We start from the raw sequence: 208,860 nt of genomic DNA, 5'->3' as shown, positions 1-208,860 counted from the left end.
TGCGGTATCTTTCCTCCAGGCAGAAAATCGAGTTTGGAACCGGGAAAATTAATCAGATTCATCCGGCCCCGGAGTCAGAAAATCCTGAAATTCCGGTCCGTGTTTCCCGCTGACAGGAAAACAGTACGAGTGGAAAATATCATACATGTTCGATAACAGTTTTATATACGTTCCGGATGTAAACATCAGAAAGCTGTATCATAAAGACAGAAAAGGCTGAATTGTTACCATTTTGGGTTACGCTTCGCTGTTCCCGGTAATCTGAGCGGAAAACACCTCCGCCAGACGCAAATCTTCCGGCGTCGTTATCTTAATATTTTCATAGGAGCCCTCCACCAGCCTGACATTCTGATGGCAGATCATTTCCAGTACCATAGCGTCATCGGTTACGGAAACAGGCTGTCCTTCTTTTTCATATTCTATCAGTTGCCGGTAGGCCTGATAAATCAGAGAAAACCGAAACACCTGCGGCGTCTGTATCTGCCAGACACGGTTTCGGGGAGGCGTTTCTCTGGCAAACAGAGTGTCATCAGCAATTTTTATGGTATCTTTCACCGGCATTCCGGCCACACAGGCCTGAAATTTTTCCACTGCTTCTGCGCAGCGCAGAATCGTAGCCTGGTCCACAAAAGGCCTGGCACCGTCGTGTATCATCACATAATCCGGCGGATTTTTCTCCCTGTTCAGTTCCTCCAGGCCGCAGAATACCGAATGATACCTCTCTTTTCCGCCTGGCACCACCGCTTTTATTTTTGTAAATCCGTATTTTTCCACAATTTCTTTCCGGCACCAGGGAATATCTTCCTCTCCCGCCACCAGAATAATTTCCCTTATCATGCTTTTTTCAAAAGCAGATAAAGAATAAAACAGCACGGGTCTTTCGCGCAGCATAAGATATTGTTTGGGGACATGGCTTTTCATACGCATTCCCCGTCCGGCGGAAAGCACAATGGCTGCATAGGTTCTGTCTCTGTTTTTTTCTTTTGGTTTTACTTCCATCAGCGTTCCCCTAATTTCAGACCAGGCACAGCATTCAAATCCCAGCCGGAAGTCCTTCCTTCCAGGTACTCATAATAAGCTGCCGCACCAATCATGGCTGCATTATCGGTACAGTATACCGGGGACGGATAATAAAATTTAATCCCTCTGGCCCGACACGCCTCTTCCATTCCCCTGCGGAGCGTGCCGTTGGATGCCACGCCCCCCGCAATAGCCAGGGTGTCAATTCCTGTTTCCTCCAGTGCATGTATGGCATGTTCAATCAGCACATCTGTCACTGCTTTCTGAAAAGAAGCCGCAATATCTGCTTCTGCAATGGGAATTTCTTTCATCTGGCAGCTATTAATATAATTCAGTACCGCTGATTTCACACCGCTGAAGCTGAAATCATACGGATGTTCCGCCACTTTTGCCCTTGGGAATGAAATGGCATCGCAGTTCCCTTCGGCTGCCTTTTTTTCGATTTTGGGTCCGCCCGGATATCCCAGGCCAATGGCGCGGGCCACTTTATCAAAAGCCTCCCCCGCTGCGTCATCTCTGGTCCGGCCCAGTACTTCATAAGTTCCGTAATCTGCCACTTTCACCAGATGGGTATGGCCGCCGGATACCACCAGACACAGAAAAGGCGGCTCCAAATCTTTATTTTCAATATAATTGGCGCAGATATGCCCTTCAATATGATGTACGCCAATCAGAGGCTTTCCTGCCCCGTAAGCAATTGCTTTGGCCTCTGCCACGCCCACCAGCAATGCTCCCACCAGCCCCGGTCCGTAAGTAACTGCTATTGCATCCATGTCTTCCAGAGCCAGTTCCGCTTCCGACAATGCCTCTTCTATAACCTGATTAATTCTCTCAATATGTTTCCGTGATGCAAGCTCCGGCACCACTCCCCCATACAGGGTGTGTAAATCAATCTGAGAAGAAATAATGTTGGAAAGCACTGCTCTCCCGTTCTTTACCACTGCCGCTGCTGTTTCATCACAGGAGCTTTCAACAGCAAGGATTACCACATCTTTTTGTTCATTTACCGTCATTTTTTTACTCCTGATAAAATCCCAGTATTTTCCATCTGCCATCGTCGTCTTTCCGCAGAATGTAAGTCTGGCCGGCACGTCCTGATTTTTCTTTTCCACTGTAATTTTTCAGGAAATAGGCCACGTCCACGTAAGCGCATTCCCGCCCGTTTTTCGTCTTATATTCTACTTCTTTACTGTTCTCCACACTGACGTCGGAAATGGCTTTTTCGTCTGCCGCATAGCTGGCAATCTCCGCTTTCACAGACTCCAGATATACATCCGGGGGATTGATTTCCTGCAGTTCTTCATCCATCAGTTTTCTGGCCTGCTCCGCCAGTTGTGCCAGTTGTTCCTGGCTGTACTCCTGGTCAAAGTAACATTTCAGGATTCTGTTATAAAATTTCACCACTTCTCTGGCTGTTTTGGGATAGGATTTTTCCAAATCTTTGGAAATCAGCATTTCCACTTCTGTCATCTTTTCCTCACCCGTATCGCGATGAGACAGATAATAATAATAGCCCAGACAAAGGGCAGCGCAGACTACTACAATCACTGCTGTTTTTATACCATTTTTCATAAAATCCCTCCTTACCCGATTCCGTCTTTACCGAAAATCCAGCTCCACCGTTTTCCCGTCCTTCCCCAGTTTTGCGTCCGGATAAATACTGCGCACTTCCTCCATATAATCTTCCGCCCGTACCAGAGAGGGGCTGAAATGAGTGAGCCACATATCGCCGGCTTCTGCATCTCTTGCAATTTCTGCCGCCTCATAAAAAGTCATATGTTTATACTGTCTGGCTTTTATGGCTTTTTCTTTTTCTCCATACATTCCTTCTATGATTAATAAATCGGCATTTCTGGCATGTTCGGTAATAGCTGCCACAGGCCTGGTGTCTGTGCAATAAGTCACTTTAATACCTCTCCGGGGTGGCCCCAGCACCATATCCGGCGTATAAATCTGCCCTTCCAGTTCCAGCGTCTCGCCTTTCTGCAGCCTGCCCCAGCAGTTTTTGGGAATTCCGAGGTTTTGGGCTTTCGCTACCTGAAATTCTCCGGCCCTTGGGATTTCAAGGGTATATCCATAGCAGATTACGTTATGGTTTACACGAAAGGCAGTAATCTGATATCCTCGTTCCTGTAATTGTTCCACCGGCTGTGTCAGCTCTCTGTAACGAATCTCAAAGGGCAGTTCAGGCGCAATGGTGCGCAGGGCAGTCACCACCCGCTCCAGCCCCTTCGGCCCAATCATGGTAAGGGGTTCCGTGCGTTCCGCATTTCCCATGGTAAGCAACAGGCCCGGCAGGCCGCTGATATGGTCCGCGTGATAGTGGGTGAAACATATGGTGTCAATGGGTTTGGCACTCCAGCCTTTTTCTTTCATGGCTATCTGAGTGCCTTCCCCGCAGTCAATCAGAAGGCTGCTTCCGTTATACCGCGTCATCAGCGCGGTCAGCCAGCGGTAAGGCAGGGGCATCATCCCTGCCGTACCCAGTAAACATACATCTAACATTCCGTTTCCTTTCAGACTAATTCTGTCACTTCTATGGTTTTTACGGGAATCTGAAAGCTCTTAATCCATGCGTCGTAGCACGCTTCACAGACGTCAAATTCCTGTTTTTCTCCGTCTTTTCCGGAAAAATACCCCCATTCTTTCTCCACGTGAAGAAATTCCCCATGGGGTATTCCAGTGGGTTCCTGTATTACTTTTTTACAGCAGTTGCATATAATGATCTGTTTTTCTGTCTTCATCTGTTGTCCTCCCTGTTTCCGCAGTCTGAATCCCGGAATTTTACAAAGGGGCCGGGCCCTTCGTCCATTTTATTATAACGAATGGCGTCTGCTTTTTGAAAGAGGGAATTCTATCCATGCATCCTCGCAAACAGAATCATTGTTCAAATACCATAATCATTCCATCCTCTCTGGGAAGTTCATACAAATCCTTTCGGATTCCGCAATTCTGAAATCCCAGCTTCTCATACAGATGAATGGCAGAAGTATTGCTTACCCGCACTTCCAGAATCATGCGGCGAATCTTTTTTTCCTGAGACCGCTCTGTCAGTGCGGCCAGCATTCTGTGCCCGATTCCCTGGTTCTGCCATTGAGGTGCAACAGCCACATTCATAATTTCGCCTTCTCCGGAAAAACAGTACATGCCGCAGTAACCTGCCACTGTGCTTCCATGTAATGCCACCAGAAACAACGTATCCTGCTGCAGAGAATCCAGAAACGCCTGCTCCGACCAGGGTTTGGAAAACAACTGCTTTTCCAGGCCTGCAACAGCCGGGATATCCTGTACTTCCATACTGCGTATCACAATTTCTGTCATCATGCATCCTGTCCGGCCCGCTCTTTTGCCAACCGCTCCCGTTCTGCCTGGGCCAGCCGCAGATAATCCGGCCTGTGTTCTGCTGCTATCTGAATCTTTCCTTCTCTGTAATAAATCAGACCCAGGGCGGCTACCGACGCCGCCCGCTGCTTATTCATATGTGCCGGTGCAAATGAAAACTTCACCTGGCAGTGTTCCTCAATATAAGTACGAAACACCGGCACTCCGTCTCCCAGAAATACCACGGAGCGGTTCCTCTCGTTGACTTTTGCAATGATTTCCTCAATTCCCACTGCGCACTGAGGTTCCAGAACCTGCATACCTCCCTCTGTAAATTCATACAGTCCCGTATAGGTCTGATTTCTTCTGGCGTCCATCAGAGGGCATACCATGTCCCGGCTGCCATACATGTTATAAGCCAGTCCATCCAGAGTGGGTATGTGTATCACAGGCTTTTTCAGGGCAAGGCCCAGACCTTTTGCTGTGGCGGAACCAATGCGCAGACCAGTAAAGGAACCTGGCCCTCCTGCCACTGCCAGGGCGTCCAGCGTATTTACATCCAGTTCTGTCATCCTGACGATTTCGTCCAGCATGGGAAGCAGTGTCTGGGAATGAGTTTTCTTATAATTAACCGTATATTCTGCCAGCAGGTTATCATCTTCCACAACGGCCACTCCTGCCACCAGCCCGGAACTGTCCAGTCCTAATATTTTCATTTTGTTACCTCACTTATTGTATCAGGAAATGTCATAAATTTTTTCCTTATGACGTTTTCTGCGCCGATTTTTGCCGCGTGCAAACGCAGAATCTATCTTACAAAAATCGTGCGCATCCCCCGGAGGGTTTACAGTAAAGGGCAAATTTATTTGTCGTTTACTGTAATTCTGCGGTAATCAAAGCCTTTTTCCAGATCCTTTTCAATTCGGATTTCCTTATAGTGTTCCGGAAGGATTTCCTGAATCAGTTCCGCCCATTCTATAATGGTCAGTCCCTGTCCGTAAAAGTAATCCTCATATCCGATTTCTTCCATCTCCTCCACATCTCCAATCCGGTATACGTCAAAATGATAGAAAGGCATTCTGCCTTCTTCATATACCTGAACGATAGTAAAGGTAGGGCTGCAGACCGCATCTTCCACACCCAGCCCCCTGGCAATTCCCTGGGTCAGCACCGTTTTCCCGACGCCCAGGTCTCCCGTCAGGGTATACACCTCTCCGGGCCTGGCCTGTTCTCCCAGCTTCTGTCCCAGCCGGAAAGTTTCTTCCGGTGAAAATGTTTCTGTTTCCTGCATAAATTCCTCAATTCTCATATCTCATACTATTTCTGAATCATTGCCTGCGTCACTGTTTTCCGGGTCTTTTACACCCGAAAGGGATTCAGCTTCAGCCGATAGCCTTCCATATGATTGATGGCAAGAGCCACCACGGTTTCATATTTCTCTCCCAGCGTTTCTCTGGGAATCACATAGGCATTTATTCTGTTGCTGTAAATCAGAAGATTATTTTTTGTGGAAACCATTTTATAAATCTGCTTCCAGGTCAGGTCTCCGGTTTCCTCTCCCTGAGATACATGGACTCCTTTTTCATCAATCCGAAAGTGCAGGGCCTGTTGCAGCACTTCTGAACTCCTGACCTGTTTTTTCGAGCGCAGATACAGATTGGCCGGCACATAAATCAGAAATACAATTCCCAGCACCACATAAAACACTGTATAAAATGTGCTCACTTTTCCAAAGGTTATTACAGCGGTAATCAGCACCCATACTCCCACCAGCGTTGCCATAATCCCCTGCATTCCGTGGTAGGCGTGGTACAGGTTAAACCGGTACATATCTTTCTCCGTGATATTTGTATCAAATTCTACTGACATTTTATCTGCTCCTTTTCTTCTGGCTTTTAACTTTCGTCATATTATACTCTTTTTGGAGAGGTATCACAAGGGATTTTTCATAATCCCATTTTACAGAGGAAAGGGGAAACCGTCAATATGTTTCAGGATGAACGCCCATATAAAGCAGAGCGCCCCTGTCCTGATTCATGTGATATGCTAAAATACAGTTACTATTTGGAAGGGACGTGAAAAAATGCCATCATTCGCACAGAACCGCAGAAAACAGGAGAAAATGGACGGAATCATTTATGATATGCCGCCTTCTCCCAATTACAGACATGGCGTAATCAACGGCAATGTTTTTGCCATTTTAAAACAGGGATTAAAGAACAGTCTCTGTCAGGTCTTTATGGAAAATCTGGATTTCAAATACCATCCGGAAGAAAATGACGACTATGTAATTCCTGATATTATGGTGATTTGCGACAGAAAACATTTAAAAGGCGGCAGCTACAGCGGCGTTCCGAAATTTATTGCAGAAACATTAAGCCCCTCCACTGCTCTGAAAGATAAAACTGCCAAAAAAGAGGCTTATGAGAAAGCCGGTGTGGAAGAATACTGGATTATCTCCCGGCAGGGAGCCCTGGAAATCTATTATCTGGAAGACGGAGCGTACAAGCTGAAGTACAGTTACATTTTGCAGAAAGACGAAGATGATATGGATTACAATCCGGAAATTTCTGTGATCCTTAAGGGCTTTCCCCATATCACAATGACTCTCGCTGAAATTTTTGAGGGAACGGATTAGCAGAACTTTTGATTTGATTCAGTTGTCAAAAGGGCCTGTGCTGCCAGAGGCGGCAGGCCCTTTTGGTACAAAATGAATCCCGATTTTTTATTTCATGTTCTGAATAAGATTTACCATTTCGATGGCAGCACATGCCGCATCATAACCTTTATTTCCGGCTTTGGTTCCGGAGCGTTCAATAGCCTGTTCTATATTGTCCGTAGTGACAACGCCGAAAATAGTGGGGATTCCGGTCTTCAATCCTACCGTAGCCACACCTTTGCTGACTTCCGCACACACATGGTCGTAATGGCTTGTGGCGCCTTTAATTACGGTTCCAAGGCAAACTACTGCGTCGTAATTTCCCGACTCTGCCATTTTCTGAGCGGTCAGGGGAATCTCAAAGGAACCCGGCACCCATGCCAGGGTAATATCGTCATCTTTTACCCCGTGGCGAAGCAAAGCGTCCTGTGCGCCGCTTACCAGCTTTGACACGATAAATTCATTAAATCTGGATGCCACAATTCCCACTCTGGTTCCGTTTGCTACTACATTTCCTTCCAATACTCTCATTACTTTTCCTCTTTTCTTTTTGATATGATACTGATTCGGATTTTAATAATCCGTCATGTGCTGCATTTTGCTCTGTTTTGTTTTCAGATAAAAAACGTCTGTTTTTTTCGCCGGCATCTGGATGGGCACCCGTTCTTCGATGGAAATGCCATAACCGGAAAGCCCGGTGATTTTCTTCGGATTATTGGTGAGCAGCCGGAGTTTCTCCGCTCCAAGGTCATGGAGAATCTGGGCGCCAATCCCGTAGTCCCGCAAATCCGGGGCAAAGCCCAGTTCCACGTTGGCTTCCACCGTGTCGAGGCCCTTTTCCTGCAGCTCGTATGCTTTTAATTTATTAATCAGGCCGATTCCCCGGCCTTCCTGCCGCATGTACAGAAGAATCCCCCGGCCTTCTTCCGAAATGGCTTTCATGGCTGCGTCCAGCTGTTCGCCGCAGTCGCAGCGGTCGGAGCCAAACACATCTCCGGTCAGGCACTCGGAATGTACCCGGCACAGCACGGGCTCCCCATTGGCAACATCTCCCATGGTCAGGGCCACATGATGTTCTCCGTTCAGTTTGTTGACATAACCGTATATTTCAAATTCTCCGTATCTGGTGGGCAGCTTTGCATGAGCTTCCTGATGTACCAGACTGTCCAGCTCCATACGGTAGCGCACCAGGTCTGCTATGGTAATCACCGTCATCTGAAATTTTTCCGCCAGTTCCAGAAGCTCTGTGGTGCGCATCATGGTTCCGTCTTCCCGCATGATTTCACAGCACAGCCCGCTGGGTTTCAGGCCGGCCAGAATTGCCAGATCTACCGTAGCTTCCGTATGGCCGGTACGCTTCAGAACGCCTCCTTCTCTGGATTCCAGCGGAAACATATGGCCCGGTTTCCGGAAGTCTTCCGGCTTTGCATCATCTTTCATGGCTGCCATAGCTGTTTCCGAGCGTTCAAAAGCTGAAATTCCTGTCTCTGTATGTATCCCGTCAATAGATATGGTAAATGCGGTCTGATGGTTATCGGTATTCTGTTCCACCATCTGCTTTAATCCAAGTTTCTGGCAGAGTTCTTTACTCATGGGCATACAGATTAAGCCTTTTCCGTGAGTTGCCATAAAATTAATATTTTCCGGTGTGGCAAATTCCGTAGCGCAGATAAAGTCTCCTTCGTTTTCCCGGTCCGGGTCGTCAATTACCATCACGATTTTCCCCTGTCTGATGTCCTCAATGGCCTGTTCGACCGTGTCAGTTTGCTTGCTCATTTTCTTTTTCCTCCCTGTGTGTTGTTTCATAATCAGAAAAATCCATGTTCCATCAGAAAGTTTTCTGTAATTCTGCTTTCCTGTTTTGTTTCTTTTGGAACGGATAAAAGTTTTTCCACGTATTTTCCAATTATATCGCACTCAATATTGATGGTACTGCCTGTTTTCTTTTCCGTCAGCGCTGTTTCCTGGCGGGTATGGGGAATCACCGATACCTGAAAATCCCCGTCCGTTACCTTCGCCACGGTCAGGCTGATTCCGTCCAGCGCCACGGAACCTTTCTCTACAATATACCGTAACAGTTCCGGCTCTGCTGCTATGGTATACCAGACTGCGTTTTCCTCCTGCCGGATTCCGGTTACCCTTCCGGTCCCGTCAATATGTCCGGCTACCATATGTCCGCCGAATCTCCCGTCCGCCGCCATGGCCCGCTCCAGATTTACTGTTCCGGGGACATTTATCTCCGACAGGCTGCTGCGGCGCATGGTTTCCGCCATCACATCTGCGGTAAAACCGTCCGCTGCAAGGGAAGTCACGGTCAGACAGATTCCGTTGACTGCAATACTGTCCCCCACCTTCGTTCCTTCCAGTACTTTCCGGCACCGGACTTTGATACGGGCAGAAAGAGTTCCTTTTTTTATTTCACAGATTTCTCCTGTTTCTTCTACAATTCCGGTAAACATGCTGTTCCTCCAATCCTGCCTGTGATACACAAATCTTTTCCATACTTCATCACCTCTGTCTGCTCAAGCTCCACCGCATCTTCCATTCTGGGAATACCTCTGCCTTCCACCGGAGATCTGGCTTCAGCTCCCGCCACCAGCTTCGGGGCAATAAAACCATAGACCCGCTGCACCAGCCCCGCCTGCAGGGCAGAGGCGTTCAGAGTTCCTCCCCCTTCCAGAAGAATACTGTCAATGCCGCGCTCCCCCAGTTTCTGCAGCAGCCAGGAAAGGTCTAACTGATTCTTCTGTTCTTTTTCCGGACTTATCGGAACTTCCAGCAGACGTACCCCCTGCTGCTCCAGTTTTTTTACCGTTTCTTCTGTCCGCCTTCCTTCTCCTGCGGCCGCTTTGGGATTCCAGGCAACAATTGTTTCTATTTCAGACGCTGTTCTCACAATCCGGCTGTCCAAAGGAATCCGCAGCCTGGAATCACAGATAATCCGCACCGGATTCCGGCCGCCTTCCATGCGGCAGTTCAGCATGGGATCATCCGCCAGCACCGTGCCGATTCCGGCCATAATTCCCCGGTAACGGTTGCGCAGACACTGCACATATGCCCTGGCTTCCTCTCCGGTCACCCATTTGGAATCCCCGGTTTCACAGGCAATTTTCCCGTCCAGCGTCATGGCATATTTCATGGCTACGAAGGGCATGTTCTGCTCCATATAGTGAAAGAACACTTCGTTCAGCGCCCGGCATTCCTGCTCCAGAATTCCGGTTTCCACCGCGATACCATGTTCCCGTAGTATCCGGACGCCCTTTCCCGCTACTTTGGGATTGGAATCCGGACAGCCCACATATACCTTCCGAATCTTTTTTTCTATGATAATCTCCGTACAGGGAGGCGTTTTTCCATAATGGCAACATGGCTCCAGATTTACATAAAGCTCTGCCCCTTCCGGATTTTCCTGACAGTTATTTAAAGCGTTCCGCTCCGCATGAAATCCCCCATACTGCTCATGATAGCCTGCGGCAATTATTTTTCCGTTTTTCACCACCACACAGCCCACCATGGGATTGGGGGATACTTTCCCCTCTCCCTGTCTGGCCAGATCCAGCACCTGGCTCATATAGTCTTCCGGCGTTTTCATCCTGTTCTGCTGCATTTCTTATTCTCCTGATTTTATTTTCTGTATGCTCCTTTTAAAAAGGGAGACAGAGGCTTGTAAATTAACATGGTAATTGCCACGCTGAATATTCCCTTGACAAAGGTAAAGGGTGCGTTAAATACAATCAGGCACTGAAAAATATCTTTTACTCCCGGAAAAATCACCTGATATGCCGCCAGAATGGCTTCTTTGGGCATAAAATTATAGTACACCGGATATACGATGAAATAATTGGAAAAAATACTGATTACCGCCATCAGCACCGCACCTGCAACAGCTCCGGCAACAGCGCTTTTTCTGCCTTTCCATTTCCGGTAAACCAGTCCTGCAGGAACCACAAAGCTGGCGCCCAGAATAAAATTGGAAAGTTCCCCTACGCCTCCGGTGGTGGTCATAAACAGATGAAGCAGGTTCTTAATCAGGCAAATGAGCATTCCGCTCACGGGCCCCATGGCAAAAGCCCCCACCAGAGCCGGAAGCTCCGATAAATCCATTTTTATGAAAGAAGGCATAACCGGTACGGAAAATTCCAGAAACATCAGTATAAAAGCAATGGCCGACAGCATGGCTGTCATGGTCAGTTTCCAGATATCCCTCTGCTTTGTCTGCTTTCCTAAAGTTGCGGTATTCATGGTATTCATCATTAATTTCTCCTTTCTGCGACAGGTCCGCAGGGGCTCCCTGAATCCCTCATTCTTGAAGGAGCTGGGCGCTTTGCCGCGCGCGAGCGGACTGCCTGGCAATAAATTTCCTCTCCGCGAGCTGCGCATCCCGCCCGGAGGGCTTTCTCTTATAGGAAATCTATATACTTTAGCACTTCACAGTAACACGGTATTTCCTGTAAGAGAAAAAAGCCCTGAATCCAAAGATTCAGGGCACATAAAAACCACATGCATAATAAAACACAATCTTCTTCTCCCATCCAGACTGTACTGTCGGTTTTGGATTCTCACCAAATCATGCCCTGCGGCTCACGGACTTGCCCTCTGAGGGGTATCACCGTCGGTCGGGAATTCTTTCCGGAATTATCTGTAAACCTTCTGAAAGTCACCCTGCCCTGAAGAACTTTATTTAATTTACGGTCTTATTCTACTCCTGGCTGAACATTCTGTCAACTGACATATTTTAGTATGTGTCAGATTTTGTGACAGGGAAGCCTGAGGTTTCCCTGTCATCAGATTTTCATGGTGAGCTGGATTCTCTTTTTCTGCAAATCCACGCTCATAACTTTCACTTCCACGATATCTCCCACGCTGACTATTTCCAGCGGGTGTCTGATATAACGCTCCGTCATCTGGGAAATATGTACCAGTCCATCCTGATGAACGCCGATATCCACAAAGGCTCCGAAGTCAATCACATTCCGCACAGTTCCTTTGAGAATCATACCTGGAGCCAGGTCTTTCATCTCCAGCACATCATTGCGCAGAATGGGTTTGGGCATATCGTCTCTGGGGTCCCGCGCCGGCTTTTCCAGTTCTTTTACAATATCCTGCAATGTCATCTCACCCAGCTCCAGTTCTGCCGCCAGCTTTTTGTAATCTGTAATTTTTTTGGAAATTCCGGCCAGTTTCCCCTCCTGGATTTCTTCCGGCTTATAGCCCAGCCTGTCCAGCAGTTTTAATGTGGCGTCATAGCTTTCCGGATGGACGCTGGTGCCGTCCAGAGGGTTTTTCCCATTGCTGATACGCATAAAACCTGCGCACTGTTCGTATGCTTTCGGCCCCAGTTTGGCCACCTTTAAAAGCTGTGCACGGGTCAGGAATCTGCCGTTTTCTTCCCGGTAGGCCACAATATTTCTGGCAATTACTTTTGAAATGCCGGAAATGTACTCCAGCAGGGAGGCTGAGGCGGTATTCAAATCCACGCCTACCTTATTGACGCAGTCCTCCACCACGCCCCCCAGGGCGTCGCTTAATTTTTTCTGATTCATATCATGCTGGTACTGTCCTACTCCAATGGATTTCGGGTCAATTTTCACAAGCTCTGCCAGCGGGTCCTGGAGACGCCTTGCAATGGAGGCCGCACTTCGCTGCCCCACGTCAAAATTGGGGAATTCTTCTGTAGCCAGCTTGCTGGCGGAATATACGGAAGCTCCGGCTTCATTTACAATCACATACTGTACGGGAACCGGAAGTTCTTTTAACAAATCCACAATAATCATTTCCGATTCTCTGGAAGCAGTTCCATTGCCCACAGAAATCAGGGAAATTCCATATTTCTGAATGAGTTTTTTCAGAACTGCTTTGGATTCTTCCACTTTGTTCTGGGGGGCTGTGGGATAAATAACCGTTGTGTCCAGCACCTTTCCTGTGGAATCCACCACCGCCAGCTTACACCCGGTACGGAAGGCCGGGTCCCAGCCCAGCACTATTTTTCCCGCAATGGGCGGCTGCATCAGAAGCTGTTCCAGATTCTTTCCAAATACCCGGATAGCTCCGTCCTCCGCCCGTTCCGTCAGCTCATTGCGGATTTCCCGCTCAATGGCCGGAGCAATCAGCCGTTTGTAACTGTCTTCCGCCGCTGCTTTCAATGCAGGCGTGGTATTTGGGTTGTCTCTGGTAATTATCTTTTTCTCCAGATACTGTAAAATCCGTTCTGTGGGAGCCTCAATTTTTACAGTGAGTATTTTTTCCGATTCTCCCCGGTTCAGAGCCAGAATGCGATGGCCCGCCAGCTTTGCCAGACCCTCCTCAAATTCATAATACATCTCATAGACCGACTCTTTCTCCGGGTCTTTGGCTGTTGAGATAATTTTTCCGGTCTTCATGGTAATATCCCGGATGTATTTCCGGTAATCTGCCTCGTCGGAAATATTTTCCGCCAGAATATCCATGGCTCCGGCAATGGCATCAGCAGGAGTTTCCACCCCTTTTTCACTGCTCACAAAAGGCTCTGCTTCCGTTTCCGGACTTTCTTTTGTCATCTGCAGCAGAATGATATTGGCCAGCGGCTCCAGTCCCTTTTCCTTTGCAATAGTCGCCCTGGTTCTCCGTTTCGGCCGGTACGGACGGTATAAATCTTCCACTGCCACCAGGGTTTCCGCAGAGAGAATCTGCTGCTTTAACTCTTCCGTCAGTTTTCCCTGTTCCTCAATGCCGGACAGTACCTGTTCTTTTTTATCCTCCAGATTGCGAAGATATGTCAGGCGTTCAAACAGATTGCGGAGCACTTCGTCATTTAAGGCTCCGGTAGCTTCCTTCCGGTATCTGGAAATAAAAGGAATGGTATTTCCTTCGTCAATCAGTTTTACCGCAGCTTCTGCCTGCTGCCTGCGGATGTTCAGCTCCTCCGCTAATTTTGCAATAATATCCATGGGTAACTCTCCTTAATGTTTCATTCTTTATGTTTTATTCTTTTTGCTCTCCATTATATCGAATTTGCAGCAGCCTTTCAAGAAAATATATTTGTGTTTTTCACCTGTCCATGCTACAATAACAGAAGCATCCGAAAAATATGCAAGGAGGTCTGTTATGGATTACGAATCAAATAAATCTTACCTGGAGATGCGCTCCGCAGGCATGTCCGTAGCCTCTCTGGTCATGGGTATTCTGGGGCTGGTTATGAGCTGCTGCGTGTATCCCGCCATTATTTTCGGTTCCCTTGCCATTATATTTGCCCTGCTTTCCAGAGGGGGAGAAATGCATACCAACAGTTACGCCAAAGCCGGGCTGGTCCTGGGCATTATCGGCATAATCTGTGGTTTTCTCATTTTAATGTATTCTTTCTTTACTTTAATGGTACAGTTCGGCGGTCTGGAAGGTTATTTCAATTATATCGAAGATATGATGCAGGAACTGGGATATCCCGATTCATCCAGTCCCTATGATTTTTATGATATGCTGTAAAAGGAGGCAGGCAAATGTTTCAGCCCACAGAATTAATTCAGGAATATCAGAAACAGAATCCGGGAGAGGCCCGGCTGTCCGCCATCCGGCAGGCTATATGGCAGGCGGATCTGGCAAAAGACTATCCCTATATGCTGTATTTCCGCTGTGAATACGCCAATGCCAGCAGGGAAGCGGATACATATTTACTTCAGCTTTACCTGATTTTTCCGGAAATACTGAAAATTTTCGAAGAACAGCCGAACATTCGGATGCCGGACTGCAGTTTTATGGACGCAACGGATACGGTGCAGGACCTTTTTTCAGAAATGGTGGCCTGCGCTGACTTCTTCTATCAGATTCCGGTGGCCGATATGGAAAGATATCTGGAAAAATACAAAGAATTCTGTCTGAAATACGGTTATGCTCTGTTCTCTTATTACATGGCTTCCGCCAGGCTGTACCGGCAGATTGACGACAAAGAGCGCACCATGCAGAACCTGAAAGATTTTAAGACTCTCTGCCGGACTGAAAATCACAAAAATGCCAGCTGCCTGGATTTTATTGCAGAGCTGGCCTGCTGGTACGATGATTTGGACACGCTGCTTCGGGTGACCCGGATGCTGGAGAGAAAATTTCCGGAATCCAGCCAGCTTATCTATGAGTACGGCCGGCTTCTGTACTGTTATGCAGTACGCAGACAGGATCTGGAAGCAGCCGCGCCTTATTATGAGGGTTTGCAGCGTCTCTGCAAAAAATACCACATGAATAACCCCTACTTCGCAGATACCATGGTTTATCTGGCTATGACGGACCAGAATAAGGCCTGGAGCTTTTTTCAAAAGGAAGCGCCTGTTCAGATGCAGTCCACGGTACCGCTGGATAAAATGGAATTTTCCACCGGCGCGGAGATTATGATGCGCAGTCTGATGAAAAGCGGCAGGAAAACAGTGCGTATTTCCCTTCCGGGCAGTCAGCCCTGGCAGCGGGAAGACGACTGTTATGAGACGGAAATGCTGGCAGAATATTTCGGAAAAGAGGCCAGGGAAATTTCCGCCAGATTCGACGACCGCAACGGGAACAGTCATTCCATGGAAGAATATGACATGTTCCTCAGCGCGGCAAAAAACTGCATTTGAAAAAGTACAGGTGCTGTCGCAATATTGTATATAAGCTGCATTTTGCGACAGCACCTGATTCTATTCGAAAAATTCGGCACCTGATTCTGATTTTTCCATCCGGTCCAGTTCTCCCGTTACATCCAGATAAAAATTGATCATGGTCTGATTCATATAAGGTGTAATCCAGAGCATTCCCAGCCCGCAGGAACACATGCCCAGCAGGCTCCATCCGATAAAGGTCAGATACAGATAAAACATCCGGCCTTTATTTCCATCCATCAGACGGCTGCTCTCCCGGAGAGCCTCCAATGCTCCCATCCGGGTGTTGTCCACCAGCAGAAAGAACGTCAGATTAAAGCGCAGGACTATCGGTATCAGAATCACGGTCCCCGCCAGATACAGAACAAATCCAATGATATTTGCCAGTACACTCCCCTGCAGAATTCCTACGGACCAGCAGATACTTCCCGGCAGAACGCAGAGCAAATCAATTCCGAATATCATCAGGGTGGCCAGAATATAGCGGTCCGGCCTTCTGGTAAATTCTCCAAACAGCATACCAAGCTCCGAATCCTGATTCCGCGCAAATCCCAGAAGCATTCTGGTAATTCCGCACTGCATAATCATGACAATAACATGCACAAACAGCACTGCCAGCATATATGCGATAAACTGCACCGTTCCCCCTCCGCTGAACAGAAACAGCACATAAAAGGGTATCAGAACCGCCGTTGCAATCAGGCTCATCAACAGTGTCGCCCCAATGGCCAGCCCCCAGTGGCCTGTCAGTTTCTCCCTTGCCAGTCTTTTTAATTCCGCTGATGTTCGTTCCATATCTTCCTACGCTCCATTTCTGTTTTCTTATCACTGTGATTTCATTATTTACCCGTTTCTGCCGGGTACGTCGTTAATTTCTGCTATTTTCTGCCCTTTTTCCACTGAGCATATAAAGTAACTGTTTTTCCGTTTTTACTGGTCAGATTCTTCACAGAGCCTTTGTTTTTATAAGAAGTTCCCTTTCCGTTCTTTCTGGTATTCCATCCCTGAAAAACGTATCCCTTTCTTACATATTTATTCTTTCTCAGAGTGTATTTCACTCCCATACCGCAAAGCATTGGCTCCATACTTCCGGATGTGGCCCCATTGCCTTTAAATTTAATCCGGTACGACTTTTTACAAATATCTACCTGACGCCCGTACCACCTGAACTTCCCGTCTTCTTTCAGGCCGATTTTTCCGGCGGAAAGGGGCGTAATTACAACGGTCTTTTTCAGTTTTTTCGGATTGTATATGATAAAGGCCCGCTCTCCCACCTTTTTCAGCGCAGACGGCAGTGCAACGGTTTGCAGGGACGTACAGTCACTGAATGCATGGCTTCCCAGAGCAGATACTTTTGTTTTGGACAAATCCACTTCCCGCAGGGCTTTACAATCGCCGAAAGCTGAGGTTTCTATCCGTTTCAGGGTTTTGGGCATATACACGGTTTGCAGGGACGTACATCCGTAAAAGGCGTTTTTCCCAATCTTTGACAGCTTTGTCTTCGACAGGGATACCTTTTGCAACGCGGTACATTCTCCAAACGCAAACTCCTCTATCTTTTTGAGATGTTCCGGCATGGTGATATTTTTTAACGAAGGGCAACTGTAAAATGCGCATTCTCCCAGGGTTTCCACCGTAGAGGGTAACTTTACTGTTTTTAACCTGGGAAGCCATCCAAAAGTTCTGTCATCCACCTTTGTCAGTACGGATTCGGACAAATCCACCTCCGACAATTTTTTACATCCGGAAAACACATTTTTATGCAGCTTTGTCAGCGTAGCCGGCGTTTTCACAGACCGCAGGCCGCTGCAGCCATTCAGGGTCCCCTCTTTCAGTTCCGTTATCCGGGTAGCGGATAAATCCAGCTTTTTCAGGGAACTGCAGCCTGCAAATACGCTGTCCTCTATTTCTTTCAGCGTTCCCGGAAACTTTACTGTCTGCAGCTTTTCACACTCATAAAAAGTATGCATTTCCAGTTTTTCCAGGGAAAGGGCAGACAAATCCAGCTCCTCCAACACAGAATTTTCCCATAATTTATAATGGGAAACTTTCGTCACTTCAAAGCCGGCAAAGCTGCTCACACATTTTACCTTTGGCACCCTGGCTCCTGAAAAAGAATAATACCAGTTACAGTTTTTCCACAGCACCTCATCCTGTTCTGTCTCCAGGGTATAATAAGCTGAATTCTCCACTCCGTCCAGCAGTCCGTCTACTCCATATACTTCGTGGTTAGATAATTCTGCGATTTCCTCCGGTGTTAAATCAAAGCGGCTGAAACCGTAGCCGCCATATTCCCAGATTCCGTCTACCGTATAGCGGTTCCAGCTGCACCAGGTAGTATCCAGAAAAATCCACTTTTTCTGATTGCTGTCGTAAGCGGCATTATAGGCGTGATCTTCCCCTCCTATATACATACATGGAATCCCCGCCGCATTCATAAGCGTCCGGGTCAGAAGGGCGTAACCGCTGCAAACCGTCCGTCTCTGTATATATACATCATAAGGCCTGATGTAGAGTATGTCACTGACTTTTTCATACCAGGGATAGTCATAGTAAGTCCTGTCCGATACAAAAGCAGTGATTGCTCTGATTTTCTCATAATCGCTGACACAGCCTGCGACAGCCCCTGCAGCCGCCTGCTGCAGCTCCAGGTACTGAGCTTCTGTCATATCCTTTCTCTCCGGGTCTTCCAGAAAATACGCCGGGTCTGCATAGGTATTGATGATATCCCAGGCCTTTTTCTCAGCAGTAATCATGGCCTCGTCCGCCACCGCCCGGTAACTTACAACTGCAACGCCATAAGAGGAAAAATGTTCCGCCTGAAAAACAATCCTGTTTTCTTCTGTCACAACATGGTCTGATATAAGTTCTGTGCCCTGTGTTTCTGACTCAGAATTCCTCCCTCTTATGTTTGGGGAAGTCCGTTCCGGGGCTTCTGATTCGCCGGAGAGATGAAACAGGCCCACAGCCTTCATTTCATCTTCCAGCGCAGGCTGTAAATCTATATTTTCGATGGCCATCTGAACGGTCTGGTTTTCTCCCGGTTCAAAAATTTGCGGATTTCCCTCTGAATCCGTATATGTAATAGTCACATCAAAGAAATATTGCTGTTCCAGGGAAGGCTGCAGCTTTGCATACATGTCAAAAACGGAACGCTCCTTTTTCTGACGCTCCCGCTCCTCCAGTTTCCGGAACATAACATCTTCCATCTGTCTGACGTCTTCTTCCGGCACAGGCGTAATCTGAATCTGGGCGTCTTTTGGAACAACACCTGCCTCTGCAGACAGGGTGACTCTGACTCCCTGCTGAGGAAATTCCTGCGTACAGGAAAAAGCAGGGTTTTCCAGGAGACTTTTTTCAGTATATTTTTCTTTCTGCTGCAATTTATCCTGTTCCTGAAGGGGCATTTCCGCCTCTGTTTTATCTGCCTGCTTACGGTTCACATCCTGCTGCAGTTCTTCCTGAATTTTCTGTTCCCCTTCATCGGCCAGTACCTGAAGGGGCATTCCTGCCAGAAGCAGGCAGAGACACAGGAACCATACCGTAATTCTTTTTTTCATATTTCCCCACCCCCTGATATTTCCTTATTTATACAATTTCGCACCTGCACGGAAGCAGTCGTACATGCTCTGCATTACAACTTACTTCCGCACCAGTGCGAAACACGTCTTTCATGGTAATATTTAATCTCTGTAATCCTGATCAAAATCCAGTATTTCCCCTGTTACTGCATGAATTTCAATGTCATATTCAAATTCATCTTTGATCAGTTCCACGTCATAAAGGGGTACTCCGTCGTCTTTGTCAAATTCCACCTTGATTACCGTTGCGCCGGGTACCTTCGACAGGGCGATCTGTTTTGCCTTTTCAGCCCCAATATAGTTATTGTTACTCTGTTTGGGCTTGATTTCCTCTTTCCATTCATACCCAATCAGTTCACGGGTTCTTGCATGATATTCCAGTTCATACTTCTTATTCCCTTTTTTCATCTTAACCTTATACTGGTCAATCCCATCGTCATATTTCAGACGGATACTGGTGATGGATGCGCCGGGAACTTTCTTCTGTGCAAGGCTCCTGCATTTGCTCTCGCTCATTTTTTTCTTCCTGCTGGAACGGTCGAGCTTATGCTGTTCCCATCCATACTCAATCAGCTTTCCGTCGGAAGCCCGGTAAGTAAGATTATATTCCTTGGTGCCTTTTACCATTTCAATTTCATAAATCAGCACTCCCTTTTCATAATCTTTGTCTGATTCTACTATGGTTGCATTTTTCACTTTTTTCCTGGCCAGCTTCTCCGCCTCTTTCATACTGTTGATTTTCTTCGCATATACACTATGCGGAGTTGCCAGAACCCCCACGGAAACAAAACAGAACATCAGAAGAAGCATAGCTGCCATTTTACGTTTCTTCGCCATAATGAAAACCTCCTTTGTCATCTTCACACTGGTTTATGCTGCATAATCAATATTTTTCCCTTTTGCGTCCTCTCCTCCCAGTATTTTCCGGCTCTTTTCATAGGGATCTGCCGGATATTTGATACTGGTGGAGGTTGTTCCCCCGGACACATAGGTCTTCCCGCATTCCGGACAGACCGATGTATGAATACTCACAGAAGCCCTGACCACTTTCCCGTCATTCTGGGCCGCCTTTGTATATGCATTGGAAACATGCTCTCCCTCGTGAGCCCGCACTGCACTGCCTGCCGCCTCAGGAGAAATATGAGCTGCCGCCTTAAAGGAAACATTTTCATTGGAGCCGTCCTGATACCTGCGCTTTGCACAGGTCTGGCATTTCTCTCCGTTTTTTTTCACGGAATCGTCTTCGCTTTCCCGATCCCAGTATACACCGTCCGCTTCATAATTTCTTCCGGTTCTGCCCGCTCCGGACATTCCGGTGTTCCCCATATTTTCACTGCTTTTCTGAATTCCGTTCCTTCCATCCCGGTTACTGTCATAATTTCCATAATTATTATAACCGTAACCGCCGATTCCTCCGATTGCTCCTGCCATATAAACACCTCTCTTTCACTCCGTTTTTGTAAACCGCTGCGCGGTACATAACTTTTTCGTACTCAGGAGCCCTCCTGGCTGCCTTCAGGTCTCTTCCCAACTGCCTTCAGGTCTCCTCCCAACTGCCTTCAGGTCTCCTCCCAACTGCCTTCAGGTCTCCTCCCAACTTCGTTGGGTCCCTCCTCAAGGCAAACGTTGGGTCCCTCCTCAAGGCAAACGTTGGGTCCCTCCTCAAGGCAAACGTTGGGTCCCTCCTCAAGGCAAACGTTGGGTCCCTCCTCAAGGCATATTATACCATACTCTTTACTTTTTGACAAACGGGAAAAAAGAGATTATACTAAGGTTTCATAACAAAGGCGCTGTCTGAACTGTCGCAGGCTTTATAAGAAACATACAATACATGATTTATAAGGATAATATTTATGAGACAACGGGAAAAAGAAGAAACTGCCCTGTTTTATACGGGCTGGGCATTACTTGCCATATCGTGTTTGCTGTGGATGTTTTACCGGCTGTTCCCCGGCCTTTTTACCAGCCTGCTGGTACCATGTCTGGTGAAAAGCACGCTGGGAATCTACTGTCCCGGCTGCGGCGGAACCAGAGCTGTCATCAGCCTTCTGCGAGGTGAATTTCTCACCTCTTTTATCTGTCATCCTCTGGTTCTTTACACTGCTGTTGTGGGCGGCTGGTTTTTAATCAGTCAGACCATTGCACGGGTTTCGGGACGCCGGCTGAATATCGGTATGAAATATCGGGACGGATACGTGTGGGCTGCCCTCGTCATTGTAATTGCAAACTTTATCGTCAAAAATCTGCTGTTACTGCTGTTTCACGTGGACTTATTAAAAGATTTTCATCTGTAACAGCAGATTACTCCTCAATAAACTGGTCATGCACCGCCCGCATGGCCTTATCCACATCTTCTTCATTAATCAGCACCGTTATGCGGATTTCTGATGTGGCAATCATGCGGATATTAATGCCGGCATTGTAGAGGGCCTCAAACATCCGGGAGGCCACGCCGGGATTGGACTGCATACCGGCTCCCACAATGGATACCTTTGCTACGGTGTCATTTACTCTGATTTCCCTGGCGGTTATCCGGTTCTTATGTTCTTCCAGTATGGCAACGGTTTCGGCAGCGTCGTCCCTGGCCACCGTAAAAGAAATATCTTTCGTGCCTTCCCGTCCGATGGACTGCAGAATAATATCTACATTGATATTATGTCTGGCCAGCAAATCAAATATTTTAAAGGCAATTCCCGGCACGTCCTTTACTCCGAAAACTGCGATTCTGGCTGTATTTTTATCTACCGCAACTCCGCTGACAAGCATACTTTCCATGTCTGTCTCCTCCTTTACAATGGTTCCCTCGGCATTATTCAGACTGGAACGAACCACCAGCTGTACACCATATTTTTTTGCCATTTCCACGGAACGGTTGTGGAGCACTTTGGCCCCCAGCGTTGCCAGCTCCAGCATTTCATCATAGGTAATTTCCGGAATTTTTCTGGCACTGGGCACAATCCGCGGGTCAGCAGTATATACCCCTTCCACATCCGTATAGATTTCACAGGCGTCCGCGTGAAGCACCGCCGCCAGGGCCACTGCGGTAGTATCGGAACCACCCCGGCCCAGCGTGGTAACATCCTCGTATTTATTCACTCCCTGGAAGCCTGTGACAATCACAATTTTCCGGTTTTCCAGTTCGTGGCGGATACGCCGGGTATCTATTTTCTTAAAACGGGCATTTCCATATCTGGAAGATGTATGCATTCCCACCTGAAAGGCGTTCAGAGAAACAGAGGGCGCGCCAAGGGCTCCCATGGCCATGGCCATCAGGGCAGCGGACGTCTGCTCTCCTGTTGTCAGAAGCATATCAAGTTCCCGCCGGGATGGATTGGGATTGATATCCCTGGCCATCTCCAGCAGGCGGTCCGTAGTCTTTCCCATGGCAGACAGTACCACCACCACGTCATTTCCCTTCTGATAATCTTCCATGCAGCGCCGGGCCACATGATAAATCCGTTCTTTATCTGCTACGGAGCTTCCTCCGAATTTTTTTACTATTAACATAGGGTTCTCCTGAAACTTTTTTCATCATTTTCCGGAAATCAGATAATCTGTCATTTCGCATCCTCTGGAAACATGATGGCCGCTTTCTGCCGCCTCTTTTTCGTTATATTTCCAGGTATTTTTCTGAGGCGCGGTACTGTCATACAACAGATAGGGCACGTCGTCGCCGGTATGGGTACGGATGCGGATGGGGGTGGGATGGTCCGGAAGAATCAGCAGCCGGAATTCTTTCCCTGCCTGCTCCAGCCCTTCTTTTATGGGAGCAATCACCTGTTCATCCAGATACTGAATGGCCTGTATCTTTTTTTCCACACTGCCCTGATGGCCCATTTCATCCGGTGCTTCCACGTGCACATATACAAAATCATAATTGTCTTTTGTCAGCACATCCACAGCAGCCTGGGCTTTTCCCCGGTAATTGGTGTGAAGGCCGCCGTTAGCCCCTTCCACCTGAATTATCTTCATGGAGGCTCCCGCTGCAATTCCCTTCAGCAAATCCACTGCTGACACCATAGCGCCCTTAAGCCCTGTTTTCTCTTCGAAAGACGAGAGGGAAGGCCTTGTGCCGGCGCCCCAGAACCAGCAGGAATTCGCCGGATTCAGCCCCTGTTTCTTCCGCTCCAGGTTGATGGGATGGTTCACCAGAATATCATAGCTTTTCTTCATCATGTTCCGCAGCATTTCATCCTGAGGCAGGTACTGTCCAATGGTCTGGCCCAGTACATCATGGGGCTGAGTCAGTTCCATCACCTGGCCCTGCTGCCAGATGAGCAGATGGCGGTAACTGGTTCCCGCATAAAACTGATATGTCTCTGTTTCCAGTTCTTTTCTGACCGCTTCCAGCAAAATAGCTGCGTCCTCCGTGGAAATCTCCCCGGAGCTGTGGTCCAGAATCTTTTTGTCTTCAAAATGTTCTTCTTCCTCGGTCAGGGTCACCAGATTGCAGCGCAGGGACACGTCCGTGGGCTTCATGTCCACGCCGATACTCAAAGCCTCCAGAGGAGAACGTCCCGAATAATAGATTTTCGGGTCGTATCCCAGCACAGACAGGTTGGCCGTATCGCTGCCGGGAGCCATTCCGTCCGGTATGGTATGGACAGTTCCGATTTCTCCTGCTGCCGCAAGGCAGTCCATACAGGGTGTTTTGGCATATTGAAGGGGCGTCATGCCCTGAAGTTCTTCGATTGGGAGGTCTGCCATTCCATCCCCCAGCACAATCACATATTTCATAATGAATCCTTTCTGTCTCTGCTTTACACTACGCGGATTCTCTGCAAAATGTGCTTCAATCCCGCAGCTTTCTGCTCATATTCTTCTTCTGTCATCTGTTCTGTCAGAAATCCTGTCTCACCGGATATGCCTTCTGCCTTCACAAATTCCACATCACCGAACAGATTTCGAATCTCTGCTTCACTGTCGCTGCTTCTCACAAAAAAGCAGCTTTTGGCTTTCCTGCTGTCCACCAGCTCCATTTTCCGGGAACTCCAGGAAATCAGGATATTCTTGTGGAGATGCTTTGCAATATCCACAATATCGGCAACCACCGCGCTGGCGGTAGGAAGTTTTCCTGCGCCGCTTCCATAGAACATGGCGTCTCCCAGCACGTTACCATGGACAAAAATTGCATTGAACACATCATTTACATTGTAGAGGGGGTGTTCCTGGGACAACAGAAAAGGCGCAACCATGGCGCAGTATCCTTCTTCTGTTTTCCTGCTGGTGGCCAGAAGTTTGATTACCCGGCCCATGGCTTTTGCATAACGGATATCTGCTGCTGTAATTTTTGTAATTCCTTCCGTATATATTTCCTCAAAATCCACCTGCTGCCCGCATACCAGAGAAGTCAGAATTGCAATTTTCCGGCAGGCGTCATAGCCTTCGATATCGGCAGTGGGGTCTGCTTCCGCATAGCCTCTGGACTGGGCGTCTTTTAACACATCGTCAAATTCCAGTCCTTCAAAGGTCATCTTGCTCAGCATGTAATTGGTGGTTCCGTTTAAAATTCCGGTGATTTCCTCAATTTCATCTGCAGTCAGAGAAGAATTCAGAGGACGTATAATGGGTATTCCGCCGCCCACGCTTGCCTCAAACAGAAAATTGATACTCTGTTCTCTGGCAATGGAAATCAGTTCCGCTCCGTGTTTTGCCACCAGCGCCTTATTGGAAGTGGTAACGCTTTTTCCTGCCAGAAGAGCCTGCTTTACAAAGGTGTAAGCCGGTTCCACGCCGCCCATGGCTTCCACTACTACCTGGATTTCCGGGTCTTTTGCAATGATATCATAGTCATGTACTACTTTTCTCTCCATGGGATCTCCCGGAAAATCCCGCAAATCCAGAATATATTTTACCTCAATTTCATCTCCTGCACGTTTTGCAATGCTTTCCCGGTTGGTGTTAAGCACCTCCACCACCCCGGAGCCTATGGTTCCGTATCCTAAAATTGCAATCTTTATCATAGTTTCCTCCATTCTGCATATTCATAATCCGCAACAGTTCTGAGACTCTCACTGTCCCATCCTTCACTCTCTTGCCAGTATTTTTACATAGTGAACCCCGTTTTGCTGCTCAATATTTTCTATCATCTGGGACACATTTTTCGTATCCGGGAGCACGTCCACACTTAAAGTCAGAGACGCCACTCCATTTACCGGAATACTCTGATGAATGGTCAGGATATTGGCATGGAAATCTGCCACAATCCCAAGAACCAGGGAGAGCAGTCCCGGCTCATCATCCATCTGAATGACCATTGTGATGGTTTTCCCTTTTGCGTTGTCATGAAAGGGAAAAATATCATCTTTGTATTTGTAAAAAGAACTGCGGCTGATTCCCACAAGTTCTGTGGCCTCCTGCACGGATTCCGCCCGGTCCGATTCCAGCAGACGCTTTGCCTCCACCACTTTCAGAAGCACTTCCGGAACCGCCTTTTTCTTTAACACAAAATATTTCGTCTTTTCCTCCATGGTGCCCTCCGGCCTTCTCCACATGCAGCAGTTCAGAAAATCTCTCTGCCGCACCGTTGTCTGTATTTCTGTGAAATACATTTGTTTTTACAGGAAAGATATTAGCACATTTGTTTTGGGAATGCAACCGGTTTTTAAAATTTCCTGCTGCCGGAATTTCATTTGGATATATCCCGTTTCCTGACAAACTGGTTCACCAGCCTATCCTCCCGGATACGGAGTTTTAAACTGCCGTTCTTTTCCACGGGATACCGGTAACCCCCAAATCGCAGCCGGTATTTTATTATAATATTACATGCGGTAATGCCTCCGGCTATCAGCGCCGCCACTGCTGCAATCTTCAGCTCTGTGTCTGTAATGCTCCGTTGATCCCCCTGTCCATCTGCCGCTCTCCCGGTATCTTCCTGAGGTCCTGATTCATATGCCTCTACCTCTTCTTCCGTCAGAATTCCCGCCTGGTCCGTGACTGCCGGCTCCGTTGCCTGCACTTTTACAGGCAGCATCAGACAGAGTACCAGACACATCCATGACAGTATCTGTATTTTTCCGTGCCTCCTCTTAAAATATCCTGTTCTTCCCGTCTTCTGACCGGGACATAAGCTGTATTGATTCATAAGAAATACCCTCCTGCCAGTCCAAGCAGAAATACAATCAGGGCAATCATGCCGCTGAACAGAAACACTTTTTTATAGTCAACAGGGAGTTCTCCGCATACTTTTCCATTCTGTCCGTTCATGGAATAATAGTAAACCTTTCCGTCTCTGCCTTCATAGGTGACTGTCCAGACGGGAAGGAACACATATTCCCAGTTCTGCCGCCGACAGTCCAGATTTATTTTTTTTACAGACAGAGAATCGTATCCGTGAACCGTATCACGAAGCATTTTCCCTCCATATTCTTCGGCCTCCTTCCTCACGCTTATTTCCAGATCTCTCTGCTCTATATCACGCTTTTCTGCCAGAAATCCCGACAGATACCCCATATGAAAGTCCTGCGCTTTTCTCACGTCGTAGGGCAGAACCCCCAGAGAAAGTTTATTGTTTGCTTTTGTCAGTGCATTTCTTGTGATATCCTCCAGATGGATGTCCCCTCTCCGTTCCACCCAATACAGTTTTGTCTCGGTGTACTCTGTATCATCTTCGCGCCACTCCCGAACCTTTTTTCCTTCCGCCTGCAATGTTCCTTCCAAATCCAGATCCACCAGCCAGTAGGGAAAATAGACACCGGTTATTTTGTCCATCTGGCATTTTTTAAAAAATGCTCTCGGAACAAATTTTTTACTGTGCACATATTCCAGAAATTTTTCCGTAGCCTGTTCCTTATCAATGGCAAAAGGGATAATTTTATGGGGCATAAATTCCCCGGATACCCTTCCGGACAACACCACCGGATTATGACAATAGTAACAGAATGACGCCGCGGTGGTTTCATCCGTCACAACCTGAGCCCCGCAGCTGGGACAGCTGTAAACGCTGCCTTCCTGGCTCCCGGTCCCACCGGATGAATCATTTTTCTGCTTTTCTTTCCCTGTTTCAGGCTGCATCTGATTTAATTCTTCCTGCGAAAACGCAGAAGTACAGTATTCACACCTGTACTTCTGCGTTCCCGGATGGAATACCAGTTCGCCGTCGCAGTTCGGACATTTATAACTGATTACTGACATTTGTATTCTCCCTGTATCTTCTGTTTCTCTACCGTACCGGTTTTCCGCACTCAGAACAGAACTTTCCGCTGTTTACCGCTCCGCACTGGCAGCTCCATGTGCCAGGCTGTTCTGCCTTGGGCGCTCCGCACTCGGAGCAGAATTTTCCCTGGTTCACATGGCCGCATTTGCAGGTCCATTCTTCCGGCTTTTTCGGCTGAGGCTTTCCGCACTCGGAGCAGAACTTTCCGCTGTTTACCGCTCCGCACTCACAGCTCCAGCCAGCTTTATTTTGGGCAGGCTGTGACTGAAACTGCTGTCCGTTCCGGCTCTTTTGCATGTTCTGAGCATTCTGCATCTGCATTTGCTGCATATTGGCTGCGGAAGCCGCCCCCATGGCGTTTCCTCCGGCCTGCATACCAACGCCCATTCCCATAAATCCGGCCATGGCTCCGTTGGCATTCGAACCTGCCGCTTCCAGTCCACGGGCCATATGCCCCTGCAGATATCCTTCCCGTACCGTGGGATCGCCCAGCATGGCTCCTTCGTTTCGCATATTAATCAGTTCTGTGGATTTTTCATCATAGGAAACACTGGCAATTCCCACTGCCTGAACTTCCATTCCGCGCATCCGGTTCCAGTCTTCATCCAGGGTATCTGCCATATATTTTCCCAGTTCCCGTCCTTTGGAGGCTACATGGGAAATACGGATTCCGTCGGCTGACATCTGATTGATGGCAGACTGCATGGCTTCCAGAAATTCTGAAAGGTACTGCTCGTTGATATCTTCAATTTCCACCTGCTCCTCATTTTTGGGAATTGCTTCCCCGTAAAATCGTATGGGGTCTGTGATTTTAATGGAATAAGTCCCATGGGCCCGCAGAAACAGCTCCGCATTGTAAAAATTATCAAAATAATTAATAGGATTTCTGGTGCCGAATTTTATCCCTTTGATTTCCTGCAGATTAATATAAAATACCTTCTGTACGGTGGGCGTCTGTCCGCCGAATTTTACCCGTTGAAAAGATTCCTTCACCGTATCCTTTAACTGACCGTTAAACAGGGAAGGCAGCGACGAATCGTCTACCTTATAGTAACCTGGTTCCGCTGTATAATCTACGATTTTCCCTCCGTCCACCAGCATCATAAACTGATTGTCATATACATGGATTACAGATCCGTTACTTACCGTATCATCGGTTCCTTTTACATTTTCGCCCTTCCTGGTCCTGACGCCTCTGGTAAATACCGTTCTGTCTCCCATGTCTCCCGGTTCATATACTTCCAGCCACTGGTCTGCCAGTCCTCCGGACACTGACTGCACTGCCGCTCTGATAATTCCCATTTTTCTTCCTCCTGTACTCTGTCACAGACTGGCAGGAAAGGTTTCTTCTCCTGCCTGCTGTACCCGGGGCACATACTGCGTAAACAGCCAGTTTCCTTATGCGCCCCTGTGCATAAACAGCCGCAGGCCCGCAAGGCGGCGGGCCTGATACAACCGTTACTGTGTTTTTCCCAGACTTTTCCACTTCAGGTAAGCATTGATAAACACATCAATCTTCCCGTCCATCACACTGTCCACATTTCCTGTTTCCGCATTGGTACGGTGATCTTTTACCATGGTATAGGGCTGCATGACGTAAGAACGAATCTGGTTTCCCCAGCCAATTTCCGTTACTTCTCCCCGGATATCCGCTGCTTTTTTCTCGTTTTCTTCCTGTTTTAACAGATAGAGTTTCGCTTTCAGCATCTGCATGGCCTTATCTTTATTCATATGCTGAGAACGCTCGTTCTGACACTGTACCACAATGCCTGTGGGCAGATGAGTAATCCGAATGGCAGAGGAGGTCTTGTTGATATGCTGTCCGCCGGCCCCGCTGGAGCGGTAGGTGTCAATCCGAAGTTCGTCGTCTTTTACTTCAATGTCCAGATCCTTTTCAATATCCGGCATTACATCACAGGAAGCAAAAGAGGTCTGCCTCTTGCCTGCTGCATTAAACGGCGAAATCCGCACCAGACGGTGCACGCCTTTTTCGGATTTCAGGTACCCATAGGCATTTTCTCCCCGCACCTCAAAGGTAATGGATTTGATCCCCGCTTCCTCTCCGTCCAGGGAATCCAGCACTTCCACCTCATATCCCCGGTCTTCCGCCCACCGTTTATACATCCGGTACAGCATGGAATTCCAGTCACAGGATTCCGTTCCTCCCGCTCCCGCATGGAGAGAGACAATGGCGTTTTCCCCGTCGTATTCCCCGGAAAGCAATGTCTTAATCCTGATAGTTTCAAATGTACTTTCAAACTCCTGCAGGGACTCCTCAATTTCCGGTATCAGAGAAGCATCATTCTCTTCATAGCCCATTTCCAGCAGGGTCTCAATATCTTCGTACTGGCCGGAAAGCTGTGCATAGGTCTCCACATCATCTTTCAGACTTTTCAGCTCTTTCATTTTTATCTGGGAAAGCTCCGTATTATCCCAAAAATCCGGGGCTTCCATTTCCCGTTCCAGTTCCTGGATTTTCTTTTCTTTATTTGCCAGGTTAAAGTGAATCCCTCACTTCCACTAATGGTCCTTTGTAGGTGTTCAAAGTTGTTTTGAACTGGTCTAATTCTACCATTGTGTCACCTTCTTTCTTTCATAATATAACTGACTGTATAACTGCCTCAGGGCTTATTATAAAGTTTTACGGCCTTATCGTCAATGGAATCGGGCGAATATGAAAAACAAATATCTTATCAGAGCAGAGAACCGTAAAATCAGATTTACTGCCGTCTCAGGGTTTTCACCAGCTCTTTCTTCTCCCCGGACACTTTCAGAGACTCTGTAATCTTCTGAATGGCCTTGTTATGGGTAAAATCATTCAGAGTATTTTTCTTAAGAACCGGCAGTGTTGCTTCCGGAAACTCCCGGTAGCAGATGGATATTACCCAGGCCTGTGCCATGTTGACATAATAAGCCTCCTGCTGCACCTGCTGCACCGCTTCCAGCACTCTTTCAAGATACGTTTCATTTACATAATAGTCCAGAAGCTGTACCAGCCCAAAACGAATCTGAAATTCCTCCCTGCTGTTTAAGTACTGCTGCAGAAATTCCCAGAATTCCTCCGGCTGGCTTTTGGCCAGTTTGATGGTGGAACATGCGCTGTCACAGACCGACCAGTTATTTATTTTGGGAATAAATGTTTCCAGAAACTCCCTCTTTTCCTGCAAATCTCCTCTGGCATATCCCACAACCATGCCCTGCAGCATTACTTCCTCATAACTGTCATCCGAAGCATGGCAGAAATATGTCTTCCAGTCTCCCTTTGCAATCTGCCGGGCCATTCTGCGCAGCAGGGGCAAACGCACCCCCAGAATATGCTCCACTCCCGGCAGCAGTTTCGAAGTAAACTGCTGAAATTCCGGCTCCGCAAGCTGTTCCATCTGTTTTCTGATTTGGATATTGCATTCCTCCGGCTTTCCGGAAAACAGGACTGTCATTTGTATGTTCTCCTTTTGTTTCTCACAGATTTGTTGTATACTTATCATACTATTATATCTGAAAAAAGAAAGGCTGCAACCATGAAATATTTCGATTATTATATCTCCCCGCAGGGCACCATGCTGATTCAGGAAGAAGACGGACATCTGACTCATCTGAGCCTTGCTGACCCGGAAAAACTTCCGGCGGACTTTCCCGCCGAACAGAAGGACACGCCTCTGATACGCTCTGCCAAAATGCAACTGGGCGAATATTTTCAGGGCAGGCGGAAAACTTTTAACCTTCCTCTGAATCCTGACGGAACTCTGTTTCAGCAAAAAGTCTGGCAGGCTTTATGTACCATTCCCTATGGGGAAACGCGCAGTTATAAAGAAATTGCAGTACAGGTTGAAAACCCAAAAGGCTGTCGGGCGGTGGGTATGGCAAATAACCGCAACCCCATCATGATTATCATTCCCTGTCACCGGGTCATTGGGAGCAACGGTTCCCTTGTGGGTTATGCAGGCGGACTGGATATCAAAGAATGGCTGCTGGAACATGAATACAAAAATTCACATCTGTTTGTTGAAAGAACAGACTGATTTTACATTTTCAAAACCAGGAGATTAAGATATGATTTTCAGAATATTAAGACTGGTATTGTGTATAGCAGGGGTTTATGTTGCTCTGGCCGCAGGCTGTGAATACCGAAGTTTCCGGGGCGGCCACAGATATATCCGGGCTTTTCGGGCAAAAACCCTGTATCAGCATTTTTTTACCCTGCTGCAATGTGAAAAGGATATTCATGGAGCAGATATGGGAAAACTGACTTATCTGGGATACACAGGCGTTTTACTGGCCACAGCAGCCGGCCTTCTGCTTCTGCTGCTGGTCCCGTATCTGTTTCTCACAGGAAACTGGCTTTTTATGGAACTGGCTTTCTATCTGTGGGCCATGTTCAGCATGGGATGGGGATTTTTATCTGTTTTACTTCAGGTTCTGGATGGACTGCTGAACCGGTTTTTCTGAATTTCCGGTGCTTTTCCGGATATCTTCTGAAAAAACACCGGAGTGTTACACTAGGCTTCCACACCTTCAAAAATCTCCCCCAGCGTCATTTTGATATGGGGAAATGTTTTTAATGTTATCTCCGTATCTGCATTATAATATGGCATTTCCCTGTCGCTCTGCAGCATATGACTTTGTTCCAGAATATATGTTCCATTTTCCAGACAGTATATTTCCAGGAATCCCTGCGGTGAAACAATCCAGTATTCTTCCACACCTGCTTTTTCATAAATTTCTTTTTTTTCTGTTTTATCTCTTTTTGCTGTGGAAGGACTCAGTGTTTCTGCAATAAATCTGGGAACTCCGCTGTAACTCCCGCCTTTTAAATGACTGCGGTCGCAGATTACCATAATATCCGGACATACATAATCATCATTTTCATCCGGATGATATTTGAAATCCAAATTCTCCATAAATACAAGACACAGGCTGTTCTGTAAACCATTTCCTATTTTTCTGTTAATATTGTTATTTACAATTCCATGCCGAAAATCCGGAGAAGGTGACATATCATAAATTACACCGTTTATTTTCTCATCTTTTTTTCGTTCCTCTCCTGCCAGTCCCATATCCCCGTATCCTTTCTCTAATTCCCAAAATATGCGTCCACCCCGTCCGCAATGCCTGCGGCAAGCTGGCTCTGATATCCCTCATCCGCCATATTCAAATCCTCTGTGGGATTGGTCATAAATCCCATCTCCACAATGGTGACGGGAACGGTACACCAGTTAATGCCGCTCATGGTATCCGTCTCCCAGATATATTTCTTATTGGCTCCGGTGGCATTCACCGCTCCGTCCAGCACACATTCGGACAGGCTCCGGCACTGGCTGTAAAGACTGCCCATATAGGGATTGCCGGAGGTGGGACAGATAGTCAGAATTCCGTGTTCGCTGCTGTCGTCTGAACCGTTGGCATGTACCCGGATAAATGCGTCCGCTCCTGCATTGTTGGCCACCGCCGCCCGTTCGCTGTTGCTGATATTCACATCATGGCTGGTACGGACCATAAGAACCTGATATCCTCTGGCTTCCAGTTCCGCCTGCAGCTTCAGTGATACCGCAAGGGTCAGCTCGTATTCATTCAGGCCGCTGGCACAGCCGGAAGTACCGCTGGCTACTTTTGCCTTGGTTTCGGAAGCTCCGGGGCCAATGGGCTCCTGCTCGCTGTTCCCTTTGCCCTGATGCCCTGCGTCAATCACCACCAGATATCCGTTATCTGTCATTTCTGATTTCAGTTTCAGATATTCGGAAGCAATGTAGTATTCCTTTCCTTCCAGCTCCACCGCACTCCAGGTTCCGTCGTCCGCTGTCCGTACAAATTCACTTCTGCGGGCCGACGTCTGATACACTTCGCTGTCCGTAGAAGGCGCTGTCCGCACATTGACGGAGGAAGTTGTCACCACTTCTTCCCTGGCATATACCGTAGTTTCTTTATTTAATGCAGGACTGTCAGGCTCTGCATCCAGGTTTTCTTCCGTATTCGGATTTTTTCCCTCATCCGGATTTTCTTTCGGAGCAGATTCTGCTGTTTCCTCTGTATCGGACTGTTCCGGATTATCCGCTGTCTCCGTTCCGGAAGATTCCTGTTTCTCTGTCTGCTGCTCCAAAGCCTGTGAATTCTGTCCGGCAGATTTCCCGACGTTTCCGCATCCGCCGCACAGTATGGCTGCTACCATCAAAAATGCCATCCACACCGTACGTTTCCTGTATTTTTTCATCTGAATCCTCTTTTCTTCCTGGCTAACGATTGCAGCTTACAATTCCTTCTTTTGCGTCCAGAGTGACGTATGCCCCTGTTTTTAAAATATCGGTGGCATATTCTGCTCGAATCAGCACCGGAATATCAAGGCTCAGACCTGCAATCACCGCGTGGGAACCAGCCCCGCCTTCTTCCACAATCAGGCCGGAGGCCTCCCGAATCTGTTCCATCATCTCATTGCTGGTTTCCTTTGCCACAATAATATCTCCTGCTTTAAAATTCCGCCGCAGCTCGGACACATTTTTGCAGACGCAAAGGCTGGCGGATACGGATTTATCACTGATTCCTTCTCCGGTAAGGAGAATATGGCCTGCCACATGGACTTTCAGAATATTGGTTGTTCCAGATACGCCCAGGGGCACTCCGCCGGTAATCACCGTAATATCTCCCATGGAAATCAGGCCGGCCCGTTCTACCACATCCACCGCATGCTCAAACAGTTCGTCCGCATCTTCCTTGGGCTCCATAATCAGGGGCGTCACACCCCAGGAAAGGTTTAACTGACGGCATACCTTGGGGTACATGCTTCCTCCGATAATGGTACAGTCAGGCCTGTATTTGGAAATCATACGGGCTGTCCTTCCCGACTGGGTAACGGTAATTATCGCTGCAGCATTCAGATCATTTGCCGTCGTACAGGTGGCATGGGAAATGGCATTGGTAATATCTGGATTATCCGGATTCTGTCTTGCTTTAAACCGGGCAGTGTAATTGATATCCTGCTCGGTGCGGATGGCAATTTTTACCATGGTTTTTAAAGCCTCCACAGGGTAAAGCCCTGCTGCGGTTTCTCCGGAAAGCATAATCGCGCTGGTTCCGTCATAAATGGCATTGGCCACGTCAGTAGCCTCTGCACGGGTGGGTCTTGGATTCTTCATCATGGAATCCAGCATCTGGGTGGCGGTAATTACCTGTTTCCCGGCCTCGATTACCTTCTTAATCATCATTTTCTGAATGACCGGCACATCCTCCAGAGGAATTTCCACGCCCATATCTCCTCTGGCCACCATAATTCCGTCAGATACCCGGATAATCTCATCAATATTTTCCACGCCCTGCATATTTTCAATTTTGGAAATTATATTGATGTTATTGCAGTTCTTTTCCTCAAAAATTTTCCTTATCTGCAGCACGTCGTCGGCTGTCCGCACAAAAGATGCCGCCACAAAGTCAAAGTCATTTTCAATGCCGAATACGATATCCTCATAATCCTTTTCACTGATATAAGGCATGGTCAGTTCCACATTGGGCACATTGACTCCCTTCTTATTGGAAATCATGCCCCCGTTTATCACATGACAGACGATCTCTGTGTCGGTTACCTCATCCACAATAAGTTCAATCAGTCCGTCGTCAATGAGAATCCTGCATCCTGGCTCCACATCTTTTACCAGATCTTTGTAGGTTATGGAAACCCGGCTGGCATCCCCCAGGATTTCTTCCGTTGTGAGAGTGAATTTCTGCCCTGCTTCCAGCATGGCTTTTCCGTCTTTCAGCTCCCGGAGACGGATTTCCGGCCCTTTGGTATCCAGCAGAGAGGCCACCGGCAAATCCAGTTCCTCACGCAGACGTTTCACTTTTTTCAGCCGTTCTCCCTGTTCCTCGTGGGTGCCATGGGAAAAATTAAATCGGGCAACATTCATTCCCTCTATCATAAGCTGCTTTAATACGTCCTCTTTATCCGTTGCCGGTCCTAAGGTACAGATAATCTTGGTTTTTCTTAAATTTTTCATTTTACTCTTCACTCTCCTTATTTGTGTATCAGTGTTCCGGGGGCTTTTTTCACCCCATCCCGTGAAACTTCCAGTCTGGTAATCAGCGCGCTGCGCACTGCGGAATTGCCGATAAATTCAATGGCGGCTTCAATTTTTGGCAGCATGGTACCCGCTTCAAACTGCCCCTCTTCCATATAACTTCTGGCCTGTTCTGTGGTCATTTCATCTATGGGCGTCTCCTGATCCGTGCCGAAATTCAGACAGACCTGCTCCACACCTGTTAAAATTACAAGACGTTCCGCGTCAACCAGATCCGCCAGTTTTCCCGCTGCGGAATCTTTTTCAATCACAGCGCTGGCTCCTTTCAGCCTGTGTCCCTGAGCAAGTACAGGGATTCCGCCGCCTCCGCAGGCAATTACGATCTGGTCTGCGTCCAGAAGGGCACGGATGGCGTCAATCTCCACAATATCCACAGGCCGGGGTGCTGCCACAATTCTGCGGTATCCCCGGTCTGTTTTCACCACGTGATTACCCTTTTTCTCCTCTGCCTCTGCTTCCTCCTCCGTCATAAAACGTCCGATTTCCTTGGAAGGACGGTAAAACGCTTCGTCATAGGGGTCCACACATACCTGGGTCAGAATCGTGGAAACCGGTTTGTAAATTCCCCGGTTCAGAAGTTCGGTCCGGATGGCATTCTGCAGGTCATATCCAATATACCCCTGGCTCATGGCAGAACAGACTGACATGGGTGTAGCGGTATACTCCGGATAGATTCTGCAGAATTCTGCCATTGCAGTGTGAATCATTCCCACCTGAGGTCCGTTGCTATGGGAAATGACCACCTGGTAATCGTCCTTTATAAAATCCACCACTGCTCCGGCCGTTTTCTTCGTGGCGCTTTTCTGCTCCGGCAATGTGGTTCCAAGGGCGTCATGGCCAAGCGCAATTACGATTTTTTTCTTTCTCATAAAAACCTCCCGTCTTTCCTGTATGATGAAACGCCAATCCGGACAGATTCCGGATTGGCATTTTCGTTTTCTGCGGTACATTCTGCAAAAAGAATTCTTTTTTATTCTACCACATTTTCTGTAATTTTAAAAGAAAAAAATCGGCCCTTTCTTTCCGTCAGTAACAGACTCGTTACTGTTCACACGGCACCGTGCACTACGCTGCACGGTGTCCGGCCAAAGAAGTAGTGGCTGCCGGGCATCCGGCCCCTCACCGAAGGTGACTTTAAATGGCCGGATGCCGTTACCGGAACACCCGTAGGGTGTGAACAGTAACACAGACTCCATCTACTGCTCCTGGATATTCTTTTTCCCAAGTTTTGCCGTTATTTTCTGTTCCTGCCATTCTCCGTTCTCATTGGTCTGAATGGTAATCTCCACTTCACTGCCTGCTGCATAATACTGTATGATATCCGATAAGCCTTCCATGGATTTGATTTTTCTTCCGTCAAATTCTGTGATTACATCGCCCTTTTTAATTCCCGCCTGCTCTGCAGCGCTGTTTTCCTGTACAAATGTAATATACAACCCTTCCGGCATACCGAAATTTTTTGCCAGGTCTTCTGTTACATCCTGCCCGGATACACCCAGATATGCGGAGTTGGATTCATCCACTACTTCTCTTGTAATCAAATCATTGATAATCGGTTCCGCTGCGGAAACCGGAATGGAAAATCCCATACCTTCCACCTGAGTATCTGCATATTTTACGGAATTGATTCCGATTACTTCACCGTTCATATTCAGCAGGGCGCCGCCGCTGTTTCCGGGGTTAATTGCCGCACTGGTCTGAATCAGGTCATTGGTAATGGAGGTTCCGGTGTTTTCATCCTGTACGGTCACTTCCCGGTCCACTGCGCTGATTACGCCTGTGGTAACAGACTGACCGTAACCCAGTGCATTTCCAATGGCCACTACTGCCTGGCCCACACGCACGTTTTCCGAATTGCCCAAAGTTGCCACTTTTATCTTTTCCATGGTTTCCGCAGGAACAGATTTAATGGGAACGGACAGTACCGCCAGATCTGTGCTGGGGTCCGTACCCTTAATTTCAGCAGTCACGGTCTGGTCATCATGGAAATTTACCGTAAGCTGGGTGGCATTCGCAACCACATGGTTATTTGTAGCAACATAGAGTTCTTCTTCCGTCTGGCCAATAATAATGCCGCTTCCCGCACTTTCCGTATCCTGTACAAAGGAACGTCCGAAGAAATCTCTGCCAAGCTCTGTCTGACCCATATTGGTAATGGACACGATGGAAGGCATTACATTTTCCACAATATCCGATACATCATTGATGGTGGTAGCTGTACTCACGCCTGTGGCAGGTACATTTTTGCTGTTGGAAGTGGTTCCGTCTTTTTTATTGCTGCCTCCTGCGGTAGTCTCCAGCGCTGCGCTGCCGGAATTTCCTCTGGTAAGTTCAAAAGCAAGCCCTGTTCCATAAAATACCGTACCTGAAACCAGTCCGAACACCAGGGCAAGAGCCGCGCATTTTGCCACTGTCATACCAAAACCATGCTGCTTTTTCTCTTTGGATTTTTTCGGCTTCTTTTTCTTTCCTGCCGCCGGATTCCACTGGCTTCCATTCTGTCCTCCGCTCTGACTCTCTCCTGCAGTGTAAGTCTGTCCTCCGTTCTGACTCTCTCCCGTGGTATAGAACTGCCGGTCATTTCGGGGCTGAGGCTCTCCTGCAGTATAGACTCTCTCACCGCTGTCCGTTGTAACCGCCCCCGAAACCGGCTGGCTGTTTTCTTCTCTTCTCTCATAATAGTTAGGATTCCGGTCCTGATTTTCCTCATTGAGGTAACTGTATGAATATAAAGAATCAGAATGCTGACTGTTGTTATTGTTATTATTATTTTCCATAACAGATTCTCCTTTCGCGGCTGTTTCCTTTGCTTTGTTTTATCTATTAAGCAGTTTACGGAATATTTGTGATAAAAATGTGACAAATATTTTAAAAATACGTGATATTGTTCCGATACTTTTTCATTTATGATAGAGAGCGGCGGCTTAACATTTTTATGAACCGGATTTTGAACCGTGAAAAAGCAGAAACGGAGGTATCTATGAACACACAAAAGATATTCGGATACATAAGGGTATCCACCAGAGAACAGAACGAAGACAGACAGCGCATTGCCCTCCTTGAAATGGGCGTGCCAAAACATCAGATTTACATGGACAAGATGTCCGGTAAAAATTTTGAAAGGCCTCAATACCGGAAACTGCTGAGAAAACTGGACAGCAACTCCATTCTCTTTATCAAATCCATCGACCGTCTTGGGCGAAACTACGCGGATCTCAACGAACAGTGGCGGATTATTACCAAAGAAAAGAAAGCTGATATTGTAGTCATTGATATGCCCCTTCTGGACACAAGGCGGGAGAAAAACCTTCTGGGCACCTTTATCAACGACCTGGTGCTGGCTCTGCTCAGCTATGTGGCTGAAAATGAGCGTATCAACATTCGCCAGAGACAGGCGGAGGGCATTGCCGCCGCAAAGGCCAGAGGAGTAAAATTCGGCCGGCCGCCTCTGCCGCTGCCGGACAATTTTCAGGAAGTGTATGAGAACTGGTCCATGAAAAAAATAACATTAAAGCAGGCCGCCAAAGCCTGCAATTTACCGGAAAGCACGTTTTTCTATAAAGCGAAAGCCATTGAAAAGACCAGCTCCATCTGAGTATGGTCCCTGCAGGCGGAGGCGCGGAACATTTTGCGGCGCCTCTGCCTGCAGGGGAACGGGGGAGCCTCTGCCCTCCATCCTTTCTACCCTCTCTGAAACAGTTCCTTTCTCTTCCCTGCAATCCTCTGCCTTACCCCATCCTCCAGAAACACCTTCCTGGAGATAAAATTCCAAAAAGACACCAACAGCGCCGTACAGATTTTGGCCAGCATATAATACAGCTCCAGATGTTCCACAAGCATTTTCATAATTATAGAATTCAGCAGAAGTCCGCAACCGCTTAGCAGGAGAAAAATACTGAACCGCCCTTTCTTTCTGTGCTCCACGTTACAATCAAATACATATTTTGTACTGTATATATAATTAAAGACTGTTGCTGCCGAAAAAGACAGCATGGAAGACAGCAGATAATGCATGTGAAATGTTTCCGTAAATGTAAACAGCAGCGCATAATCCACCAGGAAAGACACCACTCCAACCAGGCTGAACCTGCAAAATTGTCTCATAATCTTTTTCATAATATCCTCATTTCAAATAATCGTTCTCAACAAAAACCGGCGGCATACTGCCACCGGCTTCTCATTTTATCCTATTTTCAATAATTTTGCAAGGGTAAATAATACCATCAGGTCTCCTCACGGCAGCGCCGGGTCCCTCCTCATGGCAAGTATAATCACTCTACAGTGACGGATTTCGCCAGATTCCTGGGCTTATCCACATCGCAGCCCTTGCCTACTGCAACGTAATAGCTGAAAAGCTGCAGGGGAATAATTGCCAGAGAATTGGTAAAATACCGGTTGGTCTGGGGAATGTAAATGACATAATCGGCTGCTTTCTCAATGTCACGGTTACCCGCATTGGTTACTGCAAGGACAAAAGCCCCCCGGCTGCTCAGTTCCACAATATTGCTGATGGTCTTTTTGTACAGGTCTTCCTGGGTCACCACAGCGGCCACCAGCGTCCCTTCCTCAATCAGAGAAATGGTGCCATGCTTTAATTCGCCCGCCGCATAGGCTTCCGAGTGAATATAGGAAATTTCCTTTAACTTCAGAGAACCTTCCAGCGAAATGGCATAATCTATGCCACGCCCCACAAAAAATACATCTTTTGCCGCAATATAACGATTGGCAAAATGCTGTACTTTTTCTTTGTTGCTCAGAAGCATTTCTATCTGTTCCGGCAGTTTCTGTAAATCTCTCAAAAATCCTGCCACTTCATGTTCCGTAATCTCTCCGCGCACCTGTGCAAATTTAATGGCCAGCAGATATTCTGCAATCAGCTGGGCGCTGTAAGCCTTTGTAGTTGCCACCGCAATCTCCGGCCCTGCCCAGGTATACATCACCCGATCGGCTTCCCGTGCAATGGAACTTCCCACCACATTGACAATTCCCAGTGTCTTGACGCCGCGTGTTTTTGCTTCCCGCAGTGCGGCCAGAGAATCTGCTGTTTCTCCGGACTGACTGATAATAATCACAAGATCTTCCGAATCCAGAATGGGATTGCGATAACGGAACTCGGAAGCCAGATCCACTTCCACGGGAATTCTGGCCAGGCCTTCAAAAATATATTTGGCGGTAACGCCGGTATGGTACGCGGAACCGCAGGCAACGATATGGATTCTGCGGATAGAGCGGATTTCCTCGTCGCTCATACCCAGTTCCTCAATCACAATCGCACCGTCTTTTATTCTGGGGTTCAGGGTATCTCTTACGGTCTGGGGCTGCTCGTACATTTCCTTTAACATAAAATGCTCATAGCCGCCTTTTTCCGCCGCATTGATATCCCAGTCTATGGTAGTGGATTCTTTCTGAATTTCCTCACCGTCCACATTGTAAAAGTCAATACTCTCTCCTGTTAAAACCGCGATTTCTTCATTCTGTATAAAATAAACATTTCTGGTGTATTTCAGTACGGCAGGAACGTCGGACGCAATCAGATTTCCGTCCTTTCCATGGCCCACAATAAGAGGGCTGTCTTTCCGTACTGCATATATTTTATCCGGATGCTCCTTAAAAATAATTCCCAGCGCATAGGAACCTTCCACCCGATGCATAACCTTGGTGATGGCTTCCACCGGATCTCCTTTATAATAACGATCAAGAAGATGGGCCACAACCTCCGTATCCGTCTCGGACAGAAACTGATAACCCTTCTGCTCCAGCCGCTTTCGCAGCTTCAGATAATTCTCTATGATTCCATTGTGCACCACCGCAATGGTCTCTGTCTGATTATAATGAGGGTGCGCATTGTCCTGGGAAGGAGCCCCGTGGGTAGCCCAGCGTGTATGCCCGATTCCCGACGTTCCCGGCATGGTAGCGCCGTCATGGGTCAGCTCACTGAGCACTTTCAGACGCCCCACCGCTTTCCTGACCTGAATGTTTTCTCCGTCGTACACTGCAATTCCCGCCGAATCATATCCTCTGTATTCCAGTTTTGACAAACCGTCCAGTAAAACAGGCGCCGCCTGAGATTCTCCGATATACCCTACAATTCCACACATATGATGTCCTCCTGTTATTCGCCCTTGTCCGCCCTCACGCCTGTGCGGTACACAATTTCATCACTGATACTCTGCACGCTCTCTGTCACCTGATAATCGTCTGTTCCATACAGGAAATCATGGAGCTGTTTCACATTGGCAGACAAATCCGCAGGTATGACACAGTCCTGACTGCCTTTCTGATAGGAAATGCTTACCACTGCGCTGCCTTTATCAAAGGGAAATCCCGCTGTCTCTCCCATTTTATAACTAAAAGCATCTGCTGCAAGAGCCAGAATTTCTGTTTTGGACAGACTGGTCTTTACCTCAGGAAATACGGTATCAATCAGTTCGTTGATTGTAGCCATGTCTGATGCCAGAGCTTTATCCACCATTTTCTCCAGAACTTCTCTCTGACGCTCCGTTCTTTTGAAATCATCTCCTGTCGTATACCGGATTCTACCATAGGAAACTGCCTGTACCCCATTCAGATTATAGGTGCCGGCTCCTGGCAGAGGGCTGTAACTTTTTCCGGTTACTTTAGAGGTCTCTATACAGTAATTGTTCAGATGGCCTGCTTCCTCATCTGTTATTTCCACTTCCACGCCGCCCAGAATATCCACTGCTTCCGCCACTGCTGAAAAATCAAAAGAAACATACTCCTGGATATCCAGATCCAGATTGGTATTCAGCATACGGACCGCCTGTTTGGGCCCGCCTTTTGCATAAGCTGCATTTGCCTTACTGTAAGCCTCCGTATTATCCAGATCCGCCATTTTCAGAAAAGTGTCACGATACACGGAAACCAGCCTTACCTCCTTGGTATCCTTATCAATTCTGGCCACCATAATAACGTCTGAATTTCCCCGCTCATAAGAACCCTCGTCCCGGTTATCCAGACCAAACAGCGCAATGGTTGTGTATTCTCCCAGTACATCCTGTGTCTCTTCGGGCAGTTCCACCCTTACGTCCTTCCCTTTAAAGGAAACGTCCGTATCCAGCTTATCCATCTTCCCGTTTACCCAGATCCAGCCCACTGCCACCAGCAGAATCATCAGCTCAATTGCCACTATCAGCAGCTTTCGCCTCTTCCTTTTCTTACTCTTCTTCGTGGGCTGTTTTGCCCCCTGTGCTTTACTTTGTTTTGCCATACCTTCACCCTATCTGTTCTGATTCCCGGAAAATCCGAAACCGCCGCCTGCGGCGGGATTTGCAGCTTCCCGGTCTTTTATCCGTACTGCTCATTCACGCCTGATAAATACTTATGTTCCTTATAACACACATTTTTATCACGATTAATACATATGGTCTATATTATAATATTTCAGACCATTTATCAACCGTCATTTTTCTTGAATTTTCCAGAAATGACATGTATTTTCTGGTAATATTGTATAATTCTTACAAAAAAATAACTGAAAAACCAGAGACGGTTTCGTAACATTTTACCAAAACCATAATGTTTCATACTGGAATTATTATCTCCATGACGCCGGTATAATAGCAGCGGCTCCTGCAAAAAGAAGGATTTTCCAGCCGTATAGTCCCCCAGAATGCCAATCCACTGGTCATGCATTTCAATTTTCTCCGGAATGGGCAGAATAATCCCTTTCAGTTCCCGCCGAAACGCCATACAACAGCCAATGTAGCTGTTTTTCAGCATATTTTTCCAGACTCCGGGGACGGAACGCCGGTATCGGAAAAAAGATTCCGTCACAATCTGTTCCGGATTCTCTCCCCCAAATACCCTGGCGTCATGAATCACCACCATGGCATGTTGCTGTTCAAAAGCCTCCAGTACCTTTTCCACTTTATGCTCCATCCAGATATCGTCCTGATCCGCCAGAAAAATATACCTGCCTCTGGTATGGCGGATGGCATACTCCACATTCTTTTTAATCCCCTGGCCAGGCCCTTTTAACAGGCGGATTCTGGCGTCTGCCTTCCGGTATTCTTTTATAATGGCAATGGTATCGTCAACGGAGCCATCGTCAGAAATTACCAGTTCATCCTGTTCCTGAAGCTGGCTCATCACAGAAGATATCTGTTCCCGAATGTAACGTTCCCCATTATAAGTCACCATGGCCACGGAAACGCGGATTTCCTGTGTCACCATAATTTCCACCCCCATTTCTGAAAATACCGTACCATGGAAATCAGGTGCATTTTCAGTAAGGCCGGATTTTTATGGGAGCCCCGCTCCCATTTATGAATCACCGTGGTATCGGGACAATACCAGAGGCTGCTCCTCCCATTGACCCGCCTGCATAAATCTGCATCCTCCATATACATAAAATAGCGCCTGTCAAATCCCCCAAGCCGACGAAACAGTTCCGTACGGATAAACAGGAAACTGCCCTGAGCAAAGGGCACCCGAAAAGGTTTCCCGTAATCCATCTCCTGCATGGTATGATATGAACGGCGCTTTTTAAAACAGCATCCGGGAAAGTACCGGATGAGCAAATCCCCAACCGTCAGTTTCCGCCGGTAAACAGGCTGCAGTTTCCCATCCTCATCCGTCATACGGGGAACGGCCATACCGACAGAGTTCTGCTCCATAAATTTCAGCAAAACAGAAAAACTGTCTTCTGTCAGAATGATATCGGGATTTACAATGGCATGAAACCTGGAATCCAGCCGGGGCAGCACGTAATTGTGCCCTCCTCCGAATCCCAGATTTTTACCGGGACGCAGATATGTGACTTCCGGATACTTCCGCTCCAGCCGGGACAGACGGTTTTTTTTACTGCTGTTGTCCACCAGAAACAGTTCTTTTGAAACAGCGACAGCGGTACATTCCATAATGGAACGTACCGCATTCCTTACATCTTTTTCATTATTATATGCTACAATAGTGATTGAAATATCTTTCATGATGATCCTTTGCCTGTGAGCACCACTCCAATGGTCCGAAACAGAATCCGCACATCCATTCCCAGGGACCAGTTGGAAATATACTGGGTATCCAGTGCCACAATCTCCTCAAAATTCTTAATATCGCTTCTTCCGCTGACCTGCCACATACCGGTAAGCCCCGGCCGGATGCCCAGCCTTGCCTTGTGATGAAGCTCATACTGTTCAAATTCTTCCTCCGTAGGAGGCCTTGTCCCAACCAGGCTCATATCCCCTTTCAGCACGTTCCAGAACTGGGGCAGCTCGTCAATGGAAAATTTCCGCATAAATCTTCCTACCCCAAAAATCCTGGGATCATGCTCCATTTTGAACATCAGCCCTTCCATCTCATTCTGAGCCATCAGGTCCTGCTTCATTTTATCCGCTCCCACCACCATGGTGCGGAATTTGTAGAATTTAAAACGCCTGCCGTTTCTTCCGATTCGGGTCTGAGCGTAAAATATCGGCCCCGGAGACTGTATTTTAATGATGGGTGCGAAAATCAGAAAGGCGATTCCGGTCAGAAGCAGCCCCACCAGACTTCCCAGAATATCCATACACCGCTTAATCAGCACCTGCCTTGTGGTGGCAATCTTCATACTGGTGGTCAGAACCATGTATTTTCCGCATTTTTCCACCATTTTGTTGGGCATCAGTCTGGACTCCCGCACCAGATTGAAATGTACCGTCAGGCCCAGTTCCAGCAGTTCGTTGGCCAGCGCCTCGCTGCTCTCCCTGGTATTTCCGTTGATAAATATTTCATCCACCACATTGATGCGCACATATTCCAGAAAGCTGTCTGCACAGGCCACCACCGGCACCCCGCAGATTTCATCTCCGATTCTGTTTTTGTCCACAATCACTACGCCGGTTACTTCAAATTCCTTATATCGGTCATGCTGGAAATCTCCCACGCATTCTTCCGCATAACGCTCCTCCGTCACCACAATCAGCTGGGAAAACTTTTTCCCCCGTATCATGCGCTGGCGGATATATATTTTCCACAGGCATCTGGAGAAATATTCTATTACGATAGCAAATCCCCAGAACACAAAAATAATCTGTCTGGAATAAATTTCCGACTGTTTGGTAGCCCAGACATATATGGTAATGGTGGCAAATATAATACTGCAGTGTACAATCACTGCTTTCAGTTCCTGAATTTTATTACGTCTCAGGATTCCGGTATATGCTTCAAAGAAAAATACAATGCAGATATCTACCAGAAGCAGAACCACCGCCAGACGGTTATAGTAATCCATCAGGAACGGAAGCCTTTTGATATTTCCCAGTCGAATCAGACAGGAACTGTAAAAAGCTGTCTCCAGACACAGTAAATCCAGTATCAGGAAATCCAGATGTTTTACCCAGCTTTTTTTCTGTTTTTTATACATAGTCCTTTCATCCTTAACGTAATTTTCGTCTCTTCCTCAGACAGCCGTTCAGCTATCCCTGCTGTGAATTATCATACACGATTTGCCTATAAATAAGCAACAAAATTTCTCTTAAAGTTTCCTTAATTTTGTGCATTTTTCTGCACATACAGGGATACCCGGAGGGTGATTCCTTAATTTTGGGTTTTATTCCTTATGTAGAGCCAGCTCTCCGAATAATCTTTCCTCTGCTGCTCGTCCATTTCACTGTACTGGGAAAAGGTCAGTCTGGAGGGAATCATTCTGGTTCCCCCGCATTTATGGCAGTAAATCTCTTTCCTTCTGGATACTGTTGTAATGCTTCCGCATTCCGGGCAGATAAACACTTTCATCATACGTCACTTCTCACATTCAACTCTGTATTTCGGCTTCGCTTTCTCTCTATTGTAGCATTGAATTGGAAAAAGGGCAAGTTCAAAGAACCTGCCCTTGAATTAATCCTGTTGTTCTGCTGTAACAGTTATGGCTGAACTGTTACGTTCTGTTTCATGGCTTCAGCGCATAATTGCATTTTTTCAGAGAAAAATTCGGGTTATAACAGGGGTCTCCCTTTTTCAGCAGCTCTATCCAGCGGGTGCGGAAAAATTCGATTTCTTCCCCGAACCGCCGCACCTTTTCCTGGGTATCTTCCGCTCCGCGGGTTTTGGATTCATAATGGTATGCTTCCACAAAGGGGTCATACACCACAAGATATCCTGCCTGTCCCACCCGCAGGCAGAAATCCACGTCGTTAAAGGCCACTGCCAGCTTTTCTTCCAGCCCATGAACTTTTTCAAAGACTTCCCTGGACACCATCAGGCAGGCCGCTGTCACCGCGCTGTAATTGAGCTGCAGAGCCGCCTTATGATAATAACCTTCCTGCCCCCTTCTGAGTCCCGGAAACATATTTGCAGCGATTCCGTCAATGCCCACAACAATTCCGGCATGTTGCACCGTGTTATCCGGATAATACAGACGGGCGCCCACAATGCCCACCTCCGGCCGCTGGCAGTTCCCCAGCAGTTCCTCTATCCAGTCTTCCGTAATAATCTCTATATCATTATTCAGCAGAATAAAATAGCTGCCTTTTGCATGGGCCGCGCCGAAATTATTGATAGCCGAGTAATTAAATCCTTCCTCCCATACCACTACACGGGCCTGCTGTCTGTCCTGGAGTTCCTGATAATAAGCAAATGTCTCCGAATCCGTACTGCTATTTTCAATCACGATAATTTCATAATTCTGATAGGTGGATTTCCGAATGGACTCCACACAGCGGCGAAGCATGGCAGACTGGTCTTTGCTGGGAATTAAAATGGAAACCAGAGGTTCTCCTTCCACCTCGTATTTTACACGGTAAAAGCCAAAATGAGGAAGTTGTGATACCCGGCCCTTTTTCCCTGTCCGTGTCAGATGTTCCTGTATCGCTCTCTGCCCCGCCTCATAGGCATAGGTTTTACTGAGGGGATTATCTGCTGTGGAATTACTGTGAACTCTCCAGTGGTACAGCACTTTTGCCACATGCCCGGTCTTCCTGGCAAGTTCCGTACAGCGCAGGATGAAATCATAATCCTGTGCTCCGTCAAATGCTTCCCGGAACCCTCCCGCCTGCTTTATCACGGAATTCTTTACACACAGGAAATGGGTGATGTAATTGTTGGAACACAGCAAATCGGGGCTGAATTCCGGTTTGAAGTGGGGATTCTGATGTCTCAGGCCCTGTCTGGTTTCCTCCACCTGGTCTTCATCCGAATAAATCACTTCCACTTCCGAATCCTGATTAATCAGAGAAACGATCTCATAAAATGCTTCCGGAGCCAGCAAATCGTCATGGTCCAGAAATCCAGTCCAGGAACCTGTGGCTGCTTCCAGTCCCTGGTTGGTATTTCCGGCAATTCCCAGGTTTTCTTCCAGACGATGGTAGTGAATCCGGTTTTCCTGATATTCACTGCAGTACCGGCGGACTGCTGTTTCCACCTCATCTGAAGGCGTTGCATCCATCAGGCACAGCTCCCAGTTCTCATAGGACTGCTCCCGCACGGAATCCAGCATTTCCACCAGATATTTTTCCGGAGTCTGATAACAGGGAACCACCACACTGAGCAAAGGGCGGCAGGCAAATTTTCTGCTCTGCCGCCTCTGGCGTTCCAGTTCTTCCTGACCGGCCCTGTGTCTCTCAAACCAGGGCTGATATGGCACCTCATCCGGCTCCATTTTGTCACGCAGACGGTTCCAGAAAGCCTTCGGCCCATAATGCCTGAAATACCGTATGCCTTTTTTTATTTTGTAAGGTGTGATTTTCATAAGAATCCTCCGTCATGACAGCCCGTCGTAAGACGGGCTTCATGACTGCCTGTTTCGGTATCCGGTTATTTTGCCCGGACATATTTCTGCGCAGAACAGGCGGAATATTTTACTTTCTTTCCATTGTTTGCATAAGATCTCACTTTGTAGTAATAGTTTTTTCCGGCTTTGGCGGTTTTATCCGTCCAGGAAACTGTCGTATTTTTGGTAATTTTCTTTATTTCCTGGTATTTCCCCTTTTTGGAAGTGGCACGGTAAATTTTATAGCCTGTGGCCTTACTGTCTTTCTTCCATTTTAATTTTACCTTTCCCTGAGAAACGGTAACAGAAGTTACCGTCTGCTTGCTCAGGGCAGTTTTTACCGTGCTGACTTTGGAATAGCTGGAATATTTCGTCCCACCGGACGAGCCTTTCGCATAGGAACGTATCTTATAATAATAGGTCTTTCCTGTGGTAATATTTTTGTCAGACCAGGATACGGTTTTATTCTTCGTAATGGTGGCAACTTTCGTATATTTGCCTTTCTGAGAAGTAGCGCGGTAGATATAATAGCCGTCTGCTTTGGAATCCCGTTTCCAGGTCAGTTTAATTTTGCTTCCTTTGGACACGGTGGCTTTTTTCAGCTGAGGTTTTGCCATTTTCAAATCTGCCTTTTTCGTACCGGTATATTTGGAATAATAGCGCTTTCCGTTTACCATCACGTAACCGCGGATTCGGTAAGTATATTTGTTTTTCGGTACTACTTTGGTATCTTTGTAGCTGATGGTGGAGTTCCCCTGTATGGTTGCAATACAGGAATAACTGCCCGTACCTTTTTTCCGGTAAATCCGATAACCGTCCACAGCTGTCTTTTTCCAGGACAGTTCCACCGTCCTGTAATTTTTGATTTTAAATTTCGTCCAGGAAGTTGCCGGAACTCTGCAGTCAATGGTCTGCGCGTCGGAATACGGGGAATATTTGTTGCCTCCGCTCAGCTTCATGTAAGCACGCATTCTGTAATTATATATTTTTCCCGGTACCGCTGTGGTGTCTTCCCAGGTAAGGATGTCGCCCCTGCTGACCGTTGCCAGGCTGGACCAGGAACCGTCTGTTCCCACGGAACGGTAAATCCGGTATCCCTGGGCCGCCGCCACTTCATCCCAGGACAGCCTTATGGAGGCAGCTCCTGTTTTTTCTGCCCGCAGCACAGGTTTGCTCAGATTTTCTCCCGGTTTGGGACATGGGGAAGCAGGCATATTCTGATACACCGGAACCTTAAACACAAAATTATTGTTCAATGCTCCCATAGCAGCGTAACTTTTCTGAACGCTCTTTCCTTCACTTTCCGCCGCCAGAAGATTCTGCATGTACTGATGCCAGTACAGACCGTCATAAGAGGCGTCCACGTCAAATTTCTGCAGATAAAAGGTATCCTGCCCCCGCCTGATATATTTGGAGGATACCTTGTCCGCTCCTCCTCTCAGGGCCTTGTAACGGGTATTCCAGCCTGCGTTTTTCGCCTCATTCAGACCGCTGATAATAACTTCCTGGCCGATTCCCGTTGCACTCATGTTAAAATAATTGTAATATCCCTCGTATCCGGGATAGGTGCCGGATATCAGAGAAGATGTTCCGTTCACTCCCTGTTCCTGGCGTACACGGCTAGCCAGAAAATAAGGGCTGACCTTTAACTCTTTTCCAATTTCAATAAAAGCCTGGGCATAGGTCATTCCGTCGCCGGAACCGTCCTCCAGCTTCTTATGAGACATAAAAGTACCGCTCAGTATTCTTTCCACGCCGGATTCCGTATGGTAGGATGCATTATAGGTAAGCTGTTCAAACTGGAACACCGCTTCTTCATTCAGAAAATTCCGGGGGTCCAGATAATATTTTACAATGGCCTCGGAGGCCTGTACCCAGTTGGTTCCGTTTTTAATCACCCATTTTCCCGTCTCCATATTATAGTCTTTGGGCTCTGTGGATTTCCAGGTGTCCGGCTGGTAAGTCTCCACCAGATTCCGGGCGTCCGCCATTTCATTTTTCAGCACCACAGACCACTCCAGTCCGGTATTCATGGGTACAAAACTCCAGTTGGGATGTACCTGTACCAGCTTCTGAATCAGCGTCCGGTAACTCTGGGGAAATGCGGACAAATCCGTACCTCTTGCGCTTCCTCTGGTAAACGTATGTACTTCCATGCCTCTGTTCAGATACTGTGTCTTCCATGCGTCCAGCCTTTCATCCTGGGTGAGCACATATTCGCTCTCAATATAACCGCCGGACACCACGTCGTTCACTGCAAATTCAATCTGAAACCAGAGTCCTGTTTCTGTCAGGGCAGCGCCTGTCAGCCTTACCTGGTAACCGCTGGTAAGCACCTGCACCACTGCCCCTTCCCTGGAAGGCTCCTGCCGAACCGGAAATTCCGCATCATTGGCCAGAACGCCGTACATATCATATTCTTTTAACAGCTCTGCAAAGGCTTCCTCCGGGGAAATCTCATTCCCGCCGTCCTCCGCTGCCTTCAGGAGTTCTTCCGGAAATCCCGGCAGTTCTTCCATTTCCCGCTGTTCTGTTGTATCTTCAGACTCAGATCCTTCCATTTCCTCTTTCTGTATCATATCCTGGGAATCCTGTACATTTTCTACCGGATTCTGCTCCGGTTCTTCTTCCTGTATCTCGTCCCGGCCTTCTTCCTCTGATTCAGGCTGAGATTCCCGGAGGGTTTCCGGCTCCTCTGACACCGGCTGACTTTCCGTTTCTTCCGCCTGTGCCTGCTGTTCCTCCGGAACTGCTTCCTGCTCTGTCTGCTGTGCCGCCTGAACCAGGCTGCTTCCTCCGCAGACATCTGTGGAAAGTACAACTGCAGCTAACAAAATGGCTGTCAGCTTCATACTTTTTCTCGGTTTCATGGCTGTTTTCTTCCTTTCTTTTTCTTTTTCACTCTCCTCCTGTGATTGTAGCACGTTTTTTCTCAACTTTCCATCCTTATTTCGTAACTCCCGCCGCCGGTTTGCAGTAACCGCTGTAACCGGTTTTTCTGTTCACCCGGTTCAGCACCTGTATTTTATAGTAATATTTCTGTCCTCTTTTCAGGTTTCTGTCCGTATAGGAGGTTGTATTTTTTGACTTAATGGTTGCAACTGTCTTATATCCTCTGTTTTGAGAGGTGCTTCTCTGGATACGGTAAGCATATGCTTTGGGGTTCCGTTTCCAGGTAATCCGCAACGCCCCTTTGCCTTTGGCCGTTACGCTGTAAATTTTTGTTTTTTTCACTGCCCAGCCGGAATATATATTGGAAAAACTGCTGAAACCGTTCTGTTCTCCGCCTCTGACCCGGACTTTGTACAGATAAGTCTGATGGGCCTCTACTTCCCGGTCCATATAGGTGGTCTGTCCGGCTTTGAGGGTGGCAATTTTCTCGTAACCTTCCTCCTCCGACTGGCTGCGGAAAATTTCATACTTTTTTGCGTCCTTTACGCTGGTCCAGGTAAGGTTAATCTGTTCGTTCGTTTTGGAAATCACCTTTGTAAGGGTGGGCTGGGCAAGGGTTTTTCCGGACATGGGTTCTGACAGCTCTGATTCCGTCCCGTCTGCATACACAGCGCACAGTTTGTAATAATATATTTTACCGGCTGTCAGGCCGCCGTTGTCATAACTGGTTCCTGGCACCCTGGCAATCTCCGCATAACTGCCGTTTTCAGAAGTGCTTCGGTATACACGGTAAGAATCAGCCTCCGGAATGTCTTCCCATCTCACCCGGAGTTTTGAGCTGTTTCTGGACTGTACATAGGAAATTTCCGGAATTTCTCCTCCTCGTTCCTTATCGTCGTCCTCATCATCCTCCCCGGCTCCTTTCAGTGTAAGGCCGTAATAGGAAGCGATTCCCTGGGCGTCTGCCACACCCAGTTTCTTCAATTTTGCGTCTGTATTCAGAAATTTATTTACATCTCCTGTGTTGCTTATAAATGCGTGTTCAATCAGAACTGCCGGAAATCCGGCCAGCTTGCTTCTCCTGATAATCGCCAGATAATCCGCCAGGGAACCGTCCGGATACTGAGTATTATCCTGAGAATTGCGGATTAAAATTCCTCCTGCCCAGGTTGCAAGGCCCAGAGCCGCCAGCTTCCGGTAAATTTCTGTAGCAAGGCCCTTTCCTTCCGCTCCTATGGCCGGTCTGTAATTGCTGTTGGGGTAATATACGCCGATTCCGTTGGCGCTGCTGCTGGCGCTGGCATTCAGGTGAAAACTCACATAGACATCTGCCTTTTTACCGGCCGCAAATTCCACTCTTCTGGCATTGCAGGTGGATGCATTTACACTCTTTCCGCCATTGGCACAGCTCTGGGTTTCTCTCGTCATGTAAACGGTAACCCCGCTGTATTTCTGCAATTCTGTTCTGCAGTACTGGGCAATTTTCAGCACCAGGTTTTCTTCTTTAAGTCCGTTATAACCTGCCCCGGAATGGGTGCTGTCATGACCGGGATCCAGTACAATCACCATTTTTTTTGCGCCCCGCGTCATATTATGGAGAGAAAATCCTGTTCCGGTTCCTGATGCAGCCTTATCCAGCGCATGTTCCACCGTATATCCGGAACTGGCCCTGCCGTTTTCATCCATGGTTACTATATTTGCTTCCACTTCATCCAGCAGTTCCTGATTCAGCAGCACTTCATCCGGTTCTGCTTCTACTGCCTGATTCACTCCGTACACGACCTGCATACCGGTATCTCTTATAAGTACACGGCAGGCATTTTTTTCCGTTTTCCAGGTAATTCCGGTCAGCTCATAAATCCCTTTCTGTTCTTCCCTGTTGTATTCCATGGAAAACCGCACCATATTATCAGCAATTCCCGCAGCATCTGCGGTAAATTCCTGTCCTGTGGCAGTATTTTTGTACTGAAGCTGCGCCTGCTTTATGACATCTCCTTCCACTCCAAGACCTGCTACCACATTCTGCACACCCGGTACCTGAATCTGCTCGGATTCCTGCATAATAAAATTCAGAACGCCCGTTTCCCATCCTTCCGGCTGATTCTGTTCCGTTGCTTTCTCCGGCTTCTGTTCTGTCCCGTTTTCCGGCAGTCTCTCCTCTGTTCTGCTCTCCGGCAGACGCTCTTCCATTTTGTTTGCCGGCAGCTTCTCCTCTGTCCTGCTTTCTATCTGCCCGGAATCAGACCACATCTTATCATTGGCCTCCGCCTGCATACTGCCGGAAGAAGCAATCATACATACCGATAAGAAAGCTGCCAGAATTCTTTTCGACAATTTCATTCCTTCTGCACTCCATTTCTTTCTCGTTTTGTCATTTTGTGTCGCTTTTTATCCTATCACAAATTTTTTTCCAGTACAACTACCTGCCAGAAACTTACAGAAACTTTACAATTTTCTGTTATCGCTCATTCTTTTCATGCCGGAATCACAGTAACAAAAAAGATTGCTGTAAAACAGCCGCTATATACAGGAAATGGTATTCAGACCTCATAAATTTCATCCATATATGTATATAAACTGTATTTTACTGCAATCTCTTTTATCTGTCGCTATATTATCTGAGTTGCTCTCTATTCATCCTTAATTTTAATGCAGTTCTTTCCTCTGTTCTTTCCGATATAGAGTCTCCGGTCAGCCCGCCGAATCAGCTCATCCACATCCTGGCCGGGAACCTCACCGCATTCCGAGATTCCAAAAGTCATGATTACCGGAATCTGCCTTCCGTCCACTGACAAATCTGCCTGTTTCAGTTCCGCTGTACCTTATCAATAACTTTTAATGCATAGGCCACGCTGCCAAACACAATCATCAGGAACTCCTCACCGCCCCAGCGGCTGACAAAATCTTCCCGGTCCACTGCCTCATCCATACTGGAAGACACCAGCCTCAACACCTCATCTCCCGCTTCATGGCCGCAGGTATCATTGATTTTCTTAAAATCATCAATATCTCCCATCACCACACAGTAATCGCTGCGTTTTATACCTTTCCAGCAGTCCAGCATACTTCTCCGGTTTCTGAGACTGGTAAGTTCATCGTAACTGGCCAGTCGTTTCAGTTCTCTGTTCTGCTGGTCCAGCTCTTTCCGGTTGGCTGTCAGCTCCAGAATAAACGGAAGCCAGCGCATGGATGCATGTTACAAAATAAATCACACTGATACCCGAAAAATAATTTCCGCCTTTTTCCGTCACATGCAGCATCAGAAATTCCATTGCTGCTGCAAGGCCGCTGATAAAAATAAACGGCAGACATTTTCCGTACCGCTACTTTTTCTTATACGTAATATACCAGGCGTCCATTTTGCCTCCTGTCATACCGGAGTACATTTTCTTTCCGACTTTGTTATATGCAGTCACGTAAAAATAATATTTTTTTCCGCTTTTAAAGGCTGATTTTCCAAACTTCTTCACAGTTATGGAGGTTTTATTTGTGGTAGCACATTTTTTATATCCTGACTTTTGCTTATCGGACACATACACCTGGTACCGGTCCGCACCTTTAATGGTGTTCCATTTTACACTGATTCCTGATTTTACGGATTTCAGTTTGATAATGTCCGGCTGGGGACAGAAATACGTCCAGTCGGACCATTTTCCTTCCAGTTTCGTCCCATCGCTGTTAGTGCAGTACCCCCGGACTCTCATTTTATAAAAATTATATTTTTTGAATCCGCTATAGCTGATAAAAGCCGCTTCTGAATTCTGTGTGTGTGTTTTTAATTTCTTATCCTTTTTCTGATAAGCAGACCAGATTTCCCATTTGTACCCATCTGCTGATTTCATGGAACTGACATCGGAACGAATCTGCCCCAGGCTCTGCCAGTAGGCCACACAGGAAGGCTTTTTCCCTTTTCCCGGAATCACCGGAACACTGTAAAGATTAGCACCCGATTTGCCCACAGCGCTGAATCCGGCTGAACCTTTCCTTACCGGATAAACTTCCACATAATATTCCTCATCAGGGGCAAGCTGGCCTAACACCGCCTGATTCTGCTCTCCATAAGTTTCCAGATACTCACTGGCCGCACCGGCTTTGTAGCGTATCTGATAACCGGTGGCCCCTGGCACCGGATTCCAGCTCAGGCTGATACTGGTCTCAGTAGAACCGGTGTGCTTCAGATTCTCAGGTTTGGCGCCGGGCGCTGTTACTACTTCAATTGTCTCAGACGCAGGCCCATATTCCCGCTGAAGCCCGTTTCTGGTAAAAGGAACCACCTGCAGATAATAGGAACTTCCTGCATTGGGAAGATTGTAAAGGTAATCTTCCCCTCCCGTACAGGTAGACCATTCCTCAAAAATACCGGCGGGACTGTCGCTCAGACGGATTTCATACCTTACACTATTATCCACCAGCGCCTGAAACGCAATATTCACCGAATTGGTTCCCGCATTTGTCTGCTTTACCCCGGTTACAGGTCCCGGAGCTGCCTCCACCCTGATTCCCATGCCCAGAAATACCGCAAACATCAGCACTATGGCATATTTGCCGGCCCGGTTCCACATTTTCCTCATATTCTTCCCTTTCCTTCCCGGTATGCTTCTTCCCGGCCGCCGTCATGAGAATTTTTCTTACATACAGCTGCCCGGAACATCTCCCAATACACTTCCGCTGTTACTGCTTTCATCATACCAGTATCTGACATCCGGTGTCAATGTTTCCGGGCACTTTTCACATTTATATCCAAATATCCCCTTTAATATCCTGTATTTGCCTTTATGGTGGCACTGATGCTTTTTACCGTTTCAGAAGGAGTATAATTATCACTGTTGTACAGGAACTGGTGAAGCTGAGCCACGTTATTTTCCAGGTTCACCGGTACCACAGCATCCCCGGCACTTCCCACATTGCCCGGCGTCTCCTTGTCAAAGGGAAATCCCGTATTCTCTCCCATATGATATTTGGGCAGATTTGTTGCAAGTCCCAGCATTTCCGTAAAACTTAAGCTGGTGGAAATCTGAGGCAGCATTTCATCCAGCAGATTATTTAACGTCATCAGATCACATTGTTTTGCTTTTTCAAACATTTTGGTAATCACCGTACGCTGTCGCTCGGTACGCTGGTAATCCAGGCCCACATACCGGATTCTCGCATAGGAAGTGGCCTGCACTCCGTCCACGTGAACCCCCTGTCCCGGTGATACGGGGCCGCTGTTGTGGCCGGTTACTTCATTGGTCTCCACCACATATCCATTCAGCCATTCGGCTTCTTCCGGAGAAATATCCAGTTCTATGCCGCCCAGCAGGTCGATAGCATCCACCAGAGCGCTGAAATCCACGCTGACATAATCGGTAATATCCAGATCCAGATTCTTATTCAGCATTTCCATGGCCTGTTTCGGCCCTCCGTTGGCATATGCCGCATTTGCCTTGCGGTAGGTATTGTCGCTGATATCCAGATAGGTATCCCGGTATACGGACGCCATTTTGATTTCTCCGGATTTCCGGTTAATGCTTACCACTATAATCGTATCACTGTTTCCTCTTTCAAAATTACCGGTAGAACGGTTGTCCAGTCCAAACAGTGCAATACTCTCATAACCGTCCAGGTTCTTCTGAGTATCCTTTGACAGATCGTTCACCTTAACATCTTTATCTTTAATGGAAATTCTTCCCAGCTTTCCGTATTTACTCCAGACGTAGGCGAAAACCAGTCCCACCAGAGCCAGTATCACAGCCAGAATTACCAGAATAATCTTCCGCTGCTGGCGTTTTTTCCGTCTGGTCTTCTTTTTTTTCTTCCCGGTGCTGCTGTAATTGCGCGTGTCTTTTGCCATCTCTGTGTCCTCCTTATCCGTTTTTGATACCCCGTTGCCTGCAGCGGGGTTTTTGACTTCTCAGGAAGCGCTTTCATCAGCGTTTCCTTTATATTTTGCAGGTTCTGTGCTGTTTTCATACTAACTCCGTGAGTATATCACAAAACAGGGGACTTTTCTATATATAATTTCCATTTCTTCTATTGCTTTCCTGCAAAATGTCATGTAAACTATCCATGATAATAATAATGATAATGATGCTGGTAATAATAAAAAAGAATCCTGTAACTTAACATTTCAAAGTAAAACTTTTTCCTGTCAGGGCCTCAGGCGGCAACAGGGTTTCTGGCATTTTAATTACATCAGATAAAAACTTTTACTGACAGATACGAGGTGGAAACATGGAATCTCATTTTCGTAAAATACATGCTTTTGGCAGACTGCACTTTTTTCTGACCGCACTTTTTCTTTTTCTGGTTTTTGCGTCTCACTGCATTCCGGACGAAAAAATTATGGGGCACAGAGAACTGTCTCTGCAGCTGCTGTCTGAATTTCCTGAGAACGGCTGTCTGCCGGGAGACACCCCTTCCCTGAAACCGGAAACGGAATTTCTGACTTCTCTGAATCAGAATCCGGAATATTCCACACTGTGGAACACGCTCATGGGACAGGACCAGGGATTTCGCTGGAACGGAATGCAGGCACCGGGCCGGTTTTTGCTGTGCTTTTTTCATATCGGCCAGATTCGTTATCTCTGCATGATTGCTTTTCTCATGCTTCTGTTCGGCGCTGCCTGGAAAATCAGCAGAACGTATTCCGCTCCATACGGATTTTTTTTCCTCTTTTTCTTTTTATGGGCAGACATTCTTCCCGTTTCCTGGACACTGCCTCAGACCGGATGTTTCCTTACCGCATTCTGTTCCATTCTGTTCCTGTGCGGAAAAAAAGAATTATTCCGGGAAGAAAACCTGCACCGGCTTCTTTTTTCCTTTTACGGAATCGGAGCAGTCACTGCTTTCCTGGATACGGGAACTGTTCCGGTTATTGCCCTGAGCCTTCCTCTTACCGTTGCCTTTCTTTCTTTCCGTGACTATGGGCCAAAACAGAAAGCCAGCGCTGTGTGGAAATCTCTGACGGGCTGTACCCTTTTCTGGTTCCTGGGTTATCTGCTTCTGACCATAACCAAATGGGTACTGACTGTATTACTCACCGGAAGCAACCTGTTTCCTGCATATATGGCCCGGATCGGAGAATACTGTTTCGGTTCGTCTTTCTCAGCCGGCTCACTTAAAACCATGCTTTTTGAAAATCTGAACGGATTTCTTTCTCATGTGGGTTTTGGAAAGAAAACTCTTCTGATTCTGATACTGGCAGTTTTTGCAATATACATGATTCTGTTTTTTACGGGGCATAAAACCCGGCAGACCTGTGTGAGAAACCTGCCTCTTATTTTTATCGGCATGCTGCCTTTCCTGAGCTATGTGCTGGCGCCTGCCCACGGGCTTATGGAAACAGCCGTTACCTTTCGTGCTCTGACCGGCGCCTTCTTTCCCTGGACACTGTTTTTCTTTGCCATACTGGATTTAAACGGTATCCGCCAGTCCCTGCATAACGTCCTGAACTTAACCGGGAGGAATTAAGATGATAACTATTTATTTACTGTGTACCGGAATGATTCTGCTGTATCTGATTTTCAGTTATATGTTAGGAGACCTGTTCCTGAGCTTTACAAAATCTCAGGAGACTTCCTTATCTTACCGGATAATCCTGGGGTTTTTCCTCTTCTTTCTTCTGTTTCAGGCAGCCGCCCTTCCGCTGAAATTCACATTACAGCCCCTGTCACTGTTAGCAAAGCTCTGGTGTTTCCTGCTGGCTGTTACTGCCCTCCTGTATTTTCTGCGAAATCGGAAAATTTTAAAAGAAAAATGGAACCAGCGGAAAGAATTGCTGTCAGAATATAAATGGATATTCCTGTTTCTGATTTTCCTTGTGATGATTCAGATTTGTCTGACCAATTACAATGGAGAGACTTACGCCCTGTGGGATCAGTCCTATTATATCGGAGACGTGAGTTCCTCGGTATACACTGATACCATCAGCCAGTACAGCCCCTATACCGGCCACCTGCTGGACAGGCTGGATGCGGAGTATCTATTGGAAACCTACCAGAATCACAGCGCAGTTATCTGCACTCTGACCGGCCTTGCACCCCTGATTGAAACCAGAACCGTGGAAACCACTCTGATGGTGATTATGGCCAATCTGATTTACTATCAGCTGGGGCGTCAGCTTTTTCCCCTCTCCAGAAAAAAAAGCGCGCTCCTGGTATTTTGTCTGTTCTGGCTGAATCTGTTCAGTTTTAACTTATATACCAGTGCAGAATTTTTATTCTTCCGTGCATTTGAGGGAAAAACCATTCTGGCCTGTATTATCATGCCGGCTGTGTTTCTGCTGTTCCTGAAAATTGCCAGGGAATACCGGAATCACCACCACTGGATGGAGCTGTTCCTGATTATCTGGGCCAGCTTCGGCCTGAACATGTCAGCAATTTACATGCTGCCTTTTGAACTGAGCATTTGCCTGATTCCTCTGGGATTCTGTAAGAAAGATACTTCTGTACTCTGGGAATCCGGGAAAGGCAAAAGCCGCTTCCGCCTGATGCAGGCCTCGGCAAAACCTTTGCTGTATATCTGGATACGATATGCTGTCTGCCTGTTTCCCTGTATATTGTATGGAGCGGCTTACCTGCTGACGAAACATCATCTGTTTATTTATACCGGTTAGGAGGATTGTTATGCAGAATTTGTATAAACCAGGCATGGACTTTCTGAACAAAGCCTTTGACGATGCATTTTCCAATATTGTAATTTTTTTCCTGGCTTATGTGCTGGCCCTGGCCGCATTCTGGCTCCTGAAAAAAAGAGACTTAAAAACCATCTTCGTCTATCCGGTGCTGTTTGCCTTACTTACCGTATTCAATCCTTATCTGATGATTCCTGTTGGGGACAAGATTGGCCTGTCTTCCCGAATCCGCCGGATTTTCTGGCTTCTGCCTGTCAATCTGGTGCTGGCTTTTGCCATCGTCTGCCTGGTTTACCGATTTACCAGACGGTGGAAACAGGCTGCTGCTCTGGCTCTTTTCCTTATCCTGGCAGCTGCAGCGGGAGAATGTCAGCTGCCCCATATGGTTCCTGCGGAAAATATCTACAAAATCAGTGATGAGTCCATTGCCATTGCAGATATGATTGAGGAAGACGCCCAAACTTCTGAACCGAAACGCTGCCTTTTTGCAGATATACAGCTTCTGGAACTGCGCCAGTATAACCCTTCCATTTATAATACCATTCGGCGGAAGGATATCCTGAACTGGTCCATGAATCCTGCAGATCCGTCTTCTGTGGAGCAGGTCCTGAATGAGCGGAGCAGCCATCATATTCTTACCATGCTGCTTTACTACGGAGTACCGGTGGAATCGGATATTCTGAAACGTTATGTCAGAAGATTTCATATCCGGTATGTCATTCCCAATAAGGAGAAAGGACTTGACGGATATTTTGAAGAGATGGGATATGAGGAGATAGGAGAGACGGAGCATTTTACAGTGTGGCGGGTGGGGTGAGCCTGCCCAGACTGTGAAACTGCCACACCACACCATGATAGCAAATCCATGGTGTGGTGTGGCAGTTTCAATTTTTATTTCACTTTTTTAATCAATATACTAATACTACAACTCCCAGAATCTGATTTTTCTGCTCTCTGGCCAGATTCAGCTCATTGGAAATCTCATCGTAAATAGACTTTCCTGTCTGTTCCACAAAAATCATATTGCCGATTTCCGTACCCTGTTTTAAAGATTCAGCATCATAGAATATATTGCCGCCCTCTTTTACCTGAATATTCTGACTGGTTAATTCCTGCTTCAGCATATCTAATGTGGCAGTATCTGCATTCTCATATTCACTGCCTGTCATATAGATATTTTCTATCCCCTGCTGCTTGCAGGAAAGAGAAATATTGGCAGCTATTACCTTAACCTGCTGCTCTACAGATAACTTCTTCTTTCTTCTGTTTTTTATAGCCAGAAGTTTATCATCAATCACTGACAGAAAACGTTTTTTCTTTGATTTTACTGTTACTTCCCCCAACAGCCTGGTATTATAGAGAGCACGGATTTCTTCCGGATTCTGCAGCCGGGCGGTAAAAAGCATTTTACAGGCTGCCCATGCGCATACCAGAAAAATTCCAAGGAAAGCTCCAAGGAGGAAATACTTTTTGCTGGGGACGGGTTTGGGAATTTCAGGCTTTATTACTTCTTCTCCTGGTCCATTTTGCAATAATTTCAATTGTTCTTCTGACATATCTGTTTTTAAAGCATTTAATTGTGTATTAATATATGCAATATTGTTAGAATAAGTATTTCTTATTTCTGCTAAGCCAGCATCTACAACTACATTTTTTGATTCTCTCAATAGCTTTAATCTATGTGAACCAACTTCCTGGAACTCTGATTCTTTTTTTATCAACTCTTCCTTAATAAATTCAGAAATCTCATCTAATTTTCTTTCTTCCATCCACACAAATGCAACTACCATAGTACTTCCGCTTTGTGATACACCACATAATTCACTAAAATCAGCCTGACTAATAGAAATCTTTGTTGCTTCTATCAGTTTATTACTCATTTCTCCGCTTTTAATATAATTATAATATAAAGACATTAGATTTCCTGTATAATCAGTCTGATTATCTCGTGTATAATTATACGTATAATCTGATTCTACAACATACTGCAATTCAATAACGGGCTTTTTATACGGATCAATTTGCATCAGTACTGATTCATTTAAGTAATCTTCATAGTTTTCAATTCTTTTCTTCATTGTATAAGCATCGTCAAGCTGTTCCTTCTCTTCACTTGTCAATTCTGTTACCCCTGTTTCAGAACTTTGAGCCAACTTATACGCCTCACTATCTCTGGCATATCTCATCCCACAAAATAATATGGCAAAGATAATTCCATAGCAGATTACCTGGCGCCAACTAAACAAAATTTTCCAAAACAACTCAACTAAATTTATTTCGTGTCCTATTCCCTCTTGAGTTCCCATTAAAACTTCCTCCACATTGCCATTAAAATAATTTTTCTAAATTTTTACCAGTTGACAACCACTTTTCTCACATTTTCTCCAACCTTGCGCATCACCTGCTTATTCTCCATTCGTTAACTCTAATCTTTATTCAGAGTTATAAAAATGGTACTACATTCCTCCATCGACTCTGATTATCTGTCCTGTTACATAAGAGCTTAAATCACTTGCTAATATCATAATCATATTTGCAATTTCTTCCGGTTCTCCAAATCGTTTTAATGAGCAATGATTCATAATATTTTCAAACTCATTCCGGGTCATGGTGCTTATTAATTTTGTATTCACCACTCCTGGTGCTACCGCATTAACCCTTATTCCATAATCAGACAATTCTTTCGATAAAGATTTCGTCATTGCATGGATAGCCGCCTTTGTTGCACTATACATTACCTGTCCACGATTCCCTTCAATTCCAAGATAAGAACCTGTATTCACTATGCATCCCTTTCCAACCTTCATCATTAATCTACTAACAAACTGAGTAAATTGAATGTGTGAATAAAAATTTGTTTCAAATAATTCCTTAGATTTTTCTATAGACAACATGGGCAGTAATGCATCATACGTGGTTCCCGCATTATTCACCAAAATATCAATATTAACTTTTTCTTTTTTTATGTCCATTACAGCACTTCTCATTCCTTCTAAGGAATTCATATCAAAACAAAGAATTTTAATCCATATATTATTTTTTGAAGCTAATTCTAAAAAAAACTTTTCTAACTCCAAATCTTTTCTTCTCATACATGCCCATATATTGGCTCCATTTTGAGCAAATATCTCAACAGTTGCTTTGCCAATACCACTGCTTGTACCTGTAACAATCGCATTTTTTCCTTCTAATATTCTATCATGCGGCATATTTCTTTTCCTCCTTAACAGAGGAGAAAGAACATTGTTTTTCAGAAATTATAAAATTCCCCCCCCCCTTTCTGCAAACGTTTGTTCTAATTTCTTCCACGCGTCTCAAAACCCTTTTACTTATTTGGAAGGATTTCAATCCGCTTTCTTCTAACTGATATTGATAATCTCCTGCATGTGGAAAGAAATCCTTTATACCAATTATTTCAAGGGCGGCTTTTCCATGGTACCTCGCCATATATTCTGCAATTGTACCTCCTAAGCCACCTAATTCACTATGTTCTTCTATAGTAACAATAAGTTTATAATTTTGTATAGCTTTATTCAATATCTCAGTATCAACCGGCTTTATTGTATGCATATTTATTACAGAACAGGAAACACCTTTTTCTTCTAATAATTTCGCAGCTTCCAAAGATTCATACACCATGGAACCCGTAGCAATCATACATACTTCTGTACCTGAAACCAATTCAATAGCTTTCCCTATTTCAAAATTATAATCTTCTTTATAAACAATTGGCGTATTCACCGGTCCCGTTAAACGGATGTATGTTGGCTCATCATTTTCCGCAACTGCTAACATACATTTTATTACTTCTGTACAATCAGCCGGAGAAATAATGGTAATATTGGGAAGACTTCTCATAACAGCAACATCTTCTATACTCATATGAGTAGCCCCTAAAACACCCGCACCAAATCCTGCTGTCAAACCAATAAGTTTCACAGGTAACTCCATATAAGACATATTAACTCTGACCTGATCTGCGCATCTCGAAGATGCAAAACTTGCATAAGTATTTACAAACGGCATGAATCCTTCTTTCGATAATCCACCTGCCGCGCCTAACATGTTCTGTTCTGCAATACCAAAATTATATACATGATTCGGATATTTCTCCTTAAAACGTTCTAATCCTGAAAAAAAATTCAAATCCGCTGTCAGCATTACTACGTTTAAATTTCTTTCTACAAGTTCCAAAGCCGCTACCCCTAATGCACCGCTTGGCCCCAACCTTGACCAAATACGCATATTTTTAGACGTAATCTCTATCATCCTACACCTTCCAATTCTGACATTGCCTGCTGATACTGTGCTTTTGAAAGCCTTGAATTATGAAACCGCCAGTTTCCCTCCATATATGAAACTCCTTTTCCTTTCACAGTATTTGCAAGAATAGCCAATGGTTTATTACTTTTTATCCTATATGCATCAAGCAACTCATCAATTTTATGTCCATCAACTTCACATACATTCCACCCAAAAGATTCCCATTTTTCTTTCATAGGAGCCATACACATCACTTTATCTGTTTCTCCATCATATTGAATATGGTTCATATCAATAACCGCAATCAATTGATTCAATTGAAAATGTGCTGCACTTGCTGCTGCCTCCCAAATAGAACCTTCATCACACTCCCCATCTCCCATTAAAACAAATACCCGGGATTCAGAATTATTTTTTCTTTTCAATGCCAAGCCTACCCCAACGCCCAGAGACAGCCCCTGCCCCAAACTTCCGCTTGCATACTCTATACCTGCCAATCCATTTAATGAAGGATGTCCCGACAGTTTAGAACCATTCTGCTTGAACGTTAATAATTCATTTTTATCAATTATTTTCGCCTGCACTAATACTGGATACAGCGCAAGAGCAGCGTGCCCTTTACTTAATATTACTCTGTCACGCTCCTCCCATTCTAAATGCTCTGTATTAAACTTAACCTCTCCTATATACAAGGCCGACAAAATCTCCACCATAGACAGGCTCCCCCCTAAATGCGCCCCTGTATTACCCGTAGCAAATGCCATTTTTATAATATCTCTGCGTACTTCATCTGCCGCTTTCTGGCATTTTAAAATTTCTTCCACTTTGGCCATATCACATTCCTCCATCGACCCGTACTATCTGCCCTGTCATATAACTGGAACAATCGCTACTTAAAAATGCTATCACTTCGGCAATTTCTTCTGGTTTTCCAACTCTTTTCATAATCACGTTCCTTATTACTTCATCTTTTAATTTTTCACTGATTTGTTCACCCATATCTGTGTCAACAATTCCTGGAGCCACAGCATTTACACGAATATTATAACTTCCTAACTCTCGTGCAAGCTGGCGTACTCCTCCAATAACGGCTGCTTTACTCCCTGCGTATTCATATTGTGCTGGTCTTCCATCAATTCCAGCAACTGAAGCAATATTAACAATGCTCCCTCCTCCCTGACGAATCATTAATCTGGAAACATACTGTGTTAGCAATGTCATTCCAAAAAAATTCACTTCAAATACATGATGCATCTTTTCCATAGATGCCATTGTGAATATTGAACTTTCTTCTGCTATTCCAGCGCTATTGACAAGAACATGTACTGGTAATCTCTCTCGCTTTATATCCTGAACAGAGTCTTTTATTTCATCTCCATTGGTCAATTCAAAATAAGTTGGCCATATTGAAATACCATGTGCTTTTGCTATTTGCGCCATATCCTGCTCAAAATTATTATCTTTTTTCCTTGCACAGGCCCATATATTAGCTCCATATTTCGCAAATATTTCTACTGCTGCACGTCCAATTCCTCTTCGTGCCCCTGTAATAATAGCATTTTTTCCTTGTAACATAATTTTCCCTCTTCATTCCAGGCAACTCAGTATCTCTCTGACCTTCTCAACTGCATCAAAAAAACCCCTATACTCCTCTGGAGCCCACCGTTCCCGTATCCTCTGCTGTACCCCCGATGGCCCAACGACAGAAGGGACAGATAAGGAAACTCCTCTTACACCATGCTCTCCTAAAAGCTGCGAACTTACCGATACTATCGTTGGACGCTGATTTAAAACAGCATCTGCAAGATGACATACACATGTGGCAATCCCATAGTGAGTCTTTCCTTTTGTTCGGATAATCTCTGACCCCATAATACGAGTCTTTTCTGCAATTTTTTCACGGATATCAGAGTTCCAGGGCAAAGATACTTCCTCACAATACTCATTAATAGGAATTCCTCCAACCGTCACACGGCTCCAGAGCGGAACCTGACTATCCCCATGTTCGCCTACGAGATAGCCATTTACAACTCCTGTATTTAAACCTATATAATCTGCAACTGTTCTTACAAATCGAGATGTATCCAACAAACATCCGGAACCAAACACCATTCCATTTGGCAACCCCATCCACTCATCAGCTTTATGTGTAAGTATATCAACCGGATTAGAAATCACCAATATTACACCACGGGTATAATACTTCTGTACAGACTTTATCACTGCTTCTAAAATCTTTACATTCTCATTTGCCATATCCAGGCGTGATTCCCCGTTTTTGCGGTTTCGACCGGCAGTAATAACAATCAGGTCACAATCTGCACAATCTGAATAATCCCCTGCATACAGATCTGCCGTTCCCATACTTGGCAAACCATGGCGAATATCCCAGGCTTCACCCGCTGTTTTTTCTTTTGCAACATCAATAAGAACAATTTCTCTCGCAATATCACGCAAAGCCAAAGCATACGCAATGGAAGAACCAACAAAGCCGGCTCCTATAATTGCCACTTTTCTATTTCCTACTACATATCCAGTCCGCATAAACTTTCTCCAGTCTCATTATAATCTTAAATTCTTCATCTGCTCTGATTAAATATTTAATTTAATCGTCCTTGTCAGTCTTTCTGATAAATCATATCCGTCCCAGATAAAATCAAAATCCATTGTTTTTCCAATTGGCACAATACGGTCCACACCCTTAATGCCAGATTGCAGCAATGGAATAATTATCTCCTTTTCCCCCATAAATCCAATGGTCTGGCAATGGGTATCATTACATAATGTTCTTAATTCCAGTATATTTTCACAATCATATTCAAAAAAGTACCCGGAATTATCCTTCCATTCCATAAGCCCTTCCATTATTTCCGGAATCTTTACTCTTAAAAGCAGATTATCTTTATGAGCTTCAATTTTCACTCCGGACTCTGTCGCCGCCATCAGATAACTGCTTGTCAGTTTATTAATTCCCATAATCGGCTGAAATTTATACTTTTCTTTTACAATTTCATAAAGACTCTGCCAAAACTCTTTCTTTGCTTCTTCTTTCCGGTTCCCAACCCAGACAACAATTCTGGGACTGGTGCATGCATTCTGATCCGTAAGATAGGTATCATTATAAAAATCTTCTGCTACCTTTTTCCTGTTATCCGTTTTTAAATAAATATCACTGTCTATGATTGCCAGAGAATATCTGTCAGCAAACGTAATTTCTCCTGCTCTTGGCGCCAAAGGAGACTCCCGTAATTCTGCAATTGTACGATCCCCGCCCCAGATAACTCTTACATCTGCCATAGCTGAAAGAAAATCATTAATTTCCCGATTTCTTCCATATCGAATCAGACAAACATAATATTTTAAATTATCAAATTTTTGTAAGGCTTCATTAATAGCCTTATTAATAATCCAAACCTGTGGAAAATCTTTTGAAGGTACTCTTACTATATTGGCATTTCCTGTTAAAAGGCCTGCAACCAGAGAATAAGCATAATTAACTGGTACATTGGAGGGTGCTATATGAAAGACAATTCCGCGTCCCACATGCAAATCTCCATCATTCTTTTCAAATCTTTTTCTTAAGTTTAAAACTGATGATTTGCGCATCCAAAATCCCAATGTAATAACATCCGGATATGCTTTCGCCTCTCTCATCCCCATAAGTACCCTGGATACTTCATTCAAAAAATTTATAATTTCTTCATCAAATGGCTTTTTGGTCGGAACAGTTCCCATATGATTTAAAATTTCCATACTGCCTGCTAAGTAAGTAACAGTATTTAAAACATTACTTTTTTCCTGACTAATTGAATTTTGCTGCATATGTGTCACTGCACCCCCTGATTTCCGCATCTTTCAAGCGCCCGATAATTTTAAAATATTTTCCTTTTCGCCCACAGGGACAGTCATCTTCTCCCAGTAAAACTCCTTCATCCTCTGTGATAAGTGAATGACCAGGATAAGACTCCGGAATTGTGGATACAACCTGAATGATTCCTTTTTCTCCAATCCCATTCTCTGAGAAGTCTTCCGGTTTCCTTATAATAATATCTGAAAAAATACTGGCATGAAGATGACCGCATTCACACTGCATATAAATACAGCCTGTCTGTTCCACCATACCATAGTAATCATGAATACTGTCCAGCCCGCATACATCCTTTAATCTTGCATGAAATTCTTCCGGACTTACTGCTTCGCTTACAAGTTTTTTCCAGCCTCCCCCATGGATCAGGATACCATTGGAAAGATCAAATTCTGTTCCTTCCTCTTTCAGTCTGACTAATTCTTTATAAAAATGCTGCCATACCATAAATGTAAATCCGAATAAAAGCACTTTTTTTCCCTTATACTTTTCCAGAAATTCTGCCAGTCCTTCCACATCAAGTTTCATATCGTCATTTAATGCATAAATTTTCTTTGCACCAAAAATTGAAAAACCCAAAATACCGGCTCCTCTTGCAGAAAACATTGATCTGTTTTTTACCACAGAAGGACAATCCACAATAATCATCGGCATACGTCCGGAACCAGTAAAGTCAGATACTATTTTCACCATGGTTTTCTGTTGGTTGGAGGATGTTGCTTTATCCAGATATATTTTGGAGACCGCCTGCCCGGATGTTCCCGAAGAAGTCATGGTTTTAACTATTTCTTCCTGAGGAACACTTTTTAACGACAGTTCCTTAAAAAGTCGAACAGGAAGAAAAGGTAAATTTCTGTAACTTTTCACATTTTCCCTGCTATATGAAATGCTATCCAGAATACGTGCATACTCCGGACAGTTTTGCCGATGATGCTCTGTCAGTTCCACAAGACGCTCTGTTAGCATTTTCTCCTTTTCTGCCTTATTTAAAGAATAAGGCACTATATTCAGAATTTCATCAAACTTCATTCTTCTATCCTCTCTGGTCACTCCCGTCATATATTATACTTCATCTTCTATCAACACTTTGCTGATGATTTCAGCCATCTCTTTATAATGCTGTAAAATGAAAAAATGATTTTCACCCATCTCATAAAAATCAACATTCCCTGATGTCAGTTCTGCCCAACCAAACGGATTAATACAAGTTTCATCTTTACTGCTATAAAAAACAGATAAATTGCATGACAGATTTTCATCAGACTCATCATATTTATACTGGCTCCAGACATTATAATCTGCCCGCAAAGGTCTTAAATAAATATTCGAAAACCGTTTATCCGTCAACAGCCTTTCTTCCATGCCTCCAAGCTGCATGACTTTACTGATAAACTCATCTTCTGAAAGCGCATAATAACTTTGGGTTGGACTTTTGTATTTCGGACAACCTCTTGCACACAGAAACGCATGTAGCGGATTTCCGTCCAGCAATTTTTTTGTCAATAAATCAAATGTAATAGCGCTTCCCATACTGTATCCTAAAACAGCATACCCTGCTCCTGCAACTCTTTGCTCATTGATATTAGAAAGCACATCTTCTAAAAACTCCTGATAATCTACAATAAATTTTTCTTTTCGCCGGGTACCATGACCAGCATATTCCACTGTAATTGCGTCTATTCTGCTATCCAACTCATCTGTCAGATTTTTAAAAGAGTATGCATCTCCACCTGCAAAGGGAAGTAAAAACAACTGAATCTTTTTATTCATAATATTTTGTCAGTTCCTTATATAAGGTTTTTCCCGAATCATTCCTTGGAATTTCATCAAGTACCACCGTTTTAAATGCCGCCGGATTCAATTTTGTTTTAAGCACAACAAATTCTTTTATTGCCTCCGCAAGGGAAGCATCTGTTACAAAAAGGTACATATGATCATCTACACCGGCACTTGTACAGTCGACATTATCAAATTTTCCTTTTATCATTCTGTCGATTTCGTCAAGATTCACCCTGTTTCCATAGATTTTCAAAAATCTTTTTTTCCGGCCTACAATATAATAATATCCATCGCTGTCAAACTGTGCCATATCACCCGTATAGAGTATACCATTCCGTTCGTCAGACTTCATCAGGTCTTTTCCACACTCAGCATATCCAAGAGTAACATTTGCACCTTCATAAACCAACTCACCTGTCACAAGAGGCTCTGAAATATCCTCACCATTTACATCAATCAAATGAAATTCTCCCCCTGGAATGGCAATTCCCATAGACCCACACTTCTCAATGGCTTTTTCTGCAGGCAAGTATCCCATACGGGCTGTCGCTTCGCACTGTCCGTACATTACCACAAAACTCATTCCATTTTCAACCGCATATTCTGCAAACTTTTTATGCAGATCCGGAAGTAATTTCCCTCCGGCCTGTGTCATCGTTCTGAGAGAGGGCAGCTTCATACGCCAAAAACGTAACCTGTCTAACATTTCGTAAGTATAAGGCACACCTCCAAATGATGTGGCTTCCTGCTCTTTAAAAAAACTCCAGAACTCTTTTTGCATAAGTCCCTTATCTGTCACAAGCAACGTAGCCCCCACCAGAAAATGGCTGTTAATAATAGAAAGTCCATACGTATAATTCATAGGGAGAGTCGTAATTGGTCTTTCTGTTTCATCCAGTTTCAGATATTTCACAATGGACTCTGCATTCACCTTCACATTTGTATAACTCTGACGTACAAATTTAGGGCTTCCTGTAGACCCTGACGTGGTAAGCAAGAGACATAGTTCATCCAAAAGCGGATATTCTTTTTTGTAATCTGTTTTCAATAACACATATTTATGTGCTTCATATACGATCTTTGTATTTTCAAAACTATTTTTCTGTTCCTCAGGAATCCATAAATAAGCCGGGCAATAAGTGGATAACAGATTTTCAAGAAGCTCCTTTTCCAAATGGCTGTTCAATAAAACTGGCACTATTTTACGATTGATAAAAGCTGAATATCCCAAAACAGAACCTATGGTATTTTCACAAAGTGAAAATACCAGGCATCTTTTCCCAATTACATCTGCAATCTGATTTCCTTCCTGCTCCATTTGTTCATAAGTAACAGTTTCTCCGTATTCATCAATAACAGCATTTCTGCTTCCAAACTTTCCAAAATCCCACATTGCACTGCTCCTTAAAATTGAATATCATAATTCTTTGCCAGTATTTCTTTTCCTTTTTCGTAAGAACTCAAATCAATGATATCATCTGTGTCCATCATAATATCAAAAGCATCTTCAAGAGACGCAACAAGCCCCATGTGCCCTACAGAATCCCAATTTGCAATCTGCTGATATTCCAGCCCCTCCAATTTATCTTCTGTCAATTCCAAAGACTCACAAAACGCCTGATTATATTTTTCCAAATTTGTCATAATAATCTCCTTCAATTCAAGACTTTTACTGTTTCTTTTCTCTGTAAAGCATTGCTGATAATCTTTCTGAAGCTTTTTCAAAAGATTCTTTTGTATTAATCGTTTTTCTCGACATACGCCCATCTTCATCTGGTTCTGGTTCAAATAAAACGCCACCAAACTGCTTGTTAAATCTGATTGCTCTTTCATTATCAGCGTAAATATAGCTGACAACCTCACTCAATCGAAGCTCTTCAAATGCAAATTTAAAAGATAATAACTGAGCTTCAATACTTTCAAATGCATTTCCCTGAACAACCAGACGCCCCCCTTCACATGTATTACCCTTTATATTATATAAACTTATAGTGCCTATCCTTTCCCCCTTTTTGTTCCATATAACAAAAAAATAATCTCCTTTTTTCTGCTGTTGAGAAGTAATCCATACTTTCTGCTGTTCCAACGTATTTTTTAACGCAGGAATAAATTTTATAACCTCTGGTTTTTGCCTGAGTTTCAACGTAAATTCTGCATCTGCTTCCGTTACAGAACGCAACTCAACATAACGTCCCTCTAATGTACCATTATAAAGCATTTTCGCTCCTTTTAATTTACATATAATTCTTAAGTATCACTTTAAATCTACTTCATAACAACCTTTATTACCTCATCACAAATTTTCTGGACATCTTCATAGGTCATATAAAGATTCATTGGAAGGGAAATTGTATGCTCGCTCACATAATCAGAATAAGGACATGTCCCCTGTGCATAATCATACATTTTATAATTAATATTGCTTGCATAATGAACACCTGGATAAATTCCCGCTGCATTCAATGCCAGCATCAGTTCATCACGTTTATCCACGCAAATCTGAAACAAATGATATGAACTTTCACATCCCTCCTCTATTCGTACTAACTTAATTTTTTCTTTGCATTTCTCTAATCTTTCACGATACCAGTATGCAAGCTGACGTCTGTATGCATTATCACGATCCAGATATTTTAACTGAACCAACCCTATAGCTGCCATAACAGAATTTCCATGTCCTTTTTCTCCAACATATTCCACATCATATTTCCACTTATAATTTCCCATATTTTGTGTTCTTGCATAAGTGTCCTTATTAATCCCAAGCCACGCTTTCTTTCGAACAATTTCATCAAACTTCCCATCTTTAAAACAAATCATGCCACTGTCAGCTGTAGGTAAATTTTTAACTGCCTGGAAAGAATACACAACAACTTCTGCTTCGCCCCCCGGAATCTTGCCGTTATAACGAGTGCCTGCCATATGAGCCGCATCTAAAATCAACTTTAAATTATTTTCCTCGCAAATTTTAACAATCTCATAATAATGCCCCATATTTCCGCCAAGACCTACATACATAACTGCACGTGTCTTATCTGTAATACGAGATTTTACTGACTCCGGAGTCAAACACATCGTTTCATCAATATCAGCAAATACCGGTTTCATACGTGATTTCATTATAGCATGATTGGAAGAAACAAATGTAATAGGAGTGGTAATAATCTCATCTCCATCTTCCCAACCATACTGTTCTTTCAAAATATCTACCGCCATATACAGACCAATTGTAGAAGAATTTAAATAATATGCAAAAGGAAGACCTGTATATACTTTCCATGCATTTTCAAATTCGACTGTTTTAAATCCCAGACCAGTCCATCCAACCTCCAAACATTCTCTAATCTGTTCCAGACACTCTTCAATCTCATACTTTGCTTTAAATAATTGAATTTCCATTTTACATTCCTCCTGTTTACTAAAATCAATATATAATCTGGCTATCAGCTACATTCATTAAATGTTTATCATATGGCGACTTTCCATATCTTTGTGCTGATTCCATTAATTTTCTTTTATTATCCATCCTTTCATTCAGCTTTCTCCTCCGTTTTGTAAATTTACTTTCTTATAGCATTAAGTGCCCGCTTAATTTCGACATACCCATCCATCTTCCAGACAATTGAAAAAAAGATATACACTGACATTCCTGCTATTATCTTCACGCTTAAAGACAAAATCAGCGATGTTGAAATAAAATCAGCCAAAACCATATTTACAACTCCAATTACCACCATCATTATAACAGAAGCCAGAAGCGGCCTGATAATATCCCTCAATGCTTCCCTGCATTTATAACTGATTATTTTTCTCACTTCGTAATAAGTCAATATTGCTGTCAGAACAGCAATCACTGCACTGACTAATGATAACTGACTGATATTACATTCAAGGGCAAAACTAAAAATCAGTAAGCCTCCAAGCATCAGAAGTAAACGAATAATTTCTGTTTTAACTCTTAAAAAACTGTGTCCAAGTGCATAAAAAACCTGAACATTAATCAGCATAAATGGTGTCGCCAGGTAATAAATACAGGCATACTGCATAATTCTCAAAGCAGGCAGCCACTTGTCAGTAAGTAATAAAACAATAAGTTCCTCAGATACAACTGCCATGCCAAACATCATAGGACAGACAATATAACTTGTCATACTGACAACTTTGCGCAAAATTCTTTTAAAAGTATCAGGATTATCCCGATAAGAGGATAAAGTTGGTAGTAATACACTTGACATTGAACTGAACGTATACAAAGAAACCTGCATGGGCAGCTGTGAACCTTTGTCTGAATAACCCAAATCTTTAATGGAGTATCTTTTCCCTATCACCAGATTATAAAAACTATTGCCAATATAATTCAGCAATCCGGCACCCATCACGCCTATACTAAAACCAACAATCTCTTTAAAACGCTCTTTCTTAAACTTCCATTTAAATCTCCAATGCAATTTTACAAACAGTAAAATCGTAACAATAATCTGCTGAGATAACTGTTGCAAAACCAGTGACCATACACCAAACCCCTGATATGCCGCAACAATCCCCATAATACCAGAAAGCAAACTTCCAATCAGATTACAATAAAATAAAAGTTTAAACTTCATATTTCTATGCACAACGGCATTCCTTGTTGAAGAAAAAGCCTGTATGAAAAGCACCAGCCCTATAACTCTCAAAACCTGTGTAAGTATGGGTTCAGCATAATAATCAGCAATGTGAGGCGCAGATATAAATATGAGCAGATATAATCCTGTGGCCATTGTCAAACTTGCAATAAAGGTACAACTATAATCATATTCATCCACTTCATCTTTTTGTATTAATGCTGTGCTGAACCCTCCTTCAATCAAGACATCGGAAAAGTTTGTAAAAATTGTTGTGATTGCTATAATTCCATAATCTGCCGGAAGCAAAAGTCTTGCTAAAACCAGGGATACAATAAAAGAAACCCCTTTTGCAGAAATCTGTTCCGTAATCTTCCATATTGCCCCGGAAGCAAACTGCTTTTTAGTAACTTTTTCCATAGTTAAAAAACTCTCCTGTCTGACACTGCTTTAAAAAAGAAATCTTTCAAATATCAGATTATTTTTAAACATTAACCATACAGAGTCTGTCGTTCCCCTGTATGGCATATTTGTATAATATAGAAGCAATATCTGTCCAAAAAATAATATAATCCCCACTACTGGAACTACCAGTTTCCTTCCTGATGGCTTTTTCGAATAAACCCTGACTATCTCAATCGTATTAGCACAAACACATATGTTAATCAATGAAAATTCCCATAAAAACCGCATCCATACAGACGTTATAAAAAAAAAGGGTATTAATAAACACATCCATACATTACAGTTAAATACCGTCTGATGCAACCTGACTTTATTCTCACAGGTTTCTGGCTGTCCGGAAACTTTCAAAACATGATTACTTATATTCTTACTTTTCCTTATACACCATACAATGCCCATTAAAACAAAAATCTGGGACAATACACCCTTCCAGTTCAGAAGGTTATTCGCTGATTCATATGTCAGCCATGAGAGTATTTTCTCACTGTTTGTAAAAAAACTTATAATATAATAAAAAAATCCAAAATAATAGGCAATAACTACACCAGACATTACTATCAGGATACTTAAAATCCTCTTTATGTTTACCTCTTTTCCTGCCAGCAAAAAAACAAGGAAGAACAGAGAAGATGTATGGAATAACATCGCTGCTAATACACATAGTAAATATTTACCCTTATTTTCCTTTTGGCTGCAAGGTACTAAATAATCTATTCCATATACTATAATCAAGCCCGCAATTCCTGCCCGGAGAACAGATGCAAAATATGAAAATGGAAATATCAGAAACATTGCCAGGACAAAAGCTGTGTAATTTGTATATTTTTTCACAATACCTGCTAACATAGCAATAAAAATGGATGAAAGTACAATCTTAAAACCAGTAAAACTCAACCCCAATTTACTGCAAAACAGCATCAGCAAACTAAACGCCGGCTCAAAATGAAACAGCAGTAGGCCATTTTTCATGGAATCATATACATACTGATAACTGATATAATCACCTGAATATGTGCTGAATCCATAAAAAATCCACATATAAAGCAAAATCAGTATGGATGCACCTCTCGATTTCGGCATTACAATTCCCAAAATACAAAGAATTACCATTATTAAAAATGCCATTATTTTCCCCTTTTCAACATCTCTCTTATAACATTTTCAAATTTATATTCTTTCAGTTTCTCTTCAGGAACAGGCACATATGAAGACTCCATAAATTCAGGCAGATTTTCTATCCTGTCCTCTCCTAAAATAAAATATCTGCTTGGATGATAAAGCTCAAAATCCTTTATTGCTTTGTTCGTTGTAATACATTTAACTTCACAAAACACAGTTTCCAACTCTCTTTGTGTAACACTGGACTGTCCTTCACAAACTACATTCAATGCAGCCCTGCTCCTTTTCAGCAATTCAATATATTTAGAATATGACATAAGAGATTTATAATGGGGATTCTTATATTTCAGGAACATTCTGTCTGCACAGATATGAAAATATGTTCTGTATCCCATAGACTTAAAACCTTTTTCAATTTTCAATATTTCTTTCAATCTTCCTTTATCTCTTCCTAAATATACAATATCATAAAAAGAAGTTTTTTTATCTTCCGGTTGAAATCTGTATCTGTCAAAATATGCTGCATGTTGCAAATTCATATTGTATTCTTGGCAATCCTCCTGATCATAAGACCATTTTTCCAGAAAATCTCCTGTCTCATCAGGCTTTACCGTTTTATCCGCTCTGTTTTCATAAATAAAAATCATTCTGCTTTCAGGATGTACTTCCTTTATCCATTCAAGCAAATCAGGTGTAACCAGAGGATCCATTATTATATAAACTTTTGCATCTGTTCTCGCAATCTTTTTATTATACCAGCATACCCTTTTAGGAATTCGCAGCCTGAACCAGGCCTCCCGCATACAACGTAACAGTAAATTCCTGTCTTTATATGGTATCATAATTTTAAAACCACAATTTTTTATCCCATCAAATACATAATCATCTTTCATTTTGGCTCTGATAAAACAAATATCTGATCTTTTCATAAATACTCCATTCTATATCTGACTACATTTTCATAAATATAGCATTTACACATCATATTTACTTTATGCAGGTTAGTATTGCTGTTCATTATTTTTAAATATCTTACATATTACGCTACATTCTACTACATTTTTCCAATAATTGCAAATAAATTCACCTTTCACAACAGAAAATACCTTTCACTAAACATTCATCTTTTTTGTCAGCCATTCTGTCAATGGCCTTTCTACCAAATAATAAACTATATATCCCCAAATAATAATAATCAATAATGTTCCTGACATTGTTCCATATTCTGACTGAAAATCAATCATGCCATATGCATCCAGCGTAATCATAAGCATAAATATAACCAAATGCCATATATACATTTCAAAAGAGACAGCCCCAAGTGTCCCACATATGCGATGAGAAAATATTTTTCTGACAACTTCTGAGCACACACAAACACAAATTAATGCGGGAAAAAACAAGAATGTAAGCAGAAATCCCTGACCATCTGTTAAAAAGAACTCTGCATTAACCACATATAATACAACAAAAAGAAAAATCACTCCTGAGGATACACAACAGATTTCCCTTTTACATTTTACGAGTGCAGCCTTATACAGATCAACCAGCTCAACACCCATAAAAAAAGCTATATATCCCCGTGCTGCTGAACTGTTTAAAAATGGGAGAGTAATATTATATGTAATAATTCCCATTCCCAGAAAAATCATCGCAATAAACATAAATCTGGGAGTTACAGCCAAACGCTTTGCCAACCATAAAATCAGCCAGTACCATACATAACAAATAAGGAGCACACACAGGTACCAGATTGGATTATTAGGCATAACTCCACTATCTGATATACCCCCCCCCGCAAAAATTAGCAGGCAGCTTTTCATTATATTCCATGGCGTTGGTATAATGTCAAGCCACCAGCTCTGTGTAATATGAAAATAAATTGCTGATAATATAGAAAACACAATAACACTTAAAGCCGCCACAGGCATCAGTCGGATTATTTTTTTACTAATAAACTTACCAAAAGCCGTATTCTGATTTACATCGTTTTTTATTGCCATAAAAATTCCGGAAAGAATAAAAAAGAACTCGACCAAATGGCCATAATAAATAACCGAACCCTTATAGAATAATATTTTCATATTACCAGAACCAAAACACTGATGAAAATGATGAAAGACTATAAGTATAGCCGCTAAAAATTTTAATACATCCAAGGAATATAACCGTCTTTTTTCCACCATCCCAAAACTCCTTTATCTTTCAAAAAATTTATATACGATTATGATGATATATTTTTAGAATCCAATTTTCTGTAATCCGGTTTTCTGTATAAAACTTCCAGTAATTTTTCTCTCATTTCAGCTGATTCATCATGTGCTTCTATATCGGCTGCAAGATATTCTCTGTTGTAATCTACGTTATAAAGAATATCTGTTCTTTTGACAGTATCAAAAATTACGTAAGAACACCCTTTCCCGTCTCTCTGCTGTCCAATTGATCCTGGATTAATAAGAATTGTACCTCCAGGTAAAACTTTTTTCATCTTATGATGGGTATGTCCCATAAAAACATAATCCAACCCTTCATATTTTCTGTAGTCATTAATTTCCGTATCAGGATAAATGCGTCCATTTAAAGGATCATCCAGGGAACCATGAACAAAAGCCAAATGCATGCTGTCCGTTTCCAAATCAAATCTGCTGTTTAAAGAATATAAGAACTCCACATTTTCTTTGGATATACGTTCCGAAACATTTTTATAAGTCAGGCCATATCTCATAACAAGTTTATCTTCACTGATTTTCCCTTCCAGAACGTCCAAAAACATTTGATCATGATTTCCAAGAAGACAAATACAGTCATGTTCTCTCAGCGTTCTGATGATTTTTTCCTGGTCATAGTAATAGCCGAAAATATCTCCGCCAAAAATTATCATGTCATAAGAAACCTGCTTTATTTCTTCAAAAAATTTCATTATTGAATACCCATTTCCATGGACATCAGAGAAAAATACCAGTTTCATTGGTTTCTTAAATACCTCGCAATATCCAATATGGAATCTTCTATACTATGCCGCTGATATTCGCCAACTATACTTCTCAGTCGTCTGTCATCAATACTCCAGTCCTGTCCATCTGCCGGATCCTCTCTGTCAGCGAATTTTATATCTGATTTGCTCTCTGTCAGTTTCACGCAAAGCCTTGCAAGTTCAATATTGGAAATTGTTTTTCTGGCGCCGATATTAAAAGTCCCGCTGCAACCATTATGCTCAAGAAGTTCTCCTGCCACATATCCCAAATCTCTGACATCAATATAATTCTGCCGCCTTGTACCTTTGCCCGCTATAATAATTTCTTCTCCATCCAATGCCTTATTTACAAAAATCGGTACGATAGATTTTACAGGCATATCCGGTCCAATCGGAGAAGGAACCCGCAGGTTAATCACCTCTGTTCCATAACGTCCGGCCTGATTCAAAATCAGCTCTCCTGCTGCTTTTGTAGCATGATACACAGACTGGGGATTCATTTCTCCTGAATCATCAATAATTCCGTCCATTGGTATTCCGATAACAGGTAAACTGGAAATAAAAATAATCTTTTTACACCTGCATGTGACAGCAAGCTGAAAAATCCTGTATGTTCCCATACAATTTGCATAAATAAGCGATTCCGACTGATCATTCATGTCTTTGCTGGCTGCACAATGAACAATAATATCTATTTTTTGTTCTGATAATATTTCCGGAACAGGTTCGTGCCCAAGATCCCATGGAATATATTCATCGAGACTTTCATCATAAGTTGCTGTCCTTTTCGTACCACTTCCAATCATATAATATTTTCTTTTCAGGACGTTGACGATCCAATGTCCCACAAACCCATTCGCACCTGTCACTAATATATTCATACTTTTCCTTTCCCATATAACTTATCATAATGTTTTTTTATATTCTGCAAAATCAATAATTTTACCTGCACCACGCATATCCTGCGTCGGACTTCCTGTCATATAAAATTCCTCATCATACCGAAATGCCTCACCATGCACAATATGAAAGCAATTATCAATTTTCTGGTCATACACGTATTCCAATACTTCTGCCTTTACATCTTCAAATCCAAATCTGCTCCGCATGGCTGTGGTACCTGAAAAACGAACATTCATTTCAAAACACACCGGCGTCCCATCTTCTCTTAAACGCATCTGGATATTAAATGGTCCAACTGGCTTATACGCCCTACATATTTTTCTGGCTTCATCCTCTATACGAGTATCTGAAATAACTCTGGCCCAAACTGTAGTGCCATTTTTAAGTTTCCTGTGCATTGGAATTACAGAACGAAGATTTCCTGTTTTGTCTACATAACATCCAACTGTATACTCCCGTTCTGAATTACCAATATATTCTTCCAGTACATAACCTTTCAGATTCGGTTTTGCCATTATTTCACTCTGATTTTCCAGAATCAGAATTCCCTGTGCACTCTTTCCATGCCTGGGCTTTGCCAGAACAGGATAACCAACACTCTCAGCAAAAGACACTGCGTCGTCTGCACTTTCCCAACAGGAATATGCCGGATAATTACATTTATTTTCCTGTAAAAATCTGCAGGTAAGCAGTTTATCCTGACCAATGAGTAACTGTTCATATGACGATGAGATAAATCTGGCCCTGGTATTTTTCCTGAGATCCTCTGCATTTCCGGCCAGTTCAAGGACATTTTCTTCTACCCCTGTAAGTATTAAACTGATATCATGCGTATTACAAAATGCGATAACCCATGGTATAAACTCAGAACTCCTGGCAAAAGGACAAATATAACTTTCATCACACATATACAAGCCTGTGGACATTTCCGAGATACATGCCCCATAAATTTTCAATGGCAGTTGAGAAAAACGCAATGCCTTAATAATACCCTGGCTTACATTCCCTCCAACTCCCAAAACTAATACATTCTTTTTTTCCATCCTATTTTCAGAGTTTGAAATCCAAACTGCTTCTCCCTTCCAGTCTATAGCTTTTTGGCGGTACATAAACACTGTTCTCTTCTGTATCTTTCCGAATATACGCTGCTGCACCGACAAGTGTATTCTTTCCAATTTTAACTCCGTTTTTTACGGTACAATTCGCTCCAAAGACGCAATTATCAGAAACAGAAACATGCCCTGCAACTGCAACAGATATGGTAAAAAAATTAAAGTTTCCCACTGTTGTATCATGAGCCACATGGGAGCATGGCCAGAAAATATTTCCATTTCCTATTTTAACATTATGTCCGATAGTAACATTTTCCATGATGAAATTCCCCCCCCCCCCACACTTTCTGCCAGTACCACTGCTGAGGGATGCACATAACTGTACGGAGTATATCCTCTTTCCAGAGAATCTTTATATTTTTCTTCCCGTACCTGATTCATTTTCGTATAACCTATACAAAGACAAACAGCATGCTCCGCAGGTTTATAATACTCTTCCAGCTTTTCGTATGCCACAATGGGATATTCCTTATTCATAACACTGATCTTCTTTTTTTCCGGCAGATATGCTTCATCCACACAAAATCCTGCCACTTCATCTTTTCCATCTTTCATAATAAACTCACACATCATAGTGGCAAATTCTTCCAGACCAAAAATTATAACTTTATTCATTCTGATAATTCCTCCATAATCCCGGTTGCTGAATATTCCGCTTTATTTTCTTCCTGAAAATTAATCCTGTCTTTGACAACATATTGAGGTGAATTATTAAGACTGATATAAATACGCCCTACATATTCTCCAATCATCCCCAAGATCAGCATAATAATTCCACTGGAAAAAATAATAACCGCCATCATGGAACTGTAACCCAACAGCACCTCCGGATTCAGCAACTTATGGATAATAATTACCATACCATATACAAAACCAATAAAAGCAAATAAAAAACCAATAAAAGATGCCAGTCTAAGGGGCTTAATTGAAAAAGCTGTCAGACCATTTACAAATAATGAAACAGACTTTATAACCGTAAACCCTGAAGTATTGTCATCTGCCCTGTTTCGATTTTCCATAGGGATGGCCACTATCCGTTTCGAAACTCCCACCAGAAGCCCTTCCAGATACGGATAGGGATTTTTATAATTCTTAACTTCTTCACATACAAACCTTTTTATAGCACTGAAATTTTCAAAACGCAGCCCCCTGGGTTTATCCAGCATCTGTTCTGAAAACCAGAGGTTCACATTGCTGCCAAAACGTTTCATGAAAGATTCTTTCTTCACTTCATACTTTGCAGTGGTAATATCTGCCTCATCTGTCAAAAGCGGTGCAAGAAGATCCCACAATCTGTATACCGGACATTGAAAATCATCATCCAGATTAATAACATATTCACCACTGACAAAAGCATAACCTGCAAGAACTGCGGCATGTTTTCCGGCATTTTTAGCAAGATTTATCACCTTAATTTTTTTATTTTCCGCTGCAAGTTTTACCAGCACTTCATACACATTATCCGGGGAACAGTCATTTACTGCAATTATTTCATAGTCAAATTCACTCCTTTGTCCCACAACAGCAATAATCTCATCAATAACCTTTTCTATCGTTTTTTCACTTCTATAACATGGTATCACAAAACTTAACAATTTCATCTTCTACTCCTATGGTATATTAAATACCAGTATTCCAATTATAATCACCGCCAGCCCCAACACCTTTTTCCTGCTGATATGTTCTTTCAAAAATATTCCGCCCAAAATTGAAACCCATATGTAACCGGTTGCTTCCAATACAGGCCCCATAGCAAGTGGAACTCCTTTATACGCCAATACCACCACAAGAGATGAACAAAAAAACAGTCCGTAGGCTATTATAACCGGAAAATTCAGATATTCCTTTATCTTGTTGTCATACTCTTTATTTGCACTTTTTTTCAATAAAATCTGTGACACAGATGACATAAAAACTGCAATCAAAAAAACAAGAACATATAATAAATCAATTTGCATCTTCTGTTACCACCATATAAATTCCTGCAATTATTATAGCTGCTCCGATAATCTTCCATACTGTAATAGTTTCCTTGAAAATAAGCAGCCCCCACATCAGCCCCCATATAACAGTAACTGCCTTATTGGCATAAGCTGTGACCAAAGGCAGCTTCCTTAATATTTGTTGCCAGAGAATCGCATATACTGCAAGAACAACCAAAACCAATCCGTAAAAAAATAAAAATTCAGCCGACAAAAATTCACTTTGCGCCGCATATTTTGAGCAGACAGCCCCCAGCGAATAGATAAAAAGCAATATATGCAGTTCAATGTACACTTTTAGTTTATTCTGTTTTATCATCTATTTATAAAAATCCTTTACTTTCTCACATATCTTCTGATGATCTTCTCTGGTCAGCCCATAATACATGGGTAACCTTACAAGTCTCTCACTTTCTCTTGTAGTATATCTGTCTTCCCCTGCAAAACGGCCATATTTTTTTCCTGCCGGAGAAGTATGAAGGGGAATATAATGAAAGACACACCCAATTCCATTCTCTTTCATATATGAGATAAAGTCAGAACGTTCTTTGAGATCCTTTGCTTTTATATAAAACATATGTCCGCTGTGTACGCACTCTTCCGGAACAAAAGGAAGTTCTATCTTCCCTCTGTCTGCAAGAGGTTTTAATTCCTTATAATACTTATTCCAGTTTGCAACACGATCGTTAGTTATTTCTTCCGCTTTTTCCAGCTGAGCATACAAATACGCCGCATTAAGTTCACTGGGCAGATAAGAAGAACCCTGTTCCACCCAGGTATATTTATCTATCTGTCCGCGGAAAAATTTACTACGGTTTGTCCCTTTTTCACGGATAATTTCTGCCAGCTCAATATCCTTTTCATCTTTAATAAGTAAGCACCCCCCCTCCCCCATGGAAAGGTTTTTCGTTTCATGAAAACTGTAACACCCAAAATCGCCAATCGTTCCCAGCGCTTTCTCCCTGTATGTGCTCATAATTCCCTGAGCAGCATCTTCTATTACAGCCAGATTATATTTCCTGGCAATACCCATAATTGCATCCATTTCACATGACACGCCTGCATAGTGAACCGGTACAATGGCCTTTGTTTTTTCTGTAACAGCATTTTCAATCAGTGTTTCGTCAATATTCATTGTATCCGGCCTGATATCCACAAAAACTACTTTTGCGCCACGTAACACGAAGGCATCTGCCGTAGACACGAATGTGTAGGACGGCATAATCACTTCATCTCCTGGTTTTATATCACAAAGTAAAGCTGCCATTTCCGTAGCATGGGTACAGGACGTGGTAAGAAGTGCTTTCCGCACCCCGGTTTTCTCTTCAAACCAATGATTACATTTCCTGGTATAGTCACCATCTCCACAAATTCTGTGCTTTTCCACAACATCCTTTATATAATTTAATTCTGAACCTATATAAGGCGGTACATTAAATGGAATCATTTTTATCTCCTCATTCAGTATATATACATCTGATTTATACTAAAAAACATAATTTGAATACATGGTAAGTGAAACTGCATGTAGTGCAAACACAACACATGTCATAAAGGGAAGGTAATTACTTTCTCTGATCGCCAGTCTCTTTTCTTCACTGTAAAGGCTTCCTGCAAAACAAAATGCACATGCATATCCAATATAAAAAAGATATTCAACTACAACCTCTCTCCACTCAATTTTAGAAGCCAGCAAAGGAGCCACCGGCCCCAACAAAACTGCCCCCCAAAAAAAGAAATCCATTTTCTGATAAAGCAATTGACGCAATCGTTTATTCAATAACGTAAATAATGCTGTTGCAATAAAAATATAATTTATTGTACTGAAAATATAATATTTGGTATGCGCACTCCATCCTACATTCGGCAGATTCATATTAGTTTTAATATCCACCATTGCAAAAGCTCTTTTTCCAATAGCAACCAACGTGTCCAATGGACTTTTGGAATATGCATCAAAAGATTGTGCCATTGTTATTTCCTTTTCATCTCTGTAACCTGCTGCCTGCCTGATAGAATGTACCTGGTCATCGTAAACCTGATAAGGATATCCTGTCAGCCACCCCCGCAAAGTCACATCTGCTGCCTGTTCCAATACTGTAGTAGTCTTCGTAAAGTAAGCTCCATCCTGATCATATGCAAAAAGTCCTCTATGCCCCCGTATCTCATTCATATATATTTGTGGAATACATATACATAAAAATGAAACCGAAAAGGCAATCACCATCTTAACAGCTCCTCTCGCAGATATTGCAGCAAAAGGAAAAAGTCCGTTTTGTTGAATCTTTCCTTTAAAGTTTAACCCAACTAAAATCACCATCACAATCAAAAGCACTATGACACCAATCAGATAACTGGTTCGAATCGTCAGACACAAGGAAAAACACACACCGCTTCCAATTGCATATTTTATTCTTCCTGTTTTAAAAATCAAAATTCCGAATAATGCGCCGGCCAAATATAGCACTAATCCATAAAGGTCGCCTCCAATGCTTACCAGCAAGCCTTTATAGAAAATCAGAAATCCCAGGCATGCAGATAAAATCTGCCATAAATAAACCTTTCTGTTATGAATAATCTCATATATTCTGGGAAGAATGTAGCCAAATAAAAATGCATTAGCCAAAGATGGCAGCAAAAAATAAACTAAATAGGAATCTACATGTGCTCTGATTCCTACAAACTGAGCAATAAAAGCCGGCAAAACAGTACCATAACCTCTAATAGGTGAAATTGTTTTGATTATTTCAATAATTGTATCTTTCGTCAGGTCTGGCTGAGCAAACTGGCCTCCAACATCCCAGTAACCTGGCTGATCACCAAAAGCGTTAAAATTAACAATACCTTTTTTATACCAAACCACATCAAAAATATAAGTACATATAAAAATAGTTAATACCACCGTCCAGTACTCATATTGCGGCTCCTTCACATCTGTACTTATACTCTGAATAAATCCTATCATAAGCAACAAAAAAAATGCTACTATACATGTAAGAATCATATATACAAATACTGTTATCAAAACTGTAAATAAACTGTCTTCAAATGGCGTTATCTGTATATAAGCCCCTTCCTCCGAATACAAATCATAATGCTTTATTTCTCCATCTGCTTCAACATCAATTGCTCCGGAATACGCCTGACACCAAATACTGATTCCTCCACTGGGCGATTTTGTGACAGGTATCGTAAGAGAACTGGTTTCTACTCCACCCAGTATTATACTATTTTCATACCCCCATTCTTCTGCGTTTCTAAACCACCAATCTCCAGTCCTTTCCATTGCCAAAAACTGTTCTTCTGATATTTCCTTATTGTCAATCATATAAATCCATACTTCACTTCCATTGGAAACACTGCCTGGCTCACTGACTGTAATCACAATCTCCTCTTTTGGCAGCAATTTGGAAACAAAAATATTGACATAAGAAAAAAGGCACGTACTCAAAAGCAAAGAAAACAATATCAGCCAGACAATATTTTTCCATGAAAGCATTTTCAGGATAGTTCTGATACTATTTCTATCAGCTACTTTTTCTCTCTCCTGTCTTTTTAATGCTGGTTCCATAAATACCTCCCTTTTCTATAATGTTACTCTATGACATAAACTATTTATCACATAACATGCATATCTCTTACACTAACTTTTAAATTTCCTTTTAACCTTTTCTATAGTTGTCTTTATTCCAAAATGGGACAGCGAACTGAACGTCAGATAAACACTTTCGCAAATTCGAAACATAAGATGTCTCACCTTCCATGCGGACAAATACTCTTCGATTCCTTTCATTTCGCAATTCGGGGCCTTAAAATGTATCAGTTCCGGGCAGTCTTTTATCATTTTTCCAAAAAGATACTCCTCATTATGTTTCGATTTCAAATATTCCTGTGCATTCTCAATACACTTTACTCGAATATCCTGATTATCAATTGCTCTGCGAATTGCTTTATACCAGCTCTTTGGTGTATTTTCAGCGAAAAAGCCATTTACTCCATCCTCAACCACCAGCTCAAAGGGCATACATTTTGAATAAATACCGCAAATTCCATATCTTGTATATTCAATAAACTTGTTAAAATATTTTCTCTCACTAAAATGATTCGGCACCAGTACTGCTATTCCAATATCAAACTTATGATTTCTCATGTAATCTACATAGTCATCCATTCCCATAGAAGGTATATAATGAATCAGCTGCCTGTTTCGGATTTCCTTCATGGCCGGATGTAAACCCACAAAATAAAATTCCAGATAATTCCCATACTTTTCCTCCAGTTTCAGAAAAGCAGGTTTTACAAAACGTTCAAAATTATCTACATGCCACTCAGAGGCCGCTACCACAATTTTTACCACTTCATTTACTTCTTTTGGTTTTTCTATTGTCTCCGGAGCAACAGCAGTATTAATGATCACAATCTGATTTCCTTTTAAAAACTGTTTATACTCATCTGCAATCAGCTGATTTGAAGTCATCAGCCCATCACATAAACCAAGACAGCGCAATAACCATTTTTTTCTCTCCGGATACCAAAAAGAACCTTTCGGCATATCTTTCAGGTCGTCGTCCAGTAAAAACAAAATTTTTTTCCCATATTCCAACGCCTTTTTCAGACATGCATAAGTAACAGGACTATGACCGCGTACACAAATAATCACATCCGCTGATTCCATTTTACCTTTTGTAAATTTCACAGAATTAACTTTTGTTATTGTTACTTTATAGTTTTTAACAAGATACTGAAAACTTCTATACGTTTCCTCTAATGTTGGCATTTCCCCTTCATGAAGCAAAACAATATTAACCATAATTCATAGAACCTTTCCAATACTTTTTACAAAATCAATCGCTGTACATTTTATATATCTGCCTCATTTTTGAAGCGATAACAGCTTTATTAAATTTCATAATTCTGTTCCTGTTATATACAGACATTCTTTTATATAATTCCCTGTCAGCAAGATTTTTTTTCACAGCATCCTCATAAACTGCTGCATCATCTTTTTTTGTCAGAAAACCTCCCTGTCCTTCTATTATCAAATCACTGTTTCCTCTGATATCACTGCATATGCAGGGTAATCCAGACGCCATAGCTTCCATTAGTGAAACATTTAATCCCTCTCTGAAAGAAGGCAGAAGGTAAACATCCACTTTTTGAAGGAGCTCCGGTATGTCATTTCTGTATCCGAGCAAATGTACCTGTTCTTCAACACCCATATTTTTTGCAAGAATTCTCAAATCATCCGCCAATTCTCCTATTCCGGCAATACAGTAATGAATTTTACTATCTTTCAGTTCAGCCAATGCTTTTATGACCACACTGTGATTTTTATTTTCATTTAACTCTCCGACTGACAATAATAATACTGTATCCAGACTAATATCCAGTTCTTTTCTTAATTCCTGCTGCATTATCAGGCGTTTTACCCCCCCCCCACTCGTATAAGGCAGTCATTTTATCAGAAATACTTTTCAAATCAAACGATTTAAGATGATCATAATTCCGCATCACGGATTCTTTCATTGTTATACGAGGTTGTCCTCCTCTGATAATCTCCTCCAAATGCTGCACAAGATCTTCCAGATTATTTTCATCAAACAAACACATCTTATCTTTCACCAGGTCTGTATTACCTCGTATATTTGAGCATAACACCGGCGTCTGACAGGCAATTGCTTCCATAAGTGCAACCGGCAATCCTTCCTGGTGCGATGGGAACACAAACAGGTCGGCTGCCTGACAAAGTTCGGATATATCCGTCCTGTAACCAAGCAGCTTTACCTGCGACTTAAGACCAGATTCCTTTATAAGACTGGTCAGATAAGCATCTGATTCTCCTTTTCCACAAATAAAATATTTTATACTGGGATTATTCACTTTCCTTATTGCCCTGATCACAACTTCATGGTTCTTACGCTGGCTAAGTTCTCCAACAGACAAAAGCATAATATCTGTGTCGGTAATTCCAAGTTCTGCTCGCTTTTCAGCAGCATTAATCAAAAACGAATGAAACTTATCGGTATCTACTCCAACTCCAGGGACATAAACCACTTTTTTCGCATAAAAATCTTTTTTTGCCCTCCGATAATCTTCTTTGTTAATTGTAATCAGAACATCCGTCCATTGAGAAAGAATCTTTTCTACCGGATAAAAAAATGCCCAGTTTTTCCATGGAGCACCATGATAAAAATGGAATCCATGAGCGGTGTAAATAATCTTTACATGTAGTTTGTGGGCCACCACTCTGGCAATAGCAGAAGCAACCGGAGTATGGCAATGTACCAGAGCAAATCTTTCTTTTCTGACCAGACTATACATTTGTTTATAAGCAGCAATATTTTTTTTAATATTAAATGGACTTCTGGAAAAATCTATCTGATCATATCGGATACCTTTTTTGCACAGCTCACCTTTAAATTTACTGGTTCTTTCTTCGTCCCAGACACTTCTGTCTTTAAAATCACATGCAACATATACCTTATACCCCAATTTCTGAAGAACAGAAATATTATCCATATTAAATTGCCCTATCATAGATGGTACGGAAGCCACCATCAGCATTTTCTTCATAACGCTTTTTCTCCTCGGAATTCTTCCATGGTAGCAGACGTTTCACTGTTAATTCCTTCATGGTTCAATACTGTCTTTACCGTTTTCAATATAATTTTCAAATCGCCCATAAAAGTTATATTTTCTACATACCTGACATCCCATTCAAATTTTTCTTCCCAGCTTATGGCATTTCGTCCGTTTATCTGTGCAAGCCCGGTAAAGCCCGGACGAACTTTATGGCGCTTTTTCTGTCTCTTATTATAGAGCGGAAGATATTTTACCAGCAAAGGCCGCGGCCCAACTATACTCATATCACCTTTTAATATATTAAACAGCTCCGGCAATTCATCCAGGCTTGTACTCCTCAACTTTTTTCCAAAGGAAGTCAGTCGTTTTTCATCCGGTAATAAATTTCCTTTTGAATCTCTGGAATCTGTCATTGTCCGGAATTTGTACATTTCAAATATTTTTTCATTTTTTCCCGGTCGCTTTTGTTTAAAAATAACCGGTCTGCCTAATTGTTTCCTTACTAAAATACTTACAATCAAAAAAACCGGACTCAAAACTACGATTGCAAGAAAAGACAATACAAAATCTATCCAACGTTTCCAAATTTTTCTATACATCTCTCTTTTCCACACTGTTCTATTTTGTTATTTTCTTTGCAGGTATCCCCACATATGTACCGCTTTCTGTAATATCCTTTACCACCACTGCTCCTGCCCCTACTGTCACATCATCGCAAATACATACATTATTACTGATAACTGCCCCTGCTCCAATCCATGTATTATTCCCAACTTTCACATTGCCCGCCAGATGGCTTCCCACTGATATATGAGAAAAATCACCAATTTCACATTCATGATCTATGGACGCTGACGTATTCACAATAACACCGTCACCGATTGCAACACCCGTTTGAATAACAGCTCCGGCCATTATCACAGTCCCTTTTCCGATTCTGACTGTTTCATCTGATAATATTCCCTCCGGATGAATCAGTGTTACAAGGTTTACCCCTGCTCTTTCATACTTCTCCTGAATCTGCCTTCTGATGAATGCATTTCCTACAGCAATAATTACATCAAATTCTCCCCTGTGATTTATTGCAAAATCAACACTTCCGACTACTGTTTCTTCTGTTTTCAATAATATTTCATCATCATCCAGAAAATAAATTTCATCATAAAGTCCTGTTTTTCCGGCGAGTTCAAAAATGACCTTTCCATGCCCGCTTGCTCCTGTTATAAGAAGTTTATTATACCCTTTTCCGTAAAATTTTACTGGTTTCGCCGGCAATCCCGTAGCCATGCATTCTGACGGTAAATCGTGATTTACCAACGAAGCCGCCCCTACAAACGTATATTCTCCAATAGTTTTTCCCTGAATAACTTTGCTTCCTGTCCCCAGCTCCACACCTTTTTGTATCCGGACACATTCGGCAATGTTCACTCCGGAATGCACTGTAACAAAAGATTCCAGAACTGCATCATACCCTGTGGTACATGCAAGATTTAAAATCACAAAATCTTTTATCACAATATTTACAGTAAGGATATTTCCTGCAAAGATAATATTTCCTTCCCCCATAGATAAAAATTCCGATGTCCGAACATCAGGGTCAATCAGATTGGGAAACTGAAAATTACCAGTTTGCTTTATTTCCGAAACTATTTTTTCCCTTATCCGCGCTGAAACAACTGCACATGCCACTGACAAAGAATCATCATATTCCCGCAGCTTCTCCATACTCCCCAATACTTTATATCCATTAATTTCTGTTCCCGGCTCCAGGTTATCATCCAGATATCCCTCTATCTGCCAGAGGGGTTCTTTTTGATTGATACGTTCTATCAGCCATTGCACCTCTCTGCCAAATCCGCCGGCCCCAAATATCAGAATCTTTTTCATTCTATTCCCACAGCTTCCTCACCGCATTACATACTCGCTCCAAATCATCATCCGTCATTTTGCTGTCACTGGGCATACAAACTCCATATTCAAAAATCTGCCCGCTGATACTGTTATCCGCTCCTGTCTCTCCATCCACTATGTGCAGTCCTTCCACTGTAGAAACAAAATCACAATCTGTAAACACCGGCTGCAAATGCATGGGCTTCCAGATTGGCCGGCTCTCCACATCGTCTTCTTCCAAAGCAAGCATAATATCCAATGGCCTTACTTTGCAATCCGCATCTAACTGAACAGATGTAAGCCAGCAGTTACTTCTGGTATCTTCCATCATTGGCATAAAATGAATTCCTGACAAATCTCCCAGATGTTTTCGATAATATTCATAAATATAGCGTTTCTTTTCCACACGCTGATCCAGTACTTTTAACTGTCCTCTGCCGATTCCGGCTACGATATTGCTCATACGATAATTATACCCAATTTCTGTATGTTGATACCAGCGCGCAGGCTCCCTGGCCTGGGTAGCCCAGTAGAGAACTTTCCCTGCTTTCTCCTCCGCATCCTGCGTATTTACCAGCAGCATACCCCCGCCGGAACTTGTTATAATTTTATTCCCGTTAAAACTGATAATTCCATAATCTCCGAAAGTTCCCGTATATTTCCCATGATATGTGGTTCCCAGACTTTCGGCCGCATCTTCAATTAATGGAACCTGATATCTCTGGCATATCTCCACAATCTCTTCAATATGGGCACAGATACCATATAAATGTACCACAAGAACTGCTTTCGGCCGCTGTCCCTGCTTCTCATATTTTTCAAATGCAAGTTCCAGAGCCTTCGGATCCATATTCCAGGTTTCCTTATCACTGTCTATAAACACCGGGGTCGCTTTCTCATAAACAATGGGATTTGCAGTGGCAGAAAAAGTCAGGGACTGACAAAATACAATATCACCCTGACTTACTCCAATTGCTTTTAACGCCATATGTATGGCAGCTGTCCCTGCGGAAAGAGCTACTGCTTTCCCGGCTCCCAGTTTTGCTGTCATTTCTTTTTCAAACTCTGTTACATTCCTGCCAAGAGGTGCGATCCAGTTGGTATCAAATGCTTCCTTTATAAACTCCTGTTCATACCCTTCTTCGCTCATGTGGGGCGAGGAAAGAAAAATATGCTGTTTCATATTCTCCTCCTGTCATGCAAGATACTCTATAGACTTATACATTGTCTTTTATTGTACTACAATTTTCCAATAATTGCAAACAGTAAAATTAAAATCAAACACCTTCTTTTCAGTACACCACAATTTCTTAATTAATATCATTTTGAAGCGGAGCAGGAATTGTTTTTAATAAATAATTTTTTGTGTTTTCTTTATATTCCGTATTATCCCAGTTTTCAGGCAAAGAGTTAATTGTTTTCTCCGCAAAATTCCATGTATCTCCTATTATTTTTGCCGGTACGCCAACAGCAATGGAATTATCAGGTATCGAATGAGTAACTAATGCTCCGGCTCCTATTATACAATTTTTACCTATATACACATTTGGCATAATAGTTGCCCTTGCTCCAATAAATGTGTTATCATCAATCTCTATTTTTCCATATTTATGTACGTTAGTATTCCTGTATTTTTTACTACTGACAATGGTATGAACAGACCCATCATGCGTAATAAACGCTACAGATGAAGATAAGCGAACATTATTATGCAAGGTAATTAGATATGGCTCAGAGCCAAAATCTGTTCCAGAAGAAACTATACATCCTTTTCCACAATTCATTCCCTGACTAATTGCATAATTAAGACGTCCTTTCGTTGCAATCAGAAAATACTTTTTTATTATATCAAATATTATTTTAATTCGCATTACTAAAATATTCCTCCTTTTTAAGAGATTTTTAAGAAAATCAGCATTTCATACAAATTATACTCAATATATTTAGTATAGTCAATGTTTTGGGCATGATATGATTAAAAAAATGAATGGAGATATTAAGCATGATTTCATATCAGCCTTTTTATGCAACTTTATACAATAAGGGTATTACAGAATATTCGCTGATTTTTAAACATGGGATTCCAGCAAATACACTCCACAGAATGAAACATGGAGAAGCAATCACCACAAAAACTTTAGATACTCTTTGTGAAATTTTAGAATGTTCTGTTTCTGATATTTTAGTATATATACCTCCGGAAAAAATTTAAGAGCAGGGCAAATTCCAAAAAGGAAATACCCTGCTCTTTTTTATTCACTCAACTGAGCTTCAAAGAATTTCAAAATATCTCCGCTTTCCATACTTAGAAATTCTTCTGTCCATTTATTAATTTTTATTATAAATTTCTCACTGTCCAAATATTCCCATTCGTGAAGTGTCTCAGCCACCCCGTACATACGGGAAAGTATAATTGCTGTTTCCAGATATTTTTTATTCATGTCCTAATCTATTCCTTTCTATGTATCTGTCTGTATTATCTGTGTTCCATAAAGAACAGGCATCGGAGAAAGAGAACATAAGCGTTGAAAAATCGTACACAAATGGGGAGAAAGAACATATAAATTATACAATATAACCGGCAAAAGACAGTTGATTTTTAACAATTTCTTAGAATAAAAATTAAAAGCGACTGTTGCAAAATATAGCACATATACAATATATGGCAAGACTCATATTGTCCAGATACCACATCCTGTATAAAGCTGCTATTTTGCAACAGTCACTTTATGCAATCTTATAAATGATTTTCGCTATTCCAAACCATAAATAAACTGTTCACTTTCTGCGTATCCAATCTGATTTGGATTAAGCATTACAATAACATTATCCGGTTTATACTGTTTTATAAAATCTACAGATGTTTCATCCCACCCATAACGCAGTACCCAGCGCAAATCAACTGCAACTACATGCCGGTATGCTGTAGTCAGAAAGGATTCTACCGGGGTCCCAAATGAATCAATAAACAGCATTATTGTCCCCTCATTTTCAGCAGTCCTGCTTTCGTGAATTACCAAAGGATAATCTCCCCCGATATATGTTGCATACATTCCTCTTTCACGCCAGGGGAGCTGTAATTTTTCAAGATCAAAGACCGTATCATAAAATGTTCCATTTCGCACTATTTCTTTATGGGGGATTTCACAGCTTTGTTCCGTATCAAATTTCGGATATATTAATGTGAAATCATCCAGGCCGGAAAATAAAAAACCTGTCCGTTGTCCATAATATCCCAATGAATAATTTTTATACAAATCCTGGTTATACTGAGCGATATCCAGGACTTTATCATCAATTACTTCTCCAAAATTAGTTTCCATATAATTACATAATTTTGTAAATGCATAAAAACCCCCATAAGAATTCCAATGATGTTCTGTTTTGAGAAACAAAGAATAAAAATCTACTTCTTCCTCCTGTATGGCTGCTCTGATATCCAGATAATTCACAGATTCCTCGTCCAGATAATTTAAAAATATGTCTGCAATCTCGTTGCTATAATCATGTATTCCTTCCGGAAGTTTTGAATCATATGCAAAATTTTTCCAGGGAAGCTGGACATACAAAAAATTTGCCCCCTGATCATGTGAAATCCATTTTGAAAATTCAGCCAGACTTTCTGCATTCATACGGATTTCATTCTCCGGTCTTTCCGGTAAAATTTCCGTTGTCATTCCATTATCCAGTTTAAGCACATGATTCATTTCTCTCTGACATAAAACCTGATGTCCGGCTCCATTTATATCCACAAAAAAATTTTTAAATGGAAAAGCAACGTTAAAATTTTCTTCAAAAGCTGCTGTAACATCTTCCACATTCTGCCCGCCACGTAACGAAAATACCGCAGTAACCGGTACTTTTAAATTAAAGAGGAAAATAAAAAAAATACCTGCCAGAAACAAAACAGCAATCACTGACTGAGATATTTTTTCACCATTTATCAGTTTCATTTTCTCACCTCAAAAATTGAAATAAATAAAAGGATTGTGGGAACCTGTTACCAAATATGATACTGCAAGCAAAAAAAGTATAATATATACAATGGGTTCCGTTATTTCCAGTATCCATTTTTTGTTTCTTCTACGCACATATTCTTCAAGATAACGCACAACCGGTACACTAAATATTATAGCTATTAGCGTTATACATGCGTATTCTCTTATATAAAACAGGGTTTCTGCATTAATAAACAGGTTATTTTGCAAGCCGAACATAAATTTTACATAAAGAACTGCACTATGCAAACCTTCCGCACGAAATAATACCCAGCCAAAACCAACACAAAGCATTGTAATTATCTGCCATGTATATCTTTTCCATCTGATCCCTGAAAATTTTTCAGGATGAATCGTATATTTTTCCAATAAAAGAAGCACAAAATACATTAATCCCCAAAAGATAAAATTCCATCTCGCTCCATGCCAGATTCCTGTCAAAAACCATACGATAAAAAGATTTCTTATATGCTTCCATCTGGTTTCCACTCTTGAACCGCCTAACGGTATGTATACATAATCTCTGAACCAGGATCCCAAAGATATATGCCACCTTCTCCAAAACTCCGTTATGCTCTTTGAAATATACGGATAATCAAAATTTTCATTAAAGTGAAAGCCAAACATTCTTCCCAGACCAATAGCCATATCTGAATAACCGGAAAAATCATAATATATCTGCAATGTATACGCCAGCATTCCAAACCATGCCATACAGACAGACAAATTCCCGGAAGTCATGGAAAAAGCAGTGTCCGCTACAAGGGCAAGATTATTTGATACAATAATCTTCTTAATTATTCCTCTCAGAAACCGTTTAGTCCCAATACAAAAATCATCCCATGTGGTATTACGTTCCAGTATTTCTGAGGATATGCTCTCATAACGTACAATTGGTCCGGCAATTAATTGCGGGAAAAAAGTTATATATAAACCCACATTCAAAATATTCCTTTGAGCTTTACCTCTGCCTCGACTGACATCTGCCACATAAGAAATTGCCTGAAACGTAAAAAATGATATTCCAATTGGCAGGACTATATCAGTAACAACAATTTCAGGAAAAATATATTTTAAATTGCCTGTAATGAAATTCAGATATTTAAAAATAAAAAGTAACAATAAATTTAAAATTACGTCAATACCTAAAATAATTTTACAGGTTTTACCCCCCCCCACTCGTTTTATGTCAACCAATAATGCTGCCACATAATTTATAAAAACAGATATTATCAACACTAAAACAAATTTGGGTTCTCCCCAGGCATAAAATGCCAGGCTTGCCAGAAATAAAAAAGTATTCCTGTATCGCTGATGCAATAAATAGTATATTATCAACACTATCGGAAAATATACAAACAAAAAAGTTGAACTTGAAAATACCATATTTTCCTGTCACTCCTGTTTAAACTTCTGCGGATGATACGTAGGCACAATCTCCTGCACCCATTTCCTGATATCTTCCGGCTCCTGTACCACGTATTCTTTCAGATTCTCCAACTGCAGCAGAAAATGTTCTTCATCCATTTTAATAGGTTTCCCAATGTGGATGAGTTTATTCTCTGTCTCCTGCAGCCCTTCTTCATGCATCAGCATTTCTTCATATAATTTTTCTCCAGGACGCAGTCCTGTATACACAATCTGTATATCCTCATCGGGCTTATGGCCTGACAGCAGGATCAGATTTCTTGCCAGATCCGCAATTTTTACAGGTTCCCCCATATCCAGCACAAAAATTTCGCCGCCTTTGGCATAGGCTCCGGCCTGAAGCACCAGAGACACCGCCTCCGGAATGGTCATAAAATACCGGATAATTTCAGGATGGGTTACGGTAACAGGACCTCCCTGTTCAATCTGTTTCTTAAACAACGGAATAACACTTCCATTACTCCCCAGCACATTTCCAAAACGTACCGCCACAAACTCTGTTCTGGAACGGGTATTATAGGTCTGGATAATCATTTCACAGATTCGTTTGGTGGCGCCCATAATATTCGTGGGATTTACCGCCTTGTCCGTGGAAATCATTACAAACCGTTTTACCTTCCACTTATCCGCAGCCTGTACTACTTTCCAGGTACCAAGGACATTATTCTTCACAGCCTCATTGGGGCTGTCCTCCATCAGGGGCACATGCTTGTGAGCCGCCGCATGGTATACAATATCCGGCCGATAGGTCTCAAAAATCATATCCATTCGTTTTGTATTGCGCACAGAAGCGATTAGTACCACCAGATTAAGCTCCGGATATTTATTTTTCAGTTCATTCTGAATATCATAGGTGGTATTTTCATAAATATCTACCAACACCAGCATTTTGGGATGGTGTTCCGCCACCTGACGGCAGATTTCACTTCCGATAGATCCGCCTCCGCCGGTTACCAGAATCGTCTTTCCGGAAACATAATTTAATATGGTAGACAAATCTACTTTCACAGGCTCCCGTCCCAGTAAATCGTTCACATCTACTTCTTTCAGCTTGCTGATACCGACTTCCCCGTTTACAAGCTGATAAACCCCTGGCAGACGTTTCAGCTCACAGCCTGTCTCTTTACACACATCCAGAATCTCTTTGATTTCCTTTGCAGGTGCAGAAGGCATGGCTATAATAATTTCATCAATTCTGTACCGTTTTACCAGTTCCGGAATATTCTGTCTGTTTCCCAGAACCTTAACACCATGAAGATAACTGCCCTCTTTGGACTTGTCATCATCTACAATACACACCACCTGCTTGCTGACGTAATTGCTGTTGCGTATTTCCTTCACCAGCATATTTCCTGCGGCCCCGGCCCCTACCAGCAACACACGGGAAGTATTTTCCCCACTGGCCTGACGCTTAATCAGAGTCCGGATTCCCCGATAGGAAAACCGACTGAGAAATACCAGTATCCACAGAGATACTCCATATAGAATATAATAACTTCTGGGCATCCTTACATCAAAAAATACCATCACCATCATCTGGGCCATGGCAGACAATGCACTGGCAAAGGTAATATTAATGAGCTCCGGCGCCCCCGCATACGTCCAGAGGCTGCTGTAAAGACGAAACCCGTAAAAAATAATCAGCGTTATCACAATGATTACCGGAATATACTGTAAACTCCTGGAAATATATTCCCTGGGAATTTCAATATACCGCCCTTCAAACCGAATAAACAGAGCCAGAAGACTGGCCGCCACAACTGCAATAATATCGTATACAATCAAAATAATCCTTTTGAATAAAAGCTGATTTGTCTCCGCTAACGTTTTCACCTGTATTTCCTCTTTTCAAGTATTTTCTTCTCACAATTGTATCTTAATTTTCCTGAAATTGCAACTGGCTTTCCTGACATCCTGCCATCAGATAAAATAAAAGCCACAGGGGATGTCCCCATACCACATCCACATTTCCCCAGACACAGAAACTAATGTATACAAGGCTGGTCAGTAAAATCAGCACATTTGCCTGACATGATTCTTTTTTACGGAGGAAATTTTTTCCGCCCCTGCACAACTGAGCCACCTGATATCCCATATAAGCTACCAGAATAAAAAGTCCTGTTCCATATGATATGGCAATATATCCACTGTAAGCAGGACTTCGTCTTCGAAACACCCGTGGTTGTTCTGAATGACCAAAGAGATTCCATCTGCGGATATAACTTTTCCAGATGATGTGATACTCAATATCCTGCTTTCGTTTTACCCCTTCTGCCTCTTCCGGATACAGTGTGAAATAATCTTTATAATCCTCATCAGAAAGTCCTGTCAGCAATCGTTCATTTTCATAAGCTATATTCAGATTTAAAAACTCTGGAAACTGCTTTGTTGCAATATGAACGACAGACACTGCCAGAATTGCCATAAATACCCCAATCCCCATAGATTTCAGCAATTTTCCTGCACGCTCCCATATCTGCACAAAACTTCCCCATTGCCGAAGCAGCACTAATGCACCTGTAATTGCTGATGCTGCAAAACCCAATATACAATTACTTCTGAGTACAAAATAAAGTGAAACTGCAGCACCTGTAATATATTTAATATACAATCCAGTTATACATTTTTTCTTCCGCCTCCCGCTATTGGATAAACCTGTATCCTCTTTTATCAGGTTGTCCAACTCCGCCAGAAACATGCACCACATAAAAGCTCCGTACATGGAAAATTCTTCGGAACTCCGAAACAGCCCGTTGTAATCAATGGCCGGCCTTTTCATACGGAACAACATGCAGTATACGGTTCCCGCCAGAAATACCAGTTCCAGAGCATCCAGGAAATCCCCCAGTATATCACGTGGGTGCTCCATATTGTGCCAGGTAAAAATCAGAAAGGCTCCTGCGAAAAACATCACCTGTCCGGTTAATTCCCATTTCTTTATGACAAAAAAATCAGAAATTATTATGCCTCCCCACAAAAGCAGCCAGCAAGCCATCCAGGGAGTTTTCCAGGATACTTTTTGCAAAGGCTTCTCCCAGCTAACCAGTGCCAGTAATACCAACAGCACCATACAGCCAAATATATGATACCGGTATATTTCCTGACTGCTCGTCCAGTTCAGAACATTTCCGATAATCATCCAGGAAAACAGCAGCCCAAACAGGAGTTTCCGCATGGCTTTTCTCTGACCTGCTCTTAATCTTCCACCTGTTCTTTCTCCAAAATAATCTCCCAACAGCTGAAACATATATTGCAGCAGCGCAATCAGCCTGTATACGTCTGGTATTTTTATATTTAAAGACAGCTTTTTTTTCAGATAAAGCAAAATTCCGGAAACTGCAAGAAATCCCAGTAAGCAGACTGCAAACAATTCTGCAAAGTGTTTTCTGGTATACCAGGAAGGCCCTGTCCGAATCTGCATGGAAGAAATAGACAAAAACTCTCCCTTTTCATTTAAAATTCGGATAGCCATTTTATACATGGGAACATCCGTCGCAAGCTCCAGAGCATTTCTTCCCTCGGTCAGACAAATCGCCTGTTCCGCCACCTTTTCCTTTCCCGCGTTGTAATATTCTAACATGCCTTCCATGGATGGCACGCTCATATTTTCCACATCAATATAAAGAAAACCCCAGGCATCTTCTTTTCCGTTTAATTTATAGCGATTGACAGCATTATCCTCTGAAAGCCGGTATCCCCCTTCCTCCGGCTGGTAAATCCAGGTGGAAGAATCTTTGGTCAACTCTGAATGGGAAAAATCATATACTTTTCCTGCAGACATAAATTCTTCCAGATTAATGGCTCCGCCCAGCCGCATAAAGACAATCATGACGCTCAATAATATTCCGGTCAGAAAAAAAAGAAACAGATAAAACTTTTTTTCTCTCTTCATCGCTGTCACCTTCTTACGTTTTCTGCCTGTTGTACAAATAAGCTGCCGATTACAAGATAAAAGGTCAGCCAGCTTACAAAAGCATAGGGAGAGGTTACATCCTCCGTTAAACCAATAATATGATAATTCAGTATCGCTCCCAGTATAAACAAACTCATTTTTCGGTTCTGAAAGAAATTTTTCAGACTGTATTTCAAACTGTAATACACCATGGTAAGATAAGGCAACGCAACAAATACTCCATAATCATACATCATCTGCAGAAGATTATTATGAGCATGCATTCTGCTTACACCAGTTTCAGCCCATCTGCTGTGCCCCACCAGGTTCAACTGCCGCAGATAAATTTTCCAAACTTCATCTCTGCCGCTCAAAAAAAAGCTAATGCCATTGCCGGAAAGTTTCTGGGAAATCCGTTCCAGCAAAGGCAACTTTCCATCTGCCGCATAAACATGCATGGACAACAGAGAATTATCTGACATCAAATACAGATCCCCTGGAAAAGGAACTGCTGTATTTAACAAGCCTGCTGCTTTCGTAAGACACCACTTTCCCAAAGTTACTATCAGGACAACGTTTAATATCAAAAATCCAAGATTTATTATGATATTTTTCCTGTTGCTTTTTTCTTTCCTGCTTTTTAACATCCACCATAAAAACACCAGCCACTCTAATATATATACTGCTATTCCTGTCACGCTCTGAGTCAGCATCAAAAAGAAACACACGCTGACAAGCCCCGTTCTATTTTTCATCAGCTGCCTGTACTTCGGATTTTTTTCTCCTGTTTCTGCTTTAACATAATCCAGAAACACCAGATTCACAGTCACAAGAAATCCCGCAAAGGTATTTGGATTATTAAATATTCCCATATAACGATTTCCAATGGTATATGGCCGGCAAAAGATGCAAAAGATACAGGCCAGCCAGTAAAACATCTCCAGAGCTTTTTTTAAATCTCTTAACCATTTTTCGGGATGTTCCATCTGATTCCAGGAAAGCAGCAACGGCCCCACCGCTGCCAGCATAAAAATTCCCACATGGCTGAAAGATTTTTTTACAAGAAAATCAGATATAATGCAGAGTATCCACTGGATAAACCAGGCATATACCAATGGATTTTTCCAGCATACAGAAAATTCCCTCTTTTCCCAGGATAACGCTGCAATCAGAAACAGACAGATCCCCAATAACAATACCATTTTGTTCTGAGTAACCGGCCGCCATCTCCATCGTAAAGTTACCATAAGATACAAAATCAGATAACAGACAAAAAAAAGAACCGTACGGATTCGAACAATGGCTTTACAGGAAACTTTCTGACGCAAACATGCTCCCTGGTTCAGTATGGAACTATAAATTTTCTGCACCTCTTCTATCCACAGGCCTTTTGGCTGTTCAGTCTTCTTCCTTTTCCAGAACCGTCTGTATAATTGAATGATTATCAGGTACAGGACAGAAACAACCGCAAACACCATCCAGAATTCTTTCCAGCCAAAGGTCTGCTGTCTTTCACGAAACTGCATCTTCGGAATGGAAAAGGTCAGCCCTTTCTGATTGGAAATCACAATATTGATGGCATAAATCTCTTCCCTGGGAAGTTCCAGAATATTCAAACCATTTTTCATGGTCTGATTCACAACACCCGTTGCTTCGTAGGCAGAATTCAAAAAATAAATATCCCAGTCAGACTCCCCCTCCAGTTCATCCAGTTCCAGATACAGATAATTCCAGTTCTTCTGCTGAACCGCAATGGCAAATATCTGATTTGCTGCATCATCCAGAATATTGATACATCCGGTACTGTTATCATACACCCAGTTGTTTCCTGCATAAGTGCGCTCTGTTTTCCCCACATCATAGATCTCTCCCACGTCATAAAAGCAGTTCAGATTAATGCTTTTCGTCAGACACATCAGGGTGATTATCACACAGACCATAAGCCCAAACAGGCAGGTCATACTGTCTTTTACACTCCATTTTACCGTTTTAATCATGTCTCACTCCAAAAAACAGTTTCAAACTGGTACAGATCTTTCATGTAGGTTCCCTGTTCGCCAAACACATCCATCTCATCTTTATGTTTCCCGGATACTATGATTTTATCACTCAGCAGGAACAGGATTTTATGGCGGAATGAGCCGTATGCCAGGATTTTTCCATATTTTCCGGCTTCTTTTGCGGCAGGGCAGGATTTCTCTGATACGAAGTAGATTCGTGTTCCTGCTTTTCGCTGTTCCGACAGATATTGAAATACCGGGGCGGGAGGTTCCTGGCACTGGCTGAGATTATCGGCTGCCAGCCAGATTTCTTTCTTCTTTAATTCTTTCAGAACCATATACCACTTCCGGAACGGGAGCAAATCCTTCCTGCCTGCCTGAATCAGAGTGGACTGGTAGGCCTTTTCGTACTCCAGACGTTCCCGGCGTCCCATATGTTTACAGATTAATTTCTTTTTATCTTTCCGGAGCAGACAGAAATTCTGATAGTAATAAGAGGTTTCCTCCTCATTCAGAGGGATGCTGCTGTCCAGGGCAAATCGAACTTTTTTCCGGTAAATGTCACGGTACCAGATACTGAAGGTCAAATCCCATTCTTTTTTGCCCACAGGGATTTCCAGCCGGAATCCTCTGCCCTTATGGCAGACTCCGTCCAGTCCCATTTTATCAAATTCCTTTAAATCAAAGCAGGGAAGGGGGCTTCTCTTACCTTTAATTTCCGTATATATTTCGTAATCCTCCTCCGGAAGCCAGGTATTTACCCTGCCTTCCAGGCAGACGGTCTGGTCTTTCACTTCCATGGAGGTAAGGATGATAATATTGGAAGTCTGGGACAGGTTCAGCAGTTCTATATTGTGGAACAGCAGTTTTCCCATATCGTAAATAATTTCTTTGCGGATATCTCTGCCATATTTCAGGGAAAGAGCATAAATCATGGCGTCTTTGTACATGATTCGCTGATTCATAATAACCCGTTCCTCAATATACTGCAGAATTTCCTGAATATGCTTTTTATAAGATTCGGCCCTTTCATCGGTTACATAAGAGCGGATATCTTTGCGGATGCGCCAGCCCAGATCATACATCACAGCGTACTGAATGAATTCCGGCACGGTTTTGTACTGCTCCAGCGATTTTTCTATCAGGGCTTTGTGATAATATTCGGGAGAATCCAGGTAATAGCTGTCTGATTTCAGCTCGTTTTGCAGGGCCGAGGTTTCGTTTCGGCGTTTCCGGTAAAAATGCACTGCTTCCCGCACCAGGCCAAGGGTACATTTTTCCAGCAGCACTTCATTGATAAATGCAGAATCTTCTCCATACTTTAATTTTGTGCAGAATCTGTGGTGCTCCAACACTTCGGCTTTTACAAAGGACGAGGTCACGTCAAGCTGCACATAATCGTACTGGGTCTGCAGATATACCACTTTTGTGGTTTCAAATTTATAGTCAAGATGATGGTAGTCATTCCGTCCTTCAAAAAAACGTTTTCTTGCTCCCACCACATCTGTTTTATTCTGATTTTTTTCAAAAAAAGGATACACCAGTGCAAAAGCATCCGGCGCCCATTTATCATCGGAATCCAGGAAGTTCACGTATTTTCCCTGAATATAGGGAAATGCTTCGTTTCTGGCGGAACTGACGCCGCCGTTCTCTTTTTTCAGATAAATAATATTATCAGGATATTTTTTCTGATATTTCAGACAGATTTCCTCGCTGTTATCGGGGCTTCCGTCATTGACCAGTATCATCTGTATATTTTCTTCAAATCCGATGGTCTGGTTTAAAACTGATTCAATGGTTTCTTCCAGATATTCTTCCACTTTATACACAGGCGTGACCACAGTAAATTTATACTGGTATGCTTTTTGTGCTTCCATTGCAATAATTCCTTTCTCTCTATGTATACAGCCGCTTTCTTCTGAAGTAAGATGAAATTTTTGCACGTAATGCAACAGGGAATCCTTTCCCCTGACGGAGCAGTCTGTCCATTCCGCCAAAGGGAACGAAGATTCCCCATTGTTATACTTTCTTACGGCAGTACCTGCCCGAAATTATTTTACCACTGTTTCTGCATATACGGTATTTCCGCCTGCAGCTGCTGCCTGAACTTTTAATTTTGTTCCTTTTTTCAGCTTTGCAGTTTTGATGGTATAGCTTCCGTTTCCGCCTGCCTTTGCACTGTAGGTTTTCTTGCCGATTTTAACAGAAACTTTTGCATTGGAAGGAGCAGAACCCTTAATACTGGTTCCATTCTTCTTTGCTGTGCTGATGGTTACCGGCTTCACATCGCCCACATTGGATGTGGAACCCTGAATGCCAATCTCTTTTGGTGCAGCCGGATTGCTCAGGGTATTTTTCTTAATATTCTTACAGGTAGAACCGGGATACAGAACAATTCCGTATTTTTTGTGTCCCGTAATGGTGTTTTTCTCTATTTTAGTAACAGAGGCTTCCTTGCAGTAAATGCCGTATTCACCATTATTCTTAATCTTATTGCCGGACAATTCGGACACTTTTGCCTTTGCTTTTATCTGAATTCCGGAACTCTTATTGCTGCTGATGGTACAGGACTGAACCTTTGCTTTTCCGCCCTTGATATTCATTCCGTAAATTTTATTTTTACTGATATTGACTTTTTTTACGGTAACATCAGCATTCTTATCTGTCACAACCCCACACTCTTTATTGGACTGGAGCTTACCTCCGGTAATGGTGGCTTTGGACTTGTCATACACATAAATGGCATTCTGTCCGGATTTGCTGATGTTATTATTCTTAACAGTAGCTTTAGATCTTACTCCAACACAGATTCCGCACTGTTTGTTGCCGCTGATTTCATTGTTCTCTATGTTCTTTCCGTTACTCTTGTCGTTTACCATGATACCATGATTCTTATTGTCTTTAATGGTATTTCCTTTTACTGTGAGGGTAACGGATTTTCTTCCGCCTATGCCGTGTCTTCCGTTGTCCTGAATCACGCATTTTTCAATGGTAGCGGAAGTGCCTTTGCCGAAGGGAGACACACCGCATACGGAATTGTCTTCCATAGTGGCTTCTTTTAACACCAGCGATGCTCCGGAGAATACGCCCACGCCATGACCGGATTCACCCTCGGAAGAGGATTTGGGATTCCGTCCGTTCTTGCTGTAACTGCCGTATTTAATGGTAACTTTGGAGTCTTTTCCGGTAATGGAAACGCCGCTCCAGTCATTGTTCTCCACGGTATTGGCAGTCTGCTTTGTACATTCCATATCCACTACGGTATCGGAAATGGTAACTCCGTGTCCGCCGTTATAAGTAACTTTGGAATTTTTGAACACGCAGTTGCCGCATTTGGAAAAAGCAATTCCTGTACCCTTATTTTTCGTTGCGGTAAGGCCTTCAATCACTGCTTTGCTCTTGTCGCCGGTAATAGATACACCGTTCTGAGTGTTACCCTCTGCTGTGGCGCCGGTAATTTTTATCTCAGAATCTCCGGTAACAGCAATTCCATGTTCCTTATTGCTTTTAGCAACCACATTGGAAATCGTTCCGATTTTAGCTTTTTCATAAGCTGCCAGTCCGTGCTCCTTGTTAGAAGAGAAAGTAGTAGAAGACAGTTCGTTTACGGTTACTCCCCTGGCTGTCATTCCGGTAGCTCCGTTGGAAGAAATGGTGCAACCCTTAATGGCAGAAATCACCGTAGCGCCAGTGGCATAAATGCCGCTGCTGCTGTTATTACTGATGGTACAGCCTTCTACAAGGGAGATTGTGCTGTCTCCAATCCGGACGCCGTTCCCCTTACCATTCTTTACCGTACAGTTTTTCAGGGTAATATTTTTGCCGGTATAGAATATGAATCCGCTCTCTGCCTTGTTCCCGCAGTCCCAGGTTCCTCCTTCCACCGTAACGTTTGAAGTGTTTCTTCCAGATACCGTCCGCAGCATGGTGTCTATGTTTGCGGAAGCGTTGATGGTGGCTCCCGTTGCTACAATATTTACATTGGATACCAGGCTGACAGCCTCGTTCCATTTATAAGTACCTGCAGGAATGACGATTGTGGTCACTTCTGTGGTTCCGCTCTTTTCCACTTCTTTCAGAGCAGCCTCCAGAACTGCCGCTGCATCTGCGTTCTGTACCGGATTCAATGTAACCGTATTGGCGCCTTTCACATCAGCCATGATCTCCATATCAGCTTCAGAAAATCTGGAAATCTTCTCCATTTCCAGAGGCTCCTCTGTCTTCTCCATGGCTTCCGCTGCTGCTTCCGGTTCTGCCTGCTCCGGCACTACCATATCTTTCAGGTCTGCTGTTTCCTCAACAGTTGTTTCCGGTTCTGCTGTTTCTCCCGGAACTTCTGATACTGCAGGCTCCTCCTGGCCGGAAATTTCTTCCTGCTCCGGAGTTTCCTCCTGAATAAATGTCACATCTTCCGTTGTCTGTTCGGGATTGACGGAAGATGCTTCTGCCACCGGTACTCCCATTGGTCCTGAAATTCCCACACTGACAGACAGTAAGGCAACCAGTACACGCTTTTTCATAACCTGTTTCTCCTTTCATTATACAATCTTTTCCGATAATTGCAAAACTGTTAAATTATAAGAATTCCATGTACAACTACTACAACTTTATATCAATATTTTCTTCATACAAAAGCACGAAATGCCAGACGCACCGGACATTCCGGTAAGCCTCCGACTACAGATAATCATGCTCAGCAATAGCTTCCATGATTATCTGAGTCTTACCTCCATGGTGCTGAATGCATTTCTCACCTTTTGTATGAGAAAACATTTATCCTGAAATTTTTGAATTGTACACGGAATTCAAAAAACTATCAGATTTTGCAATTATCTATACAATCTTTTTCTTTACCAGTTTCCGGTAAATCCGCGCCAGATTCTCTCCGTCGCTGAATTCATTGATGCTCTGATAACGGGCCTCGTGTTCCGAAGTCCGCGCCTTATCCAGAATAATCCTGCCATCCTGAATAATATTCTGCAATGTCTCCTCCAGAGCCTTCAGGTCAAACACTCTGGCACCAATGTATTCGTCATCTGAGGGAATCAGCCTGCCGCTTTCCATTTCATATAATTCCAGATCAGGCTGGTAAAATACCACCCCGGCACCCTGGTAAAATACATTATAACATACGGAAGAATAATCTGTCACTAAAAGTTTTGTCACACCCAGAACTTCGGAAATGGGTTTCTTCCACACAGAATCTTTCATATCCGTATGGGCCAGCAAATCCATTACCTTTGGATGGGGCACAATAATAATCTTTGAAGGCTCCAGATATCTGCTGAGCATCTGATAAATCCGGATAACGTTTTTATAGTATTCCGACTGTTCAAAATCCTGCAGATGTTCCTCATAGGTCTTCCAGGTCAGCATAATTACCGCTTTATCTTCGGAATCCTGATGAATGTGCTTATAATCTATCTTGCTGAAAATCGGAAGTCCCGTATTCCAGATTCGTTCTTCCGGCAGTTTCAGCATATCGCACACTGCATCTTTTTCTTTCTCGCTTCCCACAATAATATACTGAGGCTCTCCTTCCTTCCCTGCCACAAAAGTGGAGGTTGGACCCTGACATTTCAGGTAGGTAACCCCGTGCTGCAGAAAGATAAAGGGATGTTCGCAGGTACTTTTCCGAAAATATTTGTTGTTTGACCGCAGGAGATTCAGATGGGCCGGGGCTTCTGTGGAAATATAGTAATTTACCCGGTACAGCAGCCAGTAATATTTCAGAGAATATTTCCGAACCACGTTCTTTTCTCCCTGAATTCGCTGATAATCTTCGGAGTGCTCGTCAATGATATAGTAATTTCGGGATGACTGGCTGTCTCTGGCCATAAGGAACAAATCGAATGCTCCTTCCTCCGCCTTTTCCGAAAATTTCTCATAGAACAGGTTCACATTCCGGCCATGCTTTCCCCGCCATTTCCCCAGATGGTACAGAAGCCAGGATATCCCCCGGCTCTCCATAATTTTAAACCGGAGGCCGCGTTCCACTTCCTCCTTGGGCCGCTTTACAATGGAAAAATTGCCCCGGTCCGTCCTTCTGACGTGAATGGCAAAATCTTTGAGATATCTGCTCTTATAGGGCGCATAATAATGCCGGATATTTGCACCGATGCTGCGGAATTTTTTCCCCAGCCGGTAATCCAGCTCCAGCCCGTTTACATTCAGCATAATATTCAGCATATTGTTAATCTGCGTATCTTCCGACAGCAGGGATTCCAGAGGAATCTTAAAATGCTGGAAATTGTGCTGCAAAAGCAGCTTCCATTTGGGAATCAGAGCCGAATCAATCTTCATGGTGGATTCCTGATAATTATTCTCATCAATATAAAACCGCTGGCCCTGCACGGGAGTCTCAGACCCGGTCTGGAAATACCCGATCATCCACAGAGACAGATACCGCCTGCTCAGGCCCAGATGAAGCACTTTGTAGGAGAACTTAATTAATTCTTTGTAAACGCTGCTCATCAGAAGATAGCCGTAATAAATGAATTTATCATTGGACCAGACCGCCAGCACCGGCACATCTTTCGCCCCTTCTGCCAGTATGGGCAGACTGGCAGGGTTTTTCACCGTAACCTGTACCGGTTCCATATAAAAGACCTTATTCTTCTGAGATTTGTTTCTGACAGGCATATTGGTTCTGTACTTTCTGCCGAACTCAATGCCTGTCACATTGGCTGTCTCCGTGTCTTCCGGTGTCATTCTGGTTCTGGCACACCGGATGGTTAATACATCATCCTGAAATTCCACACAAATTTTACTCAAAATTTCTTCTCCTATAATTCAAAACCGGACTTTTCCGGCAGCAGCTTCTGAAATGCCTCCTGCACTTCCCGTTTCTTCGTCTCGAAATCTTCGGTATAAATGGTATCATTAATGCAAATCAGCTTATATCTGCCCTCCCGCACGGAATCCAGAGCCAGATCATAATTCCGCTCTTTGATATGGAAGCAGCGGCCGATTTTCATGGAACGGGGAATAAAGTTTCCGCTGGCAAGCTGCCAGAACTTAATCAGCCACTGGTTGACGTTTGACTTGGTGCGGAATTTATCCATACAGGTGGCCCGCAGGGTCTCCTCCTCCAGATTCCATACTTCTTTGTAGGTGCTTTTCAGGAAATTGCTGGGAAGATGGCTGTAGTAAAATCCCGGAAACCAGGGCCAGATCATCAGCATGGTGGTGCGTACCAGGCTTTTCCACCCATTGATGGGATGGTACCATTTCAGGAAATTCTTTTTGAAACATTCTTTTTTGTCAAAATGAATGTTAATCAGCTCCAGATCATTCCCGTTGAAAAATCCGGCGCTTTTCTTCCCGAAATAAATGCAGTTTAATGCAAATACATCACAGGGCACCCCGTTTTTGAAAAAGTCCTCCGGCTTCACGTAATCGGTAATAAACATGTCGTCATTGAAGTAAACAAACTGCTCCGCCAGACCTTTGATTCTGTGAAGATTCATTTCTATGGTATTGGCGTTGAATGTGGGCAGAAATTCCTCCGGAATATAGTCTTTATGATTTACAATATGGAGTTTCGGATGGTTCACATTCAGCCAGGGAGGCAGATGGCCCCAGGTGACAAAATGGATTTTGTTGACCCAGGGTGCAAACTTTTCCACACCCCGGAACCAGTACTGGAGATTATCCCAGCTCCGGTAACGGATGATGGTACTGTCGCCCTTATCATTGCTTTCGTCGTATTTATTCTTTTCTTTCTGCCATTCCGGGTCGTTGCCGTCCACCCAGATAAGCACAAAATCAATCTTCCTGCGCTTCGCCGGTCTCTTTGTTGTCTTCGCTGTCTTCGTCCTCTTCGTCGTCTTCATCAGAACCTCCTTCCTGCTCCGGATACACATAGGTGTATTTGTTGGCCCAGCCGTCTTCATAAAAGGCCACAAAATTCTCATAGGCCATATCCCACTCCTGATAGCCTTCCTGCCCCCGTTTATCGGGAAAATGGTACGTATCATTCAGATATTTTGAAAAATATTCCGTAAACTTTACGGCGCCTCTGGAGTTCAGATGGTGCCGGTTGTACAGATCTTCGGAAAAATTGATGCCGATTTCCTCATACATCTCTTCCGTATTATAATTGATGACGTTTGCTCCCTGTTCCTCCAGGTATGCAAGGGCCGCGTTTATTTCCGGCTGTTCTTTCTTGCTGAGCTGGGTGGGAGAGGCGATAAACAGAAGTTCCAGATCTGTTTCCTTCCCGTATTCCAGAATTTCATCCAGAACTCCCGTCTGAAGTTCATTTAACTCCGCCTGCTTATCCGTCACAAAAGTGGGTATTATTTCTTCCACCGTAAAGGGCGTATTCTCAAAATCATAGACGCCCTTCATGGTGCTTTCAATGGTATCGGTGCCCACAAAATCAATTTTCCGAAGGCCCGACTCCCATCTGGAATGATATTTCACAAAAGGCACATGCATGGCCACTGCATCCAGAGGCTCCGGCACTTCTTCTTTATTTTTTTTCAGTTTCTTCAGCACTTCTTCGTCACTGTAATATGCATTATGAAACTGGATGCCTTTGTTTACAGCCTCCCACTGGTTGGCGGAAAACCTCATACAGTCCGTCACCCTCCGGATTCTGACTTCATCCGGCCGCAGAGATTTCATTTTGATTCCCCGCACATCCACCACAGCCAGTTTGATGTCCTGGGTTTTACGTACTTCCGTTAATACATTTGTGGTCAGGTACAGAGGCTGCACATCGGTATTCATGGCATACACGGTCATCCCGTAATTTTTCCAGGCCAGAGGCGCAATCCACTCCCGGTCCACACAGCTTGTCCCTACCATCACGCAGTCCCAGGTGTTTTCCGGCTCTCCGTAAAATTCATTATAACGTTTTTTAATACCCAGTGTATCCCCTTCCGCCGCAATCTGAAAGATACCCAGAAGGGGATAGATAAGAATGCCCAGAATCAGAAGAAATAATACAATTTTGAATCCCTGTTTCTTTGTCATACTGTCTTCTCCTTAAAACTGCTGATAGATAAATTCGCTGGCGGAATAGCCGCCTCCGTAATAGCCGAACACCAGCAGGGTAAGCACTGCTCCCAGATAAATCACCCAGCGGAAACAGATGTGCTGCTCCGCAATTTTTTCTCTGATATGAACACCCCGCTCCTGCATGATTCCAACCACCAGCAGTACAAGAATCGAAATAAAAATCACATTATAGTCCTTGTAGGACAGGCCGAAATTCAGAAAGCCTCCGTTGAAAAATACCCAGGGATTGGGGAAGGCCAGGGCACGTATAAACATGTCAATGGCTTTCATGCAGGTTTTTCCTCTGGAAAAGAAACGTCCGAAGCTGCACAGCACAAAGGTCCGGAACATCTGGAAAAATTTCCAGCCGGCAGACTCCGTATCCATGCCGCACTTCTGAGCCATCTTCTGATATACCGGCTCCAGCAGTATACTGGATACAATAATCACTCCGTTCCAGATTCCGTAGGCCACATATTTCCAGCTGGAACCATGCCAGACGCCCACCAGCAAAAACACGATAAACATGGACAGAAAGGTAGGCAGTTTCTTACCGATATAATTGCCGAAAATCTTCCTGGTTCGTTTGCCCAGATTTGCAAAGTTTTTGGACAGGGACAGGGGATAGAACACATAATCCCGCATCCAGGAGCCCAGTGTAATATGCCACCTGCGCCAGAATTCCTCCACTGATTTTGCAAAATAGGGCCTCTCAAAATTCAGCGCCAGTTCAATGCCCAGCACCTGGGAAACTCCGCGGGCGATATCCATACCACCGGAGAAATCCGCATATACCTGCAGCCCGTATCCGGCTGCAGCAAAAAACAGAATAAAGCCTTCATGGGGCGCCGGGTCGTCAAAGATAAAATTCACCGCAACCGCCAGACGGTCCGCCAGAATCAGCTTCTTCATATACCCCCAGAGAACAAGCTGGAAGCCCTGGGTCACTCTGGTGTAATCAAACTTATGGGGCTCATATAACTGAGAAGCCAGCTGGTCATACCTGGCGATAGGGCCCTGTATAATCTGAGGGAAAAAGGACATAAACAGGGCAAATTTCAGAAAGTTCCTGTCTGCCTGGTACTTTCCCCGGTACAAATCCACAATATAGGCAATGGACTGCAGGGTATAAAAGGAAATCCCCAGCGGCAGCAGCAGATTCAGCAGCGGAACTTTCTCTGTCACCCCAAACTGTCCAATCACAAGATTGATGTTTTTGGCAATAAAGTTAAAGTATTTCAGAAAAATCAGAATACCCAGATTGACCACTACAGCGGCTGTCACAATCCGCTTCTTGCGGGCGGTAATCTGGCTCTTATACTGTTTTTTCTCGTCCCTGGTCAAATCCGCCTTATGCTCTTTCAGATACCGGGAGGATTCCTCATTGATATCCCCCAGCTTCCTGCCGCTTACAAAAGTTACCCCTGTGGTAAAAATGAGGAAAATCATCAGTTTTATCCCGGAAAATGCATAGAAAACATAGCTGCCTGCCAGCAGCACCATCCATTTGTATTTATCCGGCACCAGGAAGTAAAGGCAAATCAGTATAAGAATAAATATCATAAATGTAACTGAAATAAAATCCATCTTTCATTTCCCTTCAAATCAGTGATTTTATTACTGTTCACTTCATAAACAGAAGAATTGTCTCAGCCTTCTTCCTGCAGCTTCTCAATTAACTCCATCATTGCCTGAATCGTATTGAAATTCACCGGTTCCAGATCCATCACGTTAATCTCCACGTCAAATTCAGAGTTCAGCTCCGATACCAGGGAAACAATGTCAAAGGAATCCAGAATCCCATCGTCAATTAATTTTGTCTCTTTTTCAAACTCCACGTCCGGTCTCAAATCATTTAAAATCTCCAGTAATTTCTCTTTCATTTGTTATTTTCCTCCATTTTTTTCATCTTTTTCAGTGTAATCAGTTTTCCGTCTTTCCGGATGCAAAGCTCCCGCTTTGTCTCATCGTATCTGGTTTCCTCCGGTCCTTCCTCCTCGGAAATTTTCCAGGCTTTCCATACATGGACGCCTTCCGGCAGTCTGACTCTGGGTTTTCCAAATACATTTATTACTCCATAATCCATGGCACGCAGAAACCGGCTGATCTGTTCCGGGTTCCAGGACAAATCCAGCCATCCGTCATTGGGAATGTCTTTTGCAAGGTGCGGCTTTCCGGTTCCTGTCCCCTGGGAATCATCAGCCTTATGCTCTTTGAAATCTCCCTGCAGCAATTCCTCCAGCCCTTCCAGGGCCGCTTCATTCAGCTTCGACAAAAGTTTTAATGAAGTCATCCGGCTGTCAATTTCCACTTCTTTCTGAAGATAAACAGCTCCTGTGTCAATTCCGGCGTCCACTTTGTGCCAGGTGATTCCGGCTTTTTCATCTCCCTCATAAATGGCCCAGGCCTCGGCATTTCTGCCCCGGTGGGCGGGGAGCAGCGCATGGTGAAGGTTTACCACCAGAAGGCAGGGATTCTCAAGGACTTCTTCCGGAAACAGCCAGGGATTCATTACGGATAATACCAGGGTTTTTTCTGTCTCCTGTTTCAGCATGTCCATCAGCTCTGATTTTTCAGAAACCTGATGACAGGGAAACTCTGTTTCTCCTTTTCCAAAACCGTTCTGATTACAGAAATATAACTCAATTTTCTCTGCCCGGCCGCTTTTTTTCAGCAAATCTGCCGCCTGATACAAAAGTCCGGTCCCGCCTGCGATGATTCCCTTCTGATAAATTTCCATCTTTTCCATTCCTTCCCTTACCGTTTTCCTGCCGCTTCTTTTCCTGCTTTTCTTACAGTTTTTCCTTCAACAGGGTACGGTCAATCTTGGCATTTTTATTCAGCGGAAGTTTTTCAAAATATTCCAGCCGGTTGGGAAACATATATTTGGGCAGGGACTGTCCCAGGCTTTTCAGAAGTTCTCTGTCACATTTTTCCGCCGCCTGATAAAACAGGACAATCTTTTCCTGCTTCTCATCGTAAATACAGCAGGCAGCCTCCACAAAGGGCAGCGCATTGATGGCCACCTCAATTTCTCCCAGTTCAATCCGATGGCCCATATGTTTAATCTGGTAATCTTTTCTGGAAATAAACATCAGATTTCCGTCTTCTGCATACCGCCCCAGGTCTCCGGTACAGTAAATCAGCTCCGGATAATCTGAATTCAGAGGATTCTGGATAAAGGCGTCGGCTGTTTTCTCTTTATTGTTATAATATCCCAGTGCCAGGGATGTGCCCCGCACACAGATTTCTCCCGGCTCTCCCAGTGGAACCTCTGCCTTCCTCTCATCATCCAGCAGAAGAATTTCCGTATTCTCAAATGCAATGCCGATGGGCAGCACTTCCTCATCCCGGAAACTTCTGTCTACCTTGTAATAAGTACAGTTGCAGGTGATTTCCGTAGGCCCGTACAGGTTCACATACATTACTTCTTTCAGATAGTTTCTCCAGTAATTCAATACTTTATTAGGCATAATTTCCCCGGAAAACATTACTGTTCTCAGGTATTGGGGCAGCATCTGGGAAAATACGTTCAGATTTTCAATAATCCGCAGTGCGGAAGTCGCCCATATTACGGTGTTGATTTTATGACGGTTCAGTGCGTCAATAAGTTTTCCCGGCATGGAAAACATCACTTTGGGCAGCACATACATGGTACCTCCGTTTTTGATGGTGGAGTAAATGTCTTTTACTGACACATCAAAGTCGAAGGGGGCCTGATTTCCCATAATAATGGTGTCGTCAAAGCCAAATTCTTTCTGAAAATTATCAATCAGATCTATGACGGAACGGTGCCCTACCAGCACTCCTTTCGGCACTCCGGTGGATCCTGAGGTGAAAATCGCATACAGGGGATCCGTATCAATTTCCCTGCGGGATATGTCATTCAGCACTTCCTCCTGCACCGGGGTTTCTTTCAGTTCTTCCAGAGCCAGAACCGGCCCCTTAAATTCCACCCTGTCCATGATCTTCCGGGTGCTTTCCGTGGTAATCACTGCAACAGGTTTTAAGGTATCAAAAATCAGCTCAATTCTTTTTGCGGGCATCTGACAGTCCACCGGAACGTAAAAATTCCCACTGTAGATTACGCCGAAAAATCCAATCAGGCTCCTGATGTTTCTTTCTATAAACACTACCACCGGTTTCCGCCGGGCTGTCTGTGATGCTTTTGCCAGCCCTGTGGCCACTGCTCTCGCTTCCTTCCGAAAATCCCGATAGGTGATTTCCTCTGTCTCGTCTGCAAATACAATTTTATCCGGAAATTTCTCTGCGGAGTTTTCCAGATATTCCAGTACACTTTTCTGCATGTTTCCGCCGCCTTTCCCATTCAAAGTTTATGACATGAATTCTTCATAAGCCTCCAGCACTTCGCCGGGACTTCCCTGCATCTTTATCTTTCCTTCATGAAGCCATAAAATACTGTTGCACAGCTTATTCAGGGTATCATTGTTATGGGACACGATAATTACCGTCCGGTCCTCATTGGTGATAAGCTGCTGCATTTTCTTATAACTTTTTTTCTTGAATTTGGAATCTCCCACACTGAGCACTTCGTCGATGAGAATCACTTCCGTCTCCAGAATAGCTGTAATGGAAAATGCCAGTTTGGAATACATACCGCTGGAGTATGTCTTAACCGGCCGGTTGATAAAGTCTCCCAACTCCGAAAATTCAATGATTTCTTCTATTTTATTGTCTATCTCTTCTTCCGAAAATCCCAGCAGCATACCGGAGAGATATATATTTTCCCGGCCGGTAAGTTTCTTCTGAAAACCTACGCCGATGGACAGAAGGGACACGGAATGTCCATGGAGGTCAATACTTCCCTCATCCGGTGAAAACACCCCCGCAATGGCCCGCAGCAGGGTGGATTTCCCGCTTCCGTTCTTTCCCACGATTCCCATAATTTCTCCTTTGGGAACCTGAAAGGAAATGCCCCGCACTGCCTCGAAAATCTCAATTTTACTTTTTTTGAGACTCAAAAGGCTCTTTCGGATTGACATTTTATTCAGACAACGATAACGGATTTTTAAATCCTGTACGTCAATTACAATATTATTCTCATTACTGTTCCTGCTGTTTTCCATATTAAATCACCTTCACATAACTGTTCTCGTATTTATATATGATTCTTATTCCGATGGCTGATACCAGACAGCTTGCCAGAAACCAGAACAGCAGCAGCTTCCGGTGAGGCGTCTCGCAGTACAGCATGGACGCCCGCAGGTCGTCCAGAAACAGAGCCATGGGATTCAGTTTCAGCAAAAGAGAACCGTAAGGCTCTTTCACCCGGTTGCTGATGGAATAAAAAATTCCGGACATATAAAATACCAGCTTTAACAACACATTGATTACATTGGACAAATCTTCCACAAACACTCCGAAATGCAGCATAATGGTGCTGGCGCCGAAGGTAAACATAATCAGGGTGATAAATATGGGTATAATATAGAGAATATTCAGGCTGAGGGGCACCCGGTAAACAAACATCATAATCACAACCAGGACAAAGGAAACAGCCATTTTAAAGCCATTGGCATACATTTTTACAAAAATCAGAATATGCTTGGGCAGATATACCTTGGACACAATGGAGCTGTTGGAACTCACCAGCTTCACACTCTGTTTGACCGTTTTTTCAAAAAACTTCCAGCTGGACAGGCCGATAAATACAAATACCGGAAAATAAGGCTCTGATGTCCGGAATACAATCACAGATATAAAGGTATACACCATCATAAAGAGCAGGGGGTCTAAAATCCACCACAGCCAGCTCAGATGGGAATTGGCAATTTCTGATTTCAGTTCCGACTTTGCGGAATATACGCTGTATTTGTAATGCTTCTTAAAATCCTCAATAAATCTTTTCATCTCTCACCTCTGCACCCCGGCTTTACAGTTTCCTGATGGCCTGGTAATTCCTCTCACAGTTTCCGGCGTCAAAAGTCTCGTAAAACTCCTCCGCACGCCTTCGGTATGATTCCTCCATTCTGAAATTTTCCTCCAGAATTTTCTCCATTTCCTGAAACAGAAGTTCCGGCGTCCTGCAGACTTTGCCGAACCCATCTTTTTCATAACTGAAATATCCTTCCGGGTAATGTCCCTTCCGGTACATCTCATAATCAAACTGGAAATAGAGCAGGGGTTTCTTCATATAAGCAAAATCCATGGCAATACTGGAGTAATCCGTAATCAGGAGGGCGGATTCCTTCAGCAGTTTCTGCACATCGTATTTCGGCCACCCGGCCACTTTGATTCTGGCATGTTCCGGATAAAAATACGCCGCATACTTCTGCATTTCCCTGTGGGGATAAAAAACTAATTCTACATTAAATTTTTCAAGCATTTCCCGGAGTACAGGGCTGTTCAGAAAACCGTTCCAGTTCTTATAATATTCCGTGCCGGTGAAATCATCCACATTTTCATACTGATAAGATTTTGAGGTGGTAATTCCAATCCAGTTTCTCCAGGTTGGCATCACCAGAATCTGCCGTTTTCCCCTGCTGGTATCTTTCAGATTGTCAAACCGGCAGAAGCCCAGCTTCTGCACCCATCCTTCTGGATACCCAAACCGGCTTTTCACATACTGATATTCCCGCTCCACGGCACAGACAAACAGACGCATTCTGGTATGTTTATAATACAGAAACTCCATATCATCCTTGGTGATTCCGTGCTGCAGAAAAATTCTGGTATTCTTATAAAACCCGTAAACCTCCAGAAAGTAGCAGACTGCCGCATTGGGTTTTCCGCTCTTCTGGGAACTGATATTTTTTTCTGCCGATAAGTAATATATCCAGTGGGTAAAACTGCCAAACTGTATGACTTTTCCCAGTCTGGCCACCCTTCGATAATCCGGAGAACGCCTGTTGATAGCATAGACCACCGGCTGCTCCGGATGGTGTTTCACGATATGGCGAAACAGCCAGTACCCGTTATCTCTGGCCTCATTTTCACTGTCGCAGATCAGCCACATGTGTCTGTGGAATCTCCGAAATACCAGTGAAACCGGCAATGCCAGCAGAAATAAAAGGATATGCCGCAGGTCTTTCCATTTCACTCTCTGCATTTTCTGCCATAAAGTCTGTTCCATTTTTCTCCTTTCACATTATACATGCCCGTTTTCAAATATGCAATACTTTTATGAAATGAAGAACGGTAACTATTCAGCCTTCGGCTTCATAGTTACTGAATCCGGCCTGTTCCAGTTTGCCTTCGGCAAAGAGGCCGGATTCATCTCAACCATTACACATTCTCACGGACTTTGCAGCAAGCGCAAAGTCCTGGGCTGAACTGTTACGAAGAACGGAACCCTCCTCCTGCCAGCTCCATGCCTGTTTATCCCTGTTTTGAAATTACACGCCTGTTATTATAATGGATAAATATGATGGAAATTTGATGGGAATTCCGGGTTACATTCTTCTCTTTAATGCATTTAAAATATAGTGGCAAAAATAGTAACTGCTTTTTAACAGGGACAGATGTTCGCATTCCCGGTACATTTTCCAGGTTCCCCAGGCTGCGTCCAGCTTGTTGGAAGACCTGCTGCCCGGATATCTCCGGTAAACAGACAGAGGTTCGTCAATTCCATATGCCACATATCCATGCCGCAGAATTTTCCACCAGGTGGCCGTATCCTCTCCTCTGGCATTCAGAGGCATGGTCAGCACATCCGTGGGAATCTGATTCCGGTCAAACATAACGGTTATGGTGGAAATTGTGGTGCGCTTCAACGCCCCTTTATAGTCAATCTTTTTGGGAACATGAACCACCTTTCCATTCCGCACTCCATCCGGGCCTGCAAATTCATAACCGGTAAAACAGAATGCACAGCCGGTCTTTTTCATAAACCGAAGCTGCTTTTCCAGTTTGTCCCGGTCACACAGATCATCTGCGTCCATATAGGCCAGATACCGGCCGCAGGCTTTTGCAATTCCCTGATTCCTGGTAAAGGCAGGCCCCATGTTCTGTTTATTCCGGTACAGATGCATCCGGCTGTCCCTGGCCTGATGGGATTCAATAATCTGAACGCTTCTGTCTTCTGAACAGTCATCCACAAAAATAATTTCCCAGTCCGGACAGGTCTGCGCCAGCATACACTGAATGGTTTCTTCTATATATTTTTCTGAATTATAAACAGGAATTACGATACTGATTCGTTCATCCTTCCATTCTTTTTCCGTACGCTCCATGTTCGCCATGTGTTATCTCCATGTGTTCTTTCTGTTTCAGTTCTGCCTCCGAATGGCTGTTTTCTGCTTTTTGTCAATCCCTTCCGTATTTTCCTTCTGGAAAATAATCTTAAAGGTCATCAGCATCAGTTTGATGTCCAGCCAGAAGGAATAATTCTCGATATATGTTAAATCCAGTTTTAACTTATCATAAGGGGTAGTGTTGTATTTTCCGTAAATCTGGGCATACCCCGTAAGTCCCGCTTTGACTTTCAGGCGGAAACTGAACTCCGGTATCACCGTCTCATACTCTTTCGCAATAATTTCCCGCTCAGGTCTGGGACCTACAAAAGACATTTCTCCTTTCAGAATATTGAAAATCTGAGGCAGTTCATCAAAATGAGTTCTGCGGATGATTCTGCCCACCGGCGTAATCCGGTCGTCGTCCTTCCGGGCTAACTGGGCTCCTTCCCGCTCGGAATCCATCCGCATACTGCGGAATTTGATAATCCGGAACACTTCTCCGTCTCTGGTGAGTCGTTCCTGAGTGTAAAATACAGGCCCTCTGTCGTATAATTTGATACTCAGTCCAATCAGAAGCAGCACCGGCGAGGAAATCACAATGGCAATCAAAGACAGCACAATGTCCATGGCCCGCTTTACAAACCGCTGTTCAATGGGCAGCCCCCGGTTTCTGGACAACATCAGCGGCGAGTCAAAAAGATGAATCTGCTCCGTACCCGTCAGTATAATATCTGAAATTTTCGGCGTAATATAAGTCCGTTTGTTCTGGTCAAAGCAGAATTTCAAAATGGGATTGCGCATACTGGTGGGCAGGTCGCAGAGCACCACCGCTTCGTATTCCAGAATCCGCAGATAAAGCTCCTCATATCCCAGGTACACGCTGGCTGTGGCGCACACATTGTATTTGTCTTTCCGGGCATTGATTTTATCTATCAGTTCCTGGGGCGAATGTTCCCCGTAAATCACAATCATTTTTCTGGGCGGGTACAGCCTGGTGTAGATAAAACGCACCAGATATACCCCCGGCAGAATCACCAGGAGCTCCGCTCCGGTCAGCACAATCATAGGGTGGGCCGGCATATAATCGTTGGCTACCAGGCATACCTGCAGATATCCAATCACATTGGCGCAGAAAATGGAAAGTATCTGGGACAGACAGATATCGGTAATCCGCAGATAGCCAATCCGGTATCCTCCAAAGGTTCTGGTAAAAAAATACAGTATCAGCATGTAAATCCCGATGACAGCCCAGTTTCCTCTGTGCCAAGGCCGGTTGGCCTTCTCCAGCATGGGATAATAAATCTCATACCACAGATAACCGAACATGACTGCCTCCAGAGCCAGCATTATGCAGTTTGCCGCCAGATTCAATAAATGCTTGTACTGTTCTCGTCTTCTCATACCTTTATCCTTTTGCAGTTTACTCTGTTACAGTTACTCGCCTTATGGTTCCTGCCCTCGAAGCAGACCCCGTACTTTCTTTTTCATCCGTCCCCTGGCATTCAGCCTGTCCATCAGCATAACTGCCGTTTCCTCCTCCAGAATACTGATACGCCAGGAAATTTCCATTCTTCTGTTCTCCTCAGGGATTTCTTCTATTATAATCTTTGGGTCAGAATTGTCAAATAAATAACAGTTTTTTTCCATTTCAAACCCGGTAGTGCTGTATTTCACAGGCGACGTCTGCCCGTCCGAACCAATCCAGAACAGTTTCACATCCTTTAACATACAGGAACTCAGGGCCGGGTCCAGCCAGAGGCCGGAAACCCCTGCCGGAATGGTAATCCCGGCTGTAATCTCCTGCCGAACTCCCTGGTCCAGGAAAAAGGACTGCTCCTCGGAAAATCCCTGTCCGTAATCCAGATACACCTGGATTCTTCTCCTGTCTGTCTCAGCCAGAAGTTCTCCCAGCGGTAAGGCCTGTTTGCCCATGGTGCGGTACAGTTCTCCGGCGGGAACGTAGCCTTTTCTGATATATGCCTGGAAATTCTGCTCCATCCTTTCATACTGTTCTTCTCTGTCCCCGGAAATTCCATATTTCCTGCATAAAGTTAAGTCTTCTTTTAATTTTTTTCTTCCTTCCGTTCCTTCCGTATAGTAGTGAAATGCGCGCCAGAGAACGTAGCCCGCCGGAATCGGAAAGAAAAAGGTCCATTCATAATCCAGCACATGCCAGCTCCCGTCTTCTGTCAGAAGCAGATTGGAAAAAATCAAATCCACATCTGCTGCAGGAAAAGCCGGTTCCGGCTCCTGAAAGGATACCTGTCCGAATACCTGCTGAAACTCCGGTGTTATCTGAAATTCCTGGGTGGACGCGCCGGCCAGTATTCTGTCAAAGGCTGCTTCCATCCATTCCCGGACCTGCTGTTCTTCTCCCTGTTCCAGCAGCCTGTCCAGTTTTTCCTCCAGAGTAGTCCCTTTCAGATATTCAAAAAATACCCGCCCGTCTTCCAGTCTGCATCGGTTGGGCCGCAGCATATCTTTTCCTCCCCAGAGCTTCCCAAGTTCTTCTCCGGCTTTCGCTGCAGATTGGATATGCTGCCGCCCCTGAGGATATTCTGCTGTTTTGTAAAGAAAATATCCGCCCCGGACGTCTCTGCCGATACAGGTGCGGATGGCAAATTCCGGAGCCCGGCCCGTGGAATATTTCGTGTAAAGCACCTGCTCTTTTTCTGATTCCCCATCATTGGAAGGCTTCGCTATTTCCACAAAAAAGGAATTAGCATACAGGGAAAACAGACCGTCTTCAGAAAGCTGGTCAAATACCCGGCCTTCATCCATCAGTACCAGACGGTTCCGGTCAAAATTACAGATATTCCGATTCAGTTCTCCGGTTCCGGGCAGATATTCATCGGAATAAATGACCGTTGGAAATTTATAATCCGGATAGGGATAGTAAAACCGGTAGTCCTCATATCCGCATTCTTCCAGAATCCGAATCAGCTCCGGACGGGAAAAGGTGCGGACTCCTTCCGTATGATGATACCCTTCCAGTCCCTCAAAAAAAGTCCCCGTATGGTCCTCCCGGCAGCCTGCCCAGTATTTCAGCCCCAGTTTATTTTCAATGGCAATCAGCAGTTTTCCGCCGGGTCTTAAATGGTTCATCACCGTAGTCAGAAACTTATGATAGGGCTTTTCCCCCTCCATATAGCCTCTGCCATATTCAAATACGCCAATCAGTGTCGCATAGTCAAAATCCTGCTCCAGCCCTTTTTCGATATCCTGAAAATTGCCCACACAGATTTTAATATTTTCCCGGTCCTGATGACGCACTCCGTTGATGGTGCTGCGTTTCATGGACAAATCCACACAGGTGACAGAAGCTGCGGAAGCTGCCGCCGCGCCGGTCACCGCGCCGCAGCCGGAACCGATTTCCAGCAGTTTGCTTCCCGGTTCAAAGGGATACCAGCTCAGAATATTGCCCCGCTCATGGGCCAGATGATACATCACCGCCCAGTCCTGCTCTCTGGCAATCACCTGATTGTATTCCTGCTCCGGATACGTCCTGACCAGTTCCAGAATCCGGTCTTCCACAGCTCCGTCGCTGTATAAATCCTCTCCCGGATAACAGGCGGTATCCAGCACAACCTTTCCGATTTTTTCCATAGTATCCTCCATTCCCGGTGCCTTATCTGCTAAAACAGGTATTTATCACTGATTTTCCAAAAATTATATCTGCTTTAAAGAAAAATCAGCTTTGGACAGTGTCAGATTGGGATTGTAATAAGGGTCTCCCCTGTCCATAAATTCCTGCCACTTTGTCACAAAATATTTCATTTCTTTATAGTAACGTTCCTGCTTTTCCGGAGAATCTTCCAGTCCGCGGGATTTTGATTCATAATGAAAGAGCTCTGCGTACGGGTTATATACTATCAGCTTTCCAAATTTTCTGACTTTCATGCAGTAATCAATATCATTAAAAGCCACCGCCAGTTCTTCCGTCAGGCCTCCCACCTGCTGATACAGGGATTTTTTCGTCATCATACAGGCTGCGGTCACCGCACTGTAGTTCTGGGCGCAGATAATACGGGAAAAATATCCATTGGCTTTCCCGTCAAATCCGATAAAGGTATGGCCTGCAATTCCTCCAAAGCCAATCACCACCCCCGCATGTTGTATGGTTCCGTCTTCATAGTAGAGCCTGGCTCCGGTAATCCCCACATCTTCCCGCATACAGGGGCCCAAAAGCTCCCACAGGCAGTCCGGGTTCCGGATTTCCGTATCGTTGTTTAACAGCAGCAGATACTCGCCTCTGGCAGATTCTGCGCCGAAATTGTTGATGGCTGAAAAATTAAATGCTCCCTCCCAGTAAACCACCCGGACTTTTTTGTTTTCCTGCTCCAGCTTTTTGTAATAATCAAAGGTTTCCGGCAGTTCGCTGTTATTTTCTATTATAATATACTCATAGTTCCGATAGGTGGAGGTTTCTTCAATGGATTGAATACACTTATTCAAATCCTCCGTATGGTCTTTATTGGGTATCAGAATGGAAATCAGAGGCTGTTCCTTCCACTGATAGCGTGTCCGGTACAGTCCGGGATATTCCCCCATTTCCACTCTGGCAGGAATCTTAAGCCGGTCAAAATGAGCCTGTACCGCCCGCATACCGGCCTCAAAGGCATACCGCTTGCTCTCCGGGTTCTCCGCTGTGGAATTCTCATGGGCACGCCAGTGATACAATACCCTGGGGATATGGTAAATGGCCTGGGTATGCTCCGTACACCGCAGCACAAAGTCATAATCCTGCGCTCCGTCAAAGGCAGAGTCCAGCATACCGGCCCTTTCAATCAGAGATTTTTTTGCCGCCACAAGATGGCAGAAGTAGTTCATGCTGCAGAGCAAATCCGGATTGTAGTCTGATTTGAAATGAGGCTGGAAAAAATGCTTCCCATTCATGGAAATCTTGTCCTCATCGGAATAAATCAGCTCCGTCTCCGGCTGTTCCTGCAGTGCTTTCGCACATTCATACAGGGCGTCCGGGGTCAGCAGGTCGTCATGGTCTGCAAATACCACAAAATCTCCTTCGGCAGCTTTCAGCCCCTGATTGGTGTTTTCCGATATCTGCAACGGTCCGCTGTTACGGACAACCTTCACCCGTGCATCCTGGTTTTCCAGTTTTTTCAGATATTTTTCCAGGGGAGAATCTTCTCCGCTTCCGTCGGACAGGCACAGCTCCCAGTTCCCATAGGTCTGGCTGCGGACGGAATCCACCAGCTGTTCCAGGTATTTTTCCGGCGTTTTATACAGGGGCACCACAATGGAAAACAGGGGCGCCAAAGAAAAAGTCTCTCTTTTCTGCTTCTCCAAATCTTCTTTTCCGGGCGTTACTGCCTGCCGGTATTTTTCATAATCTCCCTGGGGGGCGGCCTTCTTCGCCAGCACCTGCATGGTTCTGGTGCAGAACTGTTTCCAGCCATGACGCTGCAGGAATCTGGCCCCTTTGCCCAGATAGTTATTTCCCAGCATATTCTCAAAAAAGAACGTGGACACAATGGGCACTTTCACCTGACTTCTCCGGCTTCCATTGGACAGCTCCAGGTGAACGCCGGATATTCCGTGATGGGGCAGCACAATCTCAAATCCGCTGTCCAACAGATTGGAAACTTCCCGGTACACCTGAGTTACATCCCTGCGCTCATGCCAGGAAACCTGGCTCTCCAGGAGCCTTCCGTCCGACCCTTTTACCTGAACCGCAACTGGAGAAGCCGAAGCCGCCCAGCCTTTGATATAACAATGCTCCTGCTCCAGAGTCACCTGTTCCAGGAAAAAATCAATTTCATTCTGAAGTTTTTGCAGATGAGATACTTTTTCCCGGTAGACCGGGCGTCTTCCTTCTCCCTGGGAATCTGCTTCACCGTCAACCACCCATAATACCAGTTCTTTTTTGCCCTCCAGGACTTCCGGCAGTGTCACGTAGAGAAAATATTCTTCCTCAATCCCCAAATCGTAAATCATATAGCGCTGCCGCACTTCCATTCCGTCGTAGCTGTTCTGAACCCAGGGAAGCTCCTTTGCGTCCAGCGTGATTTCCAGTCTGTCCTCCGGCTTCATATTATATTTCCAGCCCTGAATCACCAGCGTCTGCTTTTCTTCTATATGAAACCGGACTCTTACCACATTAAACTTTTCCATTCCGCTCTGTTCCTTTATCTGATTTACTCCCGAATCTTCCGGGATTCTATTCTGTCTCCACCTCAGATTCCATATCGAAATATCCTACGGTATTTTTATCTGAAATAACAGCAATGCTGCACACATCATACAGTCTGTGGTGCACCCTGAATTCTTCCTGCTCATATCCGGTGCACCCAAAAGACAGCAGGTACTCGCCTCCCTGCAGCCTCATATTCTGGGTAAAGCTGACAGTCTGGACATCCCCGGCTTTCTTCGGCTCAATGGGCACCTGCTCCAGCATGGTATTGGTGCCTGTCAGCTCAATCCCCATCCGGTTTTTCAGTGTAATGGCAAAAATGGGCTCCGCCACCTCTTCCTGAAACCGCACTTTCATTTTAATGGTGAATCTGCCGCCCTTTTCAATTACATTGGAAATTTTTCCGGTTTTATCCACCACTGCAAAGTCGACAATTTCCGCTTTCTTATCCCCGTATTCCAGTGTCTCCGGATTCACCGACAAACTGTCCCGCCATTTCTTCCCGGTATGGTCCGGCTGCCACAGGGAAGAATTCTCTCTGCGCTGTTCCTCTTCCTGGGCCACCAGCGCCATTTTAAACCGGTCCACTGCTTCCCTGGGAGTGCCTTCCATCACTTTGTCCCCTTTGTTCAGCAGCACTGCCCGGTCACAGTATTTAGTAATGCTGCTCAAATCGTGGCTCACAAACAGAATCGTCTTGCCCATTTCTTTGAATTCCTCAAATTTCCGGTAGCATTTGGACTGAAAAAACACGTCTCCCACGGACAATGCCTCGTCCACAATCAGGATTTCCGGGTCAATATTAATCGCCACTGCAAAGGCCAGACGCACAAACATTCCGCTGGAATATGTTTTCACCGGCTGATGGACAAAATCGCCGATATCTGCAAATTCCAGTATGGACGCCATTTTTTTATCTATTTCCTCTCCGGAAAATCCCATCATGGTTCCCTGTAAATATATATTTTCAATTCCGGTATATTCGTTGTTAAATCCGGCTCCCAGTTCCAGCAGAGCAGAAATTCTCCCATTTACCTCCACGGTTCCCTGTGTCTGGCGAATCACCCCCGTAATAATTTTCAGCAGAGTGGATTTTCCGGAACCGTTGGTACCGATAATACCCACAGTCTCGCCCTTTTTTATTTCCAGCGTGATATCGTGAAGGGCCGCATGTTCCCGGTATACCTGCCTGCGGGAAAGCCCCAGGGCGTCTTTCAGCCGGGCAGACGGCGTATCGTAAAGTTTATATATTTTGCTGACTCCGGTTATTTTAATTGCTGTCTCCTGCATGTTTTACTCCTTTATGCCTGCTTCAACATTCACGTGAGGAACATCCGATTCTGTCTGCGGCTGCGTCCGAACTTCTTACAGCACATCTGCAAAATGTATTTTCAGCCGTTTGAATATTTTTACGCCCAGCAGGCATACAATTCCGGTGAAAGCCCAGAAATACACGGTCATGCCCGGATGTTCCCAGAACCAGACTTTGTCGATAAATGTTTCCCGGTATCCCATCACAATATAATAAAGGGGATTGCATTTCAGTATAATCAGCAGAAAAGAAGGTATTTTCTCCCGCATATCGTCCAGATTCCACATAATAGGAGTCATCCAGATCCCCACCTGCAGGGCAATATTCACAATCTGGCGTATATCCGGAAAAAACACTGACACTGCACTGGTAAAATAGCTTAATCCCAGCGCCAGCAGCAATACCCCGGCACTGTAGTACAGTGCCTGCAGCACATAAAAATCCGGCGGATAGCCATAGCACAGAAAAAGCCCCATCATAAACAATACAAAAAACACATGTACAAAAATGGAAGCAAATACTTTCACCACCGGCAGAATATCTATATTGAACACCACTTTTTTCACCAGATAATTATACTCCACCAGTACGGATGTTCCGGCACTGATACAGTCTGAAAAGAAAAACCAGGGCACAATGCCTGCCACCAGCCACAGTACATAAGGCAGGGGAAGTTCGCTCCGTATGGAAACCCTCATGCCTATGGCCTTGTCAAAGACAAACCAGTAAATCAGTACGGTGACCACCGGCTGTACAAAGGCCCAGATAGTTCCCAGATAAGAACCTGCAAATTTGGTTTTGAAATCATTTTTGGCCAGACTTCTGATGAGCCGGCGGTTTTGGACTATCTCCGTAAGGATATTTCCTGATGTATCGTTCATAAATTAATCCTGATCCTTTTTTTAGTTGGTGAGAAAAATGCATATCTCTCAGCTTTCAGGGTATTATACCATTATTCTCCAAAATAAGCAAATATTGTAATCTCTTAATAATTCTTAATAATTCTCTTACCCTGACGCCATTGTTTTTTCAGGCTAAATATGTTACCTTTATTATTAACGCAAATGTTCTGTTTCACTCAAATATTTTACGGGAGGTCTTTACTATGAAAAAAATATTGAAAAAATCTGTTTCTCTGCTCCTTGCGCTGACCGTACTGGCGGGCGGCCTGCTTTTCCTTCCCTGCGAGGGGGATACCGCAGAGGCCGCTTCCACTTATTATATTCCCGGTTCCTACAAAAACATGGTGTTTTACTGTGCCCCCGATGATCTTCCGGCCACCTATGTAACCTTAAAGGTTTACCGGCAGGGAAGCAGCAAAAAACCGAAAGCCTCCAGTATCAAATCCCTGACCAGCAGTGATTCTTCTGTTGCAAGGCCCTGGATTGACAAGGCCGGTGACATTCGGATTTACTTTTTTAAGAAAACCGGCACTGCCGATATTTCTTTTCAGATTGGCAAACAGACCCTTTCCTCCAGAATCACCGTAAAAGAATATGCCAATCCTCTGGCTTCTTTTAAGGTGGGCAAAAAAGATTTCACACCGCGTTTTAATTATGCCACGGAATATAATTATTTTCATACCTCCGAAATGAAAAAGGAAACCGTTTCCATCAAAGCTGCAAAAGGGTGGAAAATTTCTTCCATGAAAATGCAGTATGGCTCCGGCACTTATGAAATCAGTTCCTGCAAAAAATCTTCTTTTTCCAAAAAAGTGGCCTTTAAAGGAAATCTGGATTATATTACCGTGACCATGTATCATGCAAAGACAAAATCTTATGTGACACTGACCTGGAATTGTATCAAAGAATAATTACCGGCAGCTCCGTAGACTTTTCTTCTGTCCTGTGTTATACTTTTTCCTGAACAGGGAAATATGATGAAAATCAAAAAGATACATATCGTGATATAACCAGAGAACCTGAAATGCGAAACACTCCACAGAATGAACGGAGGCGATACAATGACAGACAATGAATTATTACTTGCCATATCAAAAATCCTTGACCCCGTCAGGGAAGATATGCAGGAACTCAAAGATGATATTCAGGAGCTCAAAACTGATGTACAGGGGCTCAAAACTGATGTACAGGGGCTCAAAACTGATGTACAGGGGCTCAAAACTGATGTACGGGAACTCAAAGGCGACGTAGAACTGCTGAAAGGCGATGTACAGGAACTCAAAGGTGACGTAGCGCTGCTGAAAGGCGACGTACAGGAACTCAAAGGCGATGTACAGGAACTCAAAGGCGATGTACAGGAACTCAAAGAAAGGGTCAGAAAGATTGAATTAACACAGGAAAATCTGATTCTGCCGCGGTTAAATACCATAGAATCCTGCTATACCTCGACTTACAACCGTTACAAAGACAGTGTGGAAACTTATGAAGCAATGAAACAGGATATATCTGTTATAAAAAAAGTAGTGGCTGAACACAGCGACAAACTTCAGAAAATTTCATAGCCTGAAAATTCTGTTTCGGCCATGGACTGTCAGGTATCAATGTATCTGACAGTCCGGCGAAACAGTGTTTTTACAGACAATTCAAATCTTATTTTCTCACCCATATCATTCCCCACAGGACACCCCTTTTATGGAAGAAATGCGTATCAGTTTATCTCTGTGATTTTTTGATGTTTCAATGCGAACCAGCGCCCATTTTTCATCCATATCCAGTAAAATGATTTTATTCTGTTTGCTGATATTTATCAAATCCATATCTTCCTCATTTTCATAAAAATCCAGTTGTATTCTTTTTCCTGTATAAGGAGCGAGTATTTTTGTCATATCATCTTTCACACTGCTTCGCTCTGCGTGCAGTACACTGTTTTCACTGCGTTCCAGCCGACGAAGTCTGGCGGCAACTGCACTTACCTGAAAAAATGCAAGCAATCCGAAAATTGCCCCCATCTTATATAAAATCTCCATATCTAACAGCCTCCTTCATCCACAATTTCAAATGAAAGCACCGAGGAAAGGGCTATCAGCTTTTTCTGTTCTCTGTTTTTATGCTGTATGGCAACTCTGACCCAGTTTCCTTCAAAACCATCTATTCTGCAGATTCGCTCCCATACATCCATATCCTCCTCATCGTCATAAAAAGATATGCGGACATGTTTCCCTTCGATACCGGAAAGTAATTTTGTGACAGAGCTTGCATGTTCCGGCGTTCTTTCATCTTCCGCTGATAATTTTTCTTCAGAGGCCGGCAACTGTTCCTTTAAAAGATAATCGCAGGATACCTGCAAAATATCTGCAAGGCCTGCCACTTTTTCAACATCAGGAAGCGCGGTTCCCGTTTCCCATCTGGATACCGTCTGCCTTGTGACAGACATCTTATCTGCCAGTTCTCCCTGTGTCATTCCCATCTCCCGCCTTGCATGGGCAATTTTTGTACCAATTTCCACAATTGAGCCCCCTCTCTGCTTCCTTTACCAGCAATATATACTTATTGAACTGCTAATGTTCCATAAGGTATACCTTCCAATCCCTTTGCCATTACCATCATATCCTAATACATCATTTTGTACAAGCAATTTCCCTGTACCCACGCAACATCATATGTTACATTTCGTCATACTCCCTGTAGAAAGATCAAAAAGAGGCGGGCAAAAGCAATTGCTTCTTGCCCGCCCTTCCCGGCTGATTTCTGATTCACTTCCTATTTCTGAATGACAACTGTCTTTTTCTTACTCCAGGAGCCATATACTTTCTTTCCTTTGGAATCTTTCTTGTATGCCCTGGCCTGCACATAATATGTCTTTCCTTTTTTCAGCTTCTTTATAGTCTTGCCGGTGGATGTACTGGTTACCCGTCTGGAAGATTTCATACTGGAATTGGTGGCATAGCGGATTTCGTACCCTTTGGCGCCGCTGACCTTCTTCAGAGTTACCTTCATTTTCTTACCGGAAACATTTGTGACTTTGTTAATGGTAACCTGCTTTACAGAAACCTTTTTCCACTTTGCATAAAGGGTCATGTCTTTGGTTACTTTTTTGCTGAAATCCCACTTCGTCTTATAATTTTTGCTGGTATACCAGCCTTCAAAACTGTATTTCCCGCGTTTGGGATTAGACGGTTTCTTCGCCTTCGTACCTGCTGAAACCTTCTGTGAAGATACCTTGCTTCCGCCTCTGACATCAAATTTCACCGTGTAAGTTTTTTCCTCTGTTCTGACTGTGGAAATTCCGCTGTCCCAGAGTGTATCGCAAACTGCCACAGCATTGATCACCGTATTGGGATCTGCTGCAAAGGCTCCTCTGTAGTAAAAGCAACGGGTGGCAGAAGAAGATGGGTTGGTGGAATCTATGGTATAATATATCTCTGCCCCCGGCGTAGCGGAAGTCAGAGTTACCGCCACTTTATCCCCCGTATACTGCTGGGTAATAACCGGTGCAGCCGTCTGAGCTGCGGGCGTTGCATAAGTTCCGATACTGTCCGGGGCAGCTCCGGAATCCTGGCTGCAAACCGGCACCATGCCCGTATAGAATGCTTCCATTCTGTGGGAACCCTGCTGATCAAGAGCCCCGGTAATCATGGCTGAACTGCGGTTAAAATATCCATACATCAAATCCCGGCCAGACTCCCCGTCCATATCATCCCAGGTACAGTCAATCTGATACCAGGAATCATTGATAGCCACCAGATTCCAGGCATGGTTATGACTTGTCACACTTATGGCGTCAATACCCGCTCCGTTCATCAAAAGGGTAAAGGCTTTGGTGTATCCGGCACATACGGTATAATCTGTAGCAAATACACTGTAGGCACTCTGATGATACGGATTCTGAGTCTGGGACGCTCCCGGATTATTCAGATTGATGCCGTGATCATACATTACCTTCCGGATAATCAGGTCATGGGCAATCTGAATCTTTTCCAGTTCTGTAGCTCCCGCTGCAATCTGAGCTTCCATAGCGTCAATCTGAGCCTTTACTTTGGCCGTTTCCGCCGCCCTTGCTGCTCCATTGGCAAAAGCGTCATAAAAAAGAGGGTACATGGCGCTGGAAGTTCTCAGGAAGCCCTGATCCCAGAAATAATACTGGGGATTGGAATAGGTAAACAGAAGAAACAGATCCGCTGCTCTGTCCACACTTATTCCCAGAGAAGTGAAGCTAATTCCTTTCTCTGATATATAGTATATTTCACCATCTAAAGGCTTGTTTACTCCATTCTGAACACCGGTCAGGTATTCCAGAGAAACCAGATCCAGCGCATCCCAAAATGTCCTCTCCTTTTCATTCAGGCGATTATAGATATAATTGGAAGAATAAATATCCCAGGGAGAACTGTACTGCTGAGAGCCCAGAACTTTGGAACGGTACAGCAGTTCTCCGTCTTCATTCTCTGTTAAATCCAGGGTATCCAGGGAATCCGCAGCCCCTTCCGGCAGCTCAATGACTTCCGGCCGCACCATTCCGCCCACAGGAGGCGTCCAGCCTTCCGGCAGTTCGGATTCTGTTTCCGACTCCGTTTCTTCCGGAATCATCCGTTCCGGCAGTTCCACCGGTTCAGAAGTATCTGAAAACATCTCATCCGTTACGTCAATACTGTCTTTCTGAAAAGAAATATCTTCCTCTGTATCTGCAGCATCCTCTTTTTCCGGAACCGTTTCTTCTGTTTCCGGTGAAGCAGATGATTCTCCGCCGGGCGCTGTTGCAAATGCTTCTGCGGGAGCCATGGTAAAGGTCATAACTCCTGCCAGGAATAACGCTAAAATCCTCTTTTTCATTGCATCCTCCTACCTTTCCTTTTTGTTGCTTATATACTCCTCAATACCGCCCCAGACTTTGTCCTTATCTGACAGAATCAGCTCCTCCTCGGTCATGCCCTCCGGCATGGGCCACTGAACACCGATGCCGCTGTCTTTCCACAACAGGCCTCCCTCGTCATTGGGATGGTAAAAATCAGTTACCTTATAGCAAAACTCCGCATAATCGGACAGCACCACAAATCCGTGGGCAAATCCTTTCGGAATAAAAAACTGCTTTTTATTTTCTTCAGACAGAGTAACACCAAACCATTTTCCAAAGGTTTCGGAGCCCTCACGCAAATCCACAGCCACGTCAAACACCTGTCCTCTTACCACCCGGACCAGTTTATCCTGAGGATAGTTAATCTGAAAATGCAGCCCCCGCAAAACACCTTTTCTGGAGGCGGACTGATTATCCTGCACAAAGGTGCAGTCAATGCCTGCCTCTGCAAAATCATTATAATTATAGGTTTCCATAAAATAGCCTCTGGCATCGCCGAACACTGCCGGCTCAATTACTTTCAGCCCTGCAATTCCGTTGCAGTTATCCGTCACTTTAATCTTTCCCATTGATTTCTCCTTATGTGTTGCCTTTTACATTACAGCCCTGCCGCAATTTCCATCAGATACTGTCCGTATTCTGTTTTCAGCAAAGGTTCCGCCAGCTTTTTCAGCTGCTCCACATCAATAAAGCCCCGCTTGTAAGCGATTTCTTCAATACAGGAAATATACATTCCCTGCCGTTTCTGGAATGCTGACACAAAATCAGCCGCTGCCAGCAGCATATTGTGGTTCCCGGTGTCCAGCCAGGCAAATCCCCGGCCCAGGGTTTCCACTTTCAGGTTCCCACGGCTCAGATACTCGTTATTGACACTGGTAATCTCAATTTCTCCCCGGCCGGAAGGTTTCACATTCCTGGCAATCTCCACCACGTCATTGTCATAGAAATACAGTCCCGGTACCGCATAGTTGGATTTGGGATGTTCCGGTTTTTCCTCAATGGAAATGGCAGTTCCTGCTTCATCAAATTCCACCACACCGTACTCTCTGGGGTCTCGCACATAGTAACCGAAAATCGTGGCTCCCGGCTGGCTCTCCGTCCGGCTGGCTGCATTCAGCAGCACCTTTGAAAAACTCTGCCCGTAAAAAATATTGTCTCCAAGCACCAGTGCCACAGCGTCTTTACCGATAAAATCAGCGCCGATAATAAAAGCGTCTGCCAGCCCCCTGGGCTCCGTCTGTACTGCATACGCAAATTTCATGCCGAGCTGGCTTCCGTCTCCCAGCAAATCCTCAAACACCGGCAAATCCCTGGGTGTGGAAATAATCAGCACCTCCCGAATCCCTGCCAGCATCAGCGTCGACAGGGGATAATAAATCATGGGTTTGTCATACACCGGCATAATCTGCTTGGAAATAGCCTTTGTCAGCGGGTACAGCCTGGTTCCGGCGCCTCCCGCCAGAATAATTCCTTTCATGGTTCTCCTCCTTCTGATTCCATTTTGTCGCGCGTGAGCGGATTGCCTGGCAATAGATTTCCTCTCCGCGAACTGCGCATCCCGCCCGGAGGGCGTTGTCTTACAGGAAGATACTTTCACCCTTTAGTGTGACAGGGGATTTCCTGTAAGACTACAAACAGCCCTGTGTCCTGTTTCGGGACACAGAGCCTGTCTGATTTACTTTGCGTACATTTCCTCGTAATATTTCTGATAATCGCCGCTGGTTACATTTTTCATCCAGTCCTCATGCTCAAAGAACCAGGCAATGGTCTTTCGGATTCCTTCTTTGAACATGGTCTCCGGCTCCCAGCCGATTTCAGCTTTGATTTTATCCGGGGCGATGGCATACCTTCTGTCATGTCCTTTCCGGTCTTCCACATAGGTAATCAGATCTTTGCTCACCAGTTTCCGCCTTGGGTCGTCCTCCGGCAACATTTCCTGCAGGGTTTCGATAATAATATTGATAATTTCAATGTTCTGCTTCTCATTATGTCCGCCGATATTGTAGGTTTCACCCAGCTTTCCATGCTCCTGCACCATATCAATCCCTTTGGCATGGTCATCCACATAGAGCCAGTCCCGCACATTTTTCCCGTCTCCGTATACCGGAAGTTTCTTCCCCTGCAGCGCATTGTTGATAATCAGGGGAATCAGCTTTTCCGGGAATTGATAAGGCCCGTAATTATTGGAACAGTTGGTAATGTTGGCCGGAAAATGATAAGTGTCAATATAGGCCTTTACCAGAAAATCGGAGCTGGCCTTACTGGCGGAATAAGGGCTGTGAGGATCATAGGGAGTTGTCTCATAGAAATAAGCCCCGTCTTCCTCCAGGGAACCGTACACCTCATCTGTGGAAACATGCAAAAATTTTTTTCCTTCCTTAAAACTTCCGTCTTCCTGCTCCCAGGCTGCTTTGGCACAGTTCAGAAGCACTGCTGTGCCCAGCACATTGGTCTGCACAAACACTTCCGGATTGCGGATACTGCGGTCCACATGGCTCTCTGCCGCAAAGTGCACCACCCGGTCAATGTCATTTTCCTCAAATATTCTGCTAATCTTCTCCTTATCGCAGATATCAGCTTTTACAAAGGTGTAGTTATCTCTGGATTCCACATCTTTCAGATTTTCCAGATTTCCCGCATAAGTCAGTTTATCCACATTGATAATCCTGATTTCGTTATCATATTTCCGGAACATATAATGAATATAATTTGAGCCGATAAAACCGGCTCCTCCGGTTACAAGATAAGTTCTCATTTTCTGTCTTCTCCTTTATTTTATATATTTGTTTTATACATTTCGATACATTTTCCGGAGCCTGTTGAATTTATATCCCGGCACAATCTTTTTCCAGGAAGTGGCCCCTATAATGGACAGATATTTTTTGGTGTATTTATTCGTCTGAGAAGTGTCCATATATTTAAATACTTTAAAGGCTTCTTTTCCGTAAATTCCCATTTTCAGTCCCTGGGCAACCTCCACGGGATGGTCGGAATAACTCCGGATAATAAAAGCGTCAATCATGGGATTGCAGGCCGCAATATAGTAACTGTAAGCCAGGGCCGCCGCCTGATTGGTTTCTCCCCAGGTGGAAGAATATCCCTGCTCTGACAGGATAATGCGCACGGAAGAACCATAATTCTTCTTAATGTATTTCGTCAGCACATCAATATTTTTCATGGTGATGTAAGGGGTATTCACATCTCCCGTAATACCCAGTCCGTCCCAGAACTTGGTGTAGGTCAGAGGCGTGGAATAGGCATGGTATGCCAGGTGCCATTTCAGCCCTTTCTGTATCTTATTGAGCTGCTTGTTGAATGCCTCAATTACATGTCGGGCACTGTAGCCTCCCTTTACGGAAGTATTCCACAGATTATCCGTGCAGATGAAAATATGAGCGTTGGAAGACTGGCTCCGGATGGCATAGTACAAAGCCCGGAATCCATAGGCATAGGCCTTGAAGTAGGCAGTCTCCGACATGCCGCCCTTATAATTCCATCCTGCCGGATTGTTGACCTCATTTCCCAGTACCCAGTTGGACACGCTGCAGTTTTTCTTTCCGAATACCATGCCCAGATAACAGAAAATCGCTTCCATTTTCTCTCTGGATTTATTAGTGGTCACATTCCAGGTATAGAAAGGGGCTACTCCCCGGACTCTGGCTTTGGAGGCAATCAGATCCGTATGGCCTTCGGTCCAGTCCAGCATTACCTGCATGGTCACTGTCACATTGTTCCGGTTACAGTCCATGACAATCTCCCGGTAACTGTCCATGGGATTAAAATAATAGGTCTTCCCATTATACACATAGGGCACGGTTCCGTTGTTGCACACCATGGAAACTGTAACATTCAAAAAGGTCTGTTTCGCTCCGCAGTTATAGACTTCCTGCAGATTATCGGAAAACTGAATGCCTTTTTTCGTCCGTCCCGGATTGTATTTGGACTTGTTTTTGGCTGCCTTCTCCACATTTTTCACATAGGAAGTATTGCTGATCAGCTTGTATTTCCCGCTCTTTTTCACAGCAATGCCGAAGGTGGATGTGGCATAGCCCTGGTTCTCCGCTGTTTTCAGGTTAAATGTAATATTTTTCTTCTTGTAAACTTTGGAAGCTACTTTATATATTTTCTGATTCATGGGATTTATATACATCAGATAGTAGTAATCATCCGAGCTTGCCACCCTTTTTTTGATGGTGGCCTGCACACTCACCTTCCCGGAGCCTGTGGCCTTGCAGGTGGTAAGTTTGGCTGAATCTGATTTGGCTTTCTCCGTACATTTCACCCACTTGGCATAGACCACCAGATTCCCGGTCTGACCCGGTTTTATTTCACCAATCCGGCTCTTAAAATTGGACTTTTTATACCATCCGTCAAAATCATACCCTTTTCGGGTGGGCCTTGGCAGCACAAAGGGCGCGTCTGCCGTATAGGTTTTCCTGCTGGAGGAAGACAGCTTTCCTCCGTTTGTGTAATATGTAATGGTATAGGTAATGGGCGTCCAGCAGGCATACAGGGTAACGGTTTCATCTTTTTCCGTGGTAAGGTCATACACCTGCGCCCCGTCGGAAAAAGCCCTTCCGGTTCCGTTCTTTTCCGTATTCCATCCTGCAAAGAGAAAGCCCTTCCGCTTAAAATTATTCCGGTTCAGCGAACTGAATGTTCCGTATACATGGCTGCTGTCGGCCATACTGCCGCTGGTGGCCCCGTTTCCGTTATAAGTGACCCGGTAGGGGTTCCCCTCCCACATGGCATAGAGTACTACCACTCCGCCGTTTTCCTCTGTCAGAGATTTTACCTTCTGCTTGTTCTGATAGGAAATTCCGGTTCCGTCCGGCCTTGTATTCCAGCCTTTAAAGGTATAACCGGTCCGTTTGTATTTGTTGTTCAACAGCGCCTTATTCTGAGTATAGGTAAACTCCTGTTCATCCATTTCACCGGTTCCGCCGTTGGCGTCAAAACGGACCGTATAATTTCCCACTTTCCAGATGGCCTTCAGGGTAATCACCGCTCCGTCCTGGTCTGTCAGGTTCTTTACGGGATTCTCATCCTGATATGTAATATTCATCTCTTCCCATTTCCAGCCTTCAAAAGCATAGCCGGGACGGGTAAACTGGCAGGCCGCCAGATTCTGGTCTTCGTCATACCGGATGATCTGGTCTGCCATCTCTCCGGTTCCGCCGTTGGCGTCAAAGTGAATGGTATAGGCGATGGCTGTCCAGCACGCGTTCAGCGTCAGATCTGAGGTGATTTCCGGCAGGCTCTCCGGCCGGGTAAAATCATATACGATTCCGGCTTCATCCTTCCAGTTCTCCAGCTTATAACCTGTTCTTACCGGTACCGGAACCCTTGCGGCAACAGAGGTCGCCTCCTCTCCTTCTGTCACGATAATCTGACTGGAGGTTTCCGTGCTTCCTTCTGTCATTCCTCCGTTAAACTGAAAGGTAATGGTATATTCCGCCGGGTTCTCCGCTCCGGTCCTGGCAGAAGGCTCTTCGGGGATTTCTTCTCCGGAAGGCGTATCCTCCTGTCCGGAATCCTCCGCTCCCTCTGTCACATCCGTTCCCGGCTGCTGTACGGGTAATGGTTCCATGGCATACAATATTCCCACTTCTGTCTGAAACAGAAGTATCACTGCTAAAAACAGTGTCATAATACGTTTCATCATCGTTGTCCTTTCTTCTGTCGCTCATATCTTTTTCCACTGTGTATACTATTATATCATTTTCACTGCAGAAACCACAAGTAAAAATTAAGGCCTGTCTGCCCTTTCTTTATACCGGATAAATGTGATATAAATATGATAATATATCATTTCCTGTTCTCTGTTTCCGCAATAAACACCTTATCATTTTCAAATACCCAATGGAAAGAATCGAAATAATCCTGATGAAGCAGGTACACCGGATGGGTTTTGCATATGACGAAATACTTCGTTTCTTTATGGTTCAGCTTATCCATAATGTCATTCATTCCATAATCCCAGGTATAATAATCCGAAGAATCCTCCCCGGTCAGAGCCTCATACCAGTAACAGTATTCGTAATTGTCAATCAGGGAAATCAGCGGAACATTTTCTGTTTTTCCCATATTTTCCATCACATAATTGCAGGCTTCCAGATAATCCTTATCAAACACAATCTTCCGGTTCCGGTACTCGGTCACATTATGGTAATAAATATCAAACAGCTCGGAGGTGCGGTCGCCATAGCCAATACCCCGGTTCTGCACCCGCTCCTCCAGGTTGGTCACGCTGATTCCCAGCAGGATAACCGCCACAAACATTCCGGACAGCAGCAAATCTCTGGCCTCCTCATAAATCTCCGCCACCGCCTGGGCAGTAATAACGAATCCCAGCATCCAGACCGGATAGTAGAATTTAAAATAGTAGTAGGCCGAGGCTTTTTCCAGCACCGCAAGGACGCCGATGGAAAGCAACATCACCAGAAAACAGAGGAAGAACACCATAATCTCATCCAGATGCTTCCGCTTCGCTGCTTTTATCAGTTTGTAAATAACAAAGGGCATTATCCATATAAAATTGATAAAAAGTTCTCCATAAATACCTCCCTGCAGGTTCAGCGCATCCCCGATAGAGAGATTCTGCTTTTTCAAAAACAGAAAATAGCAGTAGTACACGGACAGGATACAGGGAATCAGGAAAACCTGCAGGGATATTTTCACCGTATCCCAGGAAAACAGCGTATGCTGTCTGCGGAATTCCAGACAGAGACAGGCAAATACCGCCACATAACTGACCGGGCCGAACAGCATATAGCACATGGTAATGGAAGTACAGCCTGTCATCAGAAGAAACAGCCCCGTTTCTTTCCGGACATTACCCGCCATAAATTCCTTTACCAGCGTAATCACATACTCAATCAGCAGTACGCCCATACCCCAGTAAAAAAAGCATAACAGATAACTGTGCATGGGGTAGCCGAACACATAGGCAAATCCTATGGTAATTCCCAGAATTTTCAGAACCGTCTTATTCAGGTATTCCCGAATCATGGCCATGAAAAACACTGCTTCCAGAATGAACATTACCCCGTCCACAATCATAAAAATTTTATAAGTGCTCACCTTTTCGATAAAAGGAAGAAACACTTCCGTCACCAGGGCATTGTGCATAGGGGCAAAATACATGGTGTCCAGTTTTCCGGTTCTCACAATGGTCAGGGAATTGCGCATATGCACCGCCCCGTCGCTGTTGTTAAACACAAAATCCATATGTACGGTAATACGGTTCAGCAGAAGCAGGAAAATCACCCCTGCAAAAATACAGGTATAGAGAATATCATATTTCTTCCATACATAAATCTGGGTTTCCCCGTCTTTTTTTATCTTAAAAAACAGCACTGCCGCCGAAGCAAGATAAATTACGCCCATACTGACAATATTGACCGGTATGTGCAGCATGTTGATAATTCCACCGCAAAAAGCACCCCAGCACAGCAGGGAAATAAAGTTCATCATCACCCAGATTACCCCGTTTAAAGGGTTCTCTGATTTCTTTATCCGGAATATTCCCATATACAGCAAGATGACACTTACCACAAAAAAAACTGAGCTTATGATCGAACCTTCCATGTTGTATTCCTCTTATCCTTTCTTCTTTTGCACGTCTCCATTACTTTTGCCTTTTCTTTTCCGGCTGCCGGGCAAACCGTCTGCCCAGAGGCTGTTCCACCAGCCGGTTCAGCAGAAAGCCGCACAGAACTGCCAGCGGAACTGTCAGCGCCGCATTCAGATACGGGTTCATCTGTCCTCCGAAAGCCTGACAGATGATCTGCTGAATGGGCCAGCCGCAAAGATACATGCCGTAAGACACCTCTCCCCTTCTGGCAAAACCGCTGCATTTATGTCTGGTTCCGAAGCCCAGCCAGGCCATCAGATAGGGAAAGCAGAAAAAAATCACAGGCTCCAGCAGATGGACTGCCGCTGCGGCTACAAGGAGAACGCCGCAGACTCCCGCCAGCCAGGGCCGGATGATTATTTTTTCACGATATATGTAATATACCATTCCTGCAAAAAAGAGGCCCACCGGACGCAGGGCGGCACTCAGCACCTGAGAACCTGCCAGCACCTTTACGGCTCCCAGATATCCGGCCCCAAACATAAGAATCATCCATCTGGCATTTTTTTCATTGACAAAATGCAGTTTCAGAGCCAGAAAGCACATGATATAGCACAAAAACTCCACCGGAAGGGTCCATAGGGGCCCGTTGACTGTGGGGTTATAAATATTTTCCTGAAATACCCCCGGCAGATTATGTACCAGCACCATAACAGAGTTCAGAAGATATCGGAATGTGCCCGGATTTGTAAAATAATCTCCCGGACTCAGTTCAGTCAGTATGGGGCCCGCCACAAAGGCCAGTACAAAAGTCACCACAGCCAGACATGGAATAATCCGCAGGATTCTGGCTTTGAAATAAGGGCCGGCTTTCTGCAGTCGTTCCGCGCTTTTGCAAATCAGGAAGCCCCCGTAAAAGAAGAAAATACACACAGCCAGATTCCCGAAGTGAATCTGGTCTTCTGTAAGCCTGCCCAGGATATCCACATGGCCTTCTCCCAGGCTGATGGGAAAGGCATGGCAGAGGATTACCAGAACCGCCGCACAGAACCGGATGACGTCCAGGTTATTCTCTCTGCCTCCGGTTATTTCACTTAACTTCATAACTCCTCCTGTTTATGCCATTCAATAATACTTCGCTGCCTTTGCATAAAAGTGCATGATAATCTTTACCACCCATTTTGGCCAGAACCGGCCTAAAATCTCAGATTCTTCTTCATATCTGGCATTGGTATGGGCAAAGAGCTTCGCTGTGGCATTTTCCTTATTCATTCTGTGATACAGCAGTACCTGGCTCACATACACGAATTCCCCCTTCTGTCTGGAAAGGCGCTGCCACAAATCCCAGTCCATGGAGGCTTTGTACTGCTCCCGGAACAGCTGGCCGGGCATTTCTTCCATCACGCAGACCACCGTAGGATGAGTGATAGGGTCTCCCAGGCACTGAATCAGCCATTTCCCGAATCCGGTGCGCCCCAGCCCCGGTATTTTCAGAGGAAGGAGCATAAGCCGCTTGATTTTTACCATGGTGGAAGGCTTTTTGTCCGCCACATCCTCATGCATTTCCAGATAATCTGAAAAGGAAATAATGGGCCTCCGGCTGCGGTTTAACGCATTCAGATTTTTCTCCACAAAGGTTTTTGCAATTAAGTCATCCTGATGGGCCAGCATACACAGAGGCGTATCTGCCTGCCTCATGGCAAAATTATAGTCCTTTACATGGCCTCCGTCAGGATTTACCCTTACTTCCAGGTTATATTTTTCCGCCAGCCCCCGGATATGGTCATTGGGGGTGGAGGTGGAAATCAGCACCCTGGGCTTTACTGTCTGCCTTTTAATCGCCCGGATACAATTTTCCAGATATTCACATGTTCCGTAGGCACAAATCACAACAGTGATATCCTGGCCTGTATAATGATGATACTGTCTCATGTTCTGTCCTTTCTTTCCTCTGCCTCACAGACAAATTGCCGGGAACTTACGGATTCTTCATAATCTTCTGAATCTTTCCGGCGTCTCCCCACACTGCCGGAGAGTCGTAGGGCCGGTCGGGAAAAGTGCCGTATTCCAGCCGGATATCATATCCATGGCTGCTGATAAATTCCTCCACCTTTTCGCCCAGTGAAACCGGCGTCCCGGTGCACACATTGATAATTCCTGTTACTTCCTCCTGCACACTGGCTTTTACAATCTGCTCCGCCAGCCGGTCAATGTGGATAAAGTCAAATTTATTTTTTCCGCTGGTAAAGGGAAAGGTTTTTTTCCCGTCCTCCACCGCCTGCACAATTTTGGCAAAAATGGAGCTTCCTCTTGCGTCGTCTCCGTAAATATAATAGGCCCGCAGCCAGTGCACCACCGTATCTTTGTGTTCCGTATACTGTAACAGGAACTGGCGCAGTGCATTTTTGGCAATGCCGTACATGGACTGGGGACTGCAGGGAGTATGTTCATCAATGGCTCCTTCCCAGTATCCCACCTCATGCATACTTCCCATAACGGAAACTGCTTTCACGCCTCCGTCAATCATATGCTGCAGGAATTCCGCATGGGCAGACAAATCTTTCATATGAGCGTCGGAATTGTGGACAAACCCATCCCTCCAGGCCAGGTGAATCAGTAAATCCGGTTTTCCCATCTGCTCATAAATATCTTTCTCTCCGGAAAAAATATCTGCTTCCTGCCGCCTGGCCCGCTCATCCACTCCTTTGTAATTCAAATCATTTACCAGAACCTGGTAACCGGCCTCCAGAAAGGCCCGTACCACATGACGCCCCATGTATCCGGCCGCCCCGGTAACCAATACTGTCTTTATTTCCATATTCTTTTCCTTTCCTGCTGCCTCTGGTTTCACTGTCTTTCTGTCAGAGCAACTTCCAGCTTCCTTTCCCCGTTCCCCTGCGGGCTGCCCCTTTCTGTTTCACTGCTTTTCCGCCAGGTGGTTTTCCTTTTCTTCCAGCTCCCGAATCCGCTTTTCCAGCAAAGCCTGGTGCTGTACCAGCTGTTTAATCCGGTCTGTCTGTCTGGACACAATGGAGGTCATGGACATTAAAATCACAATGATAAATCCGATACAGACCAGAAATACCCCGTTCACCGGAATGGAAATTCCAAAAGCGCCCATCAGCGTATACAGGGCATTTGGCCATATGATGAAAACCGCCAGGCAGATTCCCGCCAGCAGCCAGACCAGACTGTATTTCAAATCAATCAGCCTGCGCTTTAAAAAGTATATGACCAGTATAAAATAAATCAACACCCCTGCGCCCAGCGCACACCTTAATATTCCCGACATACTGCTTCCTCCCTTTCCTTTCTGGCGGCGCCAGAACTCCGATACCGGACTTTACTGGGAAATCCGGCACAGAAAGATTGCCAGCGTAACCTTTATCATATAGTAAACAGATTTTCCCATGCGGATGGAGGACACGCCTCCCTGCCGCTCCCGCATCAGCACCGGAAGCTCCACCACTTTTTTCCTTTTGCATAAAATATCCACCACACTCTCCGGCTCCGGATAATCCCGCGGATAAGATTTGGCAAACAATGCTATCACATCTTTCCCAATCATTCGAAGGCCCGACGTGGGGTCCGTAATTTTCGCCCCTGTCAGCAATCGAATCAGACAGGTGAAATAGCGGATGCCAATGCGACGGGTAACAGAAGACTGAAAGCCTTTCCGCTCAATAAATCTGGAGCCGATGACCATATCCGCCTGTTCTCTCTGAAGGGTATCTGCCATCTGCTGCAGAAAAGCCGGGTCATGCTGCCCGTCTCCGTCCACCTGTACCGCCACGTCATAGTCATTTTCATAAGCATAGAGATAGCCTGTCTGTACCGCTCCGCCGATTCCCTGATTGATGGGAAGATCTATATAATGAAATCCGTTTTCCACACAGATTTTCCTGGTATCGTCACCGGAGCAGTCATTGATAATCACATAATCGAAATCCGGCGCTGCTTTCTCTATTTCTTTTACCGTATTATAAATGCTTTCCCCTTCATTATAAGCCGGTATGATGACTAACTTTTTCATCTGTTTTTCCCTTCTTTACCTGTCTTTATCCATTTTTTTCCTTTTTCGTACAGATTTCGCATACCGCAATCAGCCAGACAATATACGCTGCGTATGCGCCAATCTGCAGAATGCTGACTCCGTTTTTTTCATAGGTACGTACCACCGGTTCCGCTGCCAGCACACAGACCAGAAAGTCCCCAATCATGCCGATTAAGAGCCATCGAATTCTTCTGAGGGCCACCACCAGTGAAGACAGAATCCAGATTAATGCCGTTAATATGGTACACCATACAATGGGCAGAAACAAACCATAATGCTCCAGAATATCCGGCCCGAACAGGAGTCTAAGACCTGGCCTGCCCAGAATCACTGCTCCCAGCGTCACCACCAGACACATACCTGCCAGCACCGCCAGAGATTTGTGGAACATGCTCCGGAACCGCTTCAAATCTCCCTGCTGATAAGCCAGGGAAAAGGCCGGCAGAAAGGGGTTAAATGCCACAGAGGCAAACACCTGAACCACCAGGGTAGGGGACGCCATGGAAGAATAAATCCCAAGCTGGTCTCTGCCGTACTGTTCCTTTAGAATTGTTTTCGGAATCAGATTTTCCAGGCTCAGCAAAAAGGAAAATGCCACAATGGGCACGCAGGCTGTCAGCAGATTCCGTATCCTGCTGTCTTTCAGGCGAATGGAAAACTCCTCCAGCTTTCCCGTATGAATCCAGTCATAGACAAAAGCTGTCAGCAGATTCAGCCCCGCCATAATCATAAGAGTGACCATGAGATTTCCGGTGAAAGCCAGTTCTGCACAGAAAGAGCCCACCGTCAGAATCCCCCGGATTATATAGGATTTTCCAATCAGATCATACCGCATGTATTTCTGGTTAATCCCGTGAAGCACGTCCACGATGGCTTCCGCCACCCGAATCATCATAAACGCTCCGATGCACAGCACTTCGTAAGGCGTGTTGCCGGAACAGAGGGAAGCTGCCAGGCAGCTGACAAACGCCGCCCCGCAGGTGAGAATCCTGCTGCTCACATACTGGCCGGCAGAATATTCCTCCGCCACGTCCGACACCTGAAAATTGCGCATACTGAATAAAGCAATGGCCGAAAAGCTGCTGCTGGTAGTCATGGCCAGGGAGAGGTCTCCCGCCGCGCCATAGCTGTCCAGCCACACCACCAGAATGGTAATCAGCCACTGACAGACGCAGTAAAATACACTGCCGCAGGTATTCCAGGCGATATTTTTCTTCATATTGTCCATACTGTCACTTTCCTTATGTCCGGTGTAAAATTCCCGGAGCGTGTTTTCAGGGGTTCCGGCAGATTACTTCTGCAATCTCCGCCCAGCTTTCCAGACAGATTACATCCGGCTCGGATCTTTCCCCTGAACCATACAAAATCCCGGTCACCGGTTCCCTGCTGCAGATACACAGATCCCGCTCCCTGTCCCCTACGGCATAAGACCGGCTCCAGTCAATGTCAAATTCTTTCGCCGCCTGATAAAACAGACCGGTTTCCGGCTTCCGGCAAAGGCAGCCCTCCTCCGCTCCATGGGGGCAGAAATATACTTTATCCACCCATACATCCTGTTCCTTCAGCCTGTCCAGAAAAAATGCTTCAAATTCCCGGTACTGTTCCAGGGAAAAATATCCTCTGGCAATCCCCGACTGATTGGTAATGACAATCAGGAGAAATCCCGCCTGCCGGATTTGTTTCAGAGCTTCTGCCGCTCCAGGCAGAAATTCCAGTTTTTCTTTCTGGTATACATATCCGAAATCCCGGTTGATGGTTCCGTCCCGGTCTAAAAATACTGCTTTATTCATGTCTGATTTTCCCTATCAGATTTGTGGTGGACAGTCCCCCCTCCAAATCTATAAATTTCACGGCGCCCCCATAGCTTTCCACCACAGCGCGCTCCGGAATATCTTTTTCTTCCCAGTCTTTTCCTTTTACGGTAACGTCCGGGTGAAGGGCCTGAATCAGGGGAACCGGCGTATCATCCTCCATCAGAATCACATAATCCACACATTCCAGCGCACAGAGCATACGAATTCTGTTCTGCTGCTCCACAATGGGGCGCTCCGGCCCTTTGAGCCGCTTTACGGAAGCGTCGCTGTTCACTGCCACAATCAGCACGTCTCCAAATTTCCGTGCCTGCAGAAAAGAAGCCAGGTGTCCTGCATGAAGCATGTCAAAACAGCCGTTGGTGAACACAATTTTCTTCCCTTTTTCTTTCAGACTGGCCAGCACATATCTGGCTGTGGTCACATCCACCAGCTTAAATTCTCCGCTGTTTACCACCTGTTCCATCAGTTCATTCAGAGACAGTGTGGCGGCGCCGAATTTGGAGCATACAATAGAAGCGGCAGTATTTGCCAGAATACAGCATTCCTCCGGGGAAAATCCTGCCGCCATCATCAGGGCCACCGCTGACACCACGGTATCTCCGGCTCCCGTTACATCCACCACATCCTTGCTGGCTGCCGGAAAGTCCTGTTTTCCCTGTTCCTGGTCAAACAGGGAAATCCCCTGTTCCGAACGGGTCAGAAGCAGATATTTCAGCTCGATGTCTTCTCTCAGCCTCTGTCCTGCCTCCAGAATCTCCTGTTCCGTGTGCAGGGCTCTTCCTGTCACATCCCCCAGTTCTTTTACATTGGGGGTACACACGTCCGCTCCTTTATATTTGCTGTAATCAGTTCCTTTGGGGTCAATAATCACAGGGATTCCCCTGCGGCGGGCGCCTTCTGTCAGAAATTGAGCCCCTTCTTTCGTCACCGCACCCTTTCCGTAATCGGAAATAATCACTGCCTGAATATCCTGAAAGAGGCGTTCCTCCTGCTGCCGGATTTCCTTCACATAATCATCCGGAATATCCTGAATTTTTTCTTCATCATACCGCAGAAACTGCTGGTTCTTCGACACAAGACGGGTTTTGGAAATGGTCTGCACCTGAGGATATTTTCTCATATACCCGGTTTCAATGCCTTTCTCCGAAAGCTCCGAGAGAATCCAGTCTCCGTCCGCATCATCTCCCACACAGCCCAGTACCCGCACACTGGCTCCCAGTGTCATGATATTGTTGACCACATTTCCGGCGCCTCCCAGTTTGGTCTGCCTGGCGGTCACCTCCAGCACGGGGACCGGCGCTTCCGGCGATATGCGGGAAACCTTTCCGTGAATGTATTTGTCCACCATAAAATCGCCGAACAGCAATACCCTGATATCTGCTATTTTATTCAACTTCTCAATCGTCATCTGTATCCAGTCCCTCTCTCTCAATCAAAGCCTTTATCTCTCTCCAGGCTTCCTTCTTACCTATTTTATCAATACAGGGAAACAGCTCAAATCCATGGTAGCGGCAGTAATTGTTACAGTCCTGGCACTTCATGTTCCGGCGCACCAGCAACGGATTTCTGCAGCCTTCCTTCTCATAGTCATATTTTGCATACCGATGATAGGTATACCCGCCGCAGATCATGGCCACCGGCACCTGCTTTGCCACTGCAATATGGTATGCGCTGGTATCGTTGCTGACTACCAGGGAAGCCCTGCCAATCAGTTCCACAAACTGCATAATATCCGTTTTGCCGATATAATCCATTATCTCCACATCCGAAGGAAGCAGGCTGCGGAATTCTTCAATCCCCGCCCTGTCATGCTCCGTTCCGCACAGTACCAGCGGTATACGGGTCTTACGGTATATTTTCTCCGCAATATATGCATACCGCTCCGGCGGCCATTTTTTTACGGCCATGCTGGCCACCGGAAAAATGATGAAAAATTTCTCCGGCGTCTCAAAAGGCAGCTCCACAGCAGGCAGCTCCGCCGGTCTGGCCACACAGGAGACAGCTCCCAGTTCCCGGAAAAAAGCGCCGTAATACCGAATCAGATGCATATGCTTCTGATTCAGCTCCACTACTCTGTGATATATTTTTCTGCGCAGCCAGTCCGGAGCCTGATGGTTCACGGACACGTCCAGCACGCCGATTTTTTCTTTTCCTCTGGCTGCCCGCGTCACAAACACATTGGTGGTACACTCCTCACAGCCCACCGGGTCTGCCACAATATCATAGGTTTCTTCCCGAAGTTTCCGGAATAATTCTTTTCTCTTTTTCAGATTTACCACCGCCCCGGAAAAGTCAAGAGGCAGCACTTTATCGTAAATTCCGGTGCTTTCATATAATGAAGAAAAGGCCGACTGGCATGTTATGGTAATTTCATACTGCTCTTTCGGCCATATTTCGCGCAGAGACCGGGAAACCCCGCAAAACATAATCCCATCTCCCAGCGCCATATTATATACAATCAGAACCTTTTTGCGGGACTTTTTTCTGCTCCCGTCACCCTTTTTCCTTCTGCAGAACAACAGCAGAACACCGTCTATCCAGTAAAACAGTACCCGGATATGCTGCAGAAAAGACTTTTTCCATAAAAGCTGATTAAACTTCAAAAACAGATTGGATATACTGTAATGATTTTCTCTCATAACTTACCTGCCATTTCCTCAGACTGGTTTTCCGCCATACCTTCTTCCACCAGTTCGCACATCATATGTACCGTCATGGTGTGAAATTCCTGGATTCTGGGCGTTTCTTCCAGAGGCACCACCATATTACAGTCGCAGAGTTCTTTCAGTTCTCCTCCGTCCCGCCCTGTCAGGCAGACGGTGACAAGTCCCAGCTCCCGCGCTTTTTTTACCGCCCTTATAATATTTTCCGAATTCCCGCTGGTGGAAATCCCCAGGAACACGTCTCCCGGCCTGCCCAGGGCCTCCACCTGCCGGGCAAAAATTTCTCCGTATCCATAATCATTTCCAACAGAGGTGAGAATGGAAGTGTCGGTACTCAGAGCCACTGCTCCAAGGCCTTTCCGCTCTTTCAGAAACCGGCCTACCAGCTCTCCTGCCAGATGCTGGGCATCCGCAGCGGAACCTCCGTTTCCTGCAATCAGTATTTTATTCCCCTGCCGCAACGCCTCAAGCTGGAGCCGGACAGCATGGGATACCTGCTCCGGATATCCGCTCTCCCGGACCTTTTCAATATTTTCCTTCTGCTGAAGCAGAATCTCATCTAATCTATGATACACAGATTTTCCTCCTGTCACATATCGCATAGTAACAGCTCAACATGTGATTTCACTGTTACTGTCACATACGTTATTTCCCTTAAAACCGCTCCATTATACCATCTTTTATCATATAATGCAAATTTCTGACTGCTAAGCTCAGTATTCCATCTGATAAATGTAAACCCCATTTTCCTCATACAGGGATTTCACCGGCAAATCCTCCAGCTCATCCAGGGAATGGGAAGCAAAAAGATACGTAATTCCCAGTTTTTTCAAATCTTCGCAGGACAGCCTCAGGTTAATTAAATCGGCCTGTACCAGCTCCATTTCTGTGTCTTCCTCTGTCAGAAATACCTGAATATGGGCATATCGGTTATAGATTTCTTCCTTTTCCCCCTTCGGGTCCAGTTTTTTCCATAAATCCATATTGGGAATATAATTCACGGAATTAACTGCGGGAGCCCCGCAGGCAATCAGGAAGTTTCCTGCTGCAATATTTTCCACCGCAAGCCATTTACTGGTGCTGTCCTGTTCCGTAATTTGGGCCACCGCTTCTGCCGCCGGCTTGCTTCTGATGGCATCCAGGCCGCACATCAACGGATTTACTCTGAGGCCTGTCACAATAAGCAGAAGGCTCAGCCCCGCCATGGCCCAGGGACGGAGATTTTTTCCAAATCCGGAAATGACAGGCAGCAAAGCGCTGAATACCAGAATTCCCAGAACTGCAAAATAAATCCATCTGGGATAATCCGGGTAGCATTGCCTGCTGTACCACACCGTCACAATTCCTGTCAGCAGTACCGTGCAGATTCCCGCCGGAAGGCTCAGTCCCTCCCACTCCTCACACCGCGATACTGCCGCAAGCAGCAGAAGTATCTGGGCAAATCCCAGAACAAGTGCCGTCCGCTCCGGTGTGGAATAAGTAAGCAGAGAAATCCTGGCCAGAAATTCCGGCAGTTCCACCATACAGTACAGAGACAGAAAGGTACTTCCTGCCAGCAGCAGCCCTGTCAGCAAATCCTTTTTCCGGCTGCGTACAAAAACCACCAGGGCCAGCACCCAGGGAATGGGAAAGAAGCTGACGAATCTTCCTGCCTCGCTGGGATTGGCATACTGCTCCAGCGATGTGAGAAAGGTGGGAAGATAACCCAGAAGCTGCTGAATGGTTCTTCCTCCGTAGCTGACCCGCTGACCCGGATATTTTGTATTCATAATGTCCGTCAGATATTCCATATCATTCAGAAGGTATACCCCGGCAATACTGATTAAAAACGCCAGGCACCCTGCTGTCAGCAGCCAGTCCTTCCATCTGTAACTGCGTATCTCCTGCCAGTGTTCCGCTATCATCCAGATTAAGACCATCAGATAGAGATAGCCTGCCGGCACCTGCCAGGCGGGATACAAATCCACCACCAGGAAACAGGATGCAGACACTGCAAGGCCCAGCCCCCATAACATGCGTTTTCTTCTGTCCTTCGCCTCCAGAAAGTACCACACAAACACCAGCGCGGCTTCTCCTGCCAGAATCCAGTTCATGGTGGACCACCACATATTACAGCTGGAAAACCAGATGAGAGAGGCGCCCAGCAGTGACAGCAGCTTTTTCTTCCTGGTCAGAATCAGACAGAATTCAAAGGAAAATAAAAAGCCGAAGACCATCTTAAAGCACCAGCGAAAAGACAGACCAATCTCAGAGCCAAAGAGATAAAAGCCCCAGTCCATGGGCTGGGCCAGTGCGGAATAGCTGCGGTACAGGCCGGAAGCAGACAGATTTGTGGTCTTTTCCGCCCGGACTATCTGGTTGTATTTCCCATAATCACTGTATTCCGCCGACAGAAACCGTGGCACCCCCAGCATCCACTCATCGCTTCGGATGGCTCTGGACTGGCCGGCAACAGGGGCCACGTACTGAGAGCCGTCTCCCGGCTGAATATATCGGTCAAACTGTCCGATGGAAGAAAAATGGTATCTGTTCAGCACCAGAAATGCGAACAATCCCAGAGAAATCCACACTCTTTTTTCAAATATCCACCGGTACATCTGCGGGATATCCAGAAAACAGTGGGCTCCCAGAAATCCAAACAAAAGTATCAGCAAAACAGCCCGGCGCAGAAACAGGCCCCACTGATATTCCATCTTCCCCTCATATGCAATACGGAATACCAGGTCTCCCGGCTGCTGTTCCCCATTAATATACAGTTCTCCCTCCGGATACTGGTCCTCCAGGGAATTCCAGATGGTTACTCCGTTCCGGAATCTGCCCGCATCTGATGTAATCACAACACGGTATCTGGTGGGCCCGGAGACTTCTATCTCCTGATCAAACAGGAAATGATACAGGGCGTTATCCTCCATGGAACCCGCATAATATGTCTTCTCTGCCAGAACCTGTCCGCCTGCTTCTTCCAGAAGTTTCACATGTACCCGGCCATACACTCTTTTATTGTAGGTGGCCATCAGCAGAGAGACTCCGGAAAAATTTCGGTCGGCAGTAAAGGTCTGGGCAATTTCCGTTCCTTTTCGGATTTCTCCCACGTTTGCCTGATTCTCTATACTCAGCCCGCCAGTCTTTGCTTCTCCCTTCCAGCTTCTCTGAGACTGCTGTATGATACAGCCTGCCATGACAACCATCAGCAGAAGAAATGCTGCCCCGCGTATCTTTCTTTTCATTCCGGAATCTCCTTACTTTGTCTACTGTAACTCGTCCATATATTCCTGCAATGCTGTTTCCCAGTCTGCCATCCGGTAATCCGTGGTCAGACGCAGCATATAATTGTCCAGAACAGAATATGCAGGCCTTTTTACTTTTGCGTTATATTCTTCTGTGGAAATGGGGATGACCTTTGTGGATTTCCCTGCCAGTTCAAATATCTTCGCTGCAAAATCCGCCCAGCTGCACTGTCCTTCACAGGTGGCATGAAAGGTTCCGTAATTTTCCCCCGGTTCCAGAAAATGAATCAGCCTTGCCAGCTCTTTCGCGCTGGTGGGGTTGCCGAACTGGTCATTGACCACCTTCACTTCCTGGTTTGTCTCGGACAGCCGAAGCATGGTTTTCAGGAAATTCTTCCCGTCTCCATAGAGCCAGGCAGTCCGCAAAATAAAGTGCTTCGGTGCAAATTCTTTTACAAACCGTTCTCCTTCCAGCTTTGTCTTGCCGTAAACACTGTCAGACCCTGGAGTATCAAACTCCCTGTAGGGCCTTGTCCCATTTCCGTCAAACACATAATCTGTGGAAATCTGAATGAGCTTTGCATCCACCTGGGCAGCGGCAATGCTCAGATTCCGCGCTCCGATGGCATTAATGCGGTAAGCCAGATCTTCCTGGCTCTCGCAGAGTTCCACTGCAGTGTGAGCCGCACAGTTAATGATAACATCCGGTTTTTCGTCCCGCACCATCTTTAAAACTGCATCCACATCTGTAATATCCAGCGCCTTCCGTCCTTCTCCCTCCGCCACATCCGTGTTAATCAGATATGCTCCATCATAAATCTGATTCAGTGCTCGTCCAAGCTGTCCATTGCAGCCTGTAATAAGAATTTTCTTCATAATCGCCTCCATATTAAATCTGATTTACAGAAATCGGAGACCAGTTTCATATTTTACAATCTGAAACCGGTCTCTGTTTTATTCTCCAAGTCCATTTTCCACTGCTGTTACTACCGCCTGCAGCGCTTCCTCTTCGTCCTCCCCTTCACAGACAAATTCTATGGAATCACCGGATTTAATACATGCTCCCAATACGCTCAGCACACTTTTGGCATTTGCAGTGCCTCCTTTAAAATTAAAGGTAATCAACGCCTGGTATTTCACCGCTTCTTTACACAAAATTCCTGCCGGTCTTAAATGCAGGCCCGTAGGATTTTTAATCGTTACTTTCTGACTAACCATCTTCGTTCCTCCAATACATTTTCTGCCAGGTTTCTCCCGGTCTTTTTCCGGATAAAACCATCAGGACTCCTCTTTTCAAAATGCTTCTCTCCGGATAGAACCCATCAGGACTCCTCTTTTCAAAATACTTCTCTCCGGATAGAACCATCAGGACTCCTCCCGGTTATCTTATCCTTTCGAATAAGATAACCGGGCCCCTCCTCATTGTAAATTACAACATATTTTTCATAATCAGATCGGCCAGATTTTTTGCATCCTGATTAATCTCTGCCTGGTCTTTCCCCTCAATCATAACCCGAATCAGCGGTTCCGTACCGGATGGACGAATCAGAACTCTGCCTTCTCCTGCAAATTTCTGTTCCAGTTCATGGATTGCCTGGGCAATTTCCGGATATTCCATAAAATGTTCTTTCTTGTGATTTGGTACTTTTGCATTCACAAGGGCCTGCGGCAATACTTCCATAATCTGAGCCAGCTGAGAAAGAGGCTCTTTTGTCTCCACCATAACTTCCAGCAGGTGCAGAGCGCTCAGCAGACCGTCTCCGGTGGTATTTTCATCCAGGAAAATAATATGCCCGGACTGTTCTCCTCCTATATTATACCCATTTTCTCTCATATTTTCCAGAACATAGCGGTCCCCCACTTTTGTCTGTTCAATGTGGATTCCCCGTTGTTTCCCCATCAGCGTAAATCCAAGATTGCTCATAACGGTTCCCACGATGGTATTTTTCTTCAGATTGCCATGTTCTTTCATGTAGTTTCCGATAATGGCCATCACCTGGTCACCGTCTACCACATCACCCTTCTCATCCACCGCCAGCATACGGTCTGCATCCCCGTCAAACGCAATTCCCACATTGGCCTTTTCGTAAACCACCCTTGCCCGCAGCTCATCCATATGAGTGGAGCCGCAGTTGGCATTGATATTGGTTCCGTCGGGACTGGTATGGATTGCCACCAGATTAGCTCCAAGACCCTTTAACGTCTCCACCGCCGTATAATGGGAAGCCCCTTCCGCACAGTCCACCACAATTTTCAGACCGCTTAAATCCACCGGAACTGTTTTTTTCATGAAGAATACATATTCTTCCCTGGCATCAAAACGATAACTGATATTTCCGATACCGGAACCGAGAGGCATGGCAACATCTTTCATACCATTCTTAATCAGAGCTTCTATCTCGTCTTCCAGTTCATCGGACAGCTTATACCCTTCTCCGTTAAAGAACTTAATCCCGTTAAATTCCATGGGATTATGGGAAGCGGAAATAACTACTCCGGCTTCCACCTTATGTTTTCTGGTCAGATAAGCAATAGCCGGTGTGGGTACCACACCCATGTATACGGCATTTGCCCCTACGGAACATATTCCTGCCATCAGGGCATTGGCCAGCATTCCTCCTGAAATTCTTGTGTCACATCCCACAATAATCGTGGGCTGATATGATTTTTCTTTCGTGAGTACATAGGCCCCTGCCTGCCCCAGCTTCATAGCCAGCTCTATGGTAAGCTCCGTGCCCGCCACGCCTCTCACGCCGTCTGTTCCAAACATTCTTGCCATATTTTCCTCCATTCCGTATGCAATTTTGCATACTATGGTAAACGAACCTGTCAGTCTTCTTCTGCATCTCTGTCTCTGTTATTCTGGCTCGTTCCGCTGTTATTTCCGTTCTGATTGCTGTTATTATTGCTGTTATTACTATTATTGTTGTTATTACTATTATTATTGCTGTTATTATTTCCGGACTGATCTGCTTCATCCTGATTTACTTCCGGAGGGGCATTTTTATCCTCAATGGTAATCTGTACATTGATGGTATCCGGCAACTCAAATTTATCATCCGGCAAAGTCACGTCAAGAGGCAGGGTATGGGTACCCGGCTCCAGTTCCGCAACATCCAGCTCCGCCTTAATGCTTCCGTTCTGCAGGGTATCCATATACTCTTTCAGTGCCCTGACGGTTATTGCGACTGTGCTTCCGCTGAAGGACAGCTTATAATCCTGACTCAGCCCGTTGATTTTAATGCTGTCCACCGGCAAATGGAATACTTTGGATTCTTTCTGCTCAATCAGCACTTTTACAACCACCTGATTGGCAATGTCATCCACCAGAGAAATTCCTCCGTCTCCCAGATAAGGAGTAATATCAACGGTAGTCTCAATATCTTCCTTTTCCCCTTCTATATTGATTACATCTTCCGGAATATCAATGGAATTAATTCCGTTCAGCAATGCGGCCTCCCCTTTAATCAGAACCGTCTCCGGTGTTAATTCCACACCCCGGTACTCGTAACCTTCTGCCGGGGCTCCGCTTACCTGACAGCGGACAGGCACACTTTTGGTGCCCAGAATGCTGGCTCTTATGGTCACTACATTCTGATTCATTTCCAGCAGTTCAGAAGAAATCACTTCTCCGTTCTCATCATACAGGACGGGCTTCACGCTGTCCGTTACATCGCTGGATATTCCATCCACATTGATGGAAGCAGATACGCGATTAATCCTTGATACCACAGATTCCGGTCCGGATACCTGCAGAAGATTCGGAATCACCTCCACATCACCGATAGCGCAGCCTTCTGCCGGAGTTCCTGTGGTTTCCGGAGATATTACAAATTTCTGTTCAGACAAATCCTCCAGGGTAATCTGCATGTTTACTGTTTTTCGGATAATGTCAATATGCTTTTCATTCTTTTTCGCAGTGATTTCAATGGGCACCAGTTTCGTCTCTCCGTCCTGGCTCAAATCTACCTGACTCAGATCCGCAGTCACACTGAAATCATCACTGTCCATGTCTTCCACATAACTCCGGGGGCCGGAAATATAGAACACTGCAATATCCGTATCTCCCACAATATCCGGCACTTTTCCCATGGTACGAATCACTTCTTTATTCAGAATTTCCACCGGAACAGAAAATGTTTTGGTAAAGTCCGGATCTGCCATTTTTACTACCACCATCCACAATACAACAGACAGGAGGACGGACAGAATTTTCAGCCCCGGATTATTCACCAGATGCTTCATCATTTTCCTGAACATGCTTCATCCTCCTTTTCCATATCCGGAATCTTGCCACATCCATGGAGCCTTTTCGGATAAAATTCAATTTTCCTTTTAAGTATTCCGCATCCACATTCCGATACAGTTCTCCTCCCACAGCAATGGACACATTTCCGGTTTCCTCAGACACCACAATAGTCAGGGCATCGCAGACCTCACTGATTCCTACCGCCGCACGATGCCGGGTTCCGAGCTCTTTGCTCAGCTCCATATTATCAGAAAGGGGCAGATAGCAGGTGGCCGATACTACACGTTCGCCCCGCACAAGAATAGCTCCGTCATGCAGCGGTGTATTGTGTTCAAAAATGTTAATCAGAAGCTGGCTGGACACCAGAGAATCCAGCGGAATTCCGGTTCTCTCATATTCCTTAAGCACCACGTCCTGCTCAATAACAATCAGCGCACCTGTCTTCACTTTGGCCATTTCATAAGTTGCCTTTACAATCTCATTGACCACACGTTCGCTGAACCGCTCCTGGTTCTTCTGTGAATCAAAAGAGAATACCGATGTTATAAAGTTCTTCTGTCCAAGCTGTTCCAGCGCCCGCCGCAGCTCCGGCTGGAATACAATGATAATCGCGATTACCGCCACGTTAATGGTTTTCCCTGCAATCCACAGAATATTATTCATCTGGAACATTGCGGCAAGCATAACAAATACCAGCACCACAATGATTCCTTTCAGCAGATTCCATGCTCTGGTCTGTTTCACCCAGACCAGAATATTATAAATCAGGAATGAAATAATAATAATTTCCGCAATATCTGTTTTGGTTATACTGTGCCGGTCTACCCAGAACAGGTACTTCGATGCAAAAGAATTCATCATTGCGAATAAATCCCGTATCATTTTTTCATCCCCTTTCTTTTTGTCATTTCAGATTTCCGTAAACTGCCGGCCTGCTCTTCCTGCAGCCGGCCGAATTCCGTTCATTTTTCTATTCCAGCAAATCCTGGTCAATATCCAGTTCTCTGGCCAAATCCCTGCGATTGACGGTGGTACGCTTTTTCGGCGTAATCCGCTTCACTCTCTTTTCCTTTTTTGTCACAAATACTTTGGGAACGGCCTTCACAAAATAATAGTACTCGTCATCTTCAAATTGTACCCGTTCTATCCTGGAATAATCCAGATTATAGAAAAAGAATTCCAGAATCAGAGAAATTCCCAGAGATATCAGAACCCCTGTCACAACCCACAGGATTCTGTCCGTCATATCCAGCAGGATATACCCTACCAGCAGAATAATCAGTTCCAGCATACTGCCTGCAACCAGAGCAATCCTCCATGCATAATTGATGGACTGTCGGCGAATCACATAGACCACCAGCGAGGTAATCAGAAAGGCAGCCAGCACCAGATACATTTCCCTGTTCCCGGTTAGAATCCGCAGAGCAGCTGTAAATTTGGCAAATCCTTCCGTCTCTTCTGTAGATGTGAAGTTCACCAGGTTCTCCTGTACTCCTCTTACATAAAAGTAAGTGACAACTCCACACAATACTGATAAATATGCAGAAGGCCCTTTCAACATTCCTGTTGCCACCGGCATAACATGAGGTATCCGGAAAAAGCAGAGCACAGAAGTCAGCACGGCACTGTACCCATTCTGAGGCGCAAACTTCCCATACAGAAAAAAAAGCAGCAAAAACAGGCACAGGCCAATGGCACAGGCTTCCAGCGACAGTGCAGACAGATGGAGCAGTATCATTCCGCAGGCCAGCACAATCATTGCATTAATGGGCAGAAACGCACATCCAAGAGACAGCATCAGTACCACCGCCGGATGGTCCAGCCGCTCCATATAGCCAAGCTGGCTGTTAATCATGAAAAATACCGTCAGACCCAGAACAAATTTTATGCCTGCTGTCACATACAACTCATATTTCCCGTAAAAAAAACGCAGTTTTTCCCTTATTTCCAACAAACCTGTCATTTCCAAATCCTCCAAAAGTTATAATCGTTCTTCCTTCTCCCGGAGTTTTTCCACCTTCTTCAGGGTAGCATAATACTCCTTTACACTGGCGGTTGCTCTCTTATAACGTCTGGTGTATACAATACAGGCAATGACCTGGTAAATACTGATAAATACTACATACCGGATGATAAGCCACATGCCCAGTTCCGGCAAATCCCTGCCTTTGAGAAATTCTGTCAGGTCTTCCATCCTGTATACCAGCCAGCATACCAGCAGAATCCCAAAAGATATGGTGGAAGTGAGAAACGTTTTGAGCATCTCGTATCCCACATAATCTCTCCGATAATATTGTTTCACAGGCAGATTTTCTTTTCCTTCTCCTGCCTCATAGGCAGCCATTTTCGTCATAAGGCGAATTCTTTCTTCATTTAACATAGGTGCACCGTCCATTTTCCGAAATTAACCAGCTTTATTATAGCACACATTTTCTGTAAGGAAAAGTACAGGTGCACATTTTTTCACGCGTTAGCGTGATACGGTATTTCCTGTAAAAAAGAATGCGCTTACGCATTCTTCGCGCGCGAGCGGATTGCCTGGCAATAAATTTCATCTCCGCGAACTGCGCATCCCGCCCGGAGGGCTTTTCTCTTATAGGAAATCTATATACTTTAGCACTTCACAGTGACACGGTATTTCCTATAAGAGAACAAAGCGGACAGGCCCACGGGGTTTCCCTGACCCCTCTCCTGTAAGAGTACAAAACCGGCAGAACATGTCCGGCGAACCGTACCTCTTCCGGCACCCGCTCGCAGACACATATTCTGCCGGCAGTTTCAGTTGTCCAAAAACCTCATCCTGTCTTTGGTAGAGCCATTCTTCTTGGGTGCCACAGTGGCAGTGGGACGTTTAATCGCTCCGTTAAGTTCATTCTGAAGATGTGACCTGCAATTATCACAGAACCTTCCGCTCAGAACTCTTGCCCCGCACGCCTCACATTCCAGCGTAATCTGCGACTCCTCGGTAAATGCAAGACGCTCCTCTCTCACCCACTGTTTGATCTGCTTCACGCTGACTTCATTTGTCTCTGCAATTTCATTTAACGGTGCCTTTGGATGTTCCCTCAGATATTCCTTTACCTGCTGAAACTTTTCTTCCAGCTCTGCCATGCAGCCCGGACACAAAGGCGGTCCCTGCAGATAATTAAAGAGTCTTCCACATCCCCTGCAATTTCTTACTTCCATATCCTCTTTCCTCCTAATATCCTCTGCCGATACTGACGCTCAGGCAATATACCCGTTCTGCCCCGGCCCGCTTTAATTCTTTCGCGGCCTCGTTCATCGTACTTCCGGTCGTATAAATATCATCTAGCAATAAGATATGGCTTAATTGTACCTTATTTTTTCCGGTTTTAAAAGCCCTTTTCAGATTATTTTTCCGTTCTTCGTCATTTAATTCTTTCTGGGCCTTTGTATCCCTGGTACGGACCAGCAATCTGCCGTATACCGGCAGATTCATTTTCCTGCCAACCTTCCCGGCCACCAGCTCTGCCTGATTAAATCCCCGCTGTCTCATACGCTTTCGTGAAAGAGGTATGGGAACTACTGCCTGAATTCCCATCTCCTTTATCCAGCCGCCATATACTCTTACCAGTTCAGAGCTGTAGTATTCCGCATACTCCCGGCGGTTCCGGTATTTAAACCGATACAGGGATTCTCTGACTGCTCCTCTGTATATCCACAATGCTTTTCCCTGATCAAAAGCAAATTCTTTCCGGCTGCAGTCATAACAGTATTCCTTCCGTTCATCTTCCAGTGGTTTTCCGCACTGGAAGCATACCGGTTCTTTCACATATTCCGGCAGATTTCTGCAGCTTTTGCAGATTAATTCCTCCGGCGCGGCAAAAGACGAAAAAAGTATTTCATCACAGACGGGACATCTTGGCGGAAACAACAGATGCAAAAATTTTTCTTTCTTCAATTTCAATATGGTTACTTTATGAAAAATGTCTCCCGGCGATTTTATGGTATCACACTTTCGCCATGGATTCTACCGGTTTTTTCTTAAAAATTTCTAAAAGTACCGGAGAAATTCTTAGGATTTTCCTGGAACAAAGTGGACAGGTTCACTTCAACTCCCTGAATCCCTCAACCTTGAGGAACCTGGCTACTTTTCTGCGCCGAGCACAATTGCGAAGCAATATTTTCCTCCTGTGCGAGTGTGCATACATAATTATTTTGTCTTACAGAAATACACTTTCATGCATTAGCGTGACAGTGTATTTCTGTAAGACAAAATAAAAAGAACTGCTGCATTTTGCAACAGTCCTTTCTGTTTCAGGACAGCATCATCCGGTCGTTGGAAAATTCCCCGCCGCTGGCTTCCTCAAACTTTGCCAGTAAATCCGATACTTTAAGTCCTCGTTTTTCTTCCCCTGACACATCGTAAATAATTCTTCCTTCGTGCATCATAATCAGACGGTTCCCCAGCCGGATAGCATCTTTCATATTATGGGTAATCATCAATGTGGTCAGATGGTCCCTGTCCACAATTTCCTCCGTCAAATCCAGCACCTTTTTTGCCGTCTTTGGGTCCAGTGCCGCTGTGTGCTCATCCAGCAGCAGCACTTTGGGTTTTTCCAGAGAAGCCATCAAAAGGGTCAAAGCCTGCCGCTGGCCGCCCGACAGCAGCCCCACTTTGGAAGTCATTCTGCTCTCCAGTCCAAGGTCCAGAGCTTTCAGCTTCTCCTGATAAACTTCTCTTTCCTTTCCGGTAATTCCCCATCCCAGAAACCGTTTCTTACCTCTTCTGGCTGCAATGGCCAGGTTTTCTTCTATATTCATATCTGCCGCTGTACCGGTCATGGGGTCCTGAAACACCCTTCCCAGGTATTGGGCCCGTTTATGTTCCGGAAGTTTTGTCACATTCGCCTCATCAATGAGAATCTGCCCCTGGTCTGCCGGATAAACCCCGGCAATCATATTCAGCATAGTGGATTTTCCTGCGCCGTTTCCTCCGATTACCGTAACAAAATCTCCTTCATTCAATACCAGATCTATCCCGTTTAACGCCCGCTTTTCATTGATGGTTCCGGGATTAAAGGTTTTATACACTTTTTCAATTTTAAGCATCTGCCCTGCCTCCTTTTCTGCCTGCGGAGGCAAAATATTTACTCTTCAGATGGGGAATTGCAAGGAACAGAGCCACAATCAGAGCGGAAAACAGCTTCAAATCGTTGGTGGACAGCCCAAGCTGCAGCACAATTGCAATTACAATAAAATAAATAATCGCGCCGATTACGGCAGCCAGCATACGCAGTGCAAAATTATGAAATATTTTGCCAAATACCACTTCACCGATAATTACAGCAGCCAGTCCAATCACAATGGCTCCTCTGCCCATATTGACGTCCGCGCTGCCCTGATACTGGGCGTACAGGGCGCCGGAAACTCCTGCCAGCCCGTTGGAAATCACCAGTCCCAGCACCTTCTGATTACTGGTGTTTATGCCCTGTGCCCGCGCCATATTCTGATTACAGCCGGTGGCCCGGACTGCAGCTCCCAGTTCCGTACCGAAAAACCAGTACAGTACCAATGTGATAATCAGGCAGCAGATTCCTGCTGTAATACATGCTTCCTGAATGTAGCGGAGGCTTACAATCAGCTCATACTGGTCTACGCTGACTGCCTGATTGGATTTTCCCAGTATCCGCATATTAACAGAATACAGCCCAAGCTGAGTCAGAATACCTGACAGAATGGGCGGGATGCCAAACACCGTATGAAACAGCCCGGTCACAAGGCCTGCCAGCATTCCGGCCCCAAAGGCCATCACCATGGCCAGATAAGGATTCATTCCGCCCACAATGCACATAACCGCCACTGCCCCGCCGGTGGCAAGGCTTCCATCTACCGTCAAATCCGCATAATCCAGCACTTTATAAGTAATATACACACCAATTGCCAAAATTCCCCAGATTAACCCCTGTGCCACAGAGCCGGGAAGTGCATTGATCAGTGATCCCATTTCCTATTCCTCTTTTCCAATTTCTTCCATATCAGAAGGCATTTCCATGTTCAGGGCCTCTGCCACTTCCGCATTGTATTTTTTGGTCACTTCATCTGCGTACTGAATGGGCATTTCCCCAGGATTTTTCCCTTCGGTGAGAATTTCATACGCCATGATTCCTGCGTTATAACCAATGTTATAGTAAGAAATACTTAACGTTGCCAGTCCGCCGCCGGCACACATATTTTCCTCGCCGCAGATAATGGGAATTCCTGCCGGGCCCGTTACATTTTTTACGCCTTCCATATTATTTGCTATAGTGTTATCCGTGGGGATATAGAGCACGTCGCAGCTTTCCACAGCACTGGTTACTACCTGCTGGATATCATTGGAATCTGCCACAGTAAATCTCTCATAGGAAATACCTTTTTCTTCCAGTGCTTTCTCTGCCTGCTCCGCCTGGAACACAGAATTGGCCTCTGAAGAGCAGAATACAATTCCTGCCTTTTTTGCATCCGGAACCAATGCTGCCAGAAGGTCAATCTGCTGATCTATAGGCGCCAGATCAGAAGTTCCTGTTACGTTTCTTCCCGGTGCCTCATTGCTCTCCACCACGCCGGCTTCCACAAAGTCCGTAACAGAAGTTCCCACAATGGGGATATCTGCAGTGGCAGCCGCACATGCCTGCAGAGAAGTGGTGGCATTTGCCATAATCAAATCTACTTTGTCATTTACAAATTTTGTGGCAATAGTTGCGCAGTTTGCCTGCTCTCCCTGGGCATTCTGATAATCAAATTTCACATTGCCCTCTCCGAGTTTTTCTGTCAGAGCCGCTTTAAATCCTTCTGTCGCCGCATCCAGCGCCTGATGTTCCAGCTGCTGGCAGATACCGATTCTGTATACTTTATCTCCCTGGCTTTCAGAACTCTGCGTATCGTCTTCCTTCTGTTCCTCTGTTCCTGCGTCTTCTTTTTCCGTCGTATCTTCTGTCTCTTTACTGTCCTCGGAGCTCTGGCTTTCTTCAGATTTTTTTGCAGAATCTCCACCTACCGTACCGCAGCCTGCCAGTATGGAAGCTGCCATGGTCATGGACAATACAAGTGTCAGTATTTTTTTCTTCATGAATCTTTCCTCCCTGTACTTTAGCGCTTAAACGCGTTGATACTCTATAATATAACATTGAATGACAAAAAAGGCAAGAGCCTTTCTGCTCTTACCTTCACGTAACATTATCGTATTAATCTGTCTTTCAGCCCTGTATACCGCTTCTGCTCGCTGACGTTTGCAATCATTTCCTGAAATGTCGCATCATTCCCCACCAGTGTCACACATTTCCGGGCTCTGGTCACCGCCGTATACAGCAGGTTCCGGTTCATCAGCATTCTGGGGCCTGTCAGCAGGGGAATTACCACTGCCGGATATTCGCTTCCCTGGGATTTGTGAATGGTGATGGCATAGGCGAGTTCCAGTTCATCCAGTTGTTTAAAGGAATAATCCACCATTCTGCCTTCATCAAATTCCACCGTAACCAGTTCCTGGTATGTATTGATACTGCGAATCCGTCCCATATCACCGTTGAAAATTCCGGCTCCCTTATCAATAGCCAGTCCGTATTTACTGCGTATCTCCCATTCAAGCTGATAATTATTCTTAATCTGCATGACTTTATCTCCCTCCCGGAAGATAATATCGCCATGTTCTTTCTCCCGTTTCCCCTGTTCCGGCGGGTTCAGATACTTCTGCAGAATCCCGTTCAGCCGCTCCACGCCCAGCAGTCCTTTCCGCATGGGTGTCAGCACCTGAATATCAAAAGGCTCCGCATCCACAAATTTGGGCAGCTTCTGCTGTATCAGCTGAATCACCACACTGATGATTACGTTGGCGTCATACCGCTTCAGAAAAAAGAAATCCATACTCTGATTGTCCGGAATGACCTCTTCGCCCCGATTGATTTTATGGGCATTGACAATAATATCACTCTGAGCTGCCTGACGGAAAATTTTATTCAGCCGCACCACATGAAACCGACCGGAATCAATCATGTCTTTCAGTACGCTCCCCGGCCCCACACTGGGAAGCTGGTTTACATCTCCGGACAGAATCAGTCTGGTGCCTTCAGCCACTGCTTTGAGCAATGCATACATCAGGGAAATATCCACCATTGACATTTCATCAATGATAATCACATCTGCCTCCAGAGGATTCTGCTCATTGCGCTCAAAACCTTCTTTTCCTTCTGCTCCGCCGTTTAACTCCAGCAGACGGTGAATGGTACGGGCTTCAAATCCTGTGGTTTCACTCATCCGTTTGGCCGCCCGTCCCGTAGGCGCCGCCAGAAAAATATCCATGCCTTCCAGCTCAAAATAACGGATAATCGTATTGATGGTAGTGGTTTTTCCTGTTCCGGGCCCTCCTGTCAGAATCATCAGTCCATTGGTAACTGCTTCCTTTACGGCCTCTGCCTGAAGTTCATCCAGCACCATTCCCGTATCCTGCTCAATACTCCGGATCCGTTGGCGGATTTCCGCTTCCGGCACTTCAAAAGAAAAATCAAGCTGTTCCAGCATGGCCGCCGTATTGGCTTCCATATAATAATAACTGGCTCCGTAAATATACCGGCTATCCTCCTGTTCCCGGATAACCAGTTTCTTCTCTATGGCCAGATCCATGTAATGTTTCTCAATATATTCCGGAGCAACTCCCAGAATCTCACTGGCCTTCCCGGTCAGCAGATATTCCGGCAGGCAGGTATGGCCCTCCAGAGCGGCCTGTACCAGTGCATAGAGAATGCCGCTGCGGATGCGAAAATCAGAATCGGTGTGGATTCCGACTCTGGATGCAATTTCATCCGCAATCCGAAAACCCACACCTTGAATATCATCTGCCAGACGGTATGGATTTTCCTTTAAAATCCCATACAGTTCCTGGCCATATGCCTGAAAAATTTTTGCCCCAAGTGTCTGGGAAATACCGTATTGCTGCAGGAAAATCATGGCCTGCCGCAATTCCCGCTTCCCCTCGGCCTGTTCTGCAATTTCCATTGCCTTGCGCTGGCTGATTCCCTTCACTTCTGCCAGTCGTTCCGGCTCCTCCTCAATAATCCGTATGGTATCTTCCCGGAACTTTTTCACAATCCTGGCTGCCAGAGCCGCGCCGATTCCCTTAATGGCTCCGGAAGCAAGATAACGCTCCACCGATATCATATCTTCGGGAGGTTTTACCTGAAAAGAGGAGGTCTTAAACTGTCTGCCGTAGGAAGGATGGATGGTGTATTCTCCCGTCAGTTCCAGGCACTCCCCTTCGCTGACCCCGTGAAAAATTCCCACGCAGGTAATCTCTTCTTCCTCACAGACCAGATTTAATACGGTATATCCATTCTCCGTATTCTGAAAAACAATATGTTCCACATATCCTGACAAAGTTTCCACAATTTTATTCCAGACCGTAATTGCGCTTCATCTGGTCGTACAGTATCTGTGCAATTCCCAGTCCTTCTCCCTCCGTAGCCTGTTCTGCAAAACTCTGAGTCATCTGTTCTTTGTAATAATCCTTTAACTGCCTGGTAGAAGCGGAAACATCTTCTTCAGATTCCGGCACCATCCGTTGCATTGCCTTGAACATCTGCTCCACAAAATATGCCTCAAAATCTTTGCATACATCCATCAGTTCTTCTTCGGTGGCTGTGGACAAATCAGACTTCAGCGTTTCCTCCAGCTTGCCGGCAGAATCGGTGGCTGTATCCATATTATAATTATTGTAACAGGAATTAATTGCATTTAAATCAAGACTCATATGTACCCTTCTTTCCTGAATTGCCCGCTGCTGGCGAAGCACAGATATCACTTATTGAAATACTGTCATCAGCAGCATTAACGCTTCAACTGGTTTGCCTGGCTCAGCATATCGTCTGAAGCCTGAATTGCCTTGGAATTCATTTCATAGGCTCTCTGGGCCACAATCAGATTTACCATCTCGTCTGCCACCTGTACATTGGAGCCTTCCACATATTTCTGACGTATCTCGCTTCTTATCAGATTCGCGGTATTTGCCTCATTCAAAGGCTGTCCGGAAGCGTCCGACACGGCCAGAAGACTGTTGGACAGCTTCTCCAGACCCGCCGGGTTACTGAACTGGAACAGTCCGATGTTTCCTGCATTTACAAAATTCCCGTTGCCGTCCATATATCCGAACGCACCCTCGGTAGTTACCTGTATTTTACTGTTGCTCACATCCCCAGGCATGGTAATGGGATTCCCGTCGCTGCTCAGCACCGGATAACCGTCCGCTGTTACCAGCGTAAGATTTCCGTCATTGCCCACACTCAGCTTAAAATCCCCGTTCCTGGTATAATAGGTATTTCCGTCTGCTCCGCGCACTGCAAAAAATCCGTCTCCGGCGATTGCCATAGCTGTAAAGCTCTCACTGGCCAGCATGGAACCCTGCGTAAAATTGGAAGTAATGGACGCTACCCGCGTTCCAAGCCCCACCTGGGCAGGAATCGGTTTATTCTCTCCGTTTGCAGTGGTTGTTCTGGTCTGCAGTGTCTGATATAACAGAGATTTGAATTCCGTTTTCTCGGTCTTGTATCCGGTGGTATTCACATTTGACAGATTGTGAGCAATGGTATCCACTGCCGTCTGCTGGGAAATCATGCCGGACGCTGCCGACCACAATGATCTCATCATAACTTATGCCGCTCCTTCCTATGCTTTGCCGATATTATTTACAGCTTTTTCAAGTGTGCCATCTATAGACTGAATAATTTTCTGATTGGTCTCATAGGCTCTTGAAATGGTAATCATCTCCACCATCTCAGATATCACGTTCACATTGGACATCTCCAGGGTTCCCTGAATCACTCTCGCATCCGTGGCCTGAACCTGGCCGCCCTCCACCAGATCATACATATTCTCGCCATATTTGGACAGGAAATTATAGTCTGCAAAATCCACCACGCCTACCTGTCCCACCATGGCATTATTCTGGTAAAGATTTCCATTCTCATCTACTTTCAGTTCTACGTTGGGGTCTACCCGTATGTATCCGGCCTGCCCCGGATTTCCCGCCTGGGCCGCCGCCTGATTCAGCACATAATCCCCATCCTTCGTCATCAGGTATCCTTCCCTGTTGACGGTAAAAGCACCATCCCTAGTATATTTCACAGAAGTCTCTCCTGCCTTGTTGGTGAAGGAAATGGCAAAAAATCCGTCACCGTCAATAGCCAGGTCATAGACGTTATCTGTCACACGGAAAGAGCCCTGCCCGTAGTCCGTATAACACTCCCCAATCTTAACTCCCAGGCTCACATCTCCCAGTCTTCTGGACAGCCCCATAGCCGAAGTGTCCTTAATCTTAATTGCAAGCATATCATCGAAGGCCTGGGAAGTTGATCCTTCTTTTTTGAATCCGTTCGTTGCAGAATTCGCCAGATTGTTGGTAAGTACGTCCAGTCTGTTCTGCTGGTTTATCATCCCTGTATACGCAGTATATAATCCCTTTACCATAGCTCCTGCTCCTTTGTATGATAACTACATGTTGCCTGCCGCATTTTATTCTCCGAAATTATTCCGAAGCACAGAGCTGCAGCTGTCACTCATCTGTCTTACCGGATAAAAATTCCACGTATTTGCCGGTTCCGATGGCCACACAGGTCATGGGCTCCTCTGCTGTCATGGTATTGATTCCGGTTCGGTCCTCTATCAGTTCTTCCAGCCCGCGGAGCAATGCGCCGCCGCCCGTTAAAATAATTCCCCGGTCTGCCACGTCTGCCGCCAGTTCCGGAGGTGTTTTCTCCAGTACGCTGTGTACGGCTTCCACAATCTGTAAGGTAGCTTCCCGGAGAGCTTCCTCCGTCTCCTCCGAAGATACGGATACGGTTTTCGGAAGGCCTGTGACAAGATTACGTCCCCTGACGTCCATGGTATCATTCTGTGCCAGCGGAAAACAGGTTCCAATCTTTATCTTAATGTCCTCGGCAGTTCTCTCTCCTATCAGTAAGTTATGCTTCTTCCTCATATAACGTACGATGGCTTCGTCAAAATCATCCCCTGCAATCTTAATCGAGGTACTTACCACCGTTCCTCCCAGGGAAATCACTGCAATGTCCGCAGTACCTCCGCCGATATCCACAATCATATTACCGCACGGCTTGGAGATATCCACACCGGCGCCAATAGCGGCGGCTATGGGTTCTTCTATAATGGAAACTTCTCTTGCCCCTGCCTGATACGTGGCGTCTTCCACAGCCTTTTTCTCCACTTCGGTAACACCGCTTGGTACGCATACGCTGATTCTGGGTTTGCGGAAACTTTTCTTGCCCATGGCTTTCTGAATAAAGTACTTTAACATTTTTTCGGTCACTGTGTAGTCAGAAATAACCCCCTGGCGCAAAGGTCTTACCGCAACAATGTTTCCCGGAGTTCTTCCCAGCATCAGACGGGCCTCTTCTCCAATGGCTTTTATTTTGTTGGTATCTCTGTCAAATGCCACCACTGAGGGCTCTTTCAGCACAACGCCTTTTCCTTTTATATATACAAGGATACTTGCTGTTCCCAGGTCAATTCCAATATCAGTTGACATCATATAGTTCCCCTTTCGTTTCTCTTATCTATCTGCTTCGGAAATGCCGCAGGCACTTCCGCTTCCTGCGGTAACGGTACTTCTTCCCGCCCAAATACAATAAAACATAATAACTCTATTTTTCCATATATACATACATTATATACAATCACGGGGAATTTTCAAAGTGTTTTTTTCTAAAATATAAAAAAACGTCTATTATTAACCTTTTCCATGGCATTCCTTATTAAAGTTTATGGATTTTTTATAATTTTTCTAAAGTTTTCCCGTTTTTTTCACATATCTTTCACATTCTCCGGTTATACTTGTACATGTACTAGCTAACAAGCTAATATAATTTTTCATAACTCATGCTTCCTGGATTCCTGTTACATCCGGAATCCAGGAGGTACTCCCCGAAAGTTAAGGCTGTCCATTGGGACAGCCCTTTTTATCTTACAAAAAATACCATATCACGCTAATACGTGAAAGTACGCGTGCAATCCTCTCAGGACTGAGGGAGACAGGGGAACCCGGCAGGCCTGGCCGCTTTATTCTTCTTCCGCTTCCATCTCCACCAGAATCGTGGTGGAGTCTCCCTGTTCCGCCTGCTTCATGGCAGCTTCAATCAGTTTCGTGAAATTCTCGCCGGAATGAGTGGCCCCGCTCAGTATATCCACCTTTGTATCCCTCTGCCCTTCAATCAGCTGCCGCACATATTCCCTGGTATATTTATTGGGATAAGTCCTCTCCTTACTGCTCATATTCCGCATATATTCATTGTCCCATGCTTTGATAAAGCCGCTCTCATCTTTTGCGTTAAATTCCGCTGAGACAATGGTATCATCCTTCACCTGAATGCAGACATATTCTTTCCATCCATGAGAAAAACCGGACATTTCAGCAGTATAATAACCATCCTCCATTTTATTGCCGCAGCCTGTCAGCAGAACCGCTGTTGTCATCACAAATGCCGCCAGAAATTTCTTTTTCATTCCGGATCACCTTCCTTTAACTTTACTGCTGCCACCACTTCACCCAGTTCTTCCGCCTGGGTCAGAGACATGGCCGCTGTCTCGTCCGTTTCCCTGGCAAGCTGCTGATTGGTATTGGCAATCTCCAACACTTTGTCTACTTCCTGCGTTACCATGGAAACTGCTTTTTTCTGTTCTTCCACCACACGGGCCATATTATGGGAAATTCCGGTAAATTCTTCCGTAGCCGCATTGATTTCCTGGAAAGAATCTGCTGTTAATTCCGCGGCTTCCATTCCCCTTTTGATAGACATATTCGCCTGCTCAATCATATCTCCCGTCTGTTTCAGGGCATCGGCTGTCTGGTCAGCCAGAACACCAATCTGCTGAGCTACCACCGCGAATCCTTTTCCCGATTCTCCGGCGCGGGCCGCCTCGATGGAAGCATTCAATGCCAGCAGACTTGTCTGAGAAGATATTTCTTCTATTAACTGGCTGATTTTGATAATTTCCTGCATATTTGCATAAATATCTTTCATCGCCTCCTGCATGGCTCCCATGTGCTCCTGTCCCTGACTGACTTTATATTCGGCGCCTCCTGCACATTTCTTTACCTGTTCCGCATTTTCCGTAATATGTCCAATCTGCTCCGTAATTTTCTGAATACTGCTACTGAGTCGTTCCAGCGCCACTGCCTGCTCCGTAGAACCATCATAAAGCCGTCTGGCATAACCGGACACCTCGGAGGAATTTTCATTTACTGCCAGGGAGGAATGATTAATTCTGCGCATGGTTTCATTCAGGGAAACCGTAATGGCGGTCAGAGCCTCCCGGATTGCCACAAAATCCCCGGTAAATGTATCCGGTACTTCTCTGGAATAGTCTCCTTCCGACAGAAATCCAAGAGAGGATTTGATATCATTGATATACCCGTCCATACTGGATATGGTTTTCGCCAGTGCATTTGTCAGCACTTCAGCCTCATCATTGGTTTCCGCCAGCACCACCTCGTCTTTCAGATTTCCCTCCGACAGAGCTGTCAGCCTTCCTGTAGCCAGTGAAAGGGAATCGGAAATGCTGTCCGCCATTCTCACAATCACATACCGGGACGCCACCAGAAGAATCACTGCCAGCAAAATGCATACAAACACAGAAGTAAACAATATTCCCTGAAATTCCCTCCGGGGCGCATCCACAATCAGCGTCCAGTTAGTTCCAGGTACAGGCGCATAAGCCACATAATGGCGGATTCCATGCAGTCTCATGGACTCTGAACCTGTCTGGGAATTTATCATATTGTCAAATACCGCTTTATTTTTCCCGGAATCATACAGTCCGTACACATTTTCATGTTTCTGCATATATTCCAAATCCTTATCCGCAATAATTGTTCCCTCTTCGTTAATCATGTAGGAAGAGCCTGTCACTCCGATATTGATATTGGACAGTACGTCGTGCAGCAAATCGTATTTATAACTTCCTACCAGATAAGAATCCACTTCTCCTTCTCTTGTCATGGGCAGGGCAACCCGAAGCTGACATATGTCATTCTCATACCGCGGTTCATCTATGACAATATTATTTGTTTTTGTAAGATATGTATAAAATTTTTCTTCTGCGATGCTTTCCGGAGCGGCCTTATCCCCGTACATTTTCTGCCCGGACAAATCATAGCCGCCCAGCCAGACAAATTCAATCCGGCTTTCCCGCTCATTCAGAACCTCCTGTTTTTCTTCTTTCGAGGCTTCCTCATCCGTCAGAACCTCCTCCAGCGCCAGATTGGTCATCCGGTCCGTCAGCAAATGCAGATTGGCGCTCACGTTCTGTGAAGACGTTTTAGCCATCATCTGCAGATTTTCCAGTAAAACAGAATCTGTGGAAACAAAACTGCTGATAATCATTACAACGGTAAGCAGAACTCCAAGGGTAATGGATACAGACATTACATAAAACACGATAATCTGTTTGATTGTTTTCTTCTCCATAATCTTTTGTTATCCTTTCTCACTATTACCTCTTAATTATATCAACTTTTTTCGCAAAAACACCCCGTTTTCCCGCTTTTTGTCATTTCCGGGGAATTGTAAAAATGATATGCTATGCACATTCTCCGCGAGCTGCGCATAATGGTTTTATCTTATAGGAAATCTATATATTTTAGCACTTCACAGTGACACGGTATTTCCTATAAGATAAAAAAAGAATCCTGCATTGCAGGATTCCTGGATTATTTCAGATATTTTTTAATATACTGGCCGGTATAGGATTCTTTCACTTCCGCCACTTCTTCCGGAGTTCCCTTTGCAATGACCATACCGCCGCCATCTCCTCCTTCCGGCCCCATATCAATGATATAATCCGCTGTCTTTATCACATCCAGATTATGCTCTATTACCACCACCGTATTGCCGCCTTCCGCCAGACGCTGCAAAATTTCCGTCAGCTTATGCACATCTGCAAAATGGAGGCCTGTGGTGGGTTCATCCAGAATATAGATGGTTTTCCCTGTACTGCGCCGGCTCAGCTCCGTGGCCAGCTTAATCCGCTGGGCTTCCCCGCCGGACAGGGTGGTAGAAGGCTGGCCCAGTTTGATATAGGAAAGCCCTACATCGTATAATGTTTCAATTTTCCTCTTAATAGAAGGGACATTTTCAAAGAAAGTCAGTGCTTCCTCCACGGTCATATCCAGTACATCGTAAATGCTTTTTCCTTTATATTTTACCTCCAGAGTCTCTCTGTTGTAACGTTTGCCGCCGCACACCTCACAGGGCACATAAACATCCGGCAGGAAATGCATTTCTATCTTCAGAATACCGTCGCCGGAACATGCCTCACAGCGGCCGCCTTTTACATTAAAGCTGAACCTCCCTTTGGCATATCCTTTGGCTTTGGCATCCGGCGTCGCTGCAAACAAATCCCGTATCTGGTCAAATACTCCTGTGTAAGTTGCCGGATTGGACCGCGGCGTCCTTCCAATGGGAGACTGGTCAATATCGATTACCTTGTCCAGCTGCTCCATCCCTTCAATGGATTTATGTTTGCCCGGAATCACTCTGGCCCGGTTTAAATCCCTTGCCAGACGCTTGTAGAGAATTTCATTGGTAAGGGAAGACTTGCCGGAACCAGATACTCCGGTCACACAGGTCATAACGCCCAGGGGAATTTCCACATTGATGTTCTGCAGATTATTTTCCTGAGCCCCTTTGATTTTCAGAAAACCAGCAGGCTTTCTTCTGGTTTCCGGAACGGGTATCTTAATTCTGCCGCTCAGATAAGCCCCTGTCACGGATTCCTTATTTTTCATGATTTCCTGAGCAGTTCCCTGAGCCACCAGACGTCCCCCGTGCTCTCCGGCTCCAGGTCCGATATCCACAATATGATCTGCCGCAAACATGGTGTCCTCATCATGCTCCACCACAATCAGGGTATTTCCCAGATTTTTCAGATTCCGAAGGGTATTCAGCAGCTTGTCATTATCCCGCTGATGCAGGCCGATACTGGGCTCGTCCAGTATATAGGCCACCCCCACCAGCCCGGAACCTATCTGAGTGGCCAGCCGGATACGCTGAGCTTCTCCACCGGACAGCGTTCCCGTTGCCCTGGATAAGGTCAGATAATCCAGTCCCACATCCACCAGAAATCCAACTCTCGCCCGGATTTCTTTTAACACCTGAGCTCCAATCAGTTTCTGATGTTCCGTCAGCTCCATATCTTTCAGAAATGCCTGCAGCTTTCGGATGGACATGGATGTGACTTCGTAAATATTCTTTCCGGAGACAGTCACCGCAAGGGCTTCCCGCTTCAACCGCTGACCGCCGCAGGTCTTACAGGGAGTCACTCGCATAAACTGTTCATATTCCTGCTTCATGGTATCGGAGCCGGTCTCCCGGTACCGGCGCTGCACATTCCGTACCAGCCCTTCAAAGGCCACATCATAGACCCCTTCTCCCCGCTGGCCCTTGTAATGAACCTTCAGTTCTTTTCCCGCGGTGCCATTTATCAGAATATTCTGAATTTTTTTTGGCAGTTCTTCATAGGGCGTATCCAAATCGAACTGATATGTTTCTGCCAGTGCAGTGAGAATGGCATTGGTAAAGCTGCCCTTATCGGTACTGGACTGCCATCCCATGACCTGAATGGCTCCTGCCGCAATGCTTAAGGACTTGTCCGGAATCATCAGGTCCACATCAAATTCCATCTTATACCCCAGTCCAAAACAGTCCGGACAGGCGCCGAAGGGATTGTTAAAGGAAAAACTTCTGGGCTCAATCTCTTCAATGCTGACGCCGCAGTCCGGGCAGGAAAAACTCTGGGAAAAATTCACCGGCTCGCCTCCAATCACATCCACCGTCATCAGCCCTTCCGCCAGTTCCAGTACACCTTCCACAGAATCTGTCAGACGCTTTTCAATGCCCGGCTTCACCACCAGACGATCCACCACAATTTCAATGTTGTGTTTGATATTTTTATCCATGGGGATTTCTTCTGTCAGATCATAAATATTGCCGTCAACCTGCACTCTCACATAACCGCTGCGTCTGGACTGTTCAAATAATTTCTGATGGGTTCCCTTGCGTCCCCGGACCACCGGAGCCAGAAGCTGGATTTTGGTTCCTTCCTCCATAGACAGAATCTGGTCTACCATCTGATCCACCGACTGCTTTTTAATCTCTTTTCCGCAGACCGGACAATGGGGGATTCCAATTCTCGCATACAGCAAACGGAAATAATCGTAAATTTCCGTCACTGTTCCAACGGTGGACCTGGGATTGCGGTTGGTAGACTTCTGGTCAATGGAAATGGCCGGAGACAGCCCTTCAATCTTCTCCACATCCGGCTTCTCCATCTGGCCCAGAAACTGCCTTGCATAAGAAGAAAGAGATTCCATGTATCTGCGCTGACCTTCCGCATAAATGGTATCAAAGGCCAGAGAGGATTTCCCGGAACCGCTCAGTCCCGTTAAAACGATAAATTCATTTCTCGGAATATCCACATCCAGGTTTTTCAGGTTATGCTCATTGGCTCCCCTGATTTTAATATACTGCTTTTCTGCTTTTGCCATTTTGATAAACTCCTTTTTCCGTAGATTCCCGCGTATCATGAGCCGGGAGTGTCAGGCTACATATCCCGCAGATTCTTTTTCAGTTCTATCATCTTGTCACGCAGTTCGGCCGCCGCTTCGAAATTCAGCTCGGCCGCTGCCGTCTGCATTTTCTTCTGGATTTCTCCAATCAGTTTCTCCAGTTCTTTTTTGCTCATGGATTCCGGGTCTTTCCGGAACCGATATTCCTCTTTTGCCACCTTTTTGGATATACTGATTAAATCACGTACAGACTTGCGTATGGTTGCCGGGGTAATTCCGTGCTCCTTATTATACGCCTGCTGAATGCCCCTTCTTCGGTTCGTCTCATCTATGGCAACACGCATGGAATCGGTAATGCTGTCTGCATACATAATAACATGCCCCTCGGAATTCCTGGCTGCACGTCCAATGGTCTGAATCAGAGACGTTTCTGACCTTAAGAAGCCTTCTTTATCCGCATCTAAAATCGCCACCAGCGTAATCTCAGGAATATCCAGTCCCTCCCGCAGCAGATTGATGCCTACCAGCACATCAAATACATCCAGGCGCAAATCCCGGATAATCTCTGCCCGTTCCAGGGTGTCGATATCAGAGTGAAGATATTTCACCCGAATTCCCACTTCCCGCATATAGTCAGTCAAATCTTCCGCCATCTTCTTGGTAAGGGTGGTAATCAGGACTTTGTTCTTTTTCCCAATCTCTTTGTTGACTTCGCCAATCAAATCGTCAATCTGTCCTTCCACCGGCCGCACGTCAATCTCAGGGTCCAGCAGCCCGGTAGGACGGATAATCTGCTCTGCCCGCAGCAGTTCATGTTCCTTTTCATAAACGTTGGGTGTGGCGGACACAAACAGCATCTGGTCTATCTTGCTCTCAAATTCTTCAAAGTTCAAAGGACGGTTATCCTTCGCCGAGGGCAGCCGGAATCCATAGTCCACCAACGTGGTCTTCCGGGACTGGTCTCCGGCATACATCCCCCGTACCTGCGGAATGGTGATATGGGACTCGTCCACAATAATCAGGAATTCCTCCGGAAAATAGTCCATCAGCGTATTGGGGGGAACCCCTTCCGGAGCCCCTGCCAGATGCCTGGAATAATTCTCAATGCCGCTGCAGAATCCTGTTTCCCGCAGCATTTCAATATCAAAATTGGTGCGTTCTGCAATGCGCTGGGCCTCCAGCAGCTTGTCCTCCCCTTTGAAATATTTTACCCGTTCTTCCAGTTCCTGCTCTATGGCCACAGCAGCTTTATTAATCTGCTCCTGAGGCACCACATAATGGGAGGCCGGAAAGATGCTGATATGCTCCAGGCTGTTCTTAATCTCCCCTGTCAGCACATCTATTTCCGTAATCCGGTCAATTTCATCCCCAAAGAACTCCACTCGAACAGCAGTTTCTCCGCGGTTGGCCGGAAAGATTTCCACCACATCTCCCCGTACCCGGAAGGTTCCCCGGTGAAAATCCATATCATTTCGGGTATACTGGGTATCAATCAGCCTCCGAATTACCTCATCTCTGTCCTTGCTCATGCCCGGACGCAGGGATACCATCATTTTCTCAAAATTCTCCGGCTCGCCCAGTCCATAGATACAGGATACGCTGGAAATAATAATCACATCTTTACGCTCAATCAGCGAAGCTGTGGCTGAGAGCCTGAGCTTGTCGATTTCCTCATTGACGGAGGAATCCTTGGCAATATAGGTGTCAGAAGAAGGCACGTAGGCTTCCGGCTGGTAATAATCGTAGTAGGACACAAAATACTCCACTGCATTCTCAGGGAACATCTCCTTGAATTCTCCGTATAGCTGCGCCGCAAGCGTCTTGTTGTGGGCGATGACCAGCGTCGGTTTCTGCAATTCCTGAATGACATTCGCCATCGTAAATGTCTTGCCGGAACCCGTAACCCCCAGTAAAGTCTGGAATTGGTTGCCCTCCTTGAAGCCTTTGACCAGCTCGGCGATGGCCTGCGGCTGGTCGCCTGTGGGCTTGTAGGGGGCTTGTAATTTGAAAGCACACCCGCCTTTTGGGTTGCTTTCATGAGCAAGTAGCTGACCGCTGTCAGCGGATTGCGAATTACCTCTTTTATCTGGCATATGAAAACCTCCAATTTGTGACCGGACACTCGAAAACAAGTTTTCTCGTTATCGCGACATTCGTCAAATGCTCCTGCAAGCAGGGCATTTTCCTCATTATTACCGCGCAAAAAGTTTGCTTATTCGCCCGAAATTCGTGTAATTTGATTTTCGATTCGTGCAAAATGGGCTTGCAAAGCTGGCGAATAAGCGTTAAAATAGCAATTACACGAATGCAGGTCACATTACGTAGTATCCTTTAGAAAAACCGTATTTTTGAAACGAAACAACACTGAATAACACCAGCCAGTACAGATAGTATTATCCCGTCATTTGGTTTTTCATTATAACACATAAGTCAAAAAAAGTACAGACCAAAATCGAACTTTTGTTCTGTACTTTTTTCATGCAATTTGATTATGCCAGTATCTTAGTTTCATGCAAGAAACTCACTGATTTGTTCTATATAATTATCTCCTGAAAAATCTGTACCGTTTTCACATTCTTCCTTCGGGATTACTTCATTAATAAACGGCTGGAGATCGTCTAAGCAGTCCTCGATGATTTCGGCATCCTCTATACTTTGAATGGAATTTATGACAGCCTCATATAACGGTAGTAAAGGTGTAGTTTTTGGTAATGTATATAAAACTTACTAAACCTTTAAAATTCATTCTCATGAGCTATTCCTCCTGGCTCAATATGATTAAAAATCAAATATTTATCAAGTTCTTAACCAGAATCTTTACCAATCCCCTTTAAGATATTTTTCTATTTCCCGAGCAAACTCCGAAATATACTCTTTATCCTGTTTTACTCGAAATATCTCATATTCCTTCTCTGCTTTTTTCATAGCGGTTTCATGTGATATTTTCCCTTTTCCATCCAACACTTCCCGCCGATTATTTATCAAAAACTGATTTGTCTGCTCCACCCAATCCTGCATACTCATTAAAATCTCATCTTCTGCCATCAGTTCAGCATAATCAATGAACATGGACCAGCCTGTTTAAACGGGACAATTCCTTTTCATTTAAGTAATTTTGGGCAATACCTATATCCCGCTTTAGCACTTTTCCATCTGGTGCGTCCTTCCATGTTGTCAACCCCATAGCTGGCTTTTCTGAATCCGCACGCTCATATATTAATTCAGCCGCTGTCTTTCCAGTAACTGCAAAATGAAGTTTATTCTGAACAAAGGCATAGAAATTCTTTGTAATTTCACTGTTTTTATCATAATCATAGCTACATTGTTCAAATATATCCGTGATTTTCTGACAGGCTCTACGCTCACTTGCCCTGATTTCCCGGATGCGTTCTAATAATTCATCAAAATAATCTTTTCCAAAGGGTTTTCCATTTTTTAACATATCATCATTTAACAGAAACCCCTTATTAATATACTCTTTTAATGTTTTCGTTGCCCACTGTCGAAACCTGGTGGCCTTTTTTGAATTTACACGATATCCTACAGCAATAATCGCATCTAAATTAAAGCATTTTACTTTTCGGCTAACATTTCTTCCGCCTTCATTTTGAACTACCGAGAAAAACTCGGCAGTTGCCTCTGCATCCAACTCTTCTTCTTTATAAATATTTTTCAAATGCAATGAAATATTATCTGCTGTGCAATCAAATAATTCTGCCATTGCTCTTTGCGTCATCCAAAATGTTTCTTCTTTAAAAATGACATTCACATAAACATTTGTATCCTCTAACTGATATAATATAATCTCATGCTCCTGCATAGATACCCACCTCTTCAAATTATAACATATTCTTCCATAAAAAAAAATAAGTGCAGAAGGTAAAGCACTATTGATATGCCTTATCTCTTACACTTATATGGTACTAAAATCCCTCCAAACTCTAAAACAGGTCTGGAGAGTGTCTGTTAAGTCTTTTCGGGCATAGCAATACCGCCCACCATAACACCGTTTTTTTATGGTGGGCGTTTGCCTTTAAGCCTTATGAAATAAAAGAGCCAACAAACTGCGAAATGATATTCACTCGTTCATCGGCTCTGCGTCTTAAGCGTCTGGCTCTGTGATGACTGTTATTTGTAAATTTTTTGCTTCAATCAATGTTTCCTGCTTGCATTTCGGACAGTAGAGTGGGTAGTTTTTTAAAACGGTATCTTCCCTAATTCTGTCACGGGTCTTATTTCCGCAAAGAGGGCAATGCACCCAGTCTGTAATAGCATCCTGCTTACTCATAATCGACACCTGCCCGCAATTCCTTCTCTAAAAACTGTCTTATATATGGGTTGTTTTCCTCACTCAATGTAGGTTGAAACGCCATGTAACGGCATTTCTGATACTGCTCACCATCCAATACAAAAGTATATCCCATTACACATTTCGGATTACAGTCATCGGGATTGATAAGCCGTTTACAGACAGACGCTTTCTTGATTTCTTTTTTTATCTTTTCGGGAAATGTGTCAAGAAAGCTCTGGTACTTCTGTATATGTTCGGAATAAATACGGAGCTTCATTCCCGTTTTTCGGGATACGAATGTTGCCAAAGTCCTTTTATTGCTGTTTAGCACATAAGACACGACGTAGCCGCTTTTTTGGGATTTAATATCGCACTTACAGCCGTTTTCTATCAGATACTCGTTAATTTGATTTACAAAACTACGAAAACGCCCGTCAACTGTTTCCGTAAACATATTAAATTTCTCGTCCATAAGCCCCTCCGTTATCCCTTTTTTGATACGGGTATCCATACCTCATACTGTGCGTTCTGTGGGTCTGGATTTAAGTAAACCTCAATATCGGGGGCGTTGGCATACTCATATCCAGAGGTCGGAAGCCACTCGGTTATAATACGCTGCTCCAATTCCTGTATGGACTGGTTTGTACCTGTTCCAGAAAAGATTGCCCAAGCAGACGCAGGCACGGTATATTCTTCAAACTCATCGCTTGCTTTTGTACTGGAAACGGCAATAAAATATTTCCATTGTTCTTCATCATTGCAGGCGCTCACACCCAAAAGTCCCATTGGCGGCGTATCCATTATTCCTGCCAATTTCTGTATTGTTCCATTTTCGGCGGCGTCCTGCCACATCTTAGGCACAGTCATAAAGTTATTTTCAATTTCCTTGTCAAGCGGTGCAGATACGCCAATAATGCGGAAGGCTTCTTTTGTTTCAATTCTATAATTCATTTCTGTTGCTCCTTTTATAGCAACTCTAAACACAATGGGGGAAAAAGATTTCACAGATACTCCCGCAGTCTTAACGAATGAAGGGGCTATCCCATGAAAAGACTGGAACGCCCTGTTAAATGCAGTCGGAGAACGGTAGCCGTACTTCTGTGCAATATCAATAATCTTTGCATTCCCACCTTGCAAGTCCACCGCCGCTAACGACATTTTTCTTCTTCGGATATACTCTGCCAGAGTGACACCCGCCATATAAGTAAACATTCTCTGATAATGATAGGTAGAGCAGCAGGCAATCCGCCCAAGTTGTTCATAATCAATTTCGCACGTCAAATGTTCTTCAATATAATTCATGCTTTGGTTTAATCTTTCAACCCATTCCATGAGATACCTCCTTCATACATATTGTGCTTATGAATATAAATTCGCCTTTGTTATTATAATGCTTATTCTTATATTTTTCCTCTCTATACTTGCACAAAAAAAGAGAGGTAATTATTTTAGTAATTGATATTCGCTTTTCTTGCTTGGCTACATAAATCACGGGTAGATAAAGTATAGCTTTTTCCGTCTTTGATAAAATGTGTCCCACACTGCCGAAACTCAAAATGTACTTTGCGGGCGACACATTGCTCCCGTATGGAAAGCACCCACGTATAGTCAAGTGGTCTGGCATTTCTGTCTGATTCACCGCCAACTACAACTAATTCAACATTATCAAGATAGTCTGTAAGGTTTATTTCCTCAATCAACGGCTGGCAGATAATATTTTTATGTTTAACAGGCAATTTATTGAAAATGGAAAGCCTGTAATCAGCCCTGTCTTGATTTTCTACCGTACAACCAACCGTAACATTATCATATCCATCGTTCCAGTCCATTGGAATACAATCCATGAAACGTTCAATACGCTTTGTTAGAAAAAGAAAGTGCAGGTCTGAACGCTCCCGTATCATCTGCCAACATTCAGAACGCCATTCATCGGCATCCCCAATCAGAAAATCCGTAGAAAAGCAGAGATATACGGTCTGCCCAGATTTAATTTTGTATGCTCCCGATTTATTTTTAGCGATAGGGGCGTAAAAATTATCCGTCTTTGCAATATTGTTTGTATCAATCCTGCGCTTGAAATCGCCCTTATGAATATAACAATACCTACACCCTTCACTATGTTTGTGGCAGCCACGCCACGGATTCCACATTGCCATGTTTATAACCTCTCATTCCCGCTGACAGGACAGCGTCATCAGATTTGAATAGCCATAAAAATCTACCGCACTTTGTGTTTCGATTTTTCTTACCGCATAGCGTATTGCCGCTCTTTTTCGACTACTCTTTGTTCTCTATTTTGGATTTTCACTTGTTTATGCTGAAACTTTAACACTCACTTAGGATTTCTTCTTTCTTCTATCAATAGGCTTCTCGGCAATTATCGGTATAAGCCAGACACGGTTGATGTTCATTGCTCCTTCAATACGATTTTCTTTGCATAGCCGCTGCACCCACCTAAGCGATACGTTCCATTTTTCTGCGGCTTCTTGTGCTGTCATATATTCAAACATTTTTGACCTCCTATTGCGTACTGTATATAGTATAGCCGCTTGAACGAACTATATCAAGTGCAGAAATATGAGCTTTTTAAAAACTCCCCGAAAAGAAAAACGACAGAGATTTTACCCTCTGCCGCCATATCGCCTATGCGAAAATGATTTCCTCGTTCACAATCCCCCTCGCACAAGCCCTTATGTTATTGAGTCGTCCAATCCATTCTAAGGCGTTTTCTTCCTTTAGGCGTTCCGTTATGCCCTGCGCCTGTTTCATGCCCTCTATGAGCCTTTCAAAGCGTTCCTGCGCCTGCCTGTCGATGTCGGCAAGGTAAGCGTTCAACCTGCCGCTTGTAAGAAGATTGGTGTATGTAACCTTGCGGCACTGCTTCAGATAATCCAGATGCCGTTGCCCCCATATGCCTATCGGCTGTTCTTCCTCGGCGGATAAGGCTATACATGGAATTAAATAGTCACCTTGTCTTTCATATTTGCCATCCATTTCCTCAAATAATGATTTTGCCATTTTCTATTTCCTCCAAATAAGATATTCACTCCACATTATTGTGTCTGTTGTCTTAAACACAATTAATAGTTTTCTCCTTATCTGGTTTCACTTATGTCTGAAGCCCCATATACTCCTTCCAACTATCTGCTCTATGGTAAATCACCTCTGCTGCAGTTTCCTCATGAATCGCCCGGTGAAATTGGCAAAATAATCCTTTGTTAAAACCGTCCAAAGTTTTGAGTCATTCATTATCCATTGCAAATCCCTTACTGGTAAAAAGGATGGAGTAACACATTTCAATACTAAGCAAGGGTTATTATAACAAAAAATTTTATAAAACATATCTGAATAATACGGAAATTCACTGAAAAAGAACCGGATACCCGGAGAAGAAAAGATTCAGTCAAAAATCAGAAAGCCGCAGCTCCATTCCTGTGCAGCCTTAGAAATATAATGTGTTTACTCATCCAGAGACATATTTTCCGGACGAATGTGAAGATAGGCACATATCCGAAGGAATTCATCCGCCCCCAGAACTTCACCCGTTCCCACATAAAATTTCTCTGCAGGAATTCCCAGCACATTTGCAACAATCTCCTCTGAAATGCGTTTTTCCCTCATCTGCTCTGCCAACCACTTCTTCGCCTGTTCCCCCATACTGCCCCTCCCTTTTTTTATCTATTATATTCTCTTTTAAAAAGAATTTCAATCATTCATTTACTTGGTTTCAGAGAATTATTTCTAATTTATTGACGGGGATTTTCGGGTAGTCTATGATTAGAAAAGAGGTGAGAGCATGAAAAATCCGAATATTTCCAAAGTTTTAAAGGCATATCGCAAACTAAACAATTTTTCCGTTAATGATTTGGTAATAAGGCTGGAAGACCATAATCTGCCTGTTGCCCCGAAAACGATTTATGGATGGGAAAGCGGCCAGACGCAGCCGGATGCGGATACGCTGCTGATCCTCTGTAAAATATATAATATTGATAACATTCTTGGTACTTTTGGCTATAATGATTCCATGGATAATATGTTTCTTTCCGAAGAAGAACGCACATTAATTCTGCGGTATCGTGACTGTCCGGAAATGCAACACGCAGTAAAAAAGTTATTGGAAATGCCTTAAAACAAAAATCAGCCTTTACAGAGAAAAGGCTGATTTTTGTTTCCGTACAGATATGCTCCGTCAAAACATCCGGTCTCTCAGGAATGAGAGCCGGAACGTGTTTTGGAGGCTTTCTGACGCTTCTGTTCAAGATTCTGATAAAATTTTGCCTGCTCAACAATCAACTCCTGCCGCTCCTGTGGCAGAGAACGGTACAGGTGTATCAATGCTCCTTCCGCAGGACTTAAGGAAGAAGGCGACGGCTTCTTTTCACTGCTGAGACCCAGAAGATAATCCGTGGATACATTAAAATACTGCGCAAAACGAACCAGCGTTGCAAAATCCGGTTCCCGATTATTGTTGACATATCCATTTACAGTGGACGATGCGATATGAAGATCCAGAGACAACTGCTTTTGTGTCAGATTTCTTTCCTCAATCAGATTTTCCAGGCGAATATAGAAATCCATAAGGGCACCCCCATTCAGATAAATTGAAGTATCTTTATCTTAATAGAACACCACTTTACAACTTTTCCATAAAAAAAATGTCATACAGGACTTTCTGATGTATAATAAGTTTGCAAACAAAAAAATACGAAAGAAAGTGATCCTGTACGACAGACTTATTATACAACGAAAAAACTATAATTGGTAGACTTTATCATTATTTTTACATTTATTTTGAGGCTTGTTCCATTCCTACAGCCGAGACATTGGTCCTGCTCCTGCTGTCCATACTGACACTGGAGTCAGCGGATTCCATCCGTTTCCTTTACAGACATTTCCTGTCAAAGCTAACAGATAAATCCCTGAATGCCTTTTACTATGCCTGCTCCTATGCCAAAGTGGATTATTCCAGGTTTATGAATGCAACAGCATCTATGGCATTGAAACTAATCCCGAAATCCTTAGAGACGCAGCCCGTTTTTTTATGCATGGATGATACCATTGTTCCCAAATATGGAAAGAAATTTGAGGATGTCTCAAAACTCTTTGACCATTCCGCGCACAACGGCAGCGGCTACCTGAATGGGCACTGCTTTGTAAGTGTCATGCTCTGTGTGCCAATGTGGGATAAAGGCAAGATTGTTTACCAGGCGTTTCCGCTTTCCTACCGTATGTGGCAGAAAGAAGAGTCAAAATTAAAGCTGGCTGCTTCCATGGTACGCCAGGCCATGCCTGAATTACAGGAAAAGGCGAATGTCATTATCCTATGCGACAGCTGGTATACAAAAGGGGATCTGGTTTCTGTCGTGGATGAATACCCAAACCTTGGCCTAATCGGAAATGCAAGGTATGACTCTGTCCTTTATGACCTTGCCCCGCAGCCGACCGGAAAAAGGGGCAGGCCTGCAAAACATGGGAAACGTCTTTCGGCGGAAAAAGATTTTACACTTTCGGATGAAAAAATAGGCGGTTATTATATTGGGATGCGCCGTGTCCTTACAAATATTTTCGGCACAAGGGAAGTTTTTGCCTATGTGACAGCCACAGAGAAGGAAGGCGGTTCCAGGCGCCTGTTCTTCAGTACGGTTTTCCCCACACAGCTGCAGATTTTTTGTGCATGGCAGGAAAAGACCCCCCTGAACCAGACGGGGAGTGCATGGATGGATTACATCCCCTTGTTCCTGTACTCATTCAGATGGAAGATAGAAGTCAGCTATTACGAACAGAAAACCTTCTGGTCACTATGCAGCTATATGGTGCGCAGCCGGAAAGGGATTGAAATGCTGGTTAATCTGATCAACATAGCTTATTGTGCGATGAAACTGCTGCCATATCAGGATGAAGCATTTTCAAAGTACCGTAGGGAAAGCGCACAGGATTTCAGGTTTGTGCTCAGCGAGCGGATCAGGCAGGAGGTATTTTTTGCCACTTTCGTGAAAAAGAGCGAAAGTATAATAAAATCATCTGCCCTTATGAGAGCCTTAAAATACCTTGTTCAGCAAAAGGAGCGCTATTTATAATAGTTGTAAAGTGGTGTTAATAGAATATGCCCCGGTGAAAAAAGAAATACGCAGATTGTAATTTCATCCATGCAGTTTGAGTACTTTTTATTTCTTCTGAGGGAAACTCAGATCATGATTACAGTATATATGCGCCTGCTTAATCAGGTAAATCTGCTCCTGCGGTCCAAGGGACCGGTATGTATCCAGTAAATCCTCCTCATTATCATCATAAAATTTTTCAGGATTATATGGCCGGCGAATATCCGTAACGCCCAAAAGGTAATCGGTGGACACCTGAAAATAATTGGCCAGCTTAATCAGCGTCGCAAAATCCGGTTCTCTGTTTCTTCTCAGGTATCCGTTCAGGGTAGACGGTGCGATATGAAGTTCCGTAGATAATTTTTTCTGAGTAAGATTGTGCTCCTCTAACAAATTTTCCAGTCTGCTGGATAATTTCATATTATACTCATTCCTCTTTTGTAAAATAACTCTCCCGTAAAAACCATGGTACGATAGAAATATTTTACGAAAAAATATATGGAAAATAACGGAATTATTCAAATCGCGAATCTTATTCATAAACGTGAATCGCCTGCTACATCCAGCCTCCGTCCAGAGCAATCACCTGCCCTGTCAGATAAGAAGGCGCTGTGACCAGCGACATGGCAAGGCTGGCTGCCTCCTGCGGAAGTCCAAAACGCCCGGCAGGAATCTCCTCTGCAAGCTGCTGCCGCTCTTCCTCTGAAAAGCAGTGATTCATCCTGGTATCTATCACGCCGCAGGCAATGGCATTCACCGTGATACCGCTGGGAGCCAGTTCTTTGGCCAGCGCTCTGGTAAATCCATTCACGCCTCCTTTGGAAGCAGAATAAGCCACCTCACAGGAAGCCCCCACGCTGCCCCACACAGACGAAATATTCAGAATCCTGCCGGATTTTTCATGTACCATGGCAGGAATAGCATACCTGCAGCATAAAAACATGGATGTGAGGTTGGTTTGGAGCACCCGGTTCCATTCCTCCAGGCTCATATCAGACAACAGACCCACATGGGAAATGCCCGCATTATTAATTAAAATATCCGTCCTGCCGAACATTTGCTGAATCTCCTCAAAAGCCTGTTCCACAAACTTCTCATCACTCACGTCCCCCACCAGCGGCAGACAGGGCACCTGAAAGGTATCCGAAAGGTGCCTGGCAAATACATGCAGTTCTTCCCCGGAAGATTTACAGTTAAGAGCAAGAGAGTATCCTCCGCGGGCAAATTCCTCTGCAATGGCCCGGCCTATGCCACGGGAAGCGCCGGTAATAAAAACAGTTTTTGATTTCATAAAAATTCCTTTCCTCCGTAACCGGTTTTTTATCGTTCCGAAATGATATCTGTTCCGGATTCAGTATAGCATCTTCCGGAATCCCCGGCCATATACACAGAATAATTTTTCATACTATCCAGTGGAAAATGTCAGGAATTCCCATAGATTTGTTGTATTCAGAATTCAGGTATGGTATAATTATAACACTTAAAAATAAACGGAAAAGGGGTTGGACACCATGCGTATAACAATCAGCGGAAAAAATATCGATATCACAGACGGGCTGCGAAAAGCGATAGAAGAAAAATTAGCGAAACTGGAGCGTTATTTCACACCGGAGACAGACATCATCGTAACTCTGAGTGTGGAAAAAGAGCGGCAGAAAATCGAGGTTACCATTCCGGTAAAAGGAAATATCATCCGCTCCGAACAGGTAAGCAATGATATGTATGTATCCATAGATCTGGTGGAAGAAGTCATTGAAAGACAGTTGAAGAAATACAAGAACAAGATTATTGACCAGCAGCAGGCAGCAGGCAACTTCCAGCAGGAATTTATCGAAAAGGAAGTAGAGGACGACGAGGAAGTAAAGATTATCCGTACCAAACGGTTTGGCATGAAGCCCATGTATCCGGAAGACGCCTGCGTTCAGATGGAACTTCTGGGACATAATTTCTTCGTATTCCAGAATGCGGAAACAGAAGAAGTAAATGTAGTGTATAAACGCAAAGGGAGCACCTACGGCCTGATTGAACCGGAATTTTAGGTTTCCCGGCACTTCATAATTTTATACGGACGGCAGGCCTGTCCCTGGACAGGCTGTCATCATGTATCTTTCCAAAAACAGTTAAAAATGGCGTTCGGACAGCTATTTTTTAACTGTTTTTTCTTCTCATGATGCGCAGAGTCTTCTGCACTCCATTTCGGAAAAAAGTGCCCGGTTCCGGAAAAAAGTGCCGAAATGGGTGGAAGTTCTTGTCACGAAGAATAAAATAGTATAAGATAGCCACAGAATATTGAATTCAGGGAGGTTTCCAAATGAATATTGTAGTATTGGCAGGAGGTTTGAGCACCGAGCGGGACGTATCCTTTGTAACAGGGAAAAATGTAGCGGACGCCTTAAGGCGGAACGACCACAGAGTTATTTTACTGGACGTCTTTATGGGATACGGAGACGAACCCGAAAATTTGACAGACATTTTTGACCGCTCCGAAGAAATCAGCGCCACCGTTACGGGCATATCTGCAGAAACGCCGGATCTCGAAGCGGTGAAAAAGAGCAGGAAAGACCAGAGCAGCAGCTTTTTCGGCCCCAATGTCATTGAGCTGTGCCGAATGGCAGATATTGTGTTTATGGCTCTCCACGGAGAAAACGGAGAAGACGGCAGAATTCAGGCGGCTTTTGATTTATATGGCATCAAATACACCGGCACCGGATATTTAAGCAGCGCACTGGCCATGGATAAAGAACTGTCCAAGCGCCTGTTCCTCACCAACCATATTCCCACACCTGCAGGAATTTCCATGAACAGGGACAACTGTCTCCGGGATTTCAGACAGACCGGGCTGAAACTGCCCTGTGTGGTAAAACCCTGCTGTGGCGGCTCCAGTATCGGCGTGTCCATTGTCCGCACAGAAGAAGATTACCGGAAAGCGCTGGAAGCAGCATTCCGCTGGGAAGAAAAAATTATTATTGAGGACTATATAAAAGGACGGGAATTTTCCGTCGGAATTATAGATTTTAAAGCATTGCCGGTCATTGAAATTGCTCCGCTGGAAGGTTTTTACGATTATAAAAACAAGTACGCAGCCGGAAGCACAGTGGAGACCTGCCCTGCAGAACTGCCTCCGCATATTACAGCCTCCATGCAGGACTATGCAGAACAGGTGGCCAGAGTTCTGAATCTGGAAACTTACGCCCGTATGGACTTTCTGCTGGATGAACAGGAACATATTTACTGTCTTGAGGCAAATACCCTTCCCGGCATGACATCAGTAAGCCTGCTTCCCCAGGAAGCCCAGGCAGCGGGTATGGATTTTGACGCACTCTGCGAGAAGATTATTCAGATTTCCATGGAAAAATATCAATAAACGGAGGAAGTTATGAAACATTTGACGTTAGCGCGTATTGCAGAATCATGTAACGGCATTTATATGGGCCCGGAATCAGAAAAAGATACGGTAATCCGGGGTGTGGTTACAGACAGCCGGCAGGTGGAAGCAGGATTTCTTTTTATCCCCATCAAAGGCGCACGGGTGGACGGCCACGATTTCATTCCGGATGTGCTGGAACAGGGCGCTGCCGCTGTTCTCTCGGAAAAAAGGCTCGAAAATTGTAAGAAACCCTACATATTAATGGGGTCAGGGGAACAGGCGCTGAAAGACATTGCAAAATTTCACCGCAGCAATCTTAACATTCCCATTATCGGTGTCACCGGAAGCGTAGGAAAAACCAGCACCAAAGAAATGATTGCCTCTGTGCTCTCAGAAAAATACAGCGTACTGAAAACAGCCGGAAATTATAACAATGAAATCGGCCTGCCCCTCACACTGCTGCGCATTCAGGAAGAACATCAGGCAGCCGTTGTGGAAATGGGAATTTCCGATTTCGGCGAAATGCACCGGCTGGCAGAAATAGCCCGCCCAAATCTCTGCGTTATCACAAACATCGGTATCTGCCATCTGGAAAACCTCAAAACCAGAGACGGTATTCTGAAAGCCAAAAGTGAAATATTTGATTTTCTGAAACCGGAAGGAACTATTATACTGAACGGAGAAGACGACAAACTGTCCACCCTGAAAGAAATCAGAGGCGTTCGTCCTGTCTTTTATGGATTTGGGGAAAATCAGACCGTACAGCAGGATATTTACGCAGACAATATCAGAAACCTGGGATTAAAAGGAGTGGAAACGGTCATTCACACACCCTGCGGCACCATGGATGTACACATTCCCATTCCGGGACAGCACAATATATTCAATGCCATGGCAGCCACGGCCGCCGGACTGGCCCTTCATATGAGCCTGGAAGAAATCAGGGCAGGAATCGAAGCTGTGGAAACCATTGGGGGCCGCTCAAACCTGATTGAGACAGGCGGCCTTATCATCATAGACGACTGTTATAATGCCAATCCCGTGTCCATGAGAGCTTCTCTGGATGTGCTGAGCAACGGACTTGCCAGAACCGTAGCCGTATTGGGTGATATGGGTGAACTGGGTGAAAATGAGAAACAGCTTCATTATGAAGTGGGGGCTTACGCCGCAGAAAAACAGATTGACACCATCTTCTGCGCCGGCCCTCTTTCCAGTGAAACTGCCAGAGGCGCCTGCGATACCAACGACTGGTGCGAAGTCTTCCACTTTGATTCCAGAGATGAAATGCAGTCTCATCTTCTGGAATACCTGCAGGAAGGAGATACCGTTCTTGTAAAAGCCTCCCACTTTATGGATTATCCCAAAGTTGTGGAAGCCCTTCGGGCACATTTCAAATAATCATTTTATGCTGCAGGAACCCCATAAGAACTTCCTACAGCATATCCTGATGCTTTTTCAGCATTTCTTCAATTTTGGAACGGGTATAGGCTCCGGAGAACTTCCGCTGCTCCTTATCCAGTTCTTTGAGCAGAATGGGCTCTCCGTATTCCACAATTACATGACATTTCCGGATAAAAGGCATATGGCTTTCAAAGATGTTATGGGTATTGGAAATGGCAACGGGAATCACAGGACATCCTGTTTTTTCAGCCATTTTCAGACTTCCCTCTTTAAAAGGCATCATGCCTTCTTCCGGATTGGGATTTCTCGTGCCCTCCGGGAAAATACAGATGGAAATCCCATGCTTAATATGGTCAATCCCTGTCAGAACCATTTTCAGCCCTTCCCGCATATCCTCCCGGTCCAGAAACAGACAGTATAACCGTTTCATCCAGGTGGAAAGCAACGGATAGCGCTCCATTTTATCTTTGGCAATATAGCCGGTCAGGCCGGGACATCTGGAATAAGTAATCACAATATCAAAGTAACTGAGATGATTCGGGATATAAAGCACAGGCTGATCTTTCGGCACATGTTCTTCCCCGATTACCGTAATATCCGTCCCCGCCAGGAACAGCACCACCCGAAAGGCCCACTGAACAATCCGCAGACTGCTGATATCCGCAGCATAAGGATTGAATTTCTTCAGAATCTGTTCCACAATCAGAACCGGAATGGAAAGAATCAGGAAAGTAATCAAAAAAAACGCCACCAAAATTATTCGTATCATAGTATTCTACCTTTTCCTTATCAATGATTCACTTTCTATATTATACAGAGTGAAAACGGGAAATACAATCATAAATAACAGAATTTTTTCATAAAATTCAGGAAGAATGTATAAAAATGAAGGAACGTCTTATGAAAAAAATCTATCGGAGCCTGTTCATCCGGGGACTACTTCTCCTGCTGCTGACCAGCCTGCCTGTTCTGCCCGGCTGCGGACTGGAAGAAACAGACACGGAAAAGCTGAAGGACCTGTCCTACGAAATACTGGAAGAAAAAGACATTCCGGAGGAATTTCTGTCAGTCATTGAAGAAAAAAAAGAAAGCATATTCAAGCTGACCTACACGGATAAAGAATATCTGTACATTGCCGCAGGATACGGAGTACAGGAAACCGGCGGTTACAGCATCTCTGTCAATGACTGCTATCTGACCAGAAATGCCATTTACTTTGACACCACTTTAATCGGTCCTTCCAAAGGAGAAAAAATCAATCAGGTAAAATCTTATCCCTATATTGTAATTCAGACAAAATATCTGGAAAAAAGCGTGGTATTCGAGTGATACCACGCTTTTTATTAATTTCCTGTAAGAGAAAGCCCTCCGGGCGGGATGCGCAGCTCGCGGAGATGAAATTTATTGCTGCGCAATCCGCCCGCGCGCAAAGAATGCGCCTGCGCATTCTTTTTTATAAAAAAAACAGTAGGAATTTAGAAAGAAATATGGTAAGATAACAACCGGAGCCTGTTTTATGGCTTCAACACTGCAAAATCTTAAATTGGACAAACACAGGAAAAAGGCGCATGAATTTCCAGGAAACGCCCATACTAAAAACAGTGATTTTCAGAAAGGTCATGCACCGTTCCGGCATTTCGGCATAAAATAAGATAAGCTGATAACCACAGCCCGGTACTGAACATACGGTGCTGACACGTGACCCCCGGAAAAGGAAAGATTTACAAATCGACAAAGTGTGTTATAATAGTACATAAAGATTTTTTTGTCAAAAACATGACAAAGGCAAAAAGATGTTACTATGATAACTTCCTGTACGAAAAATATAGCATAGAGGTGCAATATGGAACAGTATGTGATTAAAGGAGGTAATCCGTTAGTCGGCGAAGTGGAAATCAGCGGAGCCAAAAATGCGGCCCTTGCAATTCTGGCAGCAGCCATCATGACGGATGAGACCGTAACGATAGATAATTTACCCGATGTAAGGGATATTAATGCTCTGCTTCAGGCAATGGGAGACATTGGAGCAAAAATAGACAGAACAGACGCACACACCGTTAAAATAAATGGTTCTTTTGTAAAAGATATTCCGGTAGACTATGATTCTATGAAAAAAATCAGAGCCTCCTACTATTTGCTGGGCTCAATGCTGGGCAAATACAAGCGTGCGGAGGTGACCCTGCCTGGCGGCTGCAATATCGGAAGCCGGCCCATGGATTTGCATATTAAGGGATTCCGCGCCCTGGGAGCCCATGTGGAAATCCGCAACGGCGCAGTTGCGGCAGAAGCAGATCGTTTAATCGGAAGCCACATTTATTTAGACAAGGTATCTGTGGGCGCCACCATTAATATTATGATGGCGGCGGTTATGGCAGAAGGAAAAACTACCATTGAAAATGCAGCCAAAGAGCCTCATGTGGTGGATGTGGCCAATTTCCTGAACAGCATGGGGGCAAATATCCGCGGTGCGGGCACCGATGTTATCCGTATTGTGGGAGTGGAGAAACTCCATAAGACAGAATACTCCGTCATTCCGGACCAGATTGAAGCAGGTACCTTTATGTTCGCGGCGGCAGCCACCAAAGGAGACGTTACGGTCAAGAATGTGATTCCCAAACACCTGGAAGCCACCACAGCCAAATTGCTGGAGGCAGGCTGTGAAGTGGAAGAATTTGACGATGCTGTCCGCGTGGTAGCCTCAAAGCCTCTGCGGCATACACAGGTTACTACTCTGCCCTATCCGGGATTTCCTACGGATATGCAGCCCCAGATGTCCGTGGTACTGGGAATTGCCCAGGGAACCAGCACTGTAACAGAAGGTATCTTTGAAAATCGCTTCAAATACGTGGATGAGCTGACCCGTATGGGCGCAGATATTAAAGTAGAAAGCAATATTGCCATTATCAACGGGGTGAAAGGCTATACCGGAGCCAGAGTCAGCGCACCGGATTTAAGGGCCGGAGCTGCTCTTGTCATTGCAGGCCTTTCCGCTGAAGGCATTACCATCGTTGACGATATCCACTATATCCAGCGGGGTTATGAATCTTTTGAGACCAAGCTGGAAGGCCTCGGAGCCCAGATTGAGAAGGTCAGCACCGAGAAAGAGATTCAGAAGTTCCAGTTTAAGGTAAGCTGAGGAACTTTTTCGTAAAGAACCGGAATATGACGGAACCATCTCTCAGGAACGTCCGGAAAAATCTTTAAACAGAATTTTAAAAATAAAGCTGAGCAGCCTTTGATTTACAGGCCGTTCAGCTTTTATATTATATCATATTTCCCCACAGGATATGGAAAACGATGAATTTATACAAATTTTATAAATTTTTATAAATTTTCCATATGATTTTCTACAAAAACTGGTATAATATAAGCTGTCGGAGGTTACAGCATTATTATGAAATTAAGGACCAGATTAATCATTTCATTCTGTATTATTATATTTGTGCCGGTGCTTCTGGCAGTGGCAACCATATGGGGATTCGGCCAGTACCAGATGAAAGCGGTACGCCAGATTTACAATATAGACGGCAATGCCTATGACTATTTTGTAAATTCCTTTAAAGTGCTCAGCCACTTTACCAAATCAACGTATGAAGACCTCCAGAAGGTGGCAAAAAACCAGCCGGAACAGCTGGAAGACCCCGCCTGGCTGGAAAAGGTCAACCGACAGCTCTCAGATAAATACTCCTATCTCCTGGTCCGTAAAGGGAAAGAACTGATTTTCAACGGAAATACCGGTTCTGAAATCATACTGGAAGAAGATCTGCCGGAATATGACAGCGATACCATACAAAGCGCAGCTTCCGGATTCTATATGGAAGGGGAAGAACAGGCCCTCATCAAACAGATTGATTTTAACTTTCAGGACGGAGGCAACGGAAGCGTCTTTATCGTCACATCCATGGAGCGGATTCTGCCGGAAATCAAAGGCGTTCTGCTGGATTTGATGATTTCAGTGCTTCTGATTCTGATTTTCACCGCAGGAATGCTGACAGTCTGGATTTATCAGGGAATTATCAATCCCATTCGCAGGCTGGAAATAGCTGCTCAGAATATCAAAGCCGGCAACCTGGATTTCACCGTCGATGCCGAAGGAAAGGACGAAATCGGAGAACTCTGCCGAAACTTTGAGGAAATGCGGCTTCGTCTGAAGGAGTCAGCAGAAGAAAAAGTAGCCGGAGAAAAAGAAAACAAAGTCTTAATCAGTAATATTTCCCACGATTTGAAAACCCCCATCACAGCCATCAAAGGATATGTGGAGGGCATTATGGACGGAGTAGCGGACACGCCGGAAAAGCATGACAAATACATCCGTACTATTTACAATAAAGCAAATGAAATGGACATGCTGATTAACGAGCTGACACTGTATTCCAGAATTGATACCAACCGAATCCCTTATAATTTTAACCGAATCAATGTGGCAGATTACTTTGAAGACTGTGTGGAAGAAGTAGGTCTGGATTTAGAGGCCAAAAATATCAAGCTCACCTATATCAACTATGCAGACAAAGACGTGCTGATTATTGCAGACCCGGAACAGCTCCGGCGTGTCATTAACAATATTATCGGCAATTCCGTCAAATACCTGGACAAATCTCAGGGCTTTATCAATATGCGCATCCGGGATGTGGGGGATTTTATTCAGGTTGAGATTGAAGATAACGGTAAAGGAATCGCCGCCAGAGATCTGCCCTACATTTTCGACCGCTTTTACCGCACGGACGCTTCCAGGAATTCAGCCACCGGAGGCAGCGGTATCGGCCTGTCCATCGTAAAGAAAATTATTGAGGACCACGGCGGAAAAATCTGGGCGAACAGCAAAGAAGATACGGGAACCATTATGTATTTTGTAATCCGGAAATACCAGGAGGTAATAAATTGAGCAAAGTATTGATTATTGAGGATGAAGTGGCAATCGCCGATCTGGAAAAAGATTATCTGGAGCTGAGCGGCTTCCATGTGGAAATTGAAAATAACGGCAATCAGGGCCTCGCACGGGCGTTAAGCGAAGAATTTGACATGTTCATTCTGGACTTAATGCTGCCGGGGGTAGACGGATTTGAAATCTGCAAAAAAATCCGGGAAAATAAAAATACCCCTATTTTAATGGTATCCGCCAAAAAAGACGACATTGATAAAATCCGCGGCCTGGGACTGGGCGCAGACGACTACATTACCAAGCCCTTTTCCCCCAGCGAACTGGTGGCCAGGGTAAAAGCTCACCTCTCCCGCTACGAACGCCTGATCAACAGCAGCATTCAGGAAAATGACGTCATCGAAATCCGCGGCCTGAAAATTGACAAAACAGCGCGCCGGGTATGGGTTAATGATGAAGAAAAACAGTTTACCACCAAGGAATTTGACCTGCTCACATTCCTTGCTCAGAACCCCAACCACGTATTCTCCAAAGAAGAACTGTTCAGCCAGATCTGGGATCTGGAATCGGTGGGAGATATTGCAACCGTCACCGTACACATTAAGAAAATACGGGAGAAAATCGAATTCAGCACCACCAAGCCCCAGTACATCGAAACCATATGGGGCGTAGGCTATCGGTTTAAGGTATAAATTATGACAGACATCATATACGAAGACCAGGACATTATTGTCTGCCATAAAATGCCGGGAATCCCCGTACAGACTGCCAGAACCAGCCAGTCCGATATGGTGAGTATGCTGCGGAATTATTTTGCAGACAAAAAGGAATCCTCAGACGTGTTCATTATCCGGCGTCTGGATCAGCCTGTGGAAGGGATTATGGTATTTGCCAGAAACCGGCAGGCCGCAGCCATACTGAGCCGGCAGGTACAGGAAAAAACAGTAAAAAAGGAATACCTGGCACTGGCAGAAGGCATCTTTTCAGAGTCTTCCGGTATTTTGGAGGACTGGCTTTTACGAGATGGAAAAACCAACACATCCCAGGTAGTTTCCAAAAACACCAAAGGCGCTAAATCAGCCAGACTTTTTTATGAAGTACAGCGTGTATTTCATGAAACGCCTTATTCCAAAGGACCGGTCAGTCTGCTGAATATCCGTCTGGACACCGGACGCCATCATCAGATTCGCGTGCAGATGGCTCACGCAGGCCATCCCCTTCTGGGCGACAAAAAATACAACAAAAACTGTCCGCCAGGTTATCTTCCGGTGGGACTTTGCTCCATCCGGACGTCATTTCAGCATCCCTCCACGGGAGCACCTGTGGAATTCTGCGTTCAGCCCATGGGAAAACTGTTTGCAGAACTCATGTAACATCTGCCTGGCATGGAACATTCAACCAGGCCTGTGTTTCCCGCATAAAAGACGGAAAATACCGCATACTGATTTCATGAAAACAGAAGCAAAAGAAAGTATGCGGAGCATAGGAAAAGTTCTGGGAATTACTCTGGCTGTTTACGCCGGCCTCCGCTGGCTGTTTCCGCTGGTAATTCCTTTTTTTGCTGCTTTTTTGCTGGCAAAACTCCTGAACCCGCTCACCGAAAAACTGGAGAATAAATTAAAACTGAAAAGAGGTATATGGGCTTCCCTGCTGGTAGGAATCCTGTTATTGCTCCTTGGGCTGGCAGTATTCTTTTTCCTGAAAACCCTCCTGGAGCAGCTCAGGAATATAATGGAACAGTTTCCGAGCTACAAACAACAGGCCGGCGTGTTCTGGGAGGAATGCTGCTGCCAGATTGAAAACATTACCGGTATCAAAGCCGAACTGATTCAAAGCAGGGTGGAAAAGCAGCTTCCGTCACTCATAAACCATGCAAAAACAAACATGCTTCCCACGGTAATGAACGGAACCATTTTGTATGCCAAAAACCTGTTTGTGTTCCTGGGCGTCTTTTTTGTAATCATCATCAGTACTATTCTGATACTGAAAGACTACAGGAATATGCGCCAGGCACTGGAGCGTCATCCTGTAGGAAACATGGCTCTGAACGTCTGCCGCAGGACTTACGAAGCCGGAGGAGCCTATGTCAGATCTCAGCTCATCATCATGGTAATCATCACGGTCATATGTGTGGCGGGACTGTACTTTTCCGGAAATGAATATGCACTGCTGGCGGGATGCGGTATCGGTATCTGCGACGCCATGCCCTTTCTGGGAACCGGAACCATTTTTGTACCCTGGGCTGTCATTGAACTGGTGCAGGGAAAATACATGCTGGCAGCCATTTATACCATTATTTACACCATATGTACCCTCATGCGCGAAATTCTGGAGCCAAAACTTCTGGGTAATAAACTGGGTATGCATCCCCTGGCAGTAATCGTAACCATGTATGTGGGCCTGGAGATTTACGGACTGTGGGGATTTGCTCTCGGCCCCCTTTCCTACATTTTAATAAAGGAAATCTATCTGGTGACTTGACAATCCGTATAATTTGTCTTAGAATAACCATTACCAACAAACACAGAAAACTGGCGAAGAAAAGGATCAGTACGGACAGGAAGATGTACAGAGAAGAAATCATCGGTGAAAGATTTCCCATACCAGTGTCCGGAACCCGCCCTGGAGCCGCGTATGAAAATACGACGTAGTGCCGCGTTAAGGCCATTGAGCGAACAGCAGTTTTGCTGTTAATAAGGGTGGTACCGCCGGATTTCCGGTCCCTGAGGGGATTGGATATCCGGCTTTTTTTATCTTAACTGTTTGCAATCTGAAAAGAAAAGGAGAAAACATCATGGCAAAGGACAAAAAATTAGTGGAAGCCATCACATCCATGGATGTGGATTTTGCACAATGGTATACGGATGTGGTCAAAAAAGCAGAACTGATTGAGTATTCCAGCGTAAAGGGCTGCATGGTAATCAAACCTGCCGGTTATGCCATCTGGGAAAACATCCAGAAAGAACTGGACCGGAGATTTAAAGAAACAGGGGTGGAAAACGTATATATGCCCATGTTTATTCCGGAAAGCCTGCTGCAGAAAGAAAAGGACCACGTGGAAGGATTTGCACCCGAAGTAGCCTGGGTAACCCACGGAGGCCTGAATCCGTTACAGGAAAGAATGTGTGTCAGACCCACCTCAGAGACACTGTTCTGCGACTTCTATGCAAATGACATCCAGTCTTACCGCGATTTGCCCAAATGCTACAATCAGTGGTGCTCTGTTGTCCGCTGGGAAAAAGAGACCAGACCTTTCCTGCGCTCCAGAGAATTCCTCTGGCAGGAAGGCCATACAGCCCATGCCACAGCAGAAGAAGCCGAAGAACGAACCCTTCAGATGCTGCACCTTTACGCTGATTTCTGTGAAGAAGTACTGGCAATGCCGGTAATCCGCGGGCGGAAAACAGACAAAGAAAAATTTGCCGGCGCAGAAGCAACCTACACCATTGAAGCGTTAATGCACGATGGAAAGGCTCTTCAGTCCGGCACCAGCCACAACTTCGGAGACGGATTCGCCAGAGCATTCAACATTCAGTACACGGACAGAGACAACAAACTGCAATATGTACACCAGACTTCCTGGGGCATGACTACCCGCCTGATTGGCGCAATTATCATGGTACACGGAGATGATTCCGGCCTGGTGCTCCCACCGGAAATCGCACCGGTTCAGGTTATGGTGATTCCCATTCAGCAGCATAAGGAAGGGGTTCTTGACAAGGCTGCCGAATTAAAAGACACATTGAAGCAGGCAGGCATTCGTGTGAAAATGGACGACAGCGACAAGAGTCCCGGCTGGAAATTCTCTGAACAGGAAATGCGCGGAATCCCCATTCGCGTGGAACTGGGCCCCAAAGATATCGAAGCCGGAAAATGCGTACTGGTACGCAGGGACACCAGAGAAAAAATCGAATGTGCACTGGAAGATACGGCCGCAACTGCAAAAGAACTTCTGAAAACCATTCAGAAAGATATGTTTGAACGGGCTAAGAATCATCAGCAGTCCCATATTTCAGATGTAACATCCTATGACGCCTTCAAAGACGCTGTGGAACAGAAACCCGGATTTATACGTGCCATGTGGTGCGGCAATGCGGAATGTGAAAATAAAATAAAAGAAGACACAACAGCAACTTCCCGCTGTATGCCCCTGGAAGAACAGAAGGCCGTTTCCGACGTATGCGTCTGCTGCGGAAAACCGGCTCATAAACTGGTTTACTGGGGAAAAGCATATTAGAATAAAACATTTTCGCCCGGTCTCAGTCTGCCCGGCAGGCTGGGTTCTGGCGAAGAAAAAATATCCAACAACTAAAAGGCTGCACCGATATCAACTTCATCTGGTGCAGCCTTCTATGCTATGTTGTCCATGGGACTCTACCTCATTCTTTCTGAAATCCTGATTCCTTTCCTGGAAATTTTGCTACCTCTGAGTCAAATGGTATGTATCCATATATGAACGAATCCAACTGGAATATCATACACTCTTTTTCTTTGATTGCTAACTCAGGGCTTCTCTTGAAATTCCTCCTGATTTCTCCTTTTTCTTAAACCTTTCTGTCCGGACTTCTGAATCTGTAAATCCTCTGTTAAATCCTGTACAGAACATCTCATATCCGCTTCCGTCTCATCCTGTTTCCCCATTCCGAAAATATAAGTTCGGATGTTACCACTTATGCTCATATCCGTTTCACGTCTGAACCGTCCGGAATCATCCAGATTAAATACCAGCAATTCGGATAATAACCTTATTATAATTTCCCATTCCGAAAACTCCATTTCTGATTTCAGCTTCTGAAAATAATTCTGTTTCAGAAATTCAACTTCCGACCATACATTTCAAAATTCCTTATTGGAAAGATTTCATTTCTGTCTGTCCTGTATCTCCTCTGCCTGTAAACTGAGAAGATTTCATTTTCCTCTTCTGGTGGTCCGTACCTCTCTTTCTTAAATTATGAGATATTACATTCTGTTTTCGGTGGTCTGTACCTCCTTCTTTGAATTTTGTTTGTTGTCTCTGTTGTTTTGTTTGTGAGTTCATTATATCTAATAAATCCTGAAATGTCAACAATTATTTTAAAAATTTTATATTAAACCTGCTTATAACTGGTATAATATAAATAAGCTGTAGAATATTCTGAAAATTCAAGGGGCAGTAAGAAAGCCCGCTATTCCAAATATGAAAATAGCGGGCCGAACATTTACTTCTGTGCTGCTTCATAAGCAGCCCGACATGCTTTGGCAAGCTGATCTCCGCAGGAAGTTGGCCGCCCATTGCAGGAAATGCCGCCGATTTTTTCTTCCACCTGCTCAATGGTCAGACCTTCTACCAGTTTGGGAATTGCCTGCAGATTACCATTGCAGCCGCCGGTAAACTTCACAAATTTTACCACATTCCCGTCCAGTTCCACCTCAATCTGCGTAGAACAGGTTCCTCTGGTCTTATACATGTAACTCATGTTATCCATCTCCTTTTCCAAAATATTCCTCATCCTGTTTCCGGTATGAGAGCGCACCTCCTTCCGAAATATCCCCGCAGGTACATCGCATCCGGTAATTACCATGCCCTGCCGCACGCCGGAAAATATTATTGAAAAGTATAACACAAAACCCCTGGAAGGAAAAGGAATTTCATAAAAAATTCATAATTCGTTCATGGGATAAAGTATTGTGAATAAAATCATTAAGTGGTACAATATAAGAAATTGTCTTTATAAACGGAATAAAACCGGCGGCGCTGCCGGAGTGAAAACAGGAGCAAATATTATGGGTATTATGAATAAAGTTTTCGGGACCCACAGTGAGCGGGAATTAAAAAGAATCAATCCCATTGTGGAAAAAATTGAATCTTACCGCCCTTCCATGGTGGAAATGCCCGATGAACAGTTAAAAGGCAAAACAAAGGAATTTAAGAAACGGCTGGAAGACGGGGAGACACTGGACCAGCTTATGCCGGAAGCATACGCGGTAGTAAGGGAAGCTGCAAGACGTACCCTTGGAATGGAGCATTACCGGGTACAGTTAATCGGCGGTATCATTCTCCATCAGGGACGCATTGCAGAAATGAAAACCGGTGAAGGAAAAACCCTGGTATCCACCCTGCCGGCCTACCTGAACGCCCTGGAAGGAAAAGGAGTCCATATTGTTACCGTCAATGACTATCTGGCTCACCGTGACGCGGAATGGATGGGAAAGGTACATGAATTTCTGGGACTGACCGTAGGCGTGGTACTGAATTCCATGGATAACGACGAACGCCGGAAAGCCTATGGCTGTGACATTACCTATGTAACCAACAATGAACTGGGCTTTGATTATCTGCGCGACAATATGGTCATTTACAAAGAGCAGCTTGTACAGCGGGATCTCTGTTATGCCATCATCGACGAGGTGGACTCGGTACTGATTGACGAAGCCCGCACGCCCCTGATTATTTCCGGCCAGAGCGGGAAATCCACCAGTCTTTACGAAGCCTGCGACATCCTGGCAAGGCAGCTTACCCGCGGCGAGGATATGCCGGAATTTTCCAAAATGGACGCCATTATGGGTGTGGAACAGGAAGAAACCGGAGACTTCATTGTAAATGAAAAAGATAAAGTAGTTAATCTTACCGCAGAAGGTGTGAAAAAGGTAGAGCAGTTCTTCCGCATTGAAAATCTGGCTGACGCGGAAAATCTGGAAATCCAGCACAACATCATTCTGGCTCTCCGCGCCCACAATCTTATGTTCCGGGACCAGGATTATGTGGTACAGGATGAAAAAGTCCTGATTGTGGATGAATTTACCGGACGAATTATGCCGGGCCGTCGTTATTCCGACGGGCTCCATCAGGCCATTGAGGCAAAAGAACACGTAAAGGTAAAGCGTGAAAGCAAGACACTGGCCAACATCACTTTCCAGAATTTCTTTAATAAATATACAAAAAAAGCCGGCATGACCGGTACTGCCCTGACGGAGGAAAAAGAATTCCGGGATATTTACGGCATGGACGTAATTGAAATTCCCACCAACATGCCGGTGATCCGTGAAGATTTGCAGGATGCAGTATACAAGACCAAAAAGGAAAAATTCCATGCAGTTGTGGAAGAAATCGAAAGGGCCCATGCAAAAGGCCAGCCGGTACTGGTAGGTACCATTACCATTGAGACTTCCGAATTAATCAGCGGAATGCTGAAACGCCGGGGTATCCAGCACAAAGTTCTGAATGCAAAATTTCATGAACTGGAGGCTGAAATCGTGGCTGAGGCAGGCCAGCACGGAGCAGTAACCATTGCCACCAACATGGCAGGACGCGGTACTGACATCAAGCTGGATGAAGACGCCAAAGCCGCCGGCGGCCTGAAAATCATCGGTACGGAACGCCATGAATCCAGACGTATTGATAATCAGCTCCGGGGACGTTCCGGACGTCAGGGAGATCCGGGTGAATCCCAGTTCTTTATTTCTCTGGAGGACGATCTGATGCGCCTGTTCGGCTCCGAGAAGCTAATGGGCATGTTCAATGCACTGGGCGTGCCTGAAAATGAACAGATTCAGCACAAAATGCTGACAAATGCCATCGAAAAAGCTCAGATGAAAATTGAGAGCAATAACTTTGGAATCCGTAAAAACCTGCTGGAATACGACCAGGTTATGAATGAACAGAGAGAAATCATCTATGCGGAACGCCGCCGGGTACTGGACGGAGAAAGTATGCGGGATGTTATCTACAAAATGATTACGGACCGGGTGGAAAATACGGTGGATACCTGTATTTCAGCAGATCAGGGAAGCGAGGAATGGGATCTGAAAGAGCTGAACCAGCTTCTGATTCCCATTATCCCCTTAAAGCCCGTGACTCCGGATGATGTGAAAGATATCCAGGCCAATGAGCTGAAACACAGCCTGAAAGAGCAGGCTGTAAAAGCATATGAAATGAAAGAAGCTGAATTTCCGGAACCGGAGGCTGTCCGTGAGCTGGAGCGGGTGGTGCTTCTGAAAGTCATTGACCGGAAATGGATGGACCACATCGACGATATGGACCAGCTCCGCCAGGGCATAGGCCTGCAGGCCTACGGCCAGCGCGACCCGCTGGTGGAATATAAAATGAGCGGTTATGATATGTTTGACGGAATGATTGCAAATATTCAGGAAGATACCGTACGCCTGCTGTTCCATGTGAGAATTGAGCAGAAAGTAGAACGGGAACAGGTGGCAAAGGTAACGGGAACCAACCGTGACGAATCCATGCAGAAAGGTCCCAAAAAGCGTGAATCTGCCAAAGTATATCCGAACGATCCCTGTCCGTGCGGAAGCGGGAAAAAATATAAACAGTGTTGCGGAAGAAAATAGAATCCGGTATTATTTTCCCGTATCCGGAGCAACGTATACATCCTGACTCTGTACAGCAGAAAAGCATTTTCACTTTTTATGTTGCGAAATATTGCCCAAATAACGAAAAGGCTGTCAAATCCATGATTTTTACCCATGGACAGGCAGCCTTTTCTTGACTTTGACAGGCCGTTCAAGGTAAAATGGATTTGTAGATACAGTTATATTTAAAGGTGATTTATGAGATGAAGAAAAAAGAAAAAAAAGAAGCATCCGGCCAGGCAATGGCCCTGATTGTATCCATTGTCATAATTTTCTGTATCCTGGGCATGTTTGTATTTTCTGTTGCCGGAAGAACCGCTCAGGAAATGTCTGCTGCAGCCATTGACAACCTGAGCGAAAATCTGGATTTAATTCAGGGTACCATTGAAGCAATCCTGAAAAAAGAAGCAGAATTCCAGAAACTGATTGCCAGAGAAATTGAAATGATGGAAAATCCTGAAGAATTTATCCAATCCTATAACCGTAACGAAACCATGGTAAAACTGTCTCTGGTACCTGCCGGAGAATCCGAAGGATTTTCTAATACAGGAGAACCGTTTTATCCGGAAGAACTGGATTTTTCCTCCGGAAAAACAGTGGAAGGCCTGCCTGTTTCCGCTTCTTATATAAACCATATGGGAGCATGGGCCTATACTTTGAAATGCCCGATTATGCAGGAAAACCAGGAAACTGCAATGCTCTATATTGAATATATCTATGAATCTCTGGACACAGCGCTGCCCAACAGGTTTTATAACAGTATGGCTTCTCTCTATATTATGGACGCTAAAAGCGAACGGCTTGTCCTGAAACCCAAAGGAATGGGGGAACGGGAAGCCGGCCATATAAATCTGGAAGATTTCTACCGTGCCAACCAGATTATGGAAGAAGATGTACGCAATGAAATTAGCAGGAGTATAAAAGACGGAAAGAATGTCATGTTCTACCATGATGTGCAGGAAAAAAAATCTCTGATTTACATGTGGGCAGTCAATGAAGGCACTATTTACCTGATTGGATACGTACCGGTGGAAGCCATACAACGGGAAGGCAGCGCAGTAAATCAGAATATTTTCACGGTAGTGGCTGTTATGCTTATCGCTTTTATGTTCTGCTGCGCCTTGTATTTTTTCACGGAAAGGCAGCAGATAAAGGCCCGGAAAGAACGGGAAAAGGAGCGGGAACTGCACAACCGTCAACTGGCAGAAGCCCTGCAGGCAGCACAGGTGGCCAGCAAATCCAAAACCATGTTTCTCTCCAATATGTCCCACGATATCCGGACGCCCATGAACGCTATCCTTGGATTTACCACACTCCTTGCAAAAGATGCGGATAATTCCGAAAAAGTCCGGGAATACACCAGAAAAATCACTGCATCCGGACAGCATCTGCTCAGCCTGATCAACGATGTACTGGATGTTTCCAAAATTGAAAGCGGAAAAGTGGTACTCAATATTGGCGAATTTACCCTGAGCAATATAGTGTCTTCTGTGGACGCCATTATCCGTCCGGCGGCAAAATCCAGAAAACAGACCTTCGAGGTAACAGTAACCGGAATAAAAAATGAATGTCTTGCAGGGGATGAAACAAGAATTAACCAGATTCTGATTAATCTGCTCTCAAACGCAGTAAAATATACTCAGGAAGGCGGATGCATCTGGTTTCGGATTATCGGACTGGAGCAGCGCTCCAGCCAGTATGAACACCTCCGGATTGAAGTGGAGGACAATGGCTACGGCATGACGCCGGAATATCTGGAAACTGTTTTTGACGCTTTTACCAGAGCAGAAAACAGTACTACCAATAAAGTGCAGGGAACCGGCCTGGGCATGGCCATCACCAAAAATATTGTGGAGCTGATGGGCGGAACCATTCACGTGACCAGTGAGCTAAACCATGGAAGCCTGTTTACGGTAGATCTGGAACTGCGTATTCCGGAAGAACGTACAAATAAAACCTTCTGGAAAAATCATAATATTTCCAGAATTCTGGTGGTGGACGATGAGGAAGATATCTGCAAAAATGTCCGGATATTAATGGAAGATGCAGGTGTTCTGGTGGATACCGCTCTGAACGGCGAAGACGGAACCCGTATGGTCTGTCAGGCAAGCCGGGAAAACGAACCGTACCATGTGATTTTACTGGACTGGAAAATGCCCGGTATGGACGGAATAGAAACAGCCAGGAAGATTCGTGCCTCGGTGGAAAATCACATCCCCATTCTGTTTCTTACCGCATACGACTGGGATGAACTGAAGGATGAAGCTGTCCAGGCAGGAATCGACGGATTTCTCGCAAAGCCGTTTTTTGTCTCAGCACTGAAAGAAAAAATTCTGGAAGTGGGCACAGAACCGGAACATCATGGGGAGGCCGCCGGAACCGGGGAACAGTACGGTCTGGAAGGCTGCCGCTTCCTTGTGGCGGAAGATAACGAAATCAACGCGGAAATCCTGACACAGCTTCTGGAAATGGAAGGCGCTGCCTGCGAAATTGCCGAAGACGGCCAGGACGCGCTGGAATGCTTTAAAAATACGCCGCCAGGAACCTTTGACGCAGTTCTTATGGACGTTCAGATGCCCCGAATGAACGGATATGAAGCTACCAGAGCCATCCGGGAACTGAACCGTGAGGATGCCGCCGCAATACCCATTATTGCAATGACTGCAAACGCTTTTGCCGAGGATGTAAAAGAAGCCCTGGATGCAGGTATGAATGCCCATATTGCAAAACCGGTAGATATGGGTCTGCTGCGGAAGACCGTAAATCAGTATATGAAAAGAAAGGAACCGGAAAATGAGGAAAATAACTTATAGAGCAGGAGTTATCCTTTTGCTGGCCGGGCTTATGGCTGTCACATCAGCATCCTGCGGGCAGAACAATTTTTTCGACAAAAATCTGGCTCAGGAAAATGAAAACCGTATTCATTCGGTTCTGCTGTTTGCTCCCATGGAGAAATCTGACCCGGAAAATGATAATATAGCAAGAACAGCATTTGACATAACCGTGGGCATGGCGGAAGAAAAGCTGGGCGTAACGGTGGAATACCGGACTTACACAGCAGAAAATTATCAGGAAAAAACTTATGATGAAGTGTCCCTGGACCGGGCGCGGAACCATATGGACGACTTCTATCTGTTAAATCCGGACACTGTCCAGGCACTGGGCGAGGAAGGAAAACTGGCGGATTTATCAGACCTTGACTGTGCGAAAAACCTTCGGGAAGTTGTAAAAACTGCAAATACCGTCAATGGAAAGCTGGTGGCTATTCCTCAGGAAGTTGTGGTAAACGGCCTGTTTGTAAATAAAGACATGTTTGATAAATATAATCTGGAACTGCCCAACACACCGGAAGAATTTCTGGAATGCTGCAGAGTATTTAAAGAGAACGGCATTGAAACTCCCGTAGGAGCCAACCGCTGGTGGCTGGAAAACTTTGTTCTGGCACAGGCCTACGCTGATTTATATAATGGAGATACCACTGACCAGGAAATTGCCGCATTAAACAAAGGCGAGACAAAATACAGTGATTACATGCGCCCTGGCTTTGTATTTCTGCAGGAGCTGATTGACCGGGGATATATAGACGCCAAAACAGCTTATACTTATGAAGCAATTGAGGGAGAAGGCCCTGATTTTCTGGCTCAGAAAACGCCCATTGTCATGGCCTACTGGGGCGCTGCAAATGCGGACACAGCTTATGGAAAACCGGATTTTAATATGCAGGTCATCGGATTTCCCAGTAAGCTGGGACAGATGCCCGTGGTACCCATGACAGGTTTTGCTGTCTGTGCAGAAGCAGAACATCTGGAAGATACCATGAACGTTCTGGACGTGATTCTTTCCGATGAAGCTCTCCAGATGTACGCTGAAACCAATAACGTTATTTCTCCTTCCAAAAATGTGCGGGTAGACTGCATTGACGCTTTAAAGCCTCTGAACGACCGTTTCAATGAAAATATTTATGTACTGGGCTCCAATGCCAGTATGAAAGTGGAGCAATGGGGAAATACCTGCAATATCGTGCGGAATCTGTTAAACGGAGCAACTGTGGAGGAATGTATGGCGGAATTCGACAAACTGCAGGAGGAATCTCTGAAAGAATAAGCATGTTTTTATGATAATAGCATAGAAACAGATTTAACAGAACATTTCTGAAACAGAGCCTGTATGGGGAGATATATCTGTATTGGGGGACAAATTGGCTGACGACAGATATATTTTTACATCCGGCACTATGAATTTTGAACTGGAAAAATCCAAAATAACCGATATGTGCATTAAAACTGACAAAGAAATTCAACAGCAATATGTTTCCAGTGTTGGCGGTGCCGTCGGCGGCGCTGTTTTGTTTGGGCCTTTGGGCGCGATAACAGGCGGAAGGGCAAAGAAAAAAACTGTAAAAGAGGTATACATCAATATTTAATTATTACATACCAGTCAGATGAAATAAAATACCTGGGTTTTGACATTAATTTTGCAATGGTTTCTGCAAATATCTATGTGGAAGATTTCAAAAACAGTTTCAACCAGGCTTCCACTTATCAGTTATAGGCTCAGCACTTATATACTATAATGCCAGCTGGCACAGCGAAAGCAATATTCATGTGTACGCAAACCAAAACCTCCGGAAGTTAATCCGGGGGTTTTTATTCTGTCAGCTGATAATACAATGCTGTTCATCTCATAAAACAGGCTCAATGAATTTCTTAATCAGTTCTGTTCTATCCCCTGCTTTGGGTACAAAGAGAGCCGTCATGGAAATCACCAGCTTTTTCTTTGTGTTTATATAAATGATATTGCCGCCATCCCCCATGGCTGCATAACCATCCTCATGTACCCACCACAGATATCCGTAGGGCAGATTTTCTTTTTTCCATCGGCTGTGTTCTGTCGTACTGTCCTCTACCCATTTTGAGGAAATAATCTGTTTTCCCTTCCACATGCCACCGTTCAGATATAGCTGCCCGATCTTTTCCATATCCATGGCTGTAAGCGTAAGTCCCCAGCCTGCCGCATGAATCCCCGCAGGGTCTGTTACCCATCCGCTCATATCCACAGACCGGTTAAATGCCAATTGCTCCTCTTTGCTTTCGAATGACAAACTTTTTTCCACTCTAATCCCAAGCGGCTCAAATAAATTCTCTGTAGCAAAATTCAATACGGACTGCCCTGTTGCCTTCACTAAAATTCCTGATAAAATATCCGGCCCAATCAACGGGGCATATCGGAATACTCCTGTCTTCCCACGACCGCCTAATAAATCAAGTGAAAATTTTACCCGGTCACTGCTTGTAAAGTATTTTATATAAGGTGCAAAAAACCGATATTTATAAGGCGCCGTCATGGTCATCATATCTCTCAGCGTAATATTCCGTATTTTCCCCTCTCCCCTTTTCACCCTGTATTCCGGGAAATAATCCAGCACTTTCTCTTCCATATTTTTGATAT

The 208,860-nt window shown here is 44.6% G+C and carries 189 protein-coding genes, 1 pseudogene, 1 riboswitch and 1 other annotated feature (1 of these 192 running past the window's edge); of the genes and pseudogenes, 29 read left to right on the top strand and 161 right to left on the bottom strand.

What is annotated here, in order from left to right; all coding sequences use genetic code 11:
* Positions 1–237: 237 nt before the first annotated feature.
* The 9 genes from ispD to VSQ32_20030 form a co-directional block, all read right to left on the bottom strand.
* Positions 238–999: a 2-C-methyl-D-erythritol 4-phosphate cytidylyltransferase gene (ispD, locus tag VSQ32_20070; GenBank protein ID MEH2945079.1), complete on the bottom strand. Its 762-nt coding sequence runs from the start codon at positions 997–999 to the stop codon at positions 238–240.
* A complete protein-coding gene (tsaD, locus tag VSQ32_20065) occupies positions 999–2,033 on the bottom strand; it encodes a tRNA (adenosine(37)-N6)-threonylcarbamoyltransferase complex transferase subunit TsaD (GenBank protein ID MEH2945078.1) in 1,035 nt (344 codons plus the stop codon). The genes ispD and tsaD overlap by 1 nt, the downstream gene beginning before the upstream one ends.
* A 4-nt stretch (positions 2,034–2,037) precedes the next feature.
* On the bottom strand, positions 2,038–2,592 hold the full coding sequence (locus tag VSQ32_20060) for a DUF6715 family protein (protein MEH2945077.1): 555 nt from the start codon (positions 2,590–2,592) through the stop codon (positions 2,038–2,040).
* Positions 2,593–2,619: 27 nt separating this feature from the next.
* Complete coding sequence (locus VSQ32_20055; GenBank protein MEH2945076.1) at positions 2,620–3,525, bottom strand: ribonuclease Z; 906 nt, start codon at positions 3,523–3,525, stop codon at positions 2,620–2,622.
* Between the two features lie 11 nt (positions 3,526–3,536).
* The gene (locus tag VSQ32_20050) at positions 3,537–3,764 is read right to left on the bottom strand and encodes a hypothetical protein (GenBank protein ID MEH2945075.1); all 228 of its coding nucleotides are present in this window, start codon (positions 3,762–3,764) and stop codon (positions 3,537–3,539) included.
* A gap of 136 nt (positions 3,765–3,900) precedes the next feature.
* Positions 3,901–4,344, bottom strand: coding sequence for a ribosomal protein S18-alanine N-acetyltransferase (rimI, locus tag VSQ32_20045; protein ID MEH2945074.1), 444 nt, complete (start codon positions 4,342–4,344; stop codon positions 3,901–3,903).
* Positions 4,341–5,057 carry a tRNA (adenosine(37)-N6)-threonylcarbamoyltransferase complex dimerization subunit type 1 TsaB gene (gene tsaB / locus VSQ32_20040; protein ID MEH2945073.1) on the bottom strand — a complete coding sequence of 239 codons (717 nt, stop codon included), beginning with the start codon at positions 5,055–5,057 and terminating at the stop codon, positions 4,341–4,343. The genes rimI and tsaB overlap by 4 nt, the downstream gene beginning before the upstream one ends.
* Before the next feature lie 146 nt (positions 5,058–5,203).
* Positions 5,204–5,632: a tRNA (adenosine(37)-N6)-threonylcarbamoyltransferase complex ATPase subunit type 1 TsaE gene (gene tsaE, locus VSQ32_20035; protein MEH2945072.1), complete on the bottom strand. Its 429-nt coding sequence runs from the start codon at positions 5,630–5,632 to the stop codon at positions 5,204–5,206.
* 68 nt (positions 5,633–5,700) lie between these two features.
* Positions 5,701–6,210: a YcxB family protein gene (locus VSQ32_20030; protein MEH2945071.1), complete on the bottom strand. Its 510-nt coding sequence runs from the start codon at positions 6,208–6,210 to the stop codon at positions 5,701–5,703.
* Positions 6,211–6,424: 214 nt separating this feature from the next.
* On the opposite strand from VSQ32_20030, the gene VSQ32_20025 reads away from it, so the two are divergent.
* Positions 6,425–6,979, top strand: coding sequence for a Uma2 family endonuclease (locus VSQ32_20025; GenBank protein MEH2945070.1), 555 nt, complete (start codon positions 6,425–6,427; stop codon positions 6,977–6,979).
* An 87-nt stretch (positions 6,980–7,066) separates the two neighbouring features.
* On the opposite strand, the gene ribE (VSQ32_20020) is transcribed toward VSQ32_20025, so the two are convergent.
* The 6 genes from ribE (VSQ32_20020) to VSQ32_19995 form a co-directional block, all read right to left on the bottom strand.
* Positions 7,067–7,531, bottom strand: coding sequence for a 6,7-dimethyl-8-ribityllumazine synthase (ribE, locus tag VSQ32_20020; GenBank protein ID MEH2945069.1), 465 nt, complete (start codon positions 7,529–7,531; stop codon positions 7,067–7,069).
* Between the two features lie 42 nt (positions 7,532–7,573).
* Complete coding sequence (locus tag VSQ32_20015; protein ID MEH2945068.1) at positions 7,574–8,776, bottom strand: bifunctional 3,4-dihydroxy-2-butanone-4-phosphate synthase/GTP cyclohydrolase II; 1,203 nt, start codon at positions 8,774–8,776, stop codon at positions 7,574–7,576.
* Positions 8,777–8,808: 32 nt separating this feature from the next.
* A complete protein-coding gene (ribE, locus tag VSQ32_20010) occupies positions 8,809–9,459 on the bottom strand; it encodes a riboflavin synthase (protein ID MEH2945067.1) in 651 nt (216 codons plus the stop codon).
* Complete coding sequence (ribD, locus tag VSQ32_20005; protein MEH2945066.1) at positions 9,441–10,607, bottom strand: bifunctional diaminohydroxyphosphoribosylaminopyrimidine deaminase/5-amino-6-(5-phosphoribosylamino)uracil reductase RibD; 1,167 nt, start codon at positions 10,605–10,607, stop codon at positions 9,441–9,443. The genes ribE (VSQ32_20010) and ribD overlap by 19 nt, the downstream gene beginning before the upstream one ends.
* A 17-nt stretch (positions 10,608–10,624) precedes the next feature.
* Positions 10,625–11,251 (bottom strand): ECF transporter S component, encoded by a 627-nt coding sequence (locus tag VSQ32_20000; protein MEH2945065.1) that lies wholly within the window; start codon positions 11,249–11,251, stop codon positions 10,625–10,627.
* A gap of 265 nt (positions 11,252–11,516) precedes the next feature.
* Positions 11,517–11,679: riboswitch (FMN riboswitch) on the bottom strand.
* Positions 11,680–11,784: 105 nt separating this feature from the next.
* Complete coding sequence (locus VSQ32_19995) at positions 11,785–13,926, bottom strand: Tex family protein (GenBank protein MEH2945064.1); 2,142 nt, start codon at positions 13,924–13,926, stop codon at positions 11,785–11,787.
* Positions 13,927–14,083: 157 nt separating this feature from the next.
* Here VSQ32_19995 and VSQ32_19990 point away from each other — a divergent pair, with 157 nt between their 5' ends.
* Positions 14,084–14,458, top strand: coding sequence for a DUF4190 domain-containing protein (locus tag VSQ32_19990; protein MEH2945063.1), 375 nt, complete (start codon positions 14,084–14,086; stop codon positions 14,456–14,458).
* Positions 14,459–14,472: 14 nt separating this feature from the next.
* Complete coding sequence (locus tag VSQ32_19985; protein MEH2945062.1) at positions 14,473–15,576, top strand: hypothetical protein; 1,104 nt, start codon at positions 14,473–14,475, stop codon at positions 15,574–15,576.
* Between the two features lie 60 nt (positions 15,577–15,636).
* Here VSQ32_19985 and VSQ32_19980 read toward each other — a convergent pair whose 3' ends face one another.
* From VSQ32_19980 to VSQ32_19965, 4 genes are all read right to left on the bottom strand, one after another.
* Positions 15,637–16,392: a DUF975 family protein gene (locus VSQ32_19980; protein MEH2945061.1), complete on the bottom strand. Its 756-nt coding sequence runs from the start codon at positions 16,390–16,392 to the stop codon at positions 15,637–15,639.
* An 83-nt stretch (positions 16,393–16,475) separates the two neighbouring features.
* Entirely contained in the window at positions 16,476–19,157 is a 2,682-nt protein-coding gene (locus tag VSQ32_19975) for a leucine-rich repeat protein (GenBank protein MEH2945060.1), read from the bottom strand.
* A gap of 123 nt (positions 19,158–19,280) precedes the next feature.
* Complete coding sequence (locus VSQ32_19970; GenBank protein ID MEH2945059.1) at positions 19,281–20,015, bottom strand: PepSY domain-containing protein; 735 nt, start codon at positions 20,013–20,015, stop codon at positions 19,281–19,283.
* Positions 20,016–20,048: 33 nt separating this feature from the next.
* Positions 20,049–20,609 carry a hypothetical protein gene (locus VSQ32_19965; GenBank protein ID MEH2945058.1) on the bottom strand — a complete coding sequence of 187 codons (561 nt, stop codon included), beginning with the start codon at positions 20,607–20,609 and terminating at the stop codon, positions 20,049–20,051.
* Between the two features lie 422 nt (positions 20,610–21,031).
* Here VSQ32_19965 and VSQ32_19960 point away from each other — a divergent pair, with 422 nt between their 5' ends.
* Positions 21,032–21,472, top strand: a complete 441-nt coding sequence (locus VSQ32_19960) for a DUF2752 domain-containing protein (GenBank protein MEH2945057.1) — start codon at positions 21,032–21,034, stop codon at positions 21,470–21,472.
* Positions 21,473–21,479: 7 nt separating this feature from the next.
* Here the strand turns inward: VSQ32_19960 and VSQ32_19955 are convergent, their stop codons facing one another.
* From VSQ32_19955 to VSQ32_19915, 9 genes are all read right to left on the bottom strand, one after another.
* The gene (locus VSQ32_19955) at positions 21,480–22,685 is read right to left on the bottom strand and encodes an aspartate kinase (protein ID MEH2945056.1); all 1,206 of its coding nucleotides are present in this window, start codon (positions 22,683–22,685) and stop codon (positions 21,480–21,482) included.
* 24 nt (positions 22,686–22,709) lie between these two features.
* The gene (locus tag VSQ32_19950; GenBank protein ID MEH2945055.1) at positions 22,710–23,915 is read right to left on the bottom strand and encodes a cofactor-independent phosphoglycerate mutase; all 1,206 of its coding nucleotides are present in this window, start codon (positions 23,913–23,915) and stop codon (positions 22,710–22,712) included.
* A 23-nt stretch (positions 23,916–23,938) separates the two neighbouring features.
* A complete protein-coding gene (locus tag VSQ32_19945; GenBank protein MEH2945054.1) occupies positions 23,939–25,141 on the bottom strand; it encodes a homoserine dehydrogenase in 1,203 nt (400 codons plus the stop codon).
* 63 nt (positions 25,142–25,204) lie between these two features.
* Complete coding sequence (locus tag VSQ32_19940; GenBank protein MEH2945053.1) at positions 25,205–25,648, bottom strand: ACT domain-containing protein; 444 nt, start codon at positions 25,646–25,648, stop codon at positions 25,205–25,207.
* A 158-nt stretch (positions 25,649–25,806) separates the two neighbouring features.
* Positions 25,807–26,262 carry a hypothetical protein gene (locus tag VSQ32_19935; GenBank protein ID MEH2945052.1) on the bottom strand — a complete coding sequence of 152 codons (456 nt, stop codon included), beginning with the start codon at positions 26,260–26,262 and terminating at the stop codon, positions 25,807–25,809.
* Complete coding sequence (locus VSQ32_19930; protein MEH2945051.1) at positions 26,259–27,311, bottom strand: TFIIB-type zinc ribbon-containing protein; 1,053 nt, start codon at positions 27,309–27,311, stop codon at positions 26,259–26,261. Before VSQ32_19930 ends, VSQ32_19935 begins: the two co-directional genes overlap by 4 nt.
* 28 nt (positions 27,312–27,339) lie before the next feature.
* Positions 27,340–28,635, bottom strand: coding sequence for an SPFH domain-containing protein (locus VSQ32_19925; GenBank protein MEH2945050.1), 1,296 nt, complete (start codon positions 28,633–28,635; stop codon positions 27,340–27,342).
* Between the two features lie 156 nt (positions 28,636–28,791).
* A protein-coding gene (gene prfB, locus VSQ32_19920) for a peptide chain release factor 2 (GenBank protein MEH2945049.1) occupies positions 28,792–29,908 on the bottom strand; the annotation gives its coding sequence in 2 pieces (ribosomal slippage) (positions 28,792–29,832 and positions 29,834–29,908; 1,116 coding nt in all).
* 145 nt (positions 29,909–30,053) lie between these two features.
* The gene (locus VSQ32_19915; protein MEH2945048.1) at positions 30,054–30,770 is read right to left on the bottom strand and encodes a DNA alkylation repair protein; all 717 of its coding nucleotides are present in this window, start codon (positions 30,768–30,770) and stop codon (positions 30,054–30,056) included.
* Positions 30,771–30,851: 81 nt separating this feature from the next.
* Here VSQ32_19915 and VSQ32_19910 point away from each other — a divergent pair, with 81 nt between their 5' ends.
* Both VSQ32_19910 and VSQ32_19905 read left to right on the top strand, forming a co-directional pair.
* A complete protein-coding gene (locus tag VSQ32_19910; protein MEH2945047.1) occupies positions 30,852–31,352 on the top strand; it encodes a methylated-DNA--[protein]-cysteine S-methyltransferase in 501 nt (166 codons plus the stop codon).
* Between the two features lie 31 nt (positions 31,353–31,383).
* Positions 31,384–31,779, top strand: coding sequence for a hypothetical protein (locus VSQ32_19905; protein ID MEH2945046.1), 396 nt, complete (start codon positions 31,384–31,386; stop codon positions 31,777–31,779).
* 50 nt (positions 31,780–31,829) lie between these two features.
* On the opposite strand, the gene VSQ32_19900 is transcribed toward VSQ32_19905, so the two are convergent.
* The 5 genes from VSQ32_19900 to VSQ32_19880 form a co-directional block, all read right to left on the bottom strand.
* Entirely contained in the window at positions 31,830–32,387 is a 558-nt protein-coding gene (locus VSQ32_19900; GenBank protein ID MEH2945045.1) for a Uma2 family endonuclease, read from the bottom strand.
* A 17-nt stretch (positions 32,388–32,404) separates the two neighbouring features.
* A complete protein-coding gene (locus tag VSQ32_19895; protein MEH2945044.1) occupies positions 32,405–33,538 on the bottom strand; it encodes an N-acetylmuramoyl-L-alanine amidase in 1,134 nt (377 codons plus the stop codon).
* A gap of 22 nt (positions 33,539–33,560) precedes the next feature.
* Positions 33,561–35,312 (bottom strand): pyruvate kinase, encoded by a 1,752-nt coding sequence (gene pyk / locus VSQ32_19890; GenBank protein MEH2945043.1) that lies wholly within the window; start codon positions 35,310–35,312, stop codon positions 33,561–33,563.
* A gap of 17 nt (positions 35,313–35,329) precedes the next feature.
* Positions 35,330–36,262: a carbamate kinase gene (gene arcC / locus VSQ32_19885; protein ID MEH2945042.1), complete on the bottom strand. Its 933-nt coding sequence runs from the start codon at positions 36,260–36,262 to the stop codon at positions 35,330–35,332.
* 327 nt (positions 36,263–36,589) lie between these two features.
* The gene (locus VSQ32_19880; protein ID MEH2945041.1) at positions 36,590–38,170 is read right to left on the bottom strand and encodes a trypsin-like peptidase domain-containing protein; all 1,581 of its coding nucleotides are present in this window, start codon (positions 38,168–38,170) and stop codon (positions 36,590–36,592) included.
* Between the two features lie 203 nt (positions 38,171–38,373).
* Here VSQ32_19880 and VSQ32_19875 point away from each other — a divergent pair, with 203 nt between their 5' ends.
* The gene (locus VSQ32_19875) at positions 38,374–38,988 is read left to right on the top strand and encodes a recombinase family protein (GenBank protein MEH2945040.1); all 615 of its coding nucleotides are present in this window, start codon (positions 38,374–38,376) and stop codon (positions 38,986–38,988) included.
* An 86-nt stretch (positions 38,989–39,074) separates the two neighbouring features.
* Here the strand turns inward: VSQ32_19875 and VSQ32_19870 are convergent, their stop codons facing one another.
* The 14 genes from VSQ32_19870 to VSQ32_19805 all read right to left on the bottom strand — a co-directional run bounded on the left by VSQ32_19870 (position 39,075) and on the right by VSQ32_19805 (position 56,824).
* The gene (locus tag VSQ32_19870; GenBank protein MEH2945039.1) at positions 39,075–39,509 is read right to left on the bottom strand and encodes a GtrA family protein; all 435 of its coding nucleotides are present in this window, start codon (positions 39,507–39,509) and stop codon (positions 39,075–39,077) included.
* Positions 39,510–39,664: 155 nt separating this feature from the next.
* Positions 39,665–41,491 (bottom strand): glutamine--fructose-6-phosphate transaminase (isomerizing), encoded by a 1,827-nt coding sequence (gene glmS, locus VSQ32_19865; GenBank protein MEH2945038.1) that lies wholly within the window; start codon positions 41,489–41,491, stop codon positions 39,665–39,667.
* A gap of 14 nt (positions 41,492–41,505) precedes the next feature.
* Positions 41,506–42,621, bottom strand: a complete 1,116-nt coding sequence (locus VSQ32_19860) for an LCP family protein (GenBank protein ID MEH2945037.1) — start codon at positions 42,619–42,621, stop codon at positions 41,506–41,508.
* A gap of 185 nt (positions 42,622–42,806) precedes the next feature.
* On the bottom strand, positions 42,807–43,586 hold the full coding sequence (locus VSQ32_19855; protein MEH2945036.1) for a glycosyltransferase family 2 protein: 780 nt from the start codon (positions 43,584–43,586) through the stop codon (positions 42,807–42,809).
* Positions 43,580–44,344 carry a glycosyltransferase family 2 protein gene (locus VSQ32_19850; protein ID MEH2945035.1) on the bottom strand — a complete coding sequence of 255 codons (765 nt, stop codon included), beginning with the start codon at positions 44,342–44,344 and terminating at the stop codon, positions 43,580–43,582. Before VSQ32_19850 ends, VSQ32_19855 begins: the two co-directional genes overlap by 7 nt.
* A complete protein-coding gene (locus VSQ32_19845; protein ID MEH2945034.1) occupies positions 44,341–45,756 on the bottom strand; it encodes a sugar transferase in 1,416 nt (471 codons plus the stop codon). Before VSQ32_19845 ends, VSQ32_19850 begins: the two co-directional genes overlap by 4 nt.
* Positions 45,757–45,929: 173 nt before the next feature.
* Complete coding sequence (locus VSQ32_19840) at positions 45,930–46,130, bottom strand: DNA-directed RNA polymerase subunit M (GenBank protein ID MEH2945033.1); 201 nt, start codon at positions 46,128–46,130, stop codon at positions 45,930–45,932.
* A 151-nt stretch (positions 46,131–46,281) separates the two neighbouring features.
* On the bottom strand, positions 46,282–48,078 hold the full coding sequence (locus VSQ32_19835) for a glycosyltransferase family 2 protein (GenBank protein ID MEH2945032.1): 1,797 nt from the start codon (positions 48,076–48,078) through the stop codon (positions 46,282–46,284).
* Positions 48,079–48,143: 65 nt separating this feature from the next.
* Positions 48,144–50,969 (bottom strand): hypothetical protein, encoded by a 2,826-nt coding sequence (locus VSQ32_19830; GenBank protein MEH2945031.1) that lies wholly within the window; start codon positions 50,967–50,969, stop codon positions 48,144–48,146.
* A gap of 76 nt (positions 50,970–51,045) precedes the next feature.
* Entirely contained in the window at positions 51,046–53,325 is a 2,280-nt protein-coding gene (locus tag VSQ32_19825; GenBank protein MEH2945030.1) for an N-acetylmuramoyl-L-alanine amidase, read from the bottom strand.
* 296 nt (positions 53,326–53,621) lie between these two features.
* A complete protein-coding gene (locus VSQ32_19820) occupies positions 53,622–53,786 on the bottom strand; it encodes a hypothetical protein (protein ID MEH2945029.1) in 165 nt (54 codons plus the stop codon).
* An 11-nt stretch (positions 53,787–53,797) separates the two neighbouring features.
* The gene (locus VSQ32_19815; protein ID MEH2945028.1) at positions 53,798–54,178 is read right to left on the bottom strand and encodes a GGDEF domain-containing protein; all 381 of its coding nucleotides are present in this window, start codon (positions 54,176–54,178) and stop codon (positions 53,798–53,800) included.
* A 136-nt stretch (positions 54,179–54,314) separates the two neighbouring features.
* Complete coding sequence (locus VSQ32_19810; GenBank protein MEH2945027.1) at positions 54,315–55,562, bottom strand: fibronectin type III domain-containing protein; 1,248 nt, start codon at positions 55,560–55,562, stop codon at positions 54,315–54,317.
* Positions 55,563–55,744: 182 nt separating this feature from the next.
* On the bottom strand, positions 55,745–56,824 hold the full coding sequence (locus VSQ32_19805) for an LCP family protein (protein ID MEH2945026.1): 1,080 nt from the start codon (positions 56,822–56,824) through the stop codon (positions 55,745–55,747).
* A 491-nt stretch (positions 56,825–57,315) separates the two neighbouring features.
* Between VSQ32_19805 and VSQ32_19800 the strand changes: the two genes are divergently transcribed.
* The 3 genes from VSQ32_19800 to VSQ32_19790 are packed head-to-tail and all read left to right on the top strand — an operon-like array spanning position 57,316 to position 60,422.
* Positions 57,316–58,443 (top strand): hypothetical protein, encoded by a 1,128-nt coding sequence (locus tag VSQ32_19800; GenBank protein ID MEH2945025.1) that lies wholly within the window; start codon positions 57,316–57,318, stop codon positions 58,441–58,443.
* A 1-nt stretch (position 58,444) separates the two neighbouring features.
* On the top strand, positions 58,445–59,587 hold the full coding sequence (locus VSQ32_19795) for a DUF6077 domain-containing protein (GenBank protein ID MEH2945024.1): 1,143 nt from the start codon (positions 58,445–58,447) through the stop codon (positions 59,585–59,587).
* 10 nt (positions 59,588–59,597) lie between these two features.
* Entirely contained in the window at positions 59,598–60,422 is an 825-nt protein-coding gene (locus VSQ32_19790; GenBank protein MEH2945023.1) for a hypothetical protein, read from the top strand.
* A gap of 91 nt (positions 60,423–60,513) precedes the next feature.
* On the opposite strand, the gene VSQ32_19785 is transcribed toward VSQ32_19790, so the two are convergent.
* The 34 genes from VSQ32_19785 to VSQ32_19620 form a co-directional block, all read right to left on the bottom strand.
* Positions 60,514–61,911: a hypothetical protein gene (locus tag VSQ32_19785; protein MEH2945022.1), complete on the bottom strand. Its 1,398-nt coding sequence runs from the start codon at positions 61,909–61,911 to the stop codon at positions 60,514–60,516.
* Between the two features lie 150 nt (positions 61,912–62,061).
* Positions 62,062–62,814, bottom strand: coding sequence for an SDR family oxidoreductase (locus tag VSQ32_19780; GenBank protein ID MEH2945021.1), 753 nt, complete (start codon positions 62,812–62,814; stop codon positions 62,062–62,064).
* The gene (locus VSQ32_19775) at positions 62,804–63,874 is read right to left on the bottom strand and encodes a transketolase C-terminal domain-containing protein (protein ID MEH2945020.1); all 1,071 of its coding nucleotides are present in this window, start codon (positions 63,872–63,874) and stop codon (positions 62,804–62,806) included. The genes VSQ32_19780 and VSQ32_19775 overlap by 11 nt, the downstream gene beginning before the upstream one ends.
* Entirely contained in the window at positions 63,871–64,701 is an 831-nt protein-coding gene (locus tag VSQ32_19770; protein ID MEH2945019.1) for a transketolase, read from the bottom strand. Before VSQ32_19770 ends, VSQ32_19775 begins: the two co-directional genes overlap by 4 nt.
* A 1-nt stretch (position 64,702) precedes the next feature.
* Positions 64,703–65,443 carry an SDR family NAD(P)-dependent oxidoreductase gene (locus VSQ32_19765; protein MEH2945018.1) on the bottom strand — a complete coding sequence of 247 codons (741 nt, stop codon included), beginning with the start codon at positions 65,441–65,443 and terminating at the stop codon, positions 64,703–64,705.
* Positions 65,444–65,455: 12 nt separating this feature from the next.
* Complete coding sequence (locus VSQ32_19760) at positions 65,456–66,379, bottom strand: L-lactate dehydrogenase (GenBank protein ID MEH2945017.1); 924 nt, start codon at positions 66,377–66,379, stop codon at positions 65,456–65,458.
* An 81-nt stretch (positions 66,380–66,460) separates the two neighbouring features.
* The gene (locus VSQ32_19755) at positions 66,461–67,690 is read right to left on the bottom strand and encodes an acyl-CoA reductase (protein MEH2945016.1); all 1,230 of its coding nucleotides are present in this window, start codon (positions 67,688–67,690) and stop codon (positions 66,461–66,463) included.
* The gene (locus tag VSQ32_19750) at positions 67,671–68,762 is read right to left on the bottom strand and encodes an acyl-protein synthetase (protein ID MEH2945015.1); all 1,092 of its coding nucleotides are present in this window, start codon (positions 68,760–68,762) and stop codon (positions 67,671–67,673) included. Before VSQ32_19750 ends, VSQ32_19755 begins: the two co-directional genes overlap by 20 nt.
* A 33-nt stretch (positions 68,763–68,795) precedes the next feature.
* The gene (locus VSQ32_19745) at positions 68,796–69,503 is read right to left on the bottom strand and encodes a thioesterase domain-containing protein (protein ID MEH2945014.1); all 708 of its coding nucleotides are present in this window, start codon (positions 69,501–69,503) and stop codon (positions 68,796–68,798) included.
* On the bottom strand, positions 69,496–70,905 hold the full coding sequence (locus VSQ32_19740) for an AMP-binding protein (GenBank protein ID MEH2945013.1): 1,410 nt from the start codon (positions 70,903–70,905) through the stop codon (positions 69,496–69,498). Before VSQ32_19740 ends, VSQ32_19745 begins: the two co-directional genes overlap by 8 nt.
* 11 nt (positions 70,906–70,916) lie before the next feature.
* Positions 70,917–71,156: an acyl carrier protein gene (locus VSQ32_19735; GenBank protein MEH2945012.1), complete on the bottom strand. Its 240-nt coding sequence runs from the start codon at positions 71,154–71,156 to the stop codon at positions 70,917–70,919.
* Between the two features lie 25 nt (positions 71,157–71,181).
* Complete coding sequence (locus VSQ32_19730) at positions 71,182–71,730, bottom strand: GNAT family N-acetyltransferase (GenBank protein MEH2945011.1); 549 nt, start codon at positions 71,728–71,730, stop codon at positions 71,182–71,184.
* Positions 71,731–71,777: 47 nt separating this feature from the next.
* On the bottom strand, positions 71,778–72,911 hold the full coding sequence (locus VSQ32_19725; protein MEH2945010.1) for a DegT/DnrJ/EryC1/StrS family aminotransferase: 1,134 nt from the start codon (positions 72,909–72,911) through the stop codon (positions 71,778–71,780).
* 161 nt (positions 72,912–73,072) lie between these two features.
* A complete protein-coding gene (locus VSQ32_19720) occupies positions 73,073–74,536 on the bottom strand; it encodes a lipopolysaccharide biosynthesis protein (protein MEH2945009.1) in 1,464 nt (487 codons plus the stop codon).
* A gap of 30 nt (positions 74,537–74,566) precedes the next feature.
* Positions 74,567–75,706, bottom strand: a complete 1,140-nt coding sequence (locus tag VSQ32_19715) for an EpsG family protein (GenBank protein ID MEH2945008.1) — start codon at positions 75,704–75,706, stop codon at positions 74,567–74,569.
* The gene (locus VSQ32_19710; GenBank protein ID MEH2945007.1) at positions 75,706–76,629 is read right to left on the bottom strand and encodes a hypothetical protein; all 924 of its coding nucleotides are present in this window, start codon (positions 76,627–76,629) and stop codon (positions 75,706–75,708) included. The genes VSQ32_19715 and VSQ32_19710 overlap by 1 nt, the downstream gene beginning before the upstream one ends.
* Before the next feature lie 183 nt (positions 76,630–76,812).
* Positions 76,813–77,886, bottom strand: a complete 1,074-nt coding sequence (locus tag VSQ32_19705; GenBank protein MEH2945006.1) for an acyltransferase — start codon at positions 77,884–77,886, stop codon at positions 76,813–76,815.
* A gap of 38 nt (positions 77,887–77,924) precedes the next feature.
* Complete coding sequence (locus VSQ32_19700; protein MEH2945005.1) at positions 77,925–78,668, bottom strand: metallophosphoesterase family protein; 744 nt, start codon at positions 78,666–78,668, stop codon at positions 77,925–77,927.
* Positions 78,665–79,555 (bottom strand): NAD(P)-dependent oxidoreductase, encoded by an 891-nt coding sequence (locus VSQ32_19695; protein ID MEH2945004.1) that lies wholly within the window; start codon positions 79,553–79,555, stop codon positions 78,665–78,667. Before VSQ32_19695 ends, VSQ32_19700 begins: the two co-directional genes overlap by 4 nt.
* 24 nt (positions 79,556–79,579) lie before the next feature.
* Positions 79,580–80,620: an ATP-grasp domain-containing protein gene (locus tag VSQ32_19690; GenBank protein ID MEH2945003.1), complete on the bottom strand. Its 1,041-nt coding sequence runs from the start codon at positions 80,618–80,620 to the stop codon at positions 79,580–79,582.
* A gap of 7 nt (positions 80,621–80,627) precedes the next feature.
* Complete coding sequence (locus VSQ32_19685) at positions 80,628–80,948, bottom strand: DapH/DapD/GlmU-related protein (protein MEH2945002.1); 321 nt, start codon at positions 80,946–80,948, stop codon at positions 80,628–80,630.
* Positions 80,912–81,304 (bottom strand): hypothetical protein, encoded by a 393-nt coding sequence (locus VSQ32_19680; protein ID MEH2945001.1) that lies wholly within the window; start codon positions 81,302–81,304, stop codon positions 80,912–80,914. Before VSQ32_19680 ends, VSQ32_19685 begins: the two co-directional genes overlap by 37 nt.
* Positions 81,301–82,290, bottom strand: a complete 990-nt coding sequence (locus tag VSQ32_19675; GenBank protein MEH2945000.1) for a glycosyltransferase — start codon at positions 82,288–82,290, stop codon at positions 81,301–81,303. Before VSQ32_19675 ends, VSQ32_19680 begins: the two co-directional genes overlap by 4 nt.
* 9 nt (positions 82,291–82,299) lie before the next feature.
* Complete coding sequence (locus VSQ32_19670) at positions 82,300–82,647, bottom strand: multidrug ABC transporter (protein MEH2944999.1); 348 nt, start codon at positions 82,645–82,647, stop codon at positions 82,300–82,302.
* Positions 82,637–82,990, bottom strand: coding sequence for a transporter (locus VSQ32_19665; GenBank protein MEH2944998.1), 354 nt, complete (start codon positions 82,988–82,990; stop codon positions 82,637–82,639). The genes VSQ32_19670 and VSQ32_19665 overlap by 11 nt, the downstream gene beginning before the upstream one ends.
* Positions 82,991–84,118, bottom strand: a complete 1,128-nt coding sequence (rffA, locus tag VSQ32_19660) for a dTDP-4-amino-4,6-dideoxygalactose transaminase (GenBank protein ID MEH2944997.1) — start codon at positions 84,116–84,118, stop codon at positions 82,991–82,993. It lies immediately after the preceding gene.
* Positions 84,119–84,157: 39 nt separating this feature from the next.
* Complete coding sequence (locus tag VSQ32_19655; GenBank protein ID MEH2944996.1) at positions 84,158–86,242, bottom strand: hypothetical protein; 2,085 nt, start codon at positions 86,240–86,242, stop codon at positions 84,158–84,160.
* A gap of 72 nt (positions 86,243–86,314) precedes the next feature.
* Positions 86,315–87,448, bottom strand: coding sequence for a hypothetical protein (locus VSQ32_19650; GenBank protein MEH2944995.1), 1,134 nt, complete (start codon positions 87,446–87,448; stop codon positions 86,315–86,317).
* 67 nt (positions 87,449–87,515) lie between these two features.
* Complete coding sequence (locus VSQ32_19645; protein MEH2944994.1) at positions 87,516–88,085, bottom strand: glycosyltransferase; 570 nt, start codon at positions 88,083–88,085, stop codon at positions 87,516–87,518.
* Positions 88,051–89,244: a glycosyltransferase family 4 protein gene (locus VSQ32_19640; GenBank protein ID MEH2944993.1), complete on the bottom strand. Its 1,194-nt coding sequence runs from the start codon at positions 89,242–89,244 to the stop codon at positions 88,051–88,053. Before VSQ32_19640 ends, VSQ32_19645 begins: the two co-directional genes overlap by 35 nt.
* Positions 89,241–89,852 carry a sugar transferase gene (locus VSQ32_19635; protein ID MEH2944992.1) on the bottom strand — a complete coding sequence of 204 codons (612 nt, stop codon included), beginning with the start codon at positions 89,850–89,852 and terminating at the stop codon, positions 89,241–89,243. Before VSQ32_19635 ends, VSQ32_19640 begins: the two co-directional genes overlap by 4 nt.
* Before the next feature lie 19 nt (positions 89,853–89,871).
* A complete protein-coding gene (locus VSQ32_19630) occupies positions 89,872–91,140 on the bottom strand; it encodes a NeuD/PglB/VioB family sugar acetyltransferase (protein ID MEH2944991.1) in 1,269 nt (422 codons plus the stop codon).
* A gap of 1 nt (position 91,141) precedes the next feature.
* Complete coding sequence (locus tag VSQ32_19625; protein MEH2944990.1) at positions 91,142–92,326, bottom strand: aminotransferase class I/II-fold pyridoxal phosphate-dependent enzyme; 1,185 nt, start codon at positions 92,324–92,326, stop codon at positions 91,142–91,144.
* A gap of 127 nt (positions 92,327–92,453) precedes the next feature.
* The gene (locus VSQ32_19620) at positions 92,454–93,014 is read right to left on the bottom strand and encodes an acyltransferase (GenBank protein MEH2944989.1); all 561 of its coding nucleotides are present in this window, start codon (positions 93,012–93,014) and stop codon (positions 92,454–92,456) included.
* 131 nt (positions 93,015–93,145) lie between these two features.
* On the opposite strand from VSQ32_19620, the gene VSQ32_19615 reads away from it, so the two are divergent.
* A complete protein-coding gene (locus VSQ32_19615) occupies positions 93,146–93,355 on the top strand; it encodes a helix-turn-helix domain-containing protein (protein MEH2944988.1) in 210 nt (69 codons plus the stop codon).
* Positions 93,356–93,395: 40 nt separating this feature from the next.
* Here the strand turns inward: VSQ32_19615 and VSQ32_19610 are convergent, their stop codons facing one another.
* The 24 genes from VSQ32_19610 to VSQ32_19495 form a co-directional block, all read right to left on the bottom strand.
* Positions 93,396–93,584, bottom strand: coding sequence for a hypothetical protein (locus tag VSQ32_19610; protein MEH2944987.1), 189 nt, complete (start codon positions 93,582–93,584; stop codon positions 93,396–93,398).
* Between the two features lie 312 nt (positions 93,585–93,896).
* A complete protein-coding gene (locus VSQ32_19605; protein MEH2944986.1) occupies positions 93,897–94,820 on the bottom strand; it encodes a DHHW family protein in 924 nt (307 codons plus the stop codon).
* A gap of 285 nt (positions 94,821–95,105) precedes the next feature.
* The gene (locus tag VSQ32_19600; GenBank protein ID MEH2944985.1) at positions 95,106–96,527 is read right to left on the bottom strand and encodes an MBOAT family O-acyltransferase; all 1,422 of its coding nucleotides are present in this window, start codon (positions 96,525–96,527) and stop codon (positions 95,106–95,108) included.
* A gap of 9 nt (positions 96,528–96,536) precedes the next feature.
* Positions 96,537–98,402 carry a nucleoside-diphosphate sugar epimerase/dehydratase gene (locus tag VSQ32_19595; protein MEH2944984.1) on the bottom strand — a complete coding sequence of 622 codons (1,866 nt, stop codon included), beginning with the start codon at positions 98,400–98,402 and terminating at the stop codon, positions 96,537–96,539.
* A 43-nt stretch (positions 98,403–98,445) separates the two neighbouring features.
* Positions 98,446–100,461, bottom strand: a complete 2,016-nt coding sequence (locus VSQ32_19590; protein ID MEH2944983.1) for a hypothetical protein — start codon at positions 100,459–100,461, stop codon at positions 98,446–98,448.
* A 5-nt stretch (positions 100,462–100,466) separates the two neighbouring features.
* On the bottom strand, positions 100,467–102,458 hold the full coding sequence (locus VSQ32_19585) for a hypothetical protein (GenBank protein ID MEH2944982.1): 1,992 nt from the start codon (positions 102,456–102,458) through the stop codon (positions 100,467–100,469).
* Entirely contained in the window at positions 102,455–104,338 is a 1,884-nt protein-coding gene (locus VSQ32_19580; protein MEH2944981.1) for a glycosyltransferase family 2 protein, read from the bottom strand. The genes VSQ32_19585 and VSQ32_19580 overlap by 4 nt, the downstream gene beginning before the upstream one ends.
* A gap of 174 nt (positions 104,339–104,512) precedes the next feature.
* Entirely contained in the window at positions 104,513–106,981 is a 2,469-nt protein-coding gene (locus tag VSQ32_19575) for a right-handed parallel beta-helix repeat-containing protein (protein MEH2944980.1), read from the bottom strand.
* 313 nt (positions 106,982–107,294) lie between these two features.
* Positions 107,295–109,235, bottom strand: coding sequence for a CDP-glycerol glycerophosphotransferase family protein (locus VSQ32_19570; protein ID MEH2944979.1), 1,941 nt, complete (start codon positions 109,233–109,235; stop codon positions 107,295–107,297).
* A gap of 11 nt (positions 109,236–109,246) precedes the next feature.
* A complete protein-coding gene (locus VSQ32_19565; GenBank protein ID MEH2944978.1) occupies positions 109,247–110,296 on the bottom strand; it encodes a Stealth CR1 domain-containing protein in 1,050 nt (349 codons plus the stop codon).
* A complete protein-coding gene (locus VSQ32_19560; GenBank protein MEH2944977.1) occupies positions 110,229–111,443 on the bottom strand; it encodes a hypothetical protein in 1,215 nt (404 codons plus the stop codon). The genes VSQ32_19565 and VSQ32_19560 overlap by 68 nt, the downstream gene beginning before the upstream one ends.
* Before the next feature lie 12 nt (positions 111,444–111,455).
* Positions 111,456–113,054, bottom strand: coding sequence for an MBOAT family O-acyltransferase (locus tag VSQ32_19555; GenBank protein ID MEH2944976.1), 1,599 nt, complete (start codon positions 113,052–113,054; stop codon positions 111,456–111,458).
* A 62-nt stretch (positions 113,055–113,116) separates the two neighbouring features.
* On the bottom strand, positions 113,117–113,350 hold the full coding sequence (locus tag VSQ32_19550; GenBank protein ID MEH2944975.1) for a phosphopantetheine-binding protein: 234 nt from the start codon (positions 113,348–113,350) through the stop codon (positions 113,117–113,119).
* A complete protein-coding gene (locus VSQ32_19545) occupies positions 113,347–114,207 on the bottom strand; it encodes a formyltransferase family protein (protein MEH2944974.1) in 861 nt (286 codons plus the stop codon). The genes VSQ32_19550 and VSQ32_19545 overlap by 4 nt, the downstream gene beginning before the upstream one ends.
* Before the next feature lie 52 nt (positions 114,208–114,259).
* Positions 114,260–115,774 carry an amino acid adenylation domain-containing protein gene (locus VSQ32_19540; protein MEH2944973.1) on the bottom strand — a complete coding sequence of 505 codons (1,515 nt, stop codon included), beginning with the start codon at positions 115,772–115,774 and terminating at the stop codon, positions 114,260–114,262.
* A 27-nt stretch (positions 115,775–115,801) separates the two neighbouring features.
* The gene (locus tag VSQ32_19535) at positions 115,802–116,554 is read right to left on the bottom strand and encodes an ATP-binding cassette domain-containing protein (protein ID MEH2944972.1); all 753 of its coding nucleotides are present in this window, start codon (positions 116,552–116,554) and stop codon (positions 115,802–115,804) included.
* A gap of 1 nt (position 116,555) precedes the next feature.
* Positions 116,556–117,338 carry an ABC transporter permease gene (locus VSQ32_19530; protein ID MEH2944971.1) on the bottom strand — a complete coding sequence of 261 codons (783 nt, stop codon included), beginning with the start codon at positions 117,336–117,338 and terminating at the stop codon, positions 116,556–116,558.
* A gap of 22 nt (positions 117,339–117,360) precedes the next feature.
* Positions 117,361–118,560: a CDP-glycerol glycerophosphotransferase family protein gene (locus tag VSQ32_19525; protein MEH2944970.1), complete on the bottom strand. Its 1,200-nt coding sequence runs from the start codon at positions 118,558–118,560 to the stop codon at positions 117,361–117,363.
* 319 nt (positions 118,561–118,879) lie between these two features.
* Positions 118,880–119,668 (bottom strand): glycosyltransferase family 2 protein, encoded by a 789-nt coding sequence (locus VSQ32_19520; protein ID MEH2944969.1) that lies wholly within the window; start codon positions 119,666–119,668, stop codon positions 118,880–118,882.
* Between the two features lie 27 nt (positions 119,669–119,695).
* Positions 119,696–121,063 (bottom strand): sugar transferase, encoded by a 1,368-nt coding sequence (locus tag VSQ32_19515; GenBank protein ID MEH2944968.1) that lies wholly within the window; start codon positions 121,061–121,063, stop codon positions 119,696–119,698.
* Between the two features lie 42 nt (positions 121,064–121,105).
* Positions 121,106–123,268 carry a class I SAM-dependent methyltransferase gene (locus tag VSQ32_19510; protein MEH2944967.1) on the bottom strand — a complete coding sequence of 721 codons (2,163 nt, stop codon included), beginning with the start codon at positions 123,266–123,268 and terminating at the stop codon, positions 121,106–121,108.
* A gap of 63 nt (positions 123,269–123,331) precedes the next feature.
* Positions 123,332–125,794 carry a glycosyltransferase family 2 protein gene (locus VSQ32_19505; GenBank protein MEH2944966.1) on the bottom strand — a complete coding sequence of 821 codons (2,463 nt, stop codon included), beginning with the start codon at positions 125,792–125,794 and terminating at the stop codon, positions 123,332–123,334.
* A 46-nt stretch (positions 125,795–125,840) separates the two neighbouring features.
* Complete coding sequence (locus VSQ32_19500) at positions 125,841–127,103, bottom strand: ABC transporter ATP-binding protein (GenBank protein MEH2944965.1); 1,263 nt, start codon at positions 127,101–127,103, stop codon at positions 125,841–125,843.
* 75 nt (positions 127,104–127,178) lie between these two features.
* Entirely contained in the window at positions 127,179–128,006 is an 828-nt protein-coding gene (locus VSQ32_19495; protein ID MEH2944964.1) for an ABC transporter permease, read from the bottom strand.
* Between the two features lie 224 nt (positions 128,007–128,230).
* On the opposite strand from VSQ32_19495, the gene VSQ32_19490 reads away from it, so the two are divergent.
* Both VSQ32_19490 and VSQ32_19485 read left to right on the top strand, forming a co-directional pair.
* Positions 128,231–128,938, top strand: a complete 708-nt coding sequence (locus VSQ32_19490) for a hypothetical protein (GenBank protein ID MEH2944963.1) — start codon at positions 128,231–128,233, stop codon at positions 128,936–128,938.
* Between the two features lie 150 nt (positions 128,939–129,088).
* Positions 129,089–129,589, top strand: coding sequence for a hypothetical protein (locus VSQ32_19485; GenBank protein MEH2944962.1), 501 nt, complete (start codon positions 129,089–129,091; stop codon positions 129,587–129,589).
* A 105-nt stretch (positions 129,590–129,694) separates the two neighbouring features.
* Here the strand turns inward: VSQ32_19485 and VSQ32_19480 are convergent, their stop codons facing one another.
* The 49 genes and pseudogenes from VSQ32_19480 to VSQ32_19240 all read right to left on the bottom strand — a co-directional run bounded on the left by VSQ32_19480 (position 129,695) and on the right by VSQ32_19240 (position 182,975).
* Positions 129,695–130,054, bottom strand: a complete 360-nt coding sequence (locus VSQ32_19480) for a hypothetical protein (protein MEH2944961.1) — start codon at positions 130,052–130,054, stop codon at positions 129,695–129,697.
* 2 nt (positions 130,055–130,056) lie between these two features.
* Positions 130,057–130,533: a helix-turn-helix transcriptional regulator gene (locus VSQ32_19475; GenBank protein ID MEH2944960.1), complete on the bottom strand. Its 477-nt coding sequence runs from the start codon at positions 130,531–130,533 to the stop codon at positions 130,057–130,059.
* Between the two features lie 254 nt (positions 130,534–130,787).
* Positions 130,788–132,857 (bottom strand): InlB B-repeat-containing protein, encoded by a 2,070-nt coding sequence (locus VSQ32_19470; protein MEH2944959.1) that lies wholly within the window; start codon positions 132,855–132,857, stop codon positions 130,788–130,790.
* 9 nt (positions 132,858–132,866) lie between these two features.
* A complete protein-coding gene (rfbC, locus tag VSQ32_19465; protein MEH2944958.1) occupies positions 132,867–133,448 on the bottom strand; it encodes a dTDP-4-dehydrorhamnose 3,5-epimerase in 582 nt (193 codons plus the stop codon).
* A gap of 29 nt (positions 133,449–133,477) precedes the next feature.
* Positions 133,478–134,356, bottom strand: a complete 879-nt coding sequence (rfbA, locus tag VSQ32_19460) for a glucose-1-phosphate thymidylyltransferase RfbA (protein ID MEH2944957.1) — start codon at positions 134,354–134,356, stop codon at positions 133,478–133,480.
* 198 nt (positions 134,357–134,554) lie between these two features.
* Entirely contained in the window at positions 134,555–135,634 is a 1,080-nt protein-coding gene (gene rfbB, locus VSQ32_19455; GenBank protein MEH2944956.1) for a dTDP-glucose 4,6-dehydratase, read from the bottom strand.
* Positions 135,635–135,667: 33 nt separating this feature from the next.
* Positions 135,668–138,544 carry a DUF5722 domain-containing protein gene (locus VSQ32_19450; protein ID MEH2944955.1) on the bottom strand — a complete coding sequence of 959 codons (2,877 nt, stop codon included), beginning with the start codon at positions 138,542–138,544 and terminating at the stop codon, positions 135,668–135,670.
* A gap of 143 nt (positions 138,545–138,687) precedes the next feature.
* Complete coding sequence (locus VSQ32_19445) at positions 138,688–140,469, bottom strand: hypothetical protein (GenBank protein MEH2944954.1); 1,782 nt, start codon at positions 140,467–140,469, stop codon at positions 138,688–138,690.
* Positions 140,470–140,509: 40 nt separating this feature from the next.
* Positions 140,510–141,559, bottom strand: coding sequence for an acyltransferase (locus tag VSQ32_19440; protein MEH2944953.1), 1,050 nt, complete (start codon positions 141,557–141,559; stop codon positions 140,510–140,512).
* A 21-nt stretch (positions 141,560–141,580) separates the two neighbouring features.
* Positions 141,581–142,387, bottom strand: coding sequence for a glycosyltransferase family 2 protein (locus tag VSQ32_19435; GenBank protein MEH2944952.1), 807 nt, complete (start codon positions 142,385–142,387; stop codon positions 141,581–141,583).
* 46 nt (positions 142,388–142,433) lie between these two features.
* Positions 142,434–143,273, bottom strand: coding sequence for an NAD(P)-dependent oxidoreductase (locus VSQ32_19430; protein MEH2944951.1), 840 nt, complete (start codon positions 143,271–143,273; stop codon positions 142,434–142,436).
* 99 nt (positions 143,274–143,372) lie between these two features.
* Positions 143,373–143,747 (bottom strand): DUF2304 domain-containing protein, encoded by a 375-nt coding sequence (locus VSQ32_19425; GenBank protein ID MEH2944950.1) that lies wholly within the window; start codon positions 143,745–143,747, stop codon positions 143,373–143,375.
* A gap of 51 nt (positions 143,748–143,798) precedes the next feature.
* Positions 143,799–144,488, bottom strand: a complete 690-nt coding sequence (locus tag VSQ32_19420; protein MEH2944949.1) for a glycosyltransferase family 2 protein — start codon at positions 144,486–144,488, stop codon at positions 143,799–143,801.
* A 25-nt stretch (positions 144,489–144,513) separates the two neighbouring features.
* Complete coding sequence (locus VSQ32_19415) at positions 144,514–145,737, bottom strand: lipopolysaccharide biosynthesis protein (protein ID MEH2944948.1); 1,224 nt, start codon at positions 145,735–145,737, stop codon at positions 144,514–144,516.
* A gap of 46 nt (positions 145,738–145,783) precedes the next feature.
* Entirely contained in the window at positions 145,784–146,299 is a 516-nt protein-coding gene (locus tag VSQ32_19410; GenBank protein MEH2944947.1) for an HAD family hydrolase, read from the bottom strand.
* Complete coding sequence (rfaE1, locus tag VSQ32_19405; GenBank protein MEH2944946.1) at positions 146,292–147,731, bottom strand: D-glycero-beta-D-manno-heptose-7-phosphate kinase; 1,440 nt, start codon at positions 147,729–147,731, stop codon at positions 146,292–146,294. Before rfaE1 ends, VSQ32_19410 begins: the two co-directional genes overlap by 8 nt.
* On the bottom strand, positions 147,721–148,962 hold the full coding sequence (locus tag VSQ32_19400; GenBank protein ID MEH2944945.1) for a glycosyltransferase family 9 protein: 1,242 nt from the start codon (positions 148,960–148,962) through the stop codon (positions 147,721–147,723). The genes rfaE1 and VSQ32_19400 overlap by 11 nt, the downstream gene beginning before the upstream one ends.
* A complete protein-coding gene (gene gmhA, locus VSQ32_19395; GenBank protein MEH2944944.1) occupies positions 148,959–149,561 on the bottom strand; it encodes a D-sedoheptulose 7-phosphate isomerase in 603 nt (200 codons plus the stop codon). The genes VSQ32_19400 and gmhA overlap by 4 nt, the downstream gene beginning before the upstream one ends.
* 138 nt (positions 149,562–149,699) lie before the next feature.
* Positions 149,700–152,213, bottom strand: a complete 2,514-nt coding sequence (locus VSQ32_19390) for a hypothetical protein (GenBank protein ID MEH2944943.1) — start codon at positions 152,211–152,213, stop codon at positions 149,700–149,702.
* A 21-nt stretch (positions 152,214–152,234) separates the two neighbouring features.
* On the bottom strand, positions 152,235–153,089 hold the full coding sequence (gene rfbD, locus VSQ32_19385) for a dTDP-4-dehydrorhamnose reductase (GenBank protein MEH2944942.1): 855 nt from the start codon (positions 153,087–153,089) through the stop codon (positions 152,235–152,237).
* Positions 153,090–153,167: 78 nt separating this feature from the next.
* Entirely contained in the window at positions 153,168–153,431 is a 264-nt protein-coding gene (locus VSQ32_19380; GenBank protein ID MEH2944941.1) for an HPr family phosphocarrier protein, read from the bottom strand.
* The gene (locus VSQ32_19375) at positions 153,424–153,579 is read right to left on the bottom strand and encodes a hypothetical protein (protein ID MEH2944940.1); all 156 of its coding nucleotides are present in this window, start codon (positions 153,577–153,579) and stop codon (positions 153,424–153,426) included. The genes VSQ32_19380 and VSQ32_19375 overlap by 8 nt, the downstream gene beginning before the upstream one ends.
* Before the next feature lie 63 nt (positions 153,580–153,642).
* On the bottom strand, positions 153,643–154,992 hold the full coding sequence (gene glmM / locus VSQ32_19370; GenBank protein MEH2944939.1) for a phosphoglucosamine mutase: 1,350 nt from the start codon (positions 154,990–154,992) through the stop codon (positions 153,643–153,645).
* A 50-nt stretch (positions 154,993–155,042) separates the two neighbouring features.
* Positions 155,043–156,473 (bottom strand): CdaR family protein, encoded by a 1,431-nt coding sequence (locus tag VSQ32_19365; GenBank protein ID MEH2944938.1) that lies wholly within the window; start codon positions 156,471–156,473, stop codon positions 155,043–155,045.
* On the bottom strand, positions 156,439–157,344 hold the full coding sequence (cdaA, locus tag VSQ32_19360; GenBank protein ID MEH2944937.1) for a diadenylate cyclase CdaA: 906 nt from the start codon (positions 157,342–157,344) through the stop codon (positions 156,439–156,441). The genes VSQ32_19365 and cdaA overlap by 35 nt, the downstream gene beginning before the upstream one ends.
* An 88-nt stretch (positions 157,345–157,432) precedes the next feature.
* Positions 157,433–158,425, bottom strand: coding sequence for a hypothetical protein (locus VSQ32_19355; protein MEH2944936.1), 993 nt, complete (start codon positions 158,423–158,425; stop codon positions 157,433–157,435).
* 18 nt (positions 158,426–158,443) lie between these two features.
* Positions 158,444–158,842, bottom strand: a complete 399-nt coding sequence (locus VSQ32_19350) for a hypothetical protein (GenBank protein MEH2944935.1) — start codon at positions 158,840–158,842, stop codon at positions 158,444–158,446.
* Between the two features lie 398 nt (positions 158,843–159,240).
* Positions 159,241–159,648: a flagellar protein gene (locus VSQ32_19345; GenBank protein MEH2944934.1), complete on the bottom strand. Its 408-nt coding sequence runs from the start codon at positions 159,646–159,648 to the stop codon at positions 159,241–159,243.
* Between the two features lie 13 nt (positions 159,649–159,661).
* Positions 159,662–160,366, bottom strand: a complete 705-nt coding sequence (locus VSQ32_19340; protein ID MEH2944933.1) for a ComF family protein — start codon at positions 160,364–160,366, stop codon at positions 159,662–159,664.
* A gap of 374 nt (positions 160,367–160,740) precedes the next feature.
* The gene (locus VSQ32_19335) at positions 160,741–161,535 is read right to left on the bottom strand and encodes an ABC transporter ATP-binding protein (GenBank protein MEH2944932.1); all 795 of its coding nucleotides are present in this window, start codon (positions 161,533–161,535) and stop codon (positions 160,741–160,743) included.
* A complete protein-coding gene (locus VSQ32_19330) occupies positions 161,528–162,430 on the bottom strand; it encodes an ABC transporter permease (protein ID MEH2944931.1) in 903 nt (300 codons plus the stop codon). The genes VSQ32_19335 and VSQ32_19330 overlap by 8 nt, the downstream gene beginning before the upstream one ends.
* A gap of 3 nt (positions 162,431–162,433) precedes the next feature.
* Positions 162,434–163,534: an ABC transporter substrate-binding protein gene (locus VSQ32_19325; protein ID MEH2944930.1), complete on the bottom strand. Its 1,101-nt coding sequence runs from the start codon at positions 163,532–163,534 to the stop codon at positions 162,434–162,436.
* Positions 163,535–163,641: 107 nt separating this feature from the next.
* On the bottom strand, positions 163,642–165,840 hold the full coding sequence (locus VSQ32_19320; GenBank protein ID MEH2944929.1) for an ATP-dependent RecD-like DNA helicase: 2,199 nt from the start codon (positions 165,838–165,840) through the stop codon (positions 163,642–163,644).
* A 4-nt stretch (positions 165,841–165,844) separates the two neighbouring features.
* The gene (locus tag VSQ32_19315; GenBank protein MEH2944928.1) at positions 165,845–166,204 is read right to left on the bottom strand and encodes a rod-binding protein; all 360 of its coding nucleotides are present in this window, start codon (positions 166,202–166,204) and stop codon (positions 165,845–165,847) included.
* 77 nt (positions 166,205–166,281) lie between these two features.
* Positions 166,282–167,097 (bottom strand): flagellar hook-basal body protein, encoded by an 816-nt coding sequence (locus VSQ32_19310; GenBank protein ID MEH2944927.1) that lies wholly within the window; start codon positions 167,095–167,097, stop codon positions 166,282–166,284.
* Between the two features lie 18 nt (positions 167,098–167,115).
* A complete protein-coding gene (locus tag VSQ32_19305) occupies positions 167,116–167,916 on the bottom strand; it encodes a flagellar hook-basal body protein (protein ID MEH2944926.1) in 801 nt (266 codons plus the stop codon).
* Positions 167,917–168,001: 85 nt separating this feature from the next.
* The gene (locus VSQ32_19300; GenBank protein ID MEH2944925.1) at positions 168,002–168,994 is read right to left on the bottom strand and encodes a rod shape-determining protein; all 993 of its coding nucleotides are present in this window, start codon (positions 168,992–168,994) and stop codon (positions 168,002–168,004) included.
* Between the two features lie 527 nt (positions 168,995–169,521).
* Positions 169,522–169,965 (bottom strand): FMN-binding protein, encoded by a 444-nt coding sequence (locus VSQ32_19295; GenBank protein MEH2944924.1) that lies wholly within the window; start codon positions 169,963–169,965, stop codon positions 169,522–169,524.
* Complete coding sequence (locus VSQ32_19290) at positions 169,962–171,929, bottom strand: methyl-accepting chemotaxis protein (protein ID MEH2944923.1); 1,968 nt, start codon at positions 171,927–171,929, stop codon at positions 169,962–169,964. Before VSQ32_19290 ends, VSQ32_19295 begins: the two co-directional genes overlap by 4 nt.
* Before the next feature lie 242 nt (positions 171,930–172,171).
* On the bottom strand, positions 172,172–175,006 hold the full coding sequence (gene uvrA / locus VSQ32_19285) for an excinuclease ABC subunit UvrA (GenBank protein MEH2944922.1): 2,835 nt from the start codon (positions 175,004–175,006) through the stop codon (positions 172,172–172,174).
* A 56-nt stretch (positions 175,007–175,062) separates the two neighbouring features.
* Positions 175,063–177,120 (bottom strand): excinuclease ABC subunit UvrB, encoded by a 2,058-nt coding sequence (gene uvrB / locus VSQ32_19280; GenBank protein ID MEH2944921.1) that lies wholly within the window; start codon positions 177,118–177,120, stop codon positions 175,063–175,065.
* Between the two features lie 724 nt (positions 177,121–177,844).
* Positions 177,845–178,847, bottom strand: a pseudogene (locus VSQ32_19275) (virulence RhuM family protein).
* A gap of 282 nt (positions 178,848–179,129) precedes the next feature.
* Positions 179,130–179,315, bottom strand: coding sequence for a cysteine-rich KTR domain-containing protein (locus VSQ32_19270; GenBank protein ID MEH2944920.1), 186 nt, complete (start codon positions 179,313–179,315; stop codon positions 179,130–179,132).
* The gene (locus VSQ32_19265) at positions 179,308–179,790 is read right to left on the bottom strand and encodes a hypothetical protein (GenBank protein ID MEH2944919.1); all 483 of its coding nucleotides are present in this window, start codon (positions 179,788–179,790) and stop codon (positions 179,308–179,310) included. The genes VSQ32_19270 and VSQ32_19265 overlap by 8 nt, the downstream gene beginning before the upstream one ends.
* Positions 179,791–179,801: 11 nt before the next feature.
* On the bottom strand, positions 179,802–180,650 hold the full coding sequence (locus tag VSQ32_19260) for an AraC family transcriptional regulator (GenBank protein MEH2944918.1): 849 nt from the start codon (positions 180,648–180,650) through the stop codon (positions 179,802–179,804).
* Between the two features lie 116 nt (positions 180,651–180,766).
* Complete coding sequence (locus VSQ32_19255) at positions 180,767–181,474, bottom strand: DUF5131 family protein (GenBank protein ID MEH2944917.1); 708 nt, start codon at positions 181,472–181,474, stop codon at positions 180,767–180,769.
* 180 nt (positions 181,475–181,654) lie between these two features.
* On the bottom strand, positions 181,655–181,828 hold the full coding sequence (locus tag VSQ32_19250; GenBank protein ID MEH2944916.1) for a helix-turn-helix domain-containing protein: 174 nt from the start codon (positions 181,826–181,828) through the stop codon (positions 181,655–181,657).
* 133 nt (positions 181,829–181,961) lie between these two features.
* A complete protein-coding gene (locus VSQ32_19245; protein MEH2944915.1) occupies positions 181,962–182,336 on the bottom strand; it encodes a TnpV protein in 375 nt (124 codons plus the stop codon).
* 441 nt (positions 182,337–182,777) lie between these two features.
* The gene (locus VSQ32_19240) at positions 182,778–182,975 is read right to left on the bottom strand and encodes a hypothetical protein (protein ID MEH2944914.1); all 198 of its coding nucleotides are present in this window, start codon (positions 182,973–182,975) and stop codon (positions 182,778–182,780) included.
* A gap of 139 nt (positions 182,976–183,114) precedes the next feature.
* Between VSQ32_19240 and VSQ32_19235 the strand changes: the two genes are divergently transcribed.
* Complete coding sequence (locus VSQ32_19235) at positions 183,115–183,447, top strand: XRE family transcriptional regulator (protein MEH2944913.1); 333 nt, start codon at positions 183,115–183,117, stop codon at positions 183,445–183,447.
* A gap of 77 nt (positions 183,448–183,524) precedes the next feature.
* Here VSQ32_19235 and VSQ32_19230 read toward each other — a convergent pair whose 3' ends face one another.
* A complete protein-coding gene (locus VSQ32_19230) occupies positions 183,525–183,896 on the bottom strand; it encodes a helix-turn-helix transcriptional regulator (GenBank protein ID MEH2944912.1) in 372 nt (123 codons plus the stop codon).
* A gap of 275 nt (positions 183,897–184,171) precedes the next feature.
* Here VSQ32_19230 and VSQ32_19225 point away from each other — a divergent pair, with 275 nt between their 5' ends.
* A complete protein-coding gene (locus tag VSQ32_19225) occupies positions 184,172–185,395 on the top strand; it encodes a transposase (GenBank protein MEH2944911.1) in 1,224 nt (407 codons plus the stop codon).
* Positions 185,396–185,482: 87 nt separating this feature from the next.
* On the opposite strand, the gene VSQ32_19220 is transcribed toward VSQ32_19225, so the two are convergent.
* On the bottom strand, positions 185,483–185,836 hold the full coding sequence (locus VSQ32_19220; protein MEH2944910.1) for a helix-turn-helix transcriptional regulator: 354 nt from the start codon (positions 185,834–185,836) through the stop codon (positions 185,483–185,485).
* A gap of 136 nt (positions 185,837–185,972) precedes the next feature.
* Positions 185,973–186,707: a 3-oxoacyl-ACP reductase FabG gene (gene fabG / locus VSQ32_19215; protein MEH2944909.1), complete on the bottom strand. Its 735-nt coding sequence runs from the start codon at positions 186,705–186,707 to the stop codon at positions 185,973–185,975.
* Positions 186,708–186,927: 220 nt separating this feature from the next.
* On the opposite strand from fabG, the gene raiA reads away from it, so the two are divergent.
* The 3 genes from raiA to murF all read left to right on the top strand — a co-directional run bounded on the left by raiA (position 186,928) and on the right by murF (position 190,181).
* Entirely contained in the window at positions 186,928–187,455 is a 528-nt protein-coding gene (raiA, locus tag VSQ32_19210) for a ribosome-associated translation inhibitor RaiA (protein ID MEH2944908.1), read from the top strand.
* A gap of 272 nt (positions 187,456–187,727) precedes the next feature.
* Entirely contained in the window at positions 187,728–188,780 is a 1,053-nt protein-coding gene (locus tag VSQ32_19205) for a D-alanine--D-alanine ligase (protein ID MEH2944907.1), read from the top strand.
* Between the two features lie 12 nt (positions 188,781–188,792).
* Positions 188,793–190,181 carry a UDP-N-acetylmuramoyl-tripeptide--D-alanyl-D-alanine ligase gene (gene murF, locus VSQ32_19200; protein MEH2944906.1) on the top strand — a complete coding sequence of 463 codons (1,389 nt, stop codon included), beginning with the start codon at positions 188,793–188,795 and terminating at the stop codon, positions 190,179–190,181.
* Between the two features lie 34 nt (positions 190,182–190,215).
* On the opposite strand, the gene VSQ32_19195 is transcribed toward murF, so the two are convergent.
* A complete protein-coding gene (locus VSQ32_19195; protein MEH2944905.1) occupies positions 190,216–190,953 on the bottom strand; it encodes a 1-acyl-sn-glycerol-3-phosphate acyltransferase in 738 nt (245 codons plus the stop codon).
* A gap of 131 nt (positions 190,954–191,084) precedes the next feature.
* On the opposite strand from VSQ32_19195, the gene VSQ32_19190 reads away from it, so the two are divergent.
* The 7 genes from VSQ32_19190 to proS all read left to right on the top strand — a co-directional run bounded on the left by VSQ32_19190 (position 191,085) and on the right by proS (position 199,300).
* Positions 191,085–191,513 (top strand): protease complex subunit PrcB family protein, encoded by a 429-nt coding sequence (locus VSQ32_19190; protein ID MEH2944904.1) that lies wholly within the window; start codon positions 191,085–191,087, stop codon positions 191,511–191,513.
* Between the two features lie 514 nt (positions 191,514–192,027).
* Positions 192,028–193,320 (top strand): UDP-N-acetylglucosamine 1-carboxyvinyltransferase, encoded by a 1,293-nt coding sequence (locus VSQ32_19185; protein ID MEH2944903.1) that lies wholly within the window; start codon positions 192,028–192,030, stop codon positions 193,318–193,320.
* A gap of 258 nt (positions 193,321–193,578) precedes the next feature.
* The gene (locus VSQ32_19180) at positions 193,579–195,069 is read left to right on the top strand and encodes a HAMP domain-containing sensor histidine kinase (GenBank protein ID MEH2944902.1); all 1,491 of its coding nucleotides are present in this window, start codon (positions 193,579–193,581) and stop codon (positions 195,067–195,069) included.
* Positions 195,066–195,755 carry a response regulator transcription factor gene (locus VSQ32_19175; protein ID MEH2944901.1) on the top strand — a complete coding sequence of 230 codons (690 nt, stop codon included), beginning with the start codon at positions 195,066–195,068 and terminating at the stop codon, positions 195,753–195,755. Before VSQ32_19180 ends, VSQ32_19175 begins: the two co-directional genes overlap by 4 nt.
* A gap of 3 nt (positions 195,756–195,758) precedes the next feature.
* Positions 195,759–196,436, top strand: a complete 678-nt coding sequence (locus VSQ32_19170; protein MEH2944900.1) for an RluA family pseudouridine synthase — start codon at positions 195,759–195,761, stop codon at positions 196,434–196,436.
* Between the two features lie 76 nt (positions 196,437–196,512).
* Entirely contained in the window at positions 196,513–197,544 is a 1,032-nt protein-coding gene (gene ytvI / locus VSQ32_19165; protein ID MEH2944899.1) for a sporulation integral membrane protein YtvI, read from the top strand.
* Positions 197,545–197,591: 47 nt separating this feature from the next.
* Positions 197,592–197,791, top strand: a binding site (T-box leader).
* A 66-nt stretch (positions 197,792–197,857) separates the two neighbouring features.
* Positions 197,858–199,300, top strand: coding sequence for a proline--tRNA ligase (gene proS, locus VSQ32_19160; protein ID MEH2944898.1), 1,443 nt, complete (start codon positions 197,858–197,860; stop codon positions 199,298–199,300).
* A 266-nt stretch (positions 199,301–199,566) separates the two neighbouring features.
* Here proS and VSQ32_19155 read toward each other — a convergent pair whose 3' ends face one another.
* Both VSQ32_19155 and VSQ32_19150 read right to left on the bottom strand, forming a co-directional pair.
* Positions 199,567–199,839, bottom strand: coding sequence for a hypothetical protein (locus VSQ32_19155; protein MEH2944897.1), 273 nt, complete (start codon positions 199,837–199,839; stop codon positions 199,567–199,569).
* Positions 199,840–200,261: 422 nt separating this feature from the next.
* A complete protein-coding gene (locus VSQ32_19150) occupies positions 200,262–200,519 on the bottom strand; it encodes a TIGR03905 family TSCPD domain-containing protein (protein MEH2944896.1) in 258 nt (85 codons plus the stop codon).
* Positions 200,520–200,826: 307 nt separating this feature from the next.
* On the opposite strand from VSQ32_19150, the gene secA reads away from it, so the two are divergent.
* From secA to VSQ32_19130, 4 genes are all read left to right on the top strand, one after another.
* Complete coding sequence (gene secA, locus VSQ32_19145; protein MEH2944895.1) at positions 200,827–203,391, top strand: preprotein translocase subunit SecA; 2,565 nt, start codon at positions 200,827–200,829, stop codon at positions 203,389–203,391.
* Between the two features lie 224 nt (positions 203,392–203,615).
* Positions 203,616–206,225, top strand: coding sequence for a response regulator (locus VSQ32_19140; GenBank protein ID MEH2944894.1), 2,610 nt, complete (start codon positions 203,616–203,618; stop codon positions 206,223–206,225).
* On the top strand, positions 206,206–207,516 hold the full coding sequence (locus VSQ32_19135) for an ABC transporter substrate-binding protein (protein MEH2944893.1): 1,311 nt from the start codon (positions 206,206–206,208) through the stop codon (positions 207,514–207,516). Before VSQ32_19140 ends, VSQ32_19135 begins: the two co-directional genes overlap by 20 nt.
* A gap of 130 nt (positions 207,517–207,646) precedes the next feature.
* Positions 207,647–207,835, top strand: coding sequence for a hypothetical protein (locus tag VSQ32_19130; GenBank protein MEH2944892.1), 189 nt, complete (start codon positions 207,647–207,649; stop codon positions 207,833–207,835).
* Positions 207,836–208,093: 258 nt separating this feature from the next.
* Here the strand turns inward: VSQ32_19130 and VSQ32_19125 are convergent, their stop codons facing one another.
* Positions 208,094–208,860: the 3' portion of a serine hydrolase gene (locus VSQ32_19125; protein MEH2944891.1), read on the bottom strand. The gene runs 202 nt beyond the window's last position; 767 of the gene's 969 nt are visible here — the last part of the coding sequence; its start codon lies off the right edge, out of view; its stop codon occupies positions 208,094–208,096.

This window comes from Lachnospiraceae bacterium JLR.KK002, from assembly GCA_036941025.1.
GTDB lineage: Bacteria > Bacillota > Clostridia > Lachnospirales > Lachnospiraceae > Petralouisia.
This window is presented reverse-complemented; position numbering and strand designations above follow the sequence as displayed.

What these genes read in the sequence shown, in the direction of transcription:
- ispD (MEH2945079.1), bottom strand. Translation starts at nt 999, where the DNA reads ATGGAAGTAAAACCAAAAGAAAAAAACAGAGACAGAACCTATGCAGCC.
- tsaD (MEH2945078.1), bottom strand. Translation starts at nt 2,033, where the DNA reads ATGACGGTAAATGAACAAAAAGATGTGGTAATCCTTGCTGTTGAAAGC.
- VSQ32_20060 (MEH2945077.1), bottom strand. Translation starts at nt 2,592, where the DNA reads ATGAAAAATGGTATAAAAACAGCAGTGATTGTAGTAGTCTGCGCTGCC.
- VSQ32_20055 (MEH2945076.1), bottom strand. Translation starts at nt 3,525, where the DNA reads ATGTTAGATGTATGTTTACTGGGTACGGCAGGGATGATGCCCCTGCCT.
- VSQ32_20050 (MEH2945075.1), bottom strand. Translation starts at nt 3,764, where the DNA reads ATGAAGACAGAAAAACAGATCATTATATGCAACTGCTGTAAAAAAGTA.
- rimI (MEH2945074.1), bottom strand. Translation starts at nt 4,344, where the DNA reads ATGATGACAGAAATTGTGATACGCAGTATGGAAGTACAGGATATCCCG.
- tsaB (MEH2945073.1), bottom strand. Translation starts at nt 5,057, where the DNA reads ATGAAAATATTAGGACTGGACAGTTCCGGGCTGGTGGCAGGAGTGGCC.
- tsaE (MEH2945072.1), bottom strand. Translation starts at nt 5,632, where the DNA reads ATGCAGGAAACAGAAACATTTTCACCGGAAGAAACTTTCCGGCTGGGA.
- VSQ32_20030 (MEH2945071.1), bottom strand. Translation starts at nt 6,210, where the DNA reads ATGTCAGTAGAATTTGATACAAATATCACGGAGAAAGATATGTACCGG.
- VSQ32_20025 (MEH2945070.1), top strand. Translation starts at nt 6,425, where the DNA reads ATGCCATCATTCGCACAGAACCGCAGAAAACAGGAGAAAATGGACGGA.
- ribE (MEH2945069.1), bottom strand. Translation starts at nt 7,531, where the DNA reads ATGAGAGTATTGGAAGGAAATGTAGTAGCAAACGGAACCAGAGTGGGA.
- VSQ32_20015 (MEH2945068.1), bottom strand. Translation starts at nt 8,776, where the DNA reads ATGAGCAAGCAAACTGACACGGTCGAACAGGCCATTGAGGACATCAGA.
- ribE (MEH2945067.1), bottom strand. Translation starts at nt 9,459, where the DNA reads ATGTTTACCGGAATTGTAGAAGAAACAGGAGAAATCTGTGAAATAAAA.
- ribD (MEH2945066.1), bottom strand. Translation starts at nt 10,607, where the DNA reads ATGCAGCAGAACAGGATGAAAACGCCGGAAGACTATATGAGCCAGGTG.
- VSQ32_20000 (MEH2945065.1), bottom strand. Translation starts at nt 11,251, where the DNA reads ATGAATACCATGAATACCGCAACTTTAGGAAAGCAGACAAAGCAGAGG.
- VSQ32_19995 (MEH2945064.1), bottom strand. Translation starts at nt 13,926, where the DNA reads ATGGATATTATTGCAAAATTAGCGGAGGAGCTGAACATCCGCAGGCAG.
- VSQ32_19990 (MEH2945063.1), top strand. Translation starts at nt 14,084, where the DNA reads ATGGATTACGAATCAAATAAATCTTACCTGGAGATGCGCTCCGCAGGC.
- VSQ32_19985 (MEH2945062.1), top strand. Translation starts at nt 14,473, where the DNA reads ATGTTTCAGCCCACAGAATTAATTCAGGAATATCAGAAACAGAATCCG.
- VSQ32_19980 (MEH2945061.1), bottom strand. Translation starts at nt 16,392, where the DNA reads ATGGAACGAACATCAGCGGAATTAAAAAGACTGGCAAGGGAGAAACTG.
- VSQ32_19975 (MEH2945060.1), bottom strand. Translation starts at nt 19,157, where the DNA reads ATGAAAAAAAGAATTACGGTATGGTTCCTGTGTCTCTGCCTGCTTCTG.
- VSQ32_19970 (MEH2945059.1), bottom strand. Translation starts at nt 20,015, where the DNA reads ATGGCGAAGAAACGTAAAATGGCAGCTATGCTTCTTCTGATGTTCTGT.
- VSQ32_19965 (MEH2945058.1), bottom strand. Translation starts at nt 20,609, where the DNA reads ATGGCAGGAGCAATCGGAGGAATCGGCGGTTACGGTTATAATAATTAT.
- VSQ32_19960 (MEH2945057.1), top strand. Translation starts at nt 21,032, where the DNA reads ATGAGACAACGGGAAAAAGAAGAAACTGCCCTGTTTTATACGGGCTGG.
- VSQ32_19955 (MEH2945056.1), bottom strand. Translation starts at nt 22,685, where the DNA reads ATGTTAATAGTAAAAAAATTCGGAGGAAGCTCCGTAGCAGATAAAGAA.
- VSQ32_19950 (MEH2945055.1), bottom strand. Translation starts at nt 23,915, where the DNA reads ATGAAATATGTGATTGTGCTGGGGGATGGAATGGCAGACCTCCCAATC.
- VSQ32_19945 (MEH2945054.1), bottom strand. Translation starts at nt 25,141, where the DNA reads ATGATAAAGATTGCAATTTTAGGATACGGAACCATAGGCTCCGGGGTG.
- VSQ32_19940 (MEH2945053.1), bottom strand. Translation starts at nt 25,648, where the DNA reads ATGGAGGAAAAGACGAAATATTTTGTGTTAAAGAAAAAGGCGGTTCCG.
- VSQ32_19935 (MEH2945052.1), bottom strand. Translation starts at nt 26,262, where the DNA reads ATGAATCAATACAGCTTATGTCCCGGTCAGAAGACGGGAAGAACAGGA.
- VSQ32_19930 (MEH2945051.1), bottom strand. Translation starts at nt 27,311, where the DNA reads ATGTCAGTAATCAGTTATAAATGTCCGAACTGCGACGGCGAACTGGTA.
- VSQ32_19925 (MEH2945050.1), bottom strand. Translation starts at nt 28,635, where the DNA reads ATGGGAATTATCAGAGCGGCAGTGCAGTCAGTGTCCGGAGGACTGGCA.
- VSQ32_19915 (MEH2945048.1), bottom strand. Translation starts at nt 30,770, where the DNA reads ATGACAGTCCTGTTTTCCGGAAAGCCGGAGGAATGCAATATCCAAATC.
- VSQ32_19910 (MEH2945047.1), top strand. Translation starts at nt 30,852, where the DNA reads ATGAAATATTTCGATTATTATATCTCCCCGCAGGGCACCATGCTGATT.
- VSQ32_19905 (MEH2945046.1), top strand. Translation starts at nt 31,384, where the DNA reads ATGATTTTCAGAATATTAAGACTGGTATTGTGTATAGCAGGGGTTTAT.
- VSQ32_19900 (MEH2945045.1), bottom strand. Translation starts at nt 32,387, where the DNA reads ATGGGACTGGCAGGAGAGGAACGAAAAAAAGATGAGAAAATAAACGGT.
- VSQ32_19895 (MEH2945044.1), bottom strand. Translation starts at nt 33,538, where the DNA reads ATGAAAAAATACAGGAAACGTACGGTGTGGATGGCATTTTTGATGGTA.
- pyk (MEH2945043.1), bottom strand. Translation starts at nt 35,312, where the DNA reads ATGAAAAATTTAAGAAAAACCAAGATTATCTGTACCTTAGGACCGGCA.
- arcC (MEH2945042.1), bottom strand. Translation starts at nt 36,262, where the DNA reads ATGAGAAAGAAAAAAATCGTAATTGCGCTTGGCCATGACGCCCTTGGA.
- VSQ32_19880 (MEH2945041.1), bottom strand. Translation starts at nt 38,170, where the DNA reads ATGGAAAATAATAATAACAATAACAACAGTCAGCATTCTGATTCTTTA.
- VSQ32_19875 (MEH2945040.1), top strand. Translation starts at nt 38,374, where the DNA reads ATGAACACACAAAAGATATTCGGATACATAAGGGTATCCACCAGAGAA.
- VSQ32_19870 (MEH2945039.1), bottom strand. Translation starts at nt 39,509, where the DNA reads ATGAAAAAGATTATGAGACAATTTTGCAGGTTCAGCCTGGTTGGAGTG.
- glmS (MEH2945038.1), bottom strand. Translation starts at nt 41,491, where the DNA reads ATGTGTGGAATTGTAGGGTATATCGGAGAATCTCAGGCGGCGCCTGTT.
- VSQ32_19860 (MEH2945037.1), bottom strand. Translation starts at nt 42,621, where the DNA reads ATGGCAAAACAAAGTAAAGCACAGGGGGCAAAACAGCCCACGAAGAAG.
- VSQ32_19855 (MEH2945036.1), bottom strand. Translation starts at nt 43,586, where the DNA reads ATGGTGACACAGGAAATCCGCGTTTCCGTGGCCATGGTGACTTATAAT.
- VSQ32_19850 (MEH2945035.1), bottom strand. Translation starts at nt 44,344, where the DNA reads ATGAAAGATATTTCAATCACTATTGTAGCATATAATAATGAAAAAGAT.
- VSQ32_19845 (MEH2945034.1), bottom strand. Translation starts at nt 45,756, where the DNA reads ATGTATAAAAAACAGAAAAAAAGCTGGGTAAAACATCTGGATTTCCTG.
- VSQ32_19840 (MEH2945033.1), bottom strand. Translation starts at nt 46,130, where the DNA reads ATGATGAAAGTGTTTATCTGCCCGGAATGCGGAAGCATTACAACAGTA.
- VSQ32_19835 (MEH2945032.1), bottom strand. Translation starts at nt 48,078, where the DNA reads ATGAAAATCACACCTTACAAAATAAAAAAAGGCATACGGTATTTCAGG.
- VSQ32_19830 (MEH2945031.1), bottom strand. Translation starts at nt 50,969, where the DNA reads ATGAAACCGAGAAAAAGTATGAAGCTGACAGCCATTTTGTTAGCTGCA.
- VSQ32_19815 (MEH2945028.1), bottom strand. Translation starts at nt 54,178, where the DNA reads ATGCGCTGGCTTCCGTTTATTCTGGAGCTGACAGCCAACCGGAAAGAG.
- VSQ32_19810 (MEH2945027.1), bottom strand. Translation starts at nt 55,562, where the DNA reads ATGAGGAAAATGTGGAACCGGGCCGGCAAATATGCCATAGTGCTGATG.
- VSQ32_19805 (MEH2945026.1), bottom strand. Translation starts at nt 56,824, where the DNA reads ATGGCAAAAGACACGCGCAATTACAGCAGCACCGGGAAGAAAAAAAAG.
- VSQ32_19800 (MEH2945025.1), top strand. Translation starts at nt 57,316, where the DNA reads ATGGGGCACAGAGAACTGTCTCTGCAGCTGCTGTCTGAATTTCCTGAG.
- VSQ32_19795 (MEH2945024.1), top strand. Translation starts at nt 58,445, where the DNA reads ATGATAACTATTTATTTACTGTGTACCGGAATGATTCTGCTGTATCTG.
- VSQ32_19790 (MEH2945023.1), top strand. Translation starts at nt 59,598, where the DNA reads ATGCAGAATTTGTATAAACCAGGCATGGACTTTCTGAACAAAGCCTTT.
- VSQ32_19785 (MEH2945022.1), bottom strand. Translation starts at nt 61,911, where the DNA reads ATGGGAACTCAAGAGGGAATAGGACACGAAATAAATTTAGTTGAGTTG.
- VSQ32_19780 (MEH2945021.1), bottom strand. Translation starts at nt 62,814, where the DNA reads ATGCCGCATGATAGAATATTAGAAGGAAAAAATGCGATTGTTACAGGT.
- VSQ32_19775 (MEH2945020.1), bottom strand. Translation starts at nt 63,874, where the DNA reads ATGATAGAGATTACGTCTAAAAATATGCGTATTTGGTCAAGGTTGGGG.
- VSQ32_19770 (MEH2945019.1), bottom strand. Translation starts at nt 64,701, where the DNA reads ATGGCCAAAGTGGAAGAAATTTTAAAATGCCAGAAAGCGGCAGATGAA.
- VSQ32_19765 (MEH2945018.1), bottom strand. Translation starts at nt 65,443, where the DNA reads ATGTTACAAGGAAAAAATGCTATTATTACAGGGGCACGAAGAGGAATT.
- VSQ32_19755 (MEH2945016.1), bottom strand. Translation starts at nt 67,690, where the DNA reads ATGCAGCAAAATTCAATTAGTCAGGAAAAAAGTAATGTTTTAAATACT.
- VSQ32_19750 (MEH2945015.1), bottom strand. Translation starts at nt 68,762, where the DNA reads ATGAAGTTTGATGAAATTCTGAATATAGTGCCTTATTCTTTAAATAAG.
- VSQ32_19745 (MEH2945014.1), bottom strand. Translation starts at nt 69,503, where the DNA reads ATGAATAAAAAGATTCAGTTGTTTTTACTTCCCTTTGCAGGTGGAGAT.
- VSQ32_19740 (MEH2945013.1), bottom strand. Translation starts at nt 70,905, where the DNA reads ATGTGGGATTTTGGAAAGTTTGGAAGCAGAAATGCTGTTATTGATGAA.
- VSQ32_19735 (MEH2945012.1), bottom strand. Translation starts at nt 71,156, where the DNA reads ATGACAAATTTGGAAAAATATAATCAGGCGTTTTGTGAGTCTTTGGAA.
- VSQ32_19730 (MEH2945011.1), bottom strand. Translation starts at nt 71,730, where the DNA reads ATGCTTTATAATGGTACATTAGAGGGACGTTATGTTGAGTTGCGTTCT.
- VSQ32_19725 (MEH2945010.1), bottom strand. Translation starts at nt 72,911, where the DNA reads ATGGAAATTCAATTATTTAAAGCAAAGTATGAGATTGAAGAGTGTCTG.
- VSQ32_19720 (MEH2945009.1), bottom strand. Translation starts at nt 74,536, where the DNA reads ATGGAAAAAGTTACTAAAAAGCAGTTTGCTTCCGGGGCAATATGGAAG.
- VSQ32_19715 (MEH2945008.1), bottom strand. Translation starts at nt 75,706, where the DNA reads ATGGCATTTTTAATAATGGTAATTCTTTGTATTTTGGGAATTGTAATG.
- VSQ32_19710 (MEH2945007.1), bottom strand. Translation starts at nt 76,629, where the DNA reads ATGAAAAGATCAGATATTTGTTTTATCAGAGCCAAAATGAAAGATGAT.
- VSQ32_19705 (MEH2945006.1), bottom strand. Translation starts at nt 77,886, where the DNA reads ATGGTGGAAAAAAGACGGTTATATTCCTTGGATGTATTAAAATTTTTA.
- VSQ32_19700 (MEH2945005.1), bottom strand. Translation starts at nt 78,668, where the DNA reads ATGAAACTGGTATTTTTCTCTGATGTCCATGGAAATGGGTATTCAATA.
- VSQ32_19695 (MEH2945004.1), bottom strand. Translation starts at nt 79,555, where the DNA reads ATGAATATATTAGTGACAGGTGCGAATGGGTTTGTGGGACATTGGATC.
- VSQ32_19690 (MEH2945003.1), bottom strand. Translation starts at nt 80,620, where the DNA reads ATGGAAAAAAAGAATGTATTAGTTTTGGGAGTTGGAGGGAATGTAAGC.
- VSQ32_19685 (MEH2945002.1), bottom strand. Translation starts at nt 80,948, where the DNA reads ATGGAAAATGTTACTATCGGACATAATGTTAAAATAGGAAATGGAAAT.
- VSQ32_19680 (MEH2945001.1), bottom strand. Translation starts at nt 81,304, where the DNA reads ATGAATAAAGTTATAATTTTTGGTCTGGAAGAATTTGCCACTATGATG.
- VSQ32_19675 (MEH2945000.1), bottom strand. Translation starts at nt 82,290, where the DNA reads ATGAAATTGTTAAGTTTTGTGATACCATGTTATAGAAGTGAAAAAACG.
- VSQ32_19670 (MEH2944999.1), bottom strand. Translation starts at nt 82,647, where the DNA reads ATGCAAATTGATTTATTATATGTTCTTGTTTTTTTGATTGCAGTTTTT.
- VSQ32_19665 (MEH2944998.1), bottom strand. Translation starts at nt 82,990, where the DNA reads ATGATAAAACAGAATAAACTAAAAGTGTACATTGAACTGCATATATTG.
- rffA (MEH2944997.1), bottom strand. Translation starts at nt 84,118, where the DNA reads ATGATTCCATTTAATGTACCGCCTTATATAGGTTCAGAATTAAATTAT.
- VSQ32_19655 (MEH2944996.1), bottom strand. Translation starts at nt 86,242, where the DNA reads ATGGAACCAGCATTAAAAAGACAGGAGAGAGAAAAAGTAGCTGATAGA.
- VSQ32_19650 (MEH2944995.1), bottom strand. Translation starts at nt 87,448, where the DNA reads ATGCCAACATTAGAGGAAACGTATAGAAGTTTTCAGTATCTTGTTAAA.
- VSQ32_19645 (MEH2944994.1), bottom strand. Translation starts at nt 88,085, where the DNA reads ATGCAGCAGGAATTAAGAAAAGAACTGGATATTAGTCTGGATACAGTA.
- VSQ32_19640 (MEH2944993.1), bottom strand. Translation starts at nt 89,244, where the DNA reads ATGAAGAAAATGCTGATGGTGGCTTCCGTACCATCTATGATAGGGCAA.
- VSQ32_19635 (MEH2944992.1), bottom strand. Translation starts at nt 89,852, where the DNA reads ATGTATAGAAAAATTTGGAAACGTTGGATAGATTTTGTATTGTCTTTT.
- VSQ32_19630 (MEH2944991.1), bottom strand. Translation starts at nt 91,140, where the DNA reads ATGAAAAAGATTCTGATATTTGGGGCCGGCGGATTTGGCAGAGAGGTG.
- VSQ32_19625 (MEH2944990.1), bottom strand. Translation starts at nt 92,326, where the DNA reads ATGAAACAGCATATTTTTCTTTCCTCGCCCCACATGAGCGAAGAAGGG.
- VSQ32_19620 (MEH2944989.1), bottom strand. Translation starts at nt 93,014, where the DNA reads ATGCGAATTAAAATAATATTTGATATAATAAAAAAGTATTTTCTGATT.
- VSQ32_19615 (MEH2944988.1), top strand. Translation starts at nt 93,146, where the DNA reads ATGATTTCATATCAGCCTTTTTATGCAACTTTATACAATAAGGGTATT.
- VSQ32_19610 (MEH2944987.1), bottom strand. Translation starts at nt 93,584, where the DNA reads ATGAATAAAAAATATCTGGAAACAGCAATTATACTTTCCCGTATGTAC.
- VSQ32_19605 (MEH2944986.1), bottom strand. Translation starts at nt 94,820, where the DNA reads ATGACAACGGAAATTTTACCGGAAAGACCGGAGAATGAAATCCGTATG.
- VSQ32_19600 (MEH2944985.1), bottom strand. Translation starts at nt 96,527, where the DNA reads ATGGTATTTTCAAGTTCAACTTTTTTGTTTGTATATTTTCCGATAGTG.
- VSQ32_19590 (MEH2944983.1), bottom strand. Translation starts at nt 100,461, where the DNA reads ATGAAGAGAGAAAAAAAGTTTTATCTGTTTCTTTTTTTTCTGACCGGA.
- VSQ32_19585 (MEH2944982.1), bottom strand. Translation starts at nt 102,458, where the DNA reads ATGATTAAAACGGTAAAATGGAGTGTAAAAGACAGTATGACCTGCCTG.
- VSQ32_19580 (MEH2944981.1), bottom strand. Translation starts at nt 104,338, where the DNA reads ATGGAAGCACAAAAAGCATACCAGTATAAATTTACTGTGGTCACGCCT.
- VSQ32_19575 (MEH2944980.1), bottom strand. Translation starts at nt 106,981, where the DNA reads ATGAAAAAGCGTGTACTGGTTGCCTTACTGTCTGTCAGTGTGGGAATT.
- VSQ32_19565 (MEH2944978.1), bottom strand. Translation starts at nt 110,296, where the DNA reads ATGAAGACGACGAAGAGGACGAAGACAGCGAAGACAACAAAGAGACCG.
- VSQ32_19560 (MEH2944977.1), bottom strand. Translation starts at nt 111,443, where the DNA reads ATGACAAAGAAACAGGGATTCAAAATTGTATTATTTCTTCTGATTCTG.
- VSQ32_19555 (MEH2944976.1), bottom strand. Translation starts at nt 113,054, where the DNA reads ATGGATTTTATTTCAGTTACATTTATGATATTTATTCTTATACTGATT.
- VSQ32_19550 (MEH2944975.1), bottom strand. Translation starts at nt 113,350, where the DNA reads ATGAAAGAGAAATTACTGGAGATTTTAAATGATTTGAGACCGGACGTG.
- VSQ32_19545 (MEH2944974.1), bottom strand. Translation starts at nt 114,207, where the DNA reads ATGGAAATTTATCAGAAGGGAATCATCGCAGGCGGGACCGGACTTTTG.
- VSQ32_19540 (MEH2944973.1), bottom strand. Translation starts at nt 115,774, where the DNA reads ATGCAGAAAAGTGTACTGGAATATCTGGAAAACTCCGCAGAGAAATTT.
- VSQ32_19535 (MEH2944972.1), bottom strand. Translation starts at nt 116,554, where the DNA reads ATGGAAAACAGCAGGAACAGTAATGAGAATAATATTGTAATTGACGTA.
- VSQ32_19530 (MEH2944971.1), bottom strand. Translation starts at nt 117,338, where the DNA reads ATGAAAAGATTTATTGAGGATTTTAAGAAGCATTACAAATACAGCGTA.
- VSQ32_19525 (MEH2944970.1), bottom strand. Translation starts at nt 118,560, where the DNA reads ATGGAACAGACTTTATGGCAGAAAATGCAGAGAGTGAAATGGAAAGAC.
- VSQ32_19520 (MEH2944969.1), bottom strand. Translation starts at nt 119,668, where the DNA reads ATGGCGAACATGGAGCGTACGGAAAAAGAATGGAAGGATGAACGAATC.
- VSQ32_19515 (MEH2944968.1), bottom strand. Translation starts at nt 121,063, where the DNA reads ATGAGAAGACGAGAACAGTACAAGCATTTATTGAATCTGGCGGCAAAC.
- VSQ32_19510 (MEH2944967.1), bottom strand. Translation starts at nt 123,268, where the DNA reads ATGGAAAAAATCGGAAAGGTTGTGCTGGATACCGCCTGTTATCCGGGA.
- VSQ32_19505 (MEH2944966.1), bottom strand. Translation starts at nt 125,794, where the DNA reads ATGGAAAAGTTTAATGTGGTAAGAGTCCGGTTTCATATAGAAGAAAAG.
- VSQ32_19500 (MEH2944965.1), bottom strand. Translation starts at nt 127,103, where the DNA reads ATGCAGGAGACAGCAATTAAAATAACCGGAGTCAGCAAAATATATAAA.
- VSQ32_19495 (MEH2944964.1), bottom strand. Translation starts at nt 128,006, where the DNA reads ATGAACGATACATCAGGAAATATCCTTACGGAGATAGTCCAAAACCGC.
- VSQ32_19490 (MEH2944963.1), top strand. Translation starts at nt 128,231, where the DNA reads ATGAAAAAAATATTGAAAAAATCTGTTTCTCTGCTCCTTGCGCTGACC.
- VSQ32_19485 (MEH2944962.1), top strand. Translation starts at nt 129,089, where the DNA reads ATGACAGACAATGAATTATTACTTGCCATATCAAAAATCCTTGACCCC.
- VSQ32_19480 (MEH2944961.1), bottom strand. Translation starts at nt 130,054, where the DNA reads ATGGAGATTTTATATAAGATGGGGGCAATTTTCGGATTGCTTGCATTT.
- VSQ32_19470 (MEH2944959.1), bottom strand. Translation starts at nt 132,857, where the DNA reads ATGAAAAAGAGGATTTTAGCGTTATTCCTGGCAGGAGTTATGACCTTT.
- rfbC (MEH2944958.1), bottom strand. Translation starts at nt 133,448, where the DNA reads ATGGGAAAGATTAAAGTGACGGATAACTGCAACGGAATTGCAGGGCTG.
- rfbA (MEH2944957.1), bottom strand. Translation starts at nt 134,356, where the DNA reads ATGAAAGGAATTATTCTGGCGGGAGGCGCCGGAACCAGGCTGTACCCG.
- rfbB (MEH2944956.1), bottom strand. Translation starts at nt 135,634, where the DNA reads ATGAGAACTTATCTTGTAACCGGAGGAGCCGGTTTTATCGGCTCAAAT.
- VSQ32_19450 (MEH2944955.1), bottom strand. Translation starts at nt 138,544, where the DNA reads ATGATGAAACGTATTATGACACTGTTTTTAGCAGTGATACTTCTGTTT.
- VSQ32_19445 (MEH2944954.1), bottom strand. Translation starts at nt 140,469, where the DNA reads ATGGAAGGTTCGATCATAAGCTCAGTTTTTTTTGTGGTAAGTGTCATC.
- VSQ32_19440 (MEH2944953.1), bottom strand. Translation starts at nt 141,559, where the DNA reads ATGAAGTTAAGTGAAATAACCGGAGGCAGAGAGAATAACCTGGACGTC.
- VSQ32_19435 (MEH2944952.1), bottom strand. Translation starts at nt 142,387, where the DNA reads ATGAGACAGTATCATCATTATACAGGCCAGGATATCACTGTTGTGATT.
- VSQ32_19430 (MEH2944951.1), bottom strand. Translation starts at nt 143,273, where the DNA reads ATGGAAATAAAGACAGTATTGGTTACCGGGGCGGCCGGATACATGGGG.
- VSQ32_19425 (MEH2944950.1), bottom strand. Translation starts at nt 143,747, where the DNA reads ATGTCGGGAATATTAAGGTGTGCGCTGGGCGCAGGGGTGTTGATTTAT.
- VSQ32_19420 (MEH2944949.1), bottom strand. Translation starts at nt 144,488, where the DNA reads ATGAAAAAGTTAGTCATCATACCGGCTTATAATGAAGGGGAAAGCATT.
- VSQ32_19415 (MEH2944948.1), bottom strand. Translation starts at nt 145,737, where the DNA reads ATGGACAATATGAAGAAAAATATCGCCTGGAATACCTGCGGCAGTGTA.
- VSQ32_19410 (MEH2944947.1), bottom strand. Translation starts at nt 146,299, where the DNA reads ATGAATAAAGCAGTATTTTTAGACCGGGACGGAACCATCAACCGGGAT.
- rfaE1 (MEH2944946.1), bottom strand. Translation starts at nt 147,731, where the DNA reads ATGACGATTGAGAAGTTGAATAAAATAGCAGATATCAGGGTATTGCTG.
- VSQ32_19400 (MEH2944945.1), bottom strand. Translation starts at nt 148,962, where the DNA reads ATGAGAGAAAATCATTACAGTATATCCAATCTGTTTTTGAAGTTTAAT.
- VSQ32_19390 (MEH2944943.1), bottom strand. Translation starts at nt 152,213, where the DNA reads ATGAAAAGAAAGATACGCGGGGCAGCATTTCTTCTGCTGATGGTTGTC.
- rfbD (MEH2944942.1), bottom strand. Translation starts at nt 153,089, where the DNA reads ATGAAGAAAATTCTTATTACAGGCTGCAATGGACAGCTTGGACGAGCA.
- VSQ32_19380 (MEH2944941.1), bottom strand. Translation starts at nt 153,431, where the DNA reads ATGGTTAGTCAGAAAGTAACGATTAAAAATCCTACGGGCCTGCATTTA.
- VSQ32_19375 (MEH2944940.1), bottom strand. Translation starts at nt 153,579, where the DNA reads ATGGTTCTATCCGGAGAGAAGTATTTTGAAAAGAGGAGTCCTGATGGG.
- glmM (MEH2944939.1), bottom strand. Translation starts at nt 154,992, where the DNA reads ATGGCAAGAATGTTTGGAACAGACGGCGTGAGAGGCGTGGCGGGCACG.
- VSQ32_19365 (MEH2944938.1), bottom strand. Translation starts at nt 156,473, where the DNA reads ATGTTCAGGAAAATGATGAAGCATCTGGTGAATAATCCGGGGCTGAAA.
- cdaA (MEH2944937.1), bottom strand. Translation starts at nt 157,344, where the DNA reads ATGATACGGGATTTATTCGCAATGATGAATTCTTTTGCATCGAAGTAC.
- VSQ32_19355 (MEH2944936.1), bottom strand. Translation starts at nt 158,425, where the DNA reads ATGACAGGTTTGTTGGAAATAAGGGAAAAACTGCGTTTTTTTTACGGG.
- VSQ32_19350 (MEH2944935.1), bottom strand. Translation starts at nt 158,842, where the DNA reads ATGTTAAATGAAGAAAGAATTCGCCTTATGACGAAAATGGCTGCCTAT.
- VSQ32_19345 (MEH2944934.1), bottom strand. Translation starts at nt 159,648, where the DNA reads ATGGAAGTAAGAAATTGCAGGGGATGTGGAAGACTCTTTAATTATCTG.
- VSQ32_19335 (MEH2944932.1), bottom strand. Translation starts at nt 161,535, where the DNA reads ATGCTTAAAATTGAAAAAGTGTATAAAACCTTTAATCCCGGAACCATC.
- VSQ32_19330 (MEH2944931.1), bottom strand. Translation starts at nt 162,430, where the DNA reads ATGGGATCACTGATCAATGCACTTCCCGGCTCTGTGGCACAGGGGTTA.
- VSQ32_19325 (MEH2944930.1), bottom strand. Translation starts at nt 163,534, where the DNA reads ATGAAGAAAAAAATACTGACACTTGTATTGTCCATGACCATGGCAGCT.
- VSQ32_19315 (MEH2944928.1), bottom strand. Translation starts at nt 166,204, where the DNA reads ATGAGTCTTGATTTAAATGCAATTAATTCCTGTTACAATAATTATAAT.
- VSQ32_19310 (MEH2944927.1), bottom strand. Translation starts at nt 167,097, where the DNA reads ATGATGAGATCATTGTGGTCGGCAGCGTCCGGCATGATTTCCCAGCAG.
- VSQ32_19305 (MEH2944926.1), bottom strand. Translation starts at nt 167,916, where the DNA reads ATGGTAAAGGGATTATATACTGCGTATACAGGGATGATAAACCAGCAG.
- VSQ32_19300 (MEH2944925.1), bottom strand. Translation starts at nt 168,994, where the DNA reads ATGATGTCAACTGATATTGGAATTGACCTGGGAACAGCAAGTATCCTT.
- VSQ32_19295 (MEH2944924.1), bottom strand. Translation starts at nt 169,965, where the DNA reads ATGAAAAAGAAATTTCTGGCGGCATTTGTGATGACAACAGCGGTTCTG.
- VSQ32_19290 (MEH2944923.1), bottom strand. Translation starts at nt 171,929, where the DNA reads ATGGAGAAGAAAACAATCAAACAGATTATCGTGTTTTATGTAATGTCT.
- uvrA (MEH2944922.1), bottom strand. Translation starts at nt 175,006, where the DNA reads ATGGCAAAAGCAGAAAAGCAGTATATTAAAATCAGGGGAGCCAATGAG.
- uvrB (MEH2944921.1), bottom strand. Translation starts at nt 177,120, where the DNA reads ATGCCAGATAAAAGAGGTAATTCGCAATCCGCTGACAGCGGTCAGCTA.
- VSQ32_19270 (MEH2944920.1), bottom strand. Translation starts at nt 179,315, where the DNA reads ATGAGTAAGCAGGATGCTATTACAGACTGGGTGCATTGCCCTCTTTGC.
- VSQ32_19265 (MEH2944919.1), bottom strand. Translation starts at nt 179,790, where the DNA reads ATGGACGAGAAATTTAATATGTTTACGGAAACAGTTGACGGGCGTTTT.
- VSQ32_19260 (MEH2944918.1), bottom strand. Translation starts at nt 180,650, where the DNA reads ATGGAATGGGTTGAAAGATTAAACCAAAGCATGAATTATATTGAAGAA.
- VSQ32_19255 (MEH2944917.1), bottom strand. Translation starts at nt 181,474, where the DNA reads ATGGCAATGTGGAATCCGTGGCGTGGCTGCCACAAACATAGTGAAGGG.
- VSQ32_19250 (MEH2944916.1), bottom strand. Translation starts at nt 181,828, where the DNA reads ATGTTTGAATATATGACAGCACAAGAAGCCGCAGAAAAATGGAACGTA.
- VSQ32_19245 (MEH2944915.1), bottom strand. Translation starts at nt 182,336, where the DNA reads ATGGCAAAATCATTATTTGAGGAAATGGATGGCAAATATGAAAGACAA.
- VSQ32_19240 (MEH2944914.1), bottom strand. Translation starts at nt 182,975, where the DNA reads ATGGGGGAACAGGCGAAGAAGTGGTTGGCAGAGCAGATGAGGGAAAAA.
- VSQ32_19235 (MEH2944913.1), top strand. Translation starts at nt 183,115, where the DNA reads ATGAAAAATCCGAATATTTCCAAAGTTTTAAAGGCATATCGCAAACTA.
- VSQ32_19230 (MEH2944912.1), bottom strand. Translation starts at nt 183,896, where the DNA reads ATGGATTTCTATATTCGCCTGGAAAATCTGATTGAGGAAAGAAATCTG.
- VSQ32_19220 (MEH2944910.1), bottom strand. Translation starts at nt 185,836, where the DNA reads ATGAAATTATCCAGCAGACTGGAAAATTTGTTAGAGGAGCACAATCTT.
- fabG (MEH2944909.1), bottom strand. Translation starts at nt 186,707, where the DNA reads ATGAAATCAAAAACTGTTTTTATTACCGGCGCTTCCCGTGGCATAGGC.
- raiA (MEH2944908.1), top strand. Translation starts at nt 186,928, where the DNA reads ATGCGTATAACAATCAGCGGAAAAAATATCGATATCACAGACGGGCTG.
- VSQ32_19205 (MEH2944907.1), top strand. Translation starts at nt 187,728, where the DNA reads ATGAATATTGTAGTATTGGCAGGAGGTTTGAGCACCGAGCGGGACGTA.
- murF (MEH2944906.1), top strand. Translation starts at nt 188,793, where the DNA reads ATGAAACATTTGACGTTAGCGCGTATTGCAGAATCATGTAACGGCATT.
- VSQ32_19195 (MEH2944905.1), bottom strand. Translation starts at nt 190,953, where the DNA reads ATGATACGAATAATTTTGGTGGCGTTTTTTTTGATTACTTTCCTGATT.
- VSQ32_19190 (MEH2944904.1), top strand. Translation starts at nt 191,085, where the DNA reads ATGAAAAAAATCTATCGGAGCCTGTTCATCCGGGGACTACTTCTCCTG.
- VSQ32_19185 (MEH2944903.1), top strand. Translation starts at nt 192,028, where the DNA reads ATGGAACAGTATGTGATTAAAGGAGGTAATCCGTTAGTCGGCGAAGTG.
- VSQ32_19180 (MEH2944902.1), top strand. Translation starts at nt 193,579, where the DNA reads ATGAAATTAAGGACCAGATTAATCATTTCATTCTGTATTATTATATTT.
- VSQ32_19170 (MEH2944900.1), top strand. Translation starts at nt 195,759, where the DNA reads ATGACAGACATCATATACGAAGACCAGGACATTATTGTCTGCCATAAA.
- ytvI (MEH2944899.1), top strand. Translation starts at nt 196,513, where the DNA reads ATGAAAACAGAAGCAAAAGAAAGTATGCGGAGCATAGGAAAAGTTCTG.
- proS (MEH2944898.1), top strand. Translation starts at nt 197,858, where the DNA reads ATGGCAAAGGACAAAAAATTAGTGGAAGCCATCACATCCATGGATGTG.
- VSQ32_19155 (MEH2944897.1), bottom strand. Translation starts at nt 199,839, where the DNA reads ATGGAGTTTTCGGAATGGGAAATTATAATAAGGTTATTATCCGAATTG.
- VSQ32_19150 (MEH2944896.1), bottom strand. Translation starts at nt 200,519, where the DNA reads ATGAGTTACATGTATAAGACCAGAGGAACCTGTTCTACGCAGATTGAG.
- secA (MEH2944895.1), top strand. Translation starts at nt 200,827, where the DNA reads ATGGGTATTATGAATAAAGTTTTCGGGACCCACAGTGAGCGGGAATTA.
- VSQ32_19140 (MEH2944894.1), top strand. Translation starts at nt 203,616, where the DNA reads ATGAAGAAAAAAGAAAAAAAAGAAGCATCCGGCCAGGCAATGGCCCTG.
- VSQ32_19135 (MEH2944893.1), top strand. Translation starts at nt 206,206, where the DNA reads ATGAGGAAAATAACTTATAGAGCAGGAGTTATCCTTTTGCTGGCCGGG.
- VSQ32_19130 (MEH2944892.1), top strand. Translation starts at nt 207,647, where the DNA reads ATGAATTTTGAACTGGAAAAATCCAAAATAACCGATATGTGCATTAAA.